The sequence below is a fragment of the Salmonella sp. WC3 genome (genome assembly GCF_042932255.1).
GTDB lineage: Bacteria > Pseudomonadota > Gammaproteobacteria > Enterobacterales > Enterobacteriaceae > Salmonella > Salmonella enterica.
On sequence record NZ_CP170629.1, the window covers coordinates 115,344 to 346,029 of the forward strand.

The window sequence follows — 230,686 nt, forward strand, 5'->3', positions numbered from 1 at the left end:
CGGAAGTCCGTATAATGCGCAGCCACATTCGTTTTAAGCCGGAGATCTCAATATGCGTCCAGCAGGCCGTAGCGCTAATCAGGTGCGTCCCGTAACCCTGACCCGTAACTATACAAAACACGCTGAAGGCTCGGTACTGGTCGAATTTGGAGATACCAAAGTGTTGTGCACTGCCTCCATTGAAGAGGGCGTTCCACGTTTTCTGAAAGGACAAGGCCAGGGGTGGATCACCGCAGAGTATGGCATGTTGCCTCGCGCTACCCATACCCGTAACGCGCGCGAAGCGGCAAAGGGTAAGCAGGGCGGCCGTACTATGGAAATTCAGCGTTTGATCGCGCGTGCGCTGCGTGCGGCGGTCGATCTGAAAACGCTCGGCGAATTTACCATTACGCTGGACTGCGATGTAATCCAGGCCGATGGCGGTACGCGTACAGCGTCTATTACCGGTGCCTGCGTGGCGTTGGCGGATGCGCTGAATAAATTGGTTGCCAACGGTAAGCTGAAAACCAATCCGATGAAAGGCATGGTGGCGGCGGTTTCCGTAGGCATCGTTAACGGCGAAGCGATCTGCGATCTGGAATATGTTGAAGATTCCGCCGCAGAAACCGACATGAACGTCGTGATGACTGAAGACGGCCGCATTATTGAAGTTCAGGGTACCGCGGAAGGCGAGCCGTTCAGCCATGAAGAACTTCTCACTTTGTTGGCGCTGGCCCGAGGGGGAATTGAATCCATTGTGGCGACGCAGAAGGCGGCGTTAGAAAATTGATTTTAAGGCGACTGAAAAGTCGCTTTTTTTTGTCCGTAAAGTTCGTAAATGATGAAAGTAAGAAAAGGAGCGAATCCATGAAACCGTATCAGCGCCAGTTTATTGAGTTTGCGCTTAACAAGCAGGTGCTAAAGTTTGGCGAGTTTACGCTGAAATCCGGGCGCAAAAGCCCCTATTTCTTCAACGCCGGGCTGTTTAATACCGGGCGCGACCTGGCGTTGTTAGGCCGTTTTTATGCCGAAGCGCTGGTGGATTCCGGTATTGAATTTGATCTGCTGTTTGGCCCCGCGTACAAAGGTATTCCGATCGCGACGACGACGGCGGTTGCGCTGGCGGAACATCACGATAAAGACCTGCCGTACTGCTTTAACCGCAAAGAGGCAAAAGATCATGGCGAAGGCGGGAGTCTGGTGGGCAGCGCGCTACAGGGCCGCGTGATGCTGGTGGATGACGTGATTACCGCAGGTACGGCGATTCGCGAGTCGATGGAGATTATTCAGGCGCACGGGGCTACGCTGGCTGGCGTACTGATTTCGCTGGATCGTCAGGAACGTGGCCGCGGCGAGATTTCCGCGATTCAGGAAGTGGAGCGCGACTATGGCTGTAAGGTTATCTCCATCATTACGCTGAAAGACCTGATTGCCTATCTGGAAGAAAAACCTGATATGGCTGAGCATCTGGCGGCTGTGCGAGCATACCGGGAAGAATTTGGCGTGTAAGCGAATTGCCCGGTGGCGCTTTACCGGGCTTATGTTTCTGTCGCCTGGATAAGGCGTGAGCCACTATCCAGTCAGCGTTACTGTAGCTGAGCGGCAATGAGCGGCCAGCGGGCGTCGAAATCGTCCGTTGGGCGGTATTTAAATTCGCTACGCACGAACCGTGAAAGCATACCTTCACAGAAGGCTAACAGCTGGCTTGCCAGCAGATTTTCATCCGTCGTGTAGCCTTCGCCTTCACGCATTCTTTTTTCTCGTAGCACCTGGCGGAGCTGCGCTTCGATGCGTTCAAAAAGCTGATTAATGCGCCCCTGCAGGCGATCCTGTTCAAACATCAGCGCATGCCCGGTAAGAATGCGCGTCAGGCCAGGGTTGCGTTCGCCAAAACCCAGAATCAGCAACACAATCAGGCGCAAACGCGTGCTGGTGTTTTTTTCATCTTTTAAAATCAGATTGATACGGGTAATCAGACTATCTTCGATAAACTCAATCAGGCTATCGAACATGCGGGTCTTGCTGGGAAAATGGCGGTATAGCGCCGCTTCGGAAACGCCGACCGAGGCCGCCAGTTTTGCCGTCGTGATGCGTTGGCTTCCATCGCTGGATTCAAGCATCAGCGCCAGTGACTGAAGTATTTCTTCGCGACGATTCCTTTTCGCAGTTTGTTTTTCTGCCATGTTACAAAATACCCCTGAAAATAAGCACTTGCCAGGCGAGCACCCACGCTATAACCGCAAACTCAGCGCTTGCGGCAGTATTATGACGTTATGGGGATGCGTAAAATTTACTTACGGCCAGAATGACCGAAGCCGCCCTCGCCACGTTCGGTGGCGTCAAATGCTTCCACCAGATTAAATTCGGCCTGAACGACCGGAACAAACACCATTTGCGCGATACGTTCGCCCGGTTCAATGGTAAAACTGTCCTGACCACGGTTCCAGATCGAAACCATCAGTTGCCCCTGATAATCGGAATCAATCAGCCCGACCAGGTTGCCCAGCACGATACCATGTTTATGGCCCAGGCCAGAACGCGGCAACATGACTGCCGCCAGTGATGGATCGGCGATATGAATGGCCAATCCGGTAGGCACCAACGTCGTTGCGCCAGGCGCCAGTTCTACGGCGTCGTCGAGACAGGCGCGCAGGTCAAGTCCGGCAGAACCAGAAGTAGCATAAGTCGGCAGCGGAAACTGCTGACCAACACGCGGGTCCAGAATCTTAACGTCGATTTTTTTCATCATAACGGGTCACGATCTCGTCGAGTAATAATTGGCCCAGGAGTTCTTTCCGCTCAAGCGGTAAGACTTTATCTCCATCCTGCCAGAAAAGGTGTAAAGCGTTTTTATCGCTATTAAATCCCTGATTTGAAAGAGAAACATCATTTGCACAAATCAGGTCAAGGTTTTTACGGATACGTTTTTGCCGGGCGTATTCTTCCACATTATTCGTTTCCGCGGCAAACCCAACAACATAGGGGCGATTGTCACTGAGTGCGGCCACCCCGGCGACAATGTCCGGGTTTTTGACCATTTTTATTAGTAATTCATCACCTTGCGCCGCCTGTTTTTTGATTTTTTCGCTGGCGATAGTCTCTGCGCGATAGTCAGCCACGGCGGCGCAGCTAATGAAAATGTGCTGCTGTTGAACGGCGGCCTGAACAGCGGCTTCCATGTCCAGCGCGGTTATGACATCAACCCGTTTTACAAAAGGCGGCGTTGGTAACGAAACGGGGCCGGAGACCAGCGTGACATTTGCGCCGCGACGCGCTGCGGCCGCCGCAATAGCGAAGCCCATTTTACCTGAGCTGTGGTTGGAAATATAACGCACCGGGTCGAGCGGTTCGCGCGTCGGGCCTGCCGTAATCATGATATTAAGATGTCGCAAATCGTTGACGGCAGCGATTTGCGCGGCGGCCTTATCAACGATAACTAATGGGTCCAGCATTCGGCCTGGGCCTACATCGCCGCACGCCTGACTGCCGCTATCCGGCCCCCAAATGAACAGGCCGCGAGAGGCGAGCACCTCCAGATTATGTTGCGTGGCGGCAGCGCGGTACATCTGTTGGTTCATGGCCGGAAGAACGGCCACCGGGGCTGGCGTCGCCAGGCAGATGGTGGAGACTAAATCATTAGCCATACCCGATGCTACACGGGCGATCAGATCGGCGGTCGCGGGGGCAAGAATCACCAGGTCGGCCCATTTCCCCAACTCGATATGCCCCATCGCGGCTTCGGCGGCAGGGTCAAGCAGACTGTCGGATACGGGATAGCCCGACACTGCCTGTAAGCTCAGGGGGGTAATAAAGGCTTTTGCCGCCTCGGTCATTGCCACGCGCACGTCAGCGCCGCGCTCACGTAAACGGCGCACCAGCTCCGGCGTTTTATACGCAGCGATACCGCCGCTAACGCCGAGAACAATTTTTTTACCGGCCAGGCTCATCATGTCTTTCCTGTTGGGTGACTTTGAAAGGCGGCTATTTTATCACAATCTCTACGGCGTCGTGTCTTTGCCTGCGCTCCACTTTGCGAGGCGCTACGCAAGAACAAAATCGGGGCGTCGATCTCTCCCAAAGGCTGTGCCACTATGCCGCTTCCTTAAAAAAGGAGGTGCGCGTATGGATACGTTGGACGAATTATTACCGCGTGAAAAAATGCTCAGATCCGGCATTGCTTCCCTCAGCGACGTGGAGTTGCTGGCGCTTTTTTTACGTACCGGCACGCCGGGAAAAGATGTTATGACGTTGGCAAAAGAGATATTGCAGCACTTTGGGTCGCTGTATGGCCTGCTGTCGGCGGACTTTGCGCAGTTTCGCGGCGTAAACGGCATCGGCCTGGCGAAATTCGCGCAGTTGAAAGGCATTGCTGAGCTGGCAAGGCGCTATTACAGCGTGCGCATGAATGAGGAAAGTGCGTTGCTGAGTCCGGAAATGACGCGGGAATTTCTGCAAAGCCAACTGACGGGCGAAGAGCGTGAGATCTTTCTGGTGATCTTCCTTGATGCCCAGCACCGGGTGCTCCAGCACAGCCGCCTGTTTTCCGGCACGCTTAACCACGTAGAGGTGCATCCGCGTGAGATTGTTCGGGAAGCGATTAAACTCAATGCTTCAGCGGTCATTCTGGCGCATAACCACCCTTCAGGCTGCGCAGAGCCAAGTAAAGCAGATAAACTTATCACTGAGCGCGTGATAAAGTGTTGCCAGTTTATGGATATCCGGGTGCTCGATCACCTGATAATTGGGCGCGGAGAGTACGTTTCTTTTGCCGAACGCGGCTGGATTTAAGACTCTTTGCGCGATCCATCGGGATCTTTGTCTGTTCGGGACTTGAGCATATCGCCGGGTCAGCGTATACTACGCCACCTTTGAGAATCTCGGGTTTGGCATTTGGGCCTGGCAATCGAGAGTTCAATAGAACTGCGCGATGACCAGGCTGTAAAGCCTGACGAGGCGCCGATACCCCATACGAAGCTCGAGCTAATTTGATTTTTGGAGAATAGACATGTCCCGAGTCTGCCAAGTTACTGGCAAGCGTCCGGTGACCGGTAACAACCGTTCCCACGCACTGAACGCGACTAAACGCCGTTTCCTGCCTAACCTGCACTCTCACCGTTTCTGGGTTGAGAGCGAGAAGCGTTTTGTCACCCTGCGTGTATCTGCTAAAGGTATGCGTATCATCGATAAAAAAGGCATCGAAACAGTTCTGTCTGAACTGCGTGCCCGTGGCGAAAAGTACTAAGTACTAAGAGGAAATAAATCATGGCTAAAGGTATTCGTGAGAAAATCAAGCTGGTTTCTTCTGCTGGTACTGGTCACTTCTATACCACTACGAAGAACAAACGTACTAAACCGGAAAAACTGGAACTGAAAAAATTCGATCCAGTTGTCCGTCAGCACGTGATCTACAAAGAAGCGAAAATCAAATAATTCTCGCTTTGATGTAACAAAAACCTCGCTTCGGCGGGGTTTTTTGTTTTCTGGCCGTCCCCATATTAATGAGACCTGCCACACAGCCGGAGACGTTATGCCTGAATTACCCGAAGTTGAAACCAGCCGCCGGGGTATTGAACCCCATTTAGTTGGCGCTACTATCCTGCACGCCCATATCCGTAACGGCCGTCTGCGCTGGCCGGTTTCAGATGAAATTTATCGTCTGAGCGATACACCCGTCCTTAGCGTTCAGCGTCGTGCTAAATATCTACTGCTGGAGCTGCCTGACGGCTGGATAATTATTCACCTGGGGATGTCGGGAAGCTTGCGGATACTGCCGGAAGCGCTGCCGGCGGAAAAGCACGACCATGTCGATTTGGTGATGAGCAACGGCAAAATTCTACGTTATACCGATCCTCGCCGCTTTGGCGCCTGGTTATGGACCAAAGAGCTGGAAGGGCATAACGTACTGGCGCATCTGGGACCGGAGCCGCTAAGCGATGAGTTTAATGGCGAATATTTGCAGCAGAAATGCGCGAAGAAGAAGACGGCGATTAAACCCTGGCTGATGGATAACAAGCTGGTGGTCGGCGTGGGGAATATCTACGCCAGCGAGTCGCTGTTTGCCGCTGGTATTCACCCTGACCGCCTGGCGTCGTCACTCTCGACAGAGGAGTGCGATCTGCTGGCGCGGGTGATTAAAGCCGTTTTGCTGCGCTCTATTGAACAAGGCGGGACAACGCTGAAGGATTTTCTGCAAAGCGATGGGAAACCGGGCTATTTTGCGCAGGAGTTGCAGGTGTACGGGCGCAAAGGCGAGCCGTGTCGGGTATGCGGTACGCCGATAGTCGCAACGAAACACGCACAGCGTGCGACGTTCTATTGCCGTCACTGTCAGAAGTAAAACGCCAGGCCGGCAAGGAAGGATACTTATTTCAACTTATCCATTAGCGCCTGATGCACATTGTCCGGCAGAAAGTGGGTCACATCGCCCTGATGGCGCGCCACTTCTTTGACCAGCGACGATGAGATAAACGACCACTCTTTGGACGGCATCAGGAAAACGCTTTCCAGTTGCGGCATCAGATGGCGATTCATATGCGCCAACTGCATTTCATATTCAAAATCCGCCACCGCGCGCAGACCACGAATCAGGATATTCGCCTGTCTGTCGCGGGCGAAATTGGCCATCAGGTCGCTAAAGCCCACCACCTCTACGTTACCCAGGTGTGCGGTCGCTTTTTGCGCCAGCGCCACACGTTCGTCCAGGGTGAACATGGGTTTCTTGCCGGGGCTGGCGGCGATAGCCAGAATGACATGGTCGAACATCTGCGTTGCGCGCGTCACAATATCGAGATGACCGTTAGTAATCGGATCAAACGTACCTGGATAAATCGCCCGTTTTTGCATGACAGTCCTCAATGCGTTTTCGGTGGCAGATAAGGTTCCAGCAGTTGCAGCAGACGCTGGAGCGCGCCCTGATTTTGATACAGCACTTCAACTGCGTGACGTCCGTAGAAATTACGATAATCAGCGTCGGTCAGTAAAGAGGAAACTTCTTTTGCCAGCGTAGCCGCATCGGTAATCGTGATAAGTCCGCTCGCCTGATCCAGACGGGCGCAAATATCTTTAAAGTTAAAGGTATGCGGACCCATCAGTACCGGAATCGCATGAGCGGCAGCCTCCAGCGGGTTATGACCGCCGCGTTCAACCAGCGAACCACCAACAAAGGCGAGATCGGCAATGCCATAGAGCAACATTAATTCGCCCATGGTATCGCCTACCACGACCTGGGTGCTGGCGGACGGCACTTCGCCCGAAGAGCGAGTGATGTAGCTTAACCCTGCCTGACGCACAAGATTGATAGCATCCGGGAAACGCTCCGGATGGCGGGGCACCAGAATCAGTAATAAATTCGGGAATTGATGTAATAACGCTTGGTGAGCGGCGATAACGATACTCTCTTCGCCATCGTGGGTGCTGGTGGCAATCCAGACCGGACGGTGCGGCGCCCACTGGCGGCGTAGCGTAACGGCTTTAGCCGCCAGTTGTGGCGTAACTGAAATATCAAATTTCAGACTGCCGGTGACCGTGACCTGATTGTTCTTCGCGCCCAATGCCACAAAGCGTTCGCCATCTTCTTCGTTTTGCGCGGCAATCAGGGTGATACGGCGCAGGAGCGTACGGACAAACTTGCCAAGCTTCGCATAACCCGCGGCGGAGCGGGCGGAAAGCCGCGCATTAGCGATAACCAGCGGAATATGACGTTTGTGCAGCGCAGCAATCAGATTTGGCCAGAGCTCAGTCTCCATGATCAATACCAGCTTAGGATCAATCTTATTGAGGAAACGATTGAGCGCATCGGGCAAATCATAAGGCAAGTAAACGTGCTGAACATCGTTGCCAAAGGCGGACTGGACGCGCTCCGAGCCGGTCGGCGTCATGGTCGTTACGGTAATAGGCAGATCGGGATAGCGATGGCGTAGAGCGCGGACCAATGGGATGGCCGCCAGAGTTTCGCCCACCGAGACGGAATGCAGCATGATTCCGCCCGGTTTCAACGGACGGCGGTAGAATCCGTAGCGTTCACCCCAGCGCTTACGATAGGCCGGCGCTTTACGTCCACGCACCCAAAGCCGTATCCAGATCAGAGGCTGAATAAGGTAGAGAAGAGCGGTGTAAAGCAATTCGAGCATAGTAAATAGCTGACTTATGGATGTGCTGGGGATTCTATGTATTTAGCCTGGGCTTTACCATTACTTTTCCCATTTTTGCGCCAAATTGGCTCAGAAGCGAGGATTCCAGGCGCTGAACCCCATTATTTTTGCATTTTTACGCAATCCATTGAAATTTGCCGCCCTTGTCGCCCCAGACAATGGGAATGACCATTCACAAGAGAGGGATAAATTAATATCTCTTTGAATTTATGATTAAAAAAATGATTGTGTATAAAAATTATTCGTATCGGATTGCTGCGAAAGAAGTGTTACACTAGCGCATCTAAAATGAGTGCGGTATTAGCCATCGGGTTGCTGTGAAGCCTGGGGCGGTAGCGTGCTTTTTTCTGCTTATTTATCCGGACAATTTCAACCAAAGAGTCGCTTGTGGAAAAGCCATTTCGAAGAATTCTGATTATAAAAATGCGTTTTCATGGAGACATGTTACTTACCACCCCTGTCATCAGCACGCTGAAGCAGAATTATCCCGATGCAAAAATCGATGTGCTTCTTTACCAGAACACCATACCGATATTGTCGGAAAATCCGGAGATTAATGCACTCTACGGCATCAGTAACAAAGGCGCAGGAACAAAAGAGAAGATCAAAAACGCGCTATCGTTAATCAAAAAATTGCGTGCTAACTCGTATGATCTGGTCGTCAATCTCACCGATCAGTGGAGCGTGGCGCTTATTGTGCGTTTTTTAAACGCAAAAATAAAAATCTCGCAGGATTTCGGTAATCGTCAGTCTGCTTTATGGAAAAAAAGCTTTACGCATTTAGTACCTTATGCGGGAGAACATGCTGTTGAGCGCACATTATCCGCGCTAAAGCCGTTAGCGCTAAAACAGTATGTCACGGAAACCACCATGAGCTATCGCCCGGAACATTGGGAAAACATGCGACAACAGCTCAAACAACTTGGTGTGACCCGACAATATGTTGTTATTCAGCCTACGGCACGGCAGCTATTTAAGTGCTGGGATAATGATAAATTCTCGCAGGTTATTGATGCCGTGCAGCGCCGCGGTTATCAAGTTGTACTGACGTCAGGCCCGGCCGCAGACGAGATGGCCTGCGTGGATGCTATTGCACGCGGCTGTGAAACAAAACCGGTTACTGGTCTGGCGGGTAAAACTCGCTTTCCTGAATTGGGCGCGTTGATTGACCATGCGGATCTCTTTATCGGCGTTGATTCGGCCCCTGGTCATATTGCCGCAGCAGTCAAAACGCCGGTCATTTGCCTTTTCGGCGCGACGGATCATGTGTTCTGGCGTCCCTGGACCGACGACATCATTCAGTTTTGGGCAGGCAATTATCAGCCGATGCCTGAACGGCATGAGCTTGATCGTAATAAAAAATACCTTTCCGTGATTCCGGCTGAAGATGTTATCGCCGCGACGGAAAAAATGCTGCCGCATGAGGCACGCACCATAGATTTGGACAGCCTGCTATGAGAGTTGCCTTTTGCTTATATAAGTATTTTCCTTTTGGCGGTCTGCAGCGTGATTTTATGCGCATTGCCCAAACCGTGGCGGCGCGAGGTCATCAGGTTCGTGTTTATACTCAGTCATGGGAAGGGGAATGCCCGGATAACTTTGAATTAATCCGCGTGCCGGTTAAATCCCGGACGAACCACGGTCGTAACGCAGAATATTATGCCTGGGTGCAACACCATTTGCGCGACCACCCTGTCGATCGGGTGGTTGGATTCAATAAGATGCCGGGCCTTGATGTGTATTACGCCGCAGACGTGTGTTATGCCGAAAAAGTCGCACAGGAAAAAGGTTTTTTCTATCGCCTGACATCACGCTATCGGCATTATGCTGCTTTTGAACGCGCCACGTTTGAACACGGCAAGCCGACGCAACTATTAATGCTGACGAATAAGCAGATTGCTGACTTCCAAAAACATTATCAGACTGAAGCGGAGCGTTTCCATATTCTTCCTCCGGGGATTTACCCGGACAGAAAATATAGCCAACAGATCCCAAACAGTCGTCAAATTTATCGTCAGAAAAATGGTATCTCAGAACAGCAAAAATTACTGTTGCAAGTAGGGTCTGACTTTACCCGTAAAGGTGTGGATCGCTCTATTGAAGCGCTGGCATCGCTACCCGAATCTTTACGGCAAAATACGGTGCTCTATGTTGTCGGGCAGGATAAGCCGAAGAAGTTTGCAGCACTGGCTGAAAGAAGCGGCGTCGGCACGAATGTGCATTTTTTCTCCGGACGTAATGATATCGCGGAGTTAATGGCGGCAGCCGACCTTTTACTGCACCCAGCCTATCAGGAAGCTGCTGGTATTGTTTTGCTGGAAGCCATTACTGCTGGTTTGCCGGTGCTGACAACCGCGGTGTGCGGTTATGCACATTATATTGTGGATGCAAACTGTGGCGAAGCGATGACTGAACCATTCCGCCAGGATGCGTTAAATGAGGTTTTACTCAAAGCGCTGACACAGCCTTCCTTACGCAACGCCTGGGCTGAAAATGCGCGGTATTATGCTGATACCCAGGATTTATACAGCTTACCGGAGAAGGCCGCAGATATTATTACAGGTGATTTAGATGGTTGAGCTGAAAGCGCCGTTAACCACACTATGGCGCGGTAAAGATGCTTTTGAGGAAGTGAAAACGTTACAGGGCGAAGTGTTCAGAGAGCTGGAGACGCGTCGAACATTGCGGTTTGAGCTGGACGGTAAAAGCTACTTCCTGAAGTGGCATAAAGGCACTTCGCTGAAAGAAATTGTGAAGAACCTGATTTCGTTACGTATGCCTGTTCTGGGCGCTGACAGAGAATGGCACGCCATTCATCGTCTACATGAGCTGGGCGTTGATACGATGCACGGTGTTGGTTTTGGTGAAAAAGGCGTAAACCCGCTAACCAGAACATCATTTATTATCACCGAAGATTTAACGCCTACCATTAGCCTTGAAGACTACTGTGCTGACTGGGCTGTTAATCCACCGGACGCGCAGGTGAAGTGGATGATCATTAAGCGTGTTGCGACTATGGTACGTAAAATGCACGCCGGGGGAATTAACCATCGCGACTGTTATATTTGCCACTTTCTTCTGCATTTACCTTTCACTGGTCGCGAAGAGGATTTAAAAATCTCCGTAATCGACCTGCATCGCGCGCAGATACGCCAGCACGTTCCCCTTCGCTGGCGTGACAAAGATTTAATTGGGCTTTATTTTTCTTCAATGAATATTGGCCTGACTCAGCGAGATATATTCCGGTTTATGCGTGAGTATTTCTCTCTCCCCCTGCGAGAGATTTTGCAAAAAGAATCGGGGTTGATTCATCAGGCAGATGTTAAAGCCGCTCGAATTAAAGAAAGGACAATAAGAAAAAATCTGTAATTATAATAATTATGCACTCAGTGAGTAATTTATGAGTGAGACAAGGATAGACAGAATGTCTAACATTAAAAGTTATATTTCAAACCAAAAAAACATAATTCAACATGATGATTTTTTTGGAAGAAGACTGGACATTGCTCTTTGCTTTGATCATGGTTTTATAATGCCAGCAGGTGTGGCAATATATTCCATTATCGAAAATAATAAAGATATTGACTACGCCTTAAAGCAAAAAGAGAGATGTCAGGTAAAAATTACTCTATAGGGTTATATTACTATTTTTGCTATTTAATATCTAAAGTCTTTAGATTAAGGTTTTAACTCTGGGGTATATATGAAAATAGCTTTTATTGGCGAAGCGGTATCCGGTTTTGGAGGGATGGAAACCGTTATTAGCAACGTTATCCATACGTTTGAAAATAGCTCTCCGAAAATCAACTGTGAAATGTTTTTCTTTTGTCGTAATGACAAAATGGATAAAGCATGGCTAAAAGAGATTAAATATGCGCAATCATTCTCAAATATAAAATTAAGTTTCCTTCGTCGAGCTAAGCATGTTTATAATTTTAGTCAGTGGCTGAAAGAAACGTCACCAGATATTGTGATATGTATTGATGTCATCTCATGTCTTTATGCCAATAAAGCACGAAAGAAAAGTGGTAAACAGTTTACTATTTTCTCGTGGCCGCATTTTTCGCTCGACCATAAAAAACATGCAGAATGTATAACGTACGCGGATTATCATCTGGCCATCAGTAGTGGTATTAAAGAACAGATGATGGCACGGGGTATCTCAGCGCAAGATATTAGCGTCGTTTATAATCCTGTCTCTATTAAAACAATCATTGTGCCGCAGCCTGAGTGCGATAAACCCGCTGTATTTCTCTATGTAGGGCGTCTTAAATTTGAAGGGCAGAAAAGAGTTAAAGATTTATTTGATGGCTTAGCTCGTACGACAGGGGAATGGCAGTTACATATTATTGGTGATGGCTCAGATTTTGAAAAGTGCCAGTCCTATAGTCGGGAGCTTGGTATTGAGCAGCGTGTGATCTGGTACGGTTGGCAAAGCGCGCCGTGGCAAGTTGTACAGCAAAAAATAAAAAATGTCACCGCGTTACTACTTACCTCTGCATTTGAGGGATTTCCTATGACCCTGCTGGAAGCAATGTCATATGGAATTCCGTGTATTAGTTCTGATTGTATGTCTGGCCCGCGCGATATGATTAAACCCGGTTTGAATGGTGAGCTTTACACCCCGGGGGCTATAGATGATTTTGTAGGGCATCTTAATCGCGTTATTTCTGGTGAAATAAAATATCAGCATGATATTATTCCCGGCACGATTGAGAGATTTTACGATGTGCTATATTTTAAAAATTTTAATAATGCGATATTCTCGAAATTACAAAAGTGATCACTATGAGCAGAAAATATTTTGAAGAAGAAGTCATTCAACAGACTTTAGATTATAACTATGCACAACATAGTGATGCTGATAAATTTAATATAGCTTATGGGATTGATAAAAACTTTCTTTTTGGCTGTGGTGTCTCTATTGCATCGGTTCTCCTTGCTAACCCAGAGAAGGCGTTAGCTTTCCATGTTTTTACCGATTTCTTTGACTCTGAAGACCAGCAGCGATTTGAGGCATTAGCAAAACAGTACGCTACGCAGATTGTTGTTTACCTGATCGACTGTGAGCGCTTAAAATCGCTACCCAGTACCAAAAACTGGACCTATGCAACATACTTTAGATTCATTATCGCCGATTATTTTTCAGATAAAACAGATAGAGTACTTTATCTGGATGCAGATATTGCATGTAAAGGGAGTATTCAAGAACTTATTGATCTTAATTTCGCTGAAAATGAGTTTGCGGCGGTTGTTTCTGAAGGCGAGTTGGAGTGGTGGACTAAGCGCTCGGTTAGCCTGGCAACGCCTGGGCTGGTTTCTGGCTATTTTAATGCTGGTTTTATTTTAATTAACATACCTCTTTGGACCGCAGAAAATATCTCTAAGAAAGCGATTGAAATGCTAAAAGATCCGGAGGTAGTACAGCGCATAACGCACCTTGATCAGGATGTATTAAATATATTGTTAGTGAATAAAGCGCGTTTTGTTGATAAAAAATTTAATACACAATTTAGTCTTAACTATGAATTAAAAGATTCAGTTATTAATCCAGTCGATGCTGAGACTGTATTTGTTCATTATATCGGACCAACGAAGCCCTGGCATAGTTGGGGGGCTTATCCTGTGTCACAATATTTTTTACAGGCTAAGAGCAACTCACCATGGTCTCATTGTGCACTTTTAAATCCAGTCACTAGCCATCAGTTACGTTATGCGGCAAAGCATATGTTTAATCAGAAGCATTATACTTCGGGTATAAATTACTATATAGCCTACTTTAAACGTAAACTTCTTGAATAAAACCCATAGGTGATGTAATGGATTCATTTCCTGAGATAGAAATAGCTGAATATAAAATTTTTGATGAAAGTAATAATAATGATAATAACGTATTAAACATTTCTTATGGCGTTGATGAAAACTATCTTGATGGTGTGGGGGTATCAATCGCTTCAGTTGTATTAAACAATAATATCCCGCTCGCTTTTCACATTATTTGTGATTCATACTCCCCGTGTTTTGTAAAGTATATAGAGCGTTTAGCCGTACAGCATCACATAAAAATTTCTCTTTATCTTATTAAAGTAGAAAGCCTTGAGGTATTGCCTCAAACTAAAGTATGGTCGAGAGCAATGTATTTTCGTTTATTTGCTTTCGATTATCTCAGCAAGAAGGTAAACACCTTACTTTATTTGGATGCCGATGTTGTATGCAAAGGATCTTTGCAAGATCTTTTACAGCTTGATCTGACAGAGAAGATCGCTGCGGTCGTAAAAGATGTTGATTCCATCCAGAATAAGGTAAATGAGAGATTAAGCGCTTTTAATTTACAAGGTGGTTATTTTAACTCCGGCGTGGTTTTTGTTAACCTGAAACTATGGAAAGAGAATGCCTTAACTGAAAAGGCATTTTTACTTCTGGCAGGTAAAGAGGCTGACTCTTTTAAATATCCCGATCAGGATGTTTTGAATATTCTCCTACAGGACAAAGTCATTTTTCTGCCGCGACCATATAATACCATTTATACTATCAAAAGTGAGTTGAAAGATAAGTCACATAAAAAATATAGCAATATAATTAATGATAATACTGTTTTAATTCATTATACGGGCGCTACAAAACCATGGCATGCCTGGGCAAATTATCCTTCAGTTATCTATTATAAAAATGCACGACTGAACTCGCCCTGGAAAGATTCTCCTGCAAAAGATGCGCGTACCATAGTTGAATTTAAGAAGCGATATAAACATCTTCTCGTGCAGGTGCATTATTTTAAAGGCCTTCTGGCTGGAAGCGCATATCTTTATCGTAAACTTTTCCACAAATAATTCCCCTGCCTAAATCTCCATTATGATTATTGAAAAAAAGATTAAAAACTATACCGTCTTTGTCAAAAAAGACGGTGAAAAATACATTGAGATATTCAAAGATTTTCTATCTTATAATCATCAGGTTATTAAAGTCTTCCGTAATATAGAAGATACAAAAGTTGTATTGATTAATACAGACTACGGAAAATATATTCTCAAAGTATTTAGTCCAAAAGTAAAAAATACTGAACGCTTTTTCAAATCGTTAGTAAAAGGAGATTACTACGAAAAGCTTTTTCATCAGACAGATCGTGTGCGGCGTGAAGGGTTTGCGGCGCTTAATGATTTTTACCTGCTGGCGGAAATTAAAACATTACGCTATGTAAAAACATACGTGATGATAATTGAGTATATTGAAGGTATTGAACTTGTTGATATGCCAGAAATTTCTGACGAAGTGAGAGGAAAAATCAAACAGTCGATATATTCTCTGCATCAGCATGGTATGGTTTCGGGCGATCCCCATAAAGGTAACTTTATCCTGCAAGGCAATGAGATCAGAATTATTGATTTGTCCGGAAAAAGACCTTCCAGACAACGAAAAGCAAAGGATCGTATTGATTTAGAAAGACATTATGGTATCAAAAATAATGTGAGAGATATCGGATTTTACTTATTGATTTATAAGAAAAAACTTCGAAATTTCCTTCGTCGTATTAAGGGTAAGGAAAAGCGCTGATCAATGTAGCACGTTTGGTTTAATTTAAGGGGCTGCCTGACTTTTATTTGCTGCAGCGTTATGACATACTTGAGAGAATTTGAGATGTAATATTAGTTATTGAATATAACATTTATTTATAGGTTGCATGATAAACATACGAGTTTTTTATGGGCAGCGTTAACTTCATAACTCACGCCGATGTTCTGCAACTTATTGCGAAAAGAACGGCTGAAGATTGTATTATTTTTCTTTCTGGTCCTACGTCCAGAAAGACGCCGCTGTCCTTGTTACGAATGAAAGATGTCATTGCAGTCAATGGTTCTGTTCAATATTTGCTAAACAATAACGTCAAGCCATTTTTGTACCTTCTGACGGATGTTCGCTTCCTCCATCGTCGGCGCGAAGATTTTTATAACTTTAGCCGTAACAGTCAGTTTACTATCGTCAATCTTGATGTGTACGAACAGGCTTCAGTGGATGATCAAAAATATATTGAAGAAAACTGTTTAATTATTCGCTCCTTTTATCGCCGAGAAAAAGGGGGCTTTTTAAAGAAAATTAAATTTAATATCCTCAAGCGGGTTCATAAAGCATTACTTATTTCAGTTCCCCTTTCGAAAAGAGGGCGACTGGCTGGATTTTGCAAGGATATCAGCATCGGGTATTGCTCTTGCCATACTATTGCTTATACCGCTATTCAGGTTGCCTATTCCCTCAAGTATGGCCGTATTATATGTTCTGGGCTTGACTTAACAGGGAGTTGCTCACGTTTCTATGACGAATCTACCAGCCCTATGCCATCTGAGCTTAGTAAAGACCTGTTTAAAATACTGCCATTTTTTACTTTTATGAGAAAAAATGTGAGTGATTTAAATATCTTTAATTTATCAGATGATACTGCAATTCATTACGATATTATTCCATATATTACAGCCTCGGAACTTGAGGATGAAATATATTACGATAAAATTGTCTAGACACTAGATAAATCATTATTTTGCGTTGCTTCGGCACGCATTTCTTTTTCTATAACATTTCTTTTTCTATAAAGTTAACTATTCTGGATTATAGCTATTATGATTAAAAAAATCATATTTACTGTTACTCCTATATTTTCAATTCCTCCTCGTGGTGCGGCTGCGGTAGAAACCTGGATTTACCAGGTTGCAAAACGACTATCAATACCGAGTACTATTGCTTGTATAAAGAATGCTGGCTATCCTGAATATAATAAAATAAACGATAACTGTGATATTCATTACATTGGGTTTAGTAAAGTTTATAAGCGTCTTTTTCAGAAATGGACTCGTCTCGACCCACTACCCTATTCCCAGCGCGTCCTTAATATTAGAGATAAAGTGACTACCCAGAAAGATAGCGTCATTGTTATTCATAATAGTATGAAACTGTATCGGCAGATCAGAGAGCGCAATCCGAATGCAAAACTGGTTATGCACATGCATAACGCATTTGAACCAGAACTTCCTGATAACGATGCAAAAATTATCGTGCCCAGTCAGTTTCTTAAAGCGTTTTATGAAGAAAGATTGCCCGCCGCTGCTGTTAGTATTGTGCCTAATGGTTTTTGTGCTGAGACTTATAAAAGAAACCCACAAGATAATCTTCGTCAGCAATTAAATATTGCGGAAGATGCCACCGTTCTCTTATATGCCGGGAGAATTTCGCCTGATAAAGGCATCCTGTTGCTTTTGCAGGCGTTCAAACAATTACGTACCTTAAGAAGTAATATTAAACTTGTCGTTGTTGGCGACCCTTATGCAAGCCGCAAGGGTGAAAAAGCAGAGTATCAAAAGAAAGTACTGGACGCCGCAAAAGAGATTGGAGCTGATTGTATTATGGCTGGGGGGCAATCTCCTGACCAGATGCATAACTTCTATCATATAGCCGATCTGGTTATTGTGCCATCTCAGGTTGAAGAAGCATTTTGCATGGTGGCTGTAGAAGCGATGGCAGCAGGAAAAGCGGTTCTTGCCAGCAAAAAAGGGGGGATTAGCGAATTTGTGTTAGATGGCATAACGGGCTATCACCTCGCAGAGCCTATGTCGAGCGACAGTATAATTAATGATATTAACCGTGCGCTTGCTGATAAGGAACGCCACCAGATTGCCGAAAAAGCAAAATCCCTGGTGTTTTCAAAATACAGTTGGGAAAATGTAGCGCAGCGTTTCGAGGAACAAATGAAAAGCTGGTTTGATAAGTGATTGAGTTCTGATGATGAAAAACGCGCTGATACCGTAATAAGTATCAGCGCGTTTTTTTATCTATTTCTTAGCGCCAGCAGAAAACCAGTAATGATACCAATTTGAGCAATATCGACCTGTTCAAAATTGCCACGAACGATATAAAAACCGACGAAAGATAAAAATAGCAAGAGATGAGCATTGTAGGGGCTTATCTCTACTTTCCTGAAGGTAGAGCTGGCTGTTTCCCTGATGATAGCGCCATATAAATAGGCCAGGCTCGCCAGACCTAATATGCCTGCACTAAACCAGATGTACAGAATGGTATTATGCGGACCGATAGATTCTTTAAAGGTCCACGTTGGATAATCGACAACGCGTTTATTATAAACACTATCATACACATCATTACCATAGCCGTAGCCCTTGATCGGGTTTTCCTGAATCAGTATCCACGCGGTGCCCTGCGTTCCGTTAGTATAACGATATGAGCTATCTGTCTGCTGTAATTTATACAGTAAATGTTCTGGGTCTGGTTTGTTATTATGTTGAGTGATAACCAAAGCGCCGATAATGGCTAATAAAATGGCACCAACTCCTATTAACTTCCGTTGGCGGTTCAGTATTGCCCACAGAACACCTACTATAAGCACCGCCAACCATGCCCCTCGCGATAGGGTTCCCAGGATAAAGAAAAGGTAGATGGCGCTAAGCACCAAAAAAACCAACTTAATTGCATTTTTTCTAAACAGCCAAATATTCAATAATGCTGGAAATAAGAAAACCATGGAATCGGACATATGTCGATGCGCATAGCTTATGAATGGCATAATCCCTTTATTATAGTCCTCGATATACAGAATACTCTCTGCAAGGCAGCGAAGTCCTAAACTTGTTAAAAAGGAGAAAAGTACTATTTTCGCAACCGTTTCTTTTGTTTCATCTTTTAATAGTACGGGAATTAATAAAGTATATAATAAGAAACCCTCCAGTACCGTATTTTCAAATTCCTTGAAGCTTTCTTTCATATCTGGCGATATGAGTATGGAATAAACAAGGATTAATGATAATACTGCTACGCTATAAAATACGCTATTTTTGAAAAGAGGGGGGAAACTTTTCGGTGAGCGTGAGACCTGATAAATCGCGGTGATAACCATAAGTATGATTATCAAATGTTTATAACGCGTAATACCATCCAGAAAATACGTGGCAACAAAAAGAAAAACCAGCGCTTTATTCCAGATCGGTTTCCATTTCTCTTTATTTAACGTTAATGATGTGGTTAGCATCTTTTCTCCACAATAGGTTTGGGATGAGACAGTGTCTCTTTAATGAATCTTTCCAAATACGCTTGTGGCATCTAAATTCGCCAGGTTTTTTTCTGGTGAGCAGCATGCCATTTGGTTCTTCCCATAACCTCCAATTAACCCAGGGTCCGTTGGGCCATATAGCGTAATATTCGGTCTGTCGAGCGCGGCGGTGAGATGGCTCAGGCCGGTATCAACCGATACGACAAATTTTGCGCCAGCCAGCACTCTGGCGACCTCCTCCAGGCTCATGCGCGGTAACACATCCACATAGTCAAAGCCTTCGGCCAGTCGTTTAGCACGGGCCTCCTCATGAGGTGCGCCCCAGGGAAGTTTTATCCGTAATCCGGTGTTGCCCACCATACCGATAAGCTCGCGCCAGTTTGCTTCCGGCCAGTGTTTATCATCGCGGGTCGTGGCATGTAAAAATACCGCATATGGATCGCTGACCGCCTGCTGGCAATGCAGAAAATGTTTTGCGATGGCATAATCGCCCTGCGACTGCGGTTTATCGTATCCCAGGCTTTTGGCGAACAGCTCGCGCGTCCGCTCAACCGCATGTTGTTGCTTTGCGATATGGTGTTTACGGTTATAAAACAGGCTGGCCAGCGGTTCGCGGGCAGTACTCCAGTCCATACCGTGCTTTATCCCATGCGCCAGACGCGTCACCAGCGCCGCGCTTTTCACCAGCCCCTGCGCATCAATCACAGCGTCGTATTGGTATGCGCATACCGCCCGATGAAAGGCTGTGCGTTCCGCTTTAATGGGCGCGGAAAACCAGGCTTTGCGCCAACGGCGAATAGCGACGGGAATCACGCGATCGACAGCACTGTGCCAGGACGGAATTTGCGCAAACCCTTCTTCGACAACCCAGTCAAATTGAATCCCTGGAATAGCCTGTTGCGCGTCGGTAAGCGCAGGCAGGGTATGTAATACGTCGCCCATCGATGATGTTTTAACGATCAAAACCCGCATTAAACGCCCTCTTCCGACAACAGCGAATGAAGCTCTTCCAGAACCCGCTGCGGCGTGATATCGATCAGGCTCTGGTGATAGCCTTGCGCCGTATCGCCTTTACGCACTTTGTGATAACCCGTAATGAGACGAATCACCCGGGCCTTATGAGACAGCGGTGGCGTGAAATCCGGGCTACTTGGGCCATACAAGGCGACCAGCGGGCGGTCGAGCGCCGCCGCGACGTGCATCAGCCCGGAATCGTTGGTGACGATGGCTTTACAGGCGGCTATCAGAATGACGGCCTGTTCCAGCTGGGTTTCCCCCGCCAGGTTGCGACACCATGCCTGCTGCTCGCTATTCAGCGCTGCCAGGATCTCATTTCCGGCTTCATGGTCTTTTGCCGAGCCAAACAGTACGACCTGATACCCTTCGTTAATGAGCTGCTTTGCCAGTTCGGCGTAGTGATAGTGCGGCCAACGTTTTGCCGGGCCAAATTCCGCGCCGGGGCAAAAGCCGATCAGAGGACGTTCAGAAGATAGTGAAAAGTCGCTGCACATCAGCGACTTTTCACCCTCGCTAACCTGGAGCTGCGGCCAGAGTAGCGGCTGCGGCAGATCTTTCGCCGTGCGCATCACGCCCTTGTCATAAGCCAGCGCCACGTAGCGCTCCACCATCAGCGGCCAGGCGTCCTTATCAAGGACGCGCGCATCGTTCAGCAGGCCATAGCGCATTTCGCCGCGCCAGCCGGTACGGTGCGGGATATTGGCAAAGAAAGGAATCAGCGCCGATTTAAACGAATTTGGCAACACCCAGGCGCGATCGTAGCGCTTCTCTCGCAGGCTATGGCCCAATCTGCGGCGCTCGCCGATTTCCAGCGCGCCGTGGCCCAGCGGCATGGGTATCGCCTCGTTAACTTCCGGCATACGCGATAACAACGGACGGCACCAGGCTGGCGCCATCACGTCGATTATCGCCTGGGGATAGCGCGCTTTAAGCGTGCGATAGAGACTTTGCGACATCATCATGTCGCCCACCCAGGACGGGCCAATGACCAAAATTTTCATACTTACGCGTCGCGGTTCAGCCAGGCCATATACTCCGTGACGCCTTCGGCGACGGTCTTAAAGGGTTTGTCGTAGCCCGCGTTGCGTAGATTGGTTAAATCCGCCTGCGTAAACGCCTGATAGCGGCCTTTCAGCTTATCCGGGAACGGAATGTATTCAATGCTGCCTTTTTTATGGTATGCCAGCGTCGCGTCGGCGACGGCCTGGAAAGATTCCGCACGGCCTGTGCCCAGGTTAAAGATGCCGGACTTACCGCTTTCCAGGAACCACAGGTTAACGGCGGCCACATCGCCCACGTAAACGAAGTCGCGCTTGAAGTTTTCGCTGCCTTCAAACAGTTTCGGGCTTTCGCCGTTGTTTAACTGTGTATTCAGATGAAATGCCACGCTTGCCATGCTGCCTTTATGGCCTTCACGTGGTCCATAGACGTTGAAATAGCGGAAACCGACAATCTGCGAGTTCGCTTCTGGCAGGATCTGGCGCACATATTCATCAAACAGGAATTTAGAATAGCCGTAAACGTTAAGCGGTTTTTCGTATTCGCGCGATTCGATGAAATCAGACGTGCGACCGCCATAGGTGGCGGCAGAAGAGGCATAGAGGAACGGGATTTCGCGCTCAAGACAATAGTGCAGCAGCTCTTTGGAGTATTGATAGTTATTATCCATCATATACTTGCCGTCCCACTCGGTGGTGGAAGAGCAGGCGCCTTCATGGAAAATAGCTTCGATATCGCCGAGCTCTTCTCCGGACATAATCTGGATCAGGAAATCTTCCTTATCCATATAGTCAGCAATGTTCAGATCCACCAGGTTTACAAACTTGGTGCCGTCTTTCAGGTTATCCACCACCAGAATATCGGTGATACCTTTATCATTCAGGGCCTTAACGATATTGCTGCCGATAAAGCCCGCGCCGCCGGTAACGATGATCATAACTGTAACCTTTGAATTATGGTGTCAGAGACTGTCTCAGACATGAATGCTCTTATCATAACACTATTCATCCATTCACTGATAACCCGTGAGGATACGCGTGATTTATGCTGCATTTTAAAGAAGTGATGACGCGTCATCTCGTATCAACGTATCGCTTTGGGTAATATGTGCTGAAATTTGCCCAGTCTGGAGAATCGCAATGCGTGGGGATTTTTACAAACAGTTAACCAACGATCTGGAAACCGCCCGGGTGGAAGGATTGTTTAAAGAAGAGCGCATTATTACATCTGCGCAGCAGGCGGATATCACCGTGGCGGATGGAGGCCACGTTATTAACTTTTGCGCCAATAACTACCTCGGGCTGGCGAATCACCCTGAGCTGATTAATGCCGCAAAAGCGGGTATGGACAGCCACGGTTTCGGTATGGCGTCCGTGCGTTTTATCTGCGGCACCCAGGATAGCCACAAAGCGCTGGAGCAAAAGCTGGCAAGCTTCCTCGGCATGGAAGATGCGATTCTGTATTCCTCCTGTTTCGACGCTAACGGCGGCTTGTTTGAGACGTTGCTGGGCGCGGAAGACGCTATTATTTCCGACGCGCTGAACCACGCGTCTATCATTGACGGCGTGCGTTTGTGTAAAGCGAAGCGCTATCGCTATGCCAACAACGATATGGCAGAGCTGGAAGCGCGGCTGAAAGAGGCGCGTGAGGCCGGCGCGCGTCATGTCCTGATCGCCACCGACGGGGTGTTCTCAATGGATGGCGTCATCGCCAATCTGAAAGGCGTCTGTGATCTGGCCGATAAATACGATGCGCTGGTGATGGTTGATGATTCTCACGCGGTAGGCTTTGTCGGCGAAAACGGTCGCGGTTCCCATGAATACTGCGACGTAATGGGCCGCGTAGATATTATTACCGGTACGCTGGGCAAAGCGTTAGGCGGCGCATCCGGCGGTTATACCGCGGCGCGTAAAGAGGTCGTTGAGTGGTTGCGTCAGCGTTCCCGCCCATATCTGTTCTCCAACTCCCTGGCGCCGGCAATCGTGGCGGCTTCTATTAAAGTGTTGGAGATGGTGGAAGCGGGCGCAGAACTGCGCGATCGCTTGTGGGCGAACGCCCGGCAGTTCCGTGAGCAGATGTCTGCCGCGGGATTTACGCTGGCAGGCGCGGATCACGCCATCATCCCGGTAATGCTGGGAGATGCGGTTGTCGCGCAGAAATTTGCCCGCGAACTGCAAAAAGAGGGCATTTACGTTACCGGTTTCTTCTATCCGGTCGTACCAAAAGGTCAGGCGCGTATTCGTACCCAGATGTCTGCGGCGCATACGCCTGAGCAAATTACGCGTGCGGTAGACGCGTTCACGCGTATTGGTAAACAACTGGGCGTGATTGCCTGAGGATGTAAGATGAAAGCGTTATCCAAACTGAAAGCGGAAGAGGGCATCTGGATGACCGACGTTCCGGAACCGGAAGTCGGCCATAACGATTTGCTGATTAAAATCCGTAAAACAGCCATCTGCGGTACTGACGTTCACATCTATAACTGGGATGACTGGTCGCAAAAAACCATCCCGGTTCCGATGGTCGTGGGGCATGAATATGTCGGCGAAGTGGTCGGCATCGGTCAGGAAGTGAAAGGCTTTAAAATCGGCGATCGCGTCTCCGGCGAAGGTCACATCACCTGCGGTCATTGCCGCAACTGCCGCGGCGGTCGCACTCACCTGTGTCGCAACACCACCGGCGTGGGCGTCAACCGTCCCGGCTGCTTTGCGGAATACCTGGTCATCCCGGCGTTCAATGCGTTTAAAATCCCGGATAACATTTCTGATGATTTAGCCTCTATTTTCGACCCGTTTGGTAATGCGGTGCATACGGCGCTGTCTTTCGATCTGGTCGGCGAAGATGTACTGGTATCGGGGGCGGGGCCAATCGGCGTAATGGCCGCCGCGGTGGCGAAACATGTTGGCGCGCGTCATGTGGTGATTACTGACGTCAATGAATACCGTCTGGAGCTGGCGCGCAAAATGGGCGTCACCCGCGCGGTCAACGTCGCGAAAGAGAGCCTGAACGACGTCATGGCGGAGCTGGGAATGACCGAAGGGTTCGATGTGGGTCTGGAGATGTCCGGCGCGCCGCCGGCGTTTCGTACCATGCTGGACACCATGAATCACGGCGGTCGTATTGCGATGCTGGGGATTCCGCCATCAGATATGTCTATCGACTGGACAAAAGTCATCTTTAAGGGCTTGTTCATTAAAGGTATTTATGGTCGTGAGATGTTCGAAACGTGGTACAAAATGGCGGCGCTGATCCAGTCCGGTCTGGATCTGTCACCGATTATCACCCATCGTTTCTCTATTGATGATTTCCAGAAAGGTTTTGATGCCATGCGTTCAGGCCAGTCAGGAAAAGTTATTCTGAGCTGGGATTAATATGTATATACCCAAAATAATTCGAGTTGCTTAAAGGCGGCAAGGGAGTGAGTCCCCAGGAGCATAGATAACTATATGACTGGGGTGAACGACAAATCTGCCGGGAGCAGATTTGAACGTCGCTTGCGACGGCCCGTCAGGGCGAGGCCCATGGATGGGCCGAGTAATCCGTAGCCAACACATAAGCAACTTGAAGTATGAAGGGTATAGAGACCCGATAATTTTATCGGGTCTGATATACGTTTCATCGTAAAAGGTTGGTGTCATTCGCCAACCTTTTTTGTTAGGGAAAATCTGGAAAGCCGTAAAGAATTGTCATAGACATCAAGCATTCGTAATTGCGCTTTACTCTTATTTTACTCGCTAACGTCACGCTCTACTCTGAGTTTTGTGCTTGCTTTTTACTGTAAAAATTAATTATGGCGGCTTAATAGTTTCTTAATAGAGCCACAGTATAAAGGCAGGGTAAATTAAGGTTTTTCTGGTAATCGTTATGAAAAATAGTAAAACCAAAGTGAGTATCATTGTCCCGTTATATAATGCGGGAGCGGATTTTAATGCTTGCATGGCGTCGTTAATCGCGCAAACGTGGTCGGCGCTGGAAATTATTATTGTGAATGATGGATCGACGGATCATTCCGTTGAGATAGCAAAACATTACGCGGAACATTACCCACATGTTCGACTGCTTCATCAGGCCAATGCTGGCGCATCTGTCGCCCGTAATCTTGGCCTGCAAGCGGCGACCGGCGATTATGTCGCCTTTGTCGATGCGGATGACCAGGTCTACCCGAAGATGTATGAAACGCTGATGACTATGGCGCTTAACGATGATCTGGACGTTGCGCAGTGTAATGCGGACTGGTGCGTCCGAAAAACCGGGCACGCCTGGCAATCTATTCCGACCGATCGTCTGCGTTCCACCGGGGTATTAAGCGGACCGGATTGGTTGCGTATGGCGTTGGCCTCGCGGCGCTGGACGCATGTTGTCTGGATGGGCGTTTATCGACGTGCGTTAATTACCGATAACAATATTACTTTCGTTCCCGGACTACATCATCAGGACATATTATGGTCGACGGAAGTTATGTTTAATGCCACGCGCGTACGTTATACCGAACAATCATTATATAAATATTTCCTGCATGATAATTCGGTAAGCCGTTTGCAAAGACAAGGCAATAAAAATCTTAATTATCAGCGGCATTATATTAAAATTACGCGATTATTAGAAAAGCTCAATCGTGATTATGCCCGTCGTATTCCGATTTACCCGGAATTTCGCCAGCAAATTACCTGGGAAGCGTTACGCGTTTGTCATGCGGTACGTAAAGAGCCTGATATTTTGACCCGCCAGCGTATGATTGCCGAAATTTTTACTTCTGGCATGTATAGACGGATGATGGCTAACGTCCGCAGCGCGAAAGCAGCTTATCAGACGCTGCTCTGGTCCTTCCGGCTGTGGCAATGGCGCGACAAAACCTTGTCGCACCGTCGTATGGCCCGTAAGGCGCTCAATCTGTCTTAGCGCTCACGTTTTTAGGCGCGGCGATTTTCCCCCAGCCTTGCCACTGGTGCTGAAACCAGGTAACCACGGAACTTTGCGTAATGCTCTCGCCGATGACGCTGAAAAAGCGCGTAGCGTAGACCGGTTGCAGCGGTTTTTTCGGCTTGCACATCTTCACGCCGCGGAAGGGATTGCGCGGTGCGTCAATTTTCTGCGGCGTCACACCAGGTCGGGACGTATCTACCTGCGGTTCGTTGAGCAGGCTGCCTGGACGTACCAGGGTGATATCCGCCGGCAGGCGATAAACCATCTGTTGCAGCACGCGCACCGTTGCGGGATGCGGATGACCAATCGCGATAGCGGAACCGTTGCGACGGGCCAGTTCGATAGCGCGATTAAACTGACGACGGATATCCGTCTCGTTTTGCGTATCGTCGAGGAACACTTTGCGCTTGATCACTTTCACACCCGTACCGGATGCCGCGCGCATCGCCTGGCTATTGCCAATCGTCATGCTGTCGAGAAAATAGAGATTGTAATGTTCCAGCGCCTGCATAACTTTTTGCATACCGAACAGGCTGGAAGTCATTGCGCTGCCCATGTGGTTATTAAGCCCGACGGCATACGGCACGTTGTTTACCGCCTCGCGGATAATGCGCTCGATCTTATCGCTGCTCATATCTGGTCGCAGCGTATCCTTCTCCAGCGGCTGTTTGCTTAGCGGCGCCATCGGCAGATGGATTAACACCTCATGCCCGCTATTGTGGGCTTTAGTTGCCATTTCGCGCGCGTGCGGCGCGTTGGGCAGTACGGCGACGGAAATGTTTGGCGGCAGCGCCAGAACCTGGTTTTCCGTGTGCGGGCGATAGCCAAAATCATCAATCACGATGGCGAGCTTGCCAGCGAAAACGGGATGTGCAAACGCCAGCAAAGTGGCCAGCGTGAGAATGGAGCGACGAAACTGAGGCAAAACTTATCTTCCCAACCACGGCTGTGGATTGACGGCCTGACCCTGGCGACGAATTTCGAAATAAAGCGAGGGTCTGCCCTGACCGCCGCTACTGCCCACAAGGGCGATAGGTTGTCCGGCGCGCACCTGCGCGCCTACGCTGACCAGCGCGCTCTGGTTATAGCCGTAAAGGCTCATATCACCTTTACCATGCTCCACGACCACCACCAGGCCATAGCCTTGCAGCCAGTCCGCCAGAATCACCCTGCCGTCGGCGATGGCTTTGACCTCGGTGCCTTCCGACGCGCCGATCACCATCCCCTTCCAACGTAGCTCACCCTGCAGCCGTTCGCCATAGCGATGTAATATCGGGCCGCGTACCGGCCAGTATGCCTGACCGCGTGGCGCGCCCAGACCGCCGGTGCGGGACATTAGCGAACGCTTGCTTTCCGTCGGCTTATAGGTGCTGCCTTTACGCGAGGCTTCCTGCTGCTTATCGCGTACCGCCTGCGCTTCGCGGGCTTCACGCTCCGCTCGCGCTTTGGCCGCCGCTTCCGCCCGCGCGATACTGTTGCGTAGGCGTGATTCGTTGGCGCGCAGTTCGCTTAACTGTTGCTGGCCTTGCTGAATAGACGACTCCAGTCCGGCAAGCGTTTTCTTACGTTCATTACGCGCCTGCTCCAGCTTCGCCTGTTGGGCGCGCTGCTCATACAGCAACGTTTGTTGTTGGCTTTGCTTCTCTTCCAGCTCGGCTTTTTGCGTGGCGACCTGTTCGCGAGTCTGCTTCAGTTCGGCGATAGTCTCCTGGCGCGCCTGGTTCAGATAGCCGAAGTAGGCCTGCAGGCGTTGCCCACGCTGGCTCTCTTCTCCGCTAAGAATAAGCTGAATGCCGGTGTGTTCGCCCTGGCGGAAAGCGGCGTCCAACTGTGCGGCGAGATTACGCTCCTGGCTGGCTTTTTGCTGCTCCAGTTTGGCAATTGAGGCGTTCATCTCATCAATTTGCGCGTTTAACTGATCCAGAGTGCTTTGCGTTTCGCGCAGCTTACGCGCTGCGGCCGAGATGGCCTCTTCCTGGGCTTTCAGTTGTGCCAGGAGGCTGGCGCGCTGCTGCTGCTGCTGGCGTACGTCGCGTTCTTTCGCGGCGATATCGGCCTGAATAGATTTGAGTTGATCACGGTCATCCGCGTGGGCGGAAAAGGCGCACAACAATACGCCAGCGCTAAGTACGCTGGCGTAGAACAAAGGCCTGACTGAAAACGTTCTTGGTTTCACGGCCTGTTGAATGGTGTTAATCGCCTTTCCCCTCATGGGGAGGGATTATTCCACGATGAACAGCGGCTTACCAGTCATCTCTTGCGGGATTTCCATCCCCATCAGCGACAGCATGGTAGGCGCAATGTCTGAAAGTTTGCCGCCTTCGACCGCCTTCACGTTTTTCTCGCCGACATAAATCAGCGGCACCGGCAGGTTGGTGTGGGCGGTATGCGCCTGACCGGTCGCCGGATCGCGCATCTGCTCCGCGTTGCCGTGGTCCGCGGTAATCAACAGTTGTCCACCAACGGACTCAACCGCTTTTGTTACCTGTTCAATGCAGTTATCCAACGCTTCCACCGCTTTGATGGCGGCTTCCATCACGCCGGTATGACCGACCATATCGCCGTTTGGATAGTTACAAATGATGGTGTCGTACTTACCGCTTTCGATCGCCGCGACCAATTTTTCAGTCAATTCTGCAGAGCTCATTTCCGGTTGCAGGTCATAAGTGGCCACTTTCGGTGAGTTGATCAGAATACGCTCTTCACCAGCAAACGGTTCTTCTACGCCGCCGTTAAAGAAAAAGGTTACGTGCGCATATTTTTCCGTTTCGGAAATACGCAGCTGAGTTTTGTCGTTTTTCGCCATCCATTCGCCAAAGGTATTCGCCAGCGACGCTGGTGGGTAGGCAACGGCAGTTTTGATGTCGGCGGCGTATTCGGTCAGCATCACGAAGTTCAGATTAACCACTTTCTTACGCGCAAAGCCGTCGAAATCAGCATTAACGAAAGCGCGGGTAATTTCGCGCGCGCGGTCAGCGCGGAAGTTCATGAAAATCAGCGTGTCGCCGTCTTCCATCGCCGCATCAGCCTGGCCCTCGGCGCGGATAACGGTCGCTTTGACAAACTCATCGTTTTCATCACGAGCGTAAGCGGCCTGCAGGCCAGCCACAGCGGTATCCGCCTGGAATTCGCCCTGGGCCAGGGTCATCAGATCATACGCTTTTTCCACGCGATCCCAACGGTTGTCGCGGTCCATAGCGTAGTAACGACCGACGATAGACGCCACGCGGCCTTTGCCCAGCGCGGCGAATTTGTCTTCGAATTTTTTCAGCGAGGCTTCAGCGCTGCGCGGCGGCGTGTCGCGACCGTCGAGGAAGGCGTGCAGATAGATTTTTTCTGCGCCGCGCTCTGCGGCCAGCTCCACCATCGCCATAATGTGATCTTCGTGGCTGTGGACGCCGCCCGCGGACAGCAGACCCATAATATGAACCGCTTTACCGGCGTTTTTCGCCTGGTCTACCGCATTGGTCAGGACTGGGTTAGCAAAGAAAGTACGTTCTTTAATTTCAACGTCCAGACGCGTCAGGTCCTGATAAACGATGCGGCCTGCGCCCAGGTTAACGTGGCCCACTTCGGAGTTGCCCATCTGGCGGTCAGGCAGACCCACTTCCAGACCGGATGCGTCGATCAGGGTATGCGGACGTTTTGCCCACAGAGCATCCATCACCGGGGTTTTGGCGTTTAAGATAGCGTTATCCTGCTGTTCTTCACGGTAGCCGTAGCCATCCAGAATCACCAGTACCATAGGTTTTTTAGAAACCGACATTGCGACAACCTCATACTCAATAGACAAAATAATTGCGTAATTTTACTACAGCTGAATCGATAAAATAGCCTCAGAAGATCAAAGAAAGGGATCGCGCTGGCGTGAGAAGGCAAGTAATAGCGTGATTTTTTTTCGTAGCGCCCCGCAAAAATGCATTCCAGTGCACGCTCTGGCTGTATTTGCGCCACTGCACAGGTATACTCCTTTCCTGGTTTTTTAATCACTACGTCGGGAGTTGTTACCCCCCATGCAAGAAATTATGCAATTTGTTGGCCGTCATCCCATACTGAGTATCGCCTGGATTGCGTTACTGGTGGCGGTTTTATTTACCACGTTCAAAGGTCTGACTTCAAAAGTTAAGGTGATTACACGCGGCGAAGCCACGCGCCTTATCAACAAAGAGGACGCCGTTGTTGTGGATTTACGTCAACGTGACGATTTCCGTAAAGGCCATATCGCTGGCGCGACCAATTTGCTGCCGAGCGAAATCAAAGCCAACAATGTTGGCGAACTGGAAAAGCACAAAGACAAGCCGATTATCGTGGTCGACGGTTCTGGTATGCAGTGCCAGGAATCCGCTAACGCGCTGACAAAAGCCGGCTTTGAAAAGGTCTTTGTGTTGAAAGAAGGCGTAGCAGGCTGGAGCGGCGAGAATCTGCCTCTGGTGCGCGGTAAGTGATTACCCGTCGTTTTCATGGCGCAAGGGGAATGACTTGCCTTTGCGTCGACATGAAATCCATCGGGTAAAAAACAGGAGCGAAGTCATGGCCAATATTGAAATCTACACCAAAGCAACCTGCCCGTTTTGCCATCGTGCAAAGGCGCTGTTAAACAGCAAGGGCGTGAGTTTCCAGGAAATTGCGATTGACGGCGACGCCGTGAAGCGTGAAGAGATGATCAAACGTAGTGGCCGAACGACGGTTCCGCAAATTTTTATTGATGCACAGCACATTGGCGGTTGTGACGACTTGTATGCGCTGGATGCGCGTGGTGGACTGGATCCGCTGTTGCGTTAAGGCGTACTCAAGTATTTAAGGACAACACTAAAGGGTTTTACACATGTCAGAACAAAATAACACTGAAATGGCTTTCCAGATCCAACGTATCTATACCAAGGATGTTTCTTTCGAAGCGCCAAACGCACCGCATGTTTTCCAGAAAGATTGGCAGCCAGAGGTTAAACTGGATCTTGATACGGCATCTTCCCAACTGGCGGATGACGTTTATGAAGTTGTGCTGCGTGTTACCGTAACGGCTTCCCTGGGGGAAGAAACCTCGTTCCTGTGCGAAGTTCAGCAGGCCGGTATTTTCTCCATCAGCGGTATTGAAGGCACTCAGATGGCGCATTGCCTGGGCGCATACTGCCCGAACATTCTGTTCCCGTATGCTCGCGAATGCATCACCAGCCTGGTTTCACGCGGTACGTTCCCGCAACTGAACCTTGCGCCGGTCAACTTTGATGCGCTGTTCATGAACTATTTGCAGCAGCAGGCTGGCGAAGGTACTGAAGAACATCAGGATGCCTGATGAACCAAAGTAATGCGTCAATGACAGTCATCGGTGCCGGCTCGTACGGCACCGCTCTTGCCATCACTCTGGCGAGAAACGGCCACCAGGTTGTCCTGTGGGGCCATGACCCAAAACATATCGCGACCCTGGAGCACGATCGCTGCAACGTCGCGTTCCTTCCCGATGTGCCTTTTCCCGATACGTTACACCTGGAAAGCGACTTAGCAACCGCGCTGGCGGCCAGTCGTAACATTCTGGTGGTGGTGCCAAGCCATGTTTTCAGCGACGTGCTGCGGCAGATTAAACCGCTGATGCGTCAGGATGCGCGTCTGGTATGGGCGACCAAAGGCCTGGAAGCGGAAACGGGGCGCCTGTTGCAGGATGTCGCTCGCGAGGCGTTAGGCGATCAAATCCCGCTGGCGGTGATTTCCGGTCCGACGTTCGCTAAAGAGATGGCGGCGGGTTTGCCGACGGCAATCTCGCTGGCCTCAACCGATGAGACCTTTGCCGACGATCTCCAGCAACTGTTGCACTGCGGAAAAAGTTTTCGCGTCTATATCAATGCGGATTTTATCGGCGTGCAGCTTGGCGGCGCGGTGAAAAACGTGATTGCGATTGGCGCGGGGATGTCTGACGGCATCGGCTTCGGCGCGAACGCCCGCACGGCGCTAATCACGCGTGGACTGACCGAAATGTCGCGGCTTGGCGCAGCGCTTGGTGCCGATCCCGCCACCTTTATGGGGATGGCGGGTTTAGGCGATCTGGTGCTGACCTGTACCGACAACCAGTCGCGCAACCGTCGTTTTGGCGTGATGCTTGGCCAGAGCATGGACGTTAAAGGCGCGCAGGATAAGATTGGCCAGGTGGTCGAAGGCTATCGCAATACGAAAGAAGTTCGTGAATTGGCGCACCGTTTTGGTGTTGAAATGCCAATAACCGAGGAAATTTATCAAGTATTGTATTGCGGAAAAAACGCGCGCGAGGCAGCATTAACGTTATTAGGTCGCGCCCGCAAGGAAGAGCTGAGTCGCCACTAGCCGTAAGGAACTGTTTGCATAAACGACCCAACCCGCACAGAACGGGTTGGTCGTTTTCTGCCCGTCTGGAGTAAGCCATGCCGTGTGAAGAACTGGAAATCGTCTGGAAGAATATTAAAGCTGAAGCCCGCGCTTTAGCTGACTGTGAGCCTATGTTGGCCAGTTTTTATCACGCCACGCTACTCAAGCATGAAAATCTGGGCAGTGCGCTGAGCTATATGCTGGCAAATAAACTGGCTTCGCCCATCATGCCCGCTATCGCTATCCGTGAAGTAGTTGAAGAAGCCTATGCCGCCGACCCGGAAATGATCGCGTCGGCAGCCTGCGATATTCAGGCCGTGCGCACTCGCGATCCGGCGGTGGATAAATACTCCACGCCACTGTTATATCTGAAAGGCTTTCATGCGCTACAGGCCTACCGCATTGGTCACTGGTTGTGGAATAAAGGTCGCCGCGCGCTGGCTATCTTCCTGCAAAATCAGGTTTCGGTCTCGTTTCAGGTGGATATTCACCCGGCAGCGAAAATTGGCCGCGGGATTATGCTCGACCATGCCACCGGTATTGTGGTGGGGGAGACGGCGGTTATTGAAGATGATGTGTCGATCCTGCAATCCGTCACCCTGGGCGGTACCGGGAAAACGAGCGGCGATCGTCATCCTAAAATCCGCGAAGGCGTGATGATTGGCGCGGGCGCGAAAATTCTCGGCAATATCGAGGTGGGGCGCGGCGCGAAAATTGGCGCAGGTTCCGTCGTTTTACAGCCTGTCCCGCCGCACACTACCGCCGCAGGCGTTCCGGCGCGTATTGTCGGCAAGCCGGGCAGCGATAAGCCGTCGATGGATATGGACCAGCATTTCAACGGGCTACACCATACGTTTGAGTATGGCGACGGCATCTGAATTGCGCGGTACAACTAAAAAACGCTGTTCCGATGGAGTGCAATCCCGGAACAGCGGAGCGAAGAATTCGCAATGTGGACAATCAGGCTGCGGATGATGTCAGCGTGATGCGATCCAGCGGGCCGACGATAAACAGATATGAAATGAGACCAATAAGTCCCATCGAGCCAACGTATAAAATGGCAAAGTCGAACGACTGAGTATTGGCAAGAATCACGCCGATGACCAGTGGCGTAACGATGCTTGCCATATTGCCGCACATGTTAAATACGCCGCCAGCAATACCCAGAACTTCCTTCGGCGAGGTGTCGCTGAGTACGCACCAGCCCAGGTTACCAAACCCTTTGGCAAAAAAGGCCAGACTCATCGCCGCAATGACCACAAATTCTGAAGAGGTGTAGTTGGCGATCACAATTACGCAAGAGAGCAACATACCGCAGATAACAGGCAATTTCCGCGCGACGGTAAGGCTATAGCCGCGTTTGAGTAGCCAGTCGGAGAACACGCCGCCGAGCAGGCCGCCAATAAAACCGGCAATGGCTGGAATACTGGCCACAAAACCGACTTTCAGAATCGACATGCCTTTCGCCTGGTACAGATAGGTCGGGAACCAGGTCAGGAAGAACCAGGTGATAGAGGTGACGCAGAATTGCCCGATATAAACACCGATCATCATCCGGTTAACACAGACGGTTTTAATCTGCGCGAACGTTATTTTCTGCGGCTCCTTTTTACAGCCCAGAGAGGGCTCGCCACCACCGCTACGAATATAGTCAATTTCCGCTTGATTAACTTTTGGATGGTGCATCGGATCTTTGACTTTCATTAACCAGAATATACCGAGCATCACGCCAATAGCGCCAATATAATAGAAGACAAAATGCCAGCTTAAATTATGCAGAATGATCGTCATTAGCGGGGTGATAATGCCCAGCGAGATATATTGCGCAGCCTGATAAACTGAAGTAACGAAACCTCGTTCATTATTGGGAAACCATTGTACGCTTAAACGACTGTTCGCCGGAAAGGCAGGCGCTTCAATCGCGCCCATCAGCAGACGTAGAATAACCAGTACAATTAATGGGCTGCCATACAGATAGATCGTTCCCTGAAACATGGTTACTAACGACCAGCCAATCAATGCGCAACCGTAAACCAGTCGTGAACCGTAGCGGTCTAATAGCCAACCGCCGGGTAGTTGCATAATGACATAGGCAATACCAAATGAGGAGAAGGCCAGGCCCATCGCTTCCGGATCAAAACCTAATTCTTTACTCATTATTGGGGCAACTACGGATAGAGTTGCGCGATCCGCATAATTAAATACGGTAGCAAGAAATAAAAATATAAGAATGGTATGACGCACTTTTGTGCGCTTTATTATTGTGTTCATTATCTACTCCTCAGATAAGGGCAGAATGCATCCTGTAAGGTAAGAGAGGCGGGACGGATTCCCGCCAGTCGGGTTAAGGGCGTTTGCCAAATTCACATGTTAATTGTGTCCAGCGGCGCGCTTGTTCACTGAGCGTGAAACCCAGACCATGACGATCGGAAATCCACATGCGGCCATCGCGCAGCTCAAGTTGCTCGTTGAATAATGGGTTCAGCCACTCGAAATGTTCCAGCCACGGCTCCAGGGGATACGCTGCGGAAAGGTGCAGGTGTACTTCCATCGCAAAGTGCGGCGCCAGCTTACGCCCGTGTTTCGCCGCCAGATCCATAATCTTCAGGAACGGAGAGATACCGCCGACACGCGGCGCATCTGGCTGAACGAAATCGCTGGCATTGCCCAGAATCAACTGCTCGTGTTCCCGGAAACTGGTCAGCATTTCCCCGGTGGCGATAGGCGTATCCAGCGCGGCAGCAAGCTGGGCGTGGCCTTCGATGTCGTAAGCATCTAATGGTTCTTCAATCCAGATAAGATTGAACTGTTCCATTTTACGCCCCATGCGGATAGCCGTTTCGCGATCCCACTGCTGGTTAGCGTCAACCATTAACGGGAACTCATCCCCAAGCGCTTCACGTACTGCGGTTAAGCGGCGAATATCCTCAGCGCAGTTGGGTTGTCCGACTTTCAACTTAATACCGCCAATGCCATTTTCGCGGGAAATCACCACATTTTTCAGCACTTGATCGAGCGGTGTATGCAAGAACCCCCCTGAGGTGTTGTAACACTGAACGGAGTCGCGGTGCGCGCCCAACAGTTTTGCCAGTGGCAGACCGGCACGTTTAGCCTTCATATCCCATAAGGCGATATCGATAGGGGAGATAGCCTGTACCGCCATCCCGCTACGCCCCACCGAGGCTCCGGCCCACAGCAGCTTGGTGTATATTTTGTCGATATCATTGGGGTCTTCGCCCAGTAGATTGTCGGCTATCTCTTTGGCGTGAGCATAAATACCCTGGCCGCCAGCACGTTTGGAGTAGCTAAAACCAACGCCCTCAAAGCCATCGCGACTGCGGATTTCGGCAATGATGATTGCCACTTCGGTCAAAGGTTTCTGGCGCCCGGTCAGTACCTTCGCGTCACTCACTGGCGTCGCCAGCGGTAGAAAAGCCAGTGATAGCTTCACCCATTCGATACGATCGCCGGTTTCTGCCGCGGTTCTGGTATTCGCCGCTTTTGCATACGTTACGGCGTCGGAATTCGCGCTTAAAGCCATTTTTTTCTCCTGATAAACACAAAATGATTGCGCTAACATTTTTATTATTAAGCGAACGCAGGATCCAGAAAGTTGATGTTGATTTGAACATTTGATCACATATGTCGTATAAAAAGCAGGATTTATTGCAAAATGGATCACGATCCAAAAATATCTGGGGAAATGCATAATACAAAATGATGGCGCTATCATTTTGTAATGACTGAGCTTGATAAGCTACTGTATTTACGGCCTTTCCTGATGCGAAGCTGGCAATAGCCGCAGGCATGATGAATAATGCGCGGATAAATCAGCCAATCTTTGCAGGGGCATCAGACGTGAAGAGAACCAAATCACCTCGTGCGCCGACGCTGGAAGATGTAGCACGTAGCGCCGGGCTGTCTCCGATGACAGTCAGCCGGGCATTGAATTCGCCACAACTGGTTCGCCCCAAAACGGTTGAGAAAGTCATGCAGGCGGTTCGCGTCACAGGCTACATACCCAACGCGTTAGCCGGTGGTCTGGCGTCGCGACGGAGTAAATTAATCGCTGTCGTCGTGCCGCAAATTAACAACAACATGTTTGTCGATACCATCCAGTCACTGAGCGATGAACTGGCCCGACGCGGATATCACATATTGCTGTGCGTGGCGGGATATACCGAACAAACGGAAGCGGAGTTGGTGGCGACACTGCTTTCCCGCCGCCCCGATGGCGTGGTGCTTACCGGGATCCATCACACGATAGAACTGAAAAAGGTCATCCTGAACGCGGCTATTCCGGTGGTGGAAATTTGGGACTTAACGCCCACGCCGCTTGATATGCTGGTCGGTTTTTCCCATGAAAAAGTCGGGCAGGCGACGGGGGAGTATCTTCTGAGTAAGGGCTATCGTCGTCCCGGCTTGTTGTGGACCGCCGATCGCCGAGCCGCGCAACGTAAGCAGGGGTTATGTAGTGTTCTTCAACGCCACGCTATTCATGCCGTACCGCAGGTAGATGTCCCCCTTCCGGCATCGCTTTCGCTGGGGCGCAGCGGTTTAAGCCAGCTTTTTGACGAAGGGACGTTTGATGTCATTGTTTGCAGTTCTGATACCCTGGCACAGGGGGCGATGATGGAGGCGGAAAGCCGTGGTTTGCGCATCCCGCATGATTTAGCGGTTATTGGTTTTGGCGACCTTGATTTTGCCGCCAGCAATCGACCGTCAATTACTACCGTAAGCGTTGACAGACGCGCCATTGGTCAGCGCGCCGCTACGCTGTTGGCCGATCGTATTGAACAGAAACCGTGCGCAGAAGCTATTGTGGATATTGGCTTTCATTTGATTGAGCGAGAGTCCGCATAAACGGGAACATGCCATCGGGATCGGCCAGGCCGGATCAGGCGTCAGCTGCCATCCGGCATTGAATATATTACGACCGTAATACCGCGCCGGAGTATCCTAACTGGCGCCACGCTTCATACACCACCACCGACACCGCATTCGACAGGTTCATGCTACGGCTATCCGGCATCATCGGAATGCGAATCTTCTGCTCTTTAGGCAACGCATCGAGAATGCTGGCGGGCAGGCCGCGCGTTTCCGGGCCAAACATCAAATAATCGCCATCCTGATAGCTTACGGCGCTATGGGCGGGCGTCCCCTTTGTCGTCAACGCAAACAGGCGCTGCGGGTTTTCGGCGGCGACAAAGGCGGCATAATCGTGATGGCGCTGAACCGCGGCGAATTCGTGATAGTCCAGCCCTGCGCGGCGTAAGCGCTTATCATCCCAGGTAAACCCCATCGGTTCGATGATGTGCAGACGAAAGCCGGTATTGGCGCAAAGACGAATGATGTTGCCGGTATTCGGCGGGATTTCTGGTTCGAAGAGTACGATGTTAAGCATGATGCCCCCTTAAATGCGGGGGCAGAATAGCAGAAATTTACCGGGCTCTCACGCGCCAGGCGTTCAGGCGGCATCGCCTTTGCTCATTGGCGCCAGCGCGGTGGGCAAACTTTTCCCCAGTTCCTGCACCAGTGAATCGCCACTGATTTCGCTAATGGATTTCGCGCCGGTCAGGGTCATGGCGACCTTCATCTCTTTCTCAATCAGGTCCAGCAGGTTGGCGACACCCGCTTTTCCTGCCGTCGCCAGCGCGTAGAGATAGGCCCGACCCAGCAGTACGGTATCGGCCCCCAACGCAATCATACGCACGACATCCAGCCCGTTACGAATCCCGCTATCCGCCAGAATGGCGATATCGCCTTTCACCGCATCGGCAATGGCGGGCAGGGCGCGGGCGGAAGAGAGCACACCATCGAGCTGGCGGCCGCCGTGATTCGACACCACGATACCGTCAGCGCCGAAACGTACCGCATCGCGGGCATCTTCTGGATCGAGGATCCCTTTGATCACCATTGGGCCGTCCCAGAATTCGCGTATCCACTCCAGATCTTTCCAGGAGATGGACGGATCGAAGTTATTTGCCAGCCAGCCGATATAGTCCTCAAGGCCGGTCGGTTTACCCAGATAGGCGGAAATATTGCCTAAATCATGCGGGCGACCGTTCAGGCCGACATCCCACGCCCATTTAGGGTGCATCACCGCCTGCCAGTAACGGCGCATGGCCGCGTTTGGGCCGCTCATCCCGGAGTGGGCGTCACGGTAGCGCGCGCCCGGCGTTGGCATATCCACGGTAAAGACCAGCGTGGAGCAGCCCGCCGCTTTTGCACGTTCCAGCGCGTTGCGCATAAAGCCCCGGTCACGCAGTACATAAAGCTGGAACCACATCGGGCGCTTAATGGTTGGTGCAACTTCTTCAATCGGACAGACGGAGACGGTGGAAAGGGTGAACGGAATGCCCTTTGCGTCTGCGGCGGCGGCGGCCTGTACTTCGCCGCGACGGGCGTACATGCCGCACAGGCCTACCGGCGCTAATGCCACCGGCATCGACAACGTTTCGTTAAACAGGGTCGTTTCCAGGCTTAAATCGGACATATTTTTCAGCACGCGCTGGCGCAGAGCGACTTGCGACAGGTCTTCCACATTTCGGCGCAGGGTATATTCCGCATACGCGCCGCCGTCGATGTAGTGGAAGAGGAAAGGAGGCAACGTGCGCTGAGTTGCGGCGCGATAATCGCTGGCTGCTGAAATAATCATGATTTATTCTCCCTGGTCATCTCATTATGGTCGCCGGGCAGGCGGGTAATACGCGCCTGGCGGGCCTGGTCTTCATCAAATCGTTTAATCGTGGTGTGGACAAAACTGAGGTGCGCCATCATCGCTTTACGCGCGCCCTCGGCGTTACCGTCCAGAATGGCGTCCATCACTGCCTGGTGTTGTTCCGTCAGCTTTGAGAATACGGGCGGAACGAGATACATACGCTGGCGACTCTGTTTGACGGAGGATTGCAGGACGTCGAAGAAACCGCGCATGGTTTGCAACAGCACCACATTGTGCGAGGCTTCCGCGATCGCCAGATGAAAGCGCACGTCGGCCTGGGAGGCGAGATCCGGGTCTTCGCTGAGCGTCGCATCAAAGCAGAGTCTGATTTTCTCTTTGTCGGCAGCGGTGGCACGCATGGCGGCGTGCCAGGCCGTACTGGCTTCAATGGCGTGGCGGGCTTCCAGAATGTCGAAACTGTAGTCCGGATCGTTCGCCATCAGCATTTTCAGCGGTTGCACGATATTCTGTTCAGACCAGGTTTCGTGCTGCCAGCGGACAAATGTCCCGCCGCCGCGACGACTCACCAGCACGCCTTCACTGACCAGCTTCGCCAGCGCTTCGCGTAAAGAGTTGCGTGATACGCCAAGCTGTAGAGCCAACTGGCGCTCGGCGGGCAATTTCATGCCCGCTTCCAGGTTTTGTTCTTCAATCAGCGCCCGCACGCGAGAGGCAATCTCGTCTGACAGGCGTTTTGGCATCACAATCACGGAATCATCCAGGTTAAAACATAGGCCTGAAGCGTAGTGATCACGCCCACCATACAGGTGAAGATCAGGCTGTGTTTGACGGTAAAACGGAACAGATCGGACTCTTTCCCTACCAGTCCCACCGCCGCGCAGGCGATGGCGATAGACTGCGGCGAGATCATCTTCCCGGTTACGCCTCCAGTGGTGTTCGCCGCCACCATCAGCACATCAGAGACGCCGATTTGCTGCGCCGCGGTAGCCTGTAGAGAGGCAAACAGCGCGTTAGATGAGGTGTCGGACCCGGTCAGGAAGACACCCAGCCAGCCGAGGAACGGCGAGAAGAACGTGAAGGCGCTGCCGGTGTGCGCCAGCGCTAACGCCAGCGTGGAGGAAAGCCCGGAATAGTTCGAGATAAACGCGAACGCCAGCACCATGCCGATGGAGTAAATCGGCAACGCCAGCTCTTTCAGCGTGCTGCCAAAGGTCTGGATTGCGGCTGAGGGCTTCATTTTCAGCCAGACGATAGACAACAGCGCGGCAAACAGGATCGCCGTGCCGGTGGCGGAGAACCAGTCAAATTTATACACCGCCGCGTAAGCGGTCGCTTCGTGTACGACCGGCGGCATACGGGCGACCAGTTTATCGAGATACGGTACCGGAACGTTAATTACCCAGTCATACAGCGCGCCGCCGGGGGCAAACAACGCTTTAAACGGCGGTACGCTCCAGAGAGTGACCGTGGCGGTCAGGAACAGAAACGGCGACCAGGCGCGAACAATTTGCCCTGTCGTATAGCGGGTGCGGGCCAGCGTCTGATCGACCTGCGACGCGCCCATATCGCCGAAGCGGAAGATGCGTACCGGCTGCCAGCGTTTGAGGAACAGCGTCAGACACACCAGAGACACCAGTGAAGAGATGATGTCCGGCAGTTCCGGCCCGATAAAGTTGGAGCTGAGATACTGGGCGATAGCAAACGAGCCGCCAGCGACCATCACCGCAGGCCAGGTTTCTTTCACGCCGCGCCAGCCGTCCATAATCGCCATAATCCAGAACAGGACGATAATGGTCAGGAACGGTAGCTGACGACCGACCATCTGACCGATTTCAAAGCTGTCCAGGCCCGTGACCTGTCCGGCAACCAGAATCGGGATCCCCATCGCGCCAAAGGCGACTGGCGCGGTGTTTACAATCAGGCACAGCCCTGCCGCATACAGCGGATTAAAGCCCAGACCCACCAGCAGCGCGGCGGTTATCGCCACCGGCGCGCCGAAACCTGCCGCGCCTTCAAGGAACGCGCCGAAGCAGAAGCCGACAATCAGCATTTGCAGACGCTGGTCGGGGGTAATCGACAGAATTGACGAGCGAATAATGTCAAACTGCCCGGTCTTGACCGAAATTTTATAGACAAAGACCGCGGCGATGATTATCCAGGCTATCGGCCATAGCCCGTAGAAGAAGCCATACATGACCGATGCCAGCGCGTGATCGACCGGCATTTTATAGAACAGCAGCGCAACGGCGAGCGCGATAACCACCGTCCACGAAGCGGCAACGTAGCCTTTCAGCTTGAGTTTAATCAGGGCGAAAAAGAAGAACAGGATTGGGAGCGATGCGATCAGGCTGGAAAGCCAGATATTACCCGCCGGGTCATAGTTTTGTTGCCAGAGGTTCATTGCAGGTCTCCTGAGAACCACACGCATAATGGGATGAATCTTTGCTCATCTCGTTGAAGTCACATTATGTGAAAAAGTGGTCCTGCCAATATTGTTGTGTATGGATAATGACAACAAATAGTTAACCAGATGTTATTTATTGGCAACGGTATTGTAGAGTTAATTTAGTGAAATGTGAGTAGGCTGTGGTAACTGGCTAAAATTGGTAGGGCCAATTGAGAGGAGAGGACCACAAAGGGAAGTGAAAAGGCAATGGCATTATGCCATTGCCTTTGATGTCGGGAGTGTTGTTACTTCATTACCACTGGAAGCCCGCGCCAATGGCTGCAGAGTAATCGCCCTGGCTGTTGCTGGTTCCTTGCAGTTTATACACCCAGCCCCCGCTTTCACTTACCATGGAGACACCAATGGCGACGGCACTTTCACCATTAAACGTACCGCCAGCAATCGAGGTCATGTTGGCGCCCGGGGCGTAGGCTTGTGGCAGACCGGCCATCGCCATCGCTGAAGCGATACCGCCGCTCATCTTGTTTTCTACACCTTTGATTTTGCTGTTCATTTCCCCCATTTTCTGGTCGGTATAGGTGTTTGCTTCTTCGATGCTGCGTTTCAATTGCGCATAGTTAACCGCATCCGTATCATTCACCGCCGCTGAAACATTGCCGATCCGAGTGGTGCCGCCACTCCCGTCTCCCAGGTTGAGCACGCTATAGTTAACCGAGCCATCTGCATTGGTTTCATAACGCACGGAGCCTGCTTCTGAGGCTTTCAGTTGCGCCACATTAACCGCGTCAGTGTTGTTCACCCCTGCGGCAACGTTGGTAATACGGCGTTGTTGAGTAGAAGAGCCGACAGACACAGTATTAGCTTCATCTGCGACGGAATTTGTGCCTAACGCCACGCTGTTTTCAGCGGCAGCAATAGAGCCAGAGCCAATCGCGACGCTGTCCGCACCCTGGGCATTTGCATCTGCGCCATCGGTGTTGGTCTTGAAGTACTTGGTGCTACCGGTAGTGACGATATCGCCAATGCCGTTTTCGATATTGGTGACGCGGGTATCCAGATTCGATACCTGAGTATTCAGGTTAGTAATGCTCTGGGTATTCCTGGAAACCTGCGCGTCCGTTACTTTCAATTGACTCACGTTAACGGCATCGGTATCTGCCGAACCCGCCGCGACGTTAGTGATCTGACGTTGGCCGTCTTCACTGCCGACAGAGAACTCACCGACAGAGTTCTGCGGTGTGTCCATGTTGTAGGCGGTGTAGTCAGTCTGTGCGCCGCGAGTGGTCTGAGAACCATTACCCATTGCAATACTGTTTGCATGATTGGCGCGTGCGTTAGAACCGATAGCAATACCGTTGATGGCATCAGCCATCACCAGTGTATTCAGACCAATACCAATACCTGCATCAGCATTGACGATGGTCTTCGCACCCATTGCCAGTGAGTCAGTTCCGACAGCCAGTGAATCTTCTTCCGTTGAGTTTGCGTGGTAGTACTTGGTCGGTGTAGTAGTGACCGCACCAATGGCATTTTGTAACTGACGAACTGTTACCGCATCTTGCGCTTCAGAGCCGTCAGCAACGTTGGTAATTTGACGATAGCTTTCTCCATCCGTCCCCAATGACAACGCGCCCAGCAACTTTCTGTCTGTTGTATTGTAGCCAATGACGACGCCATCGCTTGTTACGCTCGTTTCTCGTATACCGGTTGTAATAGCGCGGTTAGAGGTGGAGCCACTGCCCAAAGCGATACTGCCCTCAATGCTGCTGCTGCTGTTTTGGCCAAGAGCCAGACTGCCAGCGCCAGAGGCGACGGCGTCGTAACCTACTGCCGTTGCGCCGTTACCCGTTGCGTATGCATCCTGGCCTTCAAGCCCATTATCATTCGTACGGATGTATTTCACGCCGGTACCATTTTCCGTGATATAGGTTTCGCTGGTATCGCCGGCTAGTTGGCTAATAGATTCACTATACTGAGAAATCAGCATGTTAGTTTCATAGAGCTGAGAGCCATTAACAGCGTCAGTACTGTCACTGGCGATTTCACCTGCAGCCACATTGGTTATCTTATTGGTACCGCTGGTACCGTGGCTGGCGCTGAACGCGCCTTCTTCGTCATCCCAGCTCAGTGCATCGGTACCAAGATTGGTGATGGACGTATTGATATCCGCGATAGCAGAGGTGTTTTGATCCACCTTCTGGTTAGTTTCATACAACTGTGAGCCGTTTACCGCGTCTGTACTGTCCTCAGAAAGCGCCCCGGCGGCGACATTGGTTATTTTACTGGTGCTTCCACCGTGGTTTGCGCTGAAAGCGCCGATGTCTTCGTCCCATAACAGAGCGTTATCAGTGAGGCCGGTAATGGACGTATTAATGTCGGAGACAGAAGTATTCAGGTTCTCAATCGCGGTGCTGTTCTGAGTGATGTTAGTGGTATTGGCGGCGATATCGGTCGTGTTCTGATCCACTTTTTCATTGGTTTCGAACAGCTGCGATCCGTTAACGGCGTCGGTACTTTCTTCAGACAGCTCTCCGGCAGCAACGTTGGTGATTTTGTTTGTCGTACTACTTCCGTGGCTGGCAGAGAACGAACTCGTTGTCTCATTCCAGCTCAGGTTGTCAGAGCTAAGATTGGTGATGGACGTATTAATATCTGCGATAGCAGAGGTGTTTTGATCCACCTTCTGATTGGTTTCATACAACTGGGAGCCGTTCACCGCGTCTGTACTGTCCTCAGAAAGGTCCCCGGCGGCGACATTGATGATTTTACTGGCGCTTCCGTTGCGGTTAGCGTTGAATGCGCTAGTGTCAACATCCCACAGCAGGGCATCGTCAGTGAGCGTGGTGACGGAATTGCTCAGGTTGTTGATGCTGGTGGTGTTGGTGGCGATATCAGTGGTGTTCTGAGACACATTTTCGTTGGTGGTAAACAGCTGAGAGCCGTTAACGGCGTCGGTGCTGTCAGCGGCCAGGGTACCCGCCGCCAGATTGGTGATTTTGCTGGCGTTTCCCGTGTGGCTAGCGCTAAAGGCGCTGATGCTTTCATCCCACAACAGCGCGTCTTCGGCTAATCCTGCGACAGAGGCCTCTGTGTTAGTGATAGAAGTGTTAAGTGCGCTTAATGCACTGCCTACATTATTGTAGATGCCTGTGCCTACCTCGTAGAGGGGGGCATTCACTGTACCATCACTATTAACGGAAGCCCCTCCGCCGAGTCGGTCGGCGACGGATTGACTTAAAGAATAAATTTGCGCACCTGTAACGGCATCGGTACTGGTGGAATTGATGTCGCCTTTAGCAACGTAGGTGATCTGCCGCTGAGTGGTGCTGTTACCCACGGCGACGGAATTGTCTTCCTGGGCGACAGAGCCCGAGCCAAGGGCAACTGAGTTGGTGCCTATCGCTTTTGCGCCATTACCAAATGCAGCGCTGTCGTCGCCGCTCGCAGTAGCTTGATAACCTAATGCAGAGGAAGTTGCTCCGCTCGCGACAGATTTATAACCTAACGCAACCGATTTTGCGCCGCTCGAATTGGCATACACGCCCATTGCCATTGAATAACTTCCACTGGCTGAGGATGAGGCGCCCATTGCAATGGCCCGGTCACCGGCTGAAACCGATTTTACGCCAAGCGCTAACGAAGAGTCGCCGGTGGACTGGCTGTAGGAACCAATGGCGGTACTCCATTTCCCCATCGCGGAGGCTTTATAACCCATTGCGGCGCTTGCGCCATCAACGTTGGTGTAAGTATTGGCTGTGGCATCGGTACCAATTGCAATCCACCCTTTTCCTCCAGTCTGGGTACCCGTTGGAGTAACGCCGTCGCCTGTATCGTTTCCTGCGTTGGCCAGTGCATCCGCAGAAACCATAATGCTGCTAAGACCGATGAGTGCGGAAACCGCCAGCTTTCTGCGGCCGTTTTTTTTGCCGCGGCTTTTTGCGGTTTCGCTGGTGACAACAAATGTTCCCGTAGCGGCATTCCGGAGGACTTTAAATATTCTATTCATGAATGAGTAATTTCCTTTTCTAAAATAATTGTATCAATGGCTATTATTTTTTTGGCTTCTTTTTTGTATCGTTAATAGGTTGTATGCTGTCGAATATGACATTCTCCATGTCAATACCTATTTTTAGATACTTAAGATTATTGGGCGATACGCCTTTTAATGTTAGCGTGACGTTTGTCCATGCTCCCGGTAAGAGTTCGATTGTCGAGTCCATTTTCGTGTTGAGCAGGAGTTGTTTCCAGCGAGGCAGATCTTTTGCCTCGGAAGGTTTTTTCGTACCCCATGTCATATTAAACGCAAGGTTTGATACCGGAATGCTGAGTAAGTTAACTAAATCAAGATGAATAACACTTCCATTATCTATTGGCTCAATAGATAGAATACGCCCGGCTAATCCGATATTGCCGTTGTTAATAATAAAATAGTGCGTTTGTGATGGGTCCAGTTCTGTATAGTCGAATAGCCGTTGTTTGCGTTCAACGCGGCCAACGACTTCGGTGACCTTTTTGGTTGTGTTGATAATCGTAGCTTGTTGTTTTTCTAACAGATTTATATTTGCTTCTTGTTCTTTTTGTTGTTTTTCTAACAGGTTTATCTTTGTTTCTTGTTCTTTTTGTTGTTTTTCTAACAGGTTTATCTTTGTTTCTTGTTCTTTTTGTTGTTCTTTCATTTCTTCAACAAGGTGTTTATCTGCGAAGTAATCATAACCAGATAAAAAGAATGTGAATCCCAACGCAAGCAGGGAGATAAATTTTCCATTTTTGTGCATATGAAATATCCTTGTTAATAATTTATATAATATAAATAGTTAACCTGTTATTTATACAACTAGCTCATCATTCAGCGAGTATTGCCAATAACTCATTAACGTATGGTTAGAATGAAAACATTCGTCGCTTCTATAGAAGCGCGCAAAAACCCGACGTTATTTATCAATTGCTCATAGCAATGCTTTATAAAAATATAATTATAATGTTTATGTATGGGGATTTTTTTCAGGGATGATAATGTTATTTAATTTTGCGGGTCAATCATATTCTGCGGGGTATGAGAAAAGAGGATGAAAAAATTCATTGTATAAATACAAACAGGCACGATAGTGGGATTTTTCATCCTGAAAAAGCAGGGATTACCGTTAAAAATGAACTTGTATATAATCGGTGTAAATACTTCCATGAAAAATTCGGAATATAGCCCGATGCTCTCAAGACATCCTCCGTACAACGGGTGTCCTGAGAGCCTGGGATGCGGAAAGTTTAGAACTCGCTCTTCGCGAAACCTGTCATCTCTTTGAGCCCCATTTCCCGGCCCAGCGCCGTCATCGGGTGGACAACAATCAGGCCACGCACGCTTTTCTTCAACTTGCCCATGTCGGCCTGCTCTTTTTTAGTGATCGCGCGGCGAAACGGCAGGTTCATCAGCTTCTGCGCTTCTTTACTCAGTTTCTGGCTGTGTACTTCGCGCAGACGGATAATTTCTGCTTCTAGCGTCTCTTTTTCTTTTTCCAGCTCCGCGTATTTATCGGCGGATTCAACCAGAGAGAGACCTGCCTGCTGGTGGCGAATAGCGTCAAGACGATCGCTCAGGCGTTTAATTTCGTTTTTTTCGACTTCTTTCATGGGATAGCTTCTGATAGAAATGGGATAGATATCCTATAGTATGCGCGCAGTGAGTGATTCTTCACAACTCATGACGTAAAGATAATCAATTACGGTAAGTATTACATCGCTAATTATTTATTTATCTCATTGATAATAAAATATTTTTTTCGAAAGAAAAGATGAAGCGCCTTTTTGCCGACAAGAAAAGCGATTAAGCACATTTTCCTCAATGACAACGCTAAATTGATCCTAAACTCAAATAAGCGACCGCGGGAGTCAGACGCGGGTCCCACATGGAGGATCTATCATGGCAAAAATAGGTGAGAACGTACCACTTCTTATTGATAAAGCCGTCGATTTTATGGCGTCCAGCCAGGCGTTCCGTGAATACCTGAATAAAACGCCGCCGCGTGATTATGTTCCTTCCGAGGTGCCGTCGGAGAGCGCGCCCATTTATTTGCAGCGTCTGGAATATTACCGGCGGCTGTACCGACCAAAAGAAGAAGAAAGGGGTTAACGGCGGGATTTACTTTTGAAAGGCCTTTTTTAAGCTGATTTTAGAAATCAGCTCGGTCAGGGAGAGGACCATCGTCGAACGCACCGCCTGCTGGTAGCGCTGAATTTGCATGGCGTATAGCGCCGCGTCGGACGTATCAAAATGCGGCGGCGGCGGTAGCGCCATGACGCAGTGCAGTTCGCCAAACGGCCCGAGGATTTCATCGTCGGTAAAGGCGTACTCATTGCCGTCGTGATTCAGCTCTTCGCGCAGCGCCATTAACAGCTCCGCATCTTCATATTCGGTGCGGCTGAGTACGCCAAGGCCATAGATAAGTTTCAGACGTACCGAAAGATCGCCCAGCGGCCCGTCGCCGTCCAGCAACGGTTCCACAGCGTATTTCACGGCATAGTCGTCTTTGCGAAACACCTGGAGCACCAGAATATTCACCGCCTCGGTCAATAACTCGACGGCGGTAATCAGGAAGCTCCGTACGGTTTTGCCAGCATTCAGACGCTCAAGCACACGATTTTCAAAGGCCTGGGTTTGTTCCATTATTGCCTGCATATCTGACAATCTGTTATTTGGGCGCAGGCTAACCTGCGCCGGATTCTGCGTCATTTGGTCGCGTTATATGCGTTAACCGCCTCCGCCACCACATCGCTATTGGCATCCAGCCCGGAAATTTGCGCCAGCGCGGCCTGCGGGCCTTTTTCGGTAATCAGCACCGCCAACTCCTGCGCCTGCGGATCTTCATCACTACGGAAATGCATCGCCGCCGCGATCCCTTTGACCAGATTCACATGCGGCAGACCATATTCCAGGGTGCCAAGCAGCGGTTTGATCAGACGGTCGCCCGCGCTGAGTTTGCGTAGCGGCTGACGGCCTACGCGTTCGACGTCATCTTTCAGATACGGGTTTTCAAAACGACCGAGGATTTTCTGAATGTATGCCGCATGTTTGTCGGCATCAAAACCGTAGCGTTTGATCAGCACCGCGCCGCTTTCTTCCATCGCGCCTTTCACCACCGCGCGAATACTCTCATCGAGAATAGCGTCGCGAATGGTCTGATGACCGGCTAATTTGCCGAGGTACGCGGTTATAGCATGACCCGTGTTCAGCGTGAAGAGTTTACGTTCGACAAATGCCATCAGGTTATCCGTTAACTCCATCCCCGGAATGGTCGGCAATGCGCCTTTAAACTGGGTTTTATCGACGATCCACTCGCTGAAGGTTTCTACCGTCACTTCCAGCGGGTCATGGGTGGCGGAAGCGGAAGGCGGCACAATACGGTCAACGGCGGAATCGACAAAGCCAACGTGCTGTTCAACCCAGGCTTTATCGCCATCCGCCAGCGCGTTCATCACATGACCTTTGAGCTGCGTGGTGCCGCGCACCATATTTTCGCAGGCGATGATATTCAGCGGGGCATCCACGCCCTGCGCCTTACGTTTTACCAGCCCTTTAGCGATAGCCGGAGCGATACGCTCAAGCACCACCGGGCCCACGGCAGTGGTGATTAAATCAACGTGGGCAATCAGGTCGACAACATCATCGCCGATGCTGCTGACAGCGTTGACGCCGGAAACGGTATCCACCTGCTCATTTTCACCCACAACATGAACCTGATAGCTATGACGGGCATTCAGGGCATCGAGTACGACCTGGTTTACATCCGCAAACGTCAGTTGTATCCCCGCGTCAGCCAGCAATTTGCCGATAAAGCCACGACCGATATTACCTGCGCCAAAATGTAATGCTTTCATAGTATTAACCTTCATTAATGTTTTTACCCGAGAGGGCTGGGGTGAGGCTTTTCCCTCAACCTAACCCTCTCCACAAGGGAGAGGATATCGCCTTCATATTTCGAACTGCAGATGCGTTGGCTCTCCTCGCTCACCCCAGTCACGTACTTATGTACGCTCCTGGGGATTCACTGCGTTGCCGCCTTCCTGCAGCTCGAACTATTTTGGGGATACTTAACTGTTAAGCTTTTTTACCTGCCAGCAGTTCCAGCACTTCATCCACGCTGGTGGTGTGCGCCAGACGTTCGATCACGGATTCATCATCCAGCGCGTTGGTCAGGCTAGTGATGACCTGGATGTGCTCATTGTTACGTGCGGCGATACCAATGACCAGACGGGCAATATCGTCTTCTTCTTCACCGAAGCGTACGCCTTCCGGATACTGGCAGAACACCACGCCGGTTTTCAGCACGCGGTCTTTCGCTTCTACCGTACCGTGCGGAACTGCGATGGATTCACCGAGGTAAGTCGGTGTCAGCTTTTCGCGGTCCAGCATCGCCTCGACGTATTCCGGCTCAACATAGCCGCCTTTCACCAGTTGTTCACCGGCAAAGCGAATCGCCTCTTCTTTGTTAGCGGCTTTACGGCCCAGGAAGATATTCTCCGCACCCAGTTTGAACAGGTTGTTATCACCCTCCTCAAAGCTGTCTTTCAGATGGTCGCGTACTTTCTCTTCATTAGTATTGTGGCGCTGTGCGGCAACCAGACGTTCGGTCAGGCTGGTGTACAGGCCGCTATCCAGGAAGTTGGTCAGCGAAATATGCTGCGCCTGCGGTACCTGACGCATCGCGCGCTCGGTAAGGTCACGGTGAGTAATGACCAGATCCACATCCGGCGGCAGATTGTTAATGGCGCTGTTGGTGACGGAGATCTGGCTCAGGCCCGCATCCTGTACTTTCTTACGCAGTACCCCTGCGCCCATCGCGCTGGAACCCATACCGGCATCGCAAGCCACGATGATTTTACGCACATGGCTCAGGTCGTTGGTCACGTCGCCAGCCGCCAGCGGAGAGGCGCCTTTAGATTCCGCTTTCATGTCATGCATACGACGGGTGGCCGCTTCAATGTCATCTTCTTCTTTCACTTTGCTGGTTTTCAGCAGAATTGCAGAAACCACGAAGGAGACCGCCATTGCCGCCACGATGGCAGCGATGTTAGCGAAGTAAGCGCCTTTTGGCGTCATCGCCAGTACGGCCAGAATGGAGCCAGGAGAAGCCGGAGAAACCAGACCGCCGTTCAGGATGGTCAGGGTAAATACGCCAGTCATACCGCCAAGGATAACGGCCAGGATCAGACGTGGGTTCATCAGCACGTACGGGAAGTAAATTTCGTGGATACCGCCCAGGAAGTGGATAATTGCCGCGCCGCCCGCAGACTGTTTAGCGCTGCCGCGACCGAAGAACATGTACGCCAGCAGGACGCCCATCCCCGGACCCGGGTTAGCTTCAATCAGGAAGAAGATGGATTTACCCATCTCATGGGACTGCTGGATACCCAGCGGTGAGAAGATGCCGTGGTTAATCGCGTTATTGAGGAACAGGATTTTCGCCGGTTCAACAAAAATGGACGCCAGCGGCAGCATATCGTGCGCCACCATGAAGTTAACGCCCGCCGCCAGAATTTTGGACAGGACTTCAACCGCCGGACCAATACCGAGGAACGCCAGGATGGCGAGGATCATACCGATAATGCCAGCGGAGAAGTTGTTCACCAGCATCTCAAAACCGGATTTGATCTTACCGTCTACCCAACTGTCGAATTTCTTAATGCAGTAGCCGCCTAATGGACCGGCGATCATCGAGCCGAGGAACATCGGCATATCCGCGCCGACAATAACGCCCATGGTAGTGATAGCGCCCACTACGCCGCCGCGTTCGCCGCCAACCAGACGACCGCCGGTATAACCGATGAGCAGCGGCAGCAGGTAGGTGATCATCGGACCAACCAGTTTCGCCAGCGTTTCGTTAGGCAACCACCCTGTTGGAATAAATAATGCGGTGATAATACCCCACGCGATAAACGCGCCGATATTAGGCATCACCATATTGCTGAGGAATCGACCAAAGCTTTGCACTTTGATCTTAATATCGGATGACATAAAAACACCCCTTCTTATGTTGCTGTCGCGCAGGCTGAAAGCCCGAGGTTTGTTAATGTAGCGGCAGAGGTAGCCGGACCCTGTAGTGTAGATACTGCGCAATCTGGCACTGAATCGTTCAACTGTCCAGACAGGGACAATTTATGTGATTTGCGTCACATAAATATAGGGGGTAGAGAGGTAATTGATGTGATATTGATCACAAAGTGGCTGTGTAAAAAAACAACGAATCTAATTTTTAGCCCTTAAAAGGTCATTTTATGTGAGATATTTCACATTTTTATTTTTGTGCTTTGTTGAATTTTTGTGATCCTCTTCACAAGAAATTTTAAGCCCGGGTAACGTCAATACGATCCGGCAAACATTTTGTCGCGAGCCCTCTCACGTTATGTCATTCAGCAACCTCCTTTTGCGTCTCTTTTCGTCTTATTTGAGCCATACTATGATTTTTACTGGTTGGCAAAAAGGACACGGCATGAAACTCATCGGTAGCTACACCAGCCCTTTTGTGCGCAAAATCTCTGTTCTGCTGCTCGAAAAAGGCATCACCTTCGAATTTATTAATGAACTACCCTACGAGGCGAATAACGGCGTGGCGCAATACAACCCTCTGGGTAAGGTGCCAGCGCTGGTGACGGAGAAAGGGGAGTATTGGTTCGATTCGCCGATCATCGCGGAATATATTGAGCTGCTGGATATCGCGCCAGCGATGCTCCCGCGTGACCCGATGGCAGCGCTTAAAGTTCGCCAGCTCGAAGCGTTGGCTGACGGCATTATGGATGCAGCGTTGGTTTCTGTACGCGAACAGGCGCGTCCGGCGGCGCAACAATCGGAAACGGAACTGCTGCGCCAGCGGGAAAAAATCAACCGGAGCCTGGATATGCTCGAAAGTTATCTGAGCGACGGGACGCTAAAAACGGATACGGTCAATCTGGCGACTATCGCGATTGCCTGTGCGGTAGGCTATCTCAACTTCCGCCGGGTCGCGCCCGGCTGGTGTGTTAGCCGCCCCCACCTGGTCAAACTGGTCGAAACGCTTTTTCAACGCGAAAGCTTTGCCCGCACCGAAGCACCAAAGGCTTGACGCGCATTATGTCCGCCTGAGCAAACTCACGTTACAATCCCCCTTATGTCGATATCCCTCTCCCGCCAGGAGAGGGCCACCAACAGCCAGGCATTTTCATGACAAGCGAAACGCGTACACTCTACAGCCAGCTTCCTGCTATCGATCGTTTATTGCACGATAGCGCCTTTCTTTCTCTGCGCGATCGGTATGGCCATACCCAGGTGGTTGATCTGCTTAGGCGGATGCTTGACGACGCGCGCGACGTCATCCGGAATACGCAAACGCTTCCCGACTGGTACGCAGACTGGGCGCAAGAGGCGAAACTCCGGCTGGAAAATGCGGCGCAAAGCGCGCTGCGCCCGGTGATTAACCTGACGGGGACGGTGTTGCACACCAATCTTGGCCGCGCATTGCAGGCGCAAGAAGCGATTGAGGCGGTAACGCAGGCGATGTGCGCGCCGGTGACGCTGGAATACGATTTGGATGGCGCCGGGCGGGGGCATCGCGACCGGGCGCTGGCGACGCTGTTATGCCGTATCACCGGGGCGGAGGACGCCTGTATCGTCAATAACAATGCGGCGGCGGTATTGCTGATGCTGGCGGCGACCGCCAGCGGCAAAGAGGTGGTGGTTTCGCGTGGCGAGCTGGTCGAAATCGGCGGCGCGTTTCGTATTCCTGATGTTATGCGCCAGGCGGGTTGTACGTTGCATGAAGTGGGCACCACCAACCGGACGCACGCGAAAGATTACCATCAGGCGGTAAATGAAAATACCGGGCTGTTGATGAAGGTGCATACCAGTAATTACAGCATTGAGGGCTTTACCAAAACGGTAGAGGAAGCGGAACTGGCGGAAATCGGGCGAGAGCTGAATATTCCGGTGGTGGCGGATCTGGGCAGCGGTTCGCTGGTGGATTTAAGCCAATATGGCTTACCCAAAGAGCCGATGCCGCAGCAGCTCATTGCCGCAGGCATCAGCCTGGTAAGCTTCTCCGGCGATAAGTTGTTGGGCGGGCCGCAGGCCGGGATCATCGTCGGCAAAAAAGCGATGATTGCCCAACTGCAAAGCCATCCGCTGAAACGCGCCCTGCGTGCGGATAAAATGACGCTGGCGGCGCTGGAGGCAACGTTACGTCTGTATCTGCACCCGGAAGCGTTGGCGGAGAAATTACCCACCCTGCGTCTGTTAACTCGCAGTGAAGCGTCGATTCGCGAACAAGCGCAGCGGTTACAGGCGCGGCTGGCGGCACGTTACGGCGATGAATTTGCGCTGGAGGTTAAACCCTGCCTGTCGCAAATCGGCAGCGGTTCATTACCAGTAGACCGCCTTCCCAGCGCCGCCATGACCTTTACCCCGCACGACGGGCGTGGTAGTCGGCTGGAGGCGCTGGCGGCCCGCTGGCGCACGCTGCCTGTACCGGTCATTGGCCGAATTTATGATGGCCGTTTATGGCTGGATATGCGCTGTCTTGAAGACGAAAGCCGGTTTATGGAGATGATGCTGAAATGATTATTGCAACTGCCGGACACGTAGACCACGGTAAAACGACGTTGCTCCAGGCGATTACCGGAGTCAATGCCGATCGCCTGCCGGAAGAGAAAAAACGCGGGATGACTATCGATCTGGGCTACGCCTATTGGCCGCAGCCGGATGGTCGTGTGCTGGGCTTTATCGATGTGCCTGGGCATGAAAAATTCCTCTCTAACATGCTGGCGGGCGTAGGCGGTATCGATCACGCTTTGCTGGTGGTCGCCTGTGATGACGGCGTCATGGCGCAAACGCGCGAGCATTTACAGATCCTACAACTGACGGGTAATCTCCAGCTCACCGTCGCGCTGACCAAAGCCGATCGCGTGGACGAGGCGCGTATCGGTGAAGTACGTGAAGAGGTACTGGCGGCGCTCGACAACTATGGCTTCACCGATACCGTTGTATTTGTCACCGCCGCCAATGAAGGACGCGGTATTGCAGAACTTCGCGCTCATTTACAGCAGCTTCCTGCACGTTTGCACGCCGCGCAGCATCGCTTCCGCCTAGCTATCGACCGTGCGTTTACGGTGAAAGGGGCGGGACTAGTGGTGACCGGAACGGCGCTGAGCGGAGAGGTAAACGTGGGCGATACGCTATGGTTGACCGGCGTTAATACGCCGATGCGCGTACGAAGTCTACACGCGCAAAATCAGCCTACCGACCATGCGTATGCCGGGCAACGTATTGCGCTCAATATTGCGGGCGATGTGGAGAAGGAGCAGCTTAACCGCGGCGACTGGCTGCTTTCCGATGCGCCGGTGGGGGAGGCTTTTTCCCGGGTGATCGTTTCTCTGACGCTTCATGCGCCGCTTTCCCAATGGCAACCGCTACATATTCACCATGCCGCCAGCCATGTGACTGGTCGCGTCTCTTTGCTGGAAGGCGGGCTGGCCGAGCTGATCTTTGATACGCCGTTGTGGCTGGCCGATAATGACAGACTGGTGCTGCGTGATATTTCCGCACGTGCCACCCTTGCCGGCGCACGCGTGGTGACGCTTAAGGCGCCGCGTCGCGGTAAACGTAAGCCAGATTATTTGCACTGGCTTTCAACGCTTGCCGACGCGCAGGACGATAGCGCGGCGTTGGCCATTCATCTGGAACGCGGCGCCGTCAACCTGCCGGATTTCGGTTGGGCGCGTCAGCTTAATCCTCTCGGTATGCGTCAGCTTATTGAGCAACATGGTTTTATCCAGGCCGGAGACAATCTGTTAAGCGCGCCTGTCGCCGCCCGCTGGCAGCGTAAGATTCTTGATACGCTGGCGACCTACCACGAACAGCACCGCGATGAACCGGGGCCGGGACGTGAGCGTTTACGCCGCATGGCCCTGCCAATGGAGGATGAAGCGCTGGTTCTGATGCTGATCGAGCGGATGCGCGACGACGGCCTGATTCATAGCCATCACGGTTGGTTGCATCTGCCGGATCATAAAGCGGGATTTAGCGATGAGCAGCAGGCCGTCTGGCAAAAAGCTGAACCGCTATTTGGCGATGAGCCCTGGTGGGTACGCGATCTGGCGAAAGAGACCGGAACGGAAGAACAATTTATGCGGCTGGTGCTGCGGCAGGCGGCGCAGCAAGGCATCATTACCGCGATCGTAAAAGATCGGTACTATCGTAACGATCGGATTGTCGCTTTCGCCAATATGATCCGCGAGCTGGATCAAGAGAGAGGATCAACGTGTGCGGCGGATTTTCGCGACAGGCTGAATGTAGGGCGGAAACTGGCCATTCAGATCCTTGAATATTTTGACCGGATTGGATTTACACGACGTCGTGGGAATGATCATTTATTACGTGATGCGTTATTATTTCCGCAAAAAGAATGAAATGGTTAAATTAAATAACAAATGAAGCAATACAATTATTGCGTTGCTTTTTATTTTTCTGGCTTCTTAAAATAGCCAGCGTGAACCTGTTATCAGAATAATTTTGCCCGTATTCTTTGCGCCTTATTCAGGCGACTCACGATGAGATTGTGGAACTTTATCGCACGGCGATGTAACGCCTTTGCCCGGTGGCGCGGACGCTTACCGGGCCTGCGTAGACGATGCAGGCCGGATAAGGCGTAACACGTTAGCTTCGATCGAGCTTTTGCTGCGCCAGCCAGACGGCGCCCAGCCTGCCCGCCTGATTTCCCAGTTGGCAGGGCTGAATCGGCACCTGGAGCGCCTCCCACATTTCAAACGTTTCAAGATGCCGCGTCAGGAGCGGGTAGAGCTTTTCCTGTTCGCTTATTCCTCCGCCGATCAGCACCACGCCCGGATCAAACATAGAGATCACGCTGTAAACGCCGCGTGAAAGATAACGCGCCCAGTCATTGACCGCCTCACGCAGATGAACATCGGTCGCCATTCGTTCGAAGATCACATCCGCAGGCGGCATCTCTTCGGCAGGCAGCGCCAGCGCCTGGCGGCACGACGCCATTAATCCGCTGGTTGACGCGATTTTATGCATACTTTCGCCATTGTTCCCGACCGGCATGACGCCGAATTCACCGGCGTGAAAATGCGCGCCGCGATACAGTTCTCGTCCGACGATAATACCGCCGCCAATGCCGGTTCCAATGGTAATACAGACCAGATTGTCATAATGCTGCCCGGCACCTCGCCACATTTCGCCCAGCGCCGCACAGTTCGCGTCGTTCTCCACGACCAGCGGCAGATCGGTCAGCCCGCTGAACAACTCCATCAGGTTGACGTCATCCAGGTAAGCCAGCGCGCCCGCTTTTGCCGCATGACCGTTATGGGGATTAATATGGCCGGGGAAACTAACCCCGATTGCCGCAATGTCATAGTCCTGTTGGCAACGCGCCACCACATCCTGCCATTTGCGGGTAAACGTGGAGGCGTCCTCTGGCGTATCGAATTGATGATGGGTTAATTCTTCGCCGTCACTGTTAATCACGCCATATTTGACGTGAGTTCCTCCCACATCAATACCGATATATTGCTGCATAGTGTTCTCCGTACGTTAAACAGGCACCTGTTTAGTATGGCTAAAACCAGACGGAGAAACGTAAAGGAAAGTAATTCGTGATTGCTGTCGTAAAGCGGGAAATCATTGGCGAAAAATTCACCAGCACCGTCTACCCTTGTGGAGTACCTTTACAATAAGGAGTTGGTCATGACGAACAATCCCCCTTCAACACGTATTCAGCCAGGTGAATACGGGTACCCACTGAAGTTAAAAGCCCGCTATGACAATTTTATTGGTGGTGACTGGGTTGCGCCCGCCGACGGCGAATATTATCAAAACCTGACGCCAGTGACCGGCCAGCCGCTATGTGAAGTCGCTTCCTCCGGTAAAAAAGATATCGATTTAGCGCTCGACGCCGCGCATAAGGCGAAAGATAAGTGGGCGCATACGTCAGTACAAGACCGTGCCGCTATCTTGTTTAAGATCGCCGATCGGATGGAACAAAACCTCGAACTGTTGGCGACAGCGGAAACCTGGGATAACGGTAAACCGATTCGTGAAACCAGCGCTGCCGACGTACCGCTGGCGATCGATCATTTCCGCTATTTCGCCTCCTGTATACGTGCGCAGGAGGGCGGGATTAGCGAAGTTGATAGCGAAACCGTGGCCTACCATTTTCACGAACCGCTTGGCGTCGTGGGGCAGATAATCCCGTGGAACTTTCCGTTGTTGATGGCAAGCTGGAAAATGGCGCCAGCGCTGGCGGCGGGTAACTGCGTGGTGCTTAAACCGGCACGCCTGACGCCGCTTTCCGTTCTGCTGTTAATGGAAGTCATTGGCGATCTGTTACCGCCGGGCGTCGTCAACGTCGTGAACGGCGCGGGCGGCGAGATTGGCGAATATCTGGCGACCTCGAAACGTATCGCGAAGGTGGCGTTTACCGGTTCGACGGAAGTGGGTCAACAGATCATGCAGTACGCCACGCAGAATATTATTCCTGTGACGCTGGAGTTAGGCGGTAAATCGCCCAATATCTTCTTTGCTGACGTGATGGATGAGGAAGATGCGTTCTTTGATAAAGCGCTGGAGGGATTTGCCCTGTTTGCCTTTAACCAGGGCGAGGTGTGTACCTGTCCAAGCCGTGCGCTGGTCCAGGAGTCCATCTATGAGCGCTTTATGGAGCGCGCTATTCGCCGGGTAGAGAGCATTCGCAGCGGGAACCCGCTAGATAGCGGTACACAGATGGGGGCACAGGTCTCCCACGGCCAGTTTGAGACTATCCTCAATTATATCGATATCGGTAAAAAAGAGGGGGCCGATATTCTGACCGGTGGGCGACGCAAGGAACTGGATGGCGAACTTAAAGAGGGCTATTACCTTGAGCCTACTATCCTGTTTGGTAAGAACAATATGCGCGTCTTTCAGGAGGAGATCTTTGGCCCGGTGCTGGCGGTAACCACCTTTAAAACCATGGAGGAGGCGCTGGAAATCGCTAACGATACCCAATACGGCCTGGGCGCTGGCGTCTGGAGCCGCAACGGCAATCTGGCCTATAAGATGGGGCGCGGCATTCAGGCCGGGCGCGTATGGACCAACTGCTATCACGCCTATCCGGCACATGCTGCGTTCGGCGGCTATAAGCAGTCGGGCATCGGGCGCGAAACGCATAAGATGATGCTGGAACACTACCAGCAAACCAAGTGCCTGCTGGTGAGCTATTCCGATAAGCCTCTGGGGCTGTTCTGACGCAAGAGGTAATGCCCGATGGCGCTGCGCTTATCGGGCCTACCGCGTTGATATTAGCCTGGTGGTCATGTCTGATGGCGCTTCGCTTATCAGGCCTACAAAAATTCATCGCAATATACTGATATTGCAAATCTTGTAGGCCGGATAAGGCGCAGCCGCCATCCGGCACAGTATTACCGCTCGTTAACCCAAATCCGCATTTCGCCCTCGCCACGGTTGGCCCAGCTAAACCATGGAATGAACGTTAGCGTCTGCGGCTGGCGCGATGACGGTGCGTTATCGTAGTGCCACAACGCCTGATGCTGCGCATCTGGGGCGCTTTGCTTCTCGCCTTCAGCCTGAATCAGCATCTTATGCGCAAAAAGCCCTTTGCCCTCAAAGACCCGGAATTCACTCTCTTTTGGTAGCCACAGATTATGCAGTTCTTCGCCGTTATCGGCCTGCTCAAGGCAATAGACCAGCGGCCCGCGCTGAATAGCGACCTTACCGGCGACGTGACGCGCCAGCGGATTGCCATACACGCGGCGAACCGGCATCGGCAGCGTCAGGGTTATCGTATCGCCCTCCTGCCAGGTTCGACGGATATGCAGATAACCTTTGCGAATATCCTGTTCCACTTCCAGCCCGTTGAGCGTCACTTTTGCCTCAGGGCACCAGTCCGGCAGGCGTAGCGCCAGCGTGTGACGTACCGGCTGCACAGAGTCGATGGCAATCTTCACCTGCTCATGCCACGGGTAGTTCCCGCTGATTCGCAGTTTGAGCGCGCCATTTTCAACGGGTATTTCCAGGCTGTTACCCACGTACATATTGATATACAGCGCATCCGCACGCGGCGTGTAGATGTAGTGACCGAGAGAGGTGAGCACGCGGGCGATGTTCGGCGGGCAGCAGGCGCAGCCAAACCAGCGCTGGCGGATGGGCTTAACGTGATCGTAAATATGGTTGAATTTTAACGATTTTGGATGCACTTCCAGCGGGTTGACGTAGAAGAAATGCTTGCCATCCAGCGCCATACCACCGAGGACGGTATTGTACAGCGCGCGCTCCATCACGTCGGCGTACTGGCTATCGGCTTCCATTTCCAGCATCCGGCGGGCGAACATCATCAGGCCGATTGAAGCGCAACTTTCCGCATAGACCGAATCATTCGGTAAATCGTAATCGCTGCTAAAGGCTTCGCCGCTGCTCTGGGAACCGATGCCTCCGGTGATATACAGCTGACGCTGCGCCATATTTTTCCACAGACGCAGGCAGTCCTGGCGTTTGCCTTCATCGTTGCTCAGGCGAGCGAGATGCGCCACGCCAGTCATCAGATAGACAAAACGTACCGCGTGGCCAATGGCCGTCTGCTGCTGCGAAATTGGCAGATGCGCCTGGCTGTAGGCTTTGTCTTTGACCATCCACGCCGGGCCGTAGGTGTGCCAGTACGAGGTCTGGCCGCGTTTTTCGTACTCTTCGTCGTAGAAGTGCGGTTGGGTGCCGCGCTGCCCGATAAAGTAGCTTGCCAGCGTCATATAGCGCGGCTGCTCTGTTACCTCATACAGACGCATCAGCGCCAGCTCAATTTCCGGGTGGCCCGGATAGCCGTGCAGCTGATTTTCGCCAGGGCCGAAAGTGCTGTCGATATGATCGGCCAGGCGACAAACGACGTCTAGCAGCCGACGCTTGCTGGTGGCCTGAAAGAAGGCGACGCCCGCTTCAATCAGATGCCCGGCGCAATAAAGCTCATGGCACTCCGCCAGGTTGCTCCAGCGTTCTTGCGGGGCTTTTGCCGTAAAGTACGTATTGAGATAGCCATCGTCACACTGCGCGGCGGCCACCAGTTCAATCACCTCATCGGCGGTTTTCTCAAGCGCTGGATCGGGCTTCTGGCACAGTGACCAGGCAACCGCTTCCAGCCATTTCGCCACGTCGCTGTCCTGAAAGACCATGCCGTAAAAGTCGCCCGTCTGCTGGCCTGCGGCAATGCGGAAATTTTCAATGGCATGGCTGGGTTCAGCCTCTGGAATACGATCGTTTAACGCATCCCACTGGTAAGGAATAACCACATCGCGAACCAGTTGTTGATACTGTCCGAGGAACGGATCGCTGACCGTCAGTTTATGCAGATCGACTTCCAGTACGTTCATTTCGTGCTCCTTAAGGCTGTAGAGGTCATAGATATTCCTCGCTGACGGGGTATTTTATGGCAGTAATTTTTATTTTCGCGTTATGACCTGATTCATTTTGCCCAGATAGCGGTGAGCGACAAGGCGATAAAAGAGTAAAAAAAGATGACGATTCCGACCCGTATTTAAAAATGTGAGATGGATCGAGTGAAAGGACTATTTTTAGTTAATAATCAAAAGCTAATATGAAATACGGTGCTGAATGAGCGGGAAATGACATATTAATGCTCGAATTATCCATGACATTACCGATTAAAGTCCAAAACGGCGGATTATTTATTTCTCGCGGCATTGGGCGTCATCCTGCCAGGCGTCTGCAATCGTGGGAAATTATATTTGTGGAAAAAGGCTGCCTGAAAATTCAGGAAGAAGAATGTGTTTTCTGTGTCGACGCCGGGGAAAGCCTGTTGCTTTGGCCGCATTGCCGCCATATTGGCGTTGAGGAGTTTCCCGCCGATCTTAAATTTTACTGGCTCCATTTTGAGGTCAAAGCGCCGGACAGCGACCCGCGCTGGCTGACGCATCTTTCCGTGCCGCAGCATACCCAGGTTGCCGATCCACAGGCGCTGATTGCGCTTTTTCGCCAGTTTATGAACGAGCAGGAAAAGCACCAGCGCAGCCCGGCGCTGGAGTTCATCGTGCTGCTGATTTTGCAGCAGCTCACCGTTGACGCCCGGCAGAATGAAAACGCCGAGGCCGCTGGCGTGTCGCTGGCCTGGAAAGTGCAGCAGCTGATTCGAACGCACTATCACCTGCCGCTTTCCAGCTCGGTTCTGGCGAAAGAACTGCATTGCAATGTGGATTATCTGGGACGCGTTTATCGGCGGGTATTTCACCTTACGCTAACGGAAGCCATCCACCGCCAGTGGGTGCGCGAGGCGGAAAAGTTGCTGATTAGCGACGCGCGTTCGTTAAAAGAGGTGGCGGAACGGTGCGGTTTTAATGACGTTGGTTACTTTCGCCAGATCTTCCGCAAGCACACCGGCCTGACGCCTACCGCCTGGAAGCGGCGCTACAGTAAGGAACACGTTAATTCTTGAGTATAATCTTTGGCCCTCTGACAACGCGGTTGCAAACTGAATGCCCGATGGCGCTTTGCTTATCGGTCCTACAAGAGTTCATCACAACGTATTGATATTGCACATCTTGTAGGTCGGATAAGGCGCAGCCGCCATCTGACACAGGCTGTGGCTGCCGGCATTACTGCCCGTAATAGGCATTCGCGCCGTGTTTACGCAGATAGTGTTTATCGAGCAATTCCGGTTGCATATCCGGCAGTTGGGGGGCCAGCTGGCGCGAGAACAGCCCCATATAGGCACACTCCTCAAGCACCACGGCGTTGTGGACGGCATCGGCGGCATTTTTACCCCAGGCAAACGGGCCGTGCGAATGAACCAATACCGCCGGGATTTGCGCCGGATCCAGACCGCGCTCTTCAAAGGTTTTAATAATCACCTCGCCGGTCTGATACTCGTACTCGCCGTTAATCTCCTCAACGGTCATCAGTCGGGTACAGGGGATCGCGCCATAGAAATAGTCGGCGTGGGTGGTGCCCCAGGCGGGCAGATCGAGCCCGGCCTGCGACCAGATCGTCGCATGGCGGGAATGGGTATGAACGATCTCGCCGATCTGCGGATAGCGGCGATAGAGCGCCAGATGGGTCGCGGTATCGGACGACGGTTTTTTGTTGCCTTCAACGACCTTACCGCTGGCGATCTCTACCACCACCATATCGTCGGCGGTCATCACCTCATATTCAACGCCCGAAGGCTTGATGACCATCAGTTTGCGCGTCTCATCGACCGCGCTGACGTTGCCCCAGGTAAAGGTGACCAGCCCGTGCGCCGGGAGGGCCAGGTTGGCCGCCAGCACCTCGGCTTTCAGTTGCTCTAACATGTGAAACCTCCTTCCTGCATCCGTGATTCAATCCAGCGTCGCGCCTGGATAATTTCCAGCACCGGCTCGCTGGCTTTCTCTGTCCACATCTCAATCAGAAATGAACCGCGATAATTCAGCTCATGCAGCGTTTTGAAGATGCCAACAAAATCAACGCATCCTTCGCCAAACGGCACGTCGCGGAACTGGCCGGGGCTGTCACCAGTCACTGGCAGCGTGTCTTTCAGGTGGATAGCGGCGATACGGTCGATACCCAGCTTCAGCTCGGCGGTGACGTCGTTCCCCCAGGCGCTGAGGTTGCCGACGTCCGGGTAGACGGTGAACCACGGTGACGAAAGCATCTCGTCCCACTTTTTCCACTTGCTGATGGAGTTCATAAACGCGGTATCCATGATCTCCACCGCCAGCATCACCTGCGCCGCTGCGGCCTGTTCCACCGCCCACGCCAGCCCTTCGGCGAAACGTTGCTGGGTGCCTTCGTCGTGTTCTTCGTAATAGACGTCGTAACCTGCCAGCTGAATGGTGCGGATACCGAGATCGCGCGCCAGGCGAATGGCTTTGGTCATGATTTCACGCGCCCGCTGGCGTACCGCTTCGTCGCGGCTGCCAAAAGGGAAACGGCGATGGGCGGAGAGACACATTGACGGGATAGCGACGCCGCTTTCCAGCATCGCGTTCACCAGCGATGCACGTTGGGCTGGCGTCCACTCCAGGCGAGAAAGACGTTCGTCGGTTTCATCCACCGACATCTCGACAAAATCAAAACCGCAGCTTTTTGCCAGCACCAGCCGCTCTGGCCAACTGAGATCTTTCGCCAGTGCTTTCTCGTAAATACCTAATGGATGATTACGCATGCTTTTCTCCCCAAATGGCGTCAATTTGGGCGTGGAATTCGGCGGCGACCTGCGCCGGATGGGCGGCACCTGCCAGCGCACGTCCGGCGATAAATGCCTTAACGTTAATGTCGCGGAACAGCGGCAGATCCGCTGGGGTAATGCCGCCGGTAATCGATAGTTCAAGGCCGATGTCGGACAACGCCTTCATACGCGCCAGGTCCGCTTCGCCCCACTGCTGCCCGCTGGCCTGCGCATCGCGTCCGCGGTGGTAAATCGCCTGGCGAACCCCGACGTGATACCAGTCTCGGGCGTCGTCCAGCGTCCAGTTGCCGAACAGCTCCATTTGAATTTCACCGCCGCAGGATTGCGCGACGGCATGGCCTTTCTCGACGGTCGCGAGCGGCGCGGCGCAGATGATAGTCATCCAGTTAGCGCCAGCGCTAAAAGCCTGCTGCGCCAGGGTTTCACCGGCATCGGCCACTTTCCAGTCGGCGACGATGATTTTTTCCGGGCACTGCGCTCGCAGGGCTTTCACCGCGCTAAGGCCTTCGGTTAAACAAAGGATGGTTCCGGCCTCAACGATATCGACATGATCCTGTAGCAGGGCGACATCGCGTTGGGCTGCTTCCAGACTGGTGTGGTCGAGCGCCAGTTGCAGTAATGGTCGGCTCATAATGCGTGCTCCTTAATACGGGCGTGATAGCCCTGTAGTGCTTCAATCAAATCCTGGTATTGGCGGTATTTGCGCTGGTAGAGGGCGTGCGCGGTCATGTCCGGCAGCAGCGTGCGCACCGGGTGCTGCAGGTCGCGTTGGGCCTCGCGGAAATCGCGATATACGCCGGTGCCGACGCGGGCAGCCAGCGCCGCGCCGAAGCAGCCGGTCTCCTCCACCTGCGGCAGCTCAATGCGTAAACCGCTGACGTCCGCCAGCATCTGCATCCAGACGTCGGAGTGGGCCGGGCCGCCGGTAACGCGCAGGGCGCAAACGTCGGTAAAGCGTTCACGCATGCGGTTGAGGTGGGTCATATGGCTGAAGACCACGCCTTCATAAATCGCCTGCAGCAGGTGGGCGCGGGTGTGCAGCGCCTGCATGCCGTAAAAGCCGCAGGTCATCTCCAGCCCGGCATTGCTGCCGTAGAGAAACGGCAGAAAAAAGAGGTCGCTACCGGCTTTCGGCAGGCTGGCGACCGCCTGGTTGATCTCGTCAAAAGAGAGGTCGCCCCACTGGGCGGTAAACCATTCGAGGTTGCCGGAGGAGGTCGGGCTGGCTTCGTGAACGATATACTGCCCGTCATTGACGTAGCGGCCATAGACGTAAGGATGGGCCTCATGGTCGCGCAGACCGTGAGCGATGCCGCTGGTGACGGCCCAGGTACCCATCACCGCATTGAGCGTTGATTCATCCTCAATACCGGCGCAAAGGGCGGTGGAAACCACATCAAACAGGCCGCCGACGACGGGGGTACCCACTGCCAGACCGGTGATGGCGGCTGCCTGAGCGGTGATCTCACCGCATATTTCGGCTGAACCCACCACGGGGGGCAGCGCGCTATCGATTTCACTGATGTCCAGCCACTCGGTCAGGCGCGGGTCGTACTGGCCCGTCGCCATGTTGTAGAGGTTGGACTCGGAGATGTTGCTCTCCTCACAGCCTTTCACGCCGGTTAAGCACCAGCGCAGATAGTCATGCGTCATCATGACGCTGCCTATCTGCGCGTAGCGCTGCGGCTCATTCTCTTTTACCCAGCGTAAAAGGGAGACTGGATGCCCGGTCCACAGGGTTTGCCGAGTCAGCGGGTAGAGTTTTTGCGGAACCGCTTCTTTTTGCCAGCGCTGGACAATTTCCATGGCGCGACGGTCGGAAGAGAGTATCGCTTTACCTAATGGCCGATCGCTTTTATCTAACAGGAACAGGCCCTTACCCTGAGCGGAAATACCCAGACCGCGGATTTGTGAGCCGCTCACCCCCGTGTGCGTCAGCAGTTTGCTGATGACCGAGCCGCACTGTTGCCACAGTTCGGTCATATCGCGTTCAACCCAGCCTGGCTGCGGGCTTAAAGCGTGCAGCGGCAGGCGTTGCACCGCTACTTCCCGGCCTGCGCCATCGTACAACCCGGCTTTTAGCCAACTCCCACCACAATCTAACCCCAGCCAGTAGTTGCTCATGACTTATTGCACCTCGTCCACGGCTTTCAGGAGATCGGCGCCCTGCGGGTTGTCTTTCAGGAACATATCGCGCACCTGGCTGCCCAGCGCATCGCTGAAGGCTTTACGGTCGATATCGGTCAGGACTTCAACTCCGGCTTCTTTCATGCCATCGATAATTTTTTGCTGATCTTCGGCGACCAGTTTGCGCTGGTAGTCACCCGCTTCTTTGGCGGAACTCAGCAGTGCCTCCTGGAGCTGCGGGCTTAAAGCGTCGAATTTGGCTTTATTGATCACCAGCAGCAGAGGCGAATAGGCGTGATGAGTGAGGGAGAGGTATTTCTGTACCTCATAGAATTTCGCTGACCACACGACGTTGATAGGGTGTTCCTGGGCATCAATCGTACGGGTTTCGAGGCCGGTATAGACTTCGGAGAACGGCATCGGAATAGGGTTCGCGCCGAAGATTTTAAAGGCCGCGATATTCATTGGGCTGTTGTTAGTGCGGATTTTTAAGCCTTTCAAATCGCCCGGCGTTTTTACCGGCGCGCGGGAGTTGGTGACGTCGCGCCAGCCGTTTTCCCAGTAGGCGAGGACTTTTAACCCTTTTGAATCGAGTGATTTTTTCAGTTCATCGCCGACTTTACCGTCGAGCGTTTTATGCGCATGCGCGGTATCGCGAAACAGGAAGGGGACATCAAGTAAGTTGAATACAGGGGCCAGACCGGTGAAATTGTTCGAACCGGACATTTCCATATCAATGGTTCCGCCGCGCACCCCGCTGATCATTGCCTGGGCGTTACCTAATGTGCTGTCAGGAAAGAGTTTTAGCGTTAATTCGCCGTTAGTTTTTTCTTTTAATAATTCGTTAAATTTTTTCGCGGCAATATGTTGGGAGTCAGTTTGCGGTGTTTCATAACCAAAACGTAAAGATTGCGCCGCCAGAGACGACACGCTGAAAACCGTCAGACCAGCTATCAATAATGAACGAGCAATAACGTGTAATTTCATAATATTATCCTTTAATTAATCCATTTAAGCGGTGTGATAATTAGCTCGGGAATAAAAATAAATAAAACCAGCAGCGACATCAGGACGACAACGTAAGGGAATACGCCTCTTACCGCGTCATCAAATTTCAATTTTGCTACCCCGGAAATAACGTTGAGGACGTTGCCAACGGGCGGTGTGATTAATCCAATAGAGCAGTTAATAATGAACATGACGCCGAAATAAATCGGGTCAATATTGGCTTCTTTAACTAATGGCAATAATACAGGGGTAAGAATTAACACCGTTGGCGTCAAATCCATCACCATACCGACGACCATAATTGAGATCATAATGACGATAAATAAGAGTCGCGGAGAGTCGACCAGCGGCTGCAGCAAATCTGACACCATCATGGGTAATTCCGCGATCGTAATCAGCCAGGCGGATACCTGGGCCGCGGCCACCAGAAACATGACGACTGACGTCGTTTTGGCGGCATTGACCAGCACGTGGTAGAGACTGGAAAACGTTAATTCCCGATAGATAACCACGGCGACAAAGAGGGCGTAAAACGCGGCGACCGCCCCTGCCTCCGTTGGCGTGAAAAGTCCGGAACGGAAGCCGCCAATGATAATCACCGGTAAAAACAGCGCCCAGATACCTGAAACCAATGATTGCCAGATTTCACGCGGTGTTGCTTTAGGCTGAGAAGGGAGATTTAATCGCCCGGCCTGCCACCACCAGGTGAGCATAAGCGCCGCGCCCATCATGATGCCCGGTGCGATCCCGGCCATAAACAGCTTGCTGATCGACAAGCCGCTGGAAACGCCGAAGATAATAAAAGGAATCGAGGGGGGAATAATTGGCGCAATGATCCCGCCGGAAGCGATTAACCCAACGGAGCGGTTGATCGGGTAGTTTGCGGAGCGCATCATCGGCACCAGCAGCGCGGCGACCGCAGCGGTATCTGCTACCGCAGAGCCGGAAAGGCTGGCCATAATCATTGCCGCAATAACGCCCACGTAGCCCAGGCCGCCGGGCTTATGGCCGACCAGCTTCATCGGCAGGTCGACAATTCGCTTTGACAGGCCGCCCGCGTTCATGATTTCACCGGCCAAAACAAAAAAGGGAATGGCCAGTAGGGAGAAACTGTCCGCGCCGTTAACCAGGGTTTGCGCCATAATCTGCACGTCAAACATATCCAGGTATGCCATCAGAGCAGCGCCGCAAAGCAGCAGCGACCAGGCGATGGGTAAACCTATCGCGATCCCGCCGAGCAGGCAGCAGAGAAATATCACCACGGCCATGATTAGGCTCCTTGCTGTGGTTGTTGAAAGGAATCGTTACGCGTTATTAAGTGATAAAGCCGACGCAGCTCGATTAACGCGATGGCAACGCTTGTGGGCAGACAGGCGATATACATCAGGCCGATCGGTAAACCGAGGATTGGCGAGTGATCGCTCCAGTCCTGCAACGCTTTTTGCAGGCTGCCCCAGCCTAATGCGATGCATAACAATAAAATCAGCGAATGTGTCAGCAGCGAGAGTCGACGCTGATTCGCTGGCGAAAGTTTTTCCACCACAAAAGTGACCTGAACGTGAGCGTTATCCATAAATGCAACGATGGCGCCAATAAACGTCAGCCATACAAATAGATAACGTGATAGTTCATCTACCGACAAAATACTGCTCTCAAAACCGTAACGTAAAATAACGTTAATAAATACAATGCAGGAAAGTACGGCAATTAATACCGCAAGTATGCCCTCAAGTACCCGCTTCATAACGACTCCATCAGGTTATAGAAACTTATTTCTTTCGATGCTGAATAGTGGAACTTAATTTCTTATGTTTGGTTTATATTAGGTCGGCGCAACGTTGAGTTGCAGGCCGAGAATTAAGGTGATGATGTTTAATTCAGGTTAGCGGCGTGTGGCCTTTTTCATCATGTTAATACCATCGCGTAATATATTTATGCGGTGATTAATATCGGCACTGGCATTGATTTCCAACAATTTAATACCGGTAAACTGCAACAGTTCGGGAGCGGCGGCGGTAATCAGTTCTTTAACATGTTTCTCCGTCATCAGACTTTGTGGACAGAAAGGTGCAAACGGAGCATGGAGGTCCTGCCATTCGCCGTATTCTCCATCCAGCGTTGTACCGGAGAACATCAGCGCCCCGAGTTTTCCAGCCTGTTTGGCCTGCTGCGTGTGGATCAGCGGTAGAGAGGTATCCCGCCCTTCAATAGCCGAGCGCGCCCAGTTAATGCAGACGCTTATGTCATAGTCGGCAATAGTTTCCAGTACGTTTACCAACGGTAAGAATCCTTTGCGCGGTGCGGGGCCGGTCATCGCGTCGCAGTGTTCAAGCACCAGGTCGCAGGACCAGTCCCAGTTGGCAATCTCTTTTAATGAGCGCGCAAAGGCGTCGGTTGCCTGCGCCACGTTCGGATTGCCCGCCAGCGGGGCGGCATGAAGCTCAAGGGCTATGACTTTGCCGGTATTGTTCCCATTGATTTTATTGATCTTCTGATAAAGATGACGGTAGTATTCCACGCAGGCTTTACGCTGTTCCTCGTCACTGGACGCTAATCCAAAACCGCCGTTTTCGCTACAGCGGCGCATGGTTTCCATTATCGCGGTGACCACGATTTGCCAGTTTCCCGGTGTATGGCGCAATAACCACTCGTCGCCGAGCGGGTGAAGATGTTCAAGACAAGGCTGCTCCAGCCCCCGGATATCCGGAGTATCAGAGAGTTGCCGCCAGAATTCCGTCTCTTCCTCTTCACTCTTCTGGTGAAATGAGGGTGCACAAGGGTACGCACCGATAATATAACCGGTATTATTTTTCATTTTGTGCTCCAGTAAACTCTATTTTATAAAACGTCTATGGCGACTTTTACGACTATTTTCCGTATCGGCGTAGCAATGCTTTTATTACAACCTGGACGATGAACATCCTGCGGGAAAAACAGGGCATAACTTCCCGGTATCATTTCAATGAATGATTCATGTTCACTGTCGTGATAAAAAATAATATCGCGCTGTTCTAATAATGACTCGCTGATTTGATTATTACCGGTATCAATGGCAACCCCAATTTTCTCTTCACCCCATGCCAGAAACTGAATATCCAGATAGCGGCGATGGACTTCCGGACGATTTTCAGCAGCATCGCGGGTGGTCATATCGATAATCTGCGCGAAGATATTTTTGCCGTCGATTTCCACTACGCCGGGTTCGAGCGTGCGAAAGTCCGTATTACGCAGGAAATCGAGCGCCTGCTCTATGGCCGACGGTAACCGGCACGGATCAGGCTGAGCGATATGTCCAAAAATCATGATGTGGCTCCTTACAGCGCCTGAATTTTAGCCCAGACGCTGTCGTCAATGGTGATACCGTGACGGCGGTTGTCATCCAGCAGTTTGGTAAATTCGTGGCCGGGCAGCCGAATCGCGACGTTGTCGTCGGCGCGTTCAGCGGTGGTGATGAAATCCATAATCCGCTGCAGTTTGGCGTCGCGGGTTGCGCCATCGATCAGCTTATCCACTTCTATGGCGATGAAAATCTGCGAGACGCCATATTCATCGCTGTTTTCCTGGGTCACTTCGGCAACGGAAGAGCCGTTGGAAAGCAGGGTGGCAATCATGTCCAGCACAATCGACAGACCAGATCCTTTCCAGTAACCCATCGGTAAAATGCGGCGATTTTTCTCGATCACGCCCGGTTCTTTGGTCAACTGACCGTTATCGTCGAAACCGCCGTCCACCGGCAGTTCGCGGCCCGCCAGACGGTTAACCTCCAGCATGCCGTAGGAGAACATCGACATCGACATATCTACCATCGTGATCGGCGTGGAAGGGATGGCGACGATCAGCGGATTGGTACCGATACGGCACTCTTTCGCGCCCCACGGCGGCATGACGGCGATGGAGTTGGTCCAGCAAATGCCGATATAGCCTTTTTCCGCCGCCTGCCAGCCGTAGCTGCCGCCGCGCATCCAGTGGTTAGCATTACGTAACGCCACCAGGCCAATACCATGATCGGAAGCCAGCTCGATGGCCCGGTCCATCATCTTTTTCGCCGTCAGGTTGCCGATAGCGCGCTGAGCATCCCACTGTTCGATGGCGCCGAGGCTGGTAACCCGCTGCGGTTTAGCATCAGGAATAATGTCGCCGTTATCCAGTTGCTGGATGAAGCGGGGAAAGCGGTTCACGCCGTGGGAATAGACACCGGACTCGGTGGTGCGAGCGAACATTTCCGCGCAGGCGTCGGCGGTATCTTCCGCAATATTCCGCGACCGCAAGACGCGGTAGAAGGCCCCTTTTAACTCTTCGAAAGTTACTTTCATCCCTGTTCTCCTGGTCGATTGTTAGAAATTTTAGTATGTTTTTTTGTCTATAAATTTCATAATGCGAAATGTAGTTCCAAATATATAGATCAAAAATTGACATGGCAACGCCAGAGAAGGTTTTTAAAAATGATTAAAATCATCGGGTTATGTTTTTTATGCTGATATCGTGAACTGCAACACACTTTGAGCTACCATCTGATCGCCCAAGAAAGGAGAGAGTTTTCTGATGAGCCAGAACAACGATAAAGAGAAGCCTGCGGGGAGTCAGAGCCTGTTTCGTGGCCTGATGTTGATAGAAATTTTGAGTAACTACCCGAACGGTTGCCCGCTGGCGCACCTGTCGGAGCTGGCGGGGTTGAACAAGAGTACCGTCCATCGGTTGTTGCAGGGGCTTCAATCCTGCGGATACGTGACGCCAGCGCCGGCGGCCGGAAGCTACCGTCTGACGACAAAGTTTATTGCCGTCGGCCAAAAAGCCCTGTCATCGCTGAATATCATCCACGTTGCGGCACCGCACCTTGAGGCGCTCAACCTGGCCACCGGCGAGACGGTGAATTTTTCCAGCCGTGAAGATGACCACGCTATCCTGATTTATAAGCTGGAACCGACCACCGGTATGCTGCGCACGCGTGCCTACATTGGCCAGCATATGCCGCTGTACTGCTCGGCGATGGGGAAAATTTATATGGCGTTTGGTCAGCCGGATTATGTGGCGTCTTACTGGGAAAACCATAAAGATCAGATCCAGCCGCTGACTCGCAACACCATTACCGATTTACCAGCAATGTACGATGAGTTGGCGCAAATTCGTGAAACCAGCATGGCGATGGACCGCGAAGAAAATGAACTGGGCGTCTCCTGTATTGCCGTGCCTGTGTTTGATATTCACCATCGAGTGCCTTACGCCATTTCTATTTCGCTGTCGACGTCACGGCTAAAACAGATCGGCGAGAAAAATCTGCTCAAACCGTTGCGTGAAACCGCACAGGCTATCTCTAATGAGCTGGGATTTACCGTTCGCGAATAAGACAGCTCGCCAGGTTTTATCAGGCATCTGACAAAATTTGTCCGTTTGCGTAGTGGGATCAAAGCGGCGGGGAATGGCTCTCTGGCATTCTGGCGTTTTAACGCAGGGGGAGAACAATGAACCGGTTTATTATGGCGGATGCGTCGGCGTGTATCGGGTGTCGTACCTGCGAGGTCGCCTGCGTGGTGTCGCACCAGGAACAGCAGAATAGCGCGGCGGTGACGACGGCGGACTTTGTGCCGCGTATCCGGGTGATAAAAGAGGATAGCTTCACCACGGCCACGGTCTGCCATCAGTGTGAGGACGCGCCGTGCGCGAATGTCTGCCCGGTACAGGCGATTCGCCGTGATCGGGGGCATATCTTCGTGACGCCATCGCGCTGCATTGGTTGTAAAAGCTGTATGCTGGCTTGCCCGTTTGGTGCGATGACCGTGGTGACGTCCGCGTCAGGCGCGCAGGCGATTAAATGCGATCTTTGCTGGCATCGGGAAGCGGGGCCGGCGTGCGTGGAAGCCTGCCCGACCAGTGCGTTACAGTGCGTTGACGCAACAAATGTGCAGCGCCAGCGCCTCTATTCTCAACCTTTCTGAACATCGTTCCGGCCTGCATAATGGCCGGAATAACCGTCAGCCTTCACGCCAGGCGCGTTCAATCTCTTCTGCCAGAATTTTTACGCCCGCCTCGATTTTGTCCGGTTCAGGCACGTAGTTCATCCGCATACACTGGTGTGTGTGCGGCCAGGGTTTATCCAGTCCGGGAAAGAAATAGTGGCCTGGCACCATCAGCACGCCGCGCGCTTTCAAGCGTTGATAGAGTAGCTCGGTGGTAATCGGCAGATCTTTAAACCACAGCCACAAAAATATTGCGCCTTCCGGTTTATGAATCAGGCAGCGTTCTTCGGATAAATAGCGACGAATGATCGCGATCGTCTGTTGAACGCGCTGATAGTAGAAAGGTTTGATAACCGTTTCCGACAGCCGAAGCAGATCGTTACGCTTAATCATTTCGCACATCATCGCCGGGCCCATGCCCCCGGGCGCAAGGCTGATGATGCCGTTCATGTTGGCAATGGCGGTAATCGTCTTATCATTGGCGATGATAATCCCGCAGCGGGAACCGGGCAGCCCCAGCTTCGAGAGGCTCATGCATAGGATAATATTGGGGTTCCACAGCGGGCGCGCCTCGCTAAAGATAATGCCCGGAAACGGTACACCGTAAGCGTTATCAATCACCAGTGGGATGTTGTGCTGATTCGCCAGTCTGTCCAGCTTCATCAGCTCTTCGTCGGTGATAACGTTACCGGTTGGGTTGGTCGGGCGCGAGACGCAAATCATCCCCGTTTCTTCGCCGATGTGCAGATGCTCAAAATCGACGTGATACTTAAACTGGCCTTCCGGCAGCAGCTCAATATTCGGGCGCGCCGAAACGAAGAGGTCGTCTTCCAGACCGGAATCTGCATAGCCGATGTATTCCGGCGCAAGCGGGAATAGTACCTTTTTCGTACTGCCGTCGGCGCGACGTCCGGCGAAGAGATTAAATAAGTAGAAAAACGCGCTCTGACTGCCATTTGTCAGCGCAATATTCTGTGGTTCGATATCCCATCCCAGCGTTTCACGTAGCAGTACGGCCAGTGCATTCAGTAGCGCCGTTTTTCCCTGGGGACCGTCATAATTACAAAGCGCATCAGCGGCTTTGCCGCTTTCTACCATCTCTGTCAGTAGCGTCTGGAAATAATCCTGCATTGCAGGGATGTGTGCCGGGTTACCGCCGCCAAGCATGATGGCGCCTGGCGTGCGTAAGCCGTCGTTGAGATCCTCCATCAGGCGGGTAATGCCTGAATGGCGGGTAAATTTATCGCCGAAAAGTGAAAATGTCATAACGGGTGATCTATCGAACTGTCTGTCAAAGTGGATAACCATAACGCTACAAATGGCGGGGCGCAAATGAGGGGCAGGCGGTAGTATTGATGTTTTATGCTACAAATTTTTATCAGGTTAGTTTTTTATTTTGAAGGGGCTACCGGTACGCGAGGGGACCGGTAGCGCCACGATTAGCGGCGGCCCGCCCAGACGACCATCACCGTATCGTCGCCGTACTGGCGTACAAAACCGTACCCGTGTTTTAGCGTCAGCGTGGTTTGTTGGCCTGCGCCGATGGCGGGATGTCTGGCGCGGAACTGGCTAATACGCTGCCAGTGCGCGACGGCTGCGGCTGACTTTCCGCTCACGTCCTGCCAGTTCATATCTGAACGGGTGCCTTGCAGCGGGTCGGAGCCGGTGGGGCCGAAGGGACGAGCGGATTCATCGCCGTAAAAGATCTGCACCGCGCCCGGCGAAAGCAGCAGCAGTTCCGCCGCCTTATCACCGCCCTCACGGAAAAGGCGCGTATCATGCGAGGAGAGGTAACTTAATACGTTGAAATCGTGCATTTTATCCGCCATCTGCTGCCAGACTGGCCCCATTTCCGCCAGGCAATCGACCGCTTTCGCCGCCTGCTCCTGATAATCAAAATTGATCATCGCGTCGAAACCATAGCGATAATAATCACTTTTCATGACGCCGTGGCCCCACGCTTCGCCAGTCATCCAGAACGGGCTATTATCCAGCGCTTTGTCCGGATTGGCCTGCTTCCATTCACGTAACGCCGCGCTGGCCTGGGTTTTTAGCTGTTGCCAGGCAGGAAGCTCAACGTTTTTGGCAGTATCGACCCGGAACCCGTCAATGCCGTAATCATGCACCCACTGGCTTAACCAGTGAGTCAGATAATCCCGTGGCGTATAGCCTTCAATGAACTTTGCTTTAGTATCGGGTTTGTTGGCATAGAACGCGGGTAGACCGGAAGGCGTGGTAGATTCCGTTTTTATATCCGGCAGGAAGGCCAGCGACAGGGTTAAATCGTCAAATCCCGGACTGTCGTAGTCGCCAATATCGGTACGAATCCACTTTTTCCCCCACCATTTTTCCCAGGCGGCGCTGTCGCTGAAGTTGATGTAGTCGTTAAAGCTGTGCCAGCTTTGTCCGGCGGTGGGTCGCCAGTTTGTCCAGCGATCGCCGAGAATTTTTTGCCGTTCCGCGCCGGATAAATAGAGCGCGCCGAACTGATACTCCTGCATATCCGCCAGCGTGGCGTAACCGGCATGATTCATTACTACGTCAAATAAAATACGGATGCCGCGCTGGTGCGCGCCGTCGACCAGTGCGCGGAGATCGGCTTCGCTGCCCATATTGGCATCCAGCGTCGTCCAGTCCTGAGTGTAATAGCCGTGATAGGCGTAATGAGGAAAATCGCCTTTTGTTCCGCCGCCGACCCAGCCGTGGATCTGTTCAAACGGCGAGCTTATTCACAAGGCGTTCACGCCTAATTGCTGTAGATAGTCCAGTTGACTCGTCAACCCGCGTAAATCGCCGCCGTGGAAAGTGCCAATCTCTTGCATACCATCCTTATGGCGACCATAGCTGTGGTCGTTGGTTGGATCGCCATTGCGAAAGCGATCCGTAAGCACAAAATAAACGGTGGCGTTGCGCCAGTTAAAAGGCGCTGATGCATGGGTTTCCGCGCGTTCCAGCAATAAAAGCCCGTGGCTGTCGGCAGGTCGCAGCGTGATTTGCCCGTTTTGGACGGTATCGGTTTGACCACTGTAATAATCGCGCACTACCGTCCCTTCCGGAAAGGTCTGGCGAACATCCAGCGTGAGCGGCGAACCATCCCAGACGGGACACTGGCGGGCGAGCTGCGCGGTGCGTTCAGGTTCAGTTTTTATCGATAACAACAGGGTCGGCGTACCGGAGCGGGTATCTACCGTTATCGTATAGTCGCCATCTTTAAACAAACGCCATTGCGGTGGCGCGCCTTCGCAGGGTTTTAACGACAACATTTGGTTGAGTTTTATGGCGCCGGAGGGCTGCCAGCACTGCTGGTCAATATGGAGCGTTAACGCGCGTGTACCTTTTGTTAATGCAGCATGGCTGGTAAAGCGCCCGGTTTCCTGCGTCGAGAACGCCGGAAAACCGGGTGAGGTCCATGATGAGGCGATCGCGATACCGGGTATCAGCGTCAGAGCGAAGGCGGCAAGTTTCATCACGCTATCCTTTGTGGGCAATATTCATCAGCTTGCCTGGTTTTTAGGCGAATGAACTCCTCCTCAGCAGAGAGTCGCGCAGGAGGAGGCGCGAGGGTGAGCGACGAGGCGCAAAAAAACGCCTCTATTTGCGATAAGCACCACATTTTATTGGCATTATTGCTGCCTGTTATCGTTAATAGTTGACATAGTTTCGGATTAAGACTATTCCCTGAGGTGCTTTTTAAGCCTATTTTTGCTAGAATTTGGGGTTCAAACCTCAACTTCGTGAAAAATAAAAGGTGTTGGAATGTATCAATCCGACCAGGAGACCTAATGATATTGACTCCCATGCGACGATATGGGGCAATGATTCTTATGTTACTCACCATCGCATTTTCGGGTGAGGTGCTGGCAAAGACGCACGCAACACAAACGAGTCAAAAGTCCCACATAACTGAGACAAGTTATAAACAGGTTAGCAGTAAACAAGAGTATTCTCGCAATAGTGCAAAGAGCAGTTCACTTCCTGATTTGCGAAAATACCCTTCCGGAACCCCCAGAAAAAAAGCGTTTCTCCGGACCGTTATGCCTTACATCACCAGCCAAAATGCCGCGATTACCGCGGACCGTAATTGGCTGATCTCAAAACAGTACCAGAACCGCTGGTCGCCGTCTGAACGCGCGCGTATGAAAGATATCGCGAAGCGCTATAAAGTGAGCTGGTCCGGCAACACGCGTCGTATTCCGTGGAATACGTTGCTGGAGCGCGTCGACATTATCCCAACCAGCATGGTGGCGACGATGGCGGCGGCGGAAAGCGGCTGGGGAACCTCTAAACTGGCGCGTAGCAACAATAACCTGTTCGGCATGAAGTGCACAAAAGGGCGTTGTACCAATACGCCGGGTAAGGTGAAAGGTTACTCGCAATTCGCGTCGGTTGAGGAGTCGGTGAGCGCGTATGTCGCCAACCTGAACACGCATCCGGCTTATTCTTCTTTCCGCAAGTCGCGCGCCCAACTGCGTAAGGCGGATCAGGAAGTCACCGCCACGGCGATGATTCATAAGCTGAAGGGTTACTCTACCCAGGGGTCGCGCTATAACAACTACTTGTTCGCGATGTACCAGGACAACCAGCGTCTGATCGCCGCGCATATGTAATTCTGTGTGCCGGATGGCGCTACGCTATCCGGCTTACAAGGCATCTGTAGGCTGGATAAACTACAACAACGCTTCACTATGCTGGTCGCGATACTCCTTCGGCGTAGTGACGTACTCCTTTTTAAACACCGAATAGAAATATTGCAGCGACGGGTAGCCGCACATTTGCGAAATTTCGTTTATCGCCAACGTGGTGGAAATCAACAAACTACGCGCTTTTTCCAGCTTTTCGGCGTGGATCAGCGCATGTATCGTCTCGCCAACTTCTTCCTTAAAACGTTTTTCCAGGTTTGAACGTGAAATCCCAACCGCGTCCAGCACTTGCTCGACTTTAATGCCCTTACAGGCATGGTTACGAATAAAGTGCATCGCCTGGATAACCGCCGGATCGGTCAGGGAGCGATAGTCTGTCGAGCGGCGCGCAATGACGCGCACCGGCGGCACCAGAATGCGCTGTAACGGCATCTCTTCGCGCGCCAGCAAACGGTGCAGCAGTTTCGCCGCCTGATAACCCATTTGCCGCGCCCCCTGCGCGACGGAGGAAAGCGCGACGCGCGACAGGTAACGGGTTAACTCTTCGTTATCAATACCGATAACGCAAAGTTTTTCCGGCACCGGAATATGCAGGTGTTCACAGGCCTGCAATACGTGACGGGCGCGGGCATCCGTTACGGCAATGATGCCGGTTTGCGGCGGCAGCGTCTGAAGCCAGTCGGCGAGGCGATTTTGCGCGTGCTGCCAGTTTTCCGGCGCGGTTTCCAGTCCCTGATAGACTACGCCGCGGTATTTTTCCTCGGCGACCAGCTGGCGAAAGGCGTATTCCCGTTCCGCCGCCCAATGTTTGCGGCTGGAGTCGGGCAAACCGTAAAACGCGAAGCGGTTAACGCCTTTTTCTTTTAAATGCAGGAAAGCGCTTTCAACGAGCGCATGATTATCGGTGGCGATGTAATGAACGGCGGGATAATTTTCAGCAAGATGGTAAGAACCGCCGACCCCGACAATGGGTACGTCGACATCGGCCAATAATTGCGCGATATCGTCATCATCGTAATCGGCAATAACGCCGTCGCCTAACCACTCTTTAATGTTATCGATACGGGCACGGAAATCTTCCTCAATAAATATATCCCATTCGGATTGCGAGGCTTGTAAATATTCACCCACCCCCTCCACTACCTGACGGTCATAGGCTTTATTCGCGTTAAATAACAGAGTGATACGGTGACGTTTATCAAACATGAGGATATATCCTGCAAAAGTGAACCTGGACTCATGGATACTATCAAAACGGCTGACATAACGGTCTGGCGAATGATGACAAATTATTTTGCGCCTGAAACGTTATGCGAAATTCATCACAGCAAACGGCGGATGACAATTGTCATTTCTTATCTATATATTACGGTTTTTTGTTTATTTGCCAGGATTCGATCGCGATCGCTTTTTTCTTCTGTGGTTTTCAGCGTTTTTTTGAGAGCCAGAGCACATTTGGGGATTCTCTTAATAGCGGTGTGAAATAACGTAATTGAGCAATAAATCAGGAAATTCCAGTATGACGTTATGTCGTTTACTTGCCGTCTTATCTGATTATGGAGCTCACTATGCAGGCTTATTTTGACCAACTCGATCGTGTTCGCTATGAAGGCCCTCAATCGACTAACCCGCTGGCATTTCGTCATTACAATCCCGACGAGCTGGTTTTAGGTAAACGTATGGAAGATCACCTGCGTTTCGCGGCCTGTTACTGGCATACCTTCTGCTGGAACGGCGCGGATATGTTTGGTGTAGGCGCGTTTAATCGTCCGTGGCAGCAACCGGGCGAAGCGCTGGAGCTGGCGAAACGCAAAGCGGACGTGGCGTTTGAATTTTTCCACAAACTGAATGTGCCTTTTTATTGCTTCCATGACGTGGATGTGTCGCCGGAAGGCGCGTCGTTGAAAGAATATAAAAACAACTTCGCGCAGATGGTGGATGTGCTGGTGGCGAAACAGGAGCAGAGCGGCGTAAAACTGCTGTGGGGAACGGCGAACTGCTTTACCAACCCGCGCTATGGCGCAGGCGCCGCCACTAACCCGGACCCGGAAGTCTTTAGCTGGGCAGCGACGCAAGTGGTTACGGCAATGAACGCCACGCATAAACTGGGCGGCGAAAATTACGTCCTGTGGGGCGGGCGCGAAGGTTATGAAACGTTGCTGAATACCGATCTGCGCCAGGAACGCGAACAGATTGGCCGCTTTATGCAAATGGTGGTCGAGCACAAACATAAAATGGGCTTCCAGGGCACGCTGCTGATTGAACCGAAACCGCAGGAACCGACAAAACATCAGTATGATTATGACGTTGCAACGGTCTATGGCTTCCTCAAACAGTTCGGCCTGGAAAAAGAGATCAAAGTGAACATTGAGGCGAACCACGCGACGCTGGCGGGCCATTCGTTCCACCATGAAATCGCGACCGCTATCGCGCTGGGTATTTTTGGCTCCGTTGACGCCAACCGCGGCGATGCGCAACTGGGCTGGGATACCGATCAGTTCCCGATTAGCGTTGAAGAGAACGCGCTGGTGATGTACGAAATCCTGAAAGCGGGCGGATTCACGACGGGCGGTCTCAACTTCGACGCCAAAGTTCGTCGCCAGAGCACCGATAAATACGATCTGTTCTACGGTCATATCGGCGCGATGGATACGATGGCGTTGTCGCTGAAAATCGCCGCGCGTATGGTTGAAGACGGCGAGCTGGATAAACGCGTGGCGAAGCGCTATGCCGGCTGGAATGGCGAGCTGGGTCAGCAGATTCTGAAAGGACAACTCTCCTTAGGCGAACTGGCGCAGTATGCGGAGCAGCATAATCTGGCGCCAGTACATCAAAGCGGTCATCAGGAGCTGTTAGAAAATCTGGTTAACCGTTATCTGTTTGATAAATAACCCTATCTACCGGGCGACTCCGCGTTAGCCCGGCCTGTAGTCGTGATTAGCCCGGTAAGCGTAGCGCTGCCGGGCGCTTTCAGTAAAGGAACCCACACTATGTATATCGGGATCGATCTTGGTACATCGGGTGTAAAAGCTATCCTGTTGAATGAGCAGGGCGATGTGCTGGCTACGCATACTGAAAAACTGACCGTATCGCGTCCGCATCCCTTATGGTCGGAACAGGAACCAGAGCAGTGGTGGCAGGCGACGGATCGTGCGGTTAAAGGTTTAGGTCGGCAACAGTCGTTAAGTGGCGTCCGGGCGTTGGGCATCGCCGGACAAATGCATGGCGCGACATTACTTGATAGCCGTCAGCAGGTTCTGCGACCAGCGATTTTATGGAATGACGGACGCTGTAGCGAAGAGTGCGCCTGGCTGGAAAAACAGGTGCCGCAGTCGCGAGCGATAACCGGTAATCTGATGATGCCCGGTTTTACCGCGCCCAAATTAGTTTGGGTGCAGCGCCACGAACCGGATATTTTCTACCAGATAGACAAGGTTCTGCTGCCGAAAGATTTTCTGCGGCTGCGAATGACAGGCGTCTTTGCCAGCGATATGTCGGATGCGGCGGGAACGATGTGGCTGGACGTGAAAAAGCGCGACTGGAGCGACGTTATGCTCAACGCCTGTCATTTAACCCGACAGCAGATGCCAGCGTTATTTGAAGGTAGTGACATTACCGGAACGTTGCTGCCAGAGGTCGCCAGAGCATGGGGAATGCCAGCAGTACCTGTGGTGGCAGGCGGCGGCGACAATGCGGCTGGCGCGGTCGGCGTAGGAATGATCGATGCCGGACAGGCGATGCTCTCACTCGGAACATCGGGCGTCTATTTTGCCGTCAGCGACGGCTTTCTGAGTAAACCGGAGAGCGCAGTACACAGTTTTTGCCATGCGCTGCCGGAGCGCTGGCATTTAATGTCTGTGATGTTGAGCGCCGCCTCTTGTCTGGACTGGGCGGCTAAACTCACCGGGCAGGAGAACGTCCCGGCGCTGATTGCCGCCGCACAGCAGGCGGATGAGCATGCCGATTCGATCTGGTTTTTGCCGTACCTGTCCGGCGAGCGCACGCCGCACAATAATCCGCAGGCAAAAGGCGTTTTCTTTGGTTTAACCCATCAGCATGGCCCGGCGGAACTGGCGCGGGCGGTACTGGAGGGCGTGGGATATGCTCTGGCGGACGGTATGGATGTGGTTCACGCCTGCGGCGTCAAACCCGCCAGCGTGACGCTTATCGGCGGCGGGGCGCGCAGCGAATACTGGCGTCAGATGCTATCTGATATTAGCGGGCTACAGCTTGATTATCGTACTGGCGGCGATGTAGGGCCAGCGCTGGGCGCGGCGCGTCTGGCGCAAATTGCGGTGAATAAACAGACTCCGCTCGCCGATGTATTGCCGCAGTTGCCGCTGGAGCAGGCGCATTATCCTGATGCGCAGCGTCATGCGGTTTATCAACAACGTCGTGAAACCTTCCGTCGACTCTATCAGCAGCTGTTGCCGTTGATGTCATAAGTCAGAATGCCTTTCGGTTTTGGCTGAAAGGCATTTCCCGTAAATATTGATTCTATTGAATTATATCGAAGTAAGTATGTGTGTTTTCTGATTTTTATATTATTGCTGGGCAGGCGCCTTTTTCATCGCTATTTCTTCGCTTAATGTGTCTCACACAACCACAAGGAGAGTGAGATGGACGATCACGTTGCGCGCAGGAAACGGATATTCGGCCTGGGAATGTTAGTTGTCGGTGCAGTGGTATACCTGGTGGGACTGTGGCCAGGCTGTCATACATTAAGCGAAAAGGGATATTTTTTTGCGGCAATCGTCATGTGTGGTTTTCCAGTCTTAATTCGCCAGGAACACACGGGAAATGGCCGCTTGCTTTCTCGTTGCAAATCTTTGCTGTTGCTTGGCATCGGCATGGTCGCGGTCGGCGTATTTAACCTGGCGCTGGCGGGCGCGCTGAAAATACTGTGTCTGGTGGCGCTGGGGGTCAGTATATATGGAACCGATCTTTACGCTTCCTGCAGTGATGATGAATGATGGCCGGAGCCATCATTGTCGTTTAGCTAACCCATTTCCGTTTATCAATACGCTGTAACAGCATGGAAAGTAGCAGGCTTCCTGTCACCGTCGCGGCAAAAACCCACACGATGTCTAACGGCGGCCAACGTTTTAACTCCAGACCATTAGTACGTAGCGCATGGATAATCAGCGCGTGGAAACCATAAATACCCAGCGAGTGGCGGGAGATAAGCCCCAGTCCAGGTAACGTCCGCGCATTCAGCTTATTTTTAACTACCGTGAACAGTGAGACGGCGCAAATAAACACCATGGGACCGCAATACAGATACCAGGTATCGGCAAAATTTCCGCGCCAGCGTAATTCATGCAATGTGCCGCGAGAAATAACAAATACCGCGATGATGAACAGGGCAGCGCAGATAAGCGTCAGCGATGGCTTTTGCGTCTCCATCATGCCAATGGCGCGGCCCAGGATACCGTAGAGAATGTAGTAGAACGTGTCGCCGTTGATATACAGATTGATGGGCAACCATTCAACGCCGCCGATTTTTTGCGGCACAGTATTTGGGTTAGCAATAATACCAATGATCACCATCAGCATCAGGAGCATTTTGCCGCTCACGTTTTTTACCTGGATTAATGGCGATACCAGGTAGATCACCGCAATCGCAAAGAAAAACCACAGGTGGTAAAACACGGGTTTTTGCAGCACATTTTTTAGCGAAAGCTCGACGTTGATCGAAGTAAAAAGTGAAATGTAAGCCAGGGCGACAACGCTGTAAAAGATAAGGCACAGGGCGATACGTAAAAAATGCCGCGGTTGCGCGCAGCGCTCGCTAAAAAAAAGATAGCCTGAAATCATAAAAAACAGGGGAACGCTAACGCGCGAAGCCGAATTCAGGACATTCGCAATATCCCAGTTTAGCGGGCTGACGCTGTGGGCGTTGGTGATGTACCACGTTGTAGTATGGATCATCACTACCATTAAACAGGCGATCCCTCGCAGGTTATCAATCCAGTTAATTTTAGGCTGCATCAGTTCCTCAGCTTCCGTTTCAATAGAGTTCCAGCGCGGTGGCTCACTGGAAAAATCCGACTTTCTACGCTACATCTTGTGATGGTGTAAGGAGATTCGCACAATGTGTCTGCTACCCACAAACCTTAATAATAAGACTGACCAGCAAACCAGACGGTAATAAAAATGATAATGAAGTATTTCTGTTCTGTGATGATAGCCATCGCTCTGGTGGGATGCACAGCGACACCGCCACCGACGCAAAAAGCCCAGCAGAGTAAAGTGAGCCCAACACGCACGCTGGATATGGAAGCATTGTGTAAAGCTCAGGCGGCGCAGCGTTACAATACTGGCGCACAGAAAATTGCTGTTACCGGTTTCGAACAGTTTCAGGGGAGCTATGAGATGCGTGGTAATACTTTCCGTAAAGAGAGTTTTGTCTGCTCTTTTGATGCAGATGGGCAGTTTTTACATCTTTCTATGCGGTAAAAGCCGCGCCTGGTGAGGTGTGATGCCGCGAAATCCGGCAATTTTCGCTAAACAAACCGGTTTCATACTGTATATCTCGCATCCAGCGGGTATACTGGCTCCTTCCTTTAAATCCACACGTATCCAGCACGAAATAATATGCAAAAGTTTGATACCAGGACCTTCCAGGGCTTGATCCTGACCTTACAGGATTACTGGGCTCGCCAGGGCTGCACCATTGTTCAACCATTGGACATGGAAGTCGGCGCGGGAACTTCTCATCCAATGACCTGCCTGCGCGCGCTGGGGCCAGAGCCGATGGCGACTGCCTATGTGCAGCCTTCTCGTCGTCCGACCGATGGCCGCTACGGCGAAAACCCGAACCGCTTACAGCACTACTATCAGTTCCAGGTAGTGATTAAACCGTCTCCGGAGAATATTCAGGAGCTGTACCTCGGTTCTCTGAAAGAGCTGGGTATGGACCCGACCATTCACGACATCCGTTTCGTGGAAGATAACTGGGAGAACCCGACGCTGGGTGCCTGGGGACTCGGCTGGGAAGTGTGGCTGAATGGCATGGAAGTGACGCAGTTCACCTACTTCCAGCAGGTCGGCGGCCTGGAGTGCAAGCCGGTGACCGGTGAAATCACCTACGGTCTGGAACGTCTGGCGATGTATATCCAGGGCGTGGACAGCGTTTACGATCTGGTCTGGAGCGATGGCCCGCTGGGTAAAACTACCTACGGTGACGTATTCCATCAGAACGAAGTGGAGCAATCCACCTATAACTTTGAATACGCCGATGTGGATTTCTTATTCACCTGCTTTGAGCAGTATGAGAAAGAAGCCCAGCAGCTGCTGGCGCTGGAAAACCCGCTGCCGCTGCCGGCCTACGAGCGTATTCTGAAAGCCGCCCATAGCTTCAACCTGCTGGATGCGCGTAAAGCTATCTCCGTCACCGAACGTCAGCGCTACATTTTGCGTATTCGCACCCTGACCAAAGCAGTGGCAGAAGCTTATTATGCTTCCCGTGAAGCCCTCGGCTTCCCGATGTGCAACAAAGACAAGTAAGAGGCGGCCATGTCTGAGAAAACTTTTCTGGTGGAAATCGGCACTGAAGAGCTGCCACCAAAAGCACTGCGCAGTTTGGCTGAGTCCTTTGCTGCGAACTTCACTGCGGAGCTGGATAACGCCGGCCTCGCGCACGGTAACGTTGAATGGTTTGCCGCCCCGCGCCGTCTGGCGCTGAAAGTGGCGAATCTTGCTGAATCTCAGCCCGATCGCGAAGTCGAAAAACGTGGTCCGGCGATTGCTCAGGCGTTCGACGCCGAAGGCAAACCGAGCAAAGCGGCAGAAGGCTGGGCGCGCGGCTGCGGGATCACCGTTGATCAGGCCGAGCGTCTGAAGACCGACAAAGGCGAATGGCTGCTGTATCGTGCCCACGTGAAGGGCGAAAGCACCGAAGCTCTGGTGCCGAACATGGTAGCCACCTCGCTGGCGAAACTACCGATCCCGAAACTGATGCGCTGGGGCGCGTCTGACGTCCACTTCGTGCGTCCGGTGCACACTGTGACTCTGCTGCTGGGCGATAAGGTCATTCCGGCGACTATTCTGGGTATTCAGTCTGACCGCGTCATTCGCGGCCACCGCTTTATGGGTGAGCCGGAGTTCACTATCGACAATGCTGACCAGTACCCGCAAATTCTGCTGGAGCGCGGTAAAGTCATTGCCGACTACGAAGCGCGTAAAGCCAAAATCAAAGCGGACGCCGAAGAAGCGGCACGCAAGATTGGCGGTAATGCCGACCTGAGCGAAAGCCTGCTGGAAGAAGTGGCCTCGCTGGTGGAATGGCCGGTGGTATTGACGGCGAAATTCGAAGAGAAATTCCTCGCCGTGCCTGCCGAAGCGCTGGTGTACACCATGAAGGGCGACCAGAAGTATTTCCCGGTTTATGACAACGCGGGCAAGCTGCTGCCGAACTTTATCTTCGTCGCCAACATCGAATCGAAGGATCCGACCCTGATTATCTCCGGTAACGAGAAAGTGGTGCGTCCGCGTCTGGCAGATGCTGAATTCTTCTTCAATACCGACCGTAAAAAACGTCTGGAAGACCATCTGCCGCGTCTGCAAACCGTGCTGTTCCAGCAACAGCTGGGCACGCTGCGCGACAAGACCGACCGTATTCAGGCGCTGGCGGGCTGGATTGCCGGTCAGATTGGCGCTGACGTCAACCACGCCACTCGTGTGGGCCTGCTCTCCAAGTGCGACCTGATGACCAACATGGTCTTCGAGTTCACCGACACCCAGGGCGTGATGGGGATGCACTACGCGCGCCATGATGGTGAAGCGGAAGATGTGGCCGTGGCGCTGAACGAACAGTATCAGCCACGCTTTGCCGGTGATGACCTGCCGTCTAACCCGGTGGCCTGCGCGCTGGCGATCGCCGATAAGATGGATACTCTGGCGGGTATCTTCGGTATTGGTCAGCATCCGAAAGGCGACAAAGACCCGTTTGCGCTGCGTCGTGCCGCGCTGGGCGTGCTGCGTATTATCGTTGAGAAGAACCTCAACCTTGATCTGCAAACGCTGACCGAAGAAGCCATGCGTCTGTATGGCGACAAGCTGACCAATGCCAACGTAGTCGATGATGTGATCGACTTTATGCTGGGTCGCTTCCGCGCCTGGTATCAGGATGAAGGTTACACCGTCGACACTATCCAGGCGGTACTGGCGCGTCGTCCGACCCGTCCGGCAGATTTCGATGCTCGTATGAAAGCGGTATCACACTTCCGTACCCTGGAAGAAGCCTCTGCGCTGGCGGCGGCGAACAAGCGCGTCTCCAACATCCTGGCGAAAGCCACTGAGCCGCTGAACGATATCGTCCACGCCTCCGTACTGAAAGAAGCGGCGGAAATTGAGTTGGCCAGACATCTGGTTGTGCTGCGTGATAAGCTTCAGCCGTACTTTGCCGATGGTCGTTATCAGGAAGCGTTGATTGAGCTGGCGGCACTGCGCGCGCCGGTGGATGAATTCTTCGAAAATGTCATGGTGAACGCGGAAGAGAAAGATATCCGTATCAACCGCCTGACGCTGTTGTCGAAACTACGCGAACTGTTCCTGCAGGTTGCGGATATTTCGTTACTGCAATAAGCGTTCAGTTAAATAAACAAAAACCTGCTCTCGGGCAGGTTTTTTTATAACATAAATAGTATTAGTTGATTCGCTAATAATTCTGTAACTCATAGACGCGGTTATCTCTATTGATTGGCAAGAATCATTTCAGGAATACATTAACGCTGGCGGTACGGATATTGGCGTTAGAATAGCTGCGGGTGCTTGAGACTGTTTGTCTCAGGTATTCACCAAAAGGCAGACAGAGAAAATCCCCACCTGACTATACCCAAAATAATTCGAGTTGCTTAAAGGCGGCAAGGGAGTGAGTCCCCAGGAGCATAGATAACTATGTGACTGGGGTGAGCGAGCGTAGCCAACACATAAGCAACTTGAAGTATGAAGGGTATATAAATCAAAAGTGCACTGCGCCCATTATTGATCTCTTCAATAACGAAGCTATCCCCTACAGTATTTCAGAACGTCCAACCATGCCGATGATCGATGACATACTCATGAAGGCATTTGCCAGACTTGATGCGGGTACCAATCCGGTTCTTCATTCAGATCAGGGCTGGCAATACCGTCATCAATGGTACCAGTATCAGTTACGAGAGTTTGGCATCATCCAAAGTATGTCCCGCAAAGGCAACTGCCTTGATAATGCCTGTGCAGAATGTTTTTTCGGGACTTTAAAATCAGAAAGTTTTTACACCAGTAAATTTAAGGATATTGATGAACTTAAGATAGCTATTGAGGATTACATACGATACTACAATACCCGACGAATTAGCCTTAAATTTAACGGACTCAGCCCGGTTGAATAGCGCCTAAAGAGCTATCCAGGAAGAAATTAACAAGGTCTGTACAGGGATGCTATCAGGAAACCTGAACGTTGGTGGATACGCTCACGTAAATGTCTGCTATGAGCGAGGAACGGACGTTGATAGCACTTCACTTTCCCTAAGAATAAAATATGTAGAAAACGGGTTATGAAACTTTAGCTGCCTTGGGGGGCAGTTAAGTGATTAGCACATATTTAACACAGACTATTGACTGTAACTGGATTTTTTAATAACCTAATTAACAGGTTATGCGCAGACCTGTCAGCCTGTAGACAAATCCGCCAACGCGCTTTTTACCCCTTAGTTTTCAGAGCATATCCTTTTAACTTTGCTCTGTGTTTACAGGCCGCAGAGTATTTGTAAAAGGCATATGCAATGCTCTCACGCATCAATGTTAACAATCACCGATATGTCCCCTCACTCGATCAGCTTCGCAAACAAGCCCGTTTCCTCAGGGATTACTGCAATGTTCAATTGAACCATGCCTATGAGATGGTCGCGTATTTTTATCGGTTTTCTAGCTGGGGAGATCTGCTAAATCACACCACCAGTGATATAGCTATCGAGGATCAGCAAATCGTTGCTCACATGCGAGAAGAACTCCAGACATACAGAAACCGTCTGGCAGCATCTGATCTTCAACGATTATCCCAATTAGCAGCGCTGAAGGGCACCTTAACAGAGGCTGTGGTGAATGACCGTATAATGACATTAAACGCTCTGGATATCGTTCAGATCTATAATTGCCTGTACAACGAAGAATACTGGGGAGAGCCAGCTCCGGTTTCCTGGTATGAAGTACTCGATGAAACAGACAGATGTTTAGTGTTGCTTGCCAAACGGACAGCTCTGGCGGGCCGTACCAACACAGTCAATCCTCATATTAGCTTTCCATGGTTTGGATTCAGAATGTATGGATATTTACACATTGATGGAAACACACTGAACTACAACTGCAGAGAACTGGACAGCTACCTATGGCCCTCAGAAAAAAAATACACAACGATATTCAGCAGGCCGTGGTTTGCTGCATATGTCAGTGGCTTCATCCGTATGCAGCTTCATTCACTATGCAGTTCTGGCTTCTCAGGGAAAATGTCATTTGAGAGAATAAATAATGTCGATTTGGTTTCAGGACCAGTTAGACAATCATTCTTTAATGATGAAATACCGAGCTCGTCAATAAACACCGTTGTTGAAAATTTGCTCAGCATGGGAGGCGTGAGGGACACCAGAAAACAAAATATAACATTCCGTTTTGGCAACGGTGAAATGTATTGATGGATCGCTCATTCTGGATTTTACTCAGTGAACTCCCATCTTCAACAACTGCGTTTATTTTACTTTCAGGTGTCATCTATACGCTGGCCAGAAAAGGTTGCTTTCCCTCGCTTTCACAACGCCAGTTCTTTTATCTGATAATGACGTTTACCATGATAACTGGCTGTAAAATCTTATTTGGATAAAACTCACTAGGCCGATGTGCGACTTATTGATTAATATAATGGGGCTCTGGTAATTTCCGCTTCTGGCACAAAGCGAACATCAGTATTCAAAAAATGAAAAACGACGACTTGATGTATACCGTTTGCTATACATGGTGGTTGTGCTATTCTTGTAAAGCAAATGCTATACAAAGGGTGTCTCATGAAATCAGATGTTCAACTTAACCTTAGAGCTAAGGAATCGCAGCGGGCGCTCATTGATGCAGCTGCGGAAATCCTTCACAAGTCACGTACAGATTTCATTCTGGAAACGGCCTGCCAGGCTGCCGAGAAAGTGATCCTTGACCGCCGTGTATTTAACTTTAACGATGAGCAATATGAGGAGTTCATCAATCTGCTTGATGCACCGGTCGCAGATGATCCCGTTATCGAAAAACTGCTGGCAAGGAAACCTCAGTGGGACGTGTAACAGCACCAGAACCTTTGTCCGCTTTTCATCAGGTAGCTGAGTTCGTCAGCGGTGAAGCTGTGCTCGATGACTGGTTGAAGCAAAAGGGCCTCAAAAACCAGGCTCTCGGAGCGGCCAGAACATTTGTGGTGTGCAAGAAAGACACGAAGCAAGTAGCCGGTTTTTACTCTCTGGCCACCGGTAGCGTCAACCATACAGAAGCGACAGGCAACCTTCGGCGTAACATGCCAGATCCCATCCCTGTCATTATACTTGCCCGTCTTGCTGTCTATCTCTCATTCCATGGAAAAGGGCTTGGGGCTGATTTACTTCATGATGCAGTGCTTCGTTGCTATCGGGTTGCCGAGAATATTGGTGTACGTGCAATCATGGTTCATGCACTTACCGAAGAAGCCAAAAATTTCTACATTCACCATGGTTTCAAATCATCACAAACTCAGCAGCGAACATTGTTCCTTAGGCTCCCTCAATAGAATGCAAAGACTGTTACGTTCAAATCGCTATAAGCGATAATTTGATAGAACGTCTAAGGTTAGATTCAGGAAGAATACGACGAACAAAATATTGATGAGACAGGAATCCGCGTGATGCAAGAAAGCAACGGAATGGATAATCCGATTGCGGACAATGTTATTTAGTTATAGTCAGAAACAAAAAAGAGCCCATGTATTAAACGGATACTCTTTCTCTGATGCCCCGGTTAATCTGTCCAGGTTTTTGGGGTCAGTACAAAGTGAGGCCACCTCTGCCATTCTTGTGGCGTTATGCATTCTCAAGGCACCCTGTTAATTTTATCTTGTTGGCGTTTTATAGGCCCGATAACCCATTATGTTATCGGGCATTTTTTTAACGTAATGGTAATTCCGTCAGACAGGTCTGGCTGTCATCTCTGGTGGCAATGGCATGTGACGCCGTTTTACCGTTGTAGCTTACTTCGAGCGTCCCTTCCATATTGCGCGGTAGCCAAACACCGATAAATCCGTTTCGATAGCTTTGCATCTCTTTTTGTACGATGACAGCGCCTTTACTGTCTGTCACTTTTACAGTGAACGGTTTATTCGGCATTTCTCCCTGACAGCCGGAAAGGCTGTGGTTAAAACAGGGGTGTGTCCGCCATTCATAGGGCGCAAAAGAGAGATAGAATTTGTCGCCTAACGGCAGCGTATAAATCTGCTCTCCGTCAGATAATTTGAGCTCGGTACTGGTAATCGACGCGGAGTAAGGCAAAGGACGGCTCTGCGGCGTCTGATCAATCGTATCCACGATCTGCTCAACCGTTTTTCCCGCCAGCCCATGTTGCGCCAGAAAAGCGGATTCTGAGGATGCCGCAAGCGCGGAGCCGCTGGCGCATAAACCCAAAAGTAATAACCATGATGATTTCGACATAACTTCAATTCCTTGTGAACAATCTCCTTGCCTACTATAGGGGTTCCCCTAAGGGAAAGGTCAAAGGGACGCAGGGTAAAGTAATGCAAAGTTATGCTGGGGGAGAGGGGGAATTGGAATAAAAAAATCCCCGCCATCAGGCAGGGATTCAAAATGCTGAGCTTTTTAAGCTTACAGGCTGGTTACGTTGCCAGCTGCCGGGCCTTTAGCGCCGCTTTCGATGGTGAAGGAAACTTTCTGACCTTCGTCCAGAGATTTGTAACCATCGTTCTGAATAGCGGAGAAGTGTACGAACACGTCTTTAGAACCGTCATCAGGAGTAATAAAGCCGAAGCCTTTATCAGCGTTGAACCATTTTACGATACCAGTCATTTTACCGGACATAGTGTATTACCTTTTAAAAAATAAGTGTGCCTTTCGGCGTTATGGCGTGCTTTACAGATTTTTTAAGCGTTAAGGAAATGCGCACTACGAGGGGTATCTAATGGATAACTCTTGAAGGGACTTGCCTTACTAAACTGCTTTAATGGTCTGTACGTCAAACCGTTGAGCACATTAACTCATGTAATGCCGGGCGATGCAACTTTTATTTTACTTTATTTCTCCAGGCCAGGAATCGGGCGGGGAAAACGGTCCTTACGCAGGACCGTTAAAAACAGAAAGGGGTAAAAATTACTCCATCAATTGCTTACTTAAGCGTGGGTTCGCCTGTATCAGGCGCATTAATTTAAGCTCTGCTGGCGTGGGTTTTTCGCGTTTCGATTCCCATTCCTGAACCATGGCAACCGTTACGCCCAGCGCTCTGGCGAATTCATCTGTTTTTAGTCCCGTTCCTCTCCGTAACTGTTCAAATTCGGTAAAAGGATTGGGTTTTTGCGTCAGGGTGATCTTTCGCGTTTCATCTTTAAAAACAATTTGTTCCAGGCTGCTCAGCAGCTCAAACATCGGATCTTTATATTCCATTGAGAACTCCTGTAAATCACACAGCGGGATCGTGAAATGCATCGAAGCCTCTTAAGAATAGTCGGGAAACTTGCGGGTGGGGGGCGACGCGCCGCCAGGAAGCGCTATCGATTCGTTTCGATGCCTTACGCTACGCGACTTTTAGGACGCTAACAATTTGATCCAGGAAGGTATATCCGTCTTTCAGAAAATAATTGTAAAGATTAAAAAAATATTACATCCCCCGCTGGAAAGCTTTCTTGCCGCGTTTTTTATCGCAGTGTCAGGTCAAAAATTAACAATAAAATAACAAATTAAGCATTGATGCAGATAAACATAATTTTCCGCTACAAGATCGCGTGGAAAGGGTATCCTGCAAGCCTGACCTGGACTATCCTTGTAAGCCGTCAGGCACGCAGGTGTCGTTGTACGCATTTTTGGGTGAAAGGAGTATTAACAATGGCGACAGGTAAGTCCTGCTCTCGCTGGTTTGCGCCTGTTGTGGCGTTATTAATGGTGTTTAGCCTGAGCGGGTGTTTTGATAAAGAAGGCGATCAGCGCAAAGCGTTTGTCGATTTCCTGCAGAATACGGCAATGCGTAGCGGAGAGCGTTTGCCAACGCTGACGGCCGATCAGAAAAAACAGTTTGGTCCGTTCGTGTCTGATTACGCGATACTGTATGGCTACTCGCAGCAGGTAAACCAGGCGATGGATTCCGGTCTGCGCCCGGTGGTCGATAGCGTTAACGCCATCCGCGTTCCGCAGGATTATATGACGCAACGCGAGCCGCTGCGGCAGGCAAATGGTTCGTTAGGCGTGCTGGCGCAACAGTTGCAGAATGCAAAACTGCAGGCTGATGCCGCGCATGGCGCGTTAAAGCAGGCCGATGACCTGAAACCTGTGTTTGATCAGGTCTACAAAAAAGTAGTTACCGTGCCGGCAGATGCTTTGCAGCCGCTGATCCCGGCGGCGCAGATCTTTACGCAGCAGTTGGTACAAGTGGGCGATTATATTGCGCAACAGGGCGAGCAGGTGAGCTTTGTCGCGAACGGCATTCAGTTCCCGACCTCACAGCAGGCCAGCCAATATAATGCGCTGATTGGGCCGTTGGCCTCGCAGCATCAGGAGTTTAATCAGGCCTGGACGGCGGCGGTAAACGCGACCCAGTAATGACAGTCTGCCCGATAAGCGCAAGCCAGCGCTTATCGGGCCTGTAGCGTTATCCCGCCGCCTGCGGGTTGACGCAGTTCTTCTCTATTTTTCCCTGCAGCGCATCAATCAAATTATCCACCGCACAGGCCATCATATTGTAGCGCGTCTCATGCGTTGCCGAGCCAATATGCGGCACCGCGACGACATTAGACATGTTCAGCAGGGGCGAATCCACAGATAGCGGTTCATGCTCAAAGACATCCAGACCTGCCGCATATATTTCACCGTTTTGCAGCGCGGCAATCAGCGCGTTTTCATCGACCACCGGGCCGCGTCCGGCATTAATAAAAATGGCGGACGATTTCATTCTGGCAAACTGTGTTGCGCCAAACAGATGTCGCGTTTCTGCCGTTAGCGGCAGGATCACGCAGACAAAATCAGCCTCCTGCAACAACGTATCCAGATCGCAGTAGCGGGCGTTAAACCGGTCTTCTGCCTCCTGATGCCGCCGACGGGCGTGATAGAGAACCGGCATGGTAAACCCAAAGTGCGCTCGCTGCGCCAGCGCCATCCCGATACGCCCCATCCCAACGATACCGAGTGTTTTGTGATGCACATCGACGCCAAACCATGCCGGGCCAATGCTTTCCGTCCATTCACCCGCCTTAACCCGTTCTGCGACGTCCACCACGCGGCGGGCAGTGGCCAGCATCAACGCCATCACCGTATCGGCAACGGTTTCCGTCAAAACGGCAGGCGTGTGCATCAGGACTATTTTGCGGGCAGTAAGGGCGTCCACCTCGACATTATCGTATCCCACCGAGATGGTCGACGCCGCGCGTAGCGCCGGCATTTTTTCCAGCAGCGCGCGGTTAACGGTTTCGCTGGTGCCCAGAAGGCCTTGCGCGCTGGCAAATGCCTGCGCGTGTCGCGCGACCGTTTCCGGATGCAGGTTCGGTACCTGGGTGACGGTAAAATGCGCCTCCAGGCGATGCAGCAAATCATCAGGCAGGGTTTTGTAGAGAATGATGGACGGCTTCATGCGACTCTCCGTAAATCAAAAGGTAAGCGCGGCATGCGCCAATCGGAACAGGCTTATTATTAACCCGTTTAGCCATCATCGACCAGCCGATTTCCCCGCTGTCGGCAGCCGTGTCGTGGTAAATAGTGAATGAATACCGAATAATGCGAGGTGTATCCGGTCTGGCGAGGGAATAATGCAGGCCGGGTAAAGCATGCCGCCTTACCCGGTACGGTAGTTTACTGCAATGGACTCAAGGTAATTTCGACGCGGCGGTTTTGCGCCTTACCTTCTGCCGTACTGTTGCTGGCGATCGGGTTCGCCGGACCCATTCCGCTGGTACGGATACGGCTGGCGTCGACGCCCTGGGTGATCAGCGAACTGGCGACGGAGTCAGCACGCTGCTGCGACAGACGCATATTCAGATCGTGGCTACCGGTACTGTCGGTGTAGCCCACCACATTGACGGCGGTCTTGGGATACTCTTTCAGCACCATCGCCACGCCGGTCAGCGTGTTAGCGCCTGCCGGTTTCAGCGTCGCGCTGCTGCTGTCGAAGGTGACATTATTCGGCATATTCAGAATGATATTATCGCCGCTTCGCGTCACGCTAACGCCTGTGCCCCGCATTTTGTCACGCAGTTTCGCTTCCTGTACGTCCATGTAGTAACCCACGCCGCCGCCCAGCGCCGCGCCAGCCGCCGCGCCAATCAGCGCGCCTTTACCGCGATCTTTTTTGGAGGAGGAGAGCGCGCCGATGCCTGCGCCGACCAGCGATCCAATACCCGCGCCAATGCCGGATTTACCTGCTTCGCGTTCGCCGGTGTAAGGGTTTGTTGTGCAGCCAGATACTGCCAGGGCGCCGCTCACGATGGCAGCAATCACAAATACACGTTTTTTCATCTTAAATCCTTATCACTTTTTTATTTTTACCACAGCGACCGTGGCGGTTGATTATGACGTCTGCACATGAAGAAAATTCCAGGGAAAACTCTGAAATTTGTAAGTAACATTGATCGGCAAAATAAATAATCCCAATAATTCAGGAGCGAACCTTGACCCACGCACCATCGCGTCATTCGGTATTGACCGCCGCACACTGGGGGCCAGTCCGCGTTGAAACCGACGGAGAACGCATTTTTGCCTCGTATGGCGAACTCCCGACGGCACACCAAAATTCCCTGCAAACCGTTGTGCATGACCAGGTACACAGTAAAACGCGGGTTCGCTTCCCGATGGTGCGTAAAGGGTTCCTGGCTTCTCCCGATAAGCCGCAAGGCATACGCGGGCAGGATGAGTTTGTTCGCGTAAGTTGGGATGATGCGCTGGATCTGATCCACGCTCAGCACAAACGTATTCGCGAAAGTTATGGACCATCGTCCATCTTCGCTGGCTCCTACGGTTGGCGTTCGAACGGCGTATTGCATAAAGCGGCTACGCTATTGCAGCGTTACATGGCGCTGGCGGGAGGGTATACCGGCCATCTTGGCGATTATTCCACCGGCGCGGCGCAGGCTATCATGCCTTATGTGGTGGGTGGCAACGAGGTTTACCAGCAGCAGACTAGCTGGCCGGTGGTGCTGGAACACAGCGAGGTGGTGGTGCTCTGGAGCGCGAACCCGCTGAATACTCTGAAAATTGCCTGGAATGCCTCGGATGAACAGGGGCTCGACTATTTTGCGGCGTTGCGACAAAGCGGCAAGCGCCTGATCTGCATCGATCCGATGCGATCGGAAAGCGTCGACTTTTTTGGCGATAAGATGGAGTGGATCGCCCCACATATGGGCACCGATGTAGCGTTAATGCTGGGGATCGCCCATACGCTGGTGGAAAACGGTTGGCAGGATGAAACGTTCCTTGCCCGCTGCACGACGGGTTATGACCGCTTCGCCGACTATCTTTTGGGCACGACCGACGGTACGGCCAAAACAGCGGAATGGGCGGCGGAAATTTGCGGCGTTTCTGCGGTGAAAATCCGCGAACTGGCGGAAATATTTCATCATAACACCACCATGTTGATGGCCGGTTGGGGAATGCAGCGTCAGCAGTTCGGCGAGCAAAAGCACTGGATGATCGTTACGCTGGCCGCAATGCTGGGGCAAATTGGTACGCCTGGCGGCGGGTTTGGTTTTTCTTATCATTTTGCTAACGGCGGAAACCCGACGCGCCGCGCCGCCGTGTTAGCCTCGATGCAGGGAAGCATCCCTGGCGGGGTCGATGCGGTAGATAAAATACCGGTGGCGCGTATTGTCGAGGCGCTGGAAAACCCCGGTGGGTTTTACCAACACAATGGGATGGATCGCCGCTTCCCGGATATTCGTTTTATCTGGTGGGCGGGCGGCGCGAACTTTACCCATCATCAGGATACCAACCGTCTGATTCGCGCGTGGCAAAAACCGGAACTGGTCGTTATCTCGGAATGTTTCTGGACGGCCGCCGCGAAACACGCGGATATTGTTCTACCTGCGACCACCAGCTATGAGCGCAACGATTTAACCATGACCGGCGACTATAGCAATCAGCATTTGGCGCCGATGAAGCAGGTCGTGTCGCCCCGGTGGGAGGCGCGGAATGATTTTGACGTTTTTGCTGAACTGAGCGAACGGTGGGAAGTCGGCGGTTACGCTCGGTTCACCGAAGGAAAAAGTGAGCTGGCGTGGCTGGAGACTTTCTACAATATTGCCGCCCAGCGTGGCGCCAGCCAGGGGGTGACGCTGCCGCCGTTTGCCGCATTCTGGCAGGCTAACCGTTTACTGGAGATGCCGGAAGATCCCGACAACGCTCAGTTTGTGCGCTTCGCGGATTTTCGCCGCGATCCTGATAACCATCCGCTAAAAACGGCCAGCGGCAAAATCGAAATCTATTCTGCGCGCATTGCCAGCTATGGTTACGCGGATTGTCCCGGTCATCCGATGTGGCTGGTGCCGGATGAGTGGCACGGGAACGCCGATGCGGGGCAGGTTCAGCTACTTTCCGCACATCCGGCGCACCGTCTACATAGCCAGCTTAACTACAGTTCGTTACGGGAGCGGTATGCGGTAGCCGGACGCGAACCGGTGACGATTCATCCGCAGGATGCGACAACGCGCGGAATCGTCGATGGCGATACGGTACGCGTCTGGAATCATCGCGGGCAGGTTCTGGCGGGCGCGGTCGTTACCGATGGAATTCGGCCTGGCGTTATCTGTATTCACGAAGGCGCATGGCCGGACCCTGAACCTACCGCAGGCGGCATATGCAAAAACGGCGCGGTAAACGTCCTGACAAAAGATCTTCCCAGTTCCCGGCTGGGGAACGGTTGTGCGGGCAACACCGCGCTGGTCTGGTTTGAGAAATATACCGGCCCGGCGCTACCGCTTACGGCGTTTGATCCGCCTGCCAACTCATAATCCAGGTGGGGTGGGCGGTATCCTCCTGCCAGGCGCTATCTTCAATACGAAAACCAAGCGCATGGTAGAAGTTTACGGCGGATTGATTTTTCTGGTAAACCTCAAGGCTCAGCAGAGGAAAACGTTGCTGGACATATTCCAGAAGCGCTTTGCCAATGCCGTGTCTTAACGCGTCGGGGGCGACAAACAGCGCCCCGACAAAACGGGCTTCCAGTACGCTGACGAAGCCTTTCAGTTGTCCATTTTCCTCCCATACCCAGGTTTGTGCGGCGGGTAAATAGACGTCGCGTACAATTGCTTCGCTCTCGTGCCAGTAACGTTCTTCGATAAAGGGATGGGCATAAATGGTACTTTTCATCCACAGCGCCAGAATAGACGCCATGTCTTCACTCTGGGATTTGCGAATCATGTTTTTCTCCCGGATGGCAAAAACAGCCGGTAATATGGTCGTTGACCAGTCCGCACGCCTGCATAAAGGAGTAACAGATAGTCGTACCGACAAACTTGAAACCGCGTTTTTTCAATGCCTTAGCAAGCGCATCGGACGCAGGTGTTGAGGTGGGGATCTTATCCAGGCTGGCCGCCTGGGTGATCTGCGGCTGGCCATCAACGAATGACCAGACAAAATCGGCGAAAGACTCGCCGTTTTGCTCCATCGCAAGCCAGGCGCGGGCGTTACTGATAATGGCCTGAATTTTACCGCGATGTCGTATGATGCCCGTGTTCTGCAGCAGGCGTTCAACATCCTCCTCCTGCATAGCTGCGATGCGTACCGGGTCAAACTGATGAAAACAGGCGCGATAGTTCTCTCTCTTTTTAAGCACGGTGATCCAGGATAAACCGGCCTGTTGACCTTCAAGACAGATCATTTCAAACAGCTTTCTGCTGTCAGTTTCCGGTACGCCCCACTCGTTATCATGATAGGCAATATAAAGGGGGTCCTGGCTGACCCAGTCGCAACGCTGCATAGACTTCCTCGTTATTGTGGTTACCGCGAAAATTTCCTTCAACCCGCCTTGACGGGCCCGCTAAAAGGACAATAGTTAATACAGGGCTGATGCCCGACATCCTTCATTCAATGACAATAATATCGCCGAATTCGGCTCTACTCTGGAGTCGCGTTGATGATTGTAAGAAAACGCCGTGGTCGCCGGACGTTGTGTTGTCTGGCGGGCCTTATGGCCTGCTCGTTTTTTATCAATACCACGTATGCCTGGCAACAAGAATATATCGCTGAAGCGGCTCCGGGGCATACGACGGAACGCTATACCTGGGACAGCGATCACCAACCGAATTACAACGACATACTGGCCGAACGTATTCAGTCTACGCAAAATACGGTGGGTCCGGTGCTTAGCCTGGCGGATGAAACCCCGCTTGATGCGACCAGCGGTATCAGTATGGGCTGGAATTTTCCGCTTTCCCGACGCGTAACCACTGGGCCGGTCGCGGCGCTGCATTACGACGGTTCGACGTCATCAATGTATAACGAATATGGCGATAGCGCGACGACATTAGCGCTTACCGATCCGTTATGGCACGCCAGCGTCAGTACGTTAGGCTGGCGGGTAAACTCGCAGTTCGGCGATGTCCGTCCCTGGGCGCAAATCAGCTATAACCAACAGTTTGGGGAAAATATCTGGAAAGCGCAGTCCGGGTTGAGTCGTATGACCGCAGGAAATCAGGCGGGAAACTGGCTGGATGTCACCGTAGGCGCGGACGTGTTACTTAACCCGCACCTGGCGGCGTATGCGGCGTTTTCCCAGGCGGAAAATAGCGCTACGGATAGCGATTATTTGTATACCCTGGGGGTGAGCGCCAGGTTTTAACTTAAAAATTATAATCGAAACGCAGTGATAACAGCTCTTGTGGCGGAAGTAGGGTGCTAACCTTCTGCGTTATCTTTGCGCTGTTAATCATCTCGCTGGCACTTTCCACCACTATTCGCCAGCCGCAGCGGGAGGGGGTTAGCGAAGCGTCTGCGTAACACATGCAACACCAGGCGTACAGCGCACCCATTTGGTGCCCTTTTTTTTATTTAGCACAAATACCTAATCAATTGTAGTTAAAAAAACGTCTAATAAATAAGGAAGACATTTAACTTATTTATGAATAGGAAGAAATAATATATTAATTTATTCTTAATAAAAAATTACATTTATGTACGTTGCATTTGTAACATATTGATTTCTATTCTTTTTAAGATTAACTAACAATTATTTTTATATATACTAATTATAGTATCCAATACCCACCTCTATACACTCCATTTCCTCACAGAATGCAGATAATCCTAAGGATGCGTTCTGTTATCTACCGTCATAAATGGAGTTTTTAATGAAAAAGGTTGTTTTTGCTCTGTCTGCTCTCGCTGTAGTTTCCACTTCTGCTTTCGCTGCTGAATCTGGTGACGGCACCATTAAATTCACTGGTGAAATCGTTGACGCGCCATGCGTCGTTTCTACTGACTCCCAGAACCAGGAAGTTGTGCTGGGTCAGGTTAAGAAAAATATCTTCAAAGCCATTGGCGACAAGTCTTCTTCTAAGCCTTTCCAGATCAAACTGGAAGACTGTGACATCACCTCTAATACCAAAGTTAACGTAAGCTTCAATGGCGTTGGTGATACAGACGATGCGACACTGGTTTCTGTTAACACTGAAGCAGGTGCGGCAACTGGCGTGGGCATCGGTATCTACGACAACGCTAACAAGCTTGTTGAAATGAACACCGGTAAATCCACCACTACGTTGGCTGCTGGTCAGACCGTGCTGTACTACACCGCTAACTACGTTGCAACAAAAGATACTGTAACCACTGGTTACGGTAACGCAGAAGTGGACTTCAACCTGTCCTACGAATAATCGAATTTTCGTTAATACAGACAATCATAATGGCAACGGAAATCCCGTTGCCATTTTTTCCAGCGGAGGCTCAGGAAGAGAATCATGAACCGCTCACGTTTGATATCTTGCACAGCACTGGTGCTGGCGTTGATTGCTCAAAACAGTTTTGCCGGAGGCGTGGCATTAAGCAGCACACGTGTTATTTATGACGGTAGTAGAAAGGAAGCTTCTCTTACGGTAAATAATAAAAGCACCACGGATGAATTTCTCATTCAGTCATGGATTGATGATGCTAACGGTAATAAAAAGACGCCCTTTATCATCACTCCACCGTTATTTAAATTAAGCCCGACTAAAAATAACGTTTTACGTATTGTTAATACGACGAACACGTTACCGCAGGATCGCGAGTCCGTTTATTGGATTAACGTAAAAGCTATTCCTGCCAAAAGTGAAGACGCGGAAGCTAAAAACGTACTGCAGATCGCCGTACGTACCCGCTTAAAACTGTTCTATCGCCCGGCGGGCCTGAAAGGCAATAGCATGGACGGCTGGAACAAACTGCAGTTCACCAGCGCAGGGGCTAACCAGATCAAAGTGGAAAACCCATCTGCCTTTAACCTGACGTTTAATAAATTTTATGCCAACGGCCGTGATATTGAAAAAACGGGAATGGTTCCGGCAAAAGGCTCATTGAATATTGAACTGCCAGCCGGCACCGGCAAGGTAAGCGAAGTTAAATACAACATTATTAATGACTTTGGCACGGCTGGCGACATGTTGACACAGCGCGTTAACTAACACGTTTTAAAGGATTATTACTATGACATGGACGCATCTTCCTCTGGGCAATAAGACCTCGCGTTTCACGCAGTCTGCGCTTGCGCTGATGATAGCGGGTACGCTCCCCGCGTATGCGGGAACATTTAACCCGCGCTTTCTGGAGGATGTGCCGGGTATTGATCAGCACGTTGACCTTTCAATGTATGAATCCAATAAAGCTGAACACCTGCCAGGTAAATACCGCGTCTCGGTGGTGGTCAACGAAAAAAAAATGGAGTCTCGCACCCTGGAGTTTAAGGCAGCGACAGAGGCGCAGCGCGCAAAAATGGGTGAATCCCTGGTGCCGTGCTTAAGCCGCGTGCAGCTTGAAGATATGGGCGTGCGTATTGATAGCTTCCCGGCGCTGAAAATGGCCCCGCCTGAAGCCTGTGTTGCTTTTGACGACATTATTCCCCAGGCCGCCAGCCATTTCGACTTTGCAGACCAGACCCTGATCATGAGCTTCCCGCAGGCTGCGATGAAGCAGACAGCGCGCGGTACGGTGCCAGAATCGCAGTGGGACGAAGGGGTGAATGCCCTGCTGGTGGATTATAACTTTTCCGGCAGCAACGCCAGCTATGACGCACACGACAGTGAAACCAGCTACAACAGCGACAGCTACTATCTGAATCTGCGCAGCGGTATGAACCTGGGGGCATGGCGGTTACGTAACTATAGCACCTGGACGCGAAACGACGGTAACAACACATGGGATAACATTGGCACATCCTTAAGCCGTGCCATTGTACCGTTGAAATCACAGCTGACGTTGGGGGATACCTCCACTGCCGGTGATATTTTTGACAGCGTTCAGATGCGCGGTGTGCAGTTAACTTCCGACGAAGAGATGCTGCCTGACAGCCAGCGCGGGTTTGCGCCCGTCATCCGGGGTATTGCCAAAAGTAACGCCGAAGTTACCGTTGAGCAGAACAACTACGTTATTTACCGTACGTTTGTTCAGCCGGGTGCGTTTGAAATTAACGACCTGTATCCAACCTCAAACAGCGGCGACCTGACGGTCACCATTAAAGAATCGGACGGCAGTGAGCAGAAGTTCGTTCAGCCGTTCTCCTCGGTGGCGCTCCTCCAGCGTGAAGGCCATCTCAAGTACAGCCTTTCCGCCGGGGAATACCGTGCCGGGAACTATAACAGCGCCGAGCCGAAATTCGGGCAGCTTGATGCCATGTACGGCCTGCCATATGGCTTTACCGTTTACGGTGGTGCGATCTTCTCTGACGACTATTACTCGCTGGCGGGAGGATTAGGTAAAAACTTCGGCTATATCGGCGCGATCTCCATCGATGTAACCCAGGCAAAAAGCAAGCTGGCAAATGAGGATAATTCGGAAGGTCAGTCTTATCGTTTCCTCTACTCCAAGAGCTTTAACAGCGGTACAGATTTCCGTCTGCTGGGTTACAAGTATTCGACCAGCGGCTATTACACCTTCCAGGAAGCGACGGATGTGCGCAGCGATGCGGACAGCTCTTATAGCCAGTACCACAAACGTAGTCAGATTCAGGGCAACGTGACGCAGCAACTGGGCGCCTGGGGCTCGGTCTATTTTAACGTCACGCAGCAGGACTACTGGAACGATGAAGGTAAACAGCGTTCGCTGAATGCCGGTTATAACGGCCGTATTGGCCGCGTGAACTACAGCGTTGCTTACACCTGGACGAAAAGCCCGGAGTGGGATGAGAGCGATCGTTTACTGTCATTCTCCATGTCGATTCCACTGGGACGCGTGTGGAGTAACTACCACCTCACGACCGATCAGCATGGCCGAACCAACCAGCAGTTAGGGGTGAGCGGCACCGCGCTGGAAGACCACAACCTGAACTATAGTGTGCAGGAAGGCTACGGCAGCAACGGCGTGGGTAACAGCGGCAGCGTGAACCTGGATTACCAGGGCGGCGTGGGTAGCGCCAGCCTGGGTTACAACTACAACCGTGACGGCCAGCAGGTGAACTACGGTTTGCGCGGCGGTGTGATAGCCCATAGCGAAGGTATCACTCTTTCTCAACCGCTGGGTGAATCCATGGCCATTATCTCCGCGCCGGGCGCGCGCGGCGCGCACGTGATCAACAACGGTGGTGTGGAAGTGGACTGGATGGGTAATGCGGTCGTGCCTTACCTTACTCCGTACCGTGAAACGGAAGTCTCACTGCGAAGCGACAGTCTGAACAACCAGGTTGACCTGGATACCGCCTCCGTCAACGTAGTGCCGACACGCGGCGCGATTGTTCGTGCCCGCTTCGATACCCGAGTGGGCTATCGCGTGCTGATGAATCTGACGCAGGCCAATGGCAAAGCGGTGCCGTTTGGTGCTACCGCCACGCTGCTGGATACCACAAAAGAGTCCAGCAGCATTGTGGGTGAAGACGGTCAGCTTTATATCAGCGGGATGCCGGAGAAAGGTGCCCTTCAGGTGAACTGGGGTAAAGACCAGGCACAGCAATGCCGCGTGGCGTTTACGCTGCCGGAGCAACAGGATAATACCGGCGTGGTGATGGCGAATGCCGTCTGCCGGTAACAGGGAAGGAAACGATTATGTTGAAAAAGTTGATAATGTTTACGGGCCTGTTGGGCGGGTCGGTGCTGTTTTCGGGGCAGGCGCTGGCAGCGGCAGATTTTGGACCATGTACTCCTGAAGGTGGAACACATATCTTCAGTGCCACCATAAATAAAACAGTTTCAGATACGTCAAAGAACACAACGGGTGCGACCTTCGTAGATTTCGATAGCTGGAATTTAGGTGGAACCTATGCGATGTCCTGTGAATGCCCTGATGATACCTCTCTTATAAATGACACCTTATTTAAGGCTGTGGTTCCTCTGGCCTTTGTTACGAATATAGAGAGTCGCTCCTATTACCAGATCAATAATAATATTGCCATTGCGAGCGATGTACTGATTTCGGGGGGACGAGGAGAATACGTTAACACACCGTTTGAGAATGTAGGTAACCTGACAAACAACCGCTCTCAGTGTTCGCAAAATGCAAGTAGTAAAGATGCAATATGGACATCCGGTGGCAAAGGTCACTTATCGCTCTATATTCTCCATCCGTTTGTGGGTGAAAGTATTATACCTAGCACCAAAATAATGGACCTTTTTGTGACAAAGAAACCCAGTGTATATGGCAGTATACCTGCGTCGTCTGTATATATCAGTGGTTCAATTACGGTACCTCAGGGCTGTGAACTCTCCAGCGGCAGCACGCTGGAAATTCCGTTTGGGGAATTTAAGGCCACTGATTTTAAAGATCGCAAAGGACAAGTTGCAAAGAACGCCACGAAATTCACCAAAGAGCTGCAGTTTAAATGCACCAATATCTCGGATGGCATAAAGATCTTCCTGCGTATTGAGGGAATGCCAAACGCTAATGATTCGAATGCCATCGACATGGGCAACCCGGATATCGGTGCCGTCATTGAGGGCGCTAACGGTAAAATTTTGGTGCCAAATGACGCCAGTGTTAATCAGGAGCTGAGCGTATCGGGTCTTGTTGACGACACGCACCGTACCGCCTCAACGACCATTTCGGCTTACCCCATCAGTACCACCGGCAAATTGCCGGCCGCCGGGGATTTCGAGGGAATTGCCACCATGCGTATTGATGTGAAGTAAGCAGGATGAAAAACCTTCATGCTTTGATGCCAGCGTGTTTACTGCTTACCGCTTCCGCGATGGCGGCACCGTCTAATATCGGTTCTGCTGGTGATATCCACTTTACCATTACTATTAAGGCGGCTACCTGTGAACTGGAAAACGACAGTATCGACGTCAATATGGAGACCGTGGTGCTTCAGCGCCCGGTAAAAGTGGGTAAAGAGCTGAACCAGAAAAACTTTAGCATCGGCTTAAAAGATTGCGCGTATGCCACAAAGGCCAGCGTTACGATGGACGGTTCTCCGGACCCGACTGACCCCTCGCTTTTTGCCCTGGATAGCGGCGGCGCGACGGGCGTGGCGTTAAAAATTAAAACATCTGGTGGGGAGCAACAATACCCCTCCAGTACCGACTCTACGCCTGTCGAACACACTGTCTGGTTTGATGGTACGAACAAGCTGAACTATATCGCCAGCTATGTGCCTGTTAAGCCGGATGCCACCGTTGGCACAGCGAATGCGACGGTGAATTTTAGCGTCACATACGAATAATCACTGAGGGCCAGTTCGCTGGCCCTTTTCCATTTTTAGTGATTTTTTGTAAAAATCTTCTCCGATCACACTCTCCGTTGCCACTTTCCCCTCTGCTTGTGGTCTACTTAACCGTGCTTGTAGACTTTCTTACATCTGCGTTAGCCGCATATTTACCTGTTTGATTACAGAATCGTTGTACAGGTCGTTTTTATCCCGATTCCCAGGGTTTGTTTGCATGAGATACATTAAATCGATGACGCAACAGAAACTTAGTTTCTTGCTTGCGCTCTATATCGGTCTGTTTATGAATTGCGCCGTGTTTTACCGCCGTTTCGGCAGTTATGCACAAGAATTTACCATTTGGAAAGGCCTCTCCGCAGTTGTCGAACTGGGCGCCACGGTGCTGGTCACTTTCTTCTTACTTCGTCTTCTTTCACTGTTTGGCCGACGCGTCTGGCGTGTGCTGGCCACGCTGGTGGTGCTGTTTTCCGCTGGCGCCAGTTATTACATGACCTTCCTGAACGTGGTGATTGGCTACGGCATTATTGCGTCTGTTATGACCACCGATATCGATCTCTCGAAAGAGGTGGTGGGGCTGCACTTTGTATTGTGGCTGATTGCCGTGAGCGTGCTTCCGCTCATCTTTATCTGGAGTAACCACTGTCGCTACACGTTGTTGCGCCAGCTACGTACGCCGGGGCAGCGTTTTCGCAGCGCCGCTGTAGTGGTACTCGCAGGCGTAATGGTGTGGGCGCCTATCCGCCTGCTGGATATACAGCAAAAAAAGGTTGAACGGGCGACAGGCATCGACTTACCCAGCTATGGCGGCGTGGTGGCGAACTCCTACCTGCCCTCAAACTGGTTATCTGCGTTAGGGCTGTATGCCTGGGCGCAGGTAGATGAGTCGTCAGACAATAATTCGTTAATAAACCCGGCCAGGAAATTTACCTATGTTGCGCCGAAGGATGGGGATGACACCTACGTCGTTTTCATTATCGGTGAGACGACCCGTTGGGATCACATGGGGATTTTCGGCTACGAGCGTAATACCACGCCGAAGCTGGCGCAGGAAAAAAATCTGGCGGCATTCCGCGGCTATTCCTGCGATACCGCGACGAAGCTTTCTTTACGCTGTATGTTTGTACGGGAAGGTGGGGCGGATAATAACCCGCAGCGTACGTTAAAAGAGCAGAATGTTTTTGCCGTACTCAAACAGCTCGGATTCAGTTCCGATCTGTACGCCATGCAGAGCGAGATGTGGTTTTATAGCAATACCATGGCGGATAATATCTCCTACCGCGAGCAGATTGGCGCCGAGCCGCGTAACCGTGGTAAAACGGTTGATGACATGCTGTTGATTGATGAGATGCAGAACTCGCTTGCCCAGAACCCGGAGGGTAAACATCTGATTATCCTGCATACTAAGGGATCGCATTTTAACTATACGCAACGTTATCCGCGCAGCTACGCTCAGTGGAAGCCCGAATGTATTGGGGTCGATAGCGGCTGCACGAAAGCGCAGATGATCAACTCTTACGATAACTCCGTGACCTATGTTGATCACTTTATTACCAGTGTGTTCGATCAGCTACGTGATAAAAAAGCGATTGTGTTCTACGCCGCTGACCACGGCGAGTCGATTAACGAACGCGAACATTTGCACGGTACGCCGCGCAATATGGCGCCGCCGGAGCAATTCCGTGTTCCGATGCTGGTATGGATGTCGGATAAATATCTTGCCAGTCCGCAACATGCGCAGATGTTCGCTCACCTGAAACAACAGGTGGAGATCAAAGTGCCGCGTCGTCATGTGGAGCTGTACGATACGATAATGGGCTGCCTGGGGTATACATCGCCGGATGGCGGCATTAACCAGAACAACAACTGGTGCCATATTCCCGATGCGCAGAAAGTCGCCGCGAAGTAGGTTGTCTGCCGACTTTCTCGCCGATTGAATTGTATTTTGCGACTAAGGGATTGACGGGCGTGCGCCTGAGCAGTAAGATGCGCCCGCATTCGGTGATTGGCGCAGCCTGGTAGCGCACTTCGTTCGGGACGAAGGGGTCGGAGGTTCGAATCCTCTATCACCGACCAAATTCAGAAACCCTGCTCAATGAGCAGGGTTTTTTTGTATCTGAAGTCTGACGAGGATGAGAACCTCCGGGGGCAAGAGGTTCGACCCGAGCGAAGCGAGAGAACGTTGCGTCAGCAACGGCCCGCAGGGCGAGCCACGCAGTGGCGAGTCATCCTCTATCACCGACCAAATTCAGAAACCCTGCTCAACGAGCAGGGTTTTTTGTATCTGAAACCTGACGAGGATGAGAACCTCCGGGGGCAAGAGGTTCGACCCGAGCGAAGCGAGAGAAAACGTTGCGCCAGCAACGGCCCGCAGGGCGAGCCACCCTCTATCACCGGCAGGTTGACGCTCGCACCACCAGTTCAGGCATGATCCCGTCGCTGTGACTGACCTTCTTGCCCGCCAGCAAATCAAATAATAGTGTGATTGCCTGTCGCGCCACCTCATCAAGATGCATATTCACTGCCGTCAGCGGCGGCAGCGATTCGCGCGCGCGGATACCGTCATAGCGAGTAACCACCCGTATTTGTTCAGGTATGGCGATGTCTTGTTCCTGGAAAGCCCGTACCGCGCCGCTGGCAAAGGTATCTATCAGCACCAGCACGCCGTCAACGTCGGGATGCGCCTGTAATAGCTGCTGCGCGGCCTGGTAGCCGGCATTTTCACCCTCGCTTTCATTGAGAGAGTAGACGACGGGGTCCTGGCGCCCCGCGCACCAGCGCTGGTAAGCCGCTTCGCTCTCCAGAACTGATGTTCGCCGTGTGTTACCGACAAATAACGCACATTTGCTGGCACCGGAGGCCTCCAGATGCGTTAACAGAAGCTGTGCTGTTGCCGCCGAGTGCAGCTCAACCCACGGCACAGGCGTGTCGGTCCCCGGCGTGCGGCCAATGGTGACGCAGGGAATGCCCGCTTGCGCCAGCGTCTGGAGCTGCGGGTCGTTCTCCGCCGGTTCAATCAGGATCGCCGCGTCAAAGCTGACGGCATCCAGTGGATTTGCCCCCGGCGGCACCAGAATCAGCGCATGCTGCTTTTCCAGCGCCATCATCGCGGACGTTAACGCCACCTCCATCATAAATCCCAGTCGTGATGCGCCGGAGGCAATCGCCAGCGGCACCGAAGAGAGCAAAGCAATGGTATTGGTTTTGCCGGTTCGTAACTGGCGAGCGCGAATATTCGGCGTGTAGTTGAGCGCAACAATGGCCTCTTCAATACGCCGTCGCGTCTGCGGCTCGACAAAGCGGGTGTTGTGCAAGGCATTGGATACCGTTCCTGGCGACACGCCTGCATGGCGGGCAACATCAATCAACTTTGCGCGTTTTTTATTTTGAACAGCCATCTGCTTCCTGACCTGCGAAAATTTGCGCACAGGGTAGCATATTTACCAGACGGTAACGTTTGCTTTTTTTCAGTGAGGATCGTAAAAAACTCTTCATTAAAACGTTTTAATGGGGTATTTTGGCGCAAATTTATTCCTCAGGAGGCGATGTGGCACACTTAACTCAGGACTCGACTTTCACCCTTGGACGCCGTCTGGCGGGCCTTATCTACGCTGATAAGGCGAAGAGCTTTGGCGGCTATACGCTTTTTGCGCCGCAAACCGCCGAAGGGCGGGTTTACCTGGTGGACGAGCAGGGCGAAGTCGCGCATCAGTGGCAGCTTCCGGTTCGCGCCGGGCGTGATGCAGTGCTGCTGCCGAATGGTAATCTGGGTTATAACGGCAGCCACCGCACTTCAGCGAACCTCTATCCGGCGTGGGATCTCTGGCACGGCGGCGACTTCTACGAAGTGACGCCGGATAACGAAATCGTCTGGCACTATGAAGACATCTTCCATCACCATGATGCGCAATGGTTGGCGAACGGTAATCTGCTGTATACCGCCGCGTCGCCGTTACCTGCCGATATCGCCGCCCGTGTTACCGGCGGCGACCCGCGCCGCGATGCGCCGGACGGCGTGATTCAGAGTGACGTCGTCAAAGAGGTCAATCGCGACGGTGAAGTGGTCTGGGAATGGCGTGCCTGGGAGCATTTGAATCCGGAAGATTTCCCGATTCATGATATTTTCGACCGCCGCCACTGGCCGATGATTAACGGCCTGTCCGTCACCCGTGATGGCCTGGTACTGATGAGCCTGCGTACCACTTCCGGCGTCATTGCCGTGGATAAAGAGAGCGGGAAGGTTATCTGGCATGCAGGGCCGGAAGTGGTAGCGCAGCAGCACACGCCGGTTGAGATGGAGAGCGGGTCGATTCTGGTTTTCGATAACGGCAACCTGCGTCCCGGCGTCACCTCGCCGCATTCCACGGTGCTGGAGTTCGATCCGCAGACCAAAGCGATTACCTGGCAGTATCGCGATATCTTCCCGCCGGCGTTTTTCTCGCCGTATATGGGGAGCGCGCAGCGGCTAGCGAACGGCAACACCTTTATCTGTGAATCGGCGTTTGGCCGCCTGTTTGAAGTCACCCCGGAAGGCGAAACGGTATGGGAATATATCATTCCGTTCTTTAATGAATATCCGGAGCACCTCAGTAAAGGCATTATTCCTGGAAAACAGAACAGCGCCTTCCGTGCGCATCGCTATGCCGCTGATGCCATTAGTTGGTTGAAATAATACAGACCGCCAGCCCGCGCTGGCGGTTATTTTTTTGATGTTTTATGGGAGTTAATCATGCCGCAACCTGGCCTTACTACGCCGGATAACGATGCATTACCCTGGCAAACCACCTTACTTTTGGCGCTTCAGCATGTGCTGGTCGTTGCCGCCACCCCCATTACCTCCGTCTTTCTGATCGCCAAAGCGCTCCACTTTACCGATACGGTGACCGCCTCGGTACTTAGCGCGACCTTTCTGATGTGCGGTCTGGGCGCTATTTTGCAAAGCCTGGGTGTGAAAGGGGTGGGCGCGCGTTTGCCGTTTATTATGGTACCGGGGGGCGCGCCGATTGCGATTTTCGTTGCGATCGCTTTACAGACCAATATCCAGACCGCGATTGGCGCCGTAATTCTGACCTCGCTGTTCTACTTTATCGCGTTGCCGATTTTCCGCCGCTGCCTGCACCATTTTCCCCCTTTTATCATTGGCATCATGCTGCTAATGGTGTCGATTAACCTTATTCGCCTGTACGGCGGATTGATCATTGGCCAGCCAGGGAGCGCCGACTTCGCTCATCCAACCAGTATCATTTTATCGCTGGGGACTATCCTGATAACGCTGATTTTCGCGCTGGCGTTTAGCGGTATTTTGCGCCAGCTGGCGGTGATGTTCGGCCTTTTAGCGGGAGAGTTGCTGGGAATGGCGCTGGGCAGCACCGATTTTAGCGGTGTGAGTCACGGGCCGCTGTTTAGTTTCCCACAGCTTTTGCCGTTCGGCTGGCCGATTTTTGATCTCTCCGCCTCGCTGCCGTTACTGATTTACGCGGTCATCTCTATGGCTGAAGCAACCGGGCAAACGATTGCGACCGCGGAAATAGTCAATTCCACGCAAAATGTGCAGCAGGCGATTCCACGCACCATTCGTGGTGATGCGGTAATGTCGCTGCTGGGGGGGATTTTTGGCACCTCCTTAATTATCACCTCCGGCGAAAATATTGGGGTGGTACGCACCACTAATGTGAAATCGCGTTTCGTGACTGCGGCTGCCGGAGGATTGTTAATCCTGATTGCCATATTCGCGCCGCTGGTACGTCTGGCGACCTGTCTGCCAGGTTCGGTGGTGTGCGGTACGGCGGTGATTGTCTTCAGCATTATCGGGGTTATCGGTATTGATATGATTGCGCGTGAGCCACTGCATACGCCGGGTAAAACCTACGCGCTGGCGATGGGGCTGGCCATGGGAATGCTACCTATACTGGTACCCGGCCTGTATCAGAATTTCCCGGCGGGCGTACAGATGGTCTTTGGCAACGGCATGGCAGCGGGGACGTTGACGGCGATTCTGGTGAACTCGTTGTTTAACTGGAGCGAAAAGCGCACGCAGGCCAGGGTCAAAAGTTAGTTTTTGTGATCGCGGTAGGCTGCACGACGGCCTACTTATTTACAATTTTGTGACATATTCGATGGTGTTTTTCAATGTCCGTATAACTCTTTTTTGCACACGGCTTATGGATAACCTCAGCATTTTCGCCTGTGCGTTTTAGCGTTAGTGGTATTAATCGCTCAGATAATCAACATATCGAAAGAAATTTTTCAATTAATGTCTAATTGTTAATCACTAACTGTTGCAAAATATTAAGTGAATAACTCTGCCTTTCTGGCCATAGCACAAATTTCCCTGCTGAAAATACCCTTCTGAACTTTTTTTAATCTTTGTTTGTTAATTCTCACCGTTGTTGTAAAAGCTGGTTACCTGTATTGACGTTTTGACATTCTATTGACAGATTGTAGGGAATGAGGGGCATTTTATGGAGAATCCGCACTGCAACTCAGTTGATTATGCGAACGGAATCCCCACCTCTCACTACTGACCTGACCAGGTAAAAAACAAAAAAGGCCGGGCGGTAAAAGCCTTTGCAAAGGGCAAAACAACATACATCACAATTGGAGCAGAAGAATGAGTATTTCCTTGAAGAAGTCAGGGATGCTGAAGCTTGGTTTGAGCCTGGTGGCCATGACCGTTGCAGCAAGCGTGCAGGCCAAAACCCTGGTTTATTGTTCAGAAGGCTCGCCGGAAGGCTTTAACCCACAGCTCTTTACGTCTGGCACCACCTATGATGCCAGCTCCGTACCTATCTATAACCGTCTGGTTGAATTCAAAACCGGCACCACGGAAGTGATCCCGGGTCTTGCTGAGAAGTGGGATATCAGCGAAGACGGTAAAACCTATACGTTCCACCTACGTAAAGGGGTGAAATGGCAATCCAGCAAGGATTTCAAACCCACGCGCGAGCTGAACGCCGATGATGTCGTGTTCTCTTTTGACCGGCAGAAAAACGAGCAGAACCCGTACCATAAAGTGTCTGGCGGCAGCTATGAATACTTTGAAGGCATGGGGCTGCCGGATCTGATTAGCGAAGTGAAGAAGGTCGACGATCACACGGTGCAGTTTGTGCTGACGCGTCCGGAAGCGCCGTTCCTTGCCGATTTAGCCATGGACTTCGCCTCTATTCTTTCCAAAGAATATGCTGACAACATGCTGAAAGCCGGTACGCCGGAAAAAGTGGATCTGAACCCGGTCGGCACTGGCCCGTTCCAACTGGTGCAATATCAGAAAGACTCCCGCATTCTCTACAAAGCCTTTGACGGCTACTGGGGCACGAAGCCGCAGATTGACCGTCTGGTCTTCTCCATCACGCCTGACGCCTCTGTGCGTTACGCCAAACTGCAGAAGAACGAATGTCAGGTGATGCCGTATCCGAACCCGGCGGATATTGCGCGCATGAAAGAAGATAAAAACATCAACCTGATGGAGCAGGCCGGTCTGAACGTGGGTTATCTCTCCTATAACGTGCAGAAAAAACCGCTGGATGATGTCAAAGTTCGCCAGGCGTTGACCTATGCCGTGAATAAAGAGGCCATCATCAAAGCCGTTTATCAGGGCGCGGGCGTTGCGGCGAAAAACCTGATCCCGCCGACAATGTGGGGCTACAACGACGATATTAAAGACTATGGCTACGATCCGGAAAAAGCGAAGGCGCTGCTGAAAGAAGCCGGTCTGGAAAAAGGCTTCACCATCGATCTGTGGGCGATGCCGGTACAGCGTCCCTATAACCCGAATGCGCGTCGTATGGCGGAAATGATCCAGGCGGACTGGGCGAAGATTGGAGTTCAGGCCAAAATTGTCACCTATGAATGGGGCGAATACCTCAAGCGCGCTAAAGATGGCGAGCACCAGACGGTGATGATGGGCTGGACCGGCGATAATGGCGATCCGGATAACTTCTTCGCCACGCTGTTCAGCTGCGATGCCGCCCAGCAAGGCTCCAACTATTCAAAATGGTGCTACAAGCCGTTTGAAGACCTGATTCAGCCTGCGCGTGCGACCGATGACCACAACAAGCGTATTGAACTCTATAAACAGGCCCAGGTTGTGATGCATGACCAGGCGCCAGCGCTGATCATCGCTCACTCCACGGTTTATGAGCCAGTGCGTAAAGAAGTTAAAGGCTATGTGGTTGATCCATTAGGCAAACATCACTTCGAAAACGTCTCTGTCGAATAATTAAAAGAGCGCTGCGCCCCGGTGTTGTGTAGGCCGGATAAGCGCAGCGCCATCCGGCGTAATGCTTTATCCGCGATGCAGTTTGCGTGGGATAAGATTTGTGAGCAATACAGACTCACGGTTCCAGGCCGTGGGTCATGAGAGAGAATTCGGGTTATGTTGCAGTTCATTCTCCGACGTTTGGGACTCGTTATCCCGACGTTTATCGGTATTACCCTTCTCACCTTTGCCTTTGTCCACATGATCCCCGGCGATCCGGTGATGATCATGGCGGGTGAGCGAGGTATTTCCCCTGAGCGTCATGCTCAACTGCTGGCTGAACTCGGTCTTGATAAACCGATGTGGCAGCAGTACCTCCATTATATCTGGGGGGTGATGCATGGCGATTTAGGCATCTCGCTGAAAAGCCGAATCCCTGTATGGGACGAGTTCGTGCCTCGCTTTAAAGCGACGCTGGAACTTGGCGTCTGCGCCATGATTTTTGCCGTCGCCGTGGGGATTCCGGTGGGCGTGCTGGCCGCAGTGAAGCGCGGTTCTATCTTCGATCACACTGCTGTTGGCCTGGCGCTGACCGGTTACTCTATGCCTATCTTCTGGTGGGGCATGATGCTGATCATGCTGGTCTCCGTCCACTGGAACCTGACGCCGGTTTCCGGGCGCGTGAGCGATATGGTGTTCCTTGATGATACCAATCCGTTGACGGGCTTTATGCTGATCGACACCGCTATCTGGGGCGAAGAGGGTAACTTTATTGATGCGCTGGCGCATATGATCCTGCCTGCGATGGTGCTCGGCACAATCCCGCTGGCCGTCATTGTGCGTATGACCCGTTCGTCGATGCTGGAAGTGCTGGGGGAGGATTACATCCGTACCGCACGCGCCAAAGGGTTGACCAGGATGCGCGTCATTATCGTCCATGCTCTGCGTAACGCTATGCTGCCAGTCGTCACCGTGATCGGCCTGCAGGTCGGGACGCTGTTGGCGGGCGCGATTCTGACAGAAACTATCTTCTCGTGGCCCGGTCTGGGGCGCTGGCTGATCGATGCGCTGCAACGCCGCGATTATCCGGTAGTGCAGGGCGGCGTGTTACTGGTAGCGACGATGATTATTCTCGTCAATCTGCTGGTAGACCTGCTGTACGGCGTGGTGAACCCGCGTATTCGGCATAAGAAGTAAGGGGCCATCATGTCACAGGTTACTGAAAATAATGTTAATGCCGCACCGGCGCCCATGACGCCATTGCGGGAGTTCTGGCACTATTTCAAACGCAATAAAGGCGCGGTCGTCGGGCTGGCGTATGTTCTCATCGTGATCCTGATTGCGGTGTTTGCCAACTTTATTGCGCCGTACAACCCGGCAGAGCAGTTCCGCGATGCGCTGCTGGCGCCGCCGGTCTGGCAGGAAGGCGGCAGTTGGGCGCATATTCTGGGAACGGATGATGTTGGTCGCGATGTCCTCTCGCGCCTGATGTATGGCGCGCGTTTGTCACTGCTGGTCGGCTGTCTGGTGGTCGTCCTGTCGCTGGTAATGGGGATTATTCTCGGCCTGGTCGCGGGCTACTTCGGCGGTCTGGTCGATAACATCATCATGCGCGTGGTCGATATTATGCTGGCCCTGCCGAGCCTGCTGCTGGCTCTGGTGCTGGTAGCGATCTTCGGCCCCTCCATCGGCAACGCTGCGCTGGCGTTGACGTTTGTGGCGCTGCCGCACTATGTCCGCTTAACCCGCGCGGCGGTTCTGGTAGAGGTGAACCGCGATTATGTGACTGCCTCCCGCGTGGCGGGCGCAGGCGCGATGCGTCAGATGTTCGTCAATATTTTCCCGAACTGCCTTGCGCCGCTGATCGTTCAGGCATCGCTCGGTTTCTCTAACGCCATTCTCGATATGGCCGCCCTCGGCTTTCTTGGCATGGGCGCACAGCCGCCTACGCCGGAATGGGGCACCATGCTCTCTGACGTATTGCAGTTCGCGCAAAGCGCCTGGTGGGTCGTGACCTTCCCGGGGCTGGCGATTCTGCTGACGGTACTGGCATTTAACCTGATGGGTGACGGTCTGCGTGACGCGCTCGATCCCAAACTGAAGCAGTAAGAGGTTCGAGATGGCGTTATTAAATGTAGATCAATTATCGGTGCACTTCGGCGACGAATGCACACCGTTTAAAGCCGTCGACCGCATTAGCTACAGCGTGAAGCAGGGTGAGGTGGTCGGTATTGTCGGCGAGTCTGGTTCCGGCAAATCCGTCAGCTCGCTGGCGATTATGGGGCTTATCGATTACCCAGGCCGCGTGATGGCGGAAAACCTGCTCTTTAACGGACAGGATCTGAAGCGCATTTCCGAGAAGGAACGTCGCAACCTGGTGGGCGCTGAAGTGGCGATGATTTTCCAGGACCCGATGACCAGCCTCAATCCTTGCTATACCGTTGGCTTTCAGATTATGGAAGCCATCAAGGTACATCAGGGCGGGAACAAGAAAACCCGTCGTCAGCGAGCGATTGACCTGTTGAACCAGGTGGGTATTCCCGATCCGGCTTCTCGTCTGGATGTCTATCCGCACCAGCTTTCTGGCGGCATGAGTCAGCGCGTGATGATTGCGATGGCAATAGCCTGTCGACCAAAGCTGTTAATTGCCGATGAACCGACCACGGCGCTGGATGTGACCATTCAGGCGCAAATCATTGAGCTGCTGCTGGAGTTGCAGCAAAAAGAGAACATGGCGCTGGTGCTGATTACCCATGACCTGGCGCTGGTGGCGGAAGCGGCGCACAAAATTATCGTCATGTACGCCGGGCAGGTCGTCGAAACCGGCGCTGCGCAGGATATTTTCCGCGCGCCGCGTCATCCCTACACCCAGGCACTGCTACGCGCGTTACCAGAGTTTGCTCAGGACAAAGCGCGTCTGGCGTCGCTGCCGGGCGTGGTGCCGGGGAAATATGACCGACCGACGGGTTGTCTGCTTAACCCGCGCTGCCCCTACGCCACGGACAGATGTCGTGCGGAAGAACCTGCTCTCAACCAACTGGACGATGGACGTCAGTCAAAATGTCATTACCCACTCGATGATGCCGGGAGGCCCACACTATGAGCACGCATGAGGCCACCTTGCAACAGCCGCTGTTGCGGGCTATCGACCTGAAAAAACACTATCCGGTGAAGAAGGGGATCTTTTCTCCGGAACGGCTGGTAAAAGCGCTGGATGGCGTGTCGTTTAACCTCGAACGCGGTAAAACGCTGGCCGTAGTGGGGGAGTCCGGTTGTGGAAAATCCACACTGGGTCGCCTGCTGACGATGATTGAAACGCCAACCGGCGGCGAGCTTTATTACCAGGGGCAGGATCTGCTTAAACACGATCCGCACGCGCAGAAACTGCGGCGGCAGAAAATTCAGATTGTGTTTCAGAACCCCTACGGTTCCCTGAATCCACGCAAGAAAGTGGGGCAAATTCTGGAAGAGCCGTTGCTGATCAATACCAGCCTGAGTAAAGCGCAGCGTCGTGAAAAAGCGCTGGCGATGATGGCGAAGGTGGGGCTGAAAACCGAGCACTACGACCGCTATCCGCATATGTTCTCCGGCGGCCAGCGTCAGCGTATCGCTATCGCCCGCGGTCTGATGCTTGATCCGGACGTAGTGATTGCCGACGAACCGGTCTCCGCGCTCGACGTGTCGGTGCGCGCCCAGGTGCTGAACCTGATGATGGATTTGCAACAGGATATGGGGCTGTCTTATGTCTTTATCTCGCACGACCTGTCGGTGGTGGAACACATCGCCGATGAAGTGATGGTCATGTACTTAGGCCGCTGCGTGGAGAAAGGGACCAAAGAGCAGATTTTTAACAATCCACGTCATCCCTATACCCAGGCGTTGCTCTCCGCCACGCCACGGCTGAATCCGGACGATCGCCGTGAGCGGATTAAGCTGACCGGCGAGTTGCCGAGCCCGCTGAACCCGCCGCCGGGCTGCGCCTTCAACGCCCGCTGCAGCCGTCGCTTCGGACCCTGTACGCAGTTACAGCCGCAGCTTAAAGAGTACGACGGCCAGTTGGTGGCCTGCTTTGCCGTCGATCAGGATGAAAATCCGCAGAAACCGCTGAGTTAATTGCGTTTTATGCCGGATGGCGGCTGCGCCTTATCAAGCCTACACCGTACCTGTAGGCCTGGTAAGCGTAGCGCCACCGGGCATGGCTCTCCGGTACGACTTATTCAAGCAATTTTAATAACGGCGACAGGCACAACAATATTCCATATAACAGAATAAGCCAGGTTTTCAGGCCGCGTAATTTTTCCAGTTGCGTTACTTTATAAATCAGGAAAAAGGGAATAATACACGCGACAATGCCATAAAGCGGACTGCCTAACTGGAAAAAGACCAATACTGAGACGCGAAACGAAACCCAAATAACCAGAGTAACCACGATAAAGACACAGATTCCAGATGTCAGTAACAGTGGGTTGACATTTTTGACATCCATAATACGACTCAATACATTCAGTACAATACCTTTAAGCGCTTCGTGAAAACCTAAATAAATACCAAAGAACGCGGTAAGTACGGCAAAAATATTGAGGATGGTAGAGGTAATGTGGATGATATGGCCAGGGATTACCTGAGCTGCCAGCGCAAGGGCGGAAATATTCTGCTCGAACGCTGATACCGCCTCTTCATGGCTAATCGAAAAGGTAAACGAGAACGAGAAAAAGAGAATAATGGCAATCAGCGTAATATAGCTAATGCGATGCGTGCGAATCGCCATCCGGGTGGCCAGCACACGGTCAGGCTCGCGCTTACGATAGGCGATGTTCATTGGGTTTAGCACCTGAATGAAGACCGCAGAAAAGAAGCAAAATGGGATAGTGAGCAGTACGTCGCGAAAGAAAACCGATGCGGCGGGAAAGGCGGAAATATTATCAAGATTCCAGTGTGGGATCATCGCGAAACCGAATATCACAATGATCCCGACTTTTACCACCACCATCGGGCCGGAAATTTTAAATAATAACTTTTCCCCGCCGGAGGCAATCGCCACCAGCACGGCGAAAATCACGACTTTATAGATAATAGACTGCGAAAGATCGGCCTCAGTAAGGCCGAAGGTTTTGATATAGGAGGCGCTATCAAACACCACTGACAGGGAGTAAATAAACACCCCGTGGATAATCATAAGAAAATAGATTACACCGAGAAAAACGCCCCAGTTTTTGCCAAGATAGTGACTGATAATATCCGTATAATCGTCACAGGTTTCGCTTTCAGATAACGTTTTTAGATAAATATCCTGCACAATATAGGTAGCGGGATAGGCGATGATAAAAGCGGTAATAAATACCCAGATCCCCTTGAGACCGATTTGCACTGGCATTAAGACGGTACCGGCGCCGATTGCCATACCGATACACAAGAGCACCCAGCCAAAATCATATTTTGTAAACGGTAATCTCGTTGAAAGCGGTGTGGTCGTAGCGTTACTGTTATTTAATGGTAATGTGTCGTCCTGCATAGAGCCCCCTGCCCAAAATATACGCAGCTCTCTCATAAAGAATGCTGCCTATAACCAGGCTATAGTGCCTTGATACCCGATGCGGCAAACCGGTGACAGCGGTTCGCCGAGCAATCGTCAGAATGCTGCTTTTCTGCTGGCGCGTTCAAGGTCATGAATAATATCGTCAGGATCTTCAGGTCCCGCTGAAAGACGGATAAGTTCGTCGGTAATACCTGCTTTTAGCCATTCCTCTGGCGCAACAGGCGAATATGTCATAGACGCAGGATGCTGAACGAGGGTTTCGGTATCACCGGGACTGGCCGCGAGGAGGCATAATTTACAGAATTGAGCGGCTGACTGCCAGCCTCAGAAATGCTGAATGTATTCTGGCAAATAAAAGTAGTCGTCTGCGAAGCGTCACGCAGATTGCACGTTAGCGCCGTGCCGTGCCGGGGATTTTGCCGTAATATCAGCAGCAAGCCGGGTTTACCCGGTGAGGCGCAATGTTGCGGGGGCTTGATCCCCGGCGGCATAGGTTGCTGGATAGAGAAAACCCCCGCACGTTGACTGGTATAAACCTGGCAACCTGACGGGGGCTAACTTGAACCCAAACACTTTAAGGATAGCCGCGAACGGTTGCCATTGCAACAAGGCGGCTATATGACGCTTACGCAGTTGGGCGTGGCCTTCTGGCACGATCTGGCGGCGCCGATCATTGCTGGCATTATCGCCAGTGTGATCGTCAACTGGCTACGTGACAGGAAGTAACGCGTTTTGAGCGTCTGTCCGCCGTAATGGCAACATGCGCCCGAACCAGGCCGCAGGGGAAACCTTGCGGCCTTTTTCGGTTTACTGCGGGTAAGGCACCCAGTCGCCGCCATTCAGACGAACGTAGGGCTTACCCTGATACTGAATCACCACCGCATTAGCGTTTTCTGAAACCGGCGCGGTTTGCGGCAGATTGCTGGTCAGCTTGTTCCAGTTCACACTGTCTTCGGTAAAGAGCTTACCGTCCACGGCGCGTACGACCAGTTCGGAAATCGCCAGGTAGCTGCTCGGCTGGTTAATATCAATCGGCGCGCCCTCATGCGGGGCTTTCATGCCAAAAAATTTCACGCCCGCCGGGACGTTGGTGATGGAGGGGCTGGGAATATCGCGCAGGCCTGAGATCTGCATTCTGTCGCCCTTCAGCGCGCCGCCGTGCTCCGGTACGACGACCACCATCACCTTACGCCCGGATTTCTCCAGTTCGGTGAAGAAGGCGTCCAGTTCATCGAACAGTTTCTGCGCGCGGATTTTATAATCCGCCGTTTTGCTGACGCCGGGGAAGTGGTTGCCATCGTGCAGCGGCAGCAGGTTAAAGAAAGTCGCGGAGCGGGAATTGGCTTCACGTTCTTCCCCTGTCAACCAGCGGTTCAGGACCGCCAGATCGTCATATACCGGCGAGCCGTCGAATGACAGCAGGGCGGTTGGCAGGCCGGACTGGTTCATCAGTTCGCTCTGCATACCGCCGTTTTCGCGAACTTCTTTCAGGAAGCCGCCAAATTCACCGTTATGATCCATCATCAGATGCTGAGTAAAGCCCAGTTTCGCCAGATTATCAAACAGATAACATTCGTTATTGGCTGGTTGATAAAGTCGGGTATGCGAAGGTTGACCACAGCTGGCGCGTAGCAGACGAATGGCCGCCGGGCCGCTGTAAGACGTACCGGAATTAAAGTGTTTAAACAAAATGTCAAAGTGCGACCATAGCGGATGTGACATCAGGCCTGCCGCTTCGACATCCGACCAGGAGAGCGAACAAATATTGATGACCAATAGGTCGAACGGCTGCGCATCAGGCGGAGGTTGCGCCGGGAACGTCGTTTTCCGCTTTTCTTCCGCGGCATAGAAAGTGTTCAACCAGGCGTTCAGATTCGCGGTCGTCGACGGCGCGGTTTGCGCAGGCATATCGCCGATGACCGGCTTATCGCCCGCTGTCGCGACGGTAGCGGCCGCGTTACCGCCAGTTGTCGTCACCGTATCGGTTGGCTGGCCTGCCGGCCACAGCGTAAAAACCGGGCCGGTTAATGTCAGTACATTCAGCCATACCATGATGGCGACCACAAACACCGTGACCCGAATCCACTGTGATAAAAATAGCCAGGCAACCAGCAGTACGAAGATGGCGCCGATCATTTGCCAGTTAATAAAACGGGCGATCAGATCGAGCAGATAACCGGAGCTGAATTCCGCCACCTGCGTCCCCTGGCTCATAATGCTTTGCGGGCCGGGCAGCCAGGTATCATGCCAGAACAGCGCGAAGCCGACGGGAATGGCAATCCAGTGGCGCAACCGGTGAAGGCGATATTTTGGTATTGGCATGAGCAGAAACGCCATGAATACCAAATTCAGTAAAGGATGAAAATTCAGATAGCCTGCCCACAGCAGGCCAAACTTGACCAGAAAATAGAAGTTCCAGCCGGAAAGACCGCGCCAGTATTGCCAGAGCGGAGAAGGCATTGATGGAGTTTGAGTATGCTGAGTCATTTTTTGTCTGCCTTGACTTTCGTAGCGCGGCGCAGAGTTCCGGCTGGTTTTACATAACGAGGTTTGGCAAATAGCAGCCGGGTCGTATCACTGATACGGCGTAGCGAATGACGCGCCAGATACCCCAGCGGAAAGAAAATCAGCGCGCAAAAAAGAATAATTTGCACGATATCGCTGATGGTCATCATGATGCACGCTCCGCGGTGTCGTCGAGCAATCGCAGGGGTTCAGGAATACGACGCCAGATGCGGCCATCGTGTTCGGCATTTATTACCGGGTCGGCGCGTTTTGCCAGCGGTAGCGGCGTTCCCCACAGTTCCGGCGACAATAAGCGCATCTGCACCAGCTCGGCGCTGATTTGTTTATCTTCGAACCAGACCATACGATTAGAGAAAATATCGCCCGTGGGCAAAGGGAAAATATGGTTTAACGCGGTATCCAGATCGTTGACCCGGCAGAATGATAAAAACAGCACCAGACGGTTGCCGCCGATGGTCATAATATCGCCGGTTCTGTTTGGCCGACATAATGTTAACGCCTGCTCAACCCGAATGCCCGGCACCGGGCGCAGCGCGACCAGAACGCCTTTCCCGTCGGCGGGGAGCAGGGTGTTGCTCATCATCGTATGGATGGCATCGCAGAAGGTATCCCACGGCTGAAAACCGCGCAGTTTCAACGGCTGCGTCATCGACAGTAGCGTGGTGATGTCTTCCGGTACGTAACGGCTGAACTGCTGCCCCTGCACGCTTTCAATAAGCGTCAGACAGCGTGAAAGCGGGGCGTTCCAGGGAATGATCATATTCGCGCCGCAGCCCAGCAGCAGGCGCTCATCGGTGGCGCGCAAACTGGCGATATTTTCGCGCACGACAATTTTCAGCGCGCTTCCCCGCTGGCGCCGCAAAGTATGAATGCGACGAGCAAGCGGCTCGATTTGGTTGTTCTGTGTAAGCGAAAAAATAATTGTCGCGGCCTGCGCCGTGCGCGCGTCGTTGAATAGCGCTTCGTTATTGTCGAAAAGCGTCCAGTGTTCCGAGAGCGGCGGCGCGCCTTCAAGGACGGCGACGTGGCTAAGAATGCGTTTTTCGTCGCTACGCGGCTGAATTGCCGTCTCCTCCTGATGGGATAGCGTCCAGCGTTCGTCCTGCTGACACAGCAATAACTGCTGTCGGGCGCTGACGCCTTTTTCGTTACACCAGAAGGCAATATCGAACAAATGTTGGTCGCCCTGAAAACGTAAACTGGCGAGGCCGAAAAGTGAGCGATACTCGCCCATCAACAACGAGGACTGTTTATCGCTATTATTACAAGGGTTAATAACCAACAATGAACAGTGATGAAAACGAGTCCATTTATTCATTTTTTCCAGCCATTTATGCAGGCTTTCTGACGTTATATTCCGCCACGTGTTATTTGCACAAATAAGAATGAAAAAGTAATGCGTCGGGTTAACAGAACAAAGCAAATCGTGGGGCAAAGAGTATAGCCCTTTTTCTGAATCCGGCATGGTAAATAAGCGGATTTTCTCCGGACCGTGAGATTCATCTAATTTGATTACTTTGCCAGGATCGCCTTCCATGCCGATGACGGCGACATTTGCATTCTCCGTTTGTGACGCAATCGTTTGATTCACCAGGCTGATGGCATCTTGCTGGCGATCGGCGTTAACCCACCAGACGCCGCCGGTTGGCATATGGCGCAGTTCATCCCATAATGATGAGATGCCGAGAGAAAATACGGGGTCCACAGTGTCCCTCATGTCACTATTTTAACTGTTTATCAGTTTACTAGCGAAAGCACAGAAATAAACCTAACATTGAAATTAAAACGCATCAGATTTAGCATGTGAATCAATTTGCCCGGCAGGATGCCCTGTAACTCTGCGCTTTGCATTTTTACACATTATAAATGATGTCACGGAAAGATGAAAAATGCGCGTTCTCCCGTATTGACGACGGGGCGTAATGCTGCCAGTGAGAAATATTTAAAAAGGAGCAACCAGAATGTATAACAATGAACCTGGCGCTCAGTCCGATCCAACGTTGGGCTACACTTTTCAAAATGATTTTCTGGCATTAAGCCAGGCGTTTTCACTACCCGAAATAGATTATACCGATATTTCCCAACGCGAACAGTTGGCGGCGGCGATTAAAAGATGGCCACTCCTGGCTGAATTTGCGCAACCACATTCATTAAGGAAGCCATGAATGGCGATTCTGGGACTGCAGGGCGTGCGCGGCGGGGTGGGAACCACATCTCTCACCGCAGCACTCGCCTGGGCGTTACAAATCTTAGGGGAAAATGTCCTGGTGATTGACGCCAGCCCCGATAACCTGCTGCGCATGTCGTTTAACGTCGACTTCGTCCATCAGGGCGGTTGGGCGCGATCGTTGCTGGACGGCCAGGACTGGCGCGATGCCGGATTACGTTATACCTCACAGCTTGATCTACTGCCGTTTGGACAGCTTACCGCGCAAGAGCGGGAAAATCCGCAGGCCTGGCAGGAGACGCTGGGAGAGATCGGATCGGCTATCCAGGCGCTGAAAGCGAGCGGGCGTTATAGCTGGATTTTACTGGACTTGCCCTACGGCGCGTCACCGCTGACACGGCAGCTGGTGAGCCTCTGCGACCATACGCTGGCGATAGCCCAGGTTGACGCTAACTGCCATATTCGCCTTCATCAGCAGGCATTGCCTGCCGGAGCGCATATTCTGATCAATGACTTACGCATTGGCAGTCAGTTACAGGACGATCTGTACCAGGTCTGGCTGCAAAGCCAGCGCCGGTTGCTGCCTATTGTGATCCATCGCGATGAGGCGATGGCGGAGTGCATTGCGTCGAAACAGCCGTTAGGCGAATATCGCAGCGATTCGTTAGCCGCCGAAGAGGTGTTAACGCTGGCGAACTGGTGCCTGCTGCATGATGCGGGCGACAAAACGTCCGCCGGGAGCCTGCGATGAGCGCCCTTTCCCGGTGGCTGCTTATCCCGCCGTTTAGCGCAGCGCTCGGCTGCCTGTGGATGATTCTGGCGTGGATAGTGTTTCCGCTTGAGCATCCGCGCTGGCAGCGTATTCGCGACGGGCATAAAGCGCTTTACCCGCATATTAACGCCGCCCGCCCGCGCCCGCTGGACCCGGCCCGCTACCTCATTCAGACCCTCTGGCTGGTGATGATCTCGTCGACTAAAGAACGTCATGAACCGCGCTGGCGGTCATTTGCGCGCCTGAAGGACGTTCGTGGACGTTACCATCAATGGATGGATACCTTACCGGAACGGGTGCGCCAAAAGACAACGCATCTGGAAAAGGAAAAAGAGCTGGGACATCTTAGCAACGGCGCCCGGCGTTTTATTCTGGGCGTTATCGTGACCTTTTCACTGATACTGGCGCTGATCTGTATTACGCAGCCATTTAACCCGCTATCGCAATTTATCTTTCTGCTGTTGCTGTGGGGCGTTGCGCTGTTGGTACGACGTATGCCGGGACGCTTTTCCGCGCTGATGCTCATCGTGCTGTCGCTAACGGTCTCCTGTCGTTATATCTGGTGGCGCTATACCTCGACGCTAAATTGGGACGACCCGGTCAGTCTGGTGTGCGGGCTGATTCTGCTGTTTGCGGAAACCTACGCCTGGATTGTGCTGGTGCTGGGGTACTTCCAGGTGGTGTGGCCGTTAAATCGTCAACCGGTGCCGTTGCCGAAAGAGATGTCGCAGTGGCCGACGGTGGATATTTTTGTACCGACCTATAACGAAGACCTTAACGTGGTCAAAAATACCATTTACGCTTCGCTTGGCATTGACTGGCCGAAGGACAAGCTGAATATCTGGATCCTTGATGACGGCGGGCGCGAATCATTTCGTCAGTTTGCCCGACATGTTGGCGTGCATTACATTGCCCGCGCCACGCATGAACACGCCAAAGCCGGCAACATCAACAATGCGCTAAAACACGCGAAAGGCGAGTTTGTGGCGATCTTCGATTGCGACCATGTGCCGACACGCTCGTTTCTGCAAATGACAATGGGCTGGTTCCTGAAAGAAAAACAGCTGGCGATGATGCAGACGCCGCATCATTTCTTCTCCCCGGACCCGTTTGAGCGCAACCTGGGACGTTTTCGTAAAACGCCTAACGAAGGCACGCTGTTTTACGGACTGGTGCAGGACGGTAACGATATGTGGGACGCCACTTTCTTTTGCGGATCGTGCGCGGTGATTCGCCGTAAGCCGCTGGATGAGATTGGCGGTATCGCCGTTGAGACGGTGACGGAAGATGCGCATACATCGCTCCGGCTGCACCGGCGAGGTTATACCTCAGCGTATATGCGCATTCCGCAGGCGGCGGGGCTGGCGACGGAAAGCCTGTCGGCGCATATCGGGCAGCGTATTCGTTGGGCGCGGGGCATGGTGCAAATTTTCCGCCTCGATAACCCTCTGTTTGGTAAAGGCTTAAAACTGGCGCAGCGGCTGTGCTACCTCAACGCGATGTTCCATTTCTTGTCCGGCATTCCGCGCCTGATCTTTCTGACCGCGCCGCTGGCTTTTCTGCTGCTGCACGCCTATATCATTTATGCGCCTGCGTTGATGATTGCGCTATTTGTGATACCGCACATGGTCCACGCCAGCCTGACTAACTCGAAGATTCAGGGCAAGTATCGTCACTCTTTCTGGAGTGAAATCTATGAAACGGTACTGGCATGGTATATCGCACCGCCGACTCTGGTCGCGTTGATCAATCCGCACAAAGGGAAATTTAACGTCACGGCGAAAGGCGGGCTGGTGGAAGAGAAGTACGTCGACTGGGTAATCTCGCGTCCGTATATCTTCCTTGTCTTGCTTAACCTGCTCGGCGTGGCGGCGGGCGTATGGCGATACTATTACGGGCCGGAAAATGAAACGCTGACCGTCATCGTTAGCCTGGTGTGGGTCTTCTACAACCTGGTCATTCTCGGCGGCGCGGTTGCGGTTTCGGTAGAGAGTAAACAGGTCAGGCGCGCGCATCGGGTCGAGATTGCCATGCCGGGGGCCATCGCCCGCGAAGATGGACATTTGTTCTCCTGTACCGTACATGACTTCTCCGACGGCGGGTTAGGCATCAAGATCAACGGTCAGGCGCAGGTGCTGGAAGGGCAGAAAGTGAATCTGTTGCTTAAACGCGGGCAGCAGGAATATGTCTTTCCAACGCAGGTGGTGCGCGTAACGGGCAATGAGGTCGGGCTACAACTGATGCCGCTCACCATCAAACAACATATTGATTTTGTGCAGTGTACCTTCGCGCGCGCCGATACGTGGGCGCTTTGGCAAGATAGCTTCCCGGAAGATAAACCGCTGGAAAGCTTGCTGGATATTCTGAAGCTGGGCTTCCGCGGATATCGCCACCTCGCGGAATTCGCGCCGCCTTCAGTAAAAGTAATTTTCCGATCGTTGACGGCGTTAATTGCCTGGATTGTATCGTTTATTCCGCGTCGCCCGGAGCGGCAAGCGGCGATACAGCCGTCGGATCGGGTTATGGCTCAGGCTCAACAATGATGATAATGCGATGAAAAGAAAATTGTCCTGGATTTGTGCGGCGGTAATAGGATTAAGCGCGTTTCCTGCTTTCATGACGGCGGCGGCGCCTGCTACGCCGCCATTGATAAATGCTGAACCCACCGAGCCTGCGCCGTCGCCCGCAACTGAGGCGCCCGTCGTGGCGCAGACCGCGCCTTCGCGCGAGGTCAAGCTGACCTTTGCGCAAATCGCGCCGCCGCCGGGCAGCATGGCGCTGCGTGGCGTTAACCCTAACGGCGGCATTGAATTTGGTATGCGCAGCGATGAAGTGGCGTCGAAAGCGGTGCTGAATCTGGAATATACGCCCTCGCCGTCGCTCCTGCCGGTTCAGTCGCAGCTCAAGGTTTATCTCAATGATGAACTGATGGGCGTACTGCCGGTGACAAAAGAGCAGTTGGGGAAAAAGACGCTGGCGCAGGTACCTATCAATCCGCTATTTATCACCGACTTTAACCGGGTGCGGCTGGAGTTTGTCGGCCACTATCGCGACGTGTGTGAAAATCCGGCCAGCAGTACTCTGTGGTTAGACATCGGGCGAAATAGCGCCCTGGATCTGACCTGTAACATGCTGGCGGTGAATAACGATCTGTCCCACTTCCCGGTGCCGTTTTTCGATCCGCGGGATAACCGTCCGGTGACGTTGCCGATAGTGTTTGCTGACATGCCGGATCTGGCGCAGCAGCAGGCGGCTTCTATTGTCGCGTCCTGGTTTGGCTCGCGGGCGGGCTGGCGCGGTCAGCGCTTCCCGGTGTTATATAATCACCTGCCGGATCGCAATGCGATCGTGTTCGCCACCAACGATCGACGCCCCGATTTCCTGCGCGATCATCCTGCGGTTAACGCGCCGGTTATCGAGATGATGAGCCATCCGGATAATCCGTATGTGAAGTTGCTGGTCGTGTTTGGCCGTGATGATAAAGACCTGTTGCAAGCGGCAAAAGGTATCGCGCAAGGGAATATTCTCTTCCGTGGTTCCAGCGTGGTGGTCAACGATGTAAAACCGCTGCTGGCGCGCAAACCGTATGATGCGCCGAACTGGGTGCGTACCGATCGCCCGGTCACTTTTGGCGAGCTGAAAACCTATGAAGAGCAGCTCCAGTCGAGTGGGCTGGAGCCGGCACCCATCAATGTTTCTTTGAATCTGCCGCCGGACCTCTATTTGCTGCGTAGCAACGGTATTGATATGGATCTCAACTACCGTTATACCTCGCCGCCGACCAAAGACAGTTCACGGCTGGATATCAGTCTGAATAACCAGTTCCTGCAAGCCTTTAGCCTTAACAGCACGCAGGAAACTAATCGACTCCTGTTGCGCCTGCCGGTACTTCAGGGACTGCTGGATGGTAAAACGGATGTGTCTATTCCGGCGCTCAAACTGGGGGCGATGAACCAACTACGTTTTGACTTCCGCTACATGAATCCGATGCCGGGCGGGTCGGTGGACAACTGTATTACCTTCCAGCCGGTACCGAATCATGTGGTGATAGGGGATGACTCCACTATCGATTTTTCGAAATATTACCACTTTATCGCGATGCCGGATTTACGCGCGTTCGCCAATGCGGGTTTCCCGTTAAGCCGGATGGCCGACTTGTCTGACACGCTGGCGGTGATGCCGAAGACCCCAACCGAAGCGCAAATGGAAACGCTGCTGAATACGGTCGGCGCCATTGGCGGGCAGACCGGTTTCCCGGCAATTAATCTGACAATCACCGATGATAGCGCTCAGATAGCCGACAAAGACGCCGATCTGCTGATTATTGGCGCTATTCCGGGCAAGCTAAAAGACGATAAGCGTATCGATCTGTTGGTGCAGGCGACACAAAGCTGGGTAAAAACCCCGATGCGGCAGACCGCTTTCCCGTCGATTATGCCGGATGAGGCCGATCGCGCGGCGGATGCGCAGTCCACCGTCACCGCCAGCGGCCCGATGGCGGCGGTGGTGGGCTTCCAGTCGCCGTTTAATGATCAGCGCAGCGTGATTGCTCTGCTGGCTGACAGCCCGCGCGGCTACCAGCTACTGAACGACGCCGTGAACGACAGCGGTAAACGCGCCGCGATGTTTGGTTCCGTGGCGGTGATCCGCGAGTCCGGCGTTCACAGTCTGCGCGTTGGCGATATCTATTACGTCGGACATCTGCCGTGGTTTGAGCGGCTGTGGTATGCGCTGGCGAATCACCCGGTGCTGCTGGCGGTACTGGCGGCCCTCAGTGTGGTATTACTGGCGTGGGTATTGTGGCGTCTGCTACGTATTCTCAGTCGCCGTCGTCTCGACCCTGACCATGAGTAACGCATGATGACTATGCTGCGCGGATGGATAACGATGATCGTCATGCTGACGGCAATAAATGCGCAGGCGGCCTGTAGCTGGCCTGCGTGGGAACAGTTCAAGAAAGATTACATTAGCCAGCAGGGACGCGTTATCGATCCGGGCGATGCGCGAAAAATTACCACCTCCGAAGGGCAAAGCTACGCCATGTTCTTTGCCCTGGCGGCGAACGATCGACCGGCGTTCGCGCAACTGTTTAACTGGACGCAAAACAATCTGGCGCAGGGATCGCTGCGTGAACATCTGCCCGCTTGGCTGTGGGGGCAAAAAGATCCCGACACCTGGTCGGTGCTGGACAGCAACTCCGCGTCCGACGGCGATATCTGGATGGCATGGTCGCTGCTGGAGGCCGGTCGTCTGTGGAAAGAGACGCGTTATACCGAGGTGGGCACGGCGTTGCTAAAACGCATCGCCCGCGAAGAGGTCGTGAATGTGCCGGGGCTGGGCTCAATGCTGCTACCTGGCAAAATCGGCTTTGCCGAGGCGAATAGCTGGCGTTTTAACCCAAGCTATCTGCCGCCGCAGTTGGCGCAATACTTTAGCCGTTTTGGCGCGCCGTGGTCGACGTTACGGGAAACCAATTTGCGGCTTTTGCTGGAAACCGCGCCGAAAGGTTTCTCGCCGGACTGGGTGCGTTATGAAAGCAAGCAAGGCTGGCAGTTGAAAGCGGAAAAGACGCTGATCAGTAGCTACGATGCGATTCGCGTCTATTTATGGGCGGGAATGATGCATGATGGCGATCCGCAAAAAGCGCGTTTACTGGCGCGATTTAAACCGATGGCGACGTTAACGATGAAAAACGGCGTTCCACCGGAGAAAGTGGATGTCGTCAGCGGGAATGCGCAAGGGACGGGGCCGGTCGGGTTTTCCGCCGCCTTACTGCCTTTCCTGCAAAATCGCGACGCCCAGGCCGTGCAGCGACAGCGGGTCGCAGACCATTTTCCTGGCAGCGATGCCTATTACAACTATATGCTGACTCTCTTTGGACAAGGCTGGGATCAGCACCGTTTTCGCTTCACCGTCAAAGGTGAATTATTACCTGACTGGGGCCAGGAATGCGTAAGTTCACGTTAAGTCTCATGCACGCTTTTTTGCCGGCTGGCGGTCGAAACGCCTTACCTGGCAAAAGGGGCGTTTCTCGGGCATTGTTGGGTTTATCGCTTGGTATGGCGCTAACACCGCTTGCCGGCGCAGCGACCTCCGCGCAGCAACAGTTGCTGGAGCAGGTTCGGCTGGGCGAGGCCACGCACCGTGAGGACTTAGTCCGTCAGTCGCTCTATCGCCTGGAGCTGATCGACCCCAATGATCCACAGGTTATCGCCGCCCGTTTCCGCTATCTGTTGCGCCAGGGGGATAGCGACGGGGCGCAGAAGCTACTTGACCGGCTGGCGCAACTGGCGCCGGAGTCGACGGCGTATCAATCTTCCCGCACCGCGATGCTGCTCTCCACGCCGCAAGGACGCCAGTCTTTGCAGGAGGCGCGTTTACTGGCGACGACCGGCCATACTGAACAAGCGATCGCCAGCTACGACAAGCTGTTTAAAGGTTATCCGCCGGAGGGCGAACTGGCGGTCGAATACTGGACGACCGTGGCGAAATTGCCCGCCCGCCGTCACGAAGCGATTAACCAGCTACAGAAAATCAACGCCGTCAGTCCGGGTAATAACGCTCTGCAAAATGCGCTGGCGCAACTGTTGTTCGCCAGCGGGCGGCGCGATGAGGGATTTGCGGTGCTAAAACAGATGGCGAAATCCAGTACGGGACGCAGCGCGGCCTCCGCCATCTGGTACCAGCAGATAAAAGATCTCCCGGTGAGCGACGCCAGCGTAAAAGCGTTGCAAGACTATCTGACGCAGTTTAGCGAAGGCGATAGCGTGTCTGCCGCCCGCGCCCAGCTTAGCGAGCAGCAAAAACAGTTAGCCGATCCGGCGTTCCGCGCGCGCTCGCAGGGCATCGCGGCGGTTAATGCCGGAGAAGGCAGTAAGGCCATTGCGCAATTGCAGCAGGCGGTAAGCGCCCGGCAGGACGACAGCGAGGCGGTCGGCGCGCTGGGGCAGGCATACTCACAGCGTGGCGATCGCGCCCGCGCCGTCGCGCAGTTTGAAAAGGCGCTGGCGATAGCGCCGCACAGCAGCAGCCGCGATAAGTGGGAGAGTCTGCTGAAGGTCAATCGCTACTGGCTGTTAATTCAGCAGGGCGACGCGGCCTTAAAAGCGAATAATCTGGCCCAGGCGGAGCGTTTCTATCAGCAGGCGCGAGCAGTGGATAACACCGACAGCTACGCGGTGCTGGGGCTGGGGGATGTGGCGATGGCGCGCAAAGATAATGCCGCCGCCGAACGTTATTATCAGCAGACGCTGCGTATGGATAGCGGTAATACCAATGCTGTACGCGGGCTGGCGAATCTTTATCGCCAGCAGTCGCCGCAAAAAGCCGCCGCGTTTATCGCTTCTCTTTCCGCCAGCCAGCGGCGCAGTATCGACGATATCGAACGCAGTCTGGAAAATGACCGTCTGGCGCAGCAGGCGGAAACGCTGGAAAGCGAGGGCAAATGGGCGCAGGCCGCAGAACTGCACCGTCGTCGGCTGGCATTAGATCCGGGGAGCGTGTGGGTGACGTACCGACTGTCACGCGATCTGTGGCAGGCCGGGCAGCACGCCCAGGCCGATGCGCAAATGCGCTCTCTGGCGCAGCAGAAGCCAAACGATCCGGGACAGGTCTATGCTTATGGGCTTTATCTTTCCGGCAGCGATCGGGACCGGGCGGCGCTGGCGCATCTCAATACCCTGCCGACCAGCCAGTGGAACAGCAATATTCAGGAACTGGCGGGCCGATTGCAAAGTAACCAGGTGCTGGAAAGCGCTAACCGCTTGCGCGATAGCGGCAAAGAACGCGAAGCGGAAGCGTTGTTACGTCAGCAGCCGCCCTCTACGCGCATTGCGTTAACGTTGGCGGACTGGGCGCAGCAGCGTGGCGATAATGCGGCGGCCCGCGCCGCTTATGACGCCGTTCTGGCGCGGGAACCGGGTAATGTCGATGCCATGCTGGGGCGGGTGGAAATCGACATCGCACAGGGCGATAACGCCGCGGCGCGCTGGCGCAGCTCCAGCTTGGCGATATCACGGCGGCGGCGCGGACCTTCAACCGCATTACGCCGCAGGCAAAAGCACAGCCGCCATCAATGGAAAGCGCGATGGTATTGCGTGACGCCGCCGCTTTTCAGGCGCAAACGGGCGAGCCGCAGCGGGCGCTGGAGACCTACAAAGAGGCAATGGTCGCCGCAGCGATTACGCCGGTTCTTCCCCAGGATAACGATACCTTTACCCGCCTGACGCGCAATGATGAAAAAGATGACTGGCTAAAACGCGGCGTGCGTAGCGATGCGGCGGAGTTGTACCGTCAGCAGGATCTCAATGTCACGTTGGCGCACGATTATTGGGGGTCGAGCGGGACTGGCGGTTACTCCGATCTGAAGGCGCATACCACGATGCTTCAGGTGGATGCGCCCTGGTCGGACGGACGGGCGTTCTTTCGTACTGATATGGTGAATATGGATGTTGGCCGCTTCTCTACGGATGCGGATGGAAAATACGATAATAACTGGGGTACCTGTACGCTGGAGAAATGCAGCGGACATCGTAGCCAGGCCGATACGGGCGCGAGCGTGGCGGTCGGCTGGCAGAATGAGACCTGGCGCTGGGATATCGGCACGACGCCGATGGGCTTTAATGTCGTTGATGTGGTCGGCGGCGTCAGCTATAGCGACGATATCGGGCCGTTGGGTTATACCCTGAACGCGCATCGTCGCCCGATCTCCAGCTCACTGCTGGCGTTTGGCGGGCAAAAGGACGCCAGCAGCAATACCGGCACCAAATGGGGCGGCGTGCGGGCCAACGGCGGCGGCGTCAGTCTCAGCTATGATAAAGGCGAAGCAAACGGTGTCTGGGCGTCGCTCAGCGGCGACCAGTTGAGCGGTAAAAATGTGGAAGATAACTGGCGCGTGCGCTGGATGACCGGTTATTACTATAAGGTGATTAACGAGAATAACCGCCGCGTTACCGTCGGGCTGAATAACATGATCTGGCATTACGACAAAGATCTGAGCGGTTATTCACTGGGTCAGGGCGGTTATTATAGCCCGCAGGAATACCTGTCGTTTGCGGTGCCGGTGATGTGGCGGCAGCGTACGGAAAACTGGTCGTGGGAGCTAGGCGGCTCGGTATCCTGGTCGCACTCCCGCACCCGTACCATGCCGCGTTATCCGCTGATGAATTTGATCCCGGCGGATTATCAGGAGGATGCGCGTGACCAGACCAACGGCGGCGGCAGCAGTCAGGGATTTGGCTATACCGCGCGGGCGCTCATTGAACGCCGGGTCACTGCCAACTGGTTTGTGGGTACGGCTGTCGATATTCAGCAGGCGAAAGACTATACCCCCAGTCATCTGCTGCTGTATGTCCGTTATTCCGCAGCGGGCTGGCAGGGGGATATGGATTTACCGCCGCAGCCTCTGGTGCCTTACGCTGACTGGTAATCATTGCGTCAGGCCTACGAATTGACAGGCGTCGTAGGCCTGAGAAGCGCAGCGCCATCAGACGCTATCATTAACCGTTATTCAGAAAAGTCCTTTTCAGATACAGCCTCTCTTAATGCCGCTGCAATCGGGTATACTCAGGCGGCAGTCCGGGATATCCAGGGAGAGTCAATTTGCGCGTCAGCCGCTCGTTAACAATTAAACAGATGGCAATGGTTGCGGCCGTTGTCATGGTGTTTGTTTTTGTCTTTTGCACCGTTTTGTTGTTCCATCTGGTACAGCAGAACCGCTACAACACGGCTACGCAACTGGAAAGCATCGCGCGATCTGTTCGGGAACCTCTTTCTTCCGCGATTTTAAAAGCGGATCTCCCCGGCGCGGAAACCATTCTGGAAAGTATTAAACCTGCGGGCGTGGTGAGTCGCGCCGATGTGGTATTGCCGAATCAGTTCCAGGCGTTGCGTAAGCGCTTCATTCCTGAACGCCCCGTCCCGGTTATGGTGACGCGTCTCTTCGAACTGCCGGTACAAATTTCTTTACCGGTTTATTCGCTGGAGCGTCCCGCCAATCCGCAACCTCTGGCCTACCTTGTATTGCAGGCGGATTCGTACCGTATGTACAAGTTCGTCATGAGCGCGCTCTCTACGTTAGTGACCATTTACTTACTTTTATCGCTGATCCTGACGGTGGCCATCGCCTGGTGCGTAAACCGCCTGATTGTGCATCCGCTGCGCAAAATCGCCCGCGAGCTGAACGACATTCCGCAGCAGGAGCTGATCGGACATCAGCTGGCGTTGCCGTGTCTGCATCAGGATGATGAAATTGGGATGCTGGTACGCAGCTATAACCTCAACCAGCAGCTTATGCAGCGTCAACGCGAGGAGCAAACGGACAACGCGATGCGTTTTCCGGTTTCCGAGCTGCCCAATAAAGCCTTTTTAATGGCGCTGCTGGAACAGGTTATCACCCGCCAACAGACCACCGCGCTTATCATCGTGACGTGCGAAACGTTGCGTGACACGGCAGGCGTGCTGCAAGAAACGCAGCGGGAGATTCTATTACTGACGCTGGTTGAGAAGCTGAAGTCGGTGCTGGCGCCGCGCATGGTGCTTACGCAGGTCAGCGGGTATGACTTTGCCATTATCGCCCACGGCGTTAAAGAGCCGTGGCACGCCATCACATTAGGTCAGCAAATACTCACTATCATTAATGAACGACTACCCATCCAGGGTATTCAACTGCGCCCAAGCTGCAGTATTGGCATTGCGATGTATTATGGCGATCTGACCGCCGAAGCGCTCTATGGTCGCGCCGTTTCCGCCGCGTTTACCGCGCGCCGAAAAGGTAAAAATCAGATCCAGTTCTTTGACCCGGCGCAGATGGAGGCCGCTCAACAGCGCCTTACCGAAGAGAGCGATATCCTTACCGCGCTGGATAACCATCAGTTTGCCATTTGGTTGCAGCCGCAGGTCGAGATGCGCAGCGGCAACGTATTAAGCGCCGAAGCCTTGTTACGTATGCAACAGCCGGACGGTAGCTGGGAATTGCCGGAGGGGCTGATTGAGCGCATTGAATCCTGCGGCCTGATGGTCACGGTGGGCCATTGGGTGCTGGAAGAGTCCTGCCGCCAGCTTGCCGCCTGGCAGGAGCGCGGCGTGACATTGCCGCTCTCCGTCAATCTTTCCGCGTTACAGCTCATGCACCCTGGCATGGTGTCGGATCTGCTGGAATTGTTAAATCGCTATCGTATTCAACCGGGTACGCTGATTCTTGAGGTCACTGAAAGCCGCCGTATCGACGATCCACACGCTGCCGTCGCTATCTTACGTCCGTTACGTAATGCTGGCGTGCGTATCGCACTGGATGATTTTGGCATGGGTTACGCGGGGCTGCGCCAGTTACAGCATATGAAGTCGCTACCGGTCGATATCCTTAAAATTGATAAAATGTTTGTCGATGGGTTACCGGATGATCACAGTATGGTGACGGCGATTATCCTGATGGCCCGCAGTCTTAATTTACAATTGATTGCCGAGGGCGTGGAGAGCGAGGCGCAGCGCGCGTGGCTGGAACAGGCTGGAGTCAACGTGGCGCAAGGCTTCCTGTTTGCTCGGCCCGTTCCCGCGGATATCTTTGAAGAACGGTATCTGTCGCACGAAAATTCTGATTACAAAAGTTAAAAAAGGTCGCGCTTGTGCGAGCCAGCTCAAACTTTTTAACATTTTTGTTTCAATTATGATCCTGGCGCATTTCTGTCATGTTGTGTGGGTGTTATTTTAAGGCCGCAGGTTACTCATAACCTTACAAGACCTGTGGTTTTTACTTCAAGGACACCCTATGAAAACCTCTCTGTTCAAAAGTCTTTATTTTCAGGTCCTGACAGCAATCGCCATTGGTATTCTCCTTGGCCATTACTATCCTGAACTGGGCGCACAAATGAAACCGCTTGGCGACGCGTTCGTTAAGCTCATTAAGATGATCATCGCTCCTGTCATTTTCTGTACAGTCGTGACGGGCATCGCAGGCATGGAAAGCATGAAAGCGGTGGGGCGTACCGGCGCGGTCGCGCTGCTTTACTTTGAAATTGTCAGTACGATTGCGCTGATTATCGGTCTTATCATCGTCAACGTTGTGCAACCTGGCGCCGGGATGAACGTCGATCCGGCAACGCTGGATGCGCAGGCGGTGGCCGTTTATGCCGCACAAGCCAAGGAGCAGGGCATTATTGCCTTCCTGATGGATGTCATACCGGGCAGCGTGATCGGCGCGTTTGCCAGCGGCAACATTCTGCAGGTCTTACTGTTTGCGGTGTTGTTTGGTTTTGCGCTGCACCGTTTGGGCAGCAAAGGCCAGCTCATTTTCAATGTGATTGAGAGTTTTTCGCAGGTCATTTTCGGCATCATCAATATGATCATGCGCCTGGCGCCGATTGGCGCATTCGGCGCGATGGCCTTCACCATCGGTAAATACGGCGTCGGTTCTCTGGTGCAACTGGGGCAGCTCATTATCTGCTTCTATATCACCTGTATTCTCTTCGTGGTGGTGGTGCTGGGGACGATTGCACGGGTAACGGGCTTTAGCATTTTTAAATTTATTCGCTATATCCGGGAAGAATTACTCATTGTGCTCGGTACCTCCTCTTCCGAGTCAGCGTTGCCGCGTATGCTCGATAAGATGGAAAAACTGGGGTGCCGTAAATCGGTGGTGGGGCTGGTGATCCCGACGGGGTATTCGTTCAACCTTGATGGCACCTCTATCTACCTGACGATGGCGGCGGTGTTTATCGCCCAGGCGACCAACAGCCATATGGATATCTTCCACCAGATAACGCTGCTGGTCGTGTTGCTGCTCTCGTCAAAAGGTGCCGCGGGCGTGACCGGAAGCGGCTTTATCGTGCTGGCGGCCACTATCTCCGCCGTAGGTCATTTGCCGGTGGCGGGACTGGCGTTAATCCTCGGTATCGACCGCTTTATGTCCGAAGCGCGCGCGCTGACTAACCTGGTGGGTAACGGCGTGGCGACGGTGGTGGTTGCCAAATGGGTGAAAGAGTTAGATCACCAAAAGCTGGACGATGTGCTTAATAATCGTGCGCCGGATGGCAAAACGCACGAAATTTCCTCCTAATCTCGCCACTTATGCCCGTAGTCCCTTCCAGGACTGCGGGTGTTTGCGCATAATTGACCCCTGCGCCCAAAGCATACAGCATGATGCTTAGGGATTATTTCACTTCTTCCGTGACATTTTTAGGTTCTCGCGGTCTAACACGAAGTGTTTTTACGTCATATTCAGGCATCCCTGCCGGGGCTGTCTTTTTATTACCAGGATTGTTGATCAGGGGTTCACATGCAGGGCACAAAAATTCGACTCTTAGCGGGCAGTCTGTTGATGTTGGCCTCTGCCGGCTATGTGCAGGCAGATGCGCTCCAGCCCGATCCGGCATGGCAACAGGGGACGCTGGCTAATGGGTTACAGTGGCAAGTGTTGGCTACGCCTCAGCGCCCCAGCGATCGTATTGAAGTTCGTCTACAGGTTAATACCGGTTCGCTCACCGAAAGTACGCAACAGAGCGGGTTTAGCCATGCGATTCCCCGTATCGCGCTGACGCAAAGCGGTGGTCTGGATGCCGCACAGGCACGTTCTTTATGGCAGCAAGGGTTTGATCCGAAACGTCCCATGCCGCCCGTTATTGTTTCTTATGATTCCACGCTCTATAACCTCAGTTTACCCAATAACCGTAACGATCTGCTGAAAGAAGCACTGACCTATCTGGCTAACGTCTCCGGTAAATTAACCATTACGCCAGAGACGGTGAATCATGCGTTAAGCAGCGAAGATATGGTTGCGACGTGGCCAGCAGATACTAAAGAGGGCTGGTGGCGTTATCGGCTGAAAGGGTCGGCGTTATTGGGGCACGATCCCGCGGAACCGTTAAAGCAGCCGGTAGACGCAGCCAAAATTCAGGCTTTCTATGAAAAATGGTACACCCCGGATGCCATGACGCTGATTGTTGTCGGCAACATTGATGCGCGCTCCGTCGCCGAGCAGATCAATAAAACGTTCGGTACGCTGAAAGGTAAACGCGAAACGCCCGCCCCGGTGCCGACGCTTTCGCCGCTGCGGGCGGAATCAGTGAGCATTATGACCGATGCGGTGCGCCAGGATCGTCTCTCCATTATGTGGGATACGCCGTGGCAACCGATTCGCGAGTCGGCGGCGCTGTTGCGCTACTGGCAGGCGGATCTGGCGCGCGAAGCGCTGTTCTGGCATATCCAGCAAGAGCTTACTAAAAATAACGCGAAAGATATTGGTCTGGGGTTTGACTGCCGGGTTCTGTTCCTGCGCGCGCAGTGCGCCATCAACATTGAATCACCTAATGATAAGCTCAATACCAATTTGAGCCTGGTGGCGAATGAACTGGCGAAAGTACGCGATAAAGGTTTGTCGGAAGAGGAGTTTACTGCGCTGGTGGCGCAGAAAAATCTCGAATTGCAAAAGCTGTTCGCGACCTACGCGCGTACCGATACTGACATTTTGACTGGACAGCGAATGCGTTCGCTGCAGAATCAGGTGGTGGATATCGCGCCGGAGCAGTATCAGAAGCTGCGTCAGAATTTCCTCAATAGCTTGACCGTCGATATGCTCAATCAGAATCTACGTCAGCAGCTATCGCAGGAGATGGCATTAATTTTGCTGCAACCGCAAGGCGAGCCGGAATTTAATATGAAGGCGTTAAAGGCGACGTGGGATGAAATCATGGTTCCGGCAACTGCCGCCGCTGTTGAAGCAGATGAGGCGCATCCGGAAGTGACGGAGACACCGGCGGCACAGTAAGCTGCCGCCTGTCGGCCCGGTAAGCGCAGCGCCACCGGGCAAGAGCAAATGACTTACTGCGGCATCGCGTCGTGCGGAATAATGGCCCCACGGTACTGAATCACCGTGCTGGCCGTCAGGTGTCCGCGCTTCGCGGCATCCGTCGCGCTGCCGCCCGTTAAACGAACGGCCAGATAACCGGCGCTGAAGGAGTCGCCTGCGGCAGTGGTGTCTATCACTTTCTCTTTCGGCAGTTTTACTGCCGGAACGTCAATGCGCGCCTCGCCCTGAATCGAGACCAGGCAAGAGTCCGCCCCGCGTTTTACCACCACTTCCTGCACGCCTGCCGCATGGGTGCGGGCAATGACCTCTTCCACCGGTTGCTTACCCCATAGCGCGTCTTCATCGTCCAGTGTCAGGAAGGCGATATCAGTACATTCCAGCATCTTTTGATAGACCTGCTGCGTTTCTTCGCGACTTGTCCATAAACGCGGGCGATAGTTATTATCAAAAATGACTTTCCCGCCGTTGGCCCGGCATTCACGCAATAAAGACAGCAGCTTATCACGGCTGGTCGGGCTTAAAATCGCGAGGCTAATGCCGCTCAGGTAGAGATAATCGAAGGTCGCCAGCGCCTTGCAGATAGCCGCTGACTGCTCGCTCTCCAGCCAGAATTTCGCTGCCGCTTCGTTACGCCAGTAGTAGAAGGTACGCTCGCCAGTGTCATCGGTTTCGATGTAATAGAGGCCTGGTAGGCGATTTTCCATCCGCTGCGTTAGCGAGGTATCCACATTTTCATGCTGCCACGCCTCCAGCATCTGTTGGCTGAAACTGTCGGTACCCAGCGCCGTCACATAGTGAACGGCCAGAGCGGCAGAATCGACCTGACGGGCAATATAAACGGAGGTATTCAGCGTGTCGCCGCCGAAGCCGCGCTGAACATCAGCGCCTTTCTGCGACAGCTCAATCATGCATTCGCCAATCACGGCAATCTTTTTAGACATAGTCGTGAACCTGATCTGTAAAAATTAGCGTTAGTGTGCGCTGTGGATGTTTAGTGGTCAATAATATTAAAACATCGGTCCATTATTTTTTTGAGCAAGTGCGTATTTTTAACAAGTTTCGTGGTCTGTTTTTTATTTTGCCAGGGACCGAGGGTAAAGTTCTCTGCCTGAACGCCGATAACCTTTGACGAGTCCGGACAGTCACACTCCCATTAACAGGACAACTGAGATGATAAAGCAGGTTATCCAGCAGCTACGCGTTCCTGATGCAGGTATAGAGAATTTGCAGGAACGGCGCTATTGGCTGCAATGCGAGCGTGCCTATACTTACCAGCCGATATACTAGACGGATGGCCGTCTGATGGCGGTTGAACTTCTCACTGTCGTCACCCATCCTGATAACCCTTCCAGACGTATTGCCCCGGATCGTTATTTCGCGGAGTTAGCGGTTCGACACCGCATTGACGTAGTGAAAGAACAACTTCATCAGCTTGAACAAAAAGCGGATTTTTTCACTCGCCATCACTTATTGGCATCGGTCAATGTCGATGGCCCTACGCTGATTGCCATGCGACGACAGCCGGACATTCTGGCCGCGATGGAGCGCTTACCCTGGCTGCGTTTCGAACTGGTGGAACATATTCGTTTGCCGAAAGACTCCTCTTTCGCCTCGATGTGTGAGTTCGGCCCGCTGTGGCTGGATGATTTTGGTACTGGTATGGCCAATTTTTCAGCGCTGAGCGAAGTGCGTTATGACTACATTAAAGTGGCGCGCGAGCTGTTCGTCATGCTGCGTCAGTCCCCGGAGGGACGCAACCTGTTCACTCTGCTGCTGCAACTGATGAACCGCTACTGCCGCGGCGTTATTGTCGAGGGCGTGGAGACGCTGGAAGAGTGGCGTGATGTGCAGCGTTCGCCCGCCTTTGCCGCCCAGGGCTATTTTCTTTCTCGACCCGTGCCGCTGATATCGCTCGAAGAGGTGATTCTGACCCTGTAACGCCAGACTGTTCCCGTAATACGTGGTATTACGAGGCGCGGTCATCCTCCTTTTTCGTCTGGCTGAACTATCTTTAGGACAGGCAAGGGAAGAAGTGAGGAAATAACACATGACTAAAGCAGGCAAAATAACCGCCGCCATCACAGGGACTTTCTTGTTGTTGATCGCCATAGTGATTTTGTTGATCGCAACATTTGACTGGAACCGCCTCAAACCGACCATCAACCAGAAAGTCTCTACCGAATTGAATCGGCCTTTCGCTATTCGCGGCGATTTAGGCGTGGTGTGGGAACGCCAAAAACAGGAGACCGGCTGGCGAAGCTGGGTACCGTGGCCGCATGTTCACGCGGAAGACGTCATTCTCGGCAATCCGCCGGATATTCCGGAAGTTACGATGGTGCATCTGCCACGCGTTGAGGCGACGCTTGCCCCACTGGCGCTCCTGACCAAAACCGTCTGGCTGCCGTGGATCAAACTGGTGAAACCCGACGCGCGTCTTATTCGTCTGTCCGAGAAAACCAATAACTGGACCTTTAACCTCGCGCAAGACAAGAATACGGACCCCAATGCTAAACCTTCCGCCTGGTCCTTCCGGCTGGATAATATTCTCTTCGACCAGGGGCGAATCGCGATCGATGATAAGGTCAGCAAAGCGGATATCACTATTCTGATCGATCCGTTAGGCAAACCGTTGCCGTTCAGCGAAGTGACGGGAACGAAAGGCAAAGCAGACAAATCCAGCGTGGGCGACTATGTCTTCGGCCTGAAGGCGCAGGGGCGTTATAACGGGGAACCGTTGACCGGTACGGGGAAAATAGGCGGTATGCTGGCGCTACGCAGCGAAAGTACGCCTTTTCCTGTGCAGGCCGATTTCCGCTCTGGCAACACGCGGGTGGCTTTTAGCGGCGTGGTGAACGAGCCGATGAAAATGGGCGGCGTCGATCTGCGGCTTAAATTCTCTGGCGATTCACTGGGCGATTTATATGATTTAACCGGCGTGCTGCTGCCGGATACGCCGCCGTTTGAGACCGATGGGCGATTGGTGGCGAAAATTGACGCCGAAAAGTCATCGGTATTTGATTATCGCGGTTTTAATGGGCGCATTGGCGACAGTGATATCCACGGCTCCCTCACTTATACCACCGGTAAACCGCGCCCTAAACTGGAAGGCGATGTCGAATCGCGCCAGTTACGACTGGCCGATCTTGGGCCGCTGATTGGCGTGGATTCCGGGAAAGACGCTGAGCAGTCGAAACGGTCTGAACAGCGCAAAGGCGAGAAGAATGTTCAGCCGGCGGATAAAGTGTTGCCTTACGATCGCTTTGAAACCGACAAATGGGACGTCATGGACGCCGATGTCCGATTTAAAGGCCGATGTATTGAGCATGGCGGCAGTCTACCGATTAGCGATCTTTCGACCCATATCATTCTGAAAAACGCCGACTTACGTCTACAGCCGCTGAAGTTTGGTCTGGCAGGCGGCAGTATTGTCTCCAACATCCATCTGGAAGGGGATAAAAAGCCAATGCAGGGGCGGGCGGATATACAGGCGCGTCGGCTGAAGCTTAAAGAACTGATGCCGGATGTGGAACTGATGCAGAAAACGCTGGGCGAGCTGAACGGCGATGCGGATATTCGCGGGACGGGCAACTCGGTCGCCGCGCTGCTTGGCAACAGTAACGGCAATCTCAAATTATTGATGAATGATGGATTGATTAGCCGCAACCTGATGGAAATCGTGGGGCTGAACGTCGGCAACTATATTGTCGGGCAGATTTTTGGCGATGACGAAGTGCGGGTTAACTGCGCGGCGGCGAATCTCAATATTGCGAACGGCGTGGCGCGACCGCAAATTTTTGCTTTTGATACAGAAAATGCGTTGATTAACGTGACCGGTACGGCGAGCTTCGCCTCTGAACAGCTCGATTTAACCATTGATCCGGAAAGTAAGGGGATTCGTATTATTACGCTGCGATCGCCGCTGTACGTGCGCGGGACATTTAAAAATCCGCAGGCGGGCGTCAAGCCCGGCCCGCTGATTGCGCGCGGCGCGGTTGCGGCAGCGCTGGCGACGTTGGTAACGCCCGCCGCCGCGCTATTGGCGCTCATTTCGCCCTCTGAAGGCGAAGCCAATCAGTGCCGGACGATTTTAACGCAGATGAAGCAGTAACGTGAAACGTAGCGCCGGATGATGCCATCCGGCGCCCTATTACAACGCCTGATGACGCGTCTCATGGGTTAATAGCAGTGCAATCAGCGTCAGCGCCGCCATTGACGCCAGGTAAACCCCTACCGCCGCCAGCCCGTAGTGGCTTTGCAGCCATGCGGCAATATACGGCGCGACGGAAGCGCCCAGAATCGATGACACATTGTAGGAAAACGATGCGCCGGTATAGCGCACTTCCGTCGGAAATAGCTCCGGCAGCAGCGCTCCCATTGGGCCGAAGGTCAGCCCCATCAGGCTCAGGCCTAACAACAGGAACACGAATACCAGCGCTGGATTGCCTGAACCCAGCAGCGGGGTAAAGGCGAACAACGCGAAGAGAATGATGAGCGTGGTAATGATGACCATGCTTTTCCGACGACCAAATGCGTCCGCCAGCAGGCCGGCGACGGGCACCATCACGCCGAAACCAATCACCGCCATCATCAGCATCCACAGTATTTCATTGCGCGGCAAGCCAAGCCCCACCGGCGCGGCGGCCGTGCTGTAAGTCATGGAATAGACGGTCATGATATAGAACAGCGTGTAGGTCGCCAGCATGATAAACGTGCCGAGAATGGTTACGCGGACATGCTTCGTCAGCAACGTGCCCAGCGGTATTTTTACCTGCTTTTTCGCTGCGGCGACTTTCGCAAACACCGGCGTTTCATGCAGAGACACGCGCACATACAGGCCGATAATCACCAGCACCGCCGAGAAGATAAACGGCACGCGCCAGCCCCAGCTCATAAACTGCTCGTCGGTCAGCAGCCAGGAGAGCAACAGGAAGGTGCCATTGGCAAAAAAGAAGCCGATCGGCGCGCCCAACTGCGGGAAGGAGCCATATAGCGCGCGTTTGCGCGGCGGCGCATTCTCCGTCGCTAATAACGCTGCGCCGCCCCATTCGCCGCCCAGCCCCAGTCCCTGACCGAAACGCGCCAGCGCCAGCAGCAGCGGCGCGAAAATACCTATCGTCGCGTAGCCCGGTAACAGACCGATAATGACCGTGGAGATCCCCATCGTCAGCAGCGAAGCCACCAGCGTGACTTTGCGGCCTACCCGGTCGCCGAAGTGGCCGAATAGCGCAGAGCCAATCGGACGCGCCACAAACGCGATAGCGAAGGTGGCGAGCGATTGTAGCGTTGCCGCAGTGGGATCGCCCTGGGGGAAGAAGATAAGGGGGAACACGATCACCGCAGCGGTGGCGTAAATATAGAAGTCGAAGAACTCAATCGCGGTGCCGATAAGCGAGGCAATAACGACTTTATTGCGTGAGTTTACCGGAACATGTTCCTGCTCATGGTCGAGTGTTGTGGCGGTTGCTTGCATACTATTTTCTTATTTTTAGCGAACGAATAGCCATATTACGCACAGCAAAAGTTATATTTCAATGTGTAACAAAAGCCAAAAATGGTCAAAAAAAGCGCAAAAAGGGGATAATGTTTAAGCCAGCCATTTTGCGTCTATGAAATGCTTCACATAATTTTAGAATTGGTGGATAAAACTGGTTTCGGGTTAAATAAAAGTTAATTACTGGATTTATATGCTGAAACAATGAGATGAGGCGGAAGGACGTGCCTGATTGTACCGCCGGGTACGCTTTGCTTGCCCGGCCTGGATCTACACATCAGTAGGCCGAATGACGACGCCGTGCGTGCCATTCGGCAGCAAGCCGCAGACTAGCGTTGCGTTTTACCCGGCATTCGCGGGTCGTCCTTGTATTCGGCGGTGGCTATCCAGGCCGCGCAGAATAACGTCAGGCGGGCAAAAAAGTAGAAGAATGCCATCAGACCGAGTACGGAGCCAAACGCCGCGCCGGAAGGCGATTTCACCAGTGACGGCAGCGTATAGGTCATAATGATTTTAATCACCTCAAAACCGATAGCGGCGATAAATGTCCCGCGAATCAACGCTTTTTTACGGGGACGATGGCGAGGCAGTCGCCAGAAAATCCAGAAAAAAAGTAGATAGTTGGCAAAAATAGAGATGGCCAGACCGATCAAATGCCAGGCCGGTTTTAACCATTCGATGCTGTCGAGGTACAAGGCGGAGATGATCATCTGCTGGGCGGAACCGGCGATGGAAGTAATGGACAGCGTAATGATTAAAGCGATTAATAATCCAATCAGCGAGATAAAATCGCGCAGATATTTGAGCCAGATTTTCTCCTGATCCTGCGGCTTGCGCTCCCAGACGTCCCGTGACTGGGCACGAATCGCTTCCCGCAGGTTGCCCATCCAGTTAACGCCGGAATAGAGCGCGATACCCAGTCCGACCAGCCCTACCGTGGTACGCTGTTGAACCGCCGTATTAATCGTATTTTTAAGCGTGGACGCCAGCGTAGGATCGCTCACATTCATCAATATCTTGCTGAAAATATCTTCCAGTAGATTAGGGTGCGAGGCGAGGATAAAACCTGCTGCGGCAAAGGACACCATCATTATCGGGATCATCGACAGAAACGAAAAGTAGGTGATAGCCGCGCCAAACTGATTACCCAGTCGATCGTTAAAACGTTCGGTCGCGCGAATGAGGTGGGCCACCATCGGTTGACGCTGAATTTTTTGCATCAGGGTGGTGACGGAATGCAACGCCTGATTTGCCTTTTCGTTTTTTTCCGGGGCGTCATGCGGCTGCGTTTCTATTTTTTGTATCGGGTCGTGCTCCAGTTCCTGAATAGGGCGTTTTACGTCATTTTCCTGCGTCATCAGGTCGGTAGTCCTTCATCATTAATAGAATATGTCAGTATAGCTTCTCCCCGGTGGATGCTGAAAATGCGGCTACTCTGCGGCCTCTTTAATGGTTTCAGTCAGCCATACCATAAACAGGTGTACCCGGCGGGAAAGATTACGGCGATGGGGATAATGCAGCGTCACCGGCAGTGGAGCGGCGCGATATTGCGGTAAAATTTCAATGAGCGTTCCGGCGCGTAACGCCTCCCGTACAGCAATGCGCGGCGTCTGAATGATCCCTAATCCTGCCAGACAGGCCGTATGCCAGGTCTCTGTACTGTTTACCGTTAGCATTCCGCCGGTTTTTACCCACTGCATACCGTGGGGAGTTTCAAAGGCAAAACCCGGTGAAGAGACTCCCGGGGTCAATGAATAATGCACCATCGCATGTGAGGCGAGATCGTCAAGGTTTTCTGGATACCCAAAGCGCGCCAGGTATTGTGGGCTGGCGCAGTTCACCCTTCTCAGTTTGCCAAGCGGGCGCGTCAGTATCCCTGGCGCATGTAGCGGCTCTGTGCGCACCACGCAGTCGAAATCTTCCCGTAGTAAATCGACCTGTCGATCGCTACTACAAAGTTCCAGCGCAATGCCGGGATACTGATGCAAAAAAGTGGGCAGGCGCGGCATGATAAGGCTGTTTGCGAGACATGGCGGTATATCTACCCGTATTTTGCCGCTGATACTGGCGGGATCAGGCTGGAAAAGACCCTCCAGTTCATCCAGGTTACTCAACAGATCTTTTGCCCGTTCGTAGTAAACCATTCCGTCCTGAGTAAGCTGTACCCGCCGGGTGGTGCGGTGGAGCAGGCGGATGCCCAGTTGATGTTCTAACGCTTGTATTTGCCGTGAGACGCTGCCTTTGGGAAGGCCGATATCCTCTGCTGCGCGGGAAAAACTTTCCCGTTCCGCCACGCGTACAAACAATTTCATTGCATATATTTTATCCATCATCAGGCTCTATTATTGTTCTTATTGAAACAGTGACGTTGAAGCGGCTGGTTTTATTGATTTTCTAGCATCTAATAAGCCCTTTCGCAATCATTGCTCGCGTGACGAATACGTCGGATCGCGTTGCTCGGCGGATTTATCGCCTTCCGGCCAGGCATTTTAGCGCCAAAAAGCCGATAAACGGGACGAGAGCGGTAAAACACGCTGATAGCCGCGGGTGTAGTGGGAGAGAGAAATGTATGTACATACACGGTATTGTCATTGACCCATCGTCGCGGTTTTCAGGCGGATTGGCTATTTTTTAACAAAATGTGCTACTTTATTTTTTGTAACACATCAGGTGAAAAGCAGATATTTCCTTTGTGACGCGCCAGGCGTACTCTTCATTAAATTAATATTCAAATTAGCCTTGACTGTTCACGCTAATAAGATATTCCTTACTTTAAAACGCTAATTTTAGCGAATTCTGTAATCCCGATGTTGAAGCTGTAAATATTCATAACCTTTCCCTTCCTCAACCAATGACTATCGGTAAAATGGCCTATACCAAATGGCGACTTCTTATTTTACCCTACGGGTAATACCCTTCCTCATCTTGAGACTATTATCTTACCCAGGTGGAGAAAAGTAATGCAGGTAATCATGTTTGACAGGCAGTCAATATTTATTCATGGAATGAAAATCAGTTTGCAGCAGCACATTCCAGGAATAAGTATCCAGAGTGTCGGTCAGGCAGAAGAACTCTGGCAAAAAATAGAAAGCGCGCCGGATGCGCTGGTCATGCTGGATAGCGGCCTAGATGCTGAATTTTGCCGCGAGGTGTTACAAAGAATCGCGCAGCAATTTCCGGAGGTGAAGATTATTATCACGGCGATGGATGGCAGTCAAAAGTGGCTGCATGAAGTCATGCAATTTAACGTTCAGGCCGTGGTGCCACGCGATTCTGATGCCGAAACCTTTGTCCTTGCGCTCAATGCTGTCGCTCGCGGGATGATGTTTTTACCGGGGGATTGGTTAAATTCAACGGAGCTGGAGTCCCGTGATATAAAAGCGTTAAGCGCCCGCCAGCGGGAAATTTTACAGATGCTTGCCGCAGGAGAATCAAATAAACAAATTGGGCGGGCGTTAAATATTAGTACCGGGACGGTTAAAGCGCATCTGGAGTCGCTTTACCGGCGGCTGGATGTAAAAAATCGTACCCAGGCCGCCATGATGTTAAATGAATCGAATTAACGACGTTAAATTCGTAGTCCGCTTATTTCTGGCTGTGAAATATCACCCGTATTGATTAATGATAAAAAACGCTGATGTCCGATACTGAACATCAGCGCAATAAGCGTTTCGCGTTGAAACCGATCATTAAGTTCCGGCAAACAATTCTGTAGCAGCATATCGCAGCTATTGAGGTCATCCAGCAAGAATGCCTCCGCCTGGTCGGGCGTAATGAACGTCAGCGTCTCATCCGGCGTCAACATATGCCCGTAACCAATCACCCAGTTACCCTGCCGATCGCGATACTTTTCCAGCGACAGACCCTGCCACTGTTTAATAAACGCGATGCAGGCGGAGCTAAAGCGAGATGAAATGTGCGGCATGGCATCTTTCTCATAAAAAGCGCGATTATAAAGTGTGCTGCACGTGTGGCTAGCGGTCAGACGGCCAAACGCAGGCAGGGAAAAGGTCTATGCCGTTCAGCATCACGCCGCGTTGACAGAATGAAAAACTGATGTTTTTGGTTAGTAACCGATCTTCTTATAAATTTGCAATCATTAAGATTAAGTCACTGAAATGTGGCTAAATCTGTTATATCTATGAAAAAACATAATTAAAAGAAAACGAAGATCTCGTCGCGGGATCGTCTTTTTAGGGAAGATAATGACGAATAGCGCTTCGCAGGCGACACGCGCGCCTTTTGAACATAGCCTGGGGATTATCCGCCAGGCATCAATAGAAATCCTGCTGCTGCTGCTGGGTATTCATACCACAGAGGGAAAAGAGCCCCGGTGGTTCATGGAACAACTTGAGCAGGCGCGTCTTAACCTGGGCGGTTGGGGCGCGGTGGCGAAAAAATTGCGGATAAATGACGCGCAGTTGAGCCAGTTTATGCTGCAACTGCGTCACCTTCAGCAGCATGTTCCCCAGTATGACAGCGGGCAAGAGGTGAGCGAAAATCAACTCCTTGCCGCGTTGCGTTTTGTCACCTCGCTGGAACATCTACGTCAGCAGCAGCCGCTACTGACGTATCAAACTGAGCTGGAAGACCCCGACCAGGAGGCGCATCTTGAGGCGCAGCGTCAGCTTCGGGCGATAGAACTGACGTTAAAAGCGCTTATTGCGCGCGCATGGCCGGATCGGGCGTCGCTGAATCACTACCTCAAGCAACATTTTGGCCCGGACCGTTTGCGCCAGTGGTTAAAACAGGGAGAAGATCAACATGCGCTGGAAGGCATGTTGTTCAGCGAACTGGCGCTTATGGTGGTCGATAAAAAATTGTTTGCCCGTCATTACGTCAGAATTTTTAATGACGCCTCAGCGTTAACGCTGTTCGCCGAGTCGCGCACCACCCTGCGTATGTTTCTGGATGATTGCCGCCTCGCGCGAAACGAGGTTATCGCCAGGCAGCCGCTCACCTCAGCGCAGCTTATGCTGCTAAACGTTCAGTATCAGCAAATCGTTCGGCCCATCCAGCGTGCCTATGCCGAAAAACGTACCCGCGTGAATCCCGCTTCGTTTCTGCTGGCGGATGAACGTGAATTGCGCCAGTTCTGGGAAACCGCGCGGCTTAAAGATCGGCAGGCCGGGGGAGATAAGCATGAGATTAGCGAGAGCATAGAACCACCGCGTAAGCGGCCTCCGCGTACGCCTGAAGAGCGTGAGCAACTTATTTCCGGCGCTTTGTGGGGCGCGGTTGGCGTCATGACGCTGGCGATACTGGCGGGCGCGTTCTGGCTATTTAGTTCGCCGTCGCCAGGCTCCGATAACGGGCAAACTCCCGCAATGGCGCAGGATGAACCGCCGCGCGAGGCGCCTTCCGCGCGGGAGACGCTCAATCATATGGGGATTACCTGGGATGCGTTTACCATGCGGGCGGCGATAGAGCGCAATGATACGCGGGTGACGGCGCTGTTCCTCCAGGGCGGAATGAACTGGCAGCTCGCGTGGACGGAGCAGGCGTTTGCGGCAGGACATACCGAGGTGCTGCAACTGTTGTTGCGTTATCCCGCGCTGATGGATGAGGTCAAACCCTGCCGACGATTTATCACAACGTTAAGTCATGACATGTCGAGCGGCGCGCCGCTGACCGCGATGCATAAAACCTATTTGCAAACGTTTTGCACCGTTCCGGCTGTTGTGACGCGCCAGCAGCACGATACGGAGCAGGCCCGACTGCGCGCTCAGGCCCGGCCCAGCGCAGACAATAAAAAATGGCTGAAAATTCAGTCAGCCATTTATGATGCGATTCACTGAGGCCGGAGCAGGTTAAGGCTCTCCGTAAAGGCCAATCAGGCGGCGCACCACGCCATTGGTCCAGCCGAACCCATCCTGTAGCGGATACTCGCCCCCGCCGCCTTCGCGGGGCGTACCGCCGGAAATATGGTATTTCTCGATCAGTTTATGGTGCTCCTGATAAAAATGGTTTACTGTTTTTAACCAGTTATGGGCGATTTCATCGCCCAGCATATCGTCGCCATACCGTTTGAAGCCCTGAATCGCCATCCATTGCAGCGGTGCCCAGCCGTTCGGTTTATCCCACTGTTCGCCGGTTTCGTATTCGGTCGCCATAATCCCGCCGGGCGTTAACAGACGGCTGCGTACCACATTTGCCAGACGGTCGGCCTGCTCGTGGTTCGCCATACCGACATACAGCGGCACGATACTGGCGGCGGAAAAGAGCGCCATTTCTTCGCGTCGCCAGTCATAGTCCCGATAACAGCCGTTTTCATCATCCCACAGATAATGGTTTACGGCGGCGCGTCGATCGCTGGCTTTCTGGCGAAATAGCGCCTCGGTGTCACGTTCGCCTTTCAGCGCTGAAATATTGGCGATAGCGCTCTCCAGTTTATACAGAAAAGCGTTCAAATCGATAGGGATAAACTGGGTCGTACGTATGCTGGCAAGCCGGCCCGCATCGCGTAGCCAGCGTGAAGAATAGTCCCAGCCGGACGCCGCCCCGGCGCGCAAATCCCGGTAGACTTCATTGGGCGGACGACCGGAATGTTTTGCGGTTTCGACATCTTCCAGCCAGGACTCGTCGCGCGGCGTGTCGCGATCGTCCCAGTAGCGGTTCAGCAGGGAACCGTCCGGCATCCGCACAACGTGGCGATAAGCCTGGTTGAGCGCCAGCGATTCGGCGCCATCCATCCAGAAGGCGTATTCCATTTTGAGATGGTCGAGATAACGCCGCGCGCCGCGCACGCCATCTTCTTCGAACAGTTCAACCATCAGGGCGAAAACCGGCGGCTGCGAGCGGCTCAGATAATAGGTCCGGTTGCCGTTGGGAATATGGCCATAGTTTTCAATCATCCAGGCGAAATTATCCGCCATACATTTAAGTAAGTCTTCGCGCCCGCTTTCCGCCAGACCCAGCATGGTAAAATAAGAGTCCCAATAATAGGTTTCGCTAAAACGGCCTCCCGGCACGATATAGGATTGCGGCAGCGCCAGCAGCGAAGACCACGGAATATGATCCTGCGGTTCGCGCGTCAGTATCGGCCAAAGCTGGTCAATATGTTCTTTGAGCGAGTTTTCGGGGTTAGAGACATACTCGCTGGATAAGGTTTCCGGTAGCCAGAAATGGTTCTCGACGAAGCGGCGTAAATCAAAATCACGGTGGCGTCTGACCTTACGGTAGCGGATCAAGATATCAAGCGGGTCCATCTTCGGCGCGCAGTCCGGGAACGTTTTACTGTCTGGAAACAGTTTTGTTGACTGTACATGCTCGAACAGTTCGAGATACCGATCGGCAGGGGGCAGGGCGTCAGAGGCGGGAAGCCCCTCGATCATCTCCGGCTCCGGTTCCGCCTCGATCATTTCATCCAGCTTTAACTCGCACGGGTCTGTTTCATAAAGCAGATCGACATCAATAGTCAGATCTTCAGAAGGCGTGGGGTTTAATTTCTGGTTGAGCATAATGACAAGGACCTCCGGCTTGCGTCGTAAAAGATACGGGTGTTGCCCGGCTGTCTATTAAGCGTAGACATTCGCTTCGATACCTGAGTGGCAAAGTGTGCGGTAGATCACATTTTGCAATTTACCTCTCAAGAAAAACAATTTATAACTTACTGAATAGTATTGCGAAAACCCTATTTTCATGACGCCCGCCCCAGACCTAAAATCAGAACATTCGTTTCATAGCGGTATCACTACGTCACCGCATGGCGTGGATTCACAAGCAAAGGTAACGTAAATAGTTATAATACAAGCTATGGCACCATGATAATACAAATGGATACAAATGATCGAGCAACCCGACAGTAAAAGCGCCAAACCGCTTTATAAGCAGCTTGAAGCCGCCTTAAAAGAGGCCATTGCGCGTGGAGAGTATAAACCAGGCCAGCAGATCCCGACGGAAAATGAACTGAGCGCGCGCTGGCAGGTGAGCAGGGTCACGGTCCGTAAGGCGTTGGATGCGCTGACGCGTGAAAATTTGCTGACCCGTGTCTCCGGCAAAGGCACCTTTGTCTCTGGTGAGAAATTTCAGCGTAGCATGACCGGCATCATGAGTTTCAGCGAGTTATGCCAGTCCCAGGGACGTCGCCCGGGGTCACGCACCATCAAATCCGTTTTTGAATCGGTAGACGATGAGACAAAAGCGTTACTGAATATGAACGATGGCGAAAAAGCGGTCGTCATTGAACGTATCCGCTATGCCGACGATGTGGCGGTATCGCTGGAAACCGTACATCTTCCCCCACGTTTTGCGTTTTTGCTGGACGAAGATCTTAATAATCACTCTTTGTATGAATGCTTACGCGAGAAATACCATTTATGGTTTACCCACTCCCGTAAGATGATCGAACTGGTTTATGCCAGCTTTGAAGTCGCCCATTATCTTGGCGTCAACGAGGGTTATCCGCTGATCCTGATAAAAAGTGAAATGATTGATAACAAAGGAGAACTCTCCTGCGTTTCGCAACAGTTGATTGTCGGCGATAAAATACGGTTTACCGTATGATGTCAGCATTACGCTAACGAAGAGCAGGCTGAATCGGGATCCAGATCGCGGATCCCGATTTTTTTTGCTTTCCATCTTGATCAAATGTCTTTAAATGTCATATAAAAATAATAATACATTATGAGTCATTTATGGCGAATCCTCGCCTGTATCATTGATGGAACCAGAGGAAAGCATGATGGGTATGAAAGAGACAGTTAGCAATATTGTGACCAGCCAGGCAGAGAAAGGAGGCGTTAAACACGTCTATTACGTGGCGTGCGGCGGTTCTTATGCGGCGTTCTATCCGGCGAAAGTATTTTTAGAAAAAGAAGCGAAAGCGTTGACTGTCGGCCTGTATAACAGCGGAGAATTTATTAACAACCCGCCGGTAGCGCTGGGAGAAAATGCCGTTGTGGTTGTCGCCTCCCACAAAGGTAATACGCCAGAGACAATCAAAGCGGCTGAAATCGCCCGTCAGCACGGCGCGCCGGTCATTGGTTTAACCTGGATAATGGATTCACCGTTGGTGGCGCATTGCGACTATGTGGAAACGTACACGTTTGGCGACGGTAAAGATATTGCCGGAGAGAAAACGATGAAAGGCCTGCTGAGTGCGGTCGAACTGCTCCAGCAGACGGAAGGGTATGCGCACTACGACGATTTTCAGGATGGCGTCAGCAAAATCAACCGTATCGTCTGGCGCGCTTGCGAGCAGGTTGCGGAACGCGCGCAGGCGTTCGCGCAGGAATATAAAGACGATAAAGTCATTTATACCGTCGCCAGCGGCGCGGGCTATGGCGCAGCCTACCTACAGAGCATCTGCATCTTTATGGAAATGCAATGGATACATTCCGCCTGTATTCATAGCGGTGAGTTTTTCCACGGGCCGTTTGAAATTACCGATGCGAATACGCCTTTCTTCTTCCAGTTTTCCGAGGGCAATACGCGGGCGGTGGATGAACGCGCGTTAAACTTCCTGAAAAAATATGGCCGCCGTATTGAAGTTGTCGATGCGAAAGAACTGGGGCTATCGACCATTAAAACCACGGTTATTGATTACTTTAACCACTCTCTCTTTAATAACGTTTATCCCGTTTACAATCGGGCGTTAGCTGAGGCGCGCCAGCATCCGTTAACGACACGCCGCTATATGTGGAAAGTGGAATATTAATTACATCAGGATGGATAAAAAAGCAGGGACGCTTTTTATTGTAAAGACAAACAAGGAATAATGATGAGCATCAGCGTATTGGGTATTGGCGACAACGTTGTCGATAAATACCTGCATTCCGGCATCATGTACCCCGGCGGTAATGCATTAAATTTTGCTGTCTATGCGAAATTAGCAGGCATCCCCAGCGCGTTTATGGGGGCGTTTGGCAATGACGACGCCGCGCAGCACGTACAGAATGTATTACACCAGCTACAGATAGACATCTCTCACAGCCGCCATTATACCGGCGAAAATGGGTATGCCTGTATCCGTCTCACGCATGGCGATCGGCAATTTGTCGCCAGCAACAAAAACGGCGTATTGCGGGAACATCCTTTTAGCCTGTCTGACGGCGATCTTCGCTATATATCACAATTTACCTTAGTCCATTCCAGTATTAACGGCCACCTGGAATCGGAACTGGAGAAAATTAAACAACAAACCGTCTTACTCTCTTTTGATTTTTCCGGGCGCGGTACAGACGACTATTTTGAAAAGGTATGCCCGTGGGTAGATTATGGATTTGTCTCCTGTAGCGGGTTATCGCCAGATGAAATCAAAATAAAACTCAATAAACTTTATCGTTATGGCTGTCGGCATATTATTGCCACCTGCGGGCATGAAAAAGTTTATTATTTTTCCGGCGCGGATTATCTGGAGTGGCAACCTGCTTATATCGAACCTGTCGATACGCTGGGCGCAGGCGACGCCTTCTTAACCGGTTTTTTGCTTTCCATTTTGCAATCGGGTATGGCGGAACCCGATAAAGAAAGCGTGTTACGCGCCATGCGGCAGGGCGGGAAATCGGCGGCGCAGGTGTTATCTCATTACGGCGCATTTGGTTTTGGTAAACCGTTTGCACAATAGGTTACGTCCCTCAATGTAAAGCGACACTCACTCCAGATAACCCAGGAGGAAGTATGTTTTGGACGGAATTATGTTTTATCCTTGTGGCCCTGATGATAGGCGCCAGGATCGGCGGCGTATTTTTAGGGATGGTCGGCGGGTTAGGCGTCGGCGTGATGGTTTTTATTTTTGGCTTGACGCCTTCTACGCCACCGATTGATGTTATTCTGATTATTCTTTCTGTTGTCCTGGCGGCCGCTTCTTTACAGGCCTCCGGCGGGCTGGATTTACTGGTCAAACTGGCGGAAAAAATTCTGCGTCGCCACCCTCGTTACATTACGTTATTAGCGCCGTTTATCTGTTATCTCTTCACTTTTATGTCAGGAACGGGGCATGTCGTTTATACCTTGTTACCGGTTATTTCTGAAGTCGCACGGGATTCTGGTATTCGACCGGAACGTCCTTTATCTATTTCCGTTATCGCATCGCAACAGGCGATCACCGCCAGTCCTATATCTGCCGCCATGGCGGCGATGATTGGTTTAATGGCGCCGTTGGGCGTCTCTATTTCAACCATTATGATGATTTGCGTGCCCGCCACGTTAATCGGCGTAGCGATGGGGGCAATAGCGACCTTTAATAAAGGAAAAGAGTTAAAAGACGATCCGGAATATCAACGTCGGCTTGCTGAAGGGTTAATTAAACCTGCGCAGAAAGAAAGTAAAAATACGGTGGTCACTTCGCGCGCCAAATTGTCGGTGGCGTTATTTCTGACCAGCGCGATCGTTATCGTTCTGTTAGGACTGATTCCGGCGCTGCGGCCCATGGTGGAAACAGCGAAAGGGCTACAACCGCTTTCGATGTCCGCCGCTATCCAGATTACGATGCTCTCTTTTGCCTGCCTGATTGTGTTGTTATGTCGGCCGCAGGTCGATCAGATTATCAGCGGTACGGTATTTCGGGCGGGCGCGCTGGCGATTGTCTGCGCCTTCGGCCTGGCCTGGATGAGTGAGACGTTCGTGAATGGTCATATCGCGTTGATTAAGGCAGAAGTGCAAACTCTATTGCAACAGCATACCTGGCTTATCGCCATTATGATGTTTTTCGTGTCCGCTATGGTCAGCAGCCAGGCGGCAACGACGTTAATTCTGTTGCCGCTGGGGCTGGCGTTAGGGTTGCCCGCTTATGCATTAATCGGCTCCTGGCCTGCCGTTAACGGCTATTTCTTTATTCCGGTGGCGGGGCAGTGTCTGGCGGCGCTGGCGTTTGACGATACCGGTACGACGCGTATCGGCAAATATGTGCTTAACCATAGTTTTATGCGTCCGGGATTAGTTAACGTGATTGTCTCGGTCATTGTCGGGCTGTTAATAGGAAAAATGGTTCTGGCCTGATTGTTATTCATGTTTTTATAGCACACGTCACTTATTATTTTTAATTCAGAGGAAGAAAATGAAAATCAGAGTTTTCATGGCCGCCGTGTTGCTGCTCATCAGCCATTGTGTATTTAGCACAACGTCACTACCGCATATTGTTATTCTCGCGACAGGCGGCACTATCGCTGGGACGGCAGCCAATAATACACAAACCGCCGGATATAAATCCGGTGAACTTGGCGTGCAAACATTAATAAACGCCGTGCCGGAAATGAATAATATCGCTCGCGTTGACGGCGAACAGGTGGCGAATATTGGTAGCGAAAATATGACCAGCGATATTATCCTGAAACTTTCACAGAAGGTGAATGCGTTATTGGCGCGGGATGATGTTGACGGTGTGGTCATTACTCATGGCACTGACACGCTCGATGAAACCGCCTACTTTCTTAATTTGACCGTGAAAAGCGACAAACCGGTGGTGTTTACCGCTGCAATGCGGCCCGCGTCGGCAATCAGCGCCGATGGCGCAATGAACCTGCTGGAAGCGGTCACGGTGGCTGCTGACCCGAATGCGAAGGGACGCGGTGTGATGGTGGTTTTAAACGATCGTATTGGTTCGGCGCGCTTTGTGACGAAAACTAATGCCACGACTCTGGATACCTTTAAAGCGCCGGAAGAGGGCTATCTGGGGGTCATCGTTAATGGTCAGCCACAGTTCGAAACGCGGGTGGAAAAAATTCATACTCTGCGCTCTGTTTTTGACGTACGTAATATCAAAAAATTACCCAATGTGGTGATTATTTACGGCTATCAGGACGATCCGGAATATATGTATGATGCGGCGATCGCCCATCACGCGGACGGTATTATTTATGCCGGAACCGGCGCAGGTTCGGTCTCGGTACGTAGCGACGCGGGGATTAAAAAAGCGGAGAAAGCCGGGATTATCGTGGTGCGCGCTTCCCGCACCGGAAACGGCGTAGTACCGTTGGATAAAGGACAGCCTGGACTGGTGTCTGACTCGCTCAACCCGGCGAAGGCGCGAGTGTTGCTGATGACGGCATTAACTCAGACGCGTAATCCGGAACTGATCCAGAGTTATTTCAGTACGTATTAATCATGAAGGCCTGTGCGCCCACCCTCGAAGATGGGCGCACAAGATATTAACGCATGGTCACAAACTCTTCCGATGCGGTCGGGTGAATAGCGACGGTATTATCGAAGTCTTTCTTGGTAGCGCCCATCTTCAGCGCCACTGCGAAGCCCTGCAACATTTCATCCATGCCGAAGCCGATACCGTGGATACCCACAATTTTTTCTTCCGGCCCGACGCAGACCAACTTCATACGGCACGGCTGGCGGTGCGTCGTCACCGCGGTATACATAGCGGTAAACGATGATTTATAGACTTTCACCTGCTCGTCGCCGTACTGCTCGCGCGCCTGCGGCTCGCTTAACCCGACAGTGCCGATAGGCGGATGGCTAAAGACCACGGTCGGGATGTTGCTGTAGTCCAGATGCTCGTCCGGCTTGTTGTTAAACAGGCGTTCGGAGAGACGGCGACCGGCGGCGACGGCGACTGGCGTTAGTTCTACCGCGCCAGTATTGTCGCCAACGGCGTAAATGCCTTCAACGTTGGTATTCTGGAATTTATCGACAATGATGTAACCTTTTTCATTGGTTTTCACGCCCGCTGCCGCCAGATTAATATTGTCGGTCGACGGTTCGCGACCAATGGCCCAGATCAGGCAATCAACGGTTTCACTACGGCCATCTTCCAGTTCCAAAGTCAGACTGCCGTCGGCGTTTTTCACCACCGCTTTCGGCACGGCGTGAGTATGCAGTTGCGGGCCTTCGGCGTTCATCACCTCAACCAGCGTTTCGCTAATCATCGGGTCAAAACTGCGCAGCGGCGCATGTTTCCGGACAAACAGATGCGTTTTCGCCCCCAGCGCGTTGATAACGCCAGCCAGTTCAACGGCGATATAACCTGCGCCTACCACCGCGACGCGTTCCGGCAAGGCAGACAGCGCAAAGAAACCGTCGGAATCAATGCCGTATTCCACGCCTGGAATCTCAGGATGGCTCGGACGGCCGCCGGTAGCGATCAAAATATGGTCGGCGGTGATGGTTTCGCCGTTCACTTCAATGGTTTTGGCATCGACAAAGCGGGCAAAGCCTTTAATCACATCCACGTTATTTTTGCCCAGCACGTTGTCGTATGAAGTATGGATGCGGTCAATATACGCGGTACGGCTGGCAATCAGCTTGCTCCAGTCGAACTGATTAATCGTGGTGTCAAAACCGTAGTCCGGGCCATACAGATGAATCGCTTCACGAATCTGCGCGGCATGCCACATCACTTTCTTCGGCACGCAGCCCACGTTAACACAGGTACCGCCCAGCTCTTTGGCTTCGATGAGCGCGCATTTCTGGCCGTACATAGCGGCGCGGTTAATCGAGGCGATACCGCCGCTGCCGCCGCCGATAGCGATGTAATCATAGTGTTTGGTCATGACCGCTCCTTTATGTTCGTTGTCGGACGGATAGATTCTGCGCTACCCGCCAAAATATTCGCGATTGTATACCTGAAGGTGAAAGGTTCCACCGATGGCTGTGATTACTCCGGCACGATCCAGCTTACCGAAGTGTGTCCGTGACCGTTTGGCGCCAACCTGCTGTGCAGCCACGGTAGCACGTTGTTCATCTGCTGCTCCAGTTTCCACGGCGGGTTAACCACGATCATACCGGACGCCGTCATCCCGCGCTGATCGCTGTCCGGGCGGATCGCCAGCTCAATTTGCAGGATTTTACGGATGCCGGTGGCCTCCAGATCATGAATCATGCGCTTAATTTGCTGGCGGAGCACCACCGGATACCATAGCGCGTATGTCCCGGTGGCGAAACGTTTATAACCCTCGCTGATGCCGCTGACTACCGCCTGGTAGTCGGTTTTCATTTCATAAGGCGGGTCAATGAGGATCAGACCGCGGCGGGAAACCGGCGGTAATTTGGCTTTCAGTTGCTGATAGCCGTCAGCGCGTTCCACGCGGGCGCGGTTGTCTTTTTGAAACTCCGCGCGCAACAGTGGGAAGTCGCTGGGATGCAATTCCGTGAGTTGCAGACTGTCCTGCTCACGCAGCAACTGGCGGGCGATTAACGGGGAGCCCGGATAGTAGCGTAACTGCCCGCTGCGGTTGAAATGTTTTACGACGCTAATATACGGTTCCAGTTCGGCGGGCAGATCGTCCTGCTGCCAGATACGGGCGATGCCTTCCAGATACTCTCCGGTACGTTCAGCATGTTCGCTGCCCAATTGATAACGCCCCGCGCCCGCGTGCGTGTCCAGATAGAGAAACGGTTTTTCTTTCTCTTTTAGCGACTCGATGATCAGGCTCTGAACGGTATGTTTAAGGACGTCGGCGTGGTTGCCAGCGTGAAAGCTGTGACGATAACTGAGCATGGATGCAGATATTCCGGGAAGTAAACAAGTTAGCCGATAGTTTACCGCAGATCCGTAGAGATTACCCCAGTACCGCCATGTTGTTTCGCGCGTTGTGAAAGTATTGCAAGACGTGTTCGTATCATCAAACCGTCAACTGCGCAGGCCAGCATCGCCTGTGGGCAAGGTAGTGGTTTTGACCTGGCGTTATTTTTAATGAAAGGAACCATAATGAAACTACACATTACTGTACTGGCGTCATCTCTGGCGCTGGCGATGCCGGCACTGGCGAAAGATATTCCCCTGTCCCAGGCGGAGTCGATAGCGAAAAGCGTGACGCCCGACTCGGCGAGCGTCGCCTTTAATGACCTTGAGGCTCAATGGCTGACACAGTTGCGTAAGGCATTACAAGGCGATACCGCCGCGTTGACTCGCGACGCCCTGGCTCAGATGCGACAGAATTCCATCCAGGCGGATAATGCCTGGTTACAGGCTAGCGGTTATGATTTTCATACTACTGAGAATCAACAGATGGGAATTACCCTACTTTCCGCCTTCAATACATTGCCGGAAGCAGTATTGAAAGACAATCTGGCGACGGTGACGGCGATTAATCACGATGCCGATGTTAATACCCGTCACCAGGCGCTGGCGGATGCGGAAAGCGTGGAGTATCTCTATTTCCTGAGCGACGCAATGGGGCCGCGGCTGGGGCGGGCATTTCTCGCCGCTTATGATAAAGGTGAGTTGGGCAAAGCGGCGGCGTTGATTAAAGCCTCGGAAGTCAGCACCGGCGCGGCGAAAAAATATTTTCATTACCCGCGTCCTTTCCAGGTGCCGGGTAATACTATCCATCTGACGCCGGATGATGTGGTGGTAAAAGATGGTCATCCTTATACCGCGGGTGGCGGTGCTTTCCCCAGCGGACACACGAATACCGGTTATACGGATGCGCTGTTAATGGCGGAAATGATCCCGGAACGCTTTGATGCGCTGGTGATTCGTGGCGCGCGTTATGGCTATTCTCGCCTGGTCCTTGGCGTACACTATCCGCTGGATGTGATGGGCGCGCGGATGGTCGCGCAGCGTAATGTCGCGCATTATCTTAACGATCCGTATTACCGTACGTTATTCAACGAAGCTCGCGCTCAACTGCGCGAGGCGCTGGTGAAAGAGTGCGGTACGACGATTGTCGAATGCGCGGCATCGACTGGAAAAGACGATCCGTACCGCGATCCGGCCATGCATACTTTCTACCGCTTCACCATGACTTATAACCTGCCGCAACAGAAAGGCGAGCATCAGCCGTTGAAAATACCAAAAGGCGCCGATGTTCTGCTACAGACAGCGCTGCCGAACCTGTCGCCAGCGCAGCGTCAGGCGTTAATGGAAGAGACGGCGTTACCGGCAGGATATCCGTTGTCGGGCGAGACCGAGGATCAACAGTTCTGGCAGCGTCTGGATCTGTCCGCTGCTTACGAGATGGCGAGAAAAACGCGCTGACGTTGTCACCCGGCTTATAAAACGTAAGCCGGGATGATGTTAAAGGGGCGGCTTATTGCAGCGATACCCACGTCTGTACGCTGTCCATCATTGAAATTCCCCTTACTATCCCCCATTCTAGATCTCATCGCGAGAGCGCCAAAAGCGCGCTCCACTCACCTTCTTCTACAGGACTGCGCATATGACCAATCCATTACTAACGTCTTTTTCACTGCCGCCTTTTTCTGCAATTAAACCGGAGCATGTGGTGCCTGCGGTCACCAAAGCGTTGGCCGATTGCCGGGCGGCGGTAGAAGGCGTTGTGGCGCATGGCGCGCCGTATAGCTGGGAAAACCTCTGCCAGCCGTTGGCGGAAGCCGACGATGTTCTGGGGCGTATTTTCTCGCCAATTAGCCACTTAAACTCGGTGAAAAATAGTCCGGAGCTGCGTGAAGCCTACGAACAGACGCTGCCGCTGCTGTCGGAATACAGCACCTGGGTTGGCCAGCATGAAGGACTGTACAACGCGTACCGCGACCTGCGCGACGGCGATCATTACGCCACGCTGAATACCGCGCAGAAGAAAGCGGTTGATAACGCGCTGCGTGATTTTGAACTGTCCGGCATTGGTCTGCCGAAAGAGAAACAGCAGCGTTACGGCGAAATCGCCACTCGCCTGTCTGAGCTGGGCAACCAGTACAGCAATAATGTGCTCGATGCCACCATGGGCTGGACGAAGCTCATCACCGACGAAGCCGAGCTGGCGGGAATGCCGGAAAGCGCTCTGGCGGCAGCGAAGGCCCAGGCGGAAGCCAAAGAGCAGGAAGGTTACCTGCTGACTCTGGATATCCCGAGCTATCTGCCGGTCATGACCTACTGCGACAACCAGGCGTTGCGCGAAGAGATGTATCGCGCCTATTCCACTCGCGCCTCCGACCAGGGGCCGAACGCCGGTAAGTGGGATAACAGCCCGGTGATGGAAGAAATTCTTGCGCTGCGCCATGAACTGGCGCAACTGCTGGGCTTCGAAAATTATGCCCATGAATCGCTGGCCACCAAAATGGCGGAAAATCCGCAGCAGGTGCTCGATTTCTTAACCGATCTGGCGAAACGCGCCCGTCCGCAGGGGGAAAAAGAGCTGGCCCAGCTGCGCGCCTTCGCCAAAGCCGAATTTGGCGTTGAGGAACTGCAATCGTGGGATATCGCGTACTACAGTGAAAAGCAAAAACAGCACCTGTACAGCATCAGCGATGAGCAGCTACGTCCGTACTTCCCGGAAAACAAAGCCGTGAATGGCCTGTTTGAAGTGGTGAAACGTATTTACGGCATCACTGCCAAAGAGCGTACTGACGTTGATGTCTGGCACCCGGAAGTGCGTTTCTTTGAACTGTATGACGAAAATAACGAGCTGCGCGGCAGCTTCTACCTTGACCTGTACGCGCGCGAACACAAACGCGGCGGGGCGTGGATGGACGACTGTGTCGGCCAGATGCGTAAAGCGGACGGCACATTGCAAAAGCCGGTCGCTTATCTGACCTGTAATTTCAACCGTCCGGTGAACGGTAAACCCGCTCTGTTTACCCATGACGAAGTGATCACCCTGTTCCACGAGTTTGGTCATGGCCTGCATCATATGCTGACCCGCATTGAGACCGCCGGGGTCTCCGGCATCAGCGGGGTGCCGTGGGACGCGGTCGAACTGCCAAGTCAGTTTATGGAAAACTGGTGCTGGGAGCCGGAAGCGCTGGCGTTTATTTCCGGCCACTATGAAACCGGCGAGCCGTTGCCGAAGGAACTGCTGGATAAAATGCTGGCGGCGAAAAACTATCAGGCGGCGCTGTTTATTCTGCGTCAGCTGGAGTTCGGTCTGTTTGATTTCCGTCTGCATGCGGAATTTAATCCGCAGCAAGGAGCGAAAATTCTTGAGACGCTCTTTGAAATCAAAAAACAGGTCGCCGTGGTGCCGTCACCGACATGGGGCCGTTTCCCACATGCGTTCAGCCATATCTTTGCTGGCGGCTATGCGGCAGGCTACTACAGCTATCTGTGGGCCGACGTACTGGCGGCGGACGCTTATTCCCGCTTTGAGGAGGAAGGCATTTTCAACCGTGAGACCGGTCAGTCGTTCCTTGATAACATCCTGACTCGCGGTGGTTCTGAAGAGCCGATGGAACTCTTTAAACGCTTCCGTGGCCGTGAACCACAACTGGACGCGATGCTGGAGCATTACGGGATTAAAGGCTGATTTTACGTGCAAATCTGCTTAATGGATGAAACGGGCGCCACAGACGGCGCCTTATCTGTTCTGGCTGCCCGCTGGGGACTGGAGCATGACGAAGACAACCCGATGGCGCTGGTATTGACGCCGCAACATCTGGAGCTGCGCAAGCGCGACGAACCGAAGCTCGGCGGCATTTTCGTCGATTTTGTCGGCGGCGCGATGGCCCATCGACGTAAGTTCGGCGGCGGGCGCGGCGAAGCGGTGGCGAAAGCCGTTGGTATCAAAGGCGATTATCTGCCGGATGTGGTTGATGCCACGGCCGGACTGGGGCGCGATGCGTTTGTGCTGGCGTCCGTCGGCTGCCGCGTGCGGATGCTGGAGCGTAACCCGGTGGTTGCCGCGCTGCTCGATGACGGTCTGACGCGCGGCTATGCCGATGCGGACATTGGCGGCTGGCTTCAGGAGCGTTTGCAGTTGATTCATGCTTCCAGCCTGACGGCGTTGACTGATATCACGCCGCGCCCGCAGGTGGTCTACCTCGATCCGATGTTTCCTCACCGGCAGAAAAGCGCGCTGGTGAAGAAAGAGATGCGGGTGTTTCAGTCGTTGGTGGGGCCGGATTTAGACGCCGACGGACTGCTGGAACCGGCGCGTCAGTTGGCGACCAAACGCGTGGTGGTCAAACGTCCCGATTATGCGCCGCCGCTGGCGGATGTCGCGACGCCCAACGCCATCGTTACCAAAGGGCATCGGTTTGATATTTATGCCGGAACCCCTCTGACGGAGTAACGGATTGCCCGATGGCGCTACGCTTATCGGGCCTACGATTCTCAATTATTTGTAGGCCGGATAAGGCGTAAGCCGTATCCGGCACTGAGTATTACTGTTCGGTACCTGGCGTATTAATCATTCGGTTTAACCACGGCACCATAATGGCCATCACCACGGTGACCGCCAGCGTTACCAGACCAATTTTGCTAAAGACGCCGGTATAAATTGGCAGCGTCTGTAACGGATCGGTGATGTTTTCCGGTACGGCAGTGAAGGTCGCCACATAACCGCCGAGCAGGAAGGCGGCAGCCTGGGTCAGGAACCACATTCCCAGAATAAAGCCCATCAGATGCTGCGGCACCAGAGCGGCGACCATTGCCAGTCCCAGCGCGCTAATCAGCAACTCGCCCAGACTCTGGAACAGATACACCAGCACGATAAACCACGGCGACGTCAGTCCTTGCGCATCGGCAAACCACATCCCGGCGGCGGCGGCGGTCAGAAAACCCAGCGCGCAGAGGAACATGCCGAGCGTAAACTTCATCGGCATAGTCAGATCTTTGCCTTTGCTACCCAGCCGGGTGTAAATCGCTGCCAGTACCGGACTGGCGACGACCACCCAGAATGGGTTCAGCGCCTGAAAACTCACCGGGTTAATGGCGAATCCAAGAATTTCATGATGCACGTTATTAATCGCAAAGAAGTTCAGCGAGGTAGGCATCTGCGCATACAGAATGTAAAACAGCACGGCTTCAATCATCAGAATAAACGCCACGAACATTTTATTGCGGCCGGTTTTATCCAGACGAAACGCTTCGCGAAAGAAGAAAATAGTGACGACGATAGAAAGGACGATGAGCACCAGATTGGCAATCTTAACGTTGTGCATCAGCCAGGCGCAGAGGAAAATCATGACGACGGTGCCGAGTAGTACCAGCAGAAAATTGCGAAAACGTAGCGGTTTATGATCCGGTTCAGAACCGATATTTTTCACCATGCCACGGCAGGCGAAGTACACCAGAAGCGCAACAATTAAACCAGCGCCGCACAGATTATAGGTCACCGCATAGCCAAATTTATCGGCAATCACCGGCGCCAGCGATAGCGATAACAAAGAACCGATGTTAATCGACATATAAAACAGGGTGAAAGCGCCATCCAGCCGGGGATCTTTAGGCTGATAGCATTTAGAGAGCAGGCTGGCGGGATTGGCTTTAAATAACCCGTTGCCCACGGCAATCGTACCCAGTGCGATAAAAATCAGATCGGGATTTAATAGCGACATGCCGGTCATAAAATAGCCAATCGCCAGCACAATTGCGCCCAGGACCAGGGTGCGTTTAGTCCCTAACAGATGGTCGCCAACATAGCCGCCGATGGAGATCAGGCCATAAACCAGCGCCGCAAAAGCGCCAAAGGTAATAAAGGCCTGTTCCTGAGAAAAACCCAATTGTTTAACGAAAAAGACCGCCAGGATGCCCTGGACGCCGTAATAGCCAAATCGTTCCCATAATTCTACAAAAAAGATCATGAAGAATGGACGAGGTTGCTGCAGCAAGCCCGTAGGTGCAGTTGTATTCATATTCCTTCGCCTTTTAATGCCATCCCGAAACGTATGAGCGCGTATATCAAAACGCGCCGAAAAGACTTACCCTGATATAGACTGCGGTTATTAGCCTGATCAATAGGTTATTATACAAATGATATGCAAACTAATTAATGGATCACACTAATTATGTTTGGTGTGCTGGAATGATGTACTGAGTACTGCGAAGAAGGGGGGATAAACAAAACGCCCACATAAGCGGGCGTTGTTGTTGATAGCCGGAATTTGCCTGATGGTTCAGGCCAACCTGATTGACTATAGACCAGATGCGGTCTTAGCCGCCAGCCGGCACGGCAAGCATTACTCTTCTTCGTCGCGCAGCGGCACAATCAGCATGTCAACGTGAACGGTGTTGATCAGCTGGCGCGCAGAAGACATCAGTTTGCTCCAGAAGTCCTGGTGATGACCGCAAACGACCAGATCCATATCGTATTTCTTGATGGCGTCAACCAGCACCTGGCCCAAATCGCCGCTACCGCTCAGGGTTTCAGTGATAGGGTAGCCAGCGTTGGTAGACAGCTCGGTCAGCGCGTGGTGGGTTTCTTCGGAGATACGTTTCTGCATATCGCCCAGATTGACGTCAATCAGACCGGTGTACAGGTCAGAATAGTTCACATCAACGTGGATGAGGGAGATTTTCGCGTTGTAGGGGCGCGCCATAGAGACCGCTTTTTCAACCAGAACTTTACTTTCCGGGGAGAGATCAACTGCGATAAGAATGTGTTTATAAGCCATAGTGTTACTCCTTCCATAAGTTGTCGATGACCATTGAGCTACTGGCGTTTCTTATGCCGCCGCGTCACCCGCGTCCTGCGAACTCTATGCGCGGGGCTAGCTCAGCCGTTTACCATAACTATCCTTACATTATAGCGACCAGGATAATCCGTCAATCTGCCTTGCTTGCCAGTTAGTTAAACAAAATTTTCAGGGAATTGCATTGATAGTGATTAACCTTCTGGTAAAAAAATTAACTGATCTCCTACAATGTGTATAAGAGCCGTTCGAATGCGGAGCGCTAATATGGACGGCTTTCGTAGTACTCTTTCACTGATTGTCTGGCAGGGTATCGGGGAGCGGTAGTCCCGGAGAGGAACTCCGTGGGCGGGTCGCCGGGGAGGAGATATGATAAGCACCGTCTCACTATTCTGGGCTTTATGTGTCGTTTGCATTGTTAATATGGCGCGCTATTTCTCATCGCTACGCGCACTGTTAGTGGTACTTCGTGGTTGCGATCCTTTGCTCTATCAATATGTCGATGGCGGCGGCTTCTTTACCACGCATGGTCAGCCCAACAAACAGGTGCGCCTGGTATGGTATATCTACGCTCAGCGCTATCGCGATCATCATGATGAAGAATTTATTCGCCGTTGTGAACGCGTGCGCCGCCAGTTTCTGCTGACCAGCGCGTTATGCGGTTTAGTGGTGGTGAGCTTGATTGCGCTCATGATTTGGCACTGAATAAAAAAAGCGGGCCAGTTTCCTGACCCGCTCGTATTAGATAAGCCTCCCGGATGACAGGCCTGTGTTGCTTCATCCTGACAGGCCGGATTAGCGACAGCGCTATCCGGCCCATTTGGCTTAAATAATCTTCAGGGAGAGCCAGTACAGCACGCCGGAAAGAATAATCGCCGCCGGTAACGTAAATACCCAGGCCATCAGAATGCTGGTCACGGTTTTACGCTGCAACCCGCCGCCATCAACGACCATGGTTCCCGCCACTGAAGAGGAGAGTACGTGAGTGGTAGAAACTGGCATACCGGTGTAGCTGGCAAGACCGATAGAGACTGCCGCCGTCATCTGTGCCGACATTCCCTGCGCATACGTCATGCCTTTTTTACCAATTTTCTCGCCGATAGTGGTCGCCACGCGACGCCAGCCGATCATCGTACCAATACCCAGCGCCAACGCCACTGCCATAATGATCCACACTGGCGCATACTCAATGGTGCTTAACATATCGGTCTTCAGCTTTTTCAGCAGGCGCTGGTCATCGCTGCTTACGCCAGGCAATTTCACGACTTTATCGGTCGTGTCGGAAATGCACAGCATAATGCGACGCAACTGACTACGCTGTTCAACGCTTAACTTGTCGTAGCTTTCCACGTTTGCCAGCATCCCTTTCGCACGGTTAAGCGCGTTAATGGTGTTAGCCGGATGGCAGTGGAATTCAGTCGGTTCAGTCGCGCCCGGTTCCGGAGACGGAATCAGTTGGTCAACGCCGGTGACGGCTTTCAGCAGGTCAGGACGCTGCTCAAAGTACGTTTCGACATTGTTGATAGCATCGCGCGTACGGGTGATTTCGTAGCTGGAGGCATTCATATTGACCACGAAACCCGCAGGCGCGACGCCAATCAGCACCAGCATGACCAGGCCAATGCCTTTCTGACCATCGTTCGCGCCATGCGAAAACGCCACGCCGATAGCTGAGAGGATCAGCGCGATACGCGTCCAGAACGGCGGCTTTTTCTTGCCGTCTTTCTTTTCACGTTCGGCTGGCGTCAGGTGGATACGGGCGCGTTTCTTAGTACCGCTCCAGTAGCGGCGCAGCAAGAAAATCAGACCGCCGGCGAATACCAGACCGACAATAGGGGAGATAATGAGTGAACCGAAAATATTGATAACTTTCGGGATGTTAAGCGCATCCACCACTGACGTGCCGGTCATCATCGCATTGGTTAAACCGATGCCGATAATGGCGCCAATCAGCGTGTGGGAACTGGACGCCGGCAACCCGAAATACCAGGTGCCGAGGTTCCAGATAATCGCCGCCAGCAACATGGAAAAGACCATAGCGAGGCCGTGCGCGGAACCCATGTTGAGCAGGAGATCCGTTGGTAGCATATGCACAATGGCATACGCCACGCTGAGACCCCCCAGCAAAACGCCAAAAAAGTTAAACACCGCCGCCATGACAACCGCCAGCTGCGAACGCATCGCACGGGTGTAAATCACGGTTGCGACTGCATTGGCTGTGTCATGGAAACCGTTAATCGCTTCGTAGAACAGCACAAAAGCCAGAGCAAGCAATAATAAAAGCCCGGTATGTAAATCCAGGCCAGCAAACAAATGTAGCATAGGACGTTACGCCATTTTGAGGACATGAACGCGGCGCATTATCAGTGACTTTGGCGGCGCGGGCAAAGTGAAATATAGACTTTTTTTGATGTACTTCGTGCTTTGTTTGATATCACTAAAGAATTATCTTATATATTTCAGATAAATACCATTTTCAGGCGCTTTTCGCGCTGGTGCGACCACTGAGGAAACTTTACAATTCCCGCCCGAATTTGAGAGAGGAAGGCGACGTGGAAAGGTTTGATGCCGTTATTATAGGCGCTGGCGCAGCGGGCATGTTTTGCGCCGCGCAGGCAGGACAGGCGGGTAGCCGCGTGCTGCTCATCGATAATGGCAAGAAGCCAGGACGTAAAATCCTCATGTCCGGCGGTGGACGCTGCAACTTTACTAATCTTTATGTTGAGCCTGCTGCGTATTTGAGCCAGAACCCCCATTTTTGTAAATCAGCGTTAGCCCGCTATACCCAGTGGGACTTTATCGATCTGGTCGGCAGGTATGGGATAGCCTGGCATGAGAAAACGCTGGGACAGCTTTTTTGCGATGATTCCGCCCAACGCATTGTCGATATGCTGGTTGCCGAGTGCGACAAAGGCGGCGTAACGATGCGCCTGCGTAGCGAGGTATTGAGCGTCGAGCGTGATGAGTCGGGTTTCGTACTGGCGTTGAACGGCGAGACGGTGACTACGCAAAAGCTGGTGATTGCCAGCGGCGGCCTGTCGATGCCGGGGCTTGGCGCATCGCCGTTTGGCTATAAAATCGCCGAACAGTTTGGTCTCAAGGTGTTGCCGACGCGCGCCGGGCTGGTGCCCTTTACGCTACATAAGCCGCTGTTAGAACAGATCCAGACGCTGTCTGGCGTCTCTGTGCCCTGCGTGATTACCGCCCGCAATGGCACGGTATTTCGGGAAAACCTACTTTTTACCCATCGTGGGCTGTCCGGCCCCGCTGTTTTACAGATTTCCAGCTACTGGCAACCGGGAGAGTTAGTGAGCATTAACTTATTGCCGGACCTCTCGCTGGAAGACGTTCTCAATGAACAGCGTAACGCGCACCCGAACCAGAGTCTGAAGAACACGCTGGCGATGCATCTGCCGAAACGGTTGGTGGAGTGTTTACAACAGTTGGGGCACATCCCGGATGTATCGCTCAGACAGTTGAACGTTCGTGACCAGCAGGCGTTGGTTGACACGCTTACGGCCTGGCAAGTGCAGCCTAACGGCACCGAAGGCTATCGGACAGCGGAAGTGACGCTGGGCGGCGTGGATACAAACGAACTATCATCGCGGACTATGGAAGCGCGCCGCGTGCCGGGCCTCTATTTTATCGGCGAAGTGATGGACGTCACCGGCTGGTTGGGCGGCTATAACTTCCAGTGGGCGTGGTCGAGCGCCTGGGCCTGTGCGCAGGATTTGGCGGCAAAACGCTAAGTACCATTACAAACAATAAGCGAATAGACATCCCGGACAGAGGTGTTAGTATCGATTTATAGCAGTTATGAGTATGCGTGTTTCATTTACGGCCAGGAACGCTGATGATGACAACATTACTCCCTCTTTTCCGGGTACCTACATCATTCACTCCCTTTGACGGCGAGCGCTTCATCGGCGTCTGTTCGTCGTCTGGCCCCTTTTCTTTTTTCATTCTTATCCCGAATGGAAACCCCCGCTGAGCGCACGCCCGGCGGACTTTGTGACACGCATGGTTAGACAACAGGGATTACGGCGGGTCGATTATGGACAAAATGAAGCGTCATCTGGTGTGGTGGGGAGCGGGGATTCTTGTGGCGGTGGCCGCGATAGCCTGGTGGATGCTGCGCCCTGCGGGAATACCGGAGGGGTTTGCCGCCAGCAACGGCAGAATTGAAGCCACCGAAGTGGATATTGCCACTAAGATTGCCGGGCGTATTGATACCATCCTCGTTTCGGAAGGGCAGTTCGTTCGTCAGGGCGAGGTGCTGGCGAAAATGGATACCCGCGTGCTGCAGGAGCAGCGGCTGGAGGCGATTGCGCAGATTAAAGAGGCCGAAAGCGCGGTTGCCGCCGCCCGTGCCTTGCTGGAGCAACGCCAGAGTGAAATGCGCGCCGCGCAGTCGGTCGTCAAACAGCGGGAAGCTGAGCTGGACTCCGTCTCTAAACGTCACGTGCGTTCCCGTTCGCTGTCGCAGCGTGGCGCGGTATCTGTACAACAGTTAGATGACGATCGCGCGGCGGCGGAAAGCGCGCGCGCCGCCCTGGAGACCGCCAAAGCGCAGGTATCTGCGGCAAAAGCGGCGATTGAGGCGGCGCGTACCAGTATTATCCAGGCGCAAACGCGCGTGGAAGCGGCGCAGGCGACCGAGCGGCGTATTGTCGCCGACATCGACGACAGCGAATTAAAAGCGCCGCGCGATGGACGCGTGCAGTACCGCGTTGCGGAGCCGGGCGAAGTGTTATCGGCTGGCGGCCGGGTGTTGAACATGGTCGATCTCAGCGATGTTTATATGACATTTTTCCTGCCGACCGAACAGGCGGGGTTGTTGAAGATCGGCGGCGAAGCGCGACTGGTGCTGGACGCCGCGCCGGATCTGCGTATTCCGGCGACGATCAGTTTTGTCGCCAGCGTGGCGCAGTTCACACCCAAAACCGTGGAAACCCACGATGAACGGCTGAAGCTGATGTTCCGTGTCAAAGCGCGTATTCCGCCAGAGCTACTGCGACAGCATCTGGAATATGTCAAAACCGGTTTGCCGGGAATGGCCTGGGTTCGTCTGGATGAGCGCGTGCCCTGGCCTGACGCTCTAAGCGTGAGGCTGTCGCAATGACGTCGCTGAAGCTGGTGCCTGTTCCTCCCGTGGCGCAGCTTGAGGGGGTGAGCCAGCATTACGGAAAAACGGTCGCGCTGAACAATATCACGCTGGACATTCCCGCCCGTAGTATGGTCGGGCTGATTGGTCCGGACGGGGTGGGTAAGTCGAGCCTGCTGTCGCTGATTTCTGGCGCGCGGGTGATTGAGCAAGGGAACGTTATCGTCCTGGGCGGCGATATGCGCGATGCGAAACATCGCCGCGACGTCTGTCCGCGCATCGCCTGGATGCCGCAGGGGCTGGGGAAAAACCTTTATCACACGCTATCGGTTTATGAGAACGTCGATTTTTTCGCTCGTCTCTTTGGTCATGACAAAGCTGAACGCGAAGCGCGTATTACCGAGCTGCTGAACAGCACCGGCCTGGCGCCGTTTCGTGATCGTCCTGCCGGGAAGCTGTCCGGTGGGATGAAACAAAAGCTGGGGCTGTGCTGTGCGCTGATTCATGACCCGGAATTGCTGATTCTTGATGAGCCTACCACCGGCGTGGACCCGCTCTCCCGCGCTCAGTTCTGGGACTTAATCGACAGTATCCGCCAACGGCAGACCAATATGAGCGTGTTGGTCGCAACGGCCTATATGGAAGAGGCGGAGCGTTTTGACTGGCTGGTGGCGATGAATGCGGGCGAGATACTGGCAACCGGCAGCGCGCAGCAACTGCGGGCAAAAACCCATAGCGCGACGCTGGAACAGGCATTTATCGCCCTGTTGCCAGAAGCGCAGCGCCAGGCGCATAAGCCAGTGGTGATCCCGCCGTATCACGCTGATCAGGAAGAGATGGCCATTGAGGCGAAAGATCTGACCATGCGCTTCGGTAAGTTCGTCGCGGTTGACCATGTTAATTTCCGCATTCCGCGCGGCGAGATTTTTGGCTTCCTCGGTTCAAACGGTTGCGGCAAATCGACCACCATGAAAATGCTGACCGGTCTGCTTCCCGCCAGCGAAGGCCAGGCCTGGCTATTTGGCCAGCCGGTAGACCCGAACGACATCGATACTCGTCGCCGGGTCGGGTATATGTCGCAGGCTTTTTCGCTCTATAACGAACTCACCGTGCGGCAGAATCTGGAACTTCATGCCCGCCTGTTTCATATTCCGCCAGCGGAGATCCCGGCGCGCGTCGCGCAGATGATCGAACGCTTTATGCTAACGGAGGTGGAAGATACGCTCCCCGCTTCGTTGCCGCTCGGTATCCGCCAGCGTTTATCGCTGGCGGTAGCGGTGATCCATCGCCCGGAAATGCTGATTCTTGATGAGCCAACGTCCGGCGTTGATCCGGTCGCCAGGGATATGTTCTGGCAGCTTATGGTCGATCTTTCGCGTCAGGATAAGGTGACGATTTTTATCTCGACCCATTTTATGAACGAAGCGGAACGTTGCGACCGAATGTCATTGATGCACGCCGGTAAAGTGCTCGCCAGCGGTACGCCGCAGGAATTGGTGCAACAGCGGGGCGCGGCCAATCTGGAAGCGGCGTTTATCTCCTGGCTACAGGAAGCTGCGGGAGCGGCGCCTGAAACCCCAATACCGCCATCCCAGACGCCTGCCGCGTCAGGTAAACCGTCGCGGCAGGGATTGAGCTTCCGGCGTTTGTTCAGCTACAGTCGCCGCGAAGCGCTGGAGCTACGCCGCGATCCGGTACGCTCGACGCTGGCGCTGCTGGGAACGGTAATTCTGATGCTGATTATGGGCTATGGCATCAGTATGGACGTGGAGAACCTGCGTTTTGCCGTCCTCGACCGCGATCAAACCGTCAGCAGCCAGGCATGGTCGCTCAATCTGGCGGGATCGCGCTATTTTATCGAACAGCCGCCGCTCGCCAGCTATGACGAGCTTGACCGGCGGATGCGTTCGGGAGAGTTGGCGGTTGCCATTGAGATCCCGCCTAATTTTGGCCGCGATATTGCTCGCGGTACGCCAGCGCAGATTGGCGTCTGGGTGGATGGCGCCATGCCCAGCCGCGCCGAGACGGTGAAGGGGTACGTTCAGGCGATGCACCAAAGCTGGCTGCAGGAGGCGGCAAGTCGTCAGCCGAACCCGGTTAAACAGACCGGGCTGCTCAACATTGAAACGCGCTATCGTTATAACCCGGATGTGAAAAGTCTGCCCGCTATCGTTCCGGCGGTCATTCCGCTGCTGCTCATGATGATCCCGTCAATGCTTAGCGCCCTGAGCGTGGTGCGGGAGAAAGAGCTGGGGTCGATGATTAATCTGTACGTAACGCCGACGACGCGCAGCGAATTTTTGCTGGGTAAACAACTGCCGTATATCGCGCTGGGTATGCTGAACTTCTTGCTACTGTGCGCGCTGTCGGTCTTTGTGTTCGGCGTGCCGCTGAAAGGCAGCTTTCTCACGCTTACCCTCGCGGCGCTGCTTTATGTCATCATCGCCACCGGTCTGGGGCTGCTGATCTCCACGTTTATGAAGAGCCAAATCGCCGCTATTTTTGGGACGTCGATTATTACCCTCATTCCGGCAACACAATTTTCCGGCATGATCGATCCGGTGGCTTCGCTGGAAGGACCGGGAAGATGGATCGGCGAGATCTACCCGACCAGTCATTTTCTGACGATCGCGCGCGGGACGTTTTCCAAAGCGTTGGATCTGTCCGATCTCTGGCCGTTATTTATGCCGTTACTGATTGCCGTCCCGGTGGTGATGGGTCTGAGCATTCTGCTGCTGAAAAAACAGGAGGGGTAATGCGCGGATTACGTAATATTTATAACCTCGGCGTTAAAGAACTGAGCAGTCTGCTGGGCGACAAAGCGATGCTGGCGCTGATCGTCTTCGCCTTTACGATTTCGGTTTACTCCTCCGCTACCGTCCTGCCCGGTTCGTTGCATCTTGCCCCTATCGCCATCGCCGATATGGATCAGTCTCAGTTGTCGAACCGTATTGTGAATAGTTTTTACCGCCCGTGGTTTCTGCCGCCGGAGATGATTACGGCAACGGAAATGGATGCCGGACTGGATGCCGGACGCTATACCTTTGCGGTCAATATTCCGCCGAATTTCCAGCGTGATGTGCTGGTCGGACGTCAGCCTGATATTCAGATTAACGTCGATGCGACGCGCATGAGCCAGGCGTTTACCGGCAACAGTTATATCCAGAATATTATTAGCGGCGAGGTCAACAGCTTTGTGGCGCGCGCGCGAGGAGATAACGTTCAGCCGGTGTCGCTGGAGATTCGGATGCGCTTTAACCCGAATCTGGACCCGGCGTGGTTTGGCGGCGTGATGGCGATTATCAACAACATTACCATGCTGGCGATAGTGCTGACCGGATCGGCGCTGATCCGCGAGCGAGAACACGGCACGGTAGAGCATCTGTTGGTGATGCCGGTCACGCCCTTTGAGATCATGATGGCAAAAGTATGGTCGATGGGGCTGGTTGTGCTGATGGTTTCCGGTTTGTCTTTGATGCTGATGGTGAAAGGCGTACTTGGTGTACCGATTGAAGGATCGATCCCATTGTTTATGTTGGGCGTAGCGCTGAGCCTGTTCGCCACCACTTCAATTGGGATTTTTATGGGCACCATCGCCCGTTCGATGCCGCAACTGGGGTTATTAATGATTCTGGTGCTGTTGCCGCTACAAATGCTTTCCGGCGGTTCCACGCCGCGCGAAAGTATGCCGCAGGCGGTGCAGGATATTATGCTGACCATGCCGACGACGCATTTTGTCAGCCTTGCCCAGGCTATTCTTTATCGCGGCGCAGGTTTGAGTATCGTCTGGCCGCAGTTCCTGACCCTGCTGGCGATAGGCGGCGTGTTCTTCCTGATAGCGCTGTTACGCTTCAGAAAAACGATTGGCACAATGGCGTAAACATTATTGCCGGATGGCGGCTGCGCCTCATCCGGCCTACAAACGACGACGTGCGAACGTAGGCCGGGCAAGCGAAGCGCCCCCGGCGTTAGTCTTCTTTCGGCAAACACTGCAAGTGGCCGTGGCGCACGCCGCGCTGGGCGATAACATCATCGGCAAAATGCTGTACGTCGCCCATATCGCCCTTCAGAACGGCGATCTCCAGACAGTCATCGTGGTTGATATGGACGTGCAGCGTGGCGACGGATAAATCATGATGATGATGCTGGGTGGAGACGATGCGGCTGGCTAAATCCCGTTTCTCATGTTCATAAACATATGAAAGTACCGCGAAACCCTGTGTACCGTGTTCCTGGGTGGCCTCCTGCGCCAGAGCGCCGCGCAAAATATCACGGATCGCTTCGGAGCGATTGTTATAGCCGCGTCGCTGGCTCAGGCTGTCCAGCGTTTCCAGTAAATCGTCATCGAGGGTGATGGTGACACGTTGCATCTGACTTAAACCTTTTGGTATGGCGCGTCGGCGCATGGGAAGCTCCGCATTTTGTAACACACGTCCGCCGCCAGAGGGAAAAATTAATGTGTCATAGCGCTTTCGTTATCGTCTGCGGCGTCAGCGTAAACGGTGTGGGGGTACAGACTGCCAGACTGAGCGTATCGAGCTGACACTGGCTGACCGACAAGGCAGAGGGCAACGTGCTGTCCACGCTGACGATTTGCCAGGCGCTGCCGCCGCGTTGTTTTACGATGGCTTCTTTACGCGTCCAGATACGCCAGAAGGCCGCCAGTTGTCGCTCCGGACGTTCCGCTTCCATTTCAGCATGTTCGCCGAGGCTGAATACCGCATTTGCCAGCGAACGCCAGTTATCGCGCGGGCGGATCACTTCAATATCGCAGCCGACTTCACCTTCGTCGCTAAGCAACAGAGCAATAGTGTCGCCGCTATGGCTGAGGTTAAACCACAGCGGCGTTCCGGCGGAAAAAGCCGGTTTACCCTGTTCGCCATACACCATCTCCGGTAGCGGCGAGAACGCACGGGAAAGCAGCACGCGCCCGGCCAGCCAGCTTGCCCGGCGAACGCCCTGCGGCGCCTGAGCGATTAACGCGTCGGGCAATTGACCTGCGCTTAATGTTGACACTTTTCCCAGAACGATCTGGTACATATCAGGACCAACGTTGCCTATGAAGAAGAGGAGATTGTAGCATCTGTCGCCTCATCCCGGTAAACGGCTTTTCGGTCGGCCTGGCCCCAGTAAGATCGCCAGTTTGCTGCCGCCTTTAGTGGTTTCCATCCAGATTTTGCAGACGCTGGTCAAAGGAACGGACAAGAGCATCCCGACCGGGCCTAATAGCCATCCCCAGACCAGTAACGAAAGAAATACCACCAGCGTGGACATCCCCAGACGATGGCCCATCGTGCGTGGCTCCATAATGTTGCCAATCACCATATGGACCACCAAAAAGAGCGCGCCGACCAGTACGCACTCGTAAAAACCGTTAAATAACAGCGCCTGAATCATGGGGGGAACGGCGGAAATCACCGAGCCGATATTAGGAACGTAATTGAGCAAAAAAGCCAGTACGCCCCACATTAGCGCAAACTGAATACCCATTAACGCCAGCCCCAGCCAGATAATCGCGCCCGTCCATAAACTGAGCAGCGTTTTCAGCGCCAGATAATGCGAGACGCCTTTCAGGGCGCGGTGCAGGCCGGCAATATGAATTTGTGGATTGTTTAGCGCGAAACGTAATTTATAAGGCACGTGACGCACCTCAAACAGCATAAAAACCACGGTCATCACCAGCAGCACAATGCTTGCCATCGCGCCCGATACGCCGGTCATTAATGTTGTGGTGAAGAGCATGATTTTATCGGAATCCATCCCGCGGAGCATACGTTCCGGCGACATATGTAAATTCAGGAAGGGCATTAACTCCTGAAGGTGTAAGACTTTACGAGTCAGCTCCTTGCTGTATTTAGGCAGCATAGCGATAAATTCATTAAGCGATGCGGCAAGCACACCCACCAGCGCGGTAAGCACGATCAGCATGACAACCACCACGATAGTAATCGCCAGCGGTCGCTTCACGCCCCGACGAATAAACCAGGTCACTAATGGGTTAAGAACGATGGCGAAAAAGAGCGCCAGCAAGAGTTGTACAATAATATCCGCCGCGGCATGAATCCCGGCGAGAATAATAACCAGGGAGGCCAGTTTCAGCAGAATATGCATACCCGTTTTGTCGGGTTGAGCGGTTGCCATGAAGTTTTCCTTGTTGTGTTTTTTTCTAAGTGTAGCGGCTGCCCTGATACCGATAATCTGAATCTCACTACTGATTTTCACCGCGCGCCATGATAGAAAAGAAAACATGTTGTAAAAATGCGGTGATACTCATGCCCGAACCCGTCGCTGAACCGGCGCTAAACGGATTGCGCCTCAATCTGCGTATTGTCTCCATTGTGATGTTTAACTTTGCCAGCTACCTGACCATCGGCCTGCCGCTCGCCGTCTTGCCCGGCTATGTGCATGATGCGATGGGATTCAGCGCGTTCTGGGCGGGGCTTATTATCAGCCTGCAATACTTCGCCACTCTGTTAAGCCGTCCCCATGACGGGCGGTATGCGGATGTATTAGGGCCGAAAAAAATCGTTGTCTTTGGCTTATGCGGCTGTTTTTTAAGCGGACTCGGCTACCTGCTGGCGGATATCGCCAGCGCCTGGCCGATGATCAGTTTGTTGCTACTGGGGCTGGGTCGCGTGATTTTAGGGATTGGGCAAAGTTTTGCTGGCACCGGTTCAACACTGTGGGGCATCGGCGTCGTCGGGTCGTTGCATATTGGTCGGGTTATCTCCTGGAACGGTATCGTCACCTACGGCGCAATGGCGATGGGCGCGCCGCTGGGCGTGCTGTGTTATGCCTGGGGCGGGTTACAGGGACTGGCGCTAACGGTGATGGGCGTGGCGCTGTTGGCGATACTGTTAGCCCTTCCACGTCCGTCGGTGAAGGCGAACAAAGGCAAGCCGCTGCCGTTTCGCGCGGTGCTGGGGCGTGTCTGGCTGTATGGTATGGCGTTGGCGCTGGCCTCGGCAGGGTTTGGCGTCATCGCGACGTTTATTACCTTATTTTATGATGCTAAAGGTTGGGATGGCGCCGCCTTTGCGCTTACGTTATTTAGCGTCGCGTTTGTCGGCACGCGTTTGCTGTTCCCTAACGGCATCAATCGTTTAGGCGGGTTGAATGTCGCCATGATCTGCTTTGGCGTGGAGATTATTGGTCTGTTACTGGTGGGGACAGCAGCCATGCCGTGGATGGCAAAAATCGGCGTTTTACTCACGGGGATGGGGTTTTCGCTGGTCTTTCCGGCGCTGGGCGTGGTGGCCGTCAAAGCCGTGCCGCCGCAGAACCAGGGCGCGGCGCTGGCGACCTATACCGTCTTTATGGATATGTCTTTGGGGGGTACCGGGCCGCTGGCGGGGCTGGTGATGACCTGGGCGGGCGTGCCGGTGATTTATCTGGCGGCGGCCGGGCTGGTAGCGATGGCGCTATTGCTGACCTGGCGCTTAAAAAAACGGCCTCCGTCTGCACTGCCGGAGGCCGCATCATCGTCGTAAAGGTTACTTAATAACCAACGTATTGATGATGTTTTCAGCCGTGGTTTGCGCTTTTTGCTGATTGTCCGCAGGCAGCGTGACCTGAATCGTCAGCAATTGGTTATCCACTTTGCCCAGCACGATGGAAGAATACGCCGTCTGTCCCTTCGCGGAGATAATGCTGTCCAGTTGTTGCAACGTATGGCCTTTGAGCTCAATAGACTTATTGGTGACGACCTGAAGCTGCGGGTCGCGGCTACGCTGTTGCTCAAGCAGGCGGTTTGCCAGCACCGGCAACGCTTCATCGGTATTATCGCCGACGATAACAATCACCGCTTTCTGGCCCGTCGGGTCAGAATAAACGTGCATATTATTCGCCTGGGTGCCCAGCTTACCGCTTTGATCGGTCATATCCGCCGGCAGCGAGAAACTGAGTTTGCCATCCATCAGGCTGATGGGCTGACCGGATGCCTGGCTTTCCGCGGCGGCGCTTTCTGCCGACGCTTTTGTATCGTTGTTATCACAGGCCGCAAGCCCCATAACCAGCAGGCCAATACCGGCATATTTAACCAAATTGCGCATTGACTTCTTCCTTTCGATAAACGGCCATAACGGCTCATTCGCTCATCTTATCACAACTCGGAAAACGAACCTTTAACTTGCCGGTAATGGGGAAATTTCAGATTTATCTGCCAGCTTTTTCAGCAACATATTCAGTAGAACGCCGTACATCGGCAGGAAGAAAATAATGCTGATGAGCACCTTAAAGCAATAATCCACCAGCGCAATTTCCATCCAGTGTTCGGCCATAAACGCATCGGGGCTTCGCCAGAACGCAATGAAGAAAAAGGCAAGGGTATCGCTGATATTGCCAAACAGCGTTGAAGCAGTCGGCGCCAGCCACCAGCGACGATTTTGGCGCAGGCGGTTAAACACATGGACATCAAGGATCTGTCCCAGCGCGTAGGCCATAAAGCTGGCGGCGGCGATACGGGCGACAAACAGATTAAAGTCCGCCAACGCGGCGAAACCTTGCCAGGCGCCCATATAGAACAGCGATGACACCACATACGACACCAGCAGCGCAGGGATCATGACGGCGAAGATAATGCGGCGCGCCAGAGGTGCGCCAAAAATACGCACGGTAAGATCGGTGGCGAGAAAAATAAAAGGAAAACTAAACGCGCCCCAGGTCGTGTGGAAACCAAAAATAGTGATAGGGAGCTGCACCAGATAGTTACTGGAAATGATCACCAGTAAATGGAATAGCGATAGCCAGAACAACGCTTTTACGCGCTGTGATTGTGTAAACGGAGTCATATTGTGACCTTTTTGTTGGATGGGGTGAGGGAACCCAATAAAGAACCGCCGCATAATACTGTTTTGCGCTGGCATTGCAATGGCTAATTTTCACGCAATCGTTAACCTGCCTGGCTTACTGACGAAGATGGGCGTAAAATATCGCCGTTTTTCTACCATTGAGACGAAGATGAGCGATCTGTTTTCCTCCCCTGACCATACGCTTGACGCCCTGGGGCTGCGTTGCCCTGAACCGGTAATGATGGTGCGCAAAACGGTGCGCAACATGCAAACTGGCGAAACATTGCTGATTATCGCCGACGATCCGGCGACGACGCGTGATATTCCGGGGTTCTGTACCTTTATGGAACACGATTTGCTGGCGCAAGAGACGGAGGGTCTGCCGTACCGCTATTTATTGCGTAAAGCGCATTAACCGCACGGCAGATACTATTCTGATTAGAAGCTTTCCCAGTTCGCCTGTTCTGCGGCGGGCTGTGGCGTTAAACCTTTGCTTAACGTCGTTGGCGACGCCTCCCGACGAGGCTGTTTCTGGATGCGGAACGCGGCGACCGCCTGACGAAGTTCGTTAGCCTGATCTTCCAGCGCCGCCGCCGCTGCTGCGGATTCCTCTACCAGCGAGGCGTTTTGCTGCGTCACGCTGTCCATTTCCGATACCGCCTGCGCCACTTGCTCAATGCCTTTGCTTTGCTCATCGGAGGCAGAGGCGATTTCGCCCATAATATCGGTCACGCGGGTCACGGCGTTGACGATCTCTTTCATGGTTTCTCCCGCTTCGCGTACCTGCGTAGAGCCGGTATCAATGCGCGACACGGAGTTTTCAATCAGCACTTTGATCTCTTTGGCGGCCTGCGCGCTACGGCTGGCCAACGTGCGTACCGGCCACGACCGCGAATCCTCGCCCCTGTTCGCCGGCACGGGCGGCTTCTACCGCGGCGTTCAGCGCCAGGATATTAGTCTGGAAGGCGATACCGTCAATCACGCTGGTGATGTCCACGATTTTTTCCGAACTTTCGGCGATATCGTTCATGGTGTTCACTACGTTATCCACCACGCGTCCTCCTTTACGCGCGGTTTCTGATGCGGTTTTCGCCAGACCCGTCGCCTGTCGTGCGTTATCGGTGTTTTGCCGTACCGTGGCGGTTAACTGTTCCATGCTGGCGGCGGTCTCTTCCAGCGCCGAGGCCTGTTGTTCGGTACGGGAAGAGAGGTCGCTGCTGCCGGCGGAAATTTCGCCTGCGCCAGTATAGATAGAGTCCGCGTTATCGCGCACCGCGCTGACGGTACGGATTAACGACTGCTGCATCGTTTTAAGACCGGCGGCCAGTTGGCCCATTTCACTGCGTCCTTCGGCCTCTATCTCATGGGTAAGATCGCCGTCGGCGATCGTTTGAATGTGCGCCATAATCCGTTGCAGCGGGCGGAGTAGAACGCGTTGCAGCCCCAGCCAGATAAACGCCAGCACGATGAGTACGATAAGTAGAATTATCCCCAGCGTCCATTGCATCTGGGTAAAGCTGCTCTGATTCTGATCGCTGGCTAATTTTATTAATTGCGCATTTTGAGAGAGCCACTGGTCATATACCTGCTCCATGTCATCCTGCGCTTTTTGCGCGTCAAGGTTGCCATAGGCGGCGTAATTATCGGCTTTAAGATAGTGGATAGACTGCTGCAAAACGTCATACATCTGCTTAAAGCTGGCTTCGGCCTGGGCATCCAACGCCGGATCTTTGCCCGCGATCGCTTCGGAGTTCACGTAGTTGTTGAAATGCTTTTCCGCTTCGTTGAGCGACGCGCCAGCGTTGGTTAACAGCGTGTTCATGGCGTCCAGTGAGGCGGGATCGCGCTGATTTTTTAACATGCGTATCGCCACGCGGTTAATGGTGACGCGGGTTTCGATCAATGTCTGAAAACTGCCGCCCAGTTCCTGTTGTTGGTAACTCAGCGCGCTCGCATTCTGGAAATTCAGCCGATCGCTGCTGACGGCGGAATAAAACAGTATTCCTGTCACCAACAATAAGGCGCTAAATATGCCCAGCGTCGCGATAACGCCGGTGATGACTTTGATATTTTTCATAGTGCCTAACATTCCTTATTTTGTAGACGGTATGATCAATATCGGTTGGATAAATATTAACCTTACATCAAATCACGCTATTTCTGATTAATGGTTTGATAAGTAATAGAAAATAAATAATTTTCGCGTGAATAATATGTACAAAGAAAGGAATATCGCGGGATAACCCGGCGACACGACGCCGCCGGGCGGGAGAAGATTAGTTTTTACGCAGCAAACGTAGCGCGTTGGCGGTCACCAATACCGTGGCTCCCGTATCCGCCAGGATTGCCAGCCATAGCCCGGTAAAACCCAGTAGCGTCGTCACCAGGAAAATAGCTTTCAGCCCCAGCGCAATGGTGATGTTCTGCCGGATATTCGCGTGGGTAGCGCGCGCCAGCGTAATCATCTGCGCTAACCCGCGCAGACGGTTATGAGTAAGGGCGGCGTCAGCCGTTTCCAGCGCGACGTCAGTACCGCTGCCCATCGCAATTCCGATACTGGCGGCTTTCATCGCGGGCGCATCATTAATGCCGTCGCCCACCATCGCCAGCGGCGCTTGTTGGTTAAGGGCGGTGACTGCCCGCACCTTGTCTTCCGGCAGTAGTCCGGCTTTAAACGCCAGATCCAGCTCGCCGGCAATCGCTGCCGCCGCCCGTGGGTTATCGCCGGTCAGAATCACGCCGTTAACACCTAACTGATGCAGTTCGCGGATGGCGTCGCGCGCATCGTCACGCAACGTATCCTGGAGGGCGAGGACGCCAACAACGGTCTCGTTACGCAGCACCAGAACCACCGTCTGCCCGGCGTTTTCCAGTTCGCTAATTTGCCCGGCAAACGCTGCCGTAGGCTGTTTTCCCGCCGCGCAAATCAGAATACGTTCGCCGTTAACCTGCGCTTCAATTCCGGTGCCGGCCAGCGTTCGCTGCGATTCCGCCGTCGGGATCGCCAGATCGCGTGTCTGCGCTTCGCGGACAATAGCCTGCGCCAGCGGGTGCGTAGCGCCTTGTTCTACGGCTGCCGCCAGCGCCAACAGTTCAGCCTCGCTGATACCGCTTGCCGGATGAATCGCCGTCACCCGTGGTTTACCAATGGTCAACGTACCGGTTTTATCAAAGGCGACCTGCGTGATACGGCCCAGTTGCTCCAGCGCTGCGCCGCCTTTAATCAATGCGCCGCGCCGTGCCGCCGCCGCCAGCCCGGAGGTAATGGCCGCGGGCGTGGAGATCACCAGCGCGCACGGGCAACCGATGAGCAGCAGCGTCAGCCCTTTATAAATCCACTCCTGCCAGCCGCCCTCGAACATCAGCGGCGGAATAAGCGTCACCAGCAGCGCGATGACCATAATGACTGGCGTATAGATGCGGCTGAAACGGTCAATAAACCGCTCAATGGGCGCACGGCGCTCTTCCGCCTCTTCAATCAGCGTCAGGATACGGTCAATCGCGCTGGCGCCAGGTTCAGATAGCACCTCCAGGGTGACGAGACGGTCAACGCTGGTCGCGCCTGCCGGGACTTTGTCGCCCGTTGCGCGCTCCACCGGGATAGACTCGCCGGTGAGCGCGCTTTCATCAAAGCTGGCGAAACCGGAAACCAGTTTACCGTCGGCGGGTAAACGCCCCCCGGCGGCGACTTCGATAATATCGCCCGGTCGCAGGGTATTAATAGCGACCTCTTCCCGTACGCCGTCGCGCAGACGGGTCGCCGTTTCCGGTTTAAGCGCCATTAACGCGCCGACGCCTTTACGGGCGCGGCTGGCGGCCCATCCTTCCAGGCGCTCGCCGATGAGGAACAGCAGCAATACCATTGCCGCCTCCGCCGTCGCGCCAATAAACAGCGCGCCAATGGCGGCGACGCTCATCAGCGTTTCAATAGCGAACCAACTGCCGCTTTTCATCAGCCGCAGCGCCTGGCGGGCAATAGGATACAGACCGACCAGGGTGGTGGCGATAAAGGCCAGTTGGCCGAACGGGTGGTTAAATTGCTCCAGCCCCCAGCTTATCGCCATCATAATGATCAGCGTAATAAGCGGCAGGTTCTCTTTAAGACGAGATTCAGGCGCGGCGTCGCGCGAATCTTCGCTACGCAAGGTATAACCCGCCTTCTGTACGGCGCGTTCAATTTGCGCGCGGAGGTCGGCGTCGGCATCGACCACTAACTTTTCGGTGGCGAACAGCACTTGCGCCTGGTTGACGCCGCGAATTTGGCGGACCGCATTCTCCACTTTTCGGGCGCAGGCGGCGCAGTCCATGCCGGAGATTTTCCAGGTATAGCGCGTGCCTGCCACGGCAGTAGAAACAGGCGCGCTGGACGCGCAATGTTCTTCGCAGCAGCAGCTATCGGCCTTCTGTATCGCCGGGGCTAATCTGAAGGAGGTAAAGGGCGGGACTTTTTTGCCATCGGTATCAGGGGTCGACATAACGTCCTCCGGTTGATGATAATTTTCTCATTAACCGGAGGATACACTCTGGAGTCGACTCCAGAGTCAAGCGCTATTATTTACAGGTACAGCGAGCGAACAATCAGGAAGTGTCCGGCAAAGTAGCAGGCGGCGGCAATCGCGTTATCCGCCCGGAAACGGCGGCGGTAATGGCTACCCAGCCAGACGATATTGCCGATAAACAGCAGCGTCGCGCCGGTAAAGGCCGAAAGGGCTGGCGCCGTTGGGCGGAAGAACCACAGTTCGCCCGCCAGCCAGACCATGACCAGAGTCATGGCGATAAAAGTACATACCGGCCAGCGTAGCTCCTCCAGTCGCGTCCAGATAACGGCGATAAGCAACGCGCCGACTATCAGTAACGCCACCGGCAGCGGCCAGAAGAACGACAACGTCATTTGGCTGGCAAAATAAATGGTGTAGAGCAGATGCGATAAGAAAAATGCCCCGACGGCGTACAGCAGGCGTTGACGCGGCAAGAGCGTTAACGCATCGCCGACCAGCGAGGCGCACAGTCCGGCCAACACAAGATAACTGATGGCGTCAAACATCGGCGCTTGCCAGGCCAGTAACAGCAATAGTAATAACGTGACGGGCTTAAAAACCCAGCGTTGCCAGGCTGGCCCGCGATAGGAGGCGTCCACATACAGCCATGCGGACAGACAGACAGCGATAAACGACCAAAGCATCTTAATTCCTTGAATTCGTTATTTTTTCGCAAACGGTATGCTTGCGGCTCTATTATTCAGTGTAGAGGCCGTGACGGTCAGATGACAACACTATAACGGGCAGGGTATGCTTATTTCCGCATTTTCTGACAGGTTAACAGTATGAGTAAGCCACCGCTTTTCTTCATTATAATCATCGCATTAATCGTAGTTGCCGCGTCGTTTCGCTTCGTTCAGCAACGGCGGGAAAAAGCCGCTAATGAGGCGGCGCCGTTACAGCAAAATCAGGTCGTGGTCAGCAATAAACGGGAGAAGCCGGTTAACGACCGACGCTCTCGCCAGCAGGAAGTGATCCCGGCGGGAACCAGTATGCGCTATGAGGCAAGTTTTAAGCCGCTCAATGGCGGTCTGGAAAAAACGTTCCGTTTACAAGCGCAGCAGTACCACGCTTTGACGGTGGGCGAACAAGGTACGCTGAGCTATAAGGGAACGCGGTTCGTCGGGTTTGTTAGCCGTACCCCGGATAACGAATGAACCGTCATCCGGCAGCAAACGTTATTTTTTGTTCTTAAACTTCTTCTGCCAGACCAGCAGCTCAAACACGCCGAACAGGAAAATGCGGATTTTTTCTCCCGTCGTCATCTGCGGACCCTCTTTCGGTATCGTTGATTTCAGCAGCGCCAGTTGCATACCGTGCATCAGCGCCATGAACACCAACGCCACGTTGACGAAGATATTGAGTGGGCGCGGGAAGGGATGCACCAGATTAAGAATCAAAAATGCCCACACGAAGAGCATTAATAAGCGGCCCAGATTAATCAACATCATTTTCTCCTTGCGCGTCGCGCTGATACAGACGATAAGCGACCTGTCCGGCCACCTTTTCTCGATACAATGCCCAGTTCGCCGGAACGGGCGGCAGACCGTTTTCCACCTCGCTTTCTACGTAGATTAGCGCGTCGTCGGCCAGCCATCCCTGGGTTTCCAGCAATTGTAACGTCTCTTCCAGCAGCCCTTTACGAAACGGCGGGTCGACAAAGACGACGTGATGCGGCGTTCCCGGCTGGCTGAGGAAGGCCAGAGTATTGGTATTGACGACGCGAGCATTGTTGGCTTTCAGCGTCGCCAGATTTTTTTGCAACTGCTGCGATACGGCGCGATCCATTTCCAGTAACGTTGCCTGGGCCGCATAACGTGATAGCGCTTCCAGACCCAGCGCGCCGCTGCCGGCAAAGCAATCCAGACAGTGGGCGTCTACCATTACCGGAGCCAGCCAGTTAAATAACGTTTCGCGCACGCGATCGGTGGTGGGACGCAGACCCGGGCTGTCCGGAACCGGTAATTTACGGCCACGCCATTGCCCGCCAATAATGCGGATTTGGCCGCTGCCAGAGTGAGTCGGTTTTTTCATTTCTCTTGCTCGAACCGCCTGTTGCAAGTTATTCCAGGCGGTGATGTGAATTAAGTTAAGTGATAGACTATTTCATCATTTTTTTAGCTTCCATGTATATAGCGCCGCGAGGGGTGTAGTCGCAGATGGCAAAACAGAAAAAACGTGGCTTCTTTTCCTGGTTGGGCTTCGGTGATAAAGAGCAGAAGCAGGAACAGACCGAAGAACAGCAGATTGTTGAGGAACAACGACCGGTTGAGCCCCCTGTTGAAACGGCGGCAGACGTAGACGCGCAAACGCCCGCGCACAGCAAAGCAGAAACAGAAGCCTTTGCGGAAGAGGTGGTGGACGTTACTGAGAAAGTTCAGGAGAGCGAAAAACCGCAGCCGGTAGAGCCGGAGCCCGCGACGGCCATTGAGACGGCAGCGCCGCAGATCGCGGTGGAACGCGAGGAATTGCCGCTGCCGGAAGAGGTCAAAGACGAGGCTATCTCGCCGGAAGAGTGGCAGGCCGAAGCGGAAACCGTAGAGGTCATTGCCGCGGTAGAAGAAGAGGGCGAAAACGCGGCGAAATTCACCGACGAAGAGCTGGAAGCGCAGGCGCTGGCCGCTCAGGCGGCGGAAGAGGCGGTGATGGTTGTTCCGCCGGCGGAAGAAGACGCGCCGGTGGAAGCGATCGTTCAGGAGCAGGAAAAACCGACTAAAGAAGGTTTCTTTGCCCGCCTGAAACGCAGTCTGCTGAAAACCAAAGAAAATCTCGGTTCCGGATTTATCAGTCTGTTCCGCGGCAAGAAAATCGACGATGATTTGTTCGAGGAGCTGGAAGAGCAGTTGCTCATCGCTGATGTCGGGGTGGAAACCACGCGTAAGATTATCGCTAATCTGACGGAAGGCGCCAGCCGCAAACAGCTTAAAGATGCCGAGGCGCTGTATGGTCTGTTGAAAGACGAGATGGGCGAGATTCTGGCGAAGGTAGACGAACCGCTTAATATTGAAGGTAAAACGCCTTTTGTTATTCTGATGGTTGGCGTGAACGGCGTGGGTAAAACCACCACTATCGGTAAACTGGCGCGCCAGTTTGAGCAGCAGGGTAAATCAGTGATGCTGGCGGCGGGGGATACTTTCCGCGCGGCGGCGGTCGAACAGCTACAGGTCTGGGGACAGCGTAACAACATTCCGGTTATCGCCCAGCATACCGGCGCGGACTCCGCCTCGGTGATTTTTGACGCTATCCAGGCCGCGAAGGCGCGTAATGTGGATGTGTTAATTGCCGATACGGCAGGGCGTCTGCAGAACAAGTCGCACCTGATGGAAGAGCTGAAAAAAATCGTTCGCGTCATGAAAAAGCTGGACGAAGAAGCGCCACATGAAGTTATGCTGACCATTGACGCCAGCACCGGACAGAACGCGGTAAGCCAGGCCAAACTGTTCCATGAAGCGGTAGGCTTAACCGGTATTACCCTGACCAAGCTGGACGGTACGGCGAAAGGCGGGGTGATTTTCTCGGTAGCTGACCAGTTTGGCATTCCTATCCGTTACATTGGCGTGGGCGAACGTATCGAGGATTTGCGTCCGTTTAAGGCGGACGATTTTATTGAGGCACTTTTTGCCCGAGAGGATTAACAATGATTCGCTTTGAACATGTCAGCAAGGCCTATCTCGGCGGGAGACAAGCGCTGCAGGGAGTGACATTCCATATGCGGCCAGGCGAGATGGCGTTTCTGACCGGCCACTCCGGCGCGGGGAAAAGTACCCTGCTGAAGCTAATCTGTGGGATTGAGCGGCCCAGCGCCGGCAAAATCTTCTTCAGCGGGCATGATATTACGCGCCTGAAAAACCGCGAAGTGCCGTTTTTGCGCCGCCAGATTGGGATGATTTTCCAGGATCACCATCTGCTGATGGATCGCACGGTCTATGACAATGTGGCGATACCGTTAATCATTGCCGGCGCCAGCGGCGATGATATCCGTCGTCGTGTGTCGGCGGCGCTGGATAAGGTTGGACTACTGGACAAAGCGAGAAACTTCCCTATTCAACTCTCCGGAGGCGAACAACAGCGCGTGGGCATCGCCCGCGCGGTGGTCAATAAGCCAGCGGTATTGCTGGCGGATGAACCGACCGGGAACCTGGACGACGCGTTGTCGGAAGGGATTTTACGTCTGTTTGAAGAGTTTAACCGCGTAGGGGTGACGGTACTGATGGCGACGCACGATATTGGACTTATCTCCCGTCGTTCCTATAGGCAGCTCGTCCTGAGCGATGGACATCTGCATGGAGGCCTGGCCAATGAATAGGCGCGACGCGATTAACCAAATCAGGCAGTTCGGCGGACGGCTGGATCGACTGCGTAAGTCTCGCGGCGGAACAGGCGGCGGGCGCAACGCGCCAGGACGCCAGAAGCCGACACCGAAACCGAACTCACGTAAAACGAATGTCTTTAATGAACAGGTGCGCTATGCCTGGCACGGCGCGCTGCAAGATCTGAAAAGCAAACCGCTGGCGACGTTTCTGACGGTGATGGTGATCGCCATCTCCCTGACGCTGCCCAGCGTCTGTTACATGGTCTATAAGAACGTCAACCAGGCGGCGACTCAGTATTATCCGTCGCCGCAGATCACCGTTTATCTGCAAAAAACGCTGGATGATGACGCGGCGGCGCGGGTTGTTGGGCAGCTTCAGGCCGAGCAGGGCGTTGAGAAGGTCAACTACCTGTCCCGTGAGGACGCGCTGGGAGAATTCCGCAACTGGTCGGGTTTTGGCGGCGCGCTGGACATGCTGGAAGAGAACCCGCTGCCGGCGGTAGCGGTGGTGATCCCCAAGCTGGACTTCCAGAGTACCGCCTCGCTTAATACGCTGCGCGACCGTATCTCGCAGATTAACGGCATTGACGAAGTCCGCATGGATGATAGCTGGTTTGCGCGCCTGGCGGCGCTCACCGGGCTGGTGGGCCGCGTGTCGGCGATGATCGGCGTGCTGATGGTCGCGGCGGTCTTCCTCGTTATCGGCAACAGCGTGCGCCTGAGCATTTTTGCCCGTCGCGATACCATTAACGTGCAAAAGCTGATTGGCGCGACCGATGGCTTTATCCTGCGTCCGTTCCTCTACGGCGGCGCGTTGCTCGGTTTTTCCGGCGCGTTTCTTTCACTGATATTGTCTGAAATTTTGGTGATGCGTTTATCATCGGCGGTGACTGAAGTGGCGCAGGTCTTCGGCACGAAGTTTGATCTCAACGGTTTATCGTTCGATGAGTGCCTGTTGCTGCTGCTGGTCTGTTCCATGATTGGCTGGATCGCCGCCTGGCTGGCCACGGTGCAACATTTACGTCACTTTACTCCCGATTGATAAAATCGTGGTATAATCTTTCCCTGCAATGGGCTTCCGTTCGCAGGGAAAGAGTCCCTGTTGTCTCTTCCCCGCGCGTCATCTTTATGTCACAAGATTTGTGCAAATTATGCACAGTGTTACATTGAACTTGTGGATAAAATCACTGTCTGATAAAAGAGTGGGTGATATTCTCGTTGCTCATCGGCTTTGGCACGGTTGTTGCTCGCTGACGGTGCCAGGCAATACTGATTGAGAGGATTTGAATGACCAAAGAAATGCAAAATTTAGCTTTAGCCCCTGTTGGCAACCTGGAATCTTATATCCGGGCGGCGAACGCGTGGCCGATGTTATCGGCTGACGAGGAGCGGGCATTGGCTGAAAGGCTGCATTACCAGGGCGATCTGGAAGCAGCTAAAACGCTGATCCTGTCTCACCTGCGCTTTGTTGTTCATATTGCTCGTAACTATGCGGGCTATGGTCTGCCGCAGGCGGATTTGATCCAGGAAGGCAACATCGGCCTGATGAAAGCCGTACGTCGTTTTAACCCGGAAGTAGGCGTGCGCCTGGTTTCCTTCGCCGTACACTGGATTAAAGCAGAAATTCACGAATACGTGCTGCGTAACTGGCGTATCGTTAAAGTCGCAACCACGAAAGCGCAGCGTAAGCTGTTCTTTAATCTGCGTAAAACCAAGCAGCGTCTGGGCTGGTTTAATCAGGATGAGGTTGAAATGGTGGCGCGCGAACTGGGTGTTTCCAGTAAAGACGTGCGTGAGATGGAGTCGCGTATGGCGGCGCAGGACATGACGTTTGACATGTCTTCGGACGATGAGTCCGACAGCCAGCCAATGGCGCCGGTGCTGTATCTGCAGGATAAATCGTCTAACTTTGCCGACGGCATTGAAGACGATAACTGGGAAGAGCAGGCCGCCAACCGACTGACCGACGCGATGCAGGGGCTCGACGAGCGTAGCCAGGATATTATCCGCGCTCGCTGGCTGGACGAAGACAATAAGTCTACGTTGCAGGAGCTGGCCGATCGTTACGGCGTCTCCGCTGAGCGTGTGCGCCAGCTTGAAAAGAACGCCATGAAAAAGCTTCGCGCTGCGATCGAAGCGTAATCTTCGCGAATTGCCAATGAACCCTCGAATGTGAATTCGGGGGTTTTGTTTTTTGTAGGCCGGATAAGGCGTTTACCCTGCCATCCGGCAACACGTTTGCCCGATGGCACTTCGCTTATCGGGCCTACGGGCCCTTCCTCTCCCCCACCGACACAAATCTGTTATCTGGATGTAAATTTAGCTATTCCAAAATAATAAAAATCGGGTATGTTTTAGCAGAGTATGCTGCTAAAGCACGGGTAGCTAGCCAATAATCGAAATAAAGTGCTGAACAATAACACCACAACACACGTAACAACCAGAATAATGGGGATTATCAGGATGAATATGAAGGGTAAAACGTTATTGGCAGGATGTATCGCCCTGTCATTAAGCCATATGGCATTCGCAGAGGACATTAAAGTCGCGGTTGTCGGCGCGATGTCCGGTCCGGTGGCGCAGTATGGCGACCAGGAATTTACCGGTGCGGAGCAGGCAATTGCCGATATCAATGCGAAAGGCGGTATTAAAGGCGATAAGCTCGTCGCGGTGAAATATGACGACGCCTGCGACCCGAAACAGGCGGTAGCTGTCGCTAACAAAGTGGTGAACGACGGCATCAAGTATGTTATCGGACACTTATGCTCCTCTTCCACACAGCCAGCCTCTGATATCTACGAAGACGAAGGTATCCTGATGATAACCCCGGCGGCGACCGCGCCGGAGCTGACCGCACGCGGCTATAAGCTGGTTTTGCGCACCACCGGTCTGGACTCTGACCAGGGGCCAACGGCGGCAAAGTATATTCTGGAGAAGGTAAAACCGCAGCGCATCGCGATTATCCACGATAAGCAGCAGTACGGCGAAGGGCTGGCGCGCGCGGTGCAGGACGGTCTGAAGAAAGGCGGCGTTAACGTCGTATTCTTTGACGGCATCACCGCCGGCGAAAAAGATTTCTCCACTCTGGTAGCGCGTCTGAAAAAAGAGAATATCGACTTTGTCTACTACGGCGGTTATCACCCGGAAATGGGGCAGATCCTGCGTCAGTCTCGCGCCGCAGGGCTGAAAACCCAGTTTATGGGGCCGGAAGGGGTGGCGAACGTGTCGCTGTCTAACATCGCCGGAGAGTCGGCGGAAGGCTTACTGGTCACCAAACCGAAGAACTACGATCAGGTGCCAGCGAACAAACCGATTGTGGATGCCATCAAAGCCAAGAAACAAGATCCTAGCGGCGCATTCGTGTGGACCACCTACGCCGCGCTGCAATCGTTGCAGGCGGGGCTGAACCACTCCGACGATCCGGCGGAAATCGCCAAATACCTGAAAGGCGCCACGGTCGACACCGTAATGGGACCGCTGTCGTGGGATGAGAAAGGCGATCTGAAAGGATTTGAGTTCGGCGTGTTTGACTGGCATGCGAATGGTACGGCGACAGACGCTAAGTGATTTTCTGGCGCCTTTCGCGCTGCAGGTGAGTTGGCTACGTTATTCAACCCCGGTCACTTACTTATGTAAGCTCCCGGGGATTTCATAACTTGCCGCCTGCCTGCAACGCGAAATTCTTGGAAAATTGCGAGGTGGTTTTTATCTTTTCTCCCGGCATGTAGGCCGGATAAGCGTCAGCGCCATCCGGCTTTCTTTTAGCGCTTCTCCCAGCCGTCATGCTGGGCGGTAAAACCTAACGCCTGCATAAACGCGGCCATCACGCTGCGGTCTTCAACACCGACATCCGCCATCCACCACGACGAGACGTTGGGATTATCGCGGATGACTTCTTCTACCAGGTATTGCCCGACGCCGCGGCGACGGGTGATTTCACGCACGCGTAAGGAATCCAGCGCGCCCTGCGTTCCGCTCAGCGTCACTCTTACGGCGCCCAACAAACGCTCATTAAACCGCGCGGCATAAATCCGGTGCGTTTCATCTACGCTTAATGAGGAGGCGGAATATTCCGGCCAGATTTTGCCCAGATCGATCTGATCCTGAGCGCTAAAGTGTTCTAAACGAAGAATGGTCAGCTTCATCGACGGCTTGTCCCGATTTCAAAAGATGCGATCAGTGTACCGAAACAGGCAGGCCAGATGCTTTCTCTTTTTTGTGTCATTTACCAGGTTATTAATTTTTTAACAACGATAATTACAGTTTGAAGCATTAGAGAATGGAAAACAGGCAGCATAATTCCCTGAATGCTAGTGAATTATTCCGCTTAATATGCCGTTATTTTATGCTGACAAGCATGCTTTTTTTTGTTTATCTATAGCGAAAAGCAGAATATTATCTTTTCTTAATAGACTGAAAAATAGAGATTTTAATCTTATTATGCTTTAAATGCTGCGCTAACTCATTAATGAGTCAGTAAAAAGCGCACCATTTATAAAAAGTACAGTCTGCTTTTTAACCAGCAAAAAACAAAACATATAACATCACGAATGGGGATACAGGCACATGAAACGGAAAGCGAAAACAATAATCGCAGGGATTGTTGCATTAGCAGTCTCGCAGGGGGCAATGGCAGATGATATTAAAGTCGCCATAGTCGGGGCGATGTCCGGCCCGGTAGCGCAATGGGGCGATATGGAATTTAACGGCGCGCGCCAGGCCATTAAAGACATCAACGCGAAAGGCGGGATTAAAGGCGATAAGCTGGTCGGCGTAGAGTACGATGATGCCTGCGATCCAAAACAGGCGGTGGCGGTGGCCAACAAAATCGTTAACGACGGTATTCAGTACGTTATTGGTCACTTGTGTTCTTCTTCTACTCAGCCAGCATCCGATATCTATGAAGATGAAGGTATTCTGATGATCTCCCCGGGGGCGACTAACCCGGAGCTGACCCAGCGCGGCTATCAGTACATTATGCGTACCGCCGGCCTGGACTCCTCCCAGGGGCCAACGGCCGCGAAATACATCCTGGAAACGGTGAAACCGCAGCGCATCGCTATCATTCACGATAAACAGCAATACGGCGAAGGACTGGCGCGCTCCGTGCAGGATGGCCTGAAGCAGGGCAATGCCAATATTGTCTTTTTTGATGGTATTACCGCTGGCGAAAAAGATTTCTCCGCCCTGATTGCCCGCTTGCAAAAAGAGAATATCGACTTTGTGTATTACGGCGGCTACTACCCGGAAATGGGGCAGATGCTACGCCAGGCGCGGGCTAATGGCCTGAAAACGCAATTTATGGGGCCGGAAGGCGTAGGTAACGCGTCGCTGTCCAATATTGCGGGCGGTGCGGCGGAAGGCATGTTGGTGACGATGCCAAAACGTTATGACCAGGACCCGGCGAATAAAGCGATTGTCGAAGCGCTGAAAGCCGACAAGAAAGATCCCAGCGGTCCGTACGTCTGGATCACCTACGCCGCCGTCCAGTCACTGGCGACCGCAATGACGCGTAGCGCCAGCCATGCTCCGCTGGATCTGGTGAAAGATCTTAAAGCTAACGGGGCTGATACCGTTATTGGGCCGCTGAAATGGGATGAAAAAGGCGATCTTAAGGGATTTGAATTTGGCGTCTTCCAGTGGCACGCCGACGGCTCGTCAACCGTCGCGAAGTAATGCCAGAAGATAAGTTATCCCACCGCCCGCACGCCGGGCGGGTTTAAAAAGGTTACCTTATGTCCGAGCAGTTTCTCTATTTCTTGCAGCAGATGTTTAACGGCGTCACGCTGGGGAGCACCTACGCGCTGATTGCTATCGGTTATACGATGGTGTACGGCATTATCGGCATGATCAACTTCGCTCATGGCGAGGTGTATATGATCGGCAGCTACGTCTCTTTTATGATCATCGCCGCGCTAATGATGATGGGAATAGACACCAGTTGGCTCCTGGTGGCCGCTGGATTTATCGGCGCGATTATTATTGCCAGCGCCTACGGCTGGAGTATCGAGCGAGTCGCTTACCGGCCCGTGCGCAACTCCAAGCGCCTGATTGCCCTGATTTCCGCCATCGGGATGTCCATCTTCCTGCAAAACTACGTCAGCCTGACGGAAGGTTCGCGCGACGTGGCGTTACCCAGCCTGTTTAACGGCCAGTGGATTGTGGGCAGCAGCGAAAACTTTTCCGCGTCCATCACCACCATGCAGGCGGTTATCTGGATAGTCACCTTTCTGGCTATGCTGGCGCTCACCATTTTCATTCGCTACTCCCGGATGGGCCGCGCCTGCCGCGCCTGCGCGGAGGATCTGAAAATGGCCAGCCTGCTCGGCATTAATACCGACCGCGTCATTGCGCTAACGTTTGTTATCGGCGCGGCAATGGCGGCGGTGGCGGGCGTGCTGCTCGGTCAGTTCTATGGCGTAATTAACCCCTACATCGGTTTTATGGCCGGGATGAAAGCGTTCACCGCGGCGGTGCTGGGCGGGATTGGCAGCATTCCGGGCGCGATGATCGGCGGTCTGATTTTGGGCGTCGCCGAAGCGCTCTCGTCTGCATATTTAAGTACCGAATATAAAGATGTCGTATCGTTCGCTCTGCTGATTCTGGTACTGCTGGTGATGCCGACCGGTATCCTGGGGCGTCCGGAGGTAGAGAAAGTATGAAACCGATGCATATTGCGATGGCTCTGTTCTCTGCGGCGATGTTCTTCGTTCTGGCTGGCGTCTTCATGGGCGTACAACTGGAGCTGGACGGCACCAAACTGGTGGTGGATACCGCCGCCGACATCCGCTGGCAGTGGATCTTTATCGGTACGGCAGTGGTTTTTTTCTTTCAGTTGCTGCGTCCGATGTTCCAGAAAGCGGTGAAGCACGTCTCCGGACCGAAGTTTATTCTGCCGGCGATCGATGGCTCTACCGTTAAGCAAAAGCTGTTTCTGATGGCGCTGCTGGTTATCGCCGTGGCATGGCCGTTTATGGTGTCGCGCGGTAGCGTCGATATCGCCACCATGACCATGATTTATATCATCCTCGGTCTGGGGCTGAACGTGGTGGTGGGGCTGTCCGGTCTGCTGGTATTGGGCTACGGCGGCTTTTACGCCATCGGCGCTTATACCTTTGCGCTGCTCAACCACTATTATGGTTTGGGTTTCTGGACCTGCCTGCCGCTGGCGGGACTGGTCTCCGCCGCTGCTGGTTTCCTGCTCGGCTTCCCGGTACTGCGTCTGCGCGGCGACTATCTGGCGATTGTGACGCTCGGCTTCGGCGAAATCGTCCGTATCCTGCTGCTCAACAACACGGAAATTACCGGCGGCCCGAACGGTATCAGCCAGATCCCCAAACCGACGCTATTTGGTCTGGAGTTTAGCCGCAACACCCGAGAAGGCGGCTGGGATACCTTCAGCAATTTCTTTGGCGTGAAGTACGACCCATCCGACCGGGTCATTTTCCTCTATCTGGTGGCCCTGTTGCTGGTGGTCCTGTCGCTGTTTGTCATTAACCGCCTGCTGCGTATGCCGTTGGGCCGGGCGTGGGAAGCGTTGCGTGAAGATGAGATCGCCTGTCGCTCATTAGGTTTAAGCCCGACGCGCATCAAGCTGACCGCTTTTACTATCAGCGCCGCGTTTGCCGGTTTCGCCGGGACGTTGTTTGCCGCCCGCCAGGGCTTTGTCAGCCCGGAATCCTTCACCTTCGCCGAATCCGCCTTCGTGCTGGCGATTGTGGTGCTGGGCGGAATGGGCTCGCAGTTTGCGGTGATCCTGGCGGCGGTTCTGCTGGTGGTGTCGCGCGAATTGATGCGCGACTTCAACGAATACAGCATGTTGATGCTCGGCGGTTTGATGGTGTTGATGATGATCTGGCGCCCGCAGGGATTGCTGCCGATGACGCGTCCGCAGTTGAAGCTGAAAAGTGGTCAGGCGAAAGGAGAGCAGGCATGAGTCAGCCATTATTAGCGGTTAACGGCCTGATGATGCGCTTTGGCGGTTTGCTGGCGGTCAACAATGTATCGCTGGAATTGCGTGAGCGGGAAATTGTGTCGCTGATTGGCCCTAACGGCGCGGGTAAAACGACGGTGTTTAACTGCCTGACCGGTTTTTATAAGCCGACAGGCGGTACGATCATGTTGCGCGAGCGGCATCTGGAAGGATTGCCGGGCCAGCAGATCGCCCGCATGGGCGTGGTACGTACTTTCCAGCATGTGCGCCTGTTTCGCGAAATGACGGTGATTGAAAACCTGCTAGTGGCGCAGCACCAGCAACTGAAAACGGGCCTCTTTTCTGGCCTGTTGAAAACGCCCGCTTTCCGCCGCGCGCAAAGCGAAGCGCTGGACCAGACCGCGCGGCGACCTGGCTTGAGCGTATTGGCCTGCTGGAACATGCCAACCGCCAGGCCAGTAATCTGGCCTACGGCGACCAGCGCCGGCTGGAGATTGCCCGCTGCATGGTGACGCAGCCAGAAATTCTGATGCTCGACGAACCGGCGGCCGGCCTTAACCCGAAAGAGACCAAAGAGCTGGATGAGCTGATTGCCGAACTACGTAACCATCACAACACTACTATCTTGCTGATTGAACACGATATGAAGCTGGTGATGGGCATTTCCGATCGCATTTACGTGGTGAACCAGGGCACGCCGCTGGCGAACGGCACGCCGGAAGAGATCCGCAACAACCCGGACGTCATCCGCGCTTATCTGGGTGAGGCATAAGATGGAAAAAACGATGTTAACGTTTGAAAAAGTCAGCGCCCACTACGGCAAGATTCAGGCGCTGCACGACGTCAGTCTGCACATCAACCAGGGGGAAATCGTTACCCTGATTGGCGCTAACGGCGCGGGGAAAACGACGCTGCTTGGCACCTTGTGCGGCGATCCGCGCGCCTCCAGCGGACGGGTGGTGTTTGACGGTAAAGACATCACCGACTGGCAGACGGCGAAAATCATGCGTGAAGCGGTGGCGATAGTGCCGGAAGGGCGGCGCGTCTTCTCGCGGATGACGGTGGAAGAGAATCTGGCGATGGGCGGTTTTTTTGCCGAGCGCGATCGGTTTCAGGAGCGTATCAAGTGGGTGTACGAGCTGTTTCCGCGCCTGCATGAGCGCCGTATCCAGCGAGCGGGCACCATGTCCGGCGGCGAACAGCAGATGCTGGCGATTGGCCGCGCGCTGATGAGCCAGCCGAGGCTATTGCTGCTGGATGAACCGTCGCTGGGGCTGGCGCCGATCATCATCCAGCAGATCTTCGACACCATTGAGCAGTTGCGCGAGCAGGGTATGACCATCTTCCTTGTCGAGCAGAACGCCAACCAGGCGCTGAAGCTCGCCGACCGCGGTTATGTGCTGGAAAACGGCCACGTAGTGCTATCCGATACCGGTGATGCGCTGCTGGCGAACGAAGCGGTGCGCAGCGCCTATCTGGGCGGTTAGACTGTGCCAGGGGGAAGCGCGTGCGCCGCCCCCCGGTAACGGCAAGCGGTAAAATTTTTCAAAAGAGCCTGATGGCTCTTTTTTTGTACATGTTTGTTGTACAATAAACATGTACAACTGGGGAGGTGTTTATGCGTACGGTTAACTATAGCGAAGCGCGGCAAAATCTGGCCGAAGTCCTGGAAAGCGCGGTAACGGCGGGCCCTGTCACCATCACGCGTCGTGGGCATAAGTCCGCAGTGATCATCAGCGCCGAGGAGTTTGAGCGTTATCAGACGGCGCGAATGGATGATGAGTTTGCTGCCATTATGGCGGTTCATGGCAATGAGCTCAGGAAGCTGGCGGATAAATGACCCTACAACTTATCTCAGCGGAAGAGATAATTCAGTTTCACGACAGGCTTCTCCGCGTTACGCCTGGTGTAACAGGCATGCCTGATCCTGGCCGCGCGGAAGCGCTAATGTATCGGGTACTCAATCAAATCGAATATGAAGGGGTGACCGACGTGTGGCTGCTGGCGGCAATGCATTTGCTCGCTATATCCCGTGGGCATATCTTCAATGATGGTAACAAACGTACCGCCTTATTTATTACGCTGCTGTTTTTAAAGCGTAACGGGATCTCACTCGCTGCGAATCCGGATTTTGTCGATATGACAGTCGATGCGGCGGCAGGGCGGCTTACGCTGGAGCAAATTGCCGTTCGCTTACGTGCCTGAGACGTTAATCCCGGCGACGCTCCGCCTGGTTGGGTTACGGCATGTGCGCCGCCCCCGAGAATAATGTCGTACCTATCCGTGCCGTAGCTCCCACTTTTCTTTTCCGGCGCTTTCACTGCCTTGCCATCTCTCTGTCGCCTTACTATCTTTTTTTTGTAATAAAAAAGTTATTTTTCTGTCATTCGAGCATGTCATGTTACCCCCGCGAACATAAAACGCGTGATATCGCGCATCCCGGCACAAAAAGAGAGATAACCGATGATATCGTTACGACATACAGCTTTAGGACTGGCGCTGAGTCTGGCATTTACGGGTCAGGCGTTGGCCGTCACCACTATTCCATTCTGGCATTCAATGGAAGGGGAGTTAGGCAAAGAAGTTGATTCACTGGCGCAACGTTTCAACCAGGCCAATCCGGATTACAAAATCGTTCCGGTCTATAAGGGGAACTATGAACAGAACCTGAGCGTCGGGATCGCGGCATTCCGTACCGGCAACGCGCCGGCAATATTGCAGGTTTATGAGGTTGGGACAGCGACCATGATGGCCTCGAAAGCCATTAAGCCGGTTTATGAAGTGTTTAAAGACGCCGGTATTAACTTTGACGAGTCCCAGTTTGTACCAACCGTTGCAGGCTACTACACCGATGCTAAAAGCGGGCATCTGCTCTCCCAGCCCTTTAACAGCTCCACGCCGGTACTGTACTACAACAAAGACGCCTTTAAGAAAGCCGGTTTAGATCCGGAACAGCCGCCGAAAACCTGGCAGGAGCTGGCTGACTATACCGCGAAACTGAGAGCGGCAGGCATGAAATGCGGTTACGCCAGCGGTTGGCAAGGTTGGATCCAACTGGAAAACTTCAGCGCCTGGAACGGTCTCCCCTTCGCCAGTAAAAACAATGGTTTTGACGGTACAGATGCGGTGCTGGAGTTTAATAAGCCAGAGCAGGTGAAACATATCGCGCTGCTGGAAGAGATGAATAAAAAAGGCGATTTTAGCTATGTTGGGCGTAAGGACGAGTCTACCGAGAAGTTTTATAACGGTGACTGCGCGATGACAACCGCGTCCTCCGGCTCGCTCGCCAATATCCGCCAGTATGCCAAATTTAACTATGGCGTGGGTATGATGCCGTACGACGCGGATATCAAGGGCGCGCCGCAAAACGCTATTATCGGCGGAGCCAGCCTATGGGTCATGCAGGGTAAAGATAAAGAAACCTATACCGGCGTCGCCAAATTCCTCGACTTCCTGGCAAAACCGGAAAACGCTGCTGAATGGCATCAAAAAACCGGCTACCTGCCGATTACCACCGCCGCCTACGAGCTGACCCGCGAGCAGGGTTATTACGATAAAAACCCCGGTGCGGATATCGCCACTCGCCAGATGTTGAATAAGCCGCCGTTACCCTTCACCAAAGGCTTGCGTCTGGGCAATATGCCGCAGATTCGTACCATCGTGGACGAAGAGCTGGAAAGCGTCTGGACCGGGAAGAAAACCCCACAACAGGCGTTGGATACCGCAGTGGATCGCGGGAATCAGTTGCTGCGTCGTTTTGAGAAAGCGAGCAAATCTTAAGTGTATAAGTGCCTGATGGCGCTGCGCTTATCAGGCCTACAGCGTTTGTAGGCCGGATAAGGTGCTTGCACCGCCATCCGGCACCTTCCAGGAAAAGAATCTTCATGTCATCATCCCGTCCGGTGTTCCGCTCGCGCTGGCTGCCGTATTTACTGGTTGCTCCGCAGTTGGTTATCACCGTTATTTTCTTTATCTGGCCTGCGGGCGAAGCGCTGTGGTATTCGCTGCAAAGCGTCGATCCGTTTGGTTTTTCCAGCCAATTTGTCGGGCTGGAGAATTTCGTCGCGCTTTTTCACGACAGTTATTATCTCGATGCCTTCTGGACGACGATTAAATTCAGCGCGCTGGTCACGTTTAGCGGCCTGCTGGTCTCGTTGTTTTTCGCCGCCCTGGTGGATTACGTGGTGCGCGGCAGCCGTTTTTATCAGACGCTGATGCTGCTGCCTTATGCCGTCGCGCCCGCCGTCGCCGCCGTATTGTGGATTTTCCTGTTTAACCCGGGGCGGGGATTAATCACCCATTTCCTCGGCGAATTCGGCTATGACTGGAACCACGCGCAAAACAGCGGTCAGGCGATGTTCCTGGTGGTATTTGCGTCAGTCTGGAAGCAGATTAGTTACAACTTTTTATTCTTCTTTGCCGCGCTGCAATCCATTCCCCGCTCGCTGGTGGAAGCGGCGGCCATTGACGGCGCCGGGCCGATTCGTCGTTTCTTCCGGCTTTCTTTGCCGCTTATTGCGCCGGTCAGTTTCTTCCTGCTGGTGGTCAACCTGGTGTACGCCTTTTTCGACACCTTCCCGGTGATTGACGCCGCGACCGCCGGCGGGCCGGTACAAGCCACCACGACGCTGATTTATAAGATTTATCGCGAAGGGTTTACCGGCCTGGATCTCTCGGCGTCCGCCGCGCAGTCGGTGGTGTTGATGTTCCTCGTCATCATTCTGACGGTGGTGCAGTTCCGCTATGTGGAAAGTAAGGTGCGTTACCAATGATAGAGAATCGTCGCGGGCTGACAATATTCAGCCATACCATGCTGATTCTGGGGATCGCGGTCATTTTGTTTCCGCTGTATGTCGCGTTTGTCGCGGCGACGCTGGACGACCGCGCGGTGTTTGAGACGCCGATGACGCTGCTTCCCGGCACGCAGTTACTGGAGAATATCAAAACTATTTGGGTCAACGGCGTCGGTGTTAATAGCGCGCCATTCTGGCTGATGATGCTTAACAGTTTCATTATGGCGTTCAGCATTACGGTAGGCAAAATCACGGTATCTATGCTTTCCGCATTCGCCATCGTCTGGTTTCGTTTTCCCCTGCGTAACCTGTTCTTCTGGATGATTTTTATCACCCTGATGTTGCCGGTTGAAGTGCGTATCTTCCCGACGGTGGAAGTGATCGCCAACCTGAAAATGCTCGACAGCTATGCCGGTCTGACGCTACCGCTGATGGCGTCCGCTACCGCCACTTTCCTGTTTCGTCAGTTCTTTATGACGCTTCCGGATGAACTGGTGGAGGCGGCCCGTATTGACGGCGCGTCGCCGATGCGCTTTTTCCGCGACATCGTGTTGCCGCTGTCAAAAACCAACCTGGCGGCGTTATTCGTCATCACCTTTATCTACGGCTGGAACCAGTATCTGTGGCCGCTGTTGATTATCACCGACGTGAATCTTGGCACTGCCGTAGCGGGTATCAAAGGGATGATCGCCACTGGCGAAGGTACCACGCAATGGAACCAGGTGATGGCGGCAATGCTGCTGACCCTTATTCCCCCGGTTGTCATCGTTTTAGCCATGCAGCGCGCGTTTGTGCGTGGCCTGGTCGATAGTGAGAAATAAAATGGCTGGTTTAAAACTACAGGCAGTAACCAAAAGCTGGGACGGCAAAACCCAGGTCATTCAACCGCTGACGCTGGACGTGGCGGATGGCGAATTTATCGTGATGGTCGGGCCGTCCGGCTGCGGCAAATCAACGTTGTTGCGGATGGTGGCTGGTCTGGAACGCGTGACCAGCGGCGATATCTGGATTGATCGCAAACGGGTCACCGAGATGGAGCCCAAAGATCGCGGCATCGCGATGGTATTTCAGAACTATGCTCTCTATCCCCATATGAGCGTAGAGGAGAACATGGCGTGGGGACTAAAAATTCGTGGTATGAGCAAAGCGCATATTGAAGAACGTGTGCGGGAGGCGGCGCGCATTCTGGAGCTGGACGGCCTGCTTAAACGCCGTCCACGCGAGCTTTCCGGCGGTCAACGGCAGCGCGTGGCAATGGGGCGCGCGATCGTCCGCGAGCCGGCAGTCTTTTTATTCGACGAACCGCTCTCTAACCTCGACGCCAAGCTGCGCGTGCAGATGCGTCTGGAGTTACAACATCTGCATCGTCGCCTTCGTACCACCTCGCTCTATGTTACTCACGATCAGGTAGAGGCGATGACGCTGGCCCAGCGGGTGATGGTGATGAATAAAGGCGTCGCAGAACAGATTGGCACGCCGGTAGAGGTGTATGAAAAACCGGCCAGTCGCTTCGTGGCGAGCTTTATTGGCAGCCCGGCGATGAATCTGTTGGACGGCGTTATCAGCGCTTCCGGCGACCGTTTCGAATTGCCTGGCGGTCTGGCGTTGCCGATAAGTGCGGACTATCGGGGTCATGCCGGACGTAAAATGACGCTGGGTATCCGCCCGGAGCATATTGCGTTAAGCTCGCAGGCGGAAGGCGGCGTGCCGTTAACGGTAGACACGCTGGAGATTCTGGGCGCGGATAATCTGGCGCATGGGCGCTGGGGCGATCAGAAACTGGTGGTGCGGTTGGCGCATCAGCAGCGCCCGGCGGCGGGCAGTACGCTATGGCTGCATCTGCCGGAACATCAGCGGCATCTTTTTGATGGCGAAACAGGACAACGTGTATGAGTAACTGGCCTTATCCCCACATTGTCGCCCATCGCGGCGGCGGTAAACTGGCGCCGGAAAACACTCTGGCGGCGATTGACGTGGGCGCGCGATACGGGCACACCATGATTGAGTTTGATGCCAAGCTGTCGAAAGACGGCGAAATTTTCCTGCTGCATGACGATAACCTGGAGCGCACCAGCAACGGTTGGGGCGTGGCGGGCGAGTTGAACTGGCAGGATTTATTGCGTGTGGACGCTGGCGGTTGGTTTAGCGGCGAATTTAAAGGCGAGCCGCTGCCGCTGCTCTCGCAGGTGGCGGAGCGTTGCCGTAAACACGGCATGATGGCGAATATTGAGATCAAACCGACAACGGGGAGCGGAAAGCTAACAGGACGCGTCGTGGCGTTGGCCGCCCGCGAACTGTGGGCCGGGATGACGCCGCCGCTGCTTTCTTCCTTTGAGATAGAGGCGCTGGAGGCGGCGCAGGCGGCAGCACCTGAACTGCCGCGCGGGTTACTGCTGGATAAATGGCGTGAAGACTGGCGTGAACTGACGACCCGTCTGGGCTGTGTTTCCCTCCATCTCAACCATAAATTACTCGATGAGACGCGAGTGCAAGAGATTAAGGCCGCGGGTCTGCGGATTCTGGTGTATACCGTCAATCAGCCCCAGCGGGCGGCAGAGCTGCTGCGCTGGGGCGTGGATTGTATCTGCACCGATCGCATTGATGACATCGGCCCTCACTTTCAGTTTTAAGGGCTGATAGTTTTCAGCGGGATGTCAGGCTGCGGCGTCCCGCTGTCCTGCTGCAACATTGGCTGGGAATGGTTTAGCATCCGGTCCGGATTTCCGCTGCCGCTGAGCATTCCGCCCTGCGTATTGGGCAGCGTTTGCTGACCGAGCATACCGTTGCCCGGCTGTCCCTGCTGAACCCGCTGCGTATTGGCATTCAACTGCGACTGTAGATTTTGCTGCTGGCTGCGCGCCTGCGTTTGCATCTGTTGTTTCAACATACCCTGCTGCTGAATCTGCTGCGTTTGCATCTGCGTCTGCATACGCTGCTGGCTGGGGATCTGATAACCTGGCTGATTAGGATTATTCATAGTGTTAATTGGCTGGGCCAATACAGCAAAGGGTAACAAAGCCGTAATAAGTAGTAAGCGTTTCATTGTCGTCTCCTCCCGATGAGGCCTCTTTTTAAGTGTACCTCTATTTCGCCATGATGATGATTTTTTAAGCGTTGTGGACCAGGATTTAACGGGACATACACCCATTTATCTGGAGAAAAACAACGATGAAACCAACGTTTATGCGCTGGGTGGCGATCGCCGCTCTGCTGGCCGGGGGGACGTTTAGCGCGGTGGCCAATCCTCCCGTCGCGCCGCCAGTCTCCTATGGTGTTGAAGAAGATGTCTTTCATCCTGTGCGGGCGACGCAAGGGATGGTGGCGTCCGTGGATGCAATGGCGACGCAGGTTGGCGTGGATATCTTAAAGCAGGGCGGTAATGCCGTGGATGCCGCCGTCGCCGTGGGCTATGCGCTGGCTGTCACGCATCCGCAAGCCGGAAATCTGGGCGGCGGGGGATTTATGCTGCTGCGCACTAAAGATGGCGCTACCACGACGATCGATTTTCGTGAAATGGCGCCTGCTGGCGCGACCCGTGATATGTTCCTCGACGATCAGGGTAACGCCGATGCGAAAAAGTCGCTGACGTCGCATCTGGCATCCGGTACGCCGGGTACCGTGGCGGGGTTCTCGCTGGCGCTGGAGAAATACGGCACGATGCCGCTGAATAAAGTGGTGCGTCCGGCGATGAAGTTGGCGGAAGAGGGTTTTGTGGTTAACGATGCGCTGGCCGACGACTTAAAAACTTACGGCAGCGAAGTGATCCCCAACCATGAGAACAGCAAAGCCATTTTCTGGAAAGACGGCGAGCCGCTGAAAAAAGGCGATAAGCTGGTCCAGAAGAATCTGGCGAAAAGCCTGGAAATGATTGCCGAAAACGGCCCGGATGCGTTTTATAAAGGGGCGATTGCCGACCAGATTGCCGGGGAAATGCACAAGAACGGCGGTCTGATGACCAAAGAGGATTTAGCCAGCTATAAAGCCGTTGAGCGTACGCCAATCAGCGGTGACTATCGCGGGTATCAGGTCTTCTCCATGCCGCCGCCATCCTCGGGCGGTATTCACATCGTACAGATCCTTAATATTCTTGAAAATTTCGACATGAAGAAGTACGGCTTTGGCAGCGCCGATGCCATGCAAATCATGGCGGAAGCGGAAAAATACGCCTACGCTGACCGCTCAGAGTATCTGGGCGATCCGGACTTTGTGAAAGTGCCGTGGCAGGCGCTGACCCACAAAGCCTATGCGAAAACGCTGGCCGATCAAATTGATATCAACAAGGCCAAACCTTCCAGCCAGATAAAACCGGGCAAGCTCGCCCCGTATGAAAGCAACCAGACCACCCACTTCTCGGTGGTGGATAAAGACGGCAATGCCGTGGCGGTGACCTATACCCTGAACACCACCTTCGGCACAGGAATTGTGGCGGGAAATACCGGTATTCTGCTGAATAATCAAATGGATGATTTTTCTGCTAAACCCGGTGTACCTAATGTTTATGGCCTGGTGGGCGGCGATGCTAACGCGGTCGGTCCGAAGAAGCGTCCGCTGTCGTCGATGTCGCCCACTATTATGGTAAAAGATGGCAAAACCTGGCTGGTGACCGGCAGTCCTGGCGGGAGTCGAATCATCACTACCGTGCTGCAAATGGTAGTGAACAGCATTGATTTTGGCATGAACGTCGCCGAAGCGACCAACGCGCCGCGTTTCCATCATCAATGGTTGCCGGACGAACTGCGGGTAGAAAAGGGCTTCAGTCCCGATACGCTGAAGTTGCTGGAACAGAAAGGGCAGAAAGTGGCGCTGAAAGAAGCGATGGGCAGCACCCAAAGTATTATGGTTGGACCGGATGGTGAACTGTATGGCGCTTCCGACCCGCGTTCGGTGGATGATTTAACGGCGGGATACTGATTTTTAATTCCAGGCCCGGTGTCAGACACCGGGCTATTTGCAGATTATGCCGTGAGTAATCGGGCTGGATTATCAATACAAAGCTTGCGCAGAGTATCGTTGTCTACTCCGCGAGCAGCCAGATAGGCGAGGAAGACATTCGGGACAAACCCCCAGCCATTTCCGCCATTTTTCGCCCACATCTGTTTGAGAAAAACATCATGGCTTAAAACGATTTGGTCGGCGTAACCCAGTGCAATCAGATTCGCTACTGCATCTGCGGTCTCCTGAACGCCCGGCGCGACACCTTCTTTTGGAAAGGTGATGTCCAGACCAATCATGTCAAATTCAAGCCATACGCCGCGGTCGAGCATTTTACGTTGATAGACGACATCTTTTCCTGAAGGGTCCGAATGCGCCAGCGAGACTTTTGCCGGAGAGACGTTCATTTCTTCCAGCACGATATCCAGCACCTCATCCCCCAGCCGCAGCCACCCTGGCATATGGATATTCATCGCCGTGTGGGGGTTGTTACATTGTGCCAGAGACGCTGCCCGCAGGCTGTTACGCTCCGCTTGGGTAAACGCGGGGGATACGCCGATTTCACCGATCATGCCAGCGCGAATATCCGTCTCGCCAATACCCTGATTCAGTTCTTTATCAATGAGTGAGGCTAACAGCTCAACAGGTTTATGGATCCGGGTGCTTTCAAATTTCTCCAGATAAGGTCCGGATGACGCAACGATATTCAAACCCGTTTTTAAGGCAACTTCTCGTAGCGCTGAGGCGTCCCGTCCAATGGATTCTGATCCGGTGGCGTCGACAATCGTCCTGCCGCCTAAAAACATAAAGTTATTGATTTCGAAGATAACATCATCAATCTCTTTGCGGTCCATGTTATCGGCGCAGCAGTATGGGTCGTGTTTCAGCCCCCACTGCAGGTCAGCACTGACTTTCTTTCCCACCAGTTGCTGTGAAAAAGCATAATGTGGCTCGTCTACGACCGAAGACAGATCGTTAAACAGATGTTCATGCGGTAGCGTCAGCCCCATATCCGTATGCGCCACCGGGCCTGTTACGGTTTGCAGGAAACCTTTCATTCTGACACCTCCATTCTTTGCGCCATTTTGGATGCTCTGTATTCAGGGATGGTGGTCACAATCGCACCGACTAACGCGAACAGCGTACCGATGATGGTGACCAGGTAGACCGTATTGCCTAATGAAGGGATCAATTCATCAATTAGCACTGAGCCAAGCAGTTGGCCTGCTGTTGACGCTACGCCCAGCATCAATAGTCCTAAGCCTCTCACCAGAATCGCCATTAGCCCGATGGACAGCAGACCCAGCGGACTACCGAGATACATCCACCATGTATCGGGTAACTGGATGGTGACATGGCCTAATGCGATACGTATCGCCAGCGCCGCGCCCAGGACACAAAAGCCGACGATGAAGTTCCATGTAATGGACACCAGCATGGAGCCCGTTGCCTCGGCGACTTTCGCATTCCCCGCAGGCTGCCAGCCAGCGAGTAACCCTGCCAAAAAGGGGAGGATAGCGAGCAGGATAAACGAGGTTGAGTGCCACTGTGGCGACACGACAAAAATGGTGGCGATAACGGCGAACAATGCGCCAGTAATGCGCCATGGCGTAAAATATTTTTTCTCCTCCACACCGATGCCAAAACGGTCGCACAGCAGGCCGGAAAGAAGCAGAGCGGAAATTAATGCCGTTTGAAAGGTGGCAACGCCCAGCGCGCTGGCGGATGCGCCTTCAGAAAATACGACCATCGCCCCGCATAATCCTGCAAACCAATTCCATAGCGGGATTTTTCTCTTTTTAATCAGAGTAGGGATTGAGGCGAATTGCTGGCGTGTTTCTTTGCGCGCAATAATAATAAAAAACATGACGACCAGACCGCTGGCAAACGAGATTACTGCGCAAGCATTACCGTCTTGTAACCAATGTCCTAACTGCCCATTAACGGCAGACTGCATCGGGGAAAGCATACCGGCTAATATGGTGGCAAGCATCAGTAAGGGGGTTGAGTACTTATTCTTGTTCATACATCAATCCTTATATTTTATAAAAGGAGTAACTTTCGTTACTCCATTGTTTTTTATTTTCTGGCGATGAATTGAAGCGTGTTGACCCACAGGTCGGTATAAAATGGCCATGACATAAACTGCTGGGTTCCCCAGTGTGGGGAGCAGTCGCTCATAAAGCAGGCGGTTTTACCCTGTTGGTATTCACCGAACACTAACAATGGGTCATTATTTATTGTTAATACGACATCGGCATCGTCTCTGGCGACGGCCTGGTTATATCCAAGAAATACCGGATAATCTGAGAACCCGTTAACAACAGGATGTTCAGGTGAGACAGCCTCAGCACAGATACCCTCGGGCTTTTCTACCCGGTCATCGCCATCAAGCATAATAACTGGCAGAACCTCAGCAAGAACGGTGTTCTTATAATTGGCTTTTGCCTCAATACCCATGAATGACAGATAACCGCCAATCATGAGTAGTCCACCGCCATTTTTGACGTACTCTTTAATAGACTCCAGAGCGTTTGGTTTTATTTTTAGCTGATAAAATGTCTCGTTTTGCAACAGGAAGGTATTACTACCAATGTCGCTAATAACAATCACATCGTAACGGTTTAATTCGTCAATACTCTCTGGAAAGGCAATTTGTACCGTGTGGGCAGGCATGTAATCAATATCAACGCCGCCCTTCCTCAAGCATTCCAGTAACCATGTGGCGCCTTCTTCATATTTACTGGAGGTGAAACTGTCATAACCTTTTGAATGAATCATATGAATATGCCAGGATTCTCCAATAAAGAGCACCTTTAGTTTTTTCTGCGTATTGTTCATAGTCTGCTCCTTGATTTAGTGAGTAGATATAGTTTGTTTGTAATGTGAACCCTGAATACGATGAAGAACGGAGTCGTTTTCCGGCATATCAGAGGCATTAGGCGTTTCAACCGCAAGTGAGGCAAATGCGCTGGCGTAGCACAATGCGGATGCCAGTGACTTTCCTTTTGCAAGGCCAGATGCGAGGGCGCCATTGAAAGCGTCACCCGCTCCCGCCGTATTTTTTACAACTGCCGGAAATGCCGGGGAATAGATGAATTGTGTGCCGTCATAAGCAAGCGAACCTTTGCTACCTAATGTAATAATGGTATTTTTGACGCCTTTCTGATGAATAATTTTGGCCGCGCATTTGGCTGATTCGATATCATTAACCGCCATATTGGCCAGCAGGCCTGCTTCCGTTTCATTTGGCGTAATATAGTCAATGTTATCAATGATGGTGTTAACCATGTCATTGTATGGCGCTGGATTGATGATGACCGGTATGTCATTTTTTTGTGCGAGACGAATTGTTTGCTGCAGCGCTTCGTAATTCGTCTCCAGTTGGACAAGAACAATATCTGAATGAACAATGGCTTCTTTCTGAATGGTGATTTCATCAGGGGAAATTGTCATGTTGGCGCCAGGGTAGATAGCGATGACGTTATCTCCGGTATCTCCATTCACCATGATGGTTGCTGTACCTGTTTGTGTTTCTTTGGTCTGGTAGATAACACTTTTATGGATTTTTGATGAGTTTATAAAATTAATGGCGTAATCACTAAAATGATCTGAGCCGACTTTAGTAATAAAATGCACATCAGAATCGGCATAGCTTGCTGCTAATGCCTGATTACATCCCTTACCGCCGGGTGAAAAAATAAATTTATCGGCCAGCAATGATTCTCCCGTTGAGGGTAATCTCGGTAGATAACTGATAATATCAACATTGAACGAGCCAATAACACATACATTATTTTTCATGGCAGAGAGACCTTTTTTTATTTTCTGCGCTGATTCATATTTTTCCAGCACATAAGCAATTTCATTTTTTGCGACGTTATCAAGAGAATCAAGGGTAATAAATGCACCACCATGACAGCGAGTAAGATATCCCTGTCCGGCAAGTTCATTGAGATCTGAACGAATAGTTTCCTTTGTTACCTTGAGACTTTTCGCCAGATTTGAAACTTTTACAACTCCCGAAATACTGAGCTCCTTCAATATTCTATGATGGCGTTCAAATTTCATTTTTTACCTCACCGTGGTTAAATTAGTCCCGGGAGGAGTATATTGTTGTGATTGTCACCATAAAGTGATGGCAGAAACCAAAAAAAAACAAAAATGTAATATTGATATTGCTAAAATTACGGAAAAAACGGTGATAAAGCTTAAAGCGGCAATAACCATGCGGTTCAGGTGGTTATTGTTTTGATATAGGGGAAGTAGGTTGCAATAACTGGAATGTTGTGAAGGTTTGTGACGTTTCGCCCCACAGGGTGGGGCGGGGAAGCGCTATTTCACGCGCGCCATAAAGTACGCATCAACGTACTCACTGTTGCGCAGGCCGTATTTCTTACCGGTGCCTTCGATTTCAAAGCCGTACTTCTTATACACCGCCACGGCGGGCTCGTTATCAACAAACACCGTTAACTCAATACGGTCAACGCGCAGCCAGTTATCGCACATGTCGATCATGGTGCGGATCAGCGCGCTGGCAATGCCACGATTGTGCCACCGGGCATCCACGCAGATACCAAAATCGGCCACGTGGCTGCGACGGGGACGTTGGGTGACCTGAATAGAAAGATGGCCAACGACAATATCGTCAATGCAGGCAACCAGTTGTTTAACCCCGGCTTGCTCGGTTAGCCGCGCCTGCCACATTTCGAGGGAAGGATGAGGAACCTGTAGCGTGTTGTGATACACCTCCGGCTGGGCGTGGATCTGACGAATGGCGTCGTAATCTTTCGGTTCAGCGTGGCGTATCACTATTTCACTCATTCCTTATCTCCTGCAGGGGTAATTGTGTATTTACACTCGCTGAGAAAGAAAATTCCGTCAACCGCATTTTTTTGCAAAAAGAAGTAGACAAGTGCGAATGAGAATGATTATTATTACCTTGCGTTCAGGGGAACCCCTACGGAGAACCTGAAAGCACGACATTGCTCACATTGCTTCCAGTATTATTTTGGCCAGCTTTTGCTGGCTTTTTTTTTGGGTTTTGTTTCAGCCTGGCTTACTTGTCATTTTGTCCCCGGGAAGTGCTCGTGCTCCTCACGTACATTTAGTACGCTCCGGGCCCTGCGCGCTTGCCGTGAACAATCTGCCTGCGCCACTTACGCCCGATCTTGAGGCATCTGCTTTTGTAGGCCCAAAAAGGCAACGCCGCATCCGGCAAAGAATCCAACATTCAGTCTCCTCACGCTTTGCGCTATGGTGTAAACAATCATCTTCAAAAGGATCGTCTCATGACCTTACACTGCGCATTTATTGGATTCGGCAAAAGTACCACCCGTTACCATCTCCCCTATGTTCTGAATCGTAAAGATACCTGGCATGTCGCACATATTTTCCGTCGTCACGCTAAACCGGAAGAGCAGGCGCCACAGTATTCACATATTCACTTCACCAGCGATCTGGATGAGGTGTTGGGCGATCCGCAGGTAAAGCTGGTGATCGTCTGTACGCATGCTGACAGCCATTTCGAATACGCCAAACGCGCGCTGGAAGCGGGTAAAAATGTGCTGGTTGAGAAACCTTTCACGCCGACGCTGGCGGAGGCAAAAGTGTTGTTCGACCTGGCGCGAAGCAAAGGACTGACCGTCACGCCATATCAGAATCGGCGTTTTGATTCCTGTTTTCTCACTGCTAAAAAAGCGATTGAGAGCGGGAAACTGGGCAAGATTGTCGAAATTGAAAGCCATTTCGATTATTACCGCCCGGTAGCAGAAACCAAACCGGGCCTGCCGCAGGATGGCGCTTTCTACGGACTTGGCGTCCACACCATGGATCAAATTATTTCGCTATTTGGCCGCCCGGATCATGTCGCGTATGACATTCGTAGCCTGCGTAATAAAGCGAATCCGGATGACACCTTTGAAGCGCAACTGTTTTATGGCGATTTGAAGGCTATCGTTAAAACCAGCCATCTGGTGAAAATCGACTATCCGAAGTTTATTGTTCACGGCACCAAAGGTTCGTTTGTGAAATACGGTATCGATCAACAAGAAACCAGCCTGAAAGCGAACATTATGCCCGGTGAACCCGGTTTCGCCGCTGACGAATCCGTCTGTGTGCTGGAATATGTTAACGATGAAGGCGTGACCGTGAAAGAAGAGGTGAAACCGGAAACGGGTGACTATGGTCGCGTCTATGATGCGCTGTACCAGACGTTGACCGTCGGTACGCCTAATTACGTCAAGGAATCTGAAGTTCTTACCAACCTGGAAATCCTCGAACGTGCCTTCGAACAGGCAACGCCTGCGACGATAACCCTGGCTAAATAGCCCTTACAGACTCCTCTGCGCTTATTCATATTTTTTGAACAGAGGAGTCAATTTTCACCCTCTATGATCCCGGACGGAATGAGTCCACACTTATTCCATCGAAAACATCTGTGGGTGAACACAATGATCTACTTACGCAAAGCAAACGACCGCGGTCATGCGAATCATGGCTGGCTTGACTCCTGGCATACCTTTTCTTTTGCCGATTATTACGATCCGAACTTTATGGGGTTCTCGGCGCTGCGCGTGATTAACGACGATGTGATCGACGCAGGCCAGGGGTTCGGCACGCATCCGCATAAAGACATGGAAATTTTGACCTATGTACTGGAAGGCGCTGTAGAACACCAGGACAGTATGGGCAATAAAGAACAGGTTCCGGCCGGTGAATTCCAGATTATGAGCGCCGGGACCGGCGTTCGCCACTCCGAGTACAACCCGAGCAAAACGGATCGTCTGCGGCTGTACCAGATCTGGATCATTCCGCAAGAAACCGGCATCACGCCGCGCAGGGCAAGCAGCTGGTGCTGTCGCCAGATGCCCGCGATGGTTCGCTGAAGGTCCACCAGGATATGGAGCTGTACCGCTGGGCGCTGCTCAAAGATGAGCAGTCGGTGCATCAGATTGCCGCCGAGCGCCGCGTCTGGATCCAGGTGGTAAAAGGTAACGTGACCATTAACGGTACTAAAGCCACCACCAGCGACGGCCTGGCGATTTGGGATGAGCAGGCAATCTCGATTCATGCCGACAGCGACAGCGAAGTGTTGTTGTTTGACTTGCCGCCAGTCTAAAAATACACGTCATCCTTCAAGCTGCATCTGTGTTGGCTTTATTACTCGGCCCATCCATAGGCCTCGCCCCTTCGGGGCCGCTGCGAGCAGCGTTCAAATCTGCTCCCGGCAGATTTGTCGCTCACCCCGGTCGCGTACTTAATGTACGCTCCCGGGGATTTACTGAGGGACATCCTTGTCCCTCACCAGAGGCAACCTTCGGTTGTTCAAATTCGTTCCTGACGAATTTGTCACTGCGTCGCCGCCTTGATGCAACTCGAATGATTTTGTGTATTTCTCACAATAAAAAAACGACTTTTTTTCTCTGCGAAGGTTCACGCACGTCCGTGGTAAACTGGGCAAATCTATCCCTTTTATACCTTTCAGGACGATGAAAAAGAAAAGACCCGTACTTCAGGATGTGGCCGACCGTGTGGGCGTGACCAAAATGACGGTCAGCCGTTTTTTGCGTAATCCGGAGCAGGTCTCCGTCGCGCTGCGGGGTAAAATTGCGGCTGCGCTTGATGAGCTCGGGTACATTCCTAATCGCGCGCCTGACATTCTTTCCAACGCCACCAGCCGCGCCATTGGCGTTCTGCTGCCGTCTTTAACCAACCAGGTCTTTGCGGAAGTGTTACGCGGCATTGAGGCTGTCACCGACGCGCATGGTTATCAAACCATGCTGGCGCACTACGGCTATAAACCGGAGATGGAGCAGGAGCGCCTGGAATCGATGCTCTCCTGGAATATCGACGGTCTTATCCTCACTGAGCGTACCCATACGCCGCGCACCTTAAAAATGATCGAAGTCGCCGGGATTCCGGTGGTGGAACTGATGGACAGCCAGTCGCCGTGTCTCGATATTGCCGTCGGTTTTGACAACTTCGAGGCCGCCCGTCAGATGACCGCCGCGATTATCGCGCGTGGTCATCGTCATATCGCCTATCTGGGGGCGCGCCTCGACGAACGTACTATCATCAAGCAGAAGGGCTATGAACAGGCGATGCGGGACTCAGGCCTGGTTCCTTACAGTGTGATGATGGAGCAATCTTCATCCTACTCTTCCGGTATCGAACTCATGCGCCAGGCGCGACGCGAATACCCACAGCTTGACGGTATTTTTTGCACCAACGATGACCTGGCGGTGGGGGCGGCCTTCGAATGCCAGCGCCTGGGGCTAAAAATCCCGGACGACATGGCGATCGCCGGGTTCCACAGTCATGACATCGGCCAGGTGATGGAACCGCGTCTGGCAAGCGTCCTGACGCCGCGCGAGCGAATGGGCAGCATTGGCGCGGAACGTTTGTTAGCCCGCATTCGCGGCGAAACGGTCACGCCGAAAATGTTAGATTTAGGTTTCACCTTGTCACCGGGCGGATCTATTTAGTCTGACAACTTTGAAGTAGCTCACACTTATTCACTTTTGGCACGAATGGTCATTGCGTCGTGAATGGTGCGGTTGGACAATGTTACCGATAACAGTTACCCGTAACAAATTTTGCAACTTGTAGAGTGGGGGCCCGCTTTGAGCACGACTAATCATGATCACCACGTTTACGTTCTGATGGGCGTATCAGGCAGCGGTAAATCCGCTGTCGCAAGCGCCGTGGCGCATCAGCTTCATGCCGCGTTTCTGGACGGCGATTTTCTGCATCCGCGCTGCAATATTGAAAAAATGGCTTCCGGCGAGCCGTTGAATGATGATGACCGCAAACCGTGGTTACAGGCGCTGAACGACGCCGCTTTCGCGATGCAGCGAACCAATAAAATCTCGCTGATCGTCTGTTCCGCACTGAAAAAACATTATCGTGACCTGCTGCGCGAGGGAAACCCGAACCTCTCTTTTATCTATCTGAAAGGTGATTTCGACGTCATTGAAAGCCGTCTGAAAGCGCGCAAAGGTCATTTCTTCAAAACCCAGATGCTGGTGACGCAGTTTGAAACGCTGCAAGAGCCGGGTGCCGACGAACGCGATGTTCTGGTGGTGGATATCGACCAGCCGCTGGAAGACGTCGTGGCGAGCACCATTGAGGTCATCAATAAAGGCAGTACGCTGTGAGTACATTAACACTGGTTTTAACCGCCGTCGGTTCCGTCTTACTGCTGCTGTTTCTCGTGATGAAGGCGCGTATGCACGCCTTCGTCGCGTTAATGGTCGTTTCGATGGGCGCGGGGCTTTTTTCAGGGATGCCGCTTGATAAAATCGCCGCGACCATGGAAAAAGGGATGGGCGGTACGCTGGGCTTCCTGGCGATTGTGGTCGCGCTGGGGGCGATGTTCGGCAAGATTCTGCATGAAACCGGCGCGGTCGATCAGATAGCCGTGAAAATGCTTAAATCCTTTGGTCATAACCGCGCGCACTATGCGATTGGCCTGGCCGGGCTGATTTGCGCGCTTCCGCTGTTCTTTGAAGTGGCGATTGTGCTGCTGATAAGCGTGGCATTCTCTATGGCGCGTCATACCGGCACAAACCTGGTGAAGCTGGTCATTCCGCTGTTTGCGGGCGTGGCGGCAGCCGCGGCGTTTTTGTTGCCTGGGCCTGCGCCGATGCTGCTGGCTTCTCAGATGCATGCTGATTTCGGCTGGATGATCCTGATTGGGCTGTGCGCCGCCATTCCTGGCATGATTATCGCCGGGCCGCTGTGGGGGAATTTTATCAGCCGCTACGTTGAGCTGCGTATTCCTGACGACATTACCGAGCCGCATCTGGGTGAAGGTAAAATGCCTTCTTTCGGCTTCAGCCTGTCGCTGATCCTGCTGCCGTTGGTGCTGGTAGGGCTGAAAACGATCGCCGCGCGTTTTGTGCCGGAAGGTTCCACCGCTTACGAATGGTTTGAGTTTATCGGTCACCCCTTCACTGCGATTCTGGTCGCTTGTCTGGTAGCGATTTACGGCCTGGCGATGCGCCAGGGGATGCCGAAAGACAAAGTGATGGAAATCTGCGGCCACGCGCTGCAACCGGCGGGCATTATCCTGCTGGTGATTGGCGCAGGCGGGGTGTTCAAACAGGTACTGGTTGACTCCGGCGTCGGCCCGGCGCTGGGCGAAGCGTTAACCGGTATGGGACTGCCGATTGCCATTACCTGCTTTGTGCTGGCGGCGGCGGTGCGCATCATTCAGGGTTCCGCGACTGTGGCGTGTTTAACCGCGGTTGGTCTGGTGATGCCGGTCATTGAGCAACTGAATTTCTCCGGCGCGCAGATGGCGGCGCTCTCTATCTGTATCGCCGGCGGTTCAATTGTGGTTTCTCATGTTAACGACGCCGGCTTCTGGCTGTTCGGTAAATTTACCGGCGCGACCGAAGCGCAGACGCTGAAGACCTGGACGATGATGGAAACTATCCTCGGCACGGTCGGCGCGATTGTCGGGATGATTGCTTTCCAACTGCTGAGCTGAGTCTTGTTGCCCGGTGGCGCTGTGCTTACCGGGCCTGGAAACGGGCACATATCGACACCGTAAGCCGGGTAAGGCGTAATCGCTACCCGGTTTTTTATTGAGGTGTGCATGGCAATCGCCCAACGACATTTTGCCTCGCCATGTTTCAGTACGCGCATAAAAGCAGGAAAATTTCTACGCTGATCCATAATTAGGATCAATAAAACAGCGACGGAAATGATTCCCTTCCTAACGCAAATTCCCTGATAATCGCCACTGGACTTTCTGCTTGCGCGGTAAGGCAGGATAAGTCGCATTACTGATGGCTTCGCTATCATTGATTAATTTCACTTGCGACTTTGGCTGCTTTTTGTATGGTGAAGGATGCGCCACAGGATACTGGCGCGCATACACAGCACATCTCTTTGCAGGAAAAAAACGCTATGAAAAATGTTGGTTTTATCGGCTGGCGCGGAATGGTCGGCTCTGTTCTCATGCAACGCATGGTAGAGGAGCGCGATTTCGACGCTATTCGCCCTGTTTTCTTTTCTACCTCCCAGTTTGGACAGGCGGCGCCCACCTTCGGCGACACCTCCACCGGCACGCTACAGGACGCTTTTGATCTGGATGCGCTAAAAGCGCTCGATATCATCGTGACCTGCCAGGGCGGCGATTATACCAACGAAATTTATCCAAAGCTGCGCGAAAGCGGATGGCAGGGTTACTGGATTGACGCGGCTTCTACGCTGCGCATGAAAGATGATGCCATTATTATTCTCGACCCGGTCAACCAGGACGTGATTACCGACGGCCTGAACAATGGCGTGAAGACCTTTGTGGGCGGTAACTGTACCGTTAGCCTGATGTTGATGTCGCTGGGCGGTCTCTTTGCCCATAATCTCGTTGACTGGGTATCCGTCGCGACCTATCAGGCCGCCTCCGGCGGCGGCGCGCGCCATATGCGCGAGCTGTTAACCCAAATGGGTCAGTTGTATGGCCATGTCGCCGATGAACTGGCGACGCCGTCTTCCGCAATTCTTGATATTGAACGCAAAGTTACGGCATTGACCCGCAGCGGCGAGCTGCCGGTTGATAACTTTGGCGTACCGCTGGCGGGAAGCCTGATCCCCTGGATCGACAAACAGCTCGATAACGGCCAGAGCCGCGAAGAGTGGAAAGGCCAGGCGGAAACCAACAAGATTCTCAATACTGCCTCTGTGATTCCGGTTGATGGCTTGTGTGTGCGCGTCGGCGCGCTGCGCTGTCACAGCCAGGCGTTCACCATTAAGCTGAAAAAAGAGGTATCCATTCCGACTGTGGAAGAACTGCTGGCGGCACATAATCCGTGGGCGAAAGTGGTACCGAACGATCGTGATATCACTATGCGCGAATTAACCCCGGCGGCGGTGACCGGCACGTTGACTACGCCGGTTGGTCGTCTGCGTAAGCTGAACATGGGGCCAGAGTTCTTGTCGGCGTTTACCGTAGGCGACCAGTTGTTATGGGGCGCCGCCGAGCCGCTGCGTCGAATGCTGCGCCAGTTGGCGTAGTGGCTATTGCAGCGCTTATCGGGCCTGCGTGTGGTTCTGTAGGCCGGATAAGGCGCGTCAGCGCCGCCATCCAGCAATATCCGCCAGATAAGGCGTAGTCGGCAAGCAGACGTCAGATTGATATGTAGGGTGCATCGTCACCCTTTTTTTTGCGTAATACAGGAGTAAACGCAGATGTTTCATTTTTATCAGGAGTTAAGCAGAGCATTGGCTATTCTTTAAGGGTAGCTTAATCCCACGGGTATTAAGCCTAACCTGAAGGTAGGACGACGCAGATAGGATGCACAGTGTGCTGCGCCGTTCAGGTCAAAGAAGTGTCACTATCTGATGTTGAATTCAGTGAGATGGAGTGACGCCACAAAACAGGATGACAAACCATGTCCAGTCGTATCGATAGAGACGTGATTAATGCGCTAATTGCAGGACATTTTGCGGACCCTTTTTCCGTACTCGGAATGCACCAGACCCAAGCCGGACTAGAAGTTCGCGCCCTCTTACCTGACGCCACCGACGTATGGGTGATTGAACCCAAAACCGGACGTAAAGTCGGCAAACTGGAATGTCTCGACGCTCGCGGTTTTTTCTGCGGCGTTTTACCCCGACGTAAAAATTTCTTTCGCTATCAGCTCGCCGTGACCTGGCACGGACAGCAGAACCTCATCGACGATCCTTACCGTTTTGGTCCATTAATACAGGAAATGGATGCCTGGCTATTGTCGGAAGGCACCCACCTGCGTCCTTATGAAACGCTGGGCGCGCACGCCGATACGATGGATGGCGTCACCGGCACCCGTTTCTCCGTCTGGGCACCTAATGCTCGTCGCGTTTCGGTTGTCGGGCAATTCAACTATTGGGATGGGCGTCGCCACCCGATGCGTCTGCGCAAAGAGAGCGGTATTTGGGAGCTGTTTATCCCCGGCGCGCATAATGGACAACTGTATAAATTCGAGCTGCTTGATGCGAACGGTAATCTGCGCATTAAAGCCGATCCCTATGCTTTTGAGGCGCAGATGCGTCCGGAAACGGCGTCGATGATTTGCGGACTGCCGGAGAAAGTGACGCCAAGCGAAGAACGACAAAAAGCCAATCAGTTTGATGCGCCGATCTCGATTTATGAGGTGCATTTAGGTTCATGGCGCCGCCATACGGATAACAATTTCTGGCTGAGCTATCGTGAGCTGGCGGATCAGCTTGTGCCTTACGCCAAATGGATGGGCTTTACGCACCTTGAACTCTTGCCGGTCAACGAACATCCGTTTGACGGCAGTTGGGGCTACCAGCCGACCGGCCTCTACGCGCCGACCCGCCGCTTTGGTACGCGGGACGACTTCCGCTATTTCATCAATGCGGCCCATGCGGCGGGCCTTAACGTCATTCTCGACTGGGTGCCGGGCCATTTCCCGTCCGATGAATTTAGCCTCGCGGAGTTTGACGGCACCCACCTCTATGAGCACAGCGACCCGCGCGAGGGCTATCACCAGGACTGGAATACGCTGATCTACAACTATGGTCGTCGTGAAGTCAGTAATTATCTGGTGGGTAACGCCCTGTACTGGATGGAGCGTTTTGGGATTGATGCGCTGCGTGTCGATGCGGTGGCCTCTATGATCTACCGCGACTACAGCCGCAAAGAGGGCGAGTGGATACCGAACGAGTTCGGCGGTCGTGAAAACCTGGAAGCCATTGAGTTTCTGCGCAATACCAACCGCATTATTGGCGAGCAGGTGCCCGGCGCGGTCAGCATGGCGGAAGAGTCGACAGACTTCTCTGGCGTGACGCGTCCACCGGAAACGGGCGGCCTGGGGTTCTGGTACAAGTGGAACCTGGGCTGGATGCACGACACGCTGGACTACATGAAGCTGGACCCGGTGTACCGCCAGTATCATCACGACAAGCTGACCTTTGGTATGTTGTACAACCATACCGAAAACTTTGTTCTGCCGCTGTCGCACGATGAGGTGGTTCACGGCAAGAAATCCATTCTCGATCGTATGCCGGGCGATGCGTGGCAAAAATTCGCTAACCTGCGCGCTTACTATGGCTGGATGTGGGCCTTCCCCGGCAAGAAACTGCTATTTATGGGGAATGAGTTTGCCCAGGGACGCGAGTGGAACCATGACGCCAGCCTCGACTGGCACCTGCTGGAGGGGGGCGATAACTGGCACCACGGGGTTCAGCGTCTGGTACGCGATCTCAACCACACCTATCGCCATCATAAAGCGTTGCATGAGCTGGATTTTGATGCTTACGGCTTTGAGTGGCTGGTGGTCGATGACAATGAACGCTCGGTACTGATTTTTGTACGCCGTGATAAAGCCGGTAACGAGATCATCGTCGCCAGCAACTTTACGCCCGTTCCTCGCCACGACTACCGCTTTGGCATCAACCAGCCGGGACGCTGGCGTGAAATTCTCAATACTGATTCGATGCATTATCACGGTAGCAACACCGGCAATGGCGGCGTGGTGCACAGCGATGAGATCGAAAGCCATGGCCGTCAGCACTCTCTTAACCTGACGTTACCGCCGTTGGCGACGATCTGGCTGATGCGGGAGGGGGAATGACGCAGCTTGCGATCGGCGAAGCAACGCCGCATGGCGCAACGTATAACGGTCATGGCGTGAATTTCACGCTCTTTTCCGCCCATGCGGAGCGCGTAGAGCTGTGCGTTTTTGATTCCCGAGGGAATGAGCGTCGCTATGACCTGCCAGGACGTCGCGGCGATGTCTGGCATGGTTATCTGGCAGGCGCCAGGCCAGGTTTGCGCTATGGCTATCGCGTACATGGCCCGTGGCAGCCAGCGCAGGGGCATCGGTTTAATCCGGCGAAGTTACTGCTTGACCCTTATGCGCGCCGGGTCGAGGGCGAACTAAAAGATCATCCGCTGTTGCACGGCGGACACGATGAACCGGACTACCGCGATAACGCGGCGGTGGCGCCGAAAAGCGTGGTAATCAGCGACCATTATGACTGGGAAGATGACGCCGCGCCGCGCACGCCGTGGGGAAAAACGGTCATCTATGAAGCGCATGTCAAAGGGCTTACCTATCTGCATCCGGAACTCCCCCAGGAGATACGCGGCACCTATAAAGCGCTCGGTCATCCGGTCATGGTGGCGTACTTCAAACAGCTTGGCATTACGGCGCTGGAACTGTTGCCGGTGGCGCAGTTTGCCAGCGAGCCGCGCCTGCAACGTATGGGACTGACCAATTATTGGGGTTACAACCCGATGGCGATGTTCGCGCTGCATCCCGCCTGGGCCAGTTCGCCCGAGACGGCGCTGGACGAGTTTCGCGATGCGGTGAAAGCGCTGCATCGCGCGGGGATTGAGGTCATTCTGGACATCGTATTAAACCATAGCGCCGAGCTGGATCTGGACGGTCCAACCTTCTCCCTGCGCGGAATTGATAACCGTAGCTATTATTGGATAAGGGACGATGGCGATTATCACAACTGGACGGGGTGCGGCAACACGCTCAATTTAAGCCATCCCGGCGTGGTGGAATACGCGTGCGAGTGTTTGCGCTATTGGGTGGAAACCTGTCATGTCGATGGTTTTCGTTTTGATTTGGCGTCCGTCATGGGGCGCACGCCGACGTTTCGCCAGGATGCGCCGCTGTTCGCCGCGATTAAAGCGTGTCCTGTGTTATCAACGGTCAAGCTGATTGCTGAACCGTGGGATATTGGCGAGGGCGGCTATCAGGTCGGGAATTTTCCGCCACCGTTTGCCGAGTGGAACGACCATTTTCGCGATGCGGCCCGCCGATTCTGGTTGCCGCGTAACCTGACGACCGGGGAGTTTGCCTGTCGTTTCGCCGCTTCCAGCGATGTGTTTAAACGCAATGGCCGTACGCCCGGCGCCTCTGTCAATCTGCTCACGGCGCATGACGGTTTTACGCTCCGGGACTGCGTCTGTTTCAATCAGAAACACAATGAGGCGAACGGTGAGGAAAATCGCGACGGCACCAACAGCAATTACAGCGACAATCATGGTAAAGAAGGATTAGGCGGTCCGCTTGATTTAATGGAGCGGCGGCGCGACAGCATTCATGCCCTGCTGGCGACGCTACTGCTCTCTCAGGGAACGCCGATGCTGCTGGCAGGCGATGAACACGGCCATAGCCAGCACGGCAACAATAACGCCTATTGTCAGGATAATGCCTTAACCTGGCTGGACTGGCAGCAGGCAAATCGTGGGTTAACCACGTTTACCGCCGCGCTGATTCGTTTGCGTCAGCAGATACCGGCTTTAACCGGCAATAGCTGGTGGGAAGAAGGCGATGGCAACGTGCGTTGGCTAAATAAAAACGCGCAACCCTTGAGTGCGGATGAGTGGCAAAACGGGCCTAAGCTGATGCAAATTCTGTTGTCGGACCGTTTTCTGATTGCGATAAATGCCACGCTTGAGGTGACAGATATAGTTTTACCCGAAGGGGAATGGCGCGCCGTTCCCCCATTCGCTGGAGAGGATAATCCGGTGATAACGGCGGTCTGGCAGGGACCTGAGCATGGACTGTGTGTGTTCCAGAGAGGATAAAAAAGGAGTTAATCATGGTGAGTTTAGAGAAGAACGATCGTGTAATGTTGGCGCGCCAGCTGCCATTGAAATCTGTTGCCCTAATCCTGGCCGGCGGCCGCGGCACGCGTCTAAAAGATTTAACGAACAAACGCGCCAAACCAGCCGTCCACTTTGGTGGGAAGTTCCGCATCATCGATTTCGCCTTATCTAATTGTCTGAACTCCGGGATTCGCCGTATCGGCGTGATCACTCAGTATCAGTCCCACACGCTGGTGCAGCATATTCAGCGCGGCTGGTCACTGTTTAGCGAAGAGATGAACGAATTTGTCGATCTGCTGCCAGCTCAACAGCGTATGAAGGGCGAAAACTGGTATCGCGGCACGGCAGACGCGGTGACCCAGAACCTGGATATTATTCGTCGCTATAAAGCGGAATATGTCGTCATCCTGGCAGGCGATCATATCTATAAGCAGGACTACTCGCGTATGTTGATCGATCACGTTGAAAAGGGCGCGCGTTGCACGGTGGCCTGTATGCCGGTGCCGATCAAAGAAGCGACGGCGTTCGGCGTGATGGCGGTCGATGAAAGCGACAAGATTATTGATTTTGTCGAAAAACCGGCGAATCCCCCCGCAATGCCTGGTGACGCCAGCAAATCGCTGGCCAGTATGGGCATTTACGTTTTTGACGCCGATTACCTGTATGAATTGCTGGCGGCAGACGATAAAGATGACGCTTCCAGCCACGATTTCGGTAAAGACATTATCCCCAAAATCACCCGCGAAGGTATGGCTTACGCGCATCCTTTCCCGCTCTCCTGCGTGCAGTCCGATCCGCAAGCCGAACCGTACTGGCGCGATGTAGGTACGCTGGAAGCTTACTGGAAGGCGAACCTGGATTTAGCCTCGGTGACGCCGGAGCTGGATATGTATGACCAGAACTGGCCTATCCGTACGCATATGGAATCGCTACCGCCTGCGAAATTCGTGCAGGACCGCTCAGGTAGCCACGGTATGACGCTGAACTCGCTGGTCTCCGGCGGCTGCATTATCTCCGGTTCGGTGGTGGTGCAATCTGTGCTCTTCCCACGGGTGAGAATAAATTCTTTTTGTAATATTGATTCGGCAGTGTTGTTACCTGAGGTTTGGGTAGGACGCTCCTGCCGTTTACGTCGCTGTGTTATTGACCGTGCCTGTATTATCCCGGAAGGCATGGTGATTGGTGAAAATGCGGAAGAGGACGCTCGTCGTTTCTACCGTTCAGAAGAAGGTATTGTACTGGTCACGCGTGAAATGCTGCGCAAACTGCAGGTCAAACAGGAGCGATAATGCAGGTTTTACATGTATGTTCAGAGATGTTCCCCCTGCTGAAGACTGGGGGGCTGGCGGATGTGATAGGCGCGTTGCCTGCGGCACAAATTGCGGATGGTGTTGATGTTCGCGTTCTGCTTCCTGGGTTTCCCGATATCCGTCGGGGGATACCCGATGCGCATGTGGTGAGCCGCCGCGATACTTTCGCAGGTAAGATATCGCTGCTGTTCGGGCATTATAACGGCGTGGGCATTTATCTGATCGACGCGCCGCATCTGTACGAGCGTCCAGGCAGTCCCTATCACGATACGAATTTATATGCCTATACCGATAACGTGCTGCGCTTTGCCCTGTTAGGGTGGGTCGGCTGTGAAATGGCCTGCGGACTTGATCCATTCTGGCGCTCCGACGTGGTGCACGCCCATGACTGGCACGCCGGGCTGGCGCCCGCCTATCTGGCGGCGCGCGGGCGGCCGGCGAAATCGGTCTTTACCGTACACAACCTGGCCTATCAAGGCATGTTTTATGCAAAGCATATGGATGACATCGAACTGCCGTGGTCATTCTTTAATATGCATGGGCTGGAGTTCAACGGACAACTCTCCTTTTTGAAGGCCGGTTTGTACTATGCCGACCATATAACGGCGGTGAGCCCGACCTATGCGCGTGAAATTACTGAACCGCAGTTTGCTTATGGTATGGAAGGCCTGCTGCGCCAGCGTCATCTGGAAGGGCGCTTGTCCGGCATACTGAACGGCGTGGATGAGAAGATCTGGAACCCGGAATCCGATCTGCTGCTGGCGTCGCGCTACACGCGCGATACCCTGGAAGAGAAGGCGGAAAACAAGCGTCAGCTACAAATTGCGATGGGGTTGAAGGTTAACGACAAAGTGCCGCTGTTCGCCGTGGTAAGCCGTCTGACCAACCAGAAAGGTCTGGATCTGGTGCTGGAGGCGTTACCGGGGCTGCTGGAGCAGGGCGGGCAGTTGGCGCTACTCGGCGCGGGCGATCCGGTGCTTCAGGAAGGGTTCCTCGCGGCGGCGGCGGAACACCCAGGGCAGGTTGGCGTACAGATCGGCTATCACGAAGCTTTCTCGCATCGCATTATGGGCGGCGCGGACGTTATTCTGGTGCCCAGTCGTTTCGAACCGTGCGGCTTAACGCAGTTATATGGCTTAAAGTATGGCACGCTGCCTCTGGTGCGGCGTACCGGGGGGTTGGCCGATACGGTCTCCGACAGTTCGCTGGAAAATCTGGCGGACGGTATCGCCAGCGGTTTTGTCTTTGAAGACAGTAATGCCTGGTCGTTGCTACGCGCGATTCGGCGTGCTTTTGTGTTGTGGTCACGGCCTTCGCTTTGGCGGTTTGTACAACGGCAGGCGATGGCGATGGATTTTAGCTGGCAAGTTGCCGCGAAATCATACCGCGAGCTGTACTATCGCTTGAAATAGTCATCCAGGAATCATTTATATGAATGCTCCGTTTACTTATGCATCGCCCACACTCAGCGTTGAGGCGCTTAAGCATTCTATTGCCTATAAGCTGATGTTTACGATTGGTAAAGACCCGGTCATTGCCAATAAACATGAATGGCTGAACGCCACATTGTTCGCGGTGCGCGATCGTCTGGTGGAGCGCTGGCTGCGTTCTAATCGAGCCCAATTATCGCAGGAAACCCGGCAGGTTTATTACCTGTCGATGGAGTTTTTGATTGGTCGTACCCTCTCTAACGCGCTGCTCTCGCTGGGCATTTATGACGACGTTAAAGGCGCGCTGGAGGCCATGGGCTTAGATCTCGAAGAGCTGATCGATGAAGAGAATGACCCAGGGCTTGGTAACGGCGGCTTAGGACGGCTGGCGGCTTGCTTCCTGGACTCGCTGGCGACGCTAGGATTACCGGGGCGCGGGTATGGCATTCGCTACGATTACGGCATGTTTAAGCAGAATATTGTCGACGGGCGGCAAAAAGAATCTCCGGATTACTGGCTGGAATATGGCAACCCGTGGGAGTTCAAGCGCCACAATACGCGCTATAAGGTGCTTTTTGGCGGGCGCATTCAGCAGGAAGGTAAAAAAGCGCGCTGGATTGAGACGGAAGAGATTCTGGCCGTCGCGTATGATCAGATCATCCCCGGTTACGACACCGGCGCCACTAACACACTGCGGCTGTGGAATGCGCAGGCCAGTAGTGAAATCAACCTCGGTAAATTCAACCAGGGCGACTACTTTGCGGCGGTGGAAGATAAAAACCACTCTGAGAACGTTTCACGGGTGCTCTACCCGGACGATTCCACCTATTCCGGACGAGAGCTACGCCTGCGCCAGGAGTATTTTCTGGTCTCGGCGACGGTGCAGGATATCCTGCACCGTCATTATCAACTGCATAAAACCTATGAGAATCTGGCGGATAAAATCGCCATTCACCTCAATGATACGCATCCGGTGCTTTCAATTCCGGAGCTGATGCGCCTGCTGATTGATGAACATAAATTTAGCTGGGACGACGCGTTTGAGGTGTGCTGTCAGGTCTTCTCTTATACCAACCATACGTTGATGAGCGAGGCGCTGGAAACCTGGCCCGTCGATATGCTGGGGAAAATTCTGCCCCGTCACCTGCAGATTATCTTCGAGATTAACGACTATTTCCTGAAAACGTTGCAGGAGCAATATCCCAACGATACCAGCCTGCTTGGACGCGCGTCGATTATTGATGAGTCGAACGGCCGCCGGGTACGGATGGCCTGGCTGGCGGTGGTGGTCAGCCATAAAGTCAACGGCGTTTCTGAACTCCATTCCAACCTGATGGTGCAGTCGCTGTTCGCGGATTTTGCGAAGATTTTTCCGACCCGTTTTTGTAACGTCACTAACGGCGTTACGCCGCGCCGCTGGCTGGCGCTGGCAAACCCGCCGCTTTCTGACGTGCTGGATGAGAATATTGGTCGTACCTGGCGTACCGATCTTAGTCAGCTCAGCGAGCTGAAGCAGCATTGTGATTATCCGCTGGTCAATCATGCGGTGCGTCAGGCGAAGCTGGAAAATAAAAAACGGCTGGCGATAGTGATAGCGCAGCAGCTTAATGTGGTGGTGAACCCTAAAGCGTTATTTGACGTGCAGATTAAGCGTATTCACGAATACAAGCGGCAGTTGATGAATGTACTGCATGTCATTACCCGCTATAACCGCATTAAAGAAAATCCGGAGGCCGACTGGGTGCCGCGGGTGAATATTTTTGCCGGTAAGGCGGCTTCCGCCTATTACATGGCAAAACACATTATTCATCTGATCAACGACGTGGCGAAAGTGATTAACAACGATCCGCAGATTGGCGACAAGCTGAAAGTGGTGTTTATCCCGAACTACAGCGTCAGCCTGGCGCAGGTGATCATTCCCGCTGCCGACCTGTCTGAGCAGATTTCGCTGGCAGGGACAGAAGCTTCCGGCACCAGTAATATGAAATTTGCCCTGAACGGCGCGCTCACCATTGGTACGCTGGATGGCGCGAACGTAGAGATGCAGGAGCATGTCGGCGAGGAGAATATCTTTATCTTCGGTAATACTGCCGAAGAGGTGGAAGCGTTGCGCAGGCAGGGTTATAAGCCTCGCGACTATTATGAAAAAGATGAAGAGCTACATCAGGTACTGACGCAGATTGGTAGCGGCGTCTTTAATCCGGAAGAGCCAGGCCGTTACCGCGATCTGGTAGATTCGCTGATTAACTTTGGCGATCACTATCAGGTGCTGGCGGACTACCGCAGCTACGTGGACTGCCAGGATAAGGTGGATGAGTTGTATCGTCGCCCGGAAGAGTGGACGACGAAAGCGATGCTCAACATTGCCAATATGGGCTACTTCTCATCGGACAGAACCATCAAAGAGTATGCCGAAAATATCTGGCATATTGATCCGGTGCGGTTGTAGCGGTTTAACGCTTGAGAACGGGGCCAAACGGCCCCGTTTTTTATCGTGGTATATTCGGGGGGTATGCCGATATTCGTCTGCTGAATCTGTTAGCGGCACTTGGTCTCTGTCATGGAAAAAGGGTTGAGTACTGGTGTATAGTATTAGCAGAAAAATCCATAATTAATTGATAATAATATGAAAAAGATTACGACATCTATTCCGGCTCTCGATAAAATTATGCGCGTATTTGCTTACCTTCTGGAGTGCGATGGCGCAACGTTTACCCAGATCCATCAAAATTCAGGGATTGCGAAAAGCAGTACCTCATCTTTGCTCAACGGCATGGTGGAGCATGGGTTATTACGCCAGGAAAAAGACAAGTATTATCTGGGGCTACGCCTGTATGAATTAGGTAATAAAGCGGCGGAACAGTATGACATTAAAAAAATCGCGTTACCGATTCTTGAAGAGATTCGCGATAACACCGGCCTGACCTGCCATCTTGGCGTTCTGGAGGGCGATGCCCCCATTTATCTTCTGAAAGTCGAAAGCCCACAGGCTATTGTGATTCGAAGCTGGGAGGGCAAGCGCCTCTCATTACATAGCTCAGGGCTGGGGAAGGTGCTGATTGCATGGCTTAGCGGGGAAGAGCTGGAGGAGTTGCTGCCTCCAGATCAGATATTAACGCGTTTTACGGATACGACGATCACAGATGTGAATATCCTTAAGCAGGAGTTAGCAGGAATTCGCCGTCGCGGCTGGGGTTATGATAACGAAGAAGACTCCCTTGGCGTGCGCTGCATTGCGGTGCCGGTATTCAATACGCAGGGGAAAGTGATCGCCGCCCTGAGCGTATCCGGCGTTACGTTCCAGATCCCCGATGATAAACGCGAGTCGCTTGCTACGCTGATGATGGATGCCAGCCGTAGCCTGACGCGTCTGATGTGCTGAAATAAAAAGACACAGCGGGCAAGAAGCCCGCTTTCGTCATAGCTTAAAGTCCCGCACGCTGTAAGATCTGCTTCAAATTCGAAATATGTTCTTCATTTGCCGGCAAAACGGGGGGCATTACATGAGTTGAAATATCGACTCCGCTAAGCTGAATTGCCTTTTTGATTATCCCGAAGAAAGGTGAATCCAGGCTGTAAATAGTGGAAAGCGCGGACAGCCTGCGCTGTAATCCGAACATTGTCTCATACTCTTTTTCACACCACGCGCGGTAGATCCCGCAGGTTAGCTGCGGCGCAAAGTTCGCTGTCGCTGGGATCCCGCCGTTGCCGCCTAAGATAAGTGTATCCATCATATATTCATCATAGCCGGAGAAAATAACGAAGTCCGGACGCACTGGC

At 52.9% G+C, this 230,686-nt stretch carries 194 protein-coding genes, 1 tRNA gene, 2 other RNA genes and 10 pseudogenes (1 of these 207 running past the window's edge); 123 read left to right on the forward strand and 84 right to left on the reverse strand.

Annotated features, from left to right (window positions below; genetic code table 11):
* The first annotated feature begins 52 nt into the window (after positions 1 to 52).
* Positions 53 to 769: a ribonuclease PH gene (rph, locus tag ACFK9X_RS00555; protein ID WP_001247078.1), complete on the forward strand. Its 717-nt coding sequence runs from the start codon at positions 53 to 55 to the stop codon at positions 767 to 769.
* Between the two features lie 77 nt (positions 770 to 846).
* Positions 847 to 1,488, forward strand: a complete 642-nt coding sequence (gene pyrE / locus ACFK9X_RS00560) for an orotate phosphoribosyltransferase (protein ID WP_000806167.1) — start codon at positions 847 to 849, stop codon at positions 1,486 to 1,488.
* 77 nt (positions 1,489 to 1,565) lie between these two features.
* Here pyrE and slmA read toward each other — a convergent pair whose 3' ends face one another.
* From slmA to coaBC, 3 genes are all read right to left on the reverse strand, one after another.
* A complete protein-coding gene (gene slmA, locus ACFK9X_RS00565) occupies positions 1,566 to 2,162 on the reverse strand; it encodes a nucleoid occlusion factor SlmA (protein WP_000818607.1) in 597 nt (198 codons plus the stop codon).
* Between the two features lie 107 nt (positions 2,163 to 2,269).
* Entirely contained in the window at positions 2,270 to 2,728 is a 459-nt protein-coding gene (dut, locus tag ACFK9X_RS00570) for a dUTP diphosphatase (RefSeq protein ID WP_000976078.1), read from the reverse strand.
* A complete protein-coding gene (gene coaBC / locus ACFK9X_RS00575) occupies positions 2,706 to 3,926 on the reverse strand; it encodes a bifunctional phosphopantothenoylcysteine decarboxylase/phosphopantothenate--cysteine ligase CoaBC (protein ID WP_023216805.1) in 1,221 nt (406 codons plus the stop codon). Before coaBC ends, dut begins: the two co-directional genes overlap by 23 nt.
* Before the next feature lie 175 nt (positions 3,927 to 4,101).
* On the opposite strand from coaBC, the gene radC reads away from it, so the two are divergent.
* From radC to mutM, 4 genes are all read left to right on the forward strand, one after another.
* Positions 4,102 to 4,767: a DNA repair protein RadC gene (gene radC, locus ACFK9X_RS00580; RefSeq protein ID WP_000380129.1), complete on the forward strand. Its 666-nt coding sequence runs from the start codon at positions 4,102 to 4,104 to the stop codon at positions 4,765 to 4,767.
* Positions 4,768 to 4,984: 217 nt separating this feature from the next.
* Positions 4,985 to 5,221 carry a 50S ribosomal protein L28 gene (gene rpmB, locus ACFK9X_RS00585; RefSeq protein WP_001519051.1) on the forward strand — a complete coding sequence of 79 codons (237 nt, stop codon included), beginning with the start codon at positions 4,985 to 4,987 and terminating at the stop codon, positions 5,219 to 5,221.
* A gap of 20 nt (positions 5,222 to 5,241) precedes the next feature.
* Entirely contained in the window at positions 5,242 to 5,409 is a 168-nt protein-coding gene (rpmG, locus tag ACFK9X_RS00590) for a 50S ribosomal protein L33 (protein WP_001051798.1), read from the forward strand.
* Between the two features lie 97 nt (positions 5,410 to 5,506).
* Positions 5,507 to 6,316 (forward strand): bifunctional DNA-formamidopyrimidine glycosylase/DNA-(apurinic or apyrimidinic site) lyase, encoded by an 810-nt coding sequence (gene mutM, locus ACFK9X_RS00595; RefSeq protein WP_001114508.1) that lies wholly within the window; start codon positions 5,507 to 5,509, stop codon positions 6,314 to 6,316.
* A 26-nt stretch (positions 6,317 to 6,342) separates the two neighbouring features.
* Here the strand turns inward: mutM and coaD are convergent, their stop codons facing one another.
* Both coaD and waaA read right to left on the reverse strand, forming a co-directional pair.
* Positions 6,343 to 6,822 carry a pantetheine-phosphate adenylyltransferase gene (gene coaD, locus ACFK9X_RS00600; protein ID WP_001171884.1) on the reverse strand — a complete coding sequence of 160 codons (480 nt, stop codon included), beginning with the start codon at positions 6,820 to 6,822 and terminating at the stop codon, positions 6,343 to 6,345.
* A gap of 8 nt (positions 6,823 to 6,830) precedes the next feature.
* Complete coding sequence (waaA, locus tag ACFK9X_RS00605; RefSeq protein ID WP_000891582.1) at positions 6,831 to 8,108, reverse strand: lipid IV(A) 3-deoxy-D-manno-octulosonic acid transferase; 1,278 nt, start codon at positions 8,106 to 8,108, stop codon at positions 6,831 to 6,833.
* A 408-nt stretch (positions 8,109 to 8,516) separates the two neighbouring features.
* Here waaA and rfaQ point away from each other — a divergent pair, with 408 nt between their 5' ends.
* The 10 genes and pseudogenes from rfaQ (at position 8,517) to ACFK9X_RS00655 (ending at position 17,884) form a co-directional block, all read left to right on the forward strand.
* Positions 8,517 to 9,587 (forward strand): lipopolysaccharide core heptosyltransferase RfaQ, encoded by a 1,071-nt coding sequence (gene rfaQ / locus ACFK9X_RS00610; RefSeq protein ID WP_001526672.1) that lies wholly within the window; start codon positions 8,517 to 8,519, stop codon positions 9,585 to 9,587.
* Positions 9,584 to 10,708 carry a glycosyltransferase family 4 protein gene (locus tag ACFK9X_RS00615; RefSeq protein WP_001261577.1) on the forward strand — a complete coding sequence of 375 codons (1,125 nt, stop codon included), beginning with the start codon at positions 9,584 to 9,586 and terminating at the stop codon, positions 10,706 to 10,708. The genes rfaQ and ACFK9X_RS00615 overlap by 4 nt, the downstream gene beginning before the upstream one ends.
* On the forward strand, positions 10,701 to 11,498 hold the full coding sequence (gene rfaP, locus ACFK9X_RS00620) for a lipopolysaccharide core heptose(I) kinase RfaP (RefSeq protein WP_000229825.1): 798 nt from the start codon (positions 10,701 to 10,703) through the stop codon (positions 11,496 to 11,498). The genes ACFK9X_RS00615 and rfaP overlap by 8 nt, the downstream gene beginning before the upstream one ends.
* 55 nt (positions 11,499 to 11,553) lie before the next feature.
* A pseudogene (locus ACFK9X_RS00625) lies at positions 11,554 to 11,715 on the forward strand (glycosyltransferase family 8 protein); the annotation flags it as partial.
* A 117-nt stretch (positions 11,716 to 11,832) separates the two neighbouring features.
* Positions 11,833 to 12,912 carry a lipopolysaccharide 1,6-galactosyltransferase gene (gene waaB, locus ACFK9X_RS00630; RefSeq protein WP_151115218.1) on the forward strand — a complete coding sequence of 360 codons (1,080 nt, stop codon included), beginning with the start codon at positions 11,833 to 11,835 and terminating at the stop codon, positions 12,910 to 12,912.
* Positions 12,913 to 12,917: 5 nt separating this feature from the next.
* A complete protein-coding gene (gene waaO / locus ACFK9X_RS00635) occupies positions 12,918 to 13,931 on the forward strand; it encodes a lipopolysaccharide 3-alpha-galactosyltransferase (protein ID WP_151115220.1) in 1,014 nt (337 codons plus the stop codon).
* Between the two features lie 17 nt (positions 13,932 to 13,948).
* Complete coding sequence (rfaJ, locus tag ACFK9X_RS00640; protein ID WP_151115222.1) at positions 13,949 to 14,959, forward strand: lipopolysaccharide 1,2-glucosyltransferase RfaJ; 1,011 nt, start codon at positions 13,949 to 13,951, stop codon at positions 14,957 to 14,959.
* A gap of 22 nt (positions 14,960 to 14,981) precedes the next feature.
* Complete coding sequence (gene rfaY / locus ACFK9X_RS00645; protein ID WP_000582809.1) at positions 14,982 to 15,680, forward strand: lipopolysaccharide core heptose(II) kinase RfaY; 699 nt, start codon at positions 14,982 to 14,984, stop codon at positions 15,678 to 15,680.
* A gap of 149 nt (positions 15,681 to 15,829) precedes the next feature.
* The gene (waaZ, locus tag ACFK9X_RS00650; RefSeq protein ID WP_001522045.1) at positions 15,830 to 16,639 is read left to right on the forward strand and encodes a 3-deoxy-D-manno-oct-2-ulosonate III transferase WaaZ; all 810 of its coding nucleotides are present in this window, start codon (positions 15,830 to 15,832) and stop codon (positions 16,637 to 16,639) included.
* 99 nt (positions 16,640 to 16,738) lie between these two features.
* Positions 16,739 to 17,884 carry a lipopolysaccharide N-acetylglucosaminyltransferase gene (locus tag ACFK9X_RS00655; protein WP_000591837.1) on the forward strand — a complete coding sequence of 382 codons (1,146 nt, stop codon included), beginning with the start codon at positions 16,739 to 16,741 and terminating at the stop codon, positions 17,882 to 17,884.
* Positions 17,885 to 17,940: 56 nt separating this feature from the next.
* Here the strand turns inward: ACFK9X_RS00655 and rfaL are convergent, their stop codons facing one another.
* From rfaL to rfaD, 4 genes are read right to left on the reverse strand one after another with little or no spacing between them, the layout of a single operon-like run.
* The gene (rfaL, locus tag ACFK9X_RS00660; protein ID WP_151115224.1) at positions 17,941 to 19,155 is read right to left on the reverse strand and encodes an O-antigen ligase RfaL; all 1,215 of its coding nucleotides are present in this window, start codon (positions 19,153 to 19,155) and stop codon (positions 17,941 to 17,943) included.
* A 39-nt stretch (positions 19,156 to 19,194) separates the two neighbouring features.
* A complete protein-coding gene (gene rfaC / locus ACFK9X_RS00665; RefSeq protein WP_001264616.1) occupies positions 19,195 to 20,148 on the reverse strand; it encodes a lipopolysaccharide heptosyltransferase RfaC in 954 nt (317 codons plus the stop codon).
* Positions 20,148 to 21,194: an ADP-heptose--LPS heptosyltransferase RfaF gene (gene rfaF, locus ACFK9X_RS00670; protein ID WP_000699196.1), complete on the reverse strand. Its 1,047-nt coding sequence runs from the start codon at positions 21,192 to 21,194 to the stop codon at positions 20,148 to 20,150. The genes rfaC and rfaF overlap by 1 nt, the downstream gene beginning before the upstream one ends.
* A gap of 2 nt (positions 21,195 to 21,196) precedes the next feature.
* On the reverse strand, positions 21,197 to 22,129 hold the full coding sequence (gene rfaD / locus ACFK9X_RS00675) for an ADP-glyceromanno-heptose 6-epimerase (RefSeq protein WP_000587771.1): 933 nt from the start codon (positions 22,127 to 22,129) through the stop codon (positions 21,197 to 21,199).
* Between the two features lie 202 nt (positions 22,130 to 22,331).
* Between rfaD and kbl the strand changes: the two genes are divergently transcribed.
* The 3 genes from kbl to ACFK9X_RS00690 all read left to right on the forward strand — a co-directional run bounded on the left by kbl (position 22,332) and on the right by ACFK9X_RS00690 (position 26,091).
* A complete protein-coding gene (kbl, locus tag ACFK9X_RS00680) occupies positions 22,332 to 23,528 on the forward strand; it encodes a glycine C-acetyltransferase (protein WP_151115226.1) in 1,197 nt (398 codons plus the stop codon).
* Between the two features lie 9 nt (positions 23,529 to 23,537).
* Entirely contained in the window at positions 23,538 to 24,563 is a 1,026-nt protein-coding gene (gene tdh / locus ACFK9X_RS00685; protein ID WP_000645990.1) for an L-threonine 3-dehydrogenase, read from the forward strand.
* A 493-nt stretch (positions 24,564 to 25,056) separates the two neighbouring features.
* Positions 25,057 to 26,091, forward strand: coding sequence for a glycosyltransferase (locus ACFK9X_RS00690; RefSeq protein ID WP_000798206.1), 1,035 nt, complete (start codon positions 25,057 to 25,059; stop codon positions 26,089 to 26,091).
* Here the strand turns inward: ACFK9X_RS00690 and ACFK9X_RS00695 are convergent.
* The 3 genes from ACFK9X_RS00695 to gpmM are packed head-to-tail and all read right to left on the reverse strand — an operon-like array spanning position 26,078 to position 29,881.
* Positions 26,078 to 27,040, reverse strand: a complete 963-nt coding sequence (locus tag ACFK9X_RS00695) for a divergent polysaccharide deacetylase family protein (RefSeq protein ID WP_151115228.1) — start codon at positions 27,038 to 27,040, stop codon at positions 26,078 to 26,080. The two genes, ACFK9X_RS00690 and ACFK9X_RS00695, sit on opposite strands and share 14 nt — an antisense overlap.
* A 3-nt stretch (positions 27,041 to 27,043) precedes the next feature.
* Complete coding sequence (gene envC, locus ACFK9X_RS00700) at positions 27,044 to 28,303, reverse strand: murein hydrolase activator EnvC (RefSeq protein WP_234839975.1); 1,260 nt, start codon at positions 28,301 to 28,303, stop codon at positions 27,044 to 27,046.
* Positions 28,304 to 28,336: 33 nt separating this feature from the next.
* The gene (gene gpmM / locus ACFK9X_RS00705; protein ID WP_000116576.1) at positions 28,337 to 29,881 is read right to left on the reverse strand and encodes a 2,3-bisphosphoglycerate-independent phosphoglycerate mutase; all 1,545 of its coding nucleotides are present in this window, start codon (positions 29,879 to 29,881) and stop codon (positions 28,337 to 28,339) included.
* A 247-nt stretch (positions 29,882 to 30,128) separates the two neighbouring features.
* Here gpmM and ACFK9X_RS00710 point away from each other — a divergent pair, with 247 nt between their 5' ends.
* From ACFK9X_RS00710 to cysE, 5 genes are all read left to right on the forward strand, one after another.
* Entirely contained in the window at positions 30,129 to 30,560 is a 432-nt protein-coding gene (locus tag ACFK9X_RS00710) for a rhodanese-like domain-containing protein (RefSeq protein WP_001156179.1), read from the forward strand.
* 85 nt (positions 30,561 to 30,645) lie between these two features.
* Positions 30,646 to 30,897: a glutaredoxin 3 gene (gene grxC, locus ACFK9X_RS00715; protein WP_001273795.1), complete on the forward strand. Its 252-nt coding sequence runs from the start codon at positions 30,646 to 30,648 to the stop codon at positions 30,895 to 30,897.
* 43 nt (positions 30,898 to 30,940) lie between these two features.
* Positions 30,941 to 31,408, forward strand: coding sequence for a protein-export chaperone SecB (secB, locus tag ACFK9X_RS00720; RefSeq protein WP_151115230.1), 468 nt, complete (start codon positions 30,941 to 30,943; stop codon positions 31,406 to 31,408).
* Positions 31,408 to 32,427: an NAD(P)H-dependent glycerol-3-phosphate dehydrogenase gene (gene gpsA, locus ACFK9X_RS00725; protein WP_151115232.1), complete on the forward strand. Its 1,020-nt coding sequence runs from the start codon at positions 31,408 to 31,410 to the stop codon at positions 32,425 to 32,427. Before secB ends, gpsA begins: the two co-directional genes overlap by 1 nt.
* 77 nt (positions 32,428 to 32,504) lie before the next feature.
* Positions 32,505 to 33,326 (forward strand): serine O-acetyltransferase, encoded by an 822-nt coding sequence (gene cysE, locus ACFK9X_RS00730; protein WP_001112114.1) that lies wholly within the window; start codon positions 32,505 to 32,507, stop codon positions 33,324 to 33,326.
* 82 nt (positions 33,327 to 33,408) lie between these two features.
* Here cysE and ACFK9X_RS00735 read toward each other — a convergent pair whose 3' ends face one another.
* Entirely contained in the window at positions 33,409 to 34,719 is a 1,311-nt protein-coding gene (locus ACFK9X_RS00735; RefSeq protein ID WP_001092104.1) for an MFS transporter, read from the reverse strand.
* Positions 34,720 to 34,792: 73 nt separating this feature from the next.
* Positions 34,793 to 35,989, reverse strand: coding sequence for an L-talarate/galactarate dehydratase (locus ACFK9X_RS00740; protein WP_001218249.1), 1,197 nt, complete (start codon positions 35,987 to 35,989; stop codon positions 34,793 to 34,795).
* 317 nt (positions 35,990 to 36,306) lie between these two features.
* Between ACFK9X_RS00740 and ACFK9X_RS00745 the strand changes: the two genes are divergently transcribed.
* Positions 36,307 to 37,311 (forward strand): LacI family DNA-binding transcriptional regulator, encoded by a 1,005-nt coding sequence (locus ACFK9X_RS00745; protein WP_001537635.1) that lies wholly within the window; start codon positions 36,307 to 36,309, stop codon positions 37,309 to 37,311.
* 67 nt (positions 37,312 to 37,378) lie between these two features.
* On the opposite strand, the gene trmL is transcribed toward ACFK9X_RS00745, so the two are convergent.
* From trmL to ACFK9X_RS00780, 7 genes are all read right to left on the reverse strand, one after another.
* Positions 37,379 to 37,852, reverse strand: coding sequence for a tRNA (uridine(34)/cytosine(34)/5-carboxymethylaminomethyluridine(34)-2'-O)-methyltransferase TrmL (gene trmL / locus ACFK9X_RS00750; RefSeq protein WP_000932336.1), 474 nt, complete (start codon positions 37,850 to 37,852; stop codon positions 37,379 to 37,381).
* Between the two features lie 63 nt (positions 37,853 to 37,915).
* Positions 37,916 to 39,106: an FMN-dependent L-lactate dehydrogenase LldD gene (gene lldD, locus ACFK9X_RS00755; protein ID WP_151115234.1), complete on the reverse strand. Its 1,191-nt coding sequence runs from the start codon at positions 39,104 to 39,106 to the stop codon at positions 37,916 to 37,918.
* Entirely contained in the window at positions 39,103 to 39,879 is a 777-nt protein-coding gene (lldR, locus tag ACFK9X_RS00760) for a transcriptional regulator LldR (RefSeq protein WP_000636696.1), read from the reverse strand. The genes lldD and lldR overlap by 4 nt, the downstream gene beginning before the upstream one ends.
* Positions 39,876 to 41,531 carry an L-lactate permease gene (gene lldP, locus ACFK9X_RS00765; protein WP_151115236.1) on the reverse strand — a complete coding sequence of 552 codons (1,656 nt, stop codon included), beginning with the start codon at positions 41,529 to 41,531 and terminating at the stop codon, positions 39,876 to 39,878. Before lldP ends, lldR begins: the two co-directional genes overlap by 4 nt.
* 298 nt (positions 41,532 to 41,829) lie before the next feature.
* Positions 41,830 to 45,543 (reverse strand): YadA-like family protein, encoded by a 3,714-nt coding sequence (locus tag ACFK9X_RS00770; protein WP_151115238.1) that lies wholly within the window; start codon positions 45,541 to 45,543, stop codon positions 41,830 to 41,832.
* 43 nt (positions 45,544 to 45,586) lie between these two features.
* A complete protein-coding gene (locus ACFK9X_RS00775; protein ID WP_151115240.1) occupies positions 45,587 to 46,312 on the reverse strand; it encodes a DUF3251 domain-containing protein in 726 nt (241 codons plus the stop codon).
* Between the two features lie 487 nt (positions 46,313 to 46,799).
* Positions 46,800 to 47,162, reverse strand: coding sequence for a YibL family ribosome-associated protein (locus ACFK9X_RS00780; RefSeq protein ID WP_000665687.1), 363 nt, complete (start codon positions 47,160 to 47,162; stop codon positions 46,800 to 46,802).
* Between the two features lie 289 nt (positions 47,163 to 47,451).
* Between ACFK9X_RS00780 and ACFK9X_RS00785 the strand changes: the two genes are divergently transcribed.
* Complete coding sequence (locus ACFK9X_RS00785) at positions 47,452 to 47,661, forward strand: hypothetical protein (RefSeq protein ID WP_001062558.1); 210 nt, start codon at positions 47,452 to 47,454, stop codon at positions 47,659 to 47,661.
* A 9-nt stretch (positions 47,662 to 47,670) separates the two neighbouring features.
* On the opposite strand, the gene mtlR is transcribed toward ACFK9X_RS00785, so the two are convergent.
* The 3 genes from mtlR to mtlA form a co-directional block, all read right to left on the reverse strand.
* Positions 47,671 to 48,261, reverse strand: coding sequence for a mannitol operon repressor MtlR (mtlR, locus tag ACFK9X_RS00790; protein ID WP_000193201.1), 591 nt, complete (start codon positions 48,259 to 48,261; stop codon positions 47,671 to 47,673).
* Positions 48,258 to 49,406, reverse strand: a complete 1,149-nt coding sequence (mtlD, locus tag ACFK9X_RS00795; protein ID WP_074180604.1) for a mannitol-1-phosphate 5-dehydrogenase — start codon at positions 49,404 to 49,406, stop codon at positions 48,258 to 48,260. Before mtlD ends, mtlR begins: the two co-directional genes overlap by 4 nt.
* Before the next feature lie 220 nt (positions 49,407 to 49,626).
* On the reverse strand, positions 49,627 to 51,543 hold the full coding sequence (mtlA, locus tag ACFK9X_RS00800) for a PTS mannitol transporter subunit IICBA (protein WP_000093287.1): 1,917 nt from the start codon (positions 51,541 to 51,543) through the stop codon (positions 49,627 to 49,629).
* Positions 51,544 to 52,018: 475 nt separating this feature from the next.
* Between mtlA and ACFK9X_RS00805 the strand changes: the two genes are divergently transcribed.
* The 3 genes from ACFK9X_RS00805 (at position 52,019) to selB (ending at position 55,964) form a co-directional block, all read left to right on the forward strand.
* Entirely contained in the window at positions 52,019 to 52,627 is a 609-nt protein-coding gene (locus ACFK9X_RS00805) for a glutathione S-transferase (RefSeq protein ID WP_000766688.1), read from the forward strand.
* A gap of 98 nt (positions 52,628 to 52,725) precedes the next feature.
* The gene (gene selA / locus ACFK9X_RS00810; RefSeq protein WP_151115242.1) at positions 52,726 to 54,117 is read left to right on the forward strand and encodes an L-seryl-tRNA(Sec) selenium transferase; all 1,392 of its coding nucleotides are present in this window, start codon (positions 52,726 to 52,728) and stop codon (positions 54,115 to 54,117) included.
* Entirely contained in the window at positions 54,114 to 55,964 is a 1,851-nt protein-coding gene (gene selB / locus ACFK9X_RS00815; protein ID WP_151115244.1) for a selenocysteine-specific translation elongation factor, read from the forward strand. The genes selA and selB overlap by 4 nt, the downstream gene beginning before the upstream one ends.
* A gap of 247 nt (positions 55,965 to 56,211) precedes the next feature.
* Here the strand turns inward: selB and ACFK9X_RS00820 are convergent, their stop codons facing one another.
* Complete coding sequence (locus tag ACFK9X_RS00820) at positions 56,212 to 57,093, reverse strand: ROK family protein (protein ID WP_001188271.1); 882 nt, start codon at positions 57,091 to 57,093, stop codon at positions 56,212 to 56,214.
* Positions 57,094 to 57,261: 168 nt separating this feature from the next.
* On the opposite strand from ACFK9X_RS00820, the gene aldB reads away from it, so the two are divergent.
* A complete protein-coding gene (aldB, locus tag ACFK9X_RS00825; RefSeq protein ID WP_151115246.1) occupies positions 57,262 to 58,800 on the forward strand; it encodes an aldehyde dehydrogenase AldB in 1,539 nt (512 codons plus the stop codon).
* A 173-nt stretch (positions 58,801 to 58,973) separates the two neighbouring features.
* Here aldB and ACFK9X_RS00830 read toward each other — a convergent pair whose 3' ends face one another.
* Complete coding sequence (locus ACFK9X_RS00830; protein ID WP_151115248.1) at positions 58,974 to 60,929, reverse strand: glycoside hydrolase family 127 protein; 1,956 nt, start codon at positions 60,927 to 60,929, stop codon at positions 58,974 to 58,976.
* A 263-nt stretch (positions 60,930 to 61,192) separates the two neighbouring features.
* On the opposite strand from ACFK9X_RS00830, the gene ACFK9X_RS00835 reads away from it, so the two are divergent.
* On the forward strand, positions 61,193 to 62,008 hold the full coding sequence (locus tag ACFK9X_RS00835; protein WP_151115250.1) for a helix-turn-helix domain-containing protein: 816 nt from the start codon (positions 61,193 to 61,195) through the stop codon (positions 62,006 to 62,008).
* Between the two features lie 160 nt (positions 62,009 to 62,168).
* On the opposite strand, the gene araD is transcribed toward ACFK9X_RS00835, so the two are convergent.
* The 10 genes from araD to yiaK form a co-directional block, all read right to left on the reverse strand.
* Entirely contained in the window at positions 62,169 to 62,864 is a 696-nt protein-coding gene (gene araD, locus ACFK9X_RS00840; RefSeq protein WP_151115252.1) for an L-ribulose-5-phosphate 4-epimerase, read from the reverse strand.
* Entirely contained in the window at positions 62,858 to 63,718 is an 861-nt protein-coding gene (locus ACFK9X_RS00845) for an L-ribulose-5-phosphate 3-epimerase (RefSeq protein ID WP_001244031.1), read from the reverse strand. Before ACFK9X_RS00845 ends, araD begins: the two co-directional genes overlap by 7 nt.
* Positions 63,711 to 64,373, reverse strand: a complete 663-nt coding sequence (gene ulaD, locus ACFK9X_RS00850; protein WP_000089535.1) for a 3-keto-L-gulonate-6-phosphate decarboxylase UlaD — start codon at positions 64,371 to 64,373, stop codon at positions 63,711 to 63,713. Before ulaD ends, ACFK9X_RS00845 begins: the two co-directional genes overlap by 8 nt.
* Entirely contained in the window at positions 64,370 to 65,866 is a 1,497-nt protein-coding gene (locus ACFK9X_RS00855; protein ID WP_151115254.1) for an FGGY-family carbohydrate kinase, read from the reverse strand. The genes ulaD and ACFK9X_RS00855 overlap by 4 nt, the downstream gene beginning before the upstream one ends.
* A 3-nt stretch (positions 65,867 to 65,869) precedes the next feature.
* Positions 65,870 to 66,856, reverse strand: coding sequence for a 2,3-diketo-L-gulonate TRAP transporter substrate-binding protein YiaO (yiaO, locus tag ACFK9X_RS00860; RefSeq protein WP_000766341.1), 987 nt, complete (start codon positions 66,854 to 66,856; stop codon positions 65,870 to 65,872).
* A gap of 11 nt (positions 66,857 to 66,867) precedes the next feature.
* Entirely contained in the window at positions 66,868 to 68,145 is a 1,278-nt protein-coding gene (yiaN, locus tag ACFK9X_RS00865; RefSeq protein ID WP_000301822.1) for a 2,3-diketo-L-gulonate TRAP transporter large permease YiaN, read from the reverse strand.
* A 2-nt stretch (positions 68,146 to 68,147) separates the two neighbouring features.
* Positions 68,148 to 68,621, reverse strand: coding sequence for a 2,3-diketo-L-gulonate TRAP transporter small permease YiaM (yiaM, locus tag ACFK9X_RS00870; RefSeq protein WP_000832313.1), 474 nt, complete (start codon positions 68,619 to 68,621; stop codon positions 68,148 to 68,150).
* Between the two features lie 138 nt (positions 68,622 to 68,759).
* Positions 68,760 to 69,692 carry a DUF4862 family protein gene (locus ACFK9X_RS00875; RefSeq protein ID WP_151115256.1) on the reverse strand — a complete coding sequence of 311 codons (933 nt, stop codon included), beginning with the start codon at positions 69,690 to 69,692 and terminating at the stop codon, positions 68,760 to 68,762.
* A gap of 23 nt (positions 69,693 to 69,715) precedes the next feature.
* Entirely contained in the window at positions 69,716 to 70,180 is a 465-nt protein-coding gene (locus ACFK9X_RS00880) for a YhcH/YjgK/YiaL family protein (RefSeq protein ID WP_000576056.1), read from the reverse strand.
* 11 nt (positions 70,181 to 70,191) lie between these two features.
* Complete coding sequence (yiaK, locus tag ACFK9X_RS00885; protein ID WP_000869008.1) at positions 70,192 to 71,190, reverse strand: 3-dehydro-L-gulonate 2-dehydrogenase; 999 nt, start codon at positions 71,188 to 71,190, stop codon at positions 70,192 to 70,194.
* Between the two features lie 229 nt (positions 71,191 to 71,419).
* Here yiaK and yiaJ point away from each other — a divergent pair, with 229 nt between their 5' ends.
* Together yiaJ and ACFK9X_RS00895 are read left to right on the forward strand one after the other, a co-directional pair.
* Positions 71,420 to 72,220 (forward strand): IclR family transcriptional regulator YiaJ, encoded by an 801-nt coding sequence (yiaJ, locus tag ACFK9X_RS00890; protein WP_023138215.1) that lies wholly within the window; start codon positions 71,420 to 71,422, stop codon positions 72,218 to 72,220.
* 116 nt (positions 72,221 to 72,336) lie between these two features.
* On the forward strand, positions 72,337 to 72,810 hold the full coding sequence (locus tag ACFK9X_RS00895; RefSeq protein WP_151115258.1) for a 4Fe-4S dicluster domain-containing protein: 474 nt from the start codon (positions 72,337 to 72,339) through the stop codon (positions 72,808 to 72,810).
* A 36-nt stretch (positions 72,811 to 72,846) separates the two neighbouring features.
* Here the strand turns inward: ACFK9X_RS00895 and avtA are convergent, their stop codons facing one another.
* Together avtA and ACFK9X_RS00905 are read right to left on the reverse strand one after the other, a co-directional pair.
* Positions 72,847 to 74,097 carry a valine--pyruvate transaminase gene (gene avtA, locus ACFK9X_RS00900; RefSeq protein ID WP_000144384.1) on the reverse strand — a complete coding sequence of 417 codons (1,251 nt, stop codon included), beginning with the start codon at positions 74,095 to 74,097 and terminating at the stop codon, positions 72,847 to 72,849.
* A 173-nt stretch (positions 74,098 to 74,270) separates the two neighbouring features.
* Positions 74,271 to 76,298 (reverse strand): annotated as a pseudogene (locus ACFK9X_RS00905) (alpha-amylase).
* 315 nt (positions 76,299 to 76,613) lie between these two features.
* Here ACFK9X_RS00905 and ACFK9X_RS00910 point away from each other — a divergent pair.
* Positions 76,614 to 77,438, forward strand: a complete 825-nt coding sequence (locus ACFK9X_RS00910) for a protein bax (protein ID WP_001575119.1) — start codon at positions 76,614 to 76,616, stop codon at positions 77,436 to 77,438.
* Between the two features lie 60 nt (positions 77,439 to 77,498).
* On the opposite strand, the gene xylR is transcribed toward ACFK9X_RS00910, so the two are convergent.
* Entirely contained in the window at positions 77,499 to 78,677 is a 1,179-nt protein-coding gene (gene xylR / locus ACFK9X_RS00915; RefSeq protein ID WP_000459824.1) for a D-xylose utilization transcriptional activator XylR, read from the reverse strand.
* Between the two features lie 362 nt (positions 78,678 to 79,039).
* Between xylR and xylA the strand changes: the two genes are divergently transcribed.
* The 3 genes from xylA to ACFK9X_RS00930 all read left to right on the forward strand — a co-directional run bounded on the left by xylA (position 79,040) and on the right by ACFK9X_RS00930 (position 82,444).
* A complete protein-coding gene (gene xylA, locus ACFK9X_RS00920) occupies positions 79,040 to 80,362 on the forward strand; it encodes a xylose isomerase (RefSeq protein ID WP_151115260.1) in 1,323 nt (440 codons plus the stop codon).
* Positions 80,363 to 80,461: 99 nt separating this feature from the next.
* A complete protein-coding gene (gene xylB, locus ACFK9X_RS00925; RefSeq protein ID WP_151115262.1) occupies positions 80,462 to 81,916 on the forward strand; it encodes a xylulokinase in 1,455 nt (484 codons plus the stop codon).
* Positions 81,917 to 82,090: 174 nt separating this feature from the next.
* A complete protein-coding gene (locus ACFK9X_RS00930) occupies positions 82,091 to 82,444 on the forward strand; it encodes a YiaA/YiaB family protein (RefSeq protein ID WP_151115264.1) in 354 nt (117 codons plus the stop codon).
* 22 nt (positions 82,445 to 82,466) lie between these two features.
* Here ACFK9X_RS00930 and ACFK9X_RS00935 read toward each other — a convergent pair whose 3' ends face one another.
* Positions 82,467 to 83,462 (reverse strand): acyltransferase, encoded by a 996-nt coding sequence (locus tag ACFK9X_RS00935; RefSeq protein ID WP_080193335.1) that lies wholly within the window; start codon positions 83,460 to 83,462, stop codon positions 82,467 to 82,469.
* Positions 83,463 to 83,627: 165 nt separating this feature from the next.
* Here ACFK9X_RS00935 and ACFK9X_RS00940 point away from each other — a divergent pair, with 165 nt between their 5' ends.
* The 7 genes and pseudogenes from ACFK9X_RS00940 to ACFK9X_RS00970 all read left to right on the forward strand — a co-directional run bounded on the left by ACFK9X_RS00940 (position 83,628) and on the right by ACFK9X_RS00970 (position 90,252).
* Complete coding sequence (locus tag ACFK9X_RS00940; RefSeq protein WP_000605590.1) at positions 83,628 to 83,930, forward strand: YsaB family lipoprotein; 303 nt, start codon at positions 83,628 to 83,630, stop codon at positions 83,928 to 83,930.
* Positions 83,931 to 84,068: 138 nt separating this feature from the next.
* Positions 84,069 to 84,980, forward strand: a complete 912-nt coding sequence (gene glyQ / locus ACFK9X_RS00945; protein ID WP_001168556.1) for a glycine--tRNA ligase subunit alpha — start codon at positions 84,069 to 84,071, stop codon at positions 84,978 to 84,980.
* Between the two features lie 9 nt (positions 84,981 to 84,989).
* Entirely contained in the window at positions 84,990 to 87,059 is a 2,070-nt protein-coding gene (gene glyS, locus ACFK9X_RS00950; RefSeq protein ID WP_151115266.1) for a glycine--tRNA ligase subunit beta, read from the forward strand.
* Between the two features lie 389 nt (positions 87,060 to 87,448).
* Positions 87,449 to 87,847: pseudogene (locus ACFK9X_RS00955) on the forward strand (transposase); the annotation flags it as partial.
* 393 nt (positions 87,848 to 88,240) lie between these two features.
* Positions 88,241 to 89,146 (forward strand): hypothetical protein, encoded by a 906-nt coding sequence (locus ACFK9X_RS00960; protein WP_151115268.1) that lies wholly within the window; start codon positions 88,241 to 88,243, stop codon positions 89,144 to 89,146.
* A gap of 345 nt (positions 89,147 to 89,491) precedes the next feature.
* Positions 89,492 to 89,779, forward strand: a complete 288-nt coding sequence (locus ACFK9X_RS00965; protein WP_000965886.1) for a DUF1778 domain-containing protein — start codon at positions 89,492 to 89,494, stop codon at positions 89,777 to 89,779.
* On the forward strand, positions 89,767 to 90,252 hold the full coding sequence (locus ACFK9X_RS00970; RefSeq protein ID WP_000533911.1) for a GNAT family N-acetyltransferase: 486 nt from the start codon (positions 89,767 to 89,769) through the stop codon (positions 90,250 to 90,252). Before ACFK9X_RS00965 ends, ACFK9X_RS00970 begins: the two co-directional genes overlap by 13 nt.
* A 373-nt stretch (positions 90,253 to 90,625) precedes the next feature.
* Here ACFK9X_RS00970 and cueP read toward each other — a convergent pair whose 3' ends face one another.
* The 3 genes from cueP to ACFK9X_RS00985 all read right to left on the reverse strand — a co-directional run bounded on the left by cueP (position 90,626) and on the right by ACFK9X_RS00985 (position 92,128).
* Positions 90,626 to 91,165, reverse strand: coding sequence for a copper-binding periplasmic metallochaperone CueP (gene cueP, locus ACFK9X_RS00975; protein ID WP_000047148.1), 540 nt, complete (start codon positions 91,163 to 91,165; stop codon positions 90,626 to 90,628).
* Between the two features lie 171 nt (positions 91,166 to 91,336).
* Positions 91,337 to 91,549 carry an RNA chaperone/antiterminator CspA gene (gene cspA / locus ACFK9X_RS00980; protein ID WP_000014594.1) on the reverse strand — a complete coding sequence of 71 codons (213 nt, stop codon included), beginning with the start codon at positions 91,547 to 91,549 and terminating at the stop codon, positions 91,337 to 91,339.
* A 288-nt stretch (positions 91,550 to 91,837) separates the two neighbouring features.
* A complete protein-coding gene (locus ACFK9X_RS00985; protein ID WP_000455790.1) occupies positions 91,838 to 92,128 on the reverse strand; it encodes an HTH-type transcriptional regulator in 291 nt (96 codons plus the stop codon).
* 438 nt (positions 92,129 to 92,566) lie between these two features.
* On the opposite strand from ACFK9X_RS00985, the gene ACFK9X_RS00990 reads away from it, so the two are divergent.
* Complete coding sequence (locus tag ACFK9X_RS00990; protein ID WP_080214401.1) at positions 92,567 to 93,277, forward strand: DUF3053 domain-containing protein; 711 nt, start codon at positions 92,567 to 92,569, stop codon at positions 93,275 to 93,277.
* A gap of 49 nt (positions 93,278 to 93,326) precedes the next feature.
* On the opposite strand, the gene ghrB is transcribed toward ACFK9X_RS00990, so the two are convergent.
* Together ghrB and ACFK9X_RS01000 are read right to left on the reverse strand one after the other, a co-directional pair.
* On the reverse strand, positions 93,327 to 94,301 hold the full coding sequence (ghrB, locus tag ACFK9X_RS00995; protein ID WP_000804688.1) for a glyoxylate/hydroxypyruvate reductase GhrB: 975 nt from the start codon (positions 94,299 to 94,301) through the stop codon (positions 93,327 to 93,329).
* 218 nt (positions 94,302 to 94,519) lie between these two features.
* On the reverse strand, positions 94,520 to 95,182 hold the full coding sequence (locus tag ACFK9X_RS01000; protein ID WP_000747548.1) for an OmpA family lipoprotein: 663 nt from the start codon (positions 95,180 to 95,182) through the stop codon (positions 94,520 to 94,522).
* A 152-nt stretch (positions 95,183 to 95,334) separates the two neighbouring features.
* Here ACFK9X_RS01000 and ACFK9X_RS01005 point away from each other — a divergent pair, with 152 nt between their 5' ends.
* Positions 95,335 to 97,668 (forward strand): molybdopterin guanine dinucleotide-containing S/N-oxide reductase, encoded by a 2,334-nt coding sequence (locus ACFK9X_RS01005; RefSeq protein ID WP_151115270.1) that lies wholly within the window; start codon positions 95,335 to 95,337, stop codon positions 97,666 to 97,668.
* Here ACFK9X_RS01005 and ACFK9X_RS01010 read toward each other — a convergent pair.
* Positions 97,637 to 98,077 carry an N-acetyltransferase gene (locus ACFK9X_RS01010; RefSeq protein ID WP_000619902.1) on the reverse strand — a complete coding sequence of 147 codons (441 nt, stop codon included), beginning with the start codon at positions 98,075 to 98,077 and terminating at the stop codon, positions 97,637 to 97,639. The two genes, ACFK9X_RS01005 and ACFK9X_RS01010, sit on opposite strands and share 32 nt — an antisense overlap.
* Entirely contained in the window at positions 98,055 to 98,636 is a 582-nt protein-coding gene (gene tag, locus ACFK9X_RS01015; RefSeq protein ID WP_001188418.1) for a DNA-3-methyladenine glycosylase I, read from the reverse strand. Before tag ends, ACFK9X_RS01010 begins: the two co-directional genes overlap by 23 nt.
* Before the next feature lie 156 nt (positions 98,637 to 98,792).
* On the opposite strand from tag, the gene ACFK9X_RS01020 reads away from it, so the two are divergent.
* From ACFK9X_RS01020 to ACFK9X_RS01065, 10 genes are all read left to right on the forward strand, one after another.
* Complete coding sequence (locus ACFK9X_RS01020) at positions 98,793 to 99,497, forward strand: autotransporter outer membrane beta-barrel domain-containing protein (RefSeq protein WP_000637062.1); 705 nt, start codon at positions 98,793 to 98,795, stop codon at positions 99,495 to 99,497.
* A 508-nt stretch (positions 99,498 to 100,005) separates the two neighbouring features.
* On the forward strand, positions 100,006 to 100,530 hold the full coding sequence (gene lpfA, locus ACFK9X_RS01025) for a long polar fimbria major subunit LpfA (protein WP_001519917.1): 525 nt from the start codon (positions 100,006 to 100,008) through the stop codon (positions 100,528 to 100,530).
* A gap of 84 nt (positions 100,531 to 100,614) precedes the next feature.
* Positions 100,615 to 101,313 (forward strand): long polar fimbrial chaperone LpfB, encoded by a 699-nt coding sequence (gene lpfB / locus ACFK9X_RS01030; RefSeq protein WP_001082123.1) that lies wholly within the window; start codon positions 100,615 to 100,617, stop codon positions 101,311 to 101,313.
* A gap of 22 nt (positions 101,314 to 101,335) precedes the next feature.
* The gene (gene lpfC / locus ACFK9X_RS01035) at positions 101,336 to 103,864 is read left to right on the forward strand and encodes an outer membrane usher protein LpfC (protein ID WP_000220310.1); all 2,529 of its coding nucleotides are present in this window, start codon (positions 101,336 to 101,338) and stop codon (positions 103,862 to 103,864) included.
* Between the two features lie 17 nt (positions 103,865 to 103,881).
* The gene (lpfD, locus tag ACFK9X_RS01040; RefSeq protein ID WP_151115272.1) at positions 103,882 to 104,961 is read left to right on the forward strand and encodes a long polar fimbrial protein LpfD; all 1,080 of its coding nucleotides are present in this window, start codon (positions 103,882 to 103,884) and stop codon (positions 104,959 to 104,961) included.
* A 5-nt stretch (positions 104,962 to 104,966) separates the two neighbouring features.
* The gene (lpfE, locus tag ACFK9X_RS01045) at positions 104,967 to 105,494 is read left to right on the forward strand and encodes a long polar fimbrial protein LpfE (protein WP_000792957.1); all 528 of its coding nucleotides are present in this window, start codon (positions 104,967 to 104,969) and stop codon (positions 105,492 to 105,494) included.
* Between the two features lie 217 nt (positions 105,495 to 105,711).
* On the forward strand, positions 105,712 to 107,403 hold the full coding sequence (gene eptB, locus ACFK9X_RS01050) for a kdo(2)-lipid A phosphoethanolamine 7''-transferase (RefSeq protein WP_151115274.1): 1,692 nt from the start codon (positions 105,712 to 105,714) through the stop codon (positions 107,401 to 107,403).
* 90 nt (positions 107,404 to 107,493) lie between these two features.
* A tRNA-Pro gene (locus ACFK9X_RS01055) sits at positions 107,494 to 107,570 on the forward strand.
* 35 nt (positions 107,571 to 107,605) lie between these two features.
* Positions 107,606 to 107,739, forward strand: a non-coding RNA gene (locus ACFK9X_RS01060) — RtT sRNA.
* Between the two features lie 34 nt (positions 107,740 to 107,773).
* Positions 107,774 to 107,894, forward strand: a non-coding RNA gene (locus ACFK9X_RS01065) — RtT sRNA.
* On the opposite strand, the gene ACFK9X_RS01070 is transcribed toward ACFK9X_RS01065, so the two are convergent.
* Positions 107,885 to 108,892 (reverse strand): substrate-binding domain-containing protein, encoded by a 1,008-nt coding sequence (locus ACFK9X_RS01070; RefSeq protein ID WP_151115276.1) that lies wholly within the window; start codon positions 108,890 to 108,892, stop codon positions 107,885 to 107,887. The genes ACFK9X_RS01065 and ACFK9X_RS01070 overlap by 10 nt on opposite strands.
* Positions 108,893 to 109,041: 149 nt before the next feature.
* On the opposite strand from ACFK9X_RS01070, the gene ACFK9X_RS01075 reads away from it, so the two are divergent.
* The 7 genes from ACFK9X_RS01075 to dppF all read left to right on the forward strand — a co-directional run bounded on the left by ACFK9X_RS01075 (position 109,042) and on the right by dppF (position 117,804).
* Entirely contained in the window at positions 109,042 to 110,166 is a 1,125-nt protein-coding gene (locus ACFK9X_RS01075) for an aryl-sulfate sulfotransferase (protein ID WP_151115278.1), read from the forward strand.
* A 57-nt stretch (positions 110,167 to 110,223) separates the two neighbouring features.
* Positions 110,224 to 111,549, forward strand: a complete 1,326-nt coding sequence (locus ACFK9X_RS01080) for a uracil-xanthine permease family protein (protein ID WP_151115281.1) — start codon at positions 110,224 to 110,226, stop codon at positions 111,547 to 111,549.
* Positions 111,550 to 112,104: 555 nt separating this feature from the next.
* Entirely contained in the window at positions 112,105 to 113,712 is a 1,608-nt protein-coding gene (gene dppA / locus ACFK9X_RS01085) for a dipeptide ABC transporter periplasmic-binding protein DppA (protein ID WP_000028047.1), read from the forward strand.
* Positions 113,713 to 113,868: 156 nt separating this feature from the next.
* A complete protein-coding gene (gene dppB, locus ACFK9X_RS01090) occupies positions 113,869 to 114,888 on the forward strand; it encodes a dipeptide ABC transporter permease DppB (protein WP_000938843.1) in 1,020 nt (339 codons plus the stop codon).
* Between the two features lie 9 nt (positions 114,889 to 114,897).
* Positions 114,898 to 115,800, forward strand: coding sequence for a dipeptide ABC transporter permease DppC (gene dppC / locus ACFK9X_RS01095; protein WP_000084690.1), 903 nt, complete (start codon positions 114,898 to 114,900; stop codon positions 115,798 to 115,800).
* A 10-nt stretch (positions 115,801 to 115,810) separates the two neighbouring features.
* The gene (gene dppD, locus ACFK9X_RS01100) at positions 115,811 to 116,794 is read left to right on the forward strand and encodes a dipeptide ABC transporter ATP-binding protein (protein ID WP_151115283.1); all 984 of its coding nucleotides are present in this window, start codon (positions 115,811 to 115,813) and stop codon (positions 116,792 to 116,794) included.
* Entirely contained in the window at positions 116,791 to 117,804 is a 1,014-nt protein-coding gene (gene dppF / locus ACFK9X_RS01105) for a dipeptide ABC transporter ATP-binding subunit DppF (protein WP_000103563.1), read from the forward strand. The genes dppD and dppF overlap by 4 nt, the downstream gene beginning before the upstream one ends.
* A 100-nt stretch (positions 117,805 to 117,904) precedes the next feature.
* Here dppF and ACFK9X_RS01110 read toward each other — a convergent pair whose 3' ends face one another.
* A complete protein-coding gene (locus ACFK9X_RS01110; protein WP_021000882.1) occupies positions 117,905 to 119,203 on the reverse strand; it encodes an aromatic amino acid transport family protein in 1,299 nt (432 codons plus the stop codon).
* Between the two features lie 117 nt (positions 119,204 to 119,320).
* A pseudogene (locus ACFK9X_RS01115) lies at positions 119,321 to 119,473 on the reverse strand (PLP-dependent transferase); the annotation flags it as partial.
* Between the two features lie 372 nt (positions 119,474 to 119,845).
* Here ACFK9X_RS01115 and ACFK9X_RS01120 point away from each other — a divergent pair.
* Positions 119,846 to 119,953 (forward strand): type I toxin-antitoxin system toxin Ldr family protein, encoded by a 108-nt coding sequence (locus ACFK9X_RS01120; protein ID WP_001537650.1) that lies wholly within the window; start codon positions 119,846 to 119,848, stop codon positions 119,951 to 119,953.
* An 81-nt stretch (positions 119,954 to 120,034) separates the two neighbouring features.
* Here ACFK9X_RS01120 and bcsG read toward each other — a convergent pair whose 3' ends face one another.
* Genes bcsG through bcsE form a run of 3 tightly spaced genes read right to left on the reverse strand, consistent with a single transcriptional unit; the run spans position 120,035 to position 123,470 of the window.
* The gene (gene bcsG, locus ACFK9X_RS01125) at positions 120,035 to 121,714 is read right to left on the reverse strand and encodes a cellulose biosynthesis protein BcsG (RefSeq protein WP_151115285.1); all 1,680 of its coding nucleotides are present in this window, start codon (positions 121,712 to 121,714) and stop codon (positions 120,035 to 120,037) included.
* The gene (bcsF, locus tag ACFK9X_RS01130; RefSeq protein ID WP_000988321.1) at positions 121,711 to 121,902 is read right to left on the reverse strand and encodes a cellulose biosynthesis protein BcsF; all 192 of its coding nucleotides are present in this window, start codon (positions 121,900 to 121,902) and stop codon (positions 121,711 to 121,713) included. The genes bcsG and bcsF overlap by 4 nt, the downstream gene beginning before the upstream one ends.
* Positions 121,899 to 123,470, reverse strand: a complete 1,572-nt coding sequence (bcsE, locus tag ACFK9X_RS01135; RefSeq protein ID WP_001205771.1) for a cellulose biosynthesis c-di-GMP-binding protein BcsE — start codon at positions 123,468 to 123,470, stop codon at positions 121,899 to 121,901. Before bcsE ends, bcsF begins: the two co-directional genes overlap by 4 nt.
* Positions 123,471 to 123,714: 244 nt before the next feature.
* Here bcsE and bcsR point away from each other — a divergent pair, with 244 nt between their 5' ends.
* The 9 genes and pseudogenes from bcsR (at position 123,715) to ACFK9X_RS01180 (ending at position 139,450) form a co-directional block, all read left to right on the forward strand.
* Positions 123,715 to 123,918, forward strand: a complete 204-nt coding sequence (gene bcsR / locus ACFK9X_RS01140) for a cellulose biosynthesis protein BcsR (RefSeq protein ID WP_000282616.1) — start codon at positions 123,715 to 123,717, stop codon at positions 123,916 to 123,918.
* Positions 123,919 to 124,671 carry a cellulose biosynthesis protein BcsQ gene (gene bcsQ, locus ACFK9X_RS01145; RefSeq protein ID WP_151115287.1) on the forward strand — a complete coding sequence of 251 codons (753 nt, stop codon included), beginning with the start codon at positions 123,919 to 123,921 and terminating at the stop codon, positions 124,669 to 124,671.
* Positions 124,668 to 127,235, forward strand: coding sequence for a UDP-forming cellulose synthase catalytic subunit (bcsA, locus tag ACFK9X_RS01150; protein ID WP_151115289.1), 2,568 nt, complete (start codon positions 124,668 to 124,670; stop codon positions 127,233 to 127,235). The genes bcsQ and bcsA overlap by 4 nt, the downstream gene beginning before the upstream one ends.
* A 10-nt stretch (positions 127,236 to 127,245) precedes the next feature.
* Entirely contained in the window at positions 127,246 to 129,546 is a 2,301-nt protein-coding gene (gene bcsB, locus ACFK9X_RS01155) for a cellulose biosynthesis cyclic di-GMP-binding regulatory protein BcsB (protein WP_151115291.1), read from the forward strand.
* A 3-nt stretch (positions 129,547 to 129,549) separates the two neighbouring features.
* A complete protein-coding gene (gene bcsZ / locus ACFK9X_RS01160) occupies positions 129,550 to 130,659 on the forward strand; it encodes a cellulose synthase complex periplasmic endoglucanase BcsZ (protein WP_151115293.1) in 1,110 nt (369 codons plus the stop codon).
* Positions 130,641 to 134,119: pseudogene (gene bcsC / locus ACFK9X_RS01165) on the forward strand (cellulose synthase complex outer membrane protein BcsC). The gene bcsZ and the pseudogene bcsC overlap by 19 nt, the downstream one beginning before the upstream one ends.
* Before the next feature lie 173 nt (positions 134,120 to 134,292).
* Positions 134,293 to 136,299 carry a biofilm formation regulator HmsP gene (hmsP, locus tag ACFK9X_RS01170; RefSeq protein ID WP_151115295.1) on the forward strand — a complete coding sequence of 669 codons (2,007 nt, stop codon included), beginning with the start codon at positions 134,293 to 134,295 and terminating at the stop codon, positions 136,297 to 136,299.
* 157 nt (positions 136,300 to 136,456) lie between these two features.
* Entirely contained in the window at positions 136,457 to 137,743 is a 1,287-nt protein-coding gene (gene dctA, locus ACFK9X_RS01175) for a C4-dicarboxylate transporter DctC (RefSeq protein ID WP_000858228.1), read from the forward strand.
* 219 nt (positions 137,744 to 137,962) lie between these two features.
* The gene (locus ACFK9X_RS01180) at positions 137,963 to 139,450 is read left to right on the forward strand and encodes a pitrilysin family protein (protein ID WP_001163181.1); all 1,488 of its coding nucleotides are present in this window, start codon (positions 137,963 to 137,965) and stop codon (positions 139,448 to 139,450) included.
* A 53-nt stretch (positions 139,451 to 139,503) separates the two neighbouring features.
* Here the strand turns inward: ACFK9X_RS01180 and ACFK9X_RS01185 are convergent, their stop codons facing one another.
* Complete coding sequence (locus tag ACFK9X_RS01185; protein WP_064043339.1) at positions 139,504 to 140,433, reverse strand: sugar kinase; 930 nt, start codon at positions 140,431 to 140,433, stop codon at positions 139,504 to 139,506.
* 229 nt (positions 140,434 to 140,662) lie between these two features.
* On the opposite strand from ACFK9X_RS01185, the pseudogene pdeH reads away from it, so the two are divergent.
* A pseudogene (gene pdeH, locus ACFK9X_RS01190) lies at positions 140,663 to 141,430 on the forward strand (cyclic-guanylate-specific phosphodiesterase).
* A 109-nt stretch (positions 141,431 to 141,539) separates the two neighbouring features.
* Positions 141,540 to 143,600 carry an AsmA family protein gene (locus ACFK9X_RS01195; protein ID WP_151115297.1) on the forward strand — a complete coding sequence of 687 codons (2,061 nt, stop codon included), beginning with the start codon at positions 141,540 to 141,542 and terminating at the stop codon, positions 143,598 to 143,600.
* 39 nt (positions 143,601 to 143,639) lie between these two features.
* Here the strand turns inward: ACFK9X_RS01195 and ACFK9X_RS01200 are convergent, their stop codons facing one another.
* The 3 genes from ACFK9X_RS01200 to ACFK9X_RS01210 all read right to left on the reverse strand — a co-directional run bounded on the left by ACFK9X_RS01200 (position 143,640) and on the right by ACFK9X_RS01210 (position 147,313).
* The gene (locus ACFK9X_RS01200) at positions 143,640 to 144,962 is read right to left on the reverse strand and encodes an MFS transporter (RefSeq protein ID WP_001148981.1); all 1,323 of its coding nucleotides are present in this window, start codon (positions 144,960 to 144,962) and stop codon (positions 143,640 to 143,642) included.
* A gap of 350 nt (positions 144,963 to 145,312) precedes the next feature.
* On the reverse strand, positions 145,313 to 146,341 hold the full coding sequence (gene yhjD, locus ACFK9X_RS01205) for an inner membrane protein YhjD (RefSeq protein ID WP_000191231.1): 1,029 nt from the start codon (positions 146,339 to 146,341) through the stop codon (positions 145,313 to 145,315).
* 72 nt (positions 146,342 to 146,413) lie between these two features.
* Positions 146,414 to 147,313: a LysR family transcriptional regulator gene (locus tag ACFK9X_RS01210; protein WP_000358042.1), complete on the reverse strand. Its 900-nt coding sequence runs from the start codon at positions 147,311 to 147,313 to the stop codon at positions 146,414 to 146,416.
* A gap of 630 nt (positions 147,314 to 147,943) precedes the next feature.
* On the opposite strand from ACFK9X_RS01210, the gene ACFK9X_RS01215 reads away from it, so the two are divergent.
* Positions 147,944 to 148,546, forward strand: a complete 603-nt coding sequence (locus ACFK9X_RS01215; RefSeq protein ID WP_001196081.1) for a response regulator transcription factor — start codon at positions 147,944 to 147,946, stop codon at positions 148,544 to 148,546.
* A gap of 5 nt (positions 148,547 to 148,551) precedes the next feature.
* Here ACFK9X_RS01215 and ACFK9X_RS01220 read toward each other — a convergent pair whose 3' ends face one another.
* Positions 148,552 to 148,908, reverse strand: a complete 357-nt coding sequence (locus ACFK9X_RS01220; protein ID WP_001120251.1) for a glycoside hydrolase family protein — start codon at positions 148,906 to 148,908, stop codon at positions 148,552 to 148,554.
* A 280-nt stretch (positions 148,909 to 149,188) separates the two neighbouring features.
* Here ACFK9X_RS01220 and ACFK9X_RS01225 point away from each other — a divergent pair, with 280 nt between their 5' ends.
* Positions 149,189 to 150,781 (forward strand): STY4199 family HEPN domain-containing protein, encoded by a 1,593-nt coding sequence (locus ACFK9X_RS01225; protein ID WP_151115298.1) that lies wholly within the window; start codon positions 149,189 to 149,191, stop codon positions 150,779 to 150,781.
* 12 nt (positions 150,782 to 150,793) lie between these two features.
* Here the strand turns inward: ACFK9X_RS01225 and ACFK9X_RS01230 are convergent, their stop codons facing one another.
* Complete coding sequence (locus tag ACFK9X_RS01230; protein WP_151115300.1) at positions 150,794 to 152,443, reverse strand: alpha,alpha-trehalase; 1,650 nt, start codon at positions 152,441 to 152,443, stop codon at positions 150,794 to 150,796.
* 325 nt (positions 152,444 to 152,768) lie between these two features.
* Here ACFK9X_RS01230 and ACFK9X_RS01235 point away from each other — a divergent pair, with 325 nt between their 5' ends.
* The 5 genes from ACFK9X_RS01235 to fraE all read left to right on the forward strand — a co-directional run bounded on the left by ACFK9X_RS01235 (position 152,769) and on the right by fraE (position 158,025).
* Positions 152,769 to 153,488 carry a GntR family transcriptional regulator gene (locus ACFK9X_RS01235; protein WP_000572566.1) on the forward strand — a complete coding sequence of 240 codons (720 nt, stop codon included), beginning with the start codon at positions 152,769 to 152,771 and terminating at the stop codon, positions 153,486 to 153,488.
* A 175-nt stretch (positions 153,489 to 153,663) separates the two neighbouring features.
* Positions 153,664 to 154,641: a 6-phosphofructose-aspartate deglycase gene (gene fraB, locus ACFK9X_RS01240; RefSeq protein ID WP_077906583.1), complete on the forward strand. Its 978-nt coding sequence runs from the start codon at positions 153,664 to 153,666 to the stop codon at positions 154,639 to 154,641.
* Positions 154,642 to 154,704: 63 nt separating this feature from the next.
* Positions 154,705 to 155,550: a fructose-aspartate kinase gene (gene fraD, locus ACFK9X_RS01245; protein WP_151117882.1), complete on the forward strand. Its 846-nt coding sequence runs from the start codon at positions 154,705 to 154,707 to the stop codon at positions 155,548 to 155,550.
* A 53-nt stretch (positions 155,551 to 155,603) separates the two neighbouring features.
* Complete coding sequence (locus ACFK9X_RS01250) at positions 155,604 to 156,923, forward strand: anaerobic C4-dicarboxylate transporter family protein (protein ID WP_151115302.1); 1,320 nt, start codon at positions 155,604 to 155,606, stop codon at positions 156,921 to 156,923.
* A gap of 58 nt (positions 156,924 to 156,981) precedes the next feature.
* Positions 156,982 to 158,025 carry a fructose-asparagine asparaginase gene (fraE, locus tag ACFK9X_RS01255; protein WP_000702747.1) on the forward strand — a complete coding sequence of 348 codons (1,044 nt, stop codon included), beginning with the start codon at positions 156,982 to 156,984 and terminating at the stop codon, positions 158,023 to 158,025.
* Positions 158,026 to 158,071: 46 nt separating this feature from the next.
* Here fraE and gorA read toward each other — a convergent pair whose 3' ends face one another.
* Together gorA and ACFK9X_RS01265 are read right to left on the reverse strand one after the other, a co-directional pair.
* Positions 158,072 to 159,424 (reverse strand): glutathione-disulfide reductase, encoded by a 1,353-nt coding sequence (gene gorA, locus ACFK9X_RS01260; protein WP_000160773.1) that lies wholly within the window; start codon positions 159,422 to 159,424, stop codon positions 158,072 to 158,074.
* A gap of 104 nt (positions 159,425 to 159,528) precedes the next feature.
* Positions 159,529 to 160,371 carry a 23S rRNA (adenine(2030)-N(6))-methyltransferase RlmJ gene (locus ACFK9X_RS01265; RefSeq protein ID WP_000954233.1) on the reverse strand — a complete coding sequence of 281 codons (843 nt, stop codon included), beginning with the start codon at positions 160,369 to 160,371 and terminating at the stop codon, positions 159,529 to 159,531.
* Between the two features lie 210 nt (positions 160,372 to 160,581).
* Here ACFK9X_RS01265 and ACFK9X_RS01270 point away from each other — a divergent pair, with 210 nt between their 5' ends.
* From ACFK9X_RS01270 to rsmJ, 3 genes are all read left to right on the forward strand, one after another.
* Positions 160,582 to 161,853: a phosphatase PAP2 family protein gene (locus ACFK9X_RS01270; RefSeq protein WP_151115304.1), complete on the forward strand. Its 1,272-nt coding sequence runs from the start codon at positions 160,582 to 160,584 to the stop codon at positions 161,851 to 161,853.
* 181 nt (positions 161,854 to 162,034) lie between these two features.
* On the forward strand, positions 162,035 to 164,077 hold the full coding sequence (prlC, locus tag ACFK9X_RS01275) for an oligopeptidase A (protein WP_000184180.1): 2,043 nt from the start codon (positions 162,035 to 162,037) through the stop codon (positions 164,075 to 164,077).
* A 6-nt stretch (positions 164,078 to 164,083) separates the two neighbouring features.
* On the forward strand, positions 164,084 to 164,842 hold the full coding sequence (gene rsmJ, locus ACFK9X_RS01280; RefSeq protein WP_001165127.1) for a 16S rRNA (guanine(1516)-N(2))-methyltransferase RsmJ: 759 nt from the start codon (positions 164,084 to 164,086) through the stop codon (positions 164,840 to 164,842).
* 91 nt (positions 164,843 to 164,933) lie between these two features.
* Here rsmJ and dtpB read toward each other — a convergent pair whose 3' ends face one another.
* Together dtpB and uspA are read right to left on the reverse strand one after the other, a co-directional pair.
* The gene (gene dtpB / locus ACFK9X_RS01285; RefSeq protein ID WP_151115306.1) at positions 164,934 to 166,406 is read right to left on the reverse strand and encodes a dipeptide/tripeptide permease DtpB; all 1,473 of its coding nucleotides are present in this window, start codon (positions 166,404 to 166,406) and stop codon (positions 164,934 to 164,936) included.
* 324 nt (positions 166,407 to 166,730) lie between these two features.
* Positions 166,731 to 167,165, reverse strand: a complete 435-nt coding sequence (gene uspA / locus ACFK9X_RS01290) for a universal stress protein UspA (RefSeq protein ID WP_000323565.1) — start codon at positions 167,163 to 167,165, stop codon at positions 166,731 to 166,733.
* A 387-nt stretch (positions 167,166 to 167,552) separates the two neighbouring features.
* Between uspA and uspB the strand changes: the two genes are divergently transcribed.
* On the forward strand, positions 167,553 to 167,888 hold the full coding sequence (uspB, locus tag ACFK9X_RS01295) for a universal stress protein UspB (protein WP_000626193.1): 336 nt from the start codon (positions 167,553 to 167,555) through the stop codon (positions 167,886 to 167,888).
* 120 nt (positions 167,889 to 168,008) lie between these two features.
* Here the strand turns inward: uspB and pitA are convergent, their stop codons facing one another.
* On the reverse strand, positions 168,009 to 169,505 hold the full coding sequence (gene pitA / locus ACFK9X_RS01300) for an inorganic phosphate transporter PitA (RefSeq protein WP_000902764.1): 1,497 nt from the start codon (positions 169,503 to 169,505) through the stop codon (positions 168,009 to 168,011).
* Positions 169,506 to 169,735: 230 nt separating this feature from the next.
* Here pitA and ACFK9X_RS01305 point away from each other — a divergent pair, with 230 nt between their 5' ends.
* The 4 genes from ACFK9X_RS01305 (at position 169,736) to ACFK9X_RS01320 (ending at position 176,167) form a co-directional block, all read left to right on the forward strand.
* Entirely contained in the window at positions 169,736 to 170,932 is a 1,197-nt protein-coding gene (locus tag ACFK9X_RS01305) for an NAD(P)/FAD-dependent oxidoreductase (protein ID WP_151115308.1), read from the forward strand.
* A 305-nt stretch (positions 170,933 to 171,237) separates the two neighbouring features.
* A complete protein-coding gene (locus ACFK9X_RS01310; RefSeq protein WP_000359836.1) occupies positions 171,238 to 172,305 on the forward strand; it encodes an HlyD family secretion protein in 1,068 nt (355 codons plus the stop codon).
* On the forward strand, positions 172,302 to 175,043 hold the full coding sequence (gene rbbA, locus ACFK9X_RS01315; RefSeq protein WP_151115310.1) for a ribosome-associated ATPase/putative transporter RbbA: 2,742 nt from the start codon (positions 172,302 to 172,304) through the stop codon (positions 175,041 to 175,043). Before ACFK9X_RS01310 ends, rbbA begins: the two co-directional genes overlap by 4 nt.
* The gene (locus tag ACFK9X_RS01320) at positions 175,043 to 176,167 is read left to right on the forward strand and encodes an ABC transporter permease (protein WP_151115312.1); all 1,125 of its coding nucleotides are present in this window, start codon (positions 175,043 to 175,045) and stop codon (positions 176,165 to 176,167) included. Before rbbA ends, ACFK9X_RS01320 begins: the two co-directional genes overlap by 1 nt.
* Before the next feature lie 88 nt (positions 176,168 to 176,255).
* On the opposite strand, the gene nikR is transcribed toward ACFK9X_RS01320, so the two are convergent.
* From nikR to ACFK9X_RS01335, 3 genes are all read right to left on the reverse strand, one after another.
* Positions 176,256 to 176,657 carry a nickel-responsive transcriptional regulator NikR gene (gene nikR / locus ACFK9X_RS01325; protein ID WP_001190057.1) on the reverse strand — a complete coding sequence of 134 codons (402 nt, stop codon included), beginning with the start codon at positions 176,655 to 176,657 and terminating at the stop codon, positions 176,256 to 176,258.
* A gap of 91 nt (positions 176,658 to 176,748) precedes the next feature.
* Positions 176,749 to 177,327, reverse strand: coding sequence for a 4'-phosphopantetheinyl transferase AcpT (gene acpT / locus ACFK9X_RS01330; protein ID WP_151115314.1), 579 nt, complete (start codon positions 177,325 to 177,327; stop codon positions 176,749 to 176,751).
* A 51-nt stretch (positions 177,328 to 177,378) separates the two neighbouring features.
* Complete coding sequence (locus ACFK9X_RS01335; RefSeq protein WP_151115316.1) at positions 177,379 to 178,428, reverse strand: AI-2E family transporter; 1,050 nt, start codon at positions 178,426 to 178,428, stop codon at positions 177,379 to 177,381.
* Positions 178,429 to 178,517: 89 nt separating this feature from the next.
* Here ACFK9X_RS01335 and ACFK9X_RS01340 point away from each other — a divergent pair, with 89 nt between their 5' ends.
* The gene (locus tag ACFK9X_RS01340) at positions 178,518 to 179,777 is read left to right on the forward strand and encodes an MFS transporter (RefSeq protein ID WP_151115318.1); all 1,260 of its coding nucleotides are present in this window, start codon (positions 178,518 to 178,520) and stop codon (positions 179,775 to 179,777) included.
* Between the two features lie 3 nt (positions 179,778 to 179,780).
* On the opposite strand, the gene ACFK9X_RS01345 is transcribed toward ACFK9X_RS01340, so the two are convergent.
* The gene (locus ACFK9X_RS01345) at positions 179,781 to 180,338 is read right to left on the reverse strand and encodes a DcrB family lipoprotein (RefSeq protein ID WP_001245277.1); all 558 of its coding nucleotides are present in this window, start codon (positions 180,336 to 180,338) and stop codon (positions 179,781 to 179,783) included.
* Between the two features lie 72 nt (positions 180,339 to 180,410).
* The gene (locus ACFK9X_RS01350; protein WP_001522053.1) at positions 180,411 to 181,076 is read right to left on the reverse strand and encodes a 7-cyano-7-deazaguanine/7-aminomethyl-7-deazaguanine transporter; all 666 of its coding nucleotides are present in this window, start codon (positions 181,074 to 181,076) and stop codon (positions 180,411 to 180,413) included.
* 169 nt (positions 181,077 to 181,245) lie between these two features.
* Here ACFK9X_RS01350 and tusA point away from each other — a divergent pair, with 169 nt between their 5' ends.
* Positions 181,246 to 181,491 carry a sulfurtransferase TusA gene (tusA, locus tag ACFK9X_RS01355; RefSeq protein WP_001541054.1) on the forward strand — a complete coding sequence of 82 codons (246 nt, stop codon included), beginning with the start codon at positions 181,246 to 181,248 and terminating at the stop codon, positions 181,489 to 181,491.
* A gap of 23 nt (positions 181,492 to 181,514) precedes the next feature.
* Here the strand turns inward: tusA and ACFK9X_RS01360 are convergent.
* The 3 genes and pseudogenes from ACFK9X_RS01360 to ACFK9X_RS01370 all read right to left on the reverse strand — a co-directional run bounded on the left by ACFK9X_RS01360 (position 181,515) and on the right by ACFK9X_RS01370 (position 186,258).
* Positions 181,515 to 183,153, reverse strand: a pseudogene (locus ACFK9X_RS01360) (methyl-accepting chemotaxis citrate transducer).
* A 199-nt stretch (positions 183,154 to 183,352) separates the two neighbouring features.
* Positions 183,353 to 185,551, reverse strand: a complete 2,199-nt coding sequence (zntA, locus tag ACFK9X_RS01365; protein ID WP_151115320.1) for a Zn(II)/Cd(II)/Pb(II) translocating P-type ATPase ZntA — start codon at positions 185,549 to 185,551, stop codon at positions 183,353 to 183,355.
* Between the two features lie 80 nt (positions 185,552 to 185,631).
* Complete coding sequence (locus ACFK9X_RS01370; RefSeq protein ID WP_151115322.1) at positions 185,632 to 186,258, reverse strand: lysoplasmalogenase; 627 nt, start codon at positions 186,256 to 186,258, stop codon at positions 185,632 to 185,634.
* A gap of 141 nt (positions 186,259 to 186,399) precedes the next feature.
* On the opposite strand from ACFK9X_RS01370, the gene ACFK9X_RS01375 reads away from it, so the two are divergent.
* On the forward strand, positions 186,400 to 186,771 hold the full coding sequence (locus ACFK9X_RS01375; RefSeq protein WP_023227421.1) for a DUF2500 domain-containing protein: 372 nt from the start codon (positions 186,400 to 186,402) through the stop codon (positions 186,769 to 186,771).
* A 21-nt stretch (positions 186,772 to 186,792) separates the two neighbouring features.
* Here ACFK9X_RS01375 and ACFK9X_RS01380 read toward each other — a convergent pair whose 3' ends face one another.
* Together ACFK9X_RS01380 and rsmD are read right to left on the reverse strand one after the other, a co-directional pair.
* On the reverse strand, positions 186,793 to 187,062 hold the full coding sequence (locus tag ACFK9X_RS01380; RefSeq protein ID WP_000906759.1) for a DUF1145 family protein: 270 nt from the start codon (positions 187,060 to 187,062) through the stop codon (positions 186,793 to 186,795).
* Positions 187,052 to 187,648, reverse strand: a complete 597-nt coding sequence (gene rsmD, locus ACFK9X_RS01385; protein ID WP_000743275.1) for a 16S rRNA (guanine(966)-N(2))-methyltransferase — start codon at positions 187,646 to 187,648, stop codon at positions 187,052 to 187,054. The genes ACFK9X_RS01380 and rsmD overlap by 11 nt, the downstream gene beginning before the upstream one ends.
* A 125-nt stretch (positions 187,649 to 187,773) precedes the next feature.
* Here rsmD and ftsY point away from each other — a divergent pair, with 125 nt between their 5' ends.
* From ftsY to livJ, 5 genes are all read left to right on the forward strand, one after another.
* Complete coding sequence (gene ftsY / locus ACFK9X_RS01390) at positions 187,774 to 189,249, forward strand: signal recognition particle-docking protein FtsY (RefSeq protein ID WP_023219535.1); 1,476 nt, start codon at positions 187,774 to 187,776, stop codon at positions 189,247 to 189,249.
* A 2-nt stretch (positions 189,250 to 189,251) separates the two neighbouring features.
* A complete protein-coding gene (ftsE, locus tag ACFK9X_RS01395) occupies positions 189,252 to 189,920 on the forward strand; it encodes a cell division ATP-binding protein FtsE (RefSeq protein ID WP_000617729.1) in 669 nt (222 codons plus the stop codon).
* Entirely contained in the window at positions 189,913 to 190,968 is a 1,056-nt protein-coding gene (gene ftsX / locus ACFK9X_RS01400) for a permease-like cell division protein FtsX (RefSeq protein ID WP_001081707.1), read from the forward strand. Before ftsE ends, ftsX begins: the two co-directional genes overlap by 8 nt.
* Positions 190,969 to 191,213: 245 nt before the next feature.
* A complete protein-coding gene (gene rpoH, locus ACFK9X_RS01405; protein WP_000159621.1) occupies positions 191,214 to 192,068 on the forward strand; it encodes an RNA polymerase sigma factor RpoH in 855 nt (284 codons plus the stop codon).
* A 321-nt stretch (positions 192,069 to 192,389) separates the two neighbouring features.
* Positions 192,390 to 193,493 (forward strand): branched chain amino acid ABC transporter substrate-binding protein LivJ, encoded by a 1,104-nt coding sequence (gene livJ, locus ACFK9X_RS01410; protein ID WP_001839269.1) that lies wholly within the window; start codon positions 192,390 to 192,392, stop codon positions 193,491 to 193,493.
* Positions 193,494 to 193,575: 82 nt separating this feature from the next.
* Here livJ and ACFK9X_RS01415 read toward each other — a convergent pair whose 3' ends face one another.
* Positions 193,576 to 193,710 (reverse strand): hypothetical protein, encoded by a 135-nt coding sequence (locus ACFK9X_RS01415; protein ID WP_001517957.1) that lies wholly within the window; start codon positions 193,708 to 193,710, stop codon positions 193,576 to 193,578.
* Complete coding sequence (gene panM, locus ACFK9X_RS01420) at positions 193,688 to 194,071, reverse strand: aspartate 1-decarboxylase autocleavage activator PanM (protein ID WP_000778873.1); 384 nt, start codon at positions 194,069 to 194,071, stop codon at positions 193,688 to 193,690. The genes ACFK9X_RS01415 and panM overlap by 23 nt, the downstream gene beginning before the upstream one ends.
* 421 nt (positions 194,072 to 194,492) lie before the next feature.
* Between panM and livK the strand changes: the two genes are divergently transcribed.
* The 12 genes and pseudogenes from livK to ugpQ all read left to right on the forward strand — a co-directional run bounded on the left by livK (position 194,493) and on the right by ugpQ (position 205,282).
* Positions 194,493 to 195,602, forward strand: a complete 1,110-nt coding sequence (gene livK / locus ACFK9X_RS01425; protein WP_000822976.1) for a high-affinity branched-chain amino acid ABC transporter substrate-binding protein LivK — start codon at positions 194,493 to 194,495, stop codon at positions 195,600 to 195,602.
* 59 nt (positions 195,603 to 195,661) lie between these two features.
* Positions 195,662 to 196,588 (forward strand): high-affinity branched-chain amino acid ABC transporter permease LivH, encoded by a 927-nt coding sequence (livH, locus tag ACFK9X_RS01430; RefSeq protein WP_000003007.1) that lies wholly within the window; start codon positions 195,662 to 195,664, stop codon positions 196,586 to 196,588.
* Positions 196,585 to 197,862: a branched chain amino acid ABC transporter permease LivM gene (gene livM / locus ACFK9X_RS01435; RefSeq protein WP_000803764.1), complete on the forward strand. Its 1,278-nt coding sequence runs from the start codon at positions 196,585 to 196,587 to the stop codon at positions 197,860 to 197,862. Before livH ends, livM begins: the two co-directional genes overlap by 4 nt.
* Positions 197,859 to 198,631 (forward strand): annotated as a pseudogene (livG, locus tag ACFK9X_RS01440) (high-affinity branched-chain amino acid ABC transporter ATP-binding protein LivG). The gene livM and the pseudogene livG overlap by 4 nt, the downstream one beginning before the upstream one ends.
* Before the next feature lies 1 nt (position 198,632).
* Positions 198,633 to 199,346 (forward strand): high-affinity branched-chain amino acid ABC transporter ATP-binding protein LivF, encoded by a 714-nt coding sequence (gene livF, locus ACFK9X_RS01445; RefSeq protein WP_000416114.1) that lies wholly within the window; start codon positions 198,633 to 198,635, stop codon positions 199,344 to 199,346.
* A 131-nt stretch (positions 199,347 to 199,477) separates the two neighbouring features.
* Entirely contained in the window at positions 199,478 to 199,699 is a 222-nt protein-coding gene (locus tag ACFK9X_RS01450; protein WP_001535398.1) for a type II toxin-antitoxin system Phd/YefM family antitoxin, read from the forward strand.
* A complete protein-coding gene (locus tag ACFK9X_RS01455) occupies positions 199,696 to 200,064 on the forward strand; it encodes a type II toxin-antitoxin system death-on-curing family toxin (protein WP_000174963.1) in 369 nt (122 codons plus the stop codon). Before ACFK9X_RS01450 ends, ACFK9X_RS01455 begins: the two co-directional genes overlap by 4 nt.
* Before the next feature lie 258 nt (positions 200,065 to 200,322).
* A complete protein-coding gene (gene ugpB / locus ACFK9X_RS01460) occupies positions 200,323 to 201,639 on the forward strand; it encodes a sn-glycerol-3-phosphate ABC transporter substrate-binding protein UgpB (protein ID WP_151115324.1) in 1,317 nt (438 codons plus the stop codon).
* A 104-nt stretch (positions 201,640 to 201,743) separates the two neighbouring features.
* Positions 201,744 to 202,631, forward strand: coding sequence for a sn-glycerol-3-phosphate ABC transporter permease UgpA (ugpA, locus tag ACFK9X_RS01465; RefSeq protein WP_000099303.1), 888 nt, complete (start codon positions 201,744 to 201,746; stop codon positions 202,629 to 202,631).
* On the forward strand, positions 202,628 to 203,473 hold the full coding sequence (gene ugpE, locus ACFK9X_RS01470) for a sn-glycerol-3-phosphate ABC transporter permease UgpE (protein WP_000572196.1): 846 nt from the start codon (positions 202,628 to 202,630) through the stop codon (positions 203,471 to 203,473). Before ugpA ends, ugpE begins: the two co-directional genes overlap by 4 nt.
* A gap of 1 nt (position 203,474) precedes the next feature.
* Positions 203,475 to 204,545 (forward strand): sn-glycerol-3-phosphate import ATP-binding protein UgpC, encoded by a 1,071-nt coding sequence (locus tag ACFK9X_RS01475; protein WP_000907846.1) that lies wholly within the window; start codon positions 203,475 to 203,477, stop codon positions 204,543 to 204,545.
* Positions 204,542 to 205,282, forward strand: a complete 741-nt coding sequence (gene ugpQ, locus ACFK9X_RS01480; RefSeq protein ID WP_000073545.1) for a glycerophosphodiester phosphodiesterase — start codon at positions 204,542 to 204,544, stop codon at positions 205,280 to 205,282. The genes ACFK9X_RS01475 and ugpQ overlap by 4 nt, the downstream gene beginning before the upstream one ends.
* Here the strand turns inward: ugpQ and ACFK9X_RS01485 are convergent.
* Positions 205,279 to 205,695 carry a DUF2756 family protein gene (locus ACFK9X_RS01485; RefSeq protein WP_000826041.1) on the reverse strand — a complete coding sequence of 139 codons (417 nt, stop codon included), beginning with the start codon at positions 205,693 to 205,695 and terminating at the stop codon, positions 205,279 to 205,281. The two genes, ugpQ and ACFK9X_RS01485, sit on opposite strands and share 4 nt — an antisense overlap.
* A gap of 125 nt (positions 205,696 to 205,820) precedes the next feature.
* Between ACFK9X_RS01485 and ggt the strand changes: the two genes are divergently transcribed.
* Entirely contained in the window at positions 205,821 to 207,563 is a 1,743-nt protein-coding gene (ggt, locus tag ACFK9X_RS01490; RefSeq protein ID WP_151115326.1) for a gamma-glutamyltransferase, read from the forward strand.
* 44 nt (positions 207,564 to 207,607) lie between these two features.
* Here ggt and ACFK9X_RS01495 read toward each other — a convergent pair whose 3' ends face one another.
* The 5 genes from ACFK9X_RS01495 to yhhY all read right to left on the reverse strand — a co-directional run bounded on the left by ACFK9X_RS01495 (position 207,608) and on the right by yhhY (position 212,408).
* Positions 207,608 to 208,642, reverse strand: a complete 1,035-nt coding sequence (locus tag ACFK9X_RS01495; protein WP_151115328.1) for a phosphotriesterase — start codon at positions 208,640 to 208,642, stop codon at positions 207,608 to 207,610.
* Entirely contained in the window at positions 208,639 to 209,610 is a 972-nt protein-coding gene (locus tag ACFK9X_RS01500; RefSeq protein ID WP_151115330.1) for a DMT family transporter, read from the reverse strand. Before ACFK9X_RS01500 ends, ACFK9X_RS01495 begins: the two co-directional genes overlap by 4 nt.
* Before the next feature lie 53 nt (positions 209,611 to 209,663).
* Entirely contained in the window at positions 209,664 to 210,425 is a 762-nt protein-coding gene (locus tag ACFK9X_RS01505; RefSeq protein WP_001066509.1) for a glutamine amidotransferase, read from the reverse strand.
* A 15-nt stretch (positions 210,426 to 210,440) separates the two neighbouring features.
* A complete protein-coding gene (locus tag ACFK9X_RS01510) occupies positions 210,441 to 211,655 on the reverse strand; it encodes a PfkB family carbohydrate kinase (protein ID WP_000667440.1) in 1,215 nt (404 codons plus the stop codon).
* A 264-nt stretch (positions 211,656 to 211,919) separates the two neighbouring features.
* The gene (gene yhhY / locus ACFK9X_RS01515; RefSeq protein ID WP_058108017.1) at positions 211,920 to 212,408 is read right to left on the reverse strand and encodes an N-acetyltransferase; all 489 of its coding nucleotides are present in this window, start codon (positions 212,406 to 212,408) and stop codon (positions 211,920 to 211,922) included.
* A gap of 467 nt (positions 212,409 to 212,875) precedes the next feature.
* Here yhhY and ACFK9X_RS01520 point away from each other — a divergent pair, with 467 nt between their 5' ends.
* The 5 genes and pseudogenes from ACFK9X_RS01520 (at position 212,876) to gntU (ending at position 218,079) form a co-directional block, all read left to right on the forward strand.
* A complete protein-coding gene (locus ACFK9X_RS01520) occupies positions 212,876 to 213,913 on the forward strand; it encodes an oxidoreductase (RefSeq protein ID WP_151115332.1) in 1,038 nt (345 codons plus the stop codon).
* Between the two features lie 123 nt (positions 213,914 to 214,036).
* Positions 214,037 to 214,704: pseudogene (locus ACFK9X_RS01525) on the forward strand (pirin family protein).
* Positions 214,705 to 215,074: 370 nt separating this feature from the next.
* Positions 215,075 to 216,070, forward strand: coding sequence for a gluconate operon transcriptional repressor GntR (gntR, locus tag ACFK9X_RS01530; protein WP_151115334.1), 996 nt, complete (start codon positions 215,075 to 215,077; stop codon positions 216,068 to 216,070).
* A gap of 138 nt (positions 216,071 to 216,208) precedes the next feature.
* Positions 216,209 to 216,742 carry a gluconokinase gene (gene gntK / locus ACFK9X_RS01535; protein WP_000108340.1) on the forward strand — a complete coding sequence of 178 codons (534 nt, stop codon included), beginning with the start codon at positions 216,209 to 216,211 and terminating at the stop codon, positions 216,740 to 216,742.
* Entirely contained in the window at positions 216,739 to 218,079 is a 1,341-nt protein-coding gene (gntU, locus tag ACFK9X_RS01540; protein WP_000105950.1) for a gluconate transporter, read from the forward strand. The genes gntK and gntU overlap by 4 nt, the downstream gene beginning before the upstream one ends.
* Here gntU and ACFK9X_RS01545 read toward each other — a convergent pair.
* Positions 218,002 to 218,375 (reverse strand): annotated as a pseudogene (locus ACFK9X_RS01545) (MarC family protein); the annotation flags it as partial. The gene gntU and the pseudogene ACFK9X_RS01545 overlap by 78 nt on opposite strands.
* Before the next feature lie 126 nt (positions 218,376 to 218,501).
* Between ACFK9X_RS01545 and asd the strand changes: the two are divergent.
* From asd to ACFK9X_RS01580, 7 genes are all read left to right on the forward strand, one after another.
* Positions 218,502 to 219,608: an aspartate-semialdehyde dehydrogenase gene (asd, locus tag ACFK9X_RS01550; protein WP_000799940.1), complete on the forward strand. Its 1,107-nt coding sequence runs from the start codon at positions 218,502 to 218,504 to the stop codon at positions 219,606 to 219,608.
* Between the two features lie 377 nt (positions 219,609 to 219,985).
* On the forward strand, positions 219,986 to 222,172 hold the full coding sequence (gene glgB, locus ACFK9X_RS01555; protein ID WP_000098552.1) for a 1,4-alpha-glucan branching enzyme: 2,187 nt from the start codon (positions 219,986 to 219,988) through the stop codon (positions 222,170 to 222,172).
* Positions 222,169 to 224,145, forward strand: a complete 1,977-nt coding sequence (gene glgX / locus ACFK9X_RS01560; RefSeq protein WP_151115336.1) for a glycogen debranching protein GlgX — start codon at positions 222,169 to 222,171, stop codon at positions 224,143 to 224,145. Before glgB ends, glgX begins: the two co-directional genes overlap by 4 nt.
* A gap of 14 nt (positions 224,146 to 224,159) precedes the next feature.
* Positions 224,160 to 225,455, forward strand: a complete 1,296-nt coding sequence (gene glgC / locus ACFK9X_RS01565) for a glucose-1-phosphate adenylyltransferase (protein WP_000253995.1) — start codon at positions 224,160 to 224,162, stop codon at positions 225,453 to 225,455.
* Positions 225,455 to 226,888 carry a glycogen synthase GlgA gene (gene glgA, locus ACFK9X_RS01570; protein WP_151115338.1) on the forward strand — a complete coding sequence of 478 codons (1,434 nt, stop codon included), beginning with the start codon at positions 225,455 to 225,457 and terminating at the stop codon, positions 226,886 to 226,888. Before glgC ends, glgA begins: the two co-directional genes overlap by 1 nt.
* A 19-nt stretch (positions 226,889 to 226,907) precedes the next feature.
* On the forward strand, positions 226,908 to 229,355 hold the full coding sequence (gene glgP / locus ACFK9X_RS01575; RefSeq protein WP_151115340.1) for a glycogen phosphorylase: 2,448 nt from the start codon (positions 226,908 to 226,910) through the stop codon (positions 229,353 to 229,355).
* Between the two features lie 177 nt (positions 229,356 to 229,532).
* Complete coding sequence (locus ACFK9X_RS01580) at positions 229,533 to 230,288, forward strand: IclR family transcriptional regulator (protein ID WP_000724553.1); 756 nt, start codon at positions 229,533 to 229,535, stop codon at positions 230,286 to 230,288.
* A gap of 43 nt (positions 230,289 to 230,331) precedes the next feature.
* On the opposite strand, the gene ACFK9X_RS01585 is transcribed toward ACFK9X_RS01580, so the two are convergent.
* Positions 230,332 to 230,686, reverse strand: partial view of a dihydrodipicolinate synthase family protein gene (locus ACFK9X_RS01585; RefSeq protein ID WP_023258638.1) — the 3' end only. 551 nt of this gene lie beyond the right edge of the window; only the last 355 of its 906 coding nucleotides appear in the window; its start codon lies off the right edge, out of view; it ends in the stop codon at positions 230,332 to 230,334.

Bases quoted from the DNA above. Each gene is read 5' to 3' on its own strand.
- ACFK9X_RS00990 (WP_080214401.1), top strand. From the start codon at position 92,567: ATGGCGACAGGTAAGTCCTGCTCTCGCTGGTTTGCGCCTGTTGTGGCG.
- lpfA (WP_001519917.1), top strand. From the start codon at position 100,006: ATGAAAAAGGTTGTTTTTGCTCTGTCTGCTCTCGCTGTAGTTTCCACT.
- glyS (WP_151115266.1), top strand. From the start codon at position 84,990: ATGTCTGAGAAAACTTTTCTGGTGGAAATCGGCACTGAAGAGCTGCCA.
- ACFK9X_RS01520 (WP_151115332.1), top strand. From the start codon at position 212,876: ATGACCTTACACTGCGCATTTATTGGATTCGGCAAAAGTACCACCCGT.
- cspA (WP_000014594.1), bottom strand. From the start codon at position 91,549: ATGTCCGGTAAAATGACTGGTATCGTAAAATGGTTCAACGCTGATAAA.
- ACFK9X_RS01070 (WP_151115276.1), bottom strand. From the start codon at position 108,892: ATGGCTGTTCAAAATAAAAAACGCGCAAAGTTGATTGATGTTGCCCGC.
- asd (WP_000799940.1), top strand. From the start codon at position 218,502: ATGAAAAATGTTGGTTTTATCGGCTGGCGCGGAATGGTCGGCTCTGTT.
- lpfC (WP_000220310.1), top strand. From the start codon at position 101,336: ATGACATGGACGCATCTTCCTCTGGGCAATAAGACCTCGCGTTTCACG.
- rbbA (WP_151115310.1), top strand. From the start codon at position 172,302: ATGACGTCGCTGAAGCTGGTGCCTGTTCCTCCCGTGGCGCAGCTTGAG.
- ACFK9X_RS01020 (WP_000637062.1), top strand. From the start codon at position 98,793: ATGATTGTAAGAAAACGCCGTGGTCGCCGGACGTTGTGTTGTCTGGCG.
- trmL (WP_000932336.1), bottom strand. From the start codon at position 37,852: ATGCTTAACATCGTACTCTTCGAACCAGAAATCCCGCCGAATACCGGC.
- ACFK9X_RS00615 (WP_001261577.1), top strand. From the start codon at position 9,584: ATGAGAGTTGCCTTTTGCTTATATAAGTATTTTCCTTTTGGCGGTCTG.
- rph (WP_001247078.1), top strand. From the start codon at position 53: ATGCGTCCAGCAGGCCGTAGCGCTAATCAGGTGCGTCCCGTAACCCTG.
- zntA (WP_151115320.1), bottom strand. From the start codon at position 185,551: ATGTCGACCCCTGATACCGATGGCAAAAAAGTCCCGCCCTTTACCTCC.
- ACFK9X_RS01580 (WP_000724553.1), top strand. From the start codon at position 229,533: ATGAAAAAGATTACGACATCTATTCCGGCTCTCGATAAAATTATGCGC.
- lldP (WP_151115236.1), bottom strand. From the start codon at position 41,531: ATGAACCTCTGGCAACAAAACTATGACCCGGCGGGTAATATCTGGCTT.
- mtlD (WP_074180604.1), bottom strand. From the start codon at position 49,406: ATGAAAGCATTACATTTTGGCGCAGGTAATATCGGTCGTGGCTTTATC.
- slmA (WP_000818607.1), bottom strand. From the start codon at position 2,162: ATGGCAGAAAAACAAACTGCGAAAAGGAATCGTCGCGAAGAAATACTT.
- gpmM (WP_000116576.1), bottom strand. From the start codon at position 29,881: ATGTCGGTTTCTAAAAAACCTATGGTACTGGTGATTCTGGATGGCTAC.
- lpfB (WP_001082123.1), top strand. From the start codon at position 100,615: ATGAACCGCTCACGTTTGATATCTTGCACAGCACTGGTGCTGGCGTTG.
- ACFK9X_RS01505 (WP_001066509.1), bottom strand. From the start codon at position 210,425: ATGAACAATACGCAGAAAAAACTAAAGGTGCTCTTTATTGGAGAATCC.
- rfaF (WP_000699196.1), bottom strand. From the start codon at position 21,194: ATGAAAATTTTGGTCATTGGCCCGTCCTGGGTGGGCGACATGATGATG.
- ACFK9X_RS00710 (WP_001156179.1), top strand. From the start codon at position 30,129: ATGCAAGAAATTATGCAATTTGTTGGCCGTCATCCCATACTGAGTATC.
- tdh (WP_000645990.1), top strand. From the start codon at position 23,538: ATGAAAGCGTTATCCAAACTGAAAGCGGAAGAGGGCATCTGGATGACC.
- ftsY (WP_023219535.1), top strand. From the start codon at position 187,774: ATGGCAAAACAGAAAAAACGTGGCTTCTTTTCCTGGTTGGGCTTCGGT.
- glgP (WP_151115340.1), top strand. From the start codon at position 226,908: ATGAATGCTCCGTTTACTTATGCATCGCCCACACTCAGCGTTGAGGCG.
- gpsA (WP_151115232.1), top strand. From the start codon at position 31,408: ATGAACCAAAGTAATGCGTCAATGACAGTCATCGGTGCCGGCTCGTAC.
- ACFK9X_RS01450 (WP_001535398.1), top strand. From the start codon at position 199,478: ATGCGTACGGTTAACTATAGCGAAGCGCGGCAAAATCTGGCCGAAGTC.
- ACFK9X_RS01120 (WP_001537650.1), top strand. From the start codon at position 119,846: ATGACGCTTACGCAGTTGGGCGTGGCCTTCTGGCACGATCTGGCGGCG.
- coaBC (WP_023216805.1), bottom strand. From the start codon at position 3,926: ATGAGCCTGGCCGGTAAAAAAATTGTTCTCGGCGTTAGCGGCGGTATC.
- ACFK9X_RS01000 (WP_000747548.1), bottom strand. From the start codon at position 95,182: ATGAAAAAACGTGTATTTGTGATTGCTGCCATCGTGAGCGGCGCCCTG.
- lpfE (WP_000792957.1), top strand. From the start codon at position 104,967: ATGAAAAACCTTCATGCTTTGATGCCAGCGTGTTTACTGCTTACCGCT.
- glgA (WP_151115338.1), top strand. From the start codon at position 225,455: ATGCAGGTTTTACATGTATGTTCAGAGATGTTCCCCCTGCTGAAGACT.
- radC (WP_000380129.1), top strand. From the start codon at position 4,102: ATGGATACGTTGGACGAATTATTACCGCGTGAAAAAATGCTCAGATCC.
- xylR (WP_000459824.1), bottom strand. From the start codon at position 78,677: ATGTTTGATAAACGTCACCGTATCACTCTGTTATTTAACGCGAATAAA.
- waaZ (WP_001522045.1), top strand. From the start codon at position 15,830: ATGGGCAGCGTTAACTTCATAACTCACGCCGATGTTCTGCAACTTATT.
- ACFK9X_RS00740 (WP_001218249.1), bottom strand. From the start codon at position 35,989: ATGGCTTTAAGCGCGAATTCCGACGCCGTAACGTATGCAAAAGCGGCG.
- lpfD (WP_151115272.1), top strand. From the start codon at position 103,882: ATGTTGAAAAAGTTGATAATGTTTACGGGCCTGTTGGGCGGGTCGGTG.
- livM (WP_000803764.1), top strand. From the start codon at position 196,585: ATGAAACCGATGCATATTGCGATGGCTCTGTTCTCTGCGGCGATGTTC.
- lldD (WP_151115234.1), bottom strand. From the start codon at position 39,106: ATGATTATTTCAGCAGCCAGCGATTATCGCGCCGCAACTCAGCGCACG.
- ACFK9X_RS01320 (WP_151115312.1), top strand. From the start codon at position 175,043: ATGCGCGGATTACGTAATATTTATAACCTCGGCGTTAAAGAACTGAGC.
- avtA (WP_000144384.1), bottom strand. From the start codon at position 74,097: ATGACATTTTCACTTTTCGGCGATAAATTTACCCGCCATTCAGGCATT.
- rpmB (WP_001519051.1), top strand. From the start codon at position 4,985: ATGTCCCGAGTCTGCCAAGTTACTGGCAAGCGTCCGGTGACCGGTAAC.
- ACFK9X_RS00930 (WP_151115264.1), top strand. From the start codon at position 82,091: ATGGACGATCACGTTGCGCGCAGGAAACGGATATTCGGCCTGGGAATG.
- ACFK9X_RS00775 (WP_151115240.1), bottom strand. From the start codon at position 46,312: ATGCACAAAAATGGAAAATTTATCTCCCTGCTTGCGTTGGGATTCACA.
- kbl (WP_151115226.1), top strand. From the start codon at position 22,332: ATGCGTGGGGATTTTTACAAACAGTTAACCAACGATCTGGAAACCGCC.
- glyQ (WP_001168556.1), top strand. From the start codon at position 84,069: ATGCAAAAGTTTGATACCAGGACCTTCCAGGGCTTGATCCTGACCTTA.
- dppC (WP_000084690.1), top strand. From the start codon at position 114,898: ATGTCACAGGTTACTGAAAATAATGTTAATGCCGCACCGGCGCCCATG.
- dppB (WP_000938843.1), top strand. From the start codon at position 113,869: ATGTTGCAGTTCATTCTCCGACGTTTGGGACTCGTTATCCCGACGTTT.
- bcsE (WP_001205771.1), bottom strand. From the start codon at position 123,470: ATGAGGGACACTGTGGACCCCGTATTTTCTCTCGGCATCTCATCATTA.
- ACFK9X_RS01195 (WP_151115297.1), top strand. From the start codon at position 141,540: ATGACTAAAGCAGGCAAAATAACCGCCGCCATCACAGGGACTTTCTTG.
- ACFK9X_RS01210 (WP_000358042.1), bottom strand. From the start codon at position 147,313: ATGGATAAAATATATGCAATGAAATTGTTTGTACGCGTGGCGGAACGG.
- yiaK (WP_000869008.1), bottom strand. From the start codon at position 71,190: ATGAAAGTAACTTTCGAAGAGTTAAAAGGGGCCTTCTACCGCGTCTTG.
- bcsR (WP_000282616.1), top strand. From the start codon at position 123,715: ATGTATAACAATGAACCTGGCGCTCAGTCCGATCCAACGTTGGGCTAC.
- pyrE (WP_000806167.1), top strand. From the start codon at position 847: ATGAAACCGTATCAGCGCCAGTTTATTGAGTTTGCGCTTAACAAGCAG.
- ACFK9X_RS01335 (WP_151115316.1), bottom strand. From the start codon at position 178,428: ATGGCAACCGCTCAACCCGACAAAACGGGTATGCATATTCTGCTGAAA.
- araD (WP_151115252.1), bottom strand. From the start codon at position 62,864: ATGTTAGAGCAACTGAAAGCCGAGGTGCTGGCGGCCAACCTGGCCCTC.
- tag (WP_001188418.1), bottom strand. From the start codon at position 98,636: ATGCAGCGTTGCGACTGGGTCAGCCAGGACCCCCTTTATATTGCCTAT.
- yhhY (WP_058108017.1), bottom strand. From the start codon at position 212,408: ATGAGTGAAATAGTGATACGCCACGCTGAACCGAAAGATTACGACGCC.
- dtpB (WP_151115306.1), bottom strand. From the start codon at position 166,406: ATGAATACAACTGCACCTACGGGCTTGCTGCAGCAACCTCGTCCATTC.
- fraB (WP_077906583.1), top strand. From the start codon at position 153,664: ATGATGGGTATGAAAGAGACAGTTAGCAATATTGTGACCAGCCAGGCA.
- coaD (WP_001171884.1), bottom strand. From the start codon at position 6,822: ATGCAAAAACGGGCGATTTATCCAGGTACGTTTGATCCGATTACTAAC.
- ACFK9X_RS01510 (WP_000667440.1), bottom strand. From the start codon at position 211,655: ATGAAATTTGAACGCCATCATAGAATATTGAAGGAGCTCAGTATTTCG.
- xylA (WP_151115260.1), top strand. From the start codon at position 79,040: ATGCAGGCTTATTTTGACCAACTCGATCGTGTTCGCTATGAAGGCCCT.
- yiaO (WP_000766341.1), bottom strand. From the start codon at position 66,856: ATGAAATTACACGTTATTGCTCGTTCATTATTGATAGCTGGTCTGACG.
- ACFK9X_RS01265 (WP_000954233.1), bottom strand. From the start codon at position 160,371: ATGCTCAGTTATCGTCACAGCTTTCACGCTGGCAACCACGCCGACGTC.
- bcsB (WP_151115291.1), top strand. From the start codon at position 127,246: ATGAAAAGAAAATTGTCCTGGATTTGTGCGGCGGTAATAGGATTAAGC.
- fraE (WP_000702747.1), top strand. From the start codon at position 156,982: ATGAAAATCAGAGTTTTCATGGCCGCCGTGTTGCTGCTCATCAGCCAT.
- ACFK9X_RS01370 (WP_151115322.1), bottom strand. From the start codon at position 186,258: ATGCTTTGGTCGTTTATCGCTGTCTGTCTGTCCGCATGGCTGTATGTG.
- ACFK9X_RS01250 (WP_151115302.1), top strand. From the start codon at position 155,604: ATGTTTTGGACGGAATTATGTTTTATCCTTGTGGCCCTGATGATAGGC.
- ACFK9X_RS01185 (WP_064043339.1), bottom strand. From the start codon at position 140,433: ATGTCTAAAAAGATTGCCGTGATTGGCGAATGCATGATTGAGCTGTCG.
- ACFK9X_RS00855 (WP_151115254.1), bottom strand. From the start codon at position 65,866: ATGAGCAACTACTGGCTGGGGTTAGATTGTGGTGGGAGTTGGCTAAAA.
- eptB (WP_151115274.1), top strand. From the start codon at position 105,712: ATGAGATACATTAAATCGATGACGCAACAGAAACTTAGTTTCTTGCTT.
- nikR (WP_001190057.1), bottom strand. From the start codon at position 176,657: ATGCAACGTGTCACCATCACCCTCGATGACGATTTACTGGAAACGCTG.
- ACFK9X_RS01380 (WP_000906759.1), bottom strand. From the start codon at position 187,062: ATGTTGATTAATCTGGGCCGCTTATTAATGCTCTTCGTGTGGGCATTT.
- ACFK9X_RS00830 (WP_151115248.1), bottom strand. From the start codon at position 60,929: ATGAACGTACTGGAAGTCGATCTGCATAAACTGACGGTCAGCGATCCG.
- tusA (WP_001541054.1), top strand. From the start codon at position 181,246: ATGAGCGATCTGTTTTCCTCCCCTGACCATACGCTTGACGCCCTGGGG.
- livJ (WP_001839269.1), top strand. From the start codon at position 192,390: ATGAATATGAAGGGTAAAACGTTATTGGCAGGATGTATCGCCCTGTCA.
- ACFK9X_RS00935 (WP_080193335.1), bottom strand. From the start codon at position 83,462: ATGCAGCCTAAAATTAACTGGATTGATAACCTGCGAGGGATCGCCTGT.
- ACFK9X_RS01235 (WP_000572566.1), top strand. From the start codon at position 152,769: ATGATCGAGCAACCCGACAGTAAAAGCGCCAAACCGCTTTATAAGCAG.
- yiaJ (WP_023138215.1), top strand. From the start codon at position 71,420: ATGAGCCAGAACAACGATAAAGAGAAGCCTGCGGGGAGTCAGAGCCTG.
- waaA (WP_000891582.1), bottom strand. From the start codon at position 8,108: ATGCTCGAATTGCTTTACACCGCTCTTCTCTACCTTATTCAGCCTCTG.
- uspB (WP_000626193.1), top strand. From the start codon at position 167,553: ATGATAAGCACCGTCTCACTATTCTGGGCTTTATGTGTCGTTTGCATT.
- ACFK9X_RS01215 (WP_001196081.1), top strand. From the start codon at position 147,944: ATGCAGGTAATCATGTTTGACAGGCAGTCAATATTTATTCATGGAATG.
- ACFK9X_RS01455 (WP_000174963.1), top strand. From the start codon at position 199,696: ATGACCCTACAACTTATCTCAGCGGAAGAGATAATTCAGTTTCACGAC.
- cueP (WP_000047148.1), bottom strand. From the start codon at position 91,165: ATGTCGAAATCATCATGGTTATTACTTTTGGGTTTATGCGCCAGCGGC.
- fraD (WP_151117882.1), top strand. From the start codon at position 154,705: ATGAGCATCAGCGTATTGGGTATTGGCGACAACGTTGTCGATAAATAC.
- ACFK9X_RS00835 (WP_151115250.1), top strand. From the start codon at position 61,193: ATGCTCGAATTATCCATGACATTACCGATTAAAGTCCAAAACGGCGGA.
- panM (WP_000778873.1), bottom strand. From the start codon at position 194,071: ATGAAGCTGACCATTCTTCGTTTAGAACACTTTAGCGCTCAGGATCAG.
- ACFK9X_RS00960 (WP_151115268.1), top strand. From the start codon at position 88,241: ATGCTCTCACGCATCAATGTTAACAATCACCGATATGTCCCCTCACTC.
- ACFK9X_RS01415 (WP_001517957.1), bottom strand. From the start codon at position 193,710: ATGACGGCTGGGAGAAGCGCTAAAAGAAAGCCGGATGGCGCTGACGCT.
- glgC (WP_000253995.1), top strand. From the start codon at position 224,160: ATGGTGAGTTTAGAGAAGAACGATCGTGTAATGTTGGCGCGCCAGCTG.
- ACFK9X_RS01375 (WP_023227421.1), top strand. From the start codon at position 186,400: ATGAGTAAGCCACCGCTTTTCTTCATTATAATCATCGCATTAATCGTA.
- glgX (WP_151115336.1), top strand. From the start codon at position 222,169: ATGACGCAGCTTGCGATCGGCGAAGCAACGCCGCATGGCGCAACGTAT.
- waaB (WP_151115218.1), top strand. From the start codon at position 11,833: ATGAAAATAGCTTTTATTGGCGAAGCGGTATCCGGTTTTGGAGGGATG.
- rfaP (WP_000229825.1), top strand. From the start codon at position 10,701: ATGGTTGAGCTGAAAGCGCCGTTAACCACACTATGGCGCGGTAAAGAT.
- ugpQ (WP_000073545.1), top strand. From the start codon at position 204,542: ATGAGTAACTGGCCTTATCCCCACATTGTCGCCCATCGCGGCGGCGGT.
- mtlA (WP_000093287.1), bottom strand. From the start codon at position 51,543: ATGTCATCCGATATTAAGATCAAAGTGCAAAGCTTTGGTCGATTCCTC.
- ugpB (WP_151115324.1), top strand. From the start codon at position 200,323: ATGATATCGTTACGACATACAGCTTTAGGACTGGCGCTGAGTCTGGCA.
- dppF (WP_000103563.1), top strand. From the start codon at position 116,791: ATGAGCACGCATGAGGCCACCTTGCAACAGCCGCTGTTGCGGGCTATC.
- bcsG (WP_151115285.1), bottom strand. From the start codon at position 121,714: ATGACTCAGCATACTCAAACTCCATCAATGCCTTCTCCGCTCTGGCAA.
- pitA (WP_000902764.1), bottom strand. From the start codon at position 169,505: ATGCTACATTTGTTTGCTGGCCTGGATTTACATACCGGGCTTTTATTA.
- dut (WP_000976078.1), bottom strand. From the start codon at position 2,728: ATGATGAAAAAAATCGACGTTAAGATTCTGGACCCGCGTGTTGGTCAG.
- ACFK9X_RS01345 (WP_001245277.1), bottom strand. From the start codon at position 180,338: ATGCGCAATTTGGTTAAATATGCCGGTATTGGCCTGCTGGTTATGGGG.
- ACFK9X_RS00780 (WP_000665687.1), bottom strand. From the start codon at position 47,162: ATGAAAGAAGTCGAAAAAAACGAAATTAAACGCCTGAGCGATCGTCTT.
- mtlR (WP_000193201.1), bottom strand. From the start codon at position 48,261: ATGACGCAGAATCCGGCGCAGGTTAGCCTGCGCCCAAATAACAGATTG.
- rfaL (WP_151115224.1), bottom strand. From the start codon at position 19,155: ATGCTAACCACATCATTAACGTTAAATAAAGAGAAATGGAAACCGATC.
- ACFK9X_RS00820 (WP_001188271.1), bottom strand. From the start codon at position 57,093: ATGCAGCAATATATCGGTATTGATGTGGGAGGAACTCACGTCAAATAT.
- ghrB (WP_000804688.1), bottom strand. From the start codon at position 94,301: ATGAAGCCGTCCATCATTCTCTACAAAACCCTGCCTGATGATTTGCTG.
- ACFK9X_RS00965 (WP_000965886.1), top strand. From the start codon at position 89,492: ATGCTATACAAAGGGTGTCTCATGAAATCAGATGTTCAACTTAACCTT.
- rfaJ (WP_151115222.1), top strand. From the start codon at position 13,949: ATGGATTCATTTCCTGAGATAGAAATAGCTGAATATAAAATTTTTGAT.
- ACFK9X_RS01495 (WP_151115328.1), bottom strand. From the start codon at position 208,642: ATGAAAGGTTTCCTGCAAACCGTAACAGGCCCGGTGGCGCATACGGAT.
- secB (WP_151115230.1), top strand. From the start codon at position 30,941: ATGTCAGAACAAAATAACACTGAAATGGCTTTCCAGATCCAACGTATC.
- dppA (WP_000028047.1), top strand. From the start codon at position 112,105: ATGAGTATTTCCTTGAAGAAGTCAGGGATGCTGAAGCTTGGTTTGAGC.
- ACFK9X_RS00735 (WP_001092104.1), bottom strand. From the start codon at position 34,719: ATGAACACAATAATAAAGCGCACAAAAGTGCGTCATACCATTCTTATA.
- ACFK9X_RS00875 (WP_151115256.1), bottom strand. From the start codon at position 69,692: ATGAAAAATAATACCGGTTATATTATCGGTGCGTACCCTTGTGCACCC.
- rsmD (WP_000743275.1), bottom strand. From the start codon at position 187,648: ATGAAAAAACCGACTCACTCTGGCAGCGGCCAAATCCGCATTATTGGC.
- ACFK9X_RS00910 (WP_001575119.1), top strand. From the start codon at position 76,614: ATGATATTGACTCCCATGCGACGATATGGGGCAATGATTCTTATGTTA.
- ACFK9X_RS00770 (WP_151115238.1), bottom strand. From the start codon at position 45,543: ATGAATAGAATATTTAAAGTCCTCCGGAATGCCGCTACGGGAACATTT.
- ACFK9X_RS00690 (WP_000798206.1), top strand. From the start codon at position 25,057: ATGAAAAATAGTAAAACCAAAGTGAGTATCATTGTCCCGTTATATAAT.
- ACFK9X_RS01010 (WP_000619902.1), bottom strand. From the start codon at position 98,077: ATGATTCGCAAATCCCAGAGTGAAGACATGGCGTCTATTCTGGCGCTG.
- ACFK9X_RS01500 (WP_151115330.1), bottom strand. From the start codon at position 209,610: ATGAACAAGAATAAGTACTCAACCCCCTTACTGATGCTTGCCACCATA.
- rpmG (WP_001051798.1), top strand. From the start codon at position 5,242: ATGGCTAAAGGTATTCGTGAGAAAATCAAGCTGGTTTCTTCTGCTGGT.
- selA (WP_151115242.1), top strand. From the start codon at position 52,726: ATGACAAGCGAAACGCGTACACTCTACAGCCAGCTTCCTGCTATCGAT.
- ACFK9X_RS01080 (WP_151115281.1), top strand. From the start codon at position 110,224: ATGCCGCAACCTGGCCTTACTACGCCGGATAACGATGCATTACCCTGG.
- ACFK9X_RS01110 (WP_021000882.1), bottom strand. From the start codon at position 119,203: ATGCAGGACGACACATTACCATTAAATAACAGTAACGCTACGACCACA.
- selB (WP_151115244.1), top strand. From the start codon at position 54,114: ATGATTATTGCAACTGCCGGACACGTAGACCACGGTAAAACGACGTTG.
- livK (WP_000822976.1), top strand. From the start codon at position 194,493: ATGAAACGGAAAGCGAAAACAATAATCGCAGGGATTGTTGCATTAGCA.
- ACFK9X_RS01350 (WP_001522053.1), bottom strand. From the start codon at position 181,076: ATGACTCCGTTTACACAATCACAGCGCGTAAAAGCGTTGTTCTGGCTA.
- ACFK9X_RS01340 (WP_151115318.1), top strand. From the start codon at position 178,518: ATGATAGAAAAGAAAACATGTTGTAAAAATGCGGTGATACTCATGCCC.
- rfaC (WP_001264616.1), bottom strand. From the start codon at position 20,148: ATGCGGGTTTTGATCGTTAAAACATCATCGATGGGCGACGTATTACAT.
- ACFK9X_RS01270 (WP_151115304.1), top strand. From the start codon at position 160,582: ATGAAACTACACATTACTGTACTGGCGTCATCTCTGGCGCTGGCGATG.
- ACFK9X_RS01230 (WP_151115300.1), bottom strand. From the start codon at position 152,443: ATGCTCAACCAGAAATTAAACCCCACGCCTTCTGAAGATCTGACTATT.
- yiaN (WP_000301822.1), bottom strand. From the start codon at position 68,145: ATGGCCGTGGTGATATTTCTCTGCTGCCTGCTCGGCGGGATCGCGATA.
- rpoH (WP_000159621.1), top strand. From the start codon at position 191,214: ATGACCAAAGAAATGCAAAATTTAGCTTTAGCCCCTGTTGGCAACCTG.
- grxC (WP_001273795.1), top strand. From the start codon at position 30,646: ATGGCCAATATTGAAATCTACACCAAAGCAACCTGCCCGTTTTGCCAT.
- bcsF (WP_000988321.1), bottom strand. From the start codon at position 121,902: ATGATGACCATCAGCGATATCGTGCAAATTATTCTTTTTTGCGCGCTG.
- cysE (WP_001112114.1), top strand. From the start codon at position 32,505: ATGCCGTGTGAAGAACTGGAAATCGTCTGGAAGAATATTAAAGCTGAA.
- ACFK9X_RS00895 (WP_151115258.1), top strand. From the start codon at position 72,337: ATGAACCGGTTTATTATGGCGGATGCGTCGGCGTGTATCGGGTGTCGT.
- waaO (WP_151115220.1), top strand. From the start codon at position 12,918: ATGAGCAGAAAATATTTTGAAGAAGAAGTCATTCAACAGACTTTAGAT.
- gntR (WP_151115334.1), top strand. From the start codon at position 215,075: ATGAAAAAGAAAAGACCCGTACTTCAGGATGTGGCCGACCGTGTGGGC.
- ACFK9X_RS00655 (WP_000591837.1), top strand. From the start codon at position 16,739: ATGATTAAAAAAATCATATTTACTGTTACTCCTATATTTTCAATTCCT.
- ACFK9X_RS01220 (WP_001120251.1), bottom strand. From the start codon at position 148,908: ATGCCGCACATTTCATCTCGCTTTAGCTCCGCCTGCATCGCGTTTATT.
- ACFK9X_RS00880 (WP_000576056.1), bottom strand. From the start codon at position 70,180: ATGATTTTTGGACATATCGCTCAGCCTGATCCGTGCCGGTTACCGTCG.
- ugpE (WP_000572196.1), top strand. From the start codon at position 202,628: ATGATAGAGAATCGTCGCGGGCTGACAATATTCAGCCATACCATGCTG.
- ftsE (WP_000617729.1), top strand. From the start codon at position 189,252: ATGATTCGCTTTGAACATGTCAGCAAGGCCTATCTCGGCGGGAGACAA.
- ACFK9X_RS00940 (WP_000605590.1), top strand. From the start codon at position 83,628: ATGATAATGAAGTATTTCTGTTCTGTGATGATAGCCATCGCTCTGGTG.
- ACFK9X_RS01200 (WP_001148981.1), bottom strand. From the start codon at position 144,962: ATGCAAGCAACCGCCACAACACTCGACCATGAGCAGGAACATGTTCCG.
- livF (WP_000416114.1), top strand. From the start codon at position 198,633: ATGGAAAAAACGATGTTAACGTTTGAAAAAGTCAGCGCCCACTACGGC.
- ftsX (WP_001081707.1), top strand. From the start codon at position 189,913: ATGAATAGGCGCGACGCGATTAACCAAATCAGGCAGTTCGGCGGACGG.
- glgB (WP_000098552.1), top strand. From the start codon at position 219,986: ATGTCCAGTCGTATCGATAGAGACGTGATTAATGCGCTAATTGCAGGA.
- dctA (WP_000858228.1), top strand. From the start codon at position 136,457: ATGAAAACCTCTCTGTTCAAAAGTCTTTATTTTCAGGTCCTGACAGCA.
- livH (WP_000003007.1), top strand. From the start codon at position 195,662: ATGTCCGAGCAGTTTCTCTATTTCTTGCAGCAGATGTTTAACGGCGTC.
- dppD (WP_151115283.1), top strand. From the start codon at position 115,811: ATGGCGTTATTAAATGTAGATCAATTATCGGTGCACTTCGGCGACGAA.
- ACFK9X_RS01485 (WP_000826041.1), bottom strand. From the start codon at position 205,695: ATGAAACGCTTACTACTTATTACGGCTTTGTTACCCTTTGCTGTATTG.
- uspA (WP_000323565.1), bottom strand. From the start codon at position 167,165: ATGGCTTATAAACACATTCTTATCGCAGTTGATCTCTCCCCGGAAAGT.
- ulaD (WP_000089535.1), bottom strand. From the start codon at position 64,373: ATGAGCCGACCATTACTGCAACTGGCGCTCGACCACACCAGTCTGGAA.
- yiaM (WP_000832313.1), bottom strand. From the start codon at position 68,621: ATGAAGCGGGTACTTGAGGGCATACTTGCGGTATTAATTGCCGTACTT.
- prlC (WP_000184180.1), top strand. From the start codon at position 162,035: ATGACCAATCCATTACTAACGTCTTTTTCACTGCCGCCTTTTTCTGCA.
- ACFK9X_RS01225 (WP_151115298.1), top strand. From the start codon at position 149,189: ATGACGAATAGCGCTTCGCAGGCGACACGCGCGCCTTTTGAACATAGC.
- acpT (WP_151115314.1), bottom strand. From the start codon at position 177,327: ATGTACCAGATCGTTCTGGGAAAAGTGTCAACATTAAGCGCAGGTCAA.
- ACFK9X_RS01475 (WP_000907846.1), top strand. From the start codon at position 203,475: ATGGCTGGTTTAAAACTACAGGCAGTAACCAAAAGCTGGGACGGCAAA.
- rfaY (WP_000582809.1), top strand. From the start codon at position 14,982: ATGATTATTGAAAAAAAGATTAAAAACTATACCGTCTTTGTCAAAAAA.
- ACFK9X_RS00785 (WP_001062558.1), top strand. From the start codon at position 47,452: ATGGCAAAAATAGGTGAGAACGTACCACTTCTTATTGATAAAGCCGTC.
- aldB (WP_151115246.1), top strand. From the start codon at position 57,262: ATGACGAACAATCCCCCTTCAACACGTATTCAGCCAGGTGAATACGGG.
- bcsZ (WP_151115293.1), top strand. From the start codon at position 129,550: ATGATGACTATGCTGCGCGGATGGATAACGATGATCGTCATGCTGACG.
- gorA (WP_000160773.1), bottom strand. From the start codon at position 159,424: ATGACCAAACACTATGATTACATCGCTATCGGCGGCGGCAGCGGCGGT.
- mutM (WP_001114508.1), top strand. From the start codon at position 5,507: ATGCCTGAATTACCCGAAGTTGAAACCAGCCGCCGGGGTATTGAACCC.
- ggt (WP_151115326.1), top strand. From the start codon at position 205,821: ATGAAACCAACGTTTATGCGCTGGGTGGCGATCGCCGCTCTGCTGGCC.
- ugpA (WP_000099303.1), top strand. From the start codon at position 201,744: ATGTCATCATCCCGTCCGGTGTTCCGCTCGCGCTGGCTGCCGTATTTA.
- rfaD (WP_000587771.1), bottom strand. From the start codon at position 22,129: ATGATCATCGTTACCGGCGGCGCGGGCTTTATCGGCAGCAATATCGTT.
- ACFK9X_RS01180 (WP_001163181.1), top strand. From the start codon at position 137,963: ATGCAGGGCACAAAAATTCGACTCTTAGCGGGCAGTCTGTTGATGTTG.
- bcsA (WP_151115289.1), top strand. From the start codon at position 124,668: ATGAGCGCCCTTTCCCGGTGGCTGCTTATCCCGCCGTTTAGCGCAGCG.
- ACFK9X_RS01310 (WP_000359836.1), top strand. From the start codon at position 171,238: ATGGACAAAATGAAGCGTCATCTGGTGTGGTGGGGAGCGGGGATTCTT.
- ACFK9X_RS00845 (WP_001244031.1), bottom strand. From the start codon at position 63,718: ATGCGTAATCATCCATTAGGTATTTACGAGAAAGCACTGGCGAAAGAT.
- bcsQ (WP_151115287.1), top strand. From the start codon at position 123,919: ATGGCGATTCTGGGACTGCAGGGCGTGCGCGGCGGGGTGGGAACCACA.
- xylB (WP_151115262.1), top strand. From the start codon at position 80,462: ATGTATATCGGGATCGATCTTGGTACATCGGGTGTAAAAGCTATCCTG.
- yhjD (WP_000191231.1), bottom strand. From the start codon at position 146,341: ATGACGCAGGAAAATGACGTAAAACGCCCTATTCAGGAACTGGAGCAC.
- ACFK9X_RS00805 (WP_000766688.1), top strand. From the start codon at position 52,019: ATGAAACTCATCGGTAGCTACACCAGCCCTTTTGTGCGCAAAATCTCT.
- ACFK9X_RS00985 (WP_000455790.1), bottom strand. From the start codon at position 92,128: ATGGAATATAAAGATCCGATGTTTGAGCTGCTGAGCAGCCTGGAACAA.